The sequence below is a fragment of the Mesorhizobium calcicola genome (genome assembly GCF_042682105.1).
GTDB lineage: Bacteria > Pseudomonadota > Alphaproteobacteria > Rhizobiales > Rhizobiaceae > Mesorhizobium > Mesorhizobium calcicola.
The window spans coordinates 1-229,251 of the sequence record NZ_JBHUGY010000003.1; the positions used below are offsets into that span (position 1 = coordinate 1).

Consider the following 229,251-nt stretch of genomic DNA (forward strand, 5'->3'; position numbering starts at 1 on the left):
ATCGTGAAAAGACATGCCTACAAGCTGCTATATTCGTGCTCCTTATGACTTGCCAGGACCGCACGTCACACCTGAGCAAGTGCGATGGCGGCCGATGGATACCATGCTTGCCCTGATCGGGCTTTAGAAGCATTTTGTCCGCCGACCTCAACTCCTCAAAATGCTCGCGATCTCAAGGAAAGGGCTGTAGTTTGGTAGCCAGTTTGTTGTGACAGTATGACTGTTCCTTGGCCTATCCTCCCAAGATGACCTTCAGCAAATTTCCACGCTTTACGGCCCCTAGCATTCGAAAACATGGTTATTTTCCCCAAGGGTTGGACGTGCCTCGCCATGGGGATCCGGACATCTTCATTGCTCGTTTGTACGCCCTGTTTCGAAGTGACTTTCTGAAACGCCTCTGTATACAAACCTTTGGGTGTTTTGACGAATTGCAGAGATCTTGAATAGGCTCTTCTAATATCAAGTATGGGCTGCCAGGTGCCCGGTCTAGTCGCGTAGTTATCTCAACTATCCTTTAAATCGTTCTCCCTTCTTGCTTCTCGTTTATCTGATCATGTTGAGTTTAATTCGATATGGACTGCGTGTTCCACTTTCCTCCAGCCTCCCTTTATGCGTCTTTACTCCTTACCCCGCCATTCTTCTTTTCCTTTTTTTTATATCCTTCTGTTAATTCATCTCCTCATACACCTCCGAACTGTAACACCTTATCTCCACTTGACCCTTCCTTTCTACATCTGTTTTCACTCCTCCCCTGCTTTTTCTCTACCTTCCTTTCGTGCATTTTTCCGTGCGACGATCATTCCTTCTCAACCTTTTCCCGACCTGCAAATCCCCATCTTCTCTCCTAAATGTATCAGTCTCGTATTCTCCCTTGCCTCTTCTTTCTTTGCTGTCCGATCGTGACCTTTCTCTGTACCTATCTGCCTCTCTTCTTAGCCATTTTACATCTCTAACTGTTCTTCCATGACTTGACTGTTCTCCCATTTCTTGTCCCGGGGGGGAGGGGGGGGGGGGAGGGCAGGAGGGGGCGCTAGATTTTTTCGCTCTTCTGTTCGCTTTATGCAGCTCATTCCGGCCGCTCCTTTACTCCTTTTCTCATTCTTCCTTTCCCTACATATATCTTGCTCCTTCCCCCATAATTTACTCATCATTCTCCAACCTTCATCCTCCTTCTCTTTTTCACTCCTTTTCATTTTCCCTCTCCCTTATTTCTTCTCTTCTTTTTCTTACGTTCCTCCACTTCTTTCTACTCCAACCCTCCTGGTCATTTCCCCTCTGTGGGTTAATGGGGAGTCCCTTTCTTGTCTTGCTTCTCACCTTTCTACTTTCTCCGTTTCTTTCTCCACCTTGCCCCCCCCCCCTTTCTTTTTCTTCTCCTTTTCCTCTTTCTTCCTTTAAGCTGACTACGCAGACGGAGAGCCCGTATCATGACCATCAGCCCCGAACTGGAAGCGCAGATCCTGCGCCTGTATCACGCCGAGAAGTGGCGCTGCGGCACCATCGCCAGGCAATTGCATGTCCATCACACGACGGTGCATCGCGTTCTGGCCCAGGCGGGATTGCCCCGGCACAAGCCGCTGCAGAGAGCCTCAATCATTGACCCGTATCTTCCATTCATTGAGCAGACGCTGGAAAAGTTCCCCTCGCTGACCGCCAGCCGCCTTTATGCGATGGTGCGCGAGCGCGGCTACCGGGGCTTGCCGACGCACTTTCGGCACCTGGTCGCCCTGCACCGTCCCCGCAAGCCGGCCGAGGCGTTCCTGCGGCTGCGCACATTGCCGGGCGAGCAGGGACAGGTCGACTGGGCCCACTTCGGTCACATCGAGATCGGCAACGCCCGCCGGCCGCTCATGGCGTTCGTGATGGTGCTTTCTTACTCACGCGACATCTACCTGCGCTTCTTCCTCGACGCGCGCATGGAAAACTTCCTGCGCGGTCACGTCGGCGCGTTCAACACATGGTGCGGGCTGCCCAGGGTCCTGCTCTACGACAATCTCAAGAGTGCGGTGCTCGAGCGCCAGGGCGATGCGATCCGCTTCCATCCGACGCTGCTTGCCTTCGCCGGCTTCTATCGGTTCGAGCCACGTCCTGTCGCGGTTGCCCGGGGCAACGAAAAAGGCCGCGTCGAGCGCGCCATACGGCATATAAGGGAAGCATTCTTCATCGCCCGCAAGTTCACCGATCTCGACGATCTGAACGCCCAGGCCGAACAGTGGTGCCGCAACCAGGCAGCCGACCGGCCATGCCCCGAGGACCGGACGATGACGGTCCGCCAGGCGTTTGCGCAAGAGCAGCCACTGCTTCTGCCGCTGCCCGCCAACCCATACCCCGTCGAGGAGCAGGTCGCCGCCAAGGTTGGCAAAACGCCCTATGTGCGCTTCGACCTCAACGATTACTCGGTACCGCATGCTCATGTCCGGCGCACGCTCAGCGTGCGCGCCGATCTCGGCCTGGTCCGCGTCTTCGACGGCGCAAAGATGATCGCCAGTCACCGTCGCAGCTATGATCGCGACCAGCAGATCGAGGACCCTCAGCACCTCAAGGCACTCGTCGCAATCAAGCGCGAGGCGCGCCAGCATCGCGGCCTCAACAGCCTGACCCGCGCCGTGCCGGCCTGCCAGACCCTGATGATCCGGGCCGCCGAGCGTGGCTCCAATATCGGTGCGATCACAAACGCGTTGCTGAAACTGCTTGACCTGTACGGCGCGCAGGAACTGCAGGCCGCCGTCGAGGAAGCTTTGCATGCCGGCGCCTCCCATTCGAGGTCGGTTCGCGACGCACTGGAACGCCGCCGGGTCGCCCGCGGTGCTCCGCCGCCGGTCGAAACGAGCCTGCCCGAACACGTGCGGCGCAAGGATACGACGGTACGGCCGCATCGCCTCGACAGCTACGACCAACTGACCCTTGGAGGCAAAGATGATGAATAATCCCGACATCCTGCTCAACCGGGCCAAGGCGTTGCGCCTCAATGGCCTGATCACCCATTGGGACGAAATCGCTGACGCGGACTGGCTGGCCGCCGTCCTTCAATGGGAAGAAGAGGAGCGCTCCGACCGTTCGATGCGGCGACGCACGCGTGCCGCCAGGCTCGGCCACTTCAAGCAACTGTCCGATTATGACTGGCACTGGCCTCGCCGCATCGACCGCGCCGCCGTCGAGGATCTGATGACCCTGTCCTTCATGAACGATGCCGCCAACATCGTCTTTATCGGCCCCAACGGCGTCGGGAAATCGACACTTGCTCGCAATGTCGCTCACCAGGCGCTCATCTGCGGTCACACCGTCGTCTTCCGAACCGCCAGCGAGATGCTCGGCGAACTCGCCGCCCTCGACAGCGACGCAGCCTTGCGCCGACGCCTTCACCACTACGCCGCCGCCGACGTTCTTGCGATCGACGAGGTCGGGTATCTGTCCTACTCGAACCGTCATGCGGACCTGCTGTTCGAACTCATCAGCCGGCGCTACGAAAAACGCTCAACCATCATCACCACCAACAGACCCTTCGCTGATTGGTCGGAGGTCTTTCCCAATGCCGCCTGCGTCGTCAGCCTCGTCGACCGCCTCATGCACCGATCCGAGGTGATCTCCATCGAAGGCGATTCCTACCGCTTCAAGGAAGCGGCCGAGCGATCAAAGGCACAGCGCGAAAAACGCACCAGCCGCTCCTCCGGCGAAAAGGTGCCCGCAGCATGAAACCAGATCCTCAACCGTCCGGCCTCAGTCGTGGTATCCACTTCCTCATCAATCCCGAATGGACACCCGAACAGGCGCTCGCTGTCTTCGAGCTCCTCAACGATCTCGCCGATAGCATCTGGTCTCACTACGGCGTCCAACTCCAGGAACTTATCCAGGAGCAGCAACGAACACCGACCGATCACAGCGATATCGAAAAAACCCCGTCCTCGCTCTAAAGCACACATCCTCCACACTCGGCGGCCTGCAAAGGCCGCCTTTTTGTTCCGTCCACAAGCACCAAACGCTTGTCGTCGTTTAGACGCGCTTTTGAAAAGCCATCAACACCTGTGGCAAGCCACACACGCACGCCTTGTGTCGGGATCATCGCAGCATTTCCAGGCCCTGCAAGATCCGCAGCAGGACACTTACGTCGACAGTGCGGTCAACGATCACACGCCGGCCGTTGACCCCGACGATTTCCATCCGGCCACCGGCAGACACCGCTTGGCTGGTCGTAGCTGGTACTTCAGAATGCGATCGCGCAGGAGCCGGCTCTTCCGGCTCTACGTCGTGCAGGCTGGGACCGACAACACCCATGTCAATGAACGCGACCGGTGGGGTCTCAGGCAGCGGTTTGGACTGGCCCAATCGCCCTTGCTGGGCTTGCTTTATCCAGATGAACAAGTGGTTCGCGTTCATGTCGTGACGCCGCGCCACAACCGACACCGGATCACCGGACTCCTGCACCTCAAGCACGATCGCCAGCTTCTGCTCAACCGTCCAGGAGCGGCGCGTCCGCTGTTGGCCCGCACCCGGCGGCAGCGGCAGAGCCGCGGACGTGCTCGCTTCCACCGTCGATGGCTGTTCCATAGCCAGATACTTCATTCGCCAAGCGTCCACTTAATCTAAGCGGACACTATCGCCTCAAGCTACGCGTCAGTAGGCGGCCTCCAGCGTATGCATACGGACCGCAAGCCCATCATGTCGGCGCACAGGGCGATTTACCGCCCCAAGGACGCCGAGGCCGGCCTGGCCGCGCTCGATGCCTTCGACGCCGGGCACTGGGGCCAACGTTATCCAGCGACCGCCTCAGAGCTGGCGGCGCAACTGGCAACACGTCGTACCGTTCTTCGCGTTCCGCAGCGTGCGCCGCATCGTCTACACGACGGATGACATCGACAAGCCTGATGTCGGTTCCGATGCAGTCTCTTTGTTCGCTTGAAGCCCGTTTCTCCGTCCCGGTCCATGTGTCGTGATCGGGACCTTGTCGAGACGCGGTCAAGGCTGGCCGCTGCATAGCCGGTTCCCCTGGGCGTGGCGTTTCCAGGCCACGCCTTGAGGGCGGCACAGTGCCAGGCTGAAGCTGGCCGGCGGGGACCGTCGTGCCGGCAGATACCTTACGATATATTCGCCCGGCACGGACGACCACGTGGCAAGGAGCGGCGCGGGAGGATGAGAGCGCCGCCCACGCAGCCTATAGTCGTTCCTCCTTTGTGGTGTCCGAGCGCCGCTTCGACCCTCGTGGTCACCGGATCATCAGCTCGTAGCCACGCTCGGCTTTTTCGGCCGCGGCTTTCTCCCAGTTCCGCAGATCCTTTACGTTGTACGCGTAGGCCGCTCCGCGACGACTAACACCGCGCTCGCTCGCCTCGCCGCCTTGAGGGCGGGTTGCCGCTGCTTCGCCGCGACCAGCGCCGGACGGGTCCAGAAGTAATCCGCTCCTTCGTCAGAAAGTGCCAGACGAGGATCGCTATCTTGCGCGCGACCGCCACCGCCGCGACCTGATGGCCAGGCTTGTTGCGGATGCGCATGAAAAGGCTCAGAGCGGGCCGGGCGCCTTCGCGGCCGCCCAGGCAGCCTCCGCCAGAACGGCACGGGCATGGAAACGCCCATGTTTGCTGATCCGCCCATATTCAGCGATGCCAAGGCCGGATTGGCGAACACGCGGGTTGAGGCCGAAGTAGCTCACTAGCTTTTGCGGCCCTTGAACCGCCGGATGTCACAGACGGCGGCGATGATACGAGCCGCATGGCGTCCCGAATGGCGCGGAGTCATTGTGTCAGCCAACACGCCGACAGATGTTGAGGCCCCACTTCGTTGACAGGCGGCTCTTCCTGCTTGCACCTGTCGAAGGCCAACGGACAACGCGGATGGAAACGGCAGCCCTTCGGTACACGGGCGGCGCTTGGAACCTCGCCCTGCAGGTCAGGCAGTTCGGCACGTCCTGCGTTGCCGCCAATCTGCGGGGTCGCGTTGCGTAGCGCGACGGTGTACGGGTGGCGGGGGTTGAATGTAATCTCGTCCGCGGTGCCGATCTCCACCAGCCTTCCAAGGTATAAGACGGCAATCCGATCGGCGATTAACCAAGCGAGCGGCAGGTCGTGGGTGATGAACAGCAGCGCCATGTTGTGTTTGTCACGCAGGTCGACCAGGACCTGAAGAATCTGTGCTCGTATCGAGACATCCAGCATCGACACGGGCTCATCAGCAACGATGAGCTCCGGCTTCACGGCAAGCGCTCCGGCAATCACGACGCGCTGGCGCTGACCGCCGGACAGTTCGTGTGGGAAGCGTGCGAAGAAATCAACGGGAGGATTGAGCCCAGCCGCTGCCAGCGCTTCGCTCACACGCTCTGTGAGTTGAGCATTGTTCTCGACCAACCGCAGTGAGCGCAACGGTTCCGCCACGATGTCGAAGATGGTGTGTCGCGGGTTTAGCGCCTGATAGGCGTCCTGGAAGATCATCTGCACGCGATGGCGGTAAGGACGCAAGGCCGAGGAGCCCTGAACCGACGTCATGTCGCGGCCCTCGAAGAGCAACCTGCCACCAGTCGGTTGGGCAAGCTTGGTGATGACGCGGCCTACCGTCGTCTTGCCGCTTCCCGATTCCCCCACGAGAGCGACGATTTCGCCGCGTTGAATGTTGAGGTCGATGCCGTCCACCGCTCGTACGGCGCCACCTGGTCGGCCCAGGACACGGTCGAGCAACCCGCCCTCAATAGGAAAATGGACCTGGAGGCTCTCAAGACGGAGGATATCGGCGGTGTCAGGCATGGACTGCAACCTTGTCTTCTCGCGAGGACCGGTGAAGGTGACAGGCGACGCGTCCCTGCCCGAACTCATCGAGGCTGGGAAGTTCGGTCGCGCAAACCGCCATGGCCGACGGGCAACGTGGATGGAAGGCGCAGCCTGAGGGTCGATTCACCAGGTTTGGGGGATCGCCGGGAATGGGCCGGATCATCTTCTTGCCGTTCGCCGGATTCGGGATCGAGTCGATCAGCAGTCTGGTGTACGGGTGCTTGGGTCTGGCGAAGATCTCAGCAACTCTTCCGTCCTCAACGATGCGGCCGGAATACATGATCATCACGCGATCGCAGGATTCAGCCACGACAGAAAGGTCGTGGGTGATCAAAATGAGGGCAAGGTTAAGCCGCGATCGCAACTCCCCTAGCAACTTGAGGATCTGAGCCTGTGTAATGACGTCGAGCGCCGTGGTCGGCTCATCGCCAATGACGATGGAGGGGCGACATGCCAGCGCCATGGCAATCATGACTCTTTGACGCATGCCGCCCGACAATTCGTGGGGATAGGCGGCGCCGCGATCCGCCGGAATGCCGACGAGCTCAAGCAGCTCGCGTGCCCGCGCCGTCGCCTCGGCACGCGACATGCCGAGCTTCAGGACACACGGCTCGGCGATCTGCTTGATGATGCGGTGTACGGGATTGAGCGCATTCATTGCGCCCTGGAAGATAACGGACGTTTCGCTCCAGCGATGTGGCCGCATCGCCGCATCGTCGTCAATCGGCAGTCGCTCTCCGCGATAGCGTACCTCGCCCTCGCTGACCCGCGCGTTGGGTGATAGCAGACCCGCAATCGCCATTGCAGTCGTGGTCTTGCCACTGCCCGATTCTCCGACGAGACCAACGGCCTCTCCGGCTCGAAGCGTGAAGCTCACGCGGTCGATCGCACGCGATGAAACGCCCTTGAGCCCATAGTCAACAGAGAGGCCCTTAACTTCCAGAAGCGGATGCTTTTCCCGGGAGGAGTTTGTCATGGGATCACCCTCCGCCTTGGATTGAATGTGTCGTCGAGGGCATTGCCAATCAGGACGAAGCTGAGGGAAACGGTGAGGACGCACACTCCGGGGGCGCCGAGATCCCACCAGGCTCCCGCGCTGGCGGCGCCGGCGCGCTGCGCAAGCGAAAGCAAAGTGCCCCATGAAGGCTGCAACGGATCGCCGAGCCCGAGAAACGAAAGAGACGTCTCGATATAGATCGCATTAGCAACGACAAGAGCCCCGTTGGCTGCGATTTGCGGTACGAGATTGGGCAGGATGTGCCGCACCATGATGCTGAAATTACTGCTGCCCACAACGCGTGCGCGATCAATGAAAGTTCGCTCCCTGAGCGACAACGTCTGGCTGCGAACGATACGTGCGACGAACGCCCAGCTCGTCATGCCGATAACGACAATGATCACAAAGATAGAAGGGCGGAAACCGAGGATTTCTCCGCCTCGGCCCATTACCTCGACAAGCACGGGTGTGATGACCAGCGCCAGCACGAAGGACGGAACTACGAAAAAGAAATCGGACAAGCGCATCAGCCAGACGTCGACCCTGCCACCGTAGTAGCCCGCAGTCATACCAACCGTAGTACCGACGACAAGACTGATCACGGTCGCCAACAACGCGATCGTAAGCGAGATCCGGGCACCATGGACGACCAGATTGAGCACGTCCCGCCCGACTTCGTCTGTCCCCAGCAGATGCTGGCTTGATGGCGGCGCGAGGAAGTCACCAGTTGCGGTGGCTACGGTCTCGAGCGGCCCCACGAGGATATTGGGCACCGACGCCACTACAAGGAAGAACACCAGACAAAACAGACCAAGTCTAGCTCCACCATAGGCAAGAAATTGGCGCAGAAAATCTTTGACGACCCGGGCTCGGCTACGCGGAGAATATCGCACGATACTTTCTTTCATTGTCGGACTCGCGGATCAAGAAGGCCGTAAGCAAGATCAGCGATGAGGTTCGCAACAACGATCGACGCACCAAGCAACAGGAAAATGCCCTGAAGGACTGGATAGTCCCGCGCATTAAGCGCGTCCACCGTCAGGCCACCGATGCCGGGCCAGGCGAATACGGCTTCGACAGTGATGGCACCGGCAACCACGTAGCCAAGATTAAGGGCAATCAGGGTTACGACCGGCAGCATTGCATTGCGAAATGCATGACGCATGAGCATCTGACCGTTGGTTAGCCCTTTGGCCCGCGCGGTGACCATGTAATCCTCTGTGACAACGTCGCTCATCGCAGCACGAGCGACCACGACGTATTGGCCTATGAGGCCAAGGGCCACCGCGGTGACCGGAAGCGCGAGATGCCGCAAATAGTCGAGCAACCAATCAAGGGAACCGCTGATAGCGCCAGGCGAATGTGCACCATAGCCCGGAGACCAACCCAGCGCCGTGCTGAAGATCACAACCAGGATCATGCCGAGCCAGAACGCCGGCGTAGAATAGAACGCCAGAGAGGCTCCCGTGGCGATATGGTCGACGGCTCCTCCTCTGCGCCAACCCGCATATAGACCAAGCATGACGCCGCCTAGGATGGCGATGAACTGAGCCAGACCGACAAGGGCAATGGTGGCCGGCAGGCGCTCCAAGATCAGGTCAGCGACATGCCTGCCTCTGAACTTGAAGCTGTAGCCAAAATCGCCGCGGAGAGTTGCCGACAAGTAGTCAATCATCTGATCGGGGAACAGGGGCCGATCAAGGCCCCAGTTCTGGCGCTGAGCCTCCATCTGCTCGGCTGTCACGCTGGTGCGTGCCCCGCCGAGTAGAAGCCTGGCGGGGTCGCCTGGAATAACCCTGAAGAGGATAAAGTTTAGAGTCATTACCATCAGAAGCGTAACGGCCGCTCTGAAGAGGATCCGTCCAATGTGCTGGCTCATCTCGTTAGAGTCACCTCAAAACCGGCTTCACGCGATCCAACGGGAAGTAGCTCTGCATCGACACCATATCCTGGGTTCCCCAGCCATCGAAGCAGTCGCTGCGACGGGCTTCGAGCAGGGTGGGATAACAAAGCACAATGTAGGGCGCCTCGGCGTAAATGAGCCGAACCGCTTGGTCGACCAGCTTCGAGCTCTCCTTGAGGTCAACGGTGACCTCGATCTCGGACAGGAGCTGGTCGAATTTCTCATTTGTCCAGTAGGACGTGTTATAGGAGCCGATGGCCTTGCTGTTACCGAGGCTGAGCAAATCGCGAGTCTTCGTACTTAACCAGTTACTGTCGATGAGCAGATCCCAGCTTCCGCCGCCATTCTCCGGAGCTGCATAGCGGGCCTGTAATGCGCCGGCTTCTAACTGCGTCACCGACACAGGGATGCCAATTTGTCCGAGCCATTCCGCAACAAACTGCACCATAGCGATCGGTATCTCGACGTTACCAGAAGCTCCGCATATCAGCTCAAGCCGGAAGGTTTTTCCTTCTTTGTCCTCTCGCACGCCGTCGCCATTTGTGTCCCGATAGCCGGCGGCGTCGAGACGGCGACTCGCCTCGGCAAGATCGAAGTGGCGCCTGATGTCACTCAGGTCCGAGTAGTAATCGGTCGCCACCGGCATCACCAGTCCAACACCAGTGTCGGCGTGCCCGCGCCGGGCTCGCTCGACGATGGCTTTCTGGTCGATCGCGTAGCCGATCGCATCGCGAAATGCTGGATCCTGCAGCGCCTTTGTGCTGCCAGCCCCTTTTCCGGAGAGCGTGTTGAAGGCCAAATAATCCCGCTGCTCGATGCGCGATTCATTAACCACTATGTGGGGGGTCTTCGAGAGGTCGGCCCACTGAGCAGGCGTCAGGAAGAAGCCATAGTCGATCTCTCCAGTCTTGAGACTCTGCGCGATGGGGTCGGCTGATTTGAAACAGTATAATATCATGCCAGACGTCGCCGGAGCCTTCCCACGAAAGTACTTGTTCGGGGTCAGGATGACGAACTGATCCTGCTGAACCTCCGAAACGATCATAGGCCCTGTGCCCACGAGCGGCGGATCGTTCCGGAAGGTGCTGCGGGCATCGGCGTAGCTGATGTCTTTCCAGATATGCTCGGGAACAATCATGATCTGGTTGTCGATTGCCCACCGCGTAGGCTTCTTAGTGATGATCTGCAAAGTTTCGTCGTCGAGCGCATTGATGGACTCAACATTTTCCAAACCGCTCGTATTATTCCAGCCACTGTTCAGTTCGTCGGGCTTGCCTATGGAATTGCGCAAATAATTATAGGTGAAGGCGGCGTCTCTGGCGGTTGCAGGTTGGCCGTCCGACCATTTCGTGCCCGGCCAGATCTTGAAGGTCCAGGTGAGCTTGTCGTCCGCGACAGACCACGCCCTTGCAAATCCCTTCCGATCATCGAAATGCAGGGCGTCCGGTCCGACCAGAAAGTCATAGGTGAAAACTAGCGGCCAGAACTCGTGCCAGGTCGCAAAGGGGTTCGTGGCGTCGGCGGATATGATTCCTCCGAAGCGCACGATGCGATCGTCGCACGAAGAAGAGGCAAACGCGCTCGCCTGCATGACCCAAGGTGCTGTCGATCCCATCAGCATCGCCTTCATGACCGCACGGCGGCTGAGTAACCACTTGTTCATTCTTTCCCCTCTCTGGGATATTCTAGCCGTACCCCAACACGTCTCTAGGACGATGAGGTGAAGCCAGCTGCCCTATGAACATTTACGTGCGGACCATGTCGCTGCGGTGTAGCGGTAGCAAGAGCAGAATCAAGATTGCAGTCATCGAAGATCCAGATGGACTGGCACTGGCGGCTGCTTCGGTTGCGTAGCGATGCTGGCGGCGAAAGCCTAAAGAATCCAACTCGGCGTATTGCCATTCGTGTTCATGAGCCCGCTTCATCATGTCGGCTGCAGTACCTCAGTGCTGACACCGCGGCGCACCCACTGCCAAGGCGGGATCGCTCTGCACCGTCTCTAGAGAGATGTCGATCCACAAACCATGAATCCACAAAGCATCAACAGCTGGCTAATCCGCCAACTCGGTCGAGTTACGCGACAGTCTTGGGCAGTCGGTTTGGAGACGAGGTCACGCTGCTGCGCATTGCCAGATTTGGAGGACCAGTCCAAATCTTGCATCGCGATGGGATCCATATTGATTCAATATTTTCAGCCTTCCAACGAGCGATGCTAACGTCGCTTAGCTAATAGCTACAAGCTCGCCTGCACGCCCAGTCGGGAACAAGCTCAGAAATACCGACCAGCAGGTTCGATATGAACGAAGACCTATGTGCAAACAGAGCTCTTGGAGCGGACAGGTGAGCGAGGGCTACGCCCTTCCGTTTCCGACCCCTCTGTTCGAGCTCGCCCTTCGAGCTCGCCCTTGAAGACGTTCGCATTCCGATGCCTGACGGGTCGGCCTCTACGCCGACATCTTTCGGGCGCGTGGAGCCGGAGGCCGCCTACCAACAACCCTTATTGGACCGCCGATCAGTTCGCGAACCAAGGTCCGAGCCTCATGAATCGACCGTCGGCCCCGCGTTCCATATGCGCTGTCGCTAAGCGCAAGACGTCGGTAGCAGTAGCTCCCCCGTTACGCGGGTAGCCTGAAATACAAAGAGCACACATTCAGTACCATTTCCCCTCGAACGTGCTCGAGCATAGTGGAGAACAACCGCGATGAAGTTGAGTGAATACGTCGCCCATGACGCCATCGGTTTGGCTACTCTGTTGAGCGCCGGCGAGGTTACTGCTGTGGAATTAGCACAGCTGGCCCGCCAAGCACACGATCGGGTCAATCCTCGTATCAATGCTGTTATTGAATTCTACGATGACGCCGAGATCATAGCGAGATGCGCCGAGGGAGCATTCGGAGGGGTTCCATTCCTTCGCAAAGATTACGGGGCCACAGAGGCAGGGCGTCTCCAGGAAATGGGTAGCCGTCTCTTCGCGGGCTCTCGCTCCGATCTCGACAGCTATTTTTTTCGTCGTGCCCGGAAGGGGGGATTGTTGTCGGTTGGTCGGACGACCACACCTGAGTTTGCGGTGGCTGGAATGACCGAGTCGCTTCTCTGCGGTACCACCGGCAATCCTTGGAATACCGATTGCTCCGCGGGAGGGTCATCGGGAGGAGCGGCGGCGGCGGTAGCTGCTGGTATTACTCCGATCGCGCACGGCGGCGATGGTGGCGGTTCAATTCGCGCACCAGCGTCCTGGTGCGGTCTTGTAGGTTTAAACCCATCCCGCGGACGCGTTTCTGGCGGGCCGAACCAGCAGGACCCTTCGTTCGGCCTTAGCCGAGAATTTGTTCTTTGTCGAACCGCGCGCGACATGGCCGCCGCGTTGGATGTCTTTGCCGGTCCTCATCCGGGTGATCCATTTATTATTGTCCAGCCAAACCGTCGCTATACAGAGGAACTTTCCCAACCCACCGGTAAGTTATCGGTGGGAGTTGCGAGGACCAAGTGGGGTGACGTCGACTTGGGGCCAGAGGTGCTTGAAGCAGTCGAGTCGATTGCCACACTTCTTGAGGAGATGGGTCACACTGTTAGGGATATCGAGGCGCCCTATAAGTCCGACGACTACTGCAAAATCTTACTCGGCATCGCCGCCTCGGGCGCGACTTCACTTGAAGCCGCGGCGCGGGCTATGGACCGCAGTATTAACGCGGAAACCCTGGAGCCGATCAATTTCAAAATACATGAGTACAGCGTGGCTTCACGAGGGCGTGGGGTTGACGTACATGAGGTCTTGCGAAGCGTGCGGTTCTGCGTAGGCGAGGCAATCCAAGGACTCGATATCCTATTGACGCCCACCATGCCACATGTGGCCACCCCACACGGTGGCGTTTACAGCACAATCCACTCGACGCTCTCCGTAGAGGAATTTATGAAAGCCGATGCCGCCCGCTATCAGTACACTGGTATATTCAATGTCACCGGACAACCATCGGTTTCCTTGCCGTTGGCCCAAAGTGCCTGCGGCCTGCCCATCGGAATACAGATCGTTGGTCGCTTCGGCGACGAGGCTACGCTGGTACGCATTGCAAGAGATCTAGAGGAGGCCAGACCTTGGAAGCACCGGCGACCAAAGATCTGGGCAGGAAATAACTGAGGTAGTTGGATCGCACCGAAAATGGAGCCCAGCTTGAAAGAACCAAGGCAAGATGCACGATGTCAAAATTGGGCGGTTTCTATAAACAAAGTTCTCAATTTCAAGCACTTTAGCCGAAGGTACTTTATCGACGTTAATTTCAGACAGGAGCGCTGTTTGATCTTGGGCGGCGAGGGTCTTTCGCTGCCGCGGAGCCATTGACTGTTTCAAACCGGCAGGCGTGAGCGCGGGGAACATGAAAAAGTTGGGGGTCGTCAGGCGGCCATCCTGGGTGCATTTTCTGGTCTTTACCGTTGCTCGCGCCAGCGCTTGAAGTCGTTGTCGAGAGTGCCGTCGAGTACGCGCGTTCGCAGCTGGATGAGGAGATGAACGCCGCGCGGTGTCCATTGCATCTGTTGTTTCTTGGCGAAACGCTTGGCGATCACCTGATTGACAGTTGACTCGACGAAGGCGGTCGAAACCACCTCTCCATAGCGGTGCCGCTCTGCGAAGTTCGGGATCAGATCGGCGTTGTTGTCGATGTAGCGGTTGAATTCCGACAGATACCGGCGCAGCTTGCCCACCTCTGGCGGCGGATCGGCGATGAGATCAAACCCGTCGGTGAAGTCCTCAACGAGGATGAGCTCCCGAACGACGTTGCCGTGCCAAAGCTGGTGTTTCACGCTCTCGAGGGTCGCAACGGCCGCGGGCGCTGCAGCGGTGAGCGGCGCGCGCCATCTGTTGGAGCACTGTGATGCGCATGGCAATGTGGAAATAGTCGAGAACGTGCTCCGCGTAGAGGCGCATGTAATATTGGAGGTCTCGCAGATTGCAGGCGCCATCCGACATGAAGGTCACTTCCTGGTTCATCGCCATGGCCTGATAGACCAACAGCTCGTGTATACGGCCCATCCTCGGGCACGGATTTGCCGACGATCACCTCGAAATTGGTCGGTCTGTTGGTCCAACGGTCCCGGTAGGGACGATGGTTGCCCATCGCCCCCCGGCCAGATCCGTACGTGCGGCACTACCGCATACGGCTCCTATCGGATGTTGTGACGGTGAACCGAGCATCTGGATGCGGATGCACCAGCCGACATGGTGGCAGGTATTTGCGAAGCAGCCTTTGGAAACGATCCCAAGACAGCCGGTTTCGTTGGCTTCGACGCATCAAAGCGTGTCGCCAAGCGCGACCAACTTCCCAGCGGAACCCTCCCAATCTTCGTAGATTGTCTGGCACCGCATGGTAGTTCAAATACCCCTGTAACACTTGCCGTAGCCACCGACCTACTACTGCCACCGGTTCATGGCGTCGTCGCATTAGCGTTTCCCGAATGGCCGCCAGCGTCGTGCGCATGCGCTTCTTGATCGTCAGACGGACAATCTTGAAGCCCCCATCATTGCGCCGCCTGCCACAGCAATGCGTGAATCCCAGAAAGTCGAAAGTCGTTGGCTTGCGGATACCACGTTCCCGGCATTGTCGCGCAGCATACCGCCCAAAGCGTATTAGCCGCGTCTTTTCCGGGTGTAGTTGCAAGCCGAACTGAGCGAGACGCTCCCGCAATGCTTGCAGGAAGCGCTGCGCCTCTCCTTCGTACTGGAACCCAATCACGCTGTCGTCGGCATAACGTACAATGATCACGTCGCCTTTAGCATCTCGAGTACGCCATTGCTGGACCCATAAATCCAATGCGTAATGCAGGTAGATGTTCGATAGCACGGGGCTAATTACAGAGCCTTGAGGAGTTCCTCGCGTTGATGCCACGCGGCGGCCATCCTCAATCGTGCCCGCTTTCAACCATTTGTGGATCAGACGAATCAGCTTGCGGTCACCAACTCGATGCGACAGGAAACGAACCATCCACTCGTGATCGATTTCATCGTAAAACGAGCGAATATCCGCGTCCAGTATCCAGTTGATCTTCCGTTTGTCGATCCCAACCCACAAGGCGTCCAGCGCGTCATGCTGTCCCCTTCCTTGTCGGAACCCATATGAGAAGCCGAGGAAGTCTTGCTCATAGATCGCGTTCAGAACCGTGGTGACGGCCATCTGCACGACTTTTTCTTCCAGCGCTGCAATGCCGAGGGGACGGAGTCTTCCGTCATTCTTCGGAATGTAGACCCGTCGGGACGGTTGTGCACGATATGCACTGGATTGAATCTCCCGATGTAATTCGTGCACACGCCAGTCGAGCATCTTCTCATAGTCGTACCACGTCACGCCGTCCACACCGCTCGCCGCCTGCTTGCGAAGCGCATGGAAGCTCTCCACCAATAGCGTCGGGGTAATGTGGTGCATCAGCGTCGTGAAACGCAACTTCGGGTCCCGTTTGGCGGCTTCCCGTACGCCCTCGATACCCATCGAAGCGTGTTTGATCCGGCTCTGCGTCCGGCACGCTGGAGTTTCGAAGACGTTCCCTCCGATTACACCCCTTCCCTCCATCGCCTCCGCAGGATCATCTCCCTTGTTCGGCAACTTCTGCGGTACTATGGGTGTATCCGACTTCTCATCAGCGTCGATGACTGGCTTGTGGTCAGCGACCTTCCCAGTCCCGTCCAGTCCATTTGCACTGGACACTGATGAGATCTCGCTGCTTCCGTATGAAAGACTTCCCGGCATGCACAGGGTCTCCGACCGCGCGGGATCGGGGCATGGCTTGCGATTAACGCCATGCACCGTGTTGCCTTCCGCTTCGCTTAACAGCGTCGGCATCCCGAATTGATCATTTCGCGGCTCAATGGCCGGCCTGCCGGTTTCCCCTGTCAACGCTTCGACGCACACCTCGCGATGTGCCCCGCATGACTCGGGGTCAGAGTGATTCGCCACTTCTTCTCCGTATTGAACTTTCATCAACTATCTTTCATCGGCTTTGCAGCCGCACTAAGCGCTCATTTCCATGCACGTTGATGCGGTCCGGTTGATGTGATGGGCGTATCCTGCGGTCGCTTTTGATCAGGCCGCGTCGGCTTTGGCGAAGTTGAAGGGCAGCAGGTCTGTGATGTCGGCATCTGTTGCGCGCTGCGGCAGTTCGCTGAGGACGTGGCGCAGATATGCCAAGGGCTCGATGCCGCAAGCTCGGCATGTCAGCATGAGGCTGTAGACGACGGCGCTCGCCCTGGCTCCGTCCACGGTGTCGCTGAACAGCCAGGACTTTCTGCCGGTGGCAAAGATTCTGATGTCGCGTTCGAGGAGGTTGTTGTCGATCGGCATCCTGCCGTCTTCTGTGTAGCGTGTCAGGTATTCCCACTGGTTCAGGGTGTAGGACACGGCGTCGCCGATCTTGCTATCGGGCAAGACCTTCGGGGCGATGTCGTCGAGCCATACCTTGAGGGCGTTCAGGATGGGGACGCTGTGTTGCTGGCGGAAGCGGCGAATGCAGCTGGCCTGCGTTTCACCTTTGTCCGGTTTTTCGTCGCGCGCTTGCTTTTCAATCCGGTAGAGCTGTTCAAAGAACTTCAGCGCCTGCTCCGGCGGACCGCCGCCTTTCTTTCTTGCCTTGAGGGCATCCACGAAGCGACGTCTGGCATGGGCCATACATCCAACATGGGTGGCCCCTGCCAGCGTGCGCCAAGCGGTATAGCCATCGCTCATCAGGATGCCGCGGTAATCGCCGAGGAAGGCCTGCGGATAAATCTGGCCGCGGCCGGGTTGATAATCGAGAAGAACGATCGGTTCGTCACTGTCCTCGCTGCTGGTGTCGATGGCGGTTGAGAACCGCGTATAGATGGCGCCGAGAGGGAATTGATGCGGAATTCGGCTCGGAGTGGTGCTGAATGACGCTGATGATCTGATTTGGTTGGGGATGAGAGCGCGGGATGCGCCGACAGGAGCCCGGAGGGCGACTGAGGCGCATCCCGCGCTGCGTCCGCGCATGCTACATGTGCGGAGCGCCGCAATCAGACATCGACCCACTACCACGTAAACTCGATGTCCTATCCCAACGGCCCGTGTGAGGGGACTTGCAGGTCCCCGGGCACTGATGCCGACTGGTTCACGGTATGCGCCAGCATAATGGCATTGGCGCATTCCGTCGAGCTTTTCCCCGCAATCCCGACGGCGTTCCGAGAGGTTCGCCGCCGCAATGCAAACCGGTCGTTTCTTTCTCTGCGCACGGTGCCGCTCACAGGTCTTGCTTTGCCGGCATTGCGATCGGGGTCAGCGCTTCTGTGGTTCTGACTGCGCCCATGAAGCCCGCCGTGACAGTCTGCGTGCGGCGGGGCTGCGCTACCAGAACACCCGCCGGGGCCGCTTTGCCCACGCCGACCGCTCCCGCCGATATCGCCAGCGCTGCAAAAACAACGTGACGCATCAGTCTGCACCTTGTCTGCCGGATGGTTCACGACTGAACGCGCCCCTGATCGACGGCACCGTCGCACTGGACGACGTCACCGCTGAAGCGGTGCCATCGATCCCTCCGGCTCCGTGCTGCCGGCGCTGCAGTTGTCGGCTGCCGCCGTTCTTTCGCGGCGGCTTCGTGCGTCGCCGAGGGGCCTATGTCCGTCAACACGACTATGGAGACCCAACCGATGACCATATCCGCCGAGAAGGAAGCGATGATCCTGCGCCTGTACCACGTTGAGAGGTGGCGCTGTGGAACGATCGCAACGCAATTGCATTGCCACCATACGACGGTCTTCCGGGTTCTGAAGGAGGCCGGTCTGCCCCGCCACAGGCCGGTGATACGTCCCGCCGAGGTCGACCAGTATCTGCCGTTCGTCCAGCGGACGCTTGAGACATATCCAGACCTGACCGCCAGCCGCCTGTACGGGATGGTGCAGGAGCGCGGCTACAAGGGCTCGTCCTCCCACTTCCGGCATATGATCGCGCTCCACCGTCCGCGCAAGGCTGCGGAAGCGTTCCTGCGTCTGCGCACCCTGCCGGGCGAGCAAGGCCAGGTCGACTGGGCGCATTTTGGTCACATCGAAATCGGCAAGGCTCGCCGCCCGCTGATGGCCTTCGTCATGGTGTTGTCCTACTCGCGCGACATCTATCTGCGCTTCTTTCTTGATGCCCGCATGGAAAACTTCCTGCGCGGCCACGCCGGTGCGTTCAACGCCTGGAATGGTTTGCCCAGGGTGCTGCTCTATGACAACCTTAAGAGCGCTGTGCTTGAGCGTCACGGCGATGCCATCCGGTTCCATCCGACACTTCTGGCCTTCGCGGGCCATTATCGCTTCGAGCCCCGTCCCGTCGCCGTGGCGCGGGGCAACGAAAAGGGCCGCGTCGAGCGCGCCATTCGCCACATCCGGGAAGCCTTCTTCATCGCCCGCAAGTTCAAGGACCTCGACGATCTGAATGCCCAGGCCGAACAATGGTGCCGCAACCAGGCCGCCGACCGGCCATGCCCCGAGGACCGGACGATGACGGTTCGTCAGGTGTTTGCGCAGGAGCAGCCCATGCTTCTGCCATTGCCCACCAACCCGTACCCCATCGAGGAGCAGATCGCCGCGAAGGTCGGAAAGACACCCTATGTCCGCTTCGACCTGAACGATTACTCGGTTCCCCATACTCATGTCCGGCGCACGCTCACCGTGCGCGCCGATCTCGCCCAGGTCCGGATATTCGATGCCGCCACGATGATCGCCAGCCACCGCCGCAGCTACGACCGGGGCCAGCAGATCGAAGACCCCCGGCACCTCAAGGCGCTCGTCGCCGTCAAGCGCGAAGCGCGCCAGCATCGGGGCCTCAACAGTTTGACGCGCGCCGTGCCGGCCTGCCAGAAACTGATGATCCACGCCGCCGAGCGCGGCGCCAATATCGGCGCGATCACCAATGCCATGCTCAAACTGCTCGACCTCTACGGCGCCACCGAACTCCAGGCCGCCGTCGAAGATGCCTTGCAGGCCGCGGCCTCTCATTCGAGATCGGTTCACGTCGCGCTCGAACGCCGCCGGATCGCGCGTGGCGCTCCACCGCCGGTCGAAACAAGGCTGCCGGAGCATGTCCGCAAAAAGGATACGGTCGTACAGCCCCACAAGCTCGACCGTTACGATCAACTCACTTCCGCAGGCAACGACGATGAATAATCCCGGCATCCTGTTCAACCGCGCCAGGGCGCTGCGCCTCAATGGCCTGATCGCCCACTGGGACGAAATCGCCGACGCGCCGTGGCTGGCCGCCGTGCTTCAATGGGAGGAAGAAGAGCGCTCCGACCGCTCATTGCGGCGACGCATGCGCGCCGCCAGGCTTGGCCACTTCAGGCAACTGGCCGATTACGACTGGAAATGGCCGCGTCGTATCGATCGCGCCGCCATCGAGGAACTGATGACGCTGTCCTTCGTCAAGGAGGCCGCCAACATCGTCCTTATCGGCCCTAACGGCGTCGGCAAGTCCACGCTCGCTCTTAACGTCGCCTACCAGGCGCTGGTCGCCGGCCATTCGGTCCTCTTCCGCACCGCCAGCGAAATGCTCGGCGAGCTCGCCGCCATCGACAGCGATTCCATGCTCCGCCGAAAGCTGCAGTACTATGCGGCGCCCGATATCCTGGTCATCGACGAGGTCGGATATCTCTCCTATTCCAACCGTCATGCCGATCTGCTGTTCGATCTCATCAGCCGCCGATACGAGAAACGCTCGACCATCGTCACCACCAACAAGCCCTTCGCGCAATGGTCGGAGGTCTTCCCCAATGCCGCCTGCGTCGTCAGTCTGGTCGATCGCCTTTTGCACCATTGTGAGGTCATTCCCATCGAAGGCGATTCTTACCGCTTCAAGGAAGCCTCCGAGCGCTCGAAGGCGCAGCGTCAACAACGCACCAGCCACCCCGCTGACGAAAAGGAGCCTGCAGCATGACCGGAAATCCTCATCAGCCGTCCGGTCTCGGGCGTGGAATCCAGTTCATCGTCAATGCCGAATGGACACCCGAGCAAGCAGCCGCCGTCTTCGAACTCCTCGACGATCTGCGAGACTGCATCTGGAGCCGTTACGCTCCCCACATCCAGCAGTTTGTCCGTCACCAACAAGCCCCTGACGATCAGCACCCTTCCAGCGACGAGCAGACACGGCAAAAGCCCCATCCTCTCGATCCCTCCTGGTAAAAAATACAAAGCGGCCCCATCGGGCCGCTTTCTCCTCCACAATCCTCGGCACCATTTGTCCGCGCTTTCTCGCAGCCGTTAACAGCTGCGATACGCCCACATGTAAGATGTGCTGGTGGCCTCCCTGTCCTTTTCCTTCAGCACCTGGACCGTCGTCTCGTCGCCGTGGATGAGGGACTGCGACCTGAGCCGCAGCTTCAGCGCGTCATAGATGCGGGAGAGATGCCTCTCGCTCGAGCCGATCACCCAGTGACCCAGTGCGCCACGGCTGACAGGAACGCCGGCGCGCTCGAAGGCTTGGGCCAGACGATAGAGCGGCGTGCCGTCGACGTATTTGTGAACAAGAGCAAAGGCCAGCGTCGAGGCCGTGGCGATGCTGCCCGGCAAGGGCTGCGCGGGCATCGGCGCGATGATAACCGGCGTGTTGATGCCGGTGCGATCGCAATGGCGGCAGGCATACTTGAACCGAACATTCTGCAGGACCTTTGCCTGCACCTCGATATGAAGCTGCTCGGTGACGGCCTCACCCATGCGATGCATCTGGTGACGGCAGCAGGGGCAGGCCTTCTGATCGTCGGCAAGGTCATATTCGACGCGTTCGCGCGGCAGGTGTTCCGGTAGAGGCTTGCGGCCACGCTTCTTTCCCTCCGGCTTTCCAGCGGACGCAAAGCCAGTGTCCGGCAGGTCGATGACCTCGCCATCGCCGCCGCCGGCGTTCGTCTTCATCGGCAACCTCGGCTTCATTGAAGAGACGGTCCACGTGCTTTTCGCTCTTCGGCGCAAAACGATGAAGCCGCGCCAGTACCAACTCTTCCTCGAGCTTGACCACGCGTTCCGTGAGCTGACGGTTCTCTGCCTGCAGCGCCGCAATGCGCGCCATCAACTCCTCAACAGTGGGTTCGCCGGGTCGGGTCATCAGATTCTTGAATCTGAACCGTTTCGCCCCGTCAACCGCACACGTTGAGCGCTGTCAGCCGGCGATCTGGTATTGCCGCACCGGATGGCGGACCATCGCGTCGATGTCGATGCCGTCGAGAATCCAATGGAGCTGTTCGGTCGAAAGCGTAACCACCGCCGTCTCCCGGCGCGGCCAACGAAACTTGTCTTCCGTTAATCGCTTCAGGACCATCACAAAACCGGACCGATCGAAGAACAACAACTTCATCCGGTCGCGGCGGCGATTGCAAAACGCAAAGACCGCAGGCGCAAACGGGTCAAGCTCCATCACCTCCTGCACCAGGACCGCAAGGCTGTTTATGCCGGCGCGAAAGTCGATCGGCTCGCGATGCAGGTAGACCTTGATATCAGCGCCCAGTCTGAACATGGCCCAGTGCTCCAATGATCGCCGTCAACGCATCCACATCACCGCATTCCAGCGAAAGCTTCACGCCGTTCGGCAGCAACGCGCTGATTTTGGAAGAACCTGACAGACGGGCCGTCTTCTTCAGTGATGCCGGTTGTTCTTCACTACACGCGACCGGCATATCCAGCGAGCAGGTCCCGACAGGCAGGCTACAGTCTGCTGCGATGACTGGGATAAACGCCGAGCTGCCAGATACCGCCGAGGAGTAAGCCTCCCTGGCATCCTTGACCCATTTGCGCAGAAGGTTGGCATTGACCCCATGGGCAAGCGCGAGGCCTGATATCGACACACCAGGCTCAAGGCAGGCCGCAACAAGCCGCGCCTTTGATCCCGGATCGTACTGGCGTCGCCCATCGCGCCCCACACGCCGCACAGGCAGTTTCTGATCATCGTCACTCATATTTGGTGTCCACCTATTTTAAGTGGACACTTCATGCGGCAGAGACCTCAACGCGAAAAGGTGCCAGGAAATTAGCGCTTAGTGCGGCTGCAAAGCCGATGAAAGATAGTTGATGAAAGTTCAATACGGAGAAGAAGTGGCGAATCACTCTGACCCCGAGTCATGCGGGGCACATCGCGAGGTGTGCGTCGAAGCGTTGACAGGGGAAACCGGCAGGCCGGCCATTGAGCCGCGAAATGATCAATTCGGGATGCCGACGCTGTTAAGCGAAGCGGAAGGCAACACGGTGCATGGCGTTAATCGCAAGCCATGCCCCGATCCCGCGCGGTCGGAGACCCTGTGCATGCCGGGAAGTCTTTCATACGGAAGCAGCGAGATCTCATCAGTGTCCAGTGCAAATGGACTGGACGGGACTGGGAAGGTCGCTGACCACAAGCCAGTCATCGACGCTGATGAGAAGTCGGATACACCCATAGTACCGCAGAAGTTGCCGAACAAGGGAGATGATCCTGCGGAGGCGATGGAGGGAAGGGGTGTAATCGGAGGGAACGTCTTCGAAACTCCAGCGTGCCGGACGCAGAGCCGGATCAAACACGCTTCGATGGGTATCGAGGGCGTACGGGAAGCCGCCAAACGGGACCCGAAGTTGCGTTTCACGACGCTGATGCACCACATTACCCCGACGCTATTGGTGGAGAGCTTCCATGCGCTTCGCAAGCAGGCGGCGAGCGGTGTGGACGGCGTGACGTGGTACGACTATGAGAAGATGCTCGACTGGCGTGTGCACGAATTACATCGGGAGATTCAATCCAGTGCATATCGTGCACAACCGTCCCGACGGGTCTACATTCCGAAGAATGACGGAAGACTCCGTCCCCTCGGCATTGCAGCGCTGGAAGAAAAAGTCGTGCAGATGGCCGTCACCACGGTTCTGAACGCGATCTATGAGCAAGACTTCCTCGGCTTCTCATATGGGTTCCGACAAGGAAGGGGACAGCATGACGCGCTGGACGCCTTGTGGGTTGGGATCGACAAACGGAAGATCAACTGGATACTGGACGCGGATATTCGCTCGTTTTACGATGAAATCGATCACGAGTGGATGGTTCGTTTCCTGTCGCATCGAGTTGGTGACCGCAAGCTGATTCGTCTGATCCACAAATGGTTGAAAGCGGGCACGATTGAGGATGGCCGCCGCGTGGCATCAACGCGAGGAACTCCTCAAGGCTCTGTAATTAGCCCCGTGCTATCGAACATCTACCTGCATTACGCATTGGATTTATGGGTCCAGCAATGGCGTACTCGAGATGCTAAAGGCGACGTGATCATTGTACGTTATGCCGACGACAGCGTGATTGGGTTCCAGTACGAAGGAGAGGCGCAGCGCTTCCTGCAAGCATTGCGGGAGCGTCTCGCTCAGTTCGGCTTGCAACTACACCCGGAAAAGACGCGGCTAATACGCTTTGGGCGGTATGCTGCGCGACAATGCCGGGAACGTGGTATCCGCAAGCCAACGACTTTCGACTTTCTGGGATTCACGCATTGCTGTGGCAGGCGGCGCAATGATGGGGGCTTCAAGATTGTCCGTCTGACGATCAAGAAGCGCATGCGCACGACGCTGGCGGCCATTCGGGAAACGCTAATGCGACGACGCCATGAACCGGTGGCAGTAGTAGGTCGGTGGCTACGGCAAGTGTTACAGGGGTATTTGAACTACCATGCGGTGCCAGACAATCTACGAAGATTGGGAGGGTTCCGCTGGGAAGTTGGTCGCGCTTGGCGACACGCTTTGATGCGTCGAAGCCAACGAAACCGGCTGTCTTGGGATCGTTTCCAAAGGCTGCTTCGCAAATACCTGCCACCATGTCGGCTGGTGCATCCGCATCCAGATGCTCGGTTCACCGTCACAACATCCGATAGGAGCCGTATGCGGTAGTGCCGCACGTACGGATCTGGCCGGGGGGCGATGGGCAACCATCGTCCCTACCGGGACCGGTCCAACTGCGCACGTAGCCGCCATCGATGCCGATCGTCACGGGCGGTCCGGGGATCGGCATCTTGTTCCATTCGGCCTGGCATCCGCTCGCGAAAGTCGCCTGCTCGGGGCCGAGTTCGGCTTCGAGACGCTCGGCGAGCCGCATCGCGTCGTTCCTGATCGTCGACGCGTTCACGGCCTTGTCGATCGGCAATACGTCGGCCAGAAAAGCGGCAGTAACACCGTAGGCCGCAAGCGAAGCCCAACGCGCCTCAAACGCAAGCAGATCGGGCGTAACACGTTCGGGCAAAGCGGCCACAGCAGGCGCGACAGTGCCGGGCACCGCTTGGCATTTACAGCATCTATATCGTGGGCTCGTCAGCGTGAGCTTGCCGAAGCACGTTGGTACGGTGATTGTGCGATTGTCCTTATCGCAACGAAGCAGCCGATCGATGTCGCCGAAGCGGAACCGATCGAGGAGCGCGTCATAGCCTCTCGGGCTTGAGCTCGGCCTCAACCCGGATTTCGTGTTCCCACAGATCGCCGAAATCATATTCATAGTGGATGCGCCGGCGCACGCGCAGTTGGAGATCCGCGAGCATCACCTCGCGCCCCGCCGCGTCACGGTGGCGCTCGCCTGTCCGCGTCGTGCCGTGAAAGCATGGAGATGGTAGTTCTCCCAGCCAAAAGCAATCTGGATTGTTCGGTGCAGCGCGTAGATTGTCATTTCCCCCGCGACGAGCGTAATTACTCACGCCCTTGTCAGGGGCAAGAATCCCTGAATCTATGGGGATATGGATCGCACTGATTTGCAGCGTCTGACGAAGGAAGAGTTGATCGATCTGGTGCTGCGGATACAGCGGCCAGAGAAGACATCACGCACGTCGTCCAAGCCACCTTCGAGCGATCGCAAGGCGCGTCGGGACAGGGCAAAGCCTGGCGGCGCCAAGGCGGGTCATGAAGGTCACAGCCGCGCCATGAGTGAGGATGCCGATCGCATCATCGATCATCATCCCGACCAATGCCTTTGCTGCCGCGCCAGCCTGTCGAGCGATCTTGCTGCCGAAACCGTCAGCGAGCACGACAAGATTGAGCTTCCCGCGATCAGGCCTTTGATTGAGCGCCATCGGCGCCTGGCAGTCCGTTGCCCGTCCTGCGGCACGCTGGTCGTCGCGGCTGTGCCAGATGCGGCGAAGGGGACGCCGTTCGGGCCACGCGTGCACGCCGTAGCGACCTATCTCAAGACTTTCCAGGCCCTGTCCTACGAGCGGCTGCAGGGCGCGTTCGCGAACCTTTTCGGTCTCAACATTAGCCAGGGCGGACTGATGAACATGTTGCGCCGTGCGCAGGGCGCGTTCGCGGCTGAGTGCGACAAGGCCGTCGCGGCGTTGCGCCGGGCCAAGGTCATCGCCTCCGATGAGACCGGCGTGCGGATCGAAGGAAGCAACGCCTACCACTGGGTGTTTCGCTGCGCCGAAGCGGTTGTTCATCAAGCGGCGCCAACGCGCGGCGCTGTCGTGGTCCGGACCCTGATGGACGGCCATCGGCCCGACGTCTGGTGTTCCGATCGCTATGCCGCACAACAAGGTCACGCAAATGCGCATCAGACCTGCCTGGCGCATCTCGCCCGCGACGTCGCCTATGCGGACGAGGCAAGTGAGGACATGCTGCCCTCACGGCTCAAACGTTGGCTGCAAAGGGCCTTCGCCCTAGCCGACGGTATGGAAACCTTCGCCGCCTCGACCATCGCCGGCAAGCGTCGCGCCCTGGAGCGAAGTCTGGACGATATCTTCGCCACCACAACGTCGTGCGATCTGGCCCGCGACATCCAAAACAAGTTCAGGCGAGCTCGTGATCAACTTTTGACCTTTGCCCAATGGCCAGGAATGGTCGACGCGACGAACAACGCCTGCGAACGGGCGCTGAGACCCGCCGTCGTTCAACGGAAGATCACCAACGGCTATCGCGCCATGTGGGCCGCCCAGGGCGAAGCCGACATTCGAACCGTCGTCGACACGGCTCGTCTCGCGCCAGGCACGAACTCCTTCAAAATCATCCTTCAAACCGTCAGCGCCTGAAATCTGCGATGACTGAGCCCGCGACCTTGATCTTCCGAGCCTCTCTTCGGGCACGGCTTTGTCGGGACATCGAGGTGTCGAGTTCGAGCACGCTGGCGGATCTGGCCGAAGCCATCGTAGCGGCATTTGGCTTCGACTTGGATCACGCCTACGGCTTCTATTCAAAGCTGACGGGAAAGCTGTTCGACTCGCCCCTGCGGTTCGAACTCTTCGCCGACATAGAGGGGAGCGGCTCTCGCAGCGTGAAGGGCACCCGCGTCAGCACAGCCTTCCAGAAGGTGGGCTCGGCAATGACCTTCTTGTACGACTACGGCGACGAGTGGCGCTTCCGCGTTGAACTTATTGGAACAGGGCAGGCGCAGCCCGATGCCAATTACCCGAGGATCGTCAGCAAGATCGGCAAGGCTCCCCCGCAGTACCCGGACATCGACGACGAGTGACGACGCACCGTGCCGCATCGAGGGGGCGAGGGGGTGGGTAATTACCGACGAGCAGCCGGCGCCAAATCATCGGCGTGATTCGTCGCAAGTAACGGACATGGCGGCGAAACTAAAGTAGAGCCGACGAGACCCCCAGCTTTTTCATGCTCCCTCAACGTACAGTTGACCTTTGACCACACCCATGGCTAGCAACAAAAGCTGCTGTCCTCTGAACGCGTAAAGCAGCTCCGGATGCTGGTGGAGATCTCGTCGCCATCCAACGATATCCGGATGCAGATCAGCAACGCGATTGACAATGGGCATGTGACACCGCTCATGACGTACGGCCTTTAAGGTGGCCTACCCAACCAACCCAGAAGGGCCTACATCTATCCCGCTATTCCTGCGCAAATGAATAAATGCCACGTGTAGATGGGCGCGATCTAGAATTGCGTCGCCGCCGCGCACTCGTCACCTCCGAATCCCTTCGGAAGAATCACCGCTTTGGTCAGGTGGCGAGTGTCTTTTTCAAGAGCCCCCTAAAGCCGCCCCGCCTCGATGATTTGTTTCAGGAATTGGCGCGTGCGGGGTTCGGTCGGGTTGCCGAAGATCTGCTCCGGCGGACCTTTTTCCAGCAGGGTGCCTTGCTCCAGAAACACCACCATGTCAGAGACTTCACGCGCGAATTGCATTTCGTGCGTGGCGAGAATCATCGTCATGCCTTCGCCCGCCAAATCGCGGACGATGTTCAGCACCTCAGCCACCAGTTCGGGGTCAAGGGCCGATGTAATCTCGTCCAAGAGCAGCGCCTCGGGGCGCATGGCGATAGCGCGAACGATGGCGACGCGCTGTTGCTGGCCGCCTGATAGTTGGTCGGGATAATAGCCGGCTCGGTGGCTGAGCTGTACGCGGCCCAGCAACGCGCGGGCCTGGTCGCGCGCTTCCACGCGGCTTTCACCCAGCAGGCGCATAGGGCCAGCCATGATGTTTTCTTCCACCGACAGATGCGGGAAGAGGTTGAAGGATTGAAACACCATGCCAACTTTGCGGCGCAGCCGATTTTCATCCACTCCCGGCCCCGACACCACATCGCCGTCGATGGCAATTTGCCCGGCGTTGATGGTTTCCAGCGTGTTAATGCAGCGCAATAGGGTGGATTTGCCCGACCCTGACGCCCCGATCAGGCTGACGACCTGATGACGGTCCACCTCCAGATCAATGCCTTTCAGCACCTCGTGGCTCCCGTAGATCTTTTTCAGGTTGGAAATCTCGATAAAGGCCATGGCCTACCCCCGCTTCCGTTTTTCCAGGCCGCGTTCTAGCATCCAATCCACAAAGCGGGTCTGGGGGATGGTGACGACGACAAACAGGATCGCCACGACAAGCACAGATGACAGGTTGAAGTTGGCGCTGGCGTAAAATTTCGCCTGGTTGAATGCGTCCATCGTGCCAATCACGTTAACCAACGAGGTATCTTTTTGCAGCGCGATGAAGGCCCCCAGCAGCGGCGGGATCACGATACGGATGGCCTGCGGCAGGATGAACCAGCGCACCGTTTGGGCGAAGGAAAAGCCAAGCGAGCGGCTGGCCGACCATTGCGAGGGGTGGATGGAATCGATGCCCGAGCGGTAGATTTCGGCCACATAGGCCGAATACGTCAGTGTTAGCGCGATGATGGCGAACCATTGTGATGAGACTTTCGAGATCAGCGGTAATCCGGTCAGGGGCAGGCCAAAACCGATCAGGTAAAGCACGATTATCGCGGGCAAGGCGCGGAAGAGGTCGATATAGGCGATGGCCAGCATCCGCACGGGCGCACCGGCCTTGCCGGGGGTCAACCGAGCGACGGCAAGGAGCAGCCCGGCGATCATCACCAGAACCTGCGCGATAAGGGCCAGCTTGATATTCACAAGGAAGGCCTTGGCCACATCGGCGGCTGAGGCTGTCATCAAATCCCAGCGCAGGAAGGTTTTCTGAATCTTGCCATCATTGAACAAGATCATCTGTACCAGAAAAAAGCCGATCATCAGAGCCAACGTCAGGCCAAAGACGATCAGCCCACTGCTGCGCGCACCCGCCGCGCTGGCGCGAGCGGCAAGAACGTCAGAGCGGCTCGTTTCGGTACGTGACTGGAGCGCCATAGCCAGCGCCCGTGCAGCGAGCCACAGCGTCACAGCGGCCGCCGCGATTGCTGTGTAAAGCGTGACTGTTGCCAAGCCATGCAGGCCGGGGTCACTGACCCCGGCGCGCACTGCGCTGCCGATGATGCCAATCCCAAACAACCCGGCCGCAGCCGTGGTCAGGGCCGCAACCGCCAAGCCAAAGCTAGGCGGCGCGGGGCTCAATTTTTGCAAATCCGGACCTGACATAGTTCTTGATCAGTTCAACGGCCAGATGGCGACAGCATTCGGGTCTTTGCCGAACGCCGAGGTCAGGTAGGTGGCCGAGAGCGTTTTCAGCGTGCCGTCCGCCGCCATTGCGCCTACGACCTTGTCTACGGCAGGCGTATTAGCCGAACCTTTCGGCGTGATGACATTGACACCCCATTTGGTTTCAAACTGGCCCACCACATCCAGCGCGCCCTTGGTGCCCGCCGTGGCAGTCAACAGAATCGCGGTGTCATTCATGATCGCATCGACCTGATCAGCCATAAGAGCGGCCACCATCTCGGGCACACCATGATACTGGCTGGCTGCAACATTAGGCTTCAGCGTGTTGATTACCCAATCGGCGCCAAGGCTGCCTAGCATCACGCCAATGCGCTTGTCTTTCAGGTTGGCCGCCGTGACATCGGCCCCGGTCTTCACCGCAACGCCCAGATTGGCCGCAAAGTAGTTCTGCGAGAAGTCGAATACTTCGCGGCGCTTGTCGGTGGCGCTGGCCGAGGCCATGGCGATGTCATAACCGGTCGCCGCGCCGCTGATGAACTGGTCCCAGGCAAGGTTCATCAGCTTCATGTGCTTCAGACCCGCGCGGTGGGCGATTTCAGCGGCAAGGCAATATTCGAAACCGTCCTTGGTTTCCTCGGGCGAGGTGCCGTTCCACCAGCCTGGGTTCGGCAGTACGGTAGCCACGATCAGCGTATCGGCCTCGACCGTGGCCAGCGAGATGCTGCCCACTTCGCCGGTGGGTGCACAGTTGCCAAAGTTCGGCGCGTCGCCATCGGCAAGGGCTAAGCCCGGCAGGGTAAAGGCGGCAAGAAAGGCGGCGGCGAAGGTGCGTTTGGAAATCATGTCAGGTCCTCCTAATCGGGGTTGGTGTTTGGGTCTGTTCGCCTGCTTTTGATGGGACGTAAGGTTCCATCAGAAGCAACATATGTTATTGATAATTGCGCATGTCGGCGGGAAATGTCTTGCCTTTGAATGTGCTCAAGCGCTGTGGCGATCGTCTGGTGTGCGCCGCTCCCGCCGCCGCCTCTCCATCAGGCTCGGGATGTGGGTTAGGTTCTTCAGCCATTCAAAAAGCTCCCGATTACAGCGCCCGCGTTGAGGTGGAGATCAGGGGGATCGTCACGCCTCCCCGTGGCGATCTGCTGGATGCCGAGCGCAATTGCCCTGAGGCCGGAGCCGCAAACCTAGTTGAGGCCCCAGGCGGTGGTCTCCTTGGGCAGGCCGGCACTGATAGAGGCCTGGCGGGCCGGGTTCTGGCCCTGGGGCGGCGGTCAGCACCTGGCCGAGGATGACTTCGTCAACTTCCGCGGGATCGACGTTGGCCCGCGCGAGCAATTCCTTGATGACCACGGCGCCGAGCTCGTGCGCCGGGGTGGCGGCGAAACTGCCGTTGAAGGAACCGACCGCCATGCGGGCGGCGCTGGCGACGACTATGGACCGGGTGCTCATGATAGGTCCCTTCGCTGGTTCAAAGTGCAGAGGATGGGCATGCCCGCGGGAGTGCCCTGATCAGTTGACGATCGCTGCCTCGGTGGCGTTGCGGAACTCGGCATCGGTGACGCCATCAGCGAGCTCCACCAGGTTCAATCCGCCTTCGACGACGTCGAGCACGCCAAGATTGGTGATGATGCGATCCACGACCCCCTGCCCGGTGAGCGGCAGCGTGCAAGCCTTCAAGACCTTGGATTCGCCAGCCTTGTTGGTGTGGTCCATGACGACTACGACGCGCTTCACACCCGCTACGAGATCCATCGCGCCGCCCATGCCCTTGACCAGCTTGCCAGGGATCATCCAGTTGGCGAGGTCGCCGTTCTCGGCCACCTCCATGGCGCCGAGGATCGCCATGGCGATCTTGCCGCCGCGGATCATGGCGAAGCTTTGTGCCGAGTCGAAGAAGGCCGAGTGCGGTAGCGCCGTCACCGTCTGCTTGCCGGCATTGATCAGGTCGGCGTCGATCTGGTCCTCGGTCGGAAATGGGCCGATGCCGAGCAGGCCATTCTCCGACTGCAGCGTCACATGCACGCCCTCAGGAATGTGGTTGGCGACCAGGGTCGGGATGCCGATGCCGAGATTGACATAAGTGCCGTCCTCCAGCTCGCGCGCGGCGCGCGCCGCCATCTGATTCCTGTCCCAGGCCATAGATCTCTCCTCTCCGCCTCAAGCCGCCGCGCGCGCCGTGCGCTGTTCAATGCGCTTCTCATGCTCGCCCTGAATCAGGCGGTGCACGTATATCCCCGGCAGGTGGACCTGATCGGGATCGAGGGTGCCGACGGGCACGATTTCCTCGACTTCCGCAACGCAGATCCTGCCGCAGGTGGCGGCGGGCGGGTTGAAGTTGCGCGCCGTCTTTCGAAAGACGAGATTGCCCGATGTGTCTGCCTTCCAGGCCTTGACGATCGACAGGTCCGCGACGATGCAGGTCTCGAGCACATAGCTCTCGCCGTTGAAACTCTTCACCTCCTTGCTCTCGGCAACCACGGTGCCGACGCCTGTTTTGGTGTAGAAGCCAGCGATACCCGCGCCGCCGGCGCGCATACGCTCGGCCAGCGTCCCTTGCGGATTGAACTCGAGTTCCAGCTCGCCGCTCAGGTACTGCCGCATGAATTCGGCATTCTCGCCGACATAGGACGACATCATCTTCTTGATCTGCTTCGTCTTCAGCAGCACGCCCAGCCCGAAGTCATCGACGCCGCAATTGTTCGAGGCGACCGTCAGGTCTTTGATGCCGGCTTCTCGAATGGCGTCGATCAGAAGCTCCGGTATGCCGCAGAGGCCAAATCCCCCGGCAGCGATCATCATTCCATCAAACAATAGACCTTCCAGCGCAGAGCCAGCATCGCTATGGACTTTGTTCATGAAGCTCCCAAATAACCTTATCGCTTGCTGTTTTCGCGGTAACCGCGACGGATGCGGTAGCTGCACAGTCATTGCTTGCAGCTCCGACCGAAATCCCGTCTCACTTCCGCCTTCGCCAACGAAGAATCTAGACCGGATCAACCTCAGCGAGAAAATAGCACGGGGCATCTTCCGATTTGTGTTGCGTTTCGTTGAGCATCATTTGCGAGAATGCCTTGGTCAAATACTGATTGTGTATCCTCGTCATCTGGAAGTGAGATGGGCGCAAACGCCTGCCGAGCAGATGTTTTAATACATCCGCTGCCTACTCAGAGTGGAAAAGATCACAGCGTCGACGATGTTGATTTGATTTGGCGGCGCCGCCGCCCTACTGAATCGGCAACGCAGGATGACCAGCTGATCGATGGCAGACGCAACACAGCTGATGTCCGGCCCAATTCGATTAATAACCCGCGACCGCGCAGTAGTTCACAATTCGGCGGGAGTGATCCGGTCGATCAAGCCCCGTCGGCCGCGCTCCGCACGATTATAGCCCAGGGACGCAAGCGCATCGGCTTGCTCGTTGTCGCAGGCGCTTTGGCCGGGATGGCCAAAGCGGACCGGGGCGACGTGTGGCATCTGGACGAGGGTGTGCCGCGAGGCGCCCGCAGTAATGTGGGAGCCGAGCTGCACGGAAGATGAGGGTAAGGCCCCTCGAAGCCGACCGTCAGGGGTAGGCTTCAAACCACTGCAAGCTGCGACGGTAAAGAGCCGTGGTGGTGAGCGTTGCAGAAAAGGCGGGCTTTAGTCCGTCAGGTGAGGTTTAGAGAGACGAGCGCAAGCGAACCGCTGATGACGTGTCGAAAAGTGCAAGATGATGTCGAAACCGGGAGGAATTCGTTAGCCCGGGACGAGTCTGGGGGGCGACCTGATTTCTGCCCAGGCGACATCCGGCATGAAGGCGGCGTGACTCTTAACCAGGCTTTCGTGTGGAACGCGGGAACCTGTCGCCCCGATGTCAAGGGAGAAACCCAAGCAGGCGGCCCCTGCGAGGGTGAGATTACCGAAGCGGGGCACAGGGGCGGAGCAGCCCGTAGTAGTGCTGAAGGTCCTGTAATGGGGCTGGAGCGAAGGGGATGCGTTGTTCAGCTCTGGAGCGAGGACAACCGGCGACGGGAGGATCCTCGTGGATAGAGCAAAGTCGTATACGATCCCGAAAAGAGAGGTGTGGGAAGCATATAAGAGGGTTAGAGCCAACCAAGGAGCGGCTGGTATTGACGGCCAGACGATTGCGGACTTTGAGGCTGATCTTACGAACAACCTGTACAAGCTCTGGAATCGGCTGGCGTCGGGCAGCTACTTTCCGCCGCCGGTGCGGCGGGTCGACATACCCAAGAGCGATGGGAAGACGCGTCCGCTGGGCATACCCACGGTCGCCGATCGCATTGCGCAGATGGTGGTCAAACGCCGTCTGGAACCAACGGTGGAGCCTAAATTCCATCCGGATTCCTATGGATATCGGCCCGGCAAATCGGCGCTCGATGCGATCGGCGTGGCGCGACGGCGATGCTGGCGTTACGACTGGGTTCTTGATCTTGATATCAAGACCTTCTTCGATAGCATCGAACCGGACCTGCTGATGCGGGCTGTGCGCAAGCACACCGATTGCCCGTGGGCGCTTCTCTACATCGAGCGATGGCTGGAAGCGCCAGTGCAGATGCCGGACGGAAGTCTCGTCGCCAGAGAACGAGGAACGCCACAGGGCGGGGTGATCAGCCCCCTCTTGGCAAACCTCTTTCTTCACTACGCGTTTGACATGTGGATGTGTCGGAATTTCCCGGACATTCCGTTTGAACGCTATGCTGACGACGCGATCTGTCATTGCCGGACCGAGGACCAGGCGATGGCGCTTCGGCGAGCCTTGGACGCGCGTCTTACTGACTGCGGGCTGACGCTTCATCCTGACAAGACTAAAATTGTCTACTGCAGGGATGAAAGTCGGCGAGGTACTCACACGGTCCACAAGTTCGACTTTCTCGGCTACACGTTCAGGCCGAGACTGGTGAGCAAGAGGGCCGGGGGCATGGGTGTTTCATTCGGTCCTGCGGCCAGTCCGACGGCGCTCAAAGCGATCCGGGGCACTATTCGTAGTTGGTCCCTGCATCTGCGCAGTGACAAGGCTCTTGATGATCTGGCGCGGATGTTCAACTCGTACATTCGCGGCTGGATCAACTATTATGGACGGTTCTGTCCTTCGGCTCTCCAACCCACCCTTTGGAACATCGAACGATACTTGGCTCGATGGGCTTCGGGAAAGTACAAGTCCTTGCGGGGGCACAAGCGGAGATCCCGACATTGGCTTCTGCGCATCGCGCAACGCCAACCTCGGCTGTTCGCCCATTGGCCTCTGCTGCATGGATACGGCCGGACAATGGGAGCCGGATGATGCGAGAGTATCACGTCCGGTTCTGAGAGAGCGCGGGGGTGCAACTCCCCCGCGCCACTCGCCTGGCCGTCACCATCGCGGGCAAGAAACACTGGTTGTGGCGAGCCCTCGATCAAGACGGCTATGTGCTCGACGAGATCGTCCAGAGCCGGCGCAACACCAAGGCGGCCAAGCGATTGCTTACCAGGCTGCTGACCAAGCAGGGCGTCGTACCAAAACGGATGATCACCGACGTTACGTTCCTACGGGGCCGCTCAGCGGCATGTATGGACGGCCTCCGCGTGGCAAGGGGAATCTGCGGCGTTTCTGACGAGTTGGTCGGGTGCAGGCATGTATACGGCCTTTGATTGCGGCGCGTTCATGCCGCAGGCCCTGATGAAGTCCGCTGATCGGATCCCAGACAGGTCAACGCGCTTCTAAGCGGCACCCACTGAGCGGGTTTGTCCGATCCCGGCTCGACCGTCCGTCATCACACCATCAGCACCTCACCAATCCCTGCATCCTCCGCGACCGCCTCATGCGGCGGCGGAAGCCTCAAAGCGTCGGCCGGTCGTCATTAGCGCCCAAACGATCCTCGCCATTTTATTCGCCAGGGCAACGGCGACGACGTTGTATGGCTTCTTCGCCAGAAGCTCAGCTGCCCAGCGGGTAGACGCCGGTTTGCCCTTTCGGCTGAAGCGGAGCACGGCATGGGCACCGACCACGAGAAGGCGGCGCAGGTAAGGATCGCCCTGCTTGCTGATCCTGCCGAGGCGATCCTTGCCGCCGGATGAGTTCTGCCGCGGCACCAGGCCTATCCACGCCGCCAATTGTCGGCCGGATTTGAAGAGCGACGCGTCTGTCACCGTAGCGGCGATTGCGCTGGCAGTGATCGGGCCAATTCCAGGGATCGTCTCGAGGCGGCGGCTCAACTCGTTCGAGCGATGCCAAGCATGAATCTGGCGATCCATCTCGCTGACCTTCCCGTGCACCTCTCGCAACTGCCCGATCAGCGGAAGAAGCGCGGACCGCGCAAGCGGTGGGATGAGATCGTGATCATCGTCCTCGACCAACGCGATCAGCATACCGACGCCGGCAATGCCCTGTCGCGTCACGATGCCGAACTCCGCCAAGTGGCCGCGCAAGGCGTTCACCAGCATTGTCCGCTGCCGGATCAAAAGCTCGCGGACCCGATGCAGCATCAGCACACTCTGTTGCTCCTGGCTCTTCACCGGAACGAAGCGCATCGTGGGTCGCGCCACCGCCTCGCAAATCGCCTCGGCATCCGTCGCATCATTCTTCTGCCGCTTCACTAATCACGAGATCCCCGTAATGCGGAGGAGCGCGGCCTGATTGGCGGATTTTCGCCGGTTTTGTCCATGTTCCTCCGCATTATTTCAGAGCGTATCCAGCCAGGCGAGCACGCTTGCATCGCGCTTCCAAGATGGCTGGCCGCCGGGTGTGGTTGGAACGGCGACCTTTTCCAGGGCTTTCCGCTTCGTTTCCAGATTGGCCCTGGCATAGTGGTTGGTTGTGTCGAGGCTCACATGGCCGAGCCAGCTGCGGATGACCGTAACGTCGACGCCCGCCGAGATGAGGTGCACGGCGGTGGCGTGCCGGAAGGCGTGTGGCGTTACATGCTTGGCGCGCAGCGTCGGCATGGTTTCGGCCGCCGCCTTCACGTAGGCGGCGAGCTTGAACCGGACCCCCGAGGCGCTTAGGGGCTCACCATAGCGGTTGACGAACAGCCGCTGGTCGGGCGCCCGTGGTTGCCGCTCAAGCAGTTTCTTCAGCAACATCACGGTTTCCGGCCAGAGCGGGCAGATACGTTCCTTCCGGCCCTTGCCGATCAGACGCACGCAGTTCGGGCTTTCGAACCGGATTGCTTCGGGGCACAGGTCGAGCGCTTCCTGTATTCGTGCGCCGCTGTTGTAGAGGAACGAGAGCAGCGCATGATCTCGCATGCCCTCAACGGTCGAACGGTCTGGCTGACCGAGGATCGCCGTTACTTCCTCCGGATCCAAATAGCTCGGTTCCGACACCGGAGCGCGCTTGATCGGTATGTTGAGGATTTCCACGCATTGCGCGATCGATGCAGGATCCTTGGTGGCCACGAAGTGGAAGAAGCTGCGGATCGCGGCAAGCCGGCAATTGCGCGTGCCGATCGTACCGCCGCGTTCATGTTCGGCGTGACTGAGGAACGCGGCGACCTCGCGGGCGGCCAGATCGGTCAACATGATCATAGCCACTTTCTTCCCAGTGCGCTGGGCGACGAATCGGAGCAACAACCGCCAGGTATCGCGGTATGATCGAACCGTATGGATGGACGCGTTGCGCTGTTCGACCAGCCATTCGTAGAAGAACGCGCGCATCAGGTCTGGGAACCGATCAGCCCTGCTCATGACCGCACCTCCTGCCCCAGGTTGAGGCATGATGCGCCAACCGCCCGGAACCGCTCATTTGCGTAATGCAGCAGGTCTTGCGTCACGGTGATGTAGACCAGGGTGGAGTTGATATCCCGATGGCCGAGGTAGGTCGCGAGGAACGGCAGGCGGTCCTGTGGATTGATGCCCGTCCGGTACCATTCGAGGATCCTGTTCACGACCATCGAGTGGCGCAGGTCATGAACGCGAGGCCCCGTTTTTCCTCGCAATGGCTTCAACCCAGCGCGGCGTATGACGTCAGCAAGCAGCCAGGTGATCATTTCCGGCGTGTAATGGCCATCGCCTCGCTCGTGCCAGAACAGGCCGGAGCGCGCGTCCTGTGATCCACGGGCACGCCGTCGCGCATCGATGTAGGCCCGGAGCTCGGCTATAACGCTGTCGGGTAGCGGCAGGATCCGGGTCTTGAAGAACTTGGTCTGCCGGATGGTTATCGTACCGCCCTGCAGGTCAACGTCACCAAGATCGAGCCGGGCAAGCTCGCCGCGCCGTAAGCCTGCGCAATAAGCCAGCAGCAGCATCGTGTACATGCTCAGCGGCCGAAGCGGCACCCGTGGCGACGGATAGGTACGTGCGACGTCGAGCATCCGTCGCACGTCGGCAGGCGAGTAGATATGGGGCTTTCGCCATTGCTTGGCGGCCTCCTTCCTCGGTCTCGGATCCGGTCGCCGCACAGGCATCGACGGGTCGCGGTGACGAAGGATTTTCGCAAAGACGCGATTGAGCCTTTCGCATTCCTCCGCGTGGTCACGCGTGACATGCGTTGCCGCCCATCGATCTATCATGGCGCTCAGCGGTTCGGTTTCCGGTCCCGGATGCAACTGCAGGAACCGGTCGAACCGCAAGAGCAACAGGGGTTGCGAAGTGTATTTGTATCCTCTGCGCCGCATCATCGCGACATGCTCGGCCATCATTTCGCCCAGCACGCTGCAGAACGGCCTGGGCTGGCGCAGTTCGGCAACAGCCTGCTTCGGATCCCGCGACGCCAGTGCCCGCCAGATCGGCATGCACTGCTTGATATTGCACTCATCGCGCAGAGCGACGACGGGATTGCGTTCGATAGCACCGATTTCCACCAGGCGTTCGAGGAACCGGTCAATGATGCGGGTGCGGTGCAAGAGCGTGGATGTCGCCCGGCGAATGGCTGATTCTCGTAGCCAGGCCAGCAGCACCTCCTGATTGAGTGCCTCGTAACGTTCGGCGACATCCTGGAAGCCATGCAAGACCTGCCGATAACAGGTTCGGCTTTTCATGCTGCGCAGACCAAGGCTCGCGACATATCGGTCAATGGTCGCGCGGTCGGGATCGGGCCAGCGGGCGGTCATGCCGCCACCTCCATTCCCGGCACATCAAGCGCAATGGCCCTGAGGTCCTCGGTGGCGAGCTTGAGATAGGGAGCCGTCGATCCTGTCGAGCGGTGCCCCAGCACGTCGCCGATGATCTTTTGAGGCACCGCGACCCGCAGCATCTCAACCGCGCGCGCATGACGGAAGATGTGGGGTCCACACTTACCAGGCGGTTGGACGCCAGCGTCACGGAGCCGCCGGCGAACAACGCTGTAAAGCTTGTCGAGCTTGCGATAGGGCGCGCGCGTGCGGATGAAGATCTCTCTGGCGTCCGTCAGGGGCCGTCCGGAACGCAGATAGGAGAGCACCGCTTCGCCGACCGGCTCCATCAGGGGCAAGGATGTGCTGGCTCGCGTCTTGTGGTGACGAACATGGATGGCTTCCGTCCGCCAGTCGATGTCCTCGATCCGTAGATGGCGGATCTCTCCAGACCGTAGCCCATATGTTGCAAGGAGTTGCAAAATCGCATGGTCTCGCAACCCTGCCGATGTCTTGTCCTTCTTCGCGCTCTCCAGCACGGCCACGATCTGGCTGCGGTCCAGGACCGAAGGTACTCCTTCATATGCGTAAAGCATCGGCGCTATGATGTGCCCTGACAGGTCCGTCGTGACGCGACCTGTGGTGTGGAGATAACGCAGCAGCGAGCGAAGCCGCTCGGCTACAGCCTTCAGCGAGCAGCGCGTCAGTTTCGGCGCGCGCAAATCCATGTAACGGTCAACGTCACTGATGCTGAGGCCCGTCGATCCGTCGATGCCGTGATCGATCTGCCAGGCAAGGAAGTTCCGGGCTTCCCACATTAATGCTGCGACGCTGGAGCAAGCCAACCCGCGTTCCTCACGCAGCCAGAGTTCGTATTCGTCGCAGATTGAAAATCGGACCTCATCGGCCACACAGGTAGGCTTGATAGCTGGCGGCCATTGGCCGTGAACAAGCCGCAGCAGCGCGTGAATTCCGGAACGCGGGACCTCGTGCCAGCGCGCGCTGGGACGTCGACCACGCTGTTTTTCGAACAGTACGATCGCGTGCCGCAGGTATTGCTCCACCTGCACGTCGATCACGTCTGTGACCGAGATGCCCCGCTGTCCCAGATAATCGAGAAATCCAGATGCGTAGGTGCAGTAGTTCCTCGCCACGACTGGGCTGTATTGCTGACTGATAAGCGAGGAATTGAGAGCGGCGATTAGTTCGTGACGGCTATCCGACATTGGCGGGTCCTCTGTTGGTCGATTGACCCGCAGAGGTTCGGCACAGAATAATGCAAAGCAAGCCGATCCTAAATCAGCGAAAATCCGCCAATCAGGCCGCGCTCCTCCGCATTACGGGGATCTCGTGATTATGCAGAGCGTTTTTAGCTTGGCGTCGCGCAGAAAGGCGGCTGGCGAGAGCGCGCTGTGGTGGATCGCGACGGTGAGCTAAAAACGTGTTGGACTAAGCCGCGGGCACAGGTGGCCGCTATGGGCGTTCAATTGAGGCCGTGCCCATGAACCGGCATGGCGTGGGCGCGGATGCGGTCGTGGACGCGGCGATTGCAGGGGTCGGTGCGCCGAAAGCGGCACGGATATCGGTTGCGGCAAGGTGAGGACCGGCGCCGCGCCCTGCCGGGAGAGGCTGCCCGGGGGTGACGGCGCGCACCTTCGCGGGACCGGCTCGGTTTTGCGGCCGAACGGCCCGGGCGATACGGTGACGACGAAAGCTGAGCGCTTCTTTCATGATGTATCCCGGTATGGCGGGGGTCCGGTGACGCCGTCGAACGTTTCGATGACGATCATCCGCCCCTGATGACAGGCCGGGCATTGCCGGAGGGAATGCCCGGTAAGGTCCTCGTAGCGGTCGCGGTAGTCCTTCGCCGAGCAGCTGTTCGACGCCTCTGGAGCCGGCATGCCGAGCAGGTCGCGGCAGTGGGCGAGCTTTTGCGCGCGATGGCGATTGCCGAGGAAGCCGTAATAGCGGATGCGATGGAAGCCGTCGGGCAGGACATGCAGCAGGAAGCGGCGCATGAACTCGTCGGCCGAGACGGTCATGACCTTTTGCCGATTGCCGTGCCGATAGTCCTTCCAGCGGAAACGAACGGTGCCATCCTCGATGGCGACGAGGCGATTGTTGGAAATGGCGACGCGGTGCGTATAGCGGCCGACGTAGTCGAGGACCTGTTCGGGTCCGGCGAAGGGCGGCTTGGCGAAGATCACCCACTCGGCCTTTCGAAGGGGCGCCAGATAGCGCCGGAAGGCGTCGCGCTCGCTCAAGGCCTGCAAGCTAGAGAAGAACTTCAACTGGCCGGCCGCGAAGGCTTTCTCCAGGTGCTCCAGAAACAAGCGTCGGAACAGGCGTGAGAGCACCCGGACCGGCAGGAAGAAGCCGGGTTTGCAGGCAATCCATCGCGTGCCGTCGGCAGAAAGGCCACCGCCTGGGACGACGCAGTGCAGGTGGGGATGGTGCAGCAAGTTCTGGCCCCAGGTGTGCAGCACGGCGAAGAAGCCGATCTCGGCACCCAGGTGTTTGGGATCGGCGGCAATGGTGCGCAGTGTCTCGGCGGTGGCGCGGAAGAGCAGACCGTAGACGAGCGCCTTGTTCTGATAGGCGATGGCGGCAATGTCACCCGGCAGCGTGAAGACGACGTGGAAGTACTGTGTGTCGAGAAGCTCGGCGCGACGGTCCTCCAGCCATTGCGCGCGGGCCAGCGATTGGCAGCGGGGACAATGTCTGTCGCGGCAGCTGTTGAAGGCGATGCGCTGGTGGCCGCATTGATCGCACTGCTCGATATGCCCGCCGAGCGCGGCGGTGCGGCAGAGTTCGATCGCCGTCATGACGCGACGCTGCGCGGTGCTGAGCGACGCGTCATGCTGCACGCGATAGGCTTCGCCATAGCGGCGGAATATATCCGCCACCTCCGGCCCCGAGCGGGCCATCGGCTTGAGCTCAGAAGTACTGAGGCTTGGCCGGCGGCGGCGGGGTGGGGGCCGGACGCGGTAAGAGCTCGTACGGGCTCGACGTGGCGCAGACCTTGTTGGTGGCAATCCGCAGGTAATGGGCGGTGGTCGCGAGGCTGCGGTGACCGAGCAGCAGTTGAATGGTGCGCACGTCGGCGCCGGCCTCCAATAGATGGACGGCAAAGGCGTGCCGCAGGCTGTGCGGCGTGACCGGTTTGGGCAAGCGGGAGAGGTCGCGCGCTTTCGCGCAGGCTTGTCCCACCGCATCCCTGGTGATCGGCTGGCCGGCGCGATCGCCGGGGAAGAGCCTCGCCTCTGGCCGGCACACCTTCCAATAGCTGCGCAGGATCTCCAGCAGCTTGGGCGACAGCATCACGTAGCGGTCCTTCTGGCCTTTGCCCTGCTCGACGCGGATGACCATTCTCTGGCTGTCGATGTCCGTGGTCTTCAGCTGAACCGCCTCCGAGATGCGCAAGCCGGCGGCATAGCAGGTGGTCAGGATGGCGTGGTGTTTGACGTTGAGGACGCAGCCGAGGAATTGCTGAACTTCCTCGGGGCTGAGGATGATCGGCAGCTTCTGCGGCTTCTTGGGAAACGGGAGGACCTCTTCAGGCGCCCAGTCCCTTTCGAGCGTCACACTGTAGAGAAAGCGCAGCGCAGCGATGGCGGTGTGGATCGAACCGGACGCCAGCTTCTTCTCGTTGGTCAGATAGACCTGATAGGTCCGAATGTCCTCGCGCCCGAGCACGTCCGGCGACTTGCCGAAGTGGCGGGCGAACAGCGACACCTGTTGCAGATAGGAGAGCTGGGTGTTGAGCGCGAAGTTGCGCACCTGCATGTCCTCGCTCATGCGTTGCCGAAGTTGGGTCATGACAAGCTCCTTTGTCCGATGGAATGGGCTGCAAGCAGCCACCCCATGCTCGCGCAGTTGGAGCTCCTATTGAACGCCTGACCGGCACGACAGAGGACGCCATCAAGACCGCGCCGTCGGCGTACACCCCCCTTGCCGCTCCGCCGTGGCGGAGCGGGTTAGTCCAAGTAAAGTTATGGCGAGGTGAGCATAACTTCACGTATGGCTTGACGTAAGACGCCGGCATCAGCCGAACGTCGTGACCCAGCGCTATAAGAACCCGAGCCCAGTGGTGTCCCGTCGCGCAAGCCTCGATGCCGATCAGGCAAGGGGGCAATTCCTTGAAGAAACAAACGACATCATCGCGGCGCAGCTTGCGGCGGCTCACGATCGCGCCAGCACGATTGACCCCGTGAACCTGAAATACCTGCTTGGCGATATCCAGACCAATTGTGGTAATCTTCTCCATGGACGACTCTCCCTCATGTGACTTTCGACAGCCACACTATGGCACCTCGATGCCGGGAGCGGAGGCCGTCCACCACATCAGGTCATGCCGAATGTCGAACACCCTTCGCACAAGGGATTGAATAACCGGCCGGAGAATTCGCATGTGCCGCTGCGAAAACGGGAGCGGATGATGCAGGGGAGACCGGTAATTTTTCTGGGGTTGAGCACGGATTGTTAGGCCCGAGCAGTTCATCACCGTCGCTTTGTTCGGAGAAGCAACGATGGCGGTGGAGTGGACAATTACAATCGAGGGAAAGAGCGAGTTCGGCGACGTTTGTCGTCGGGAGGTCCAGGTCGACAAGAGCTGGGAGCGCCTGTTCGACGGCGAAATCGGCCTGTCGATCGAAGACGGCAAGAAGATCATGACGGCGCTGCAGAGCGCGGTCGTAAACCAGGAGGTGAATGCCTATGCTCTGTTTCGGCGGGCTTGCCCGGACTGCCACACGTTCCGGCCGGTCAAAGACTATACGGCGCGCCGGATCCGAACTGTGTTCGGCACGGTGGAGGTGCGCAATCCCCGCTGGATGCTGTGTGGGGATTGCCATCCAGGGATGGTCGTTGCTTTCGCGCCACTGAAGGAAATCTGCCCGGATCGGGCGACGCCAGAGCTGATGGAACTGACGGCGCGGCTGGGAAGCATGATGCCGTACCGGCAGGCCGCGAGAGTGCTCACCGAATTTCTGCCCCTTGAGCCTACCGAGACGCATGCGACCGTGCGCAAGCGCACCATCAGGATCGGTGAACGGCTGGACGAGCAGGTTGCAGAGGAAGAACGGCGCGCAAGGGCGCAAGCTGATGATCGACGCCAGCTTGAAATGGAGCTTCCCGGCGATCGGCGCAAAGAGTTTATCATCAGCATCGACACAGCGCATGTGCGCAGCGCCGATCCCAATGCAGCGCGAAACTTCGAACTCGTTGTGGCCAGATGCGGTCGCGGCGGTCGGGGCGAACCCGGTGGCCGCTATTTCGTGACCAGCAGCACCGACCAACCGCAATCCGAGATCGAGCGCTCCACGCGCTTCAGCAAGAAGGATATTGCGGCTTTGGCGACGTCACCGTGATCTCGGATGGCGCCGAAATCCTGAAGCGCCTGCCCCGCGCCATGCCTAGGCCGACCAGCCATATCATCGACTGGTTCCACATCGCCATGAAGCTCCAACCAATGCAGCAGATCGCCGACCACATGGTTCGATCTCGCGCGGACGGTGCCAGGCCCCTTCCAACCATCCACAGGGAGATCAGAGCCGTGAAGTGGCGCCTGTGGCATGGGCGCGTCGATCGCGCGATCCGCGACCTGGAGCAACTCTTGGAGAGAGTGAAGGATTCGCAAGGAGACAGCGAGTTCTCGATCGCACGGCTTCATAGCCTCGCCTCGCAGCTCCTGACCTATGTCAGATCGAACCGCGGCGCGATCGTCAACTATGGCAAGCGATACCGAGCTGGGCTTCGTGTCGCCACCAGCCTCGCCGAGGCAGCAGTGAATTCGCTTGTCGGCAAACGCATGGTCAAGAAGCAGCAGATGCGCTGGTCTCTCCACGGTGCGCACATGCTCATGCAGGTCAGGACGGCGGAGATCAATGGCGAACTTCGCAATCGGCTGCGGGCACCGTTCCGACAGCCAGAACCGAACGTGCCTCCATTATTCAAGCCCAAACCGCCCCTTCTGCGCGCCGCCTAACCCCAGAGAAGTTACCGGTCTCGTCGGCGCAATCTCACATTTAACTGCAGTACGACAGCCAGACCAATCGCGTATCGCGATGGGACGCATGTTGAGTCAATATTTCCAGCCCTCCAATGAGCAGTGCTACAGGGTAGCACTCAATGGCGAACGAGTTCACGTTATGAACGAGGAGGTACGGTATGACTGGAGACCCACAACAGCGGCCTGCGAACGAAACAGTGGGCGAGTGGGAGGCCGTTCCGTTTCCGAAGCCCCGATTCGACGTCGACCTTGAGGAGGACGTCCGCACCCCGATGCGGGACGGAGTCGGCCTCTACGCCGATATCTATCGCCCATTTGGGGCGGGGGACCGCCTACCAACGATCCTGATCCGGACACAGTATGATAAAGCGCCCTATCGCGAGCGCGATTTGAAGACGCGCAAAGGGGTGGCCTACCAATTCGCGAGCCAAGGGTTCACGGTCGTGGTTCAGGACATTCGGGGGCGCTTCCGTTCGGAAGGCGCATTCCACCCTGCCGCCAGCGACGCGGATGACGGCTACGACACTGTGGCGTGGGTCGCCGCGCAGCCTTGGTCGAACGGAAAGGTCGGCGGCTACGGCTGCTCAGCGCTCGGTATCAATCAGGTGATGATGGCGCCTCAGCGGCCGCCTGCGCTGGCGGCCGTCCTGCCACAGGCCTCCGGCGGTGCGATGCGCAACCGGCCTTTTGGCACTATAACCTCCGGCGTGCCGGAGTTCGGCTGGTCCTTCAAATGGTTCCGCGAGAAAGGCAATCAGCGCTCCCAGATTCCCCCGGCAATCGAATATCACGACTTCTTGAAAACCCTCCCACTTGCGGACATGAACGAACGGTCCGGCGGCTTTCCCAACGACTGGCGGGCCTGGATCACCCATGAGCTTGGCGATCCCTGGTGGCGCCAATTTGCCTTCTTCGACGAAAATTCGCGCCCCGACGTGCCAGGGCTATTCATCGAATCCTGGTATGACAACACGGTCAACGGCGGCATAGAATTATTCAATGCGTTCAAGAACCAGTCGATGACGGAGCGATCCCGGCGCAACCAGTATTTGATCATCTCTCCCACCCAGCATTGCGAGAGCGAATGCGCCCAGACGCCTTATCTAGCGGGCGAGCGCGACGTCGGAGACGTCTGTCAGGATTATTGGTCGATCTACTTACGCTGGTTCGATCACTGGCTGCGCCGCGATGGCCAAGGCGAACTCAACATGCCGCACGTCCAATACTACCTGATGGGCGCGAACCGCTGGAAGTCCGCCGACAGTTGGCCGCTGCCGGGGACCAGCTTCACCCCCTACTACCTCAGCAGCGCTGGGCATGCGAACACCAGCAATGGCGACGGCAAGCTGTCCACGGAGATGGCATCAGGACCGGCCGACCACTATCGATATGATCCTGCCGATCCCACGCCCAGCCCTGAGGCTGTCCGTACTAGGAGCGACGGCAGCGCCGCTGACCAGCGGGAGGTCGATCTGCGGCCCGATCGCTTGGTCTACACAACGGAGCCGCTTCGTTCAGGCGTCGAGGTAACAGGTCCATTGCGCGCGGTGCTCTATGTATCGTCCTCGGCATTGGACACAGACTTCGTCGTAACACTGAGCGATGTCTATCCCGATGGCCGGGTTTATAACCTGCAAAAAGGCGTCGCGCGGGCGCGCTATCGCGAAGCCTATACGGCGCAACCTCGCTATCGCGAGGATTATAGCCGCCCGAAACTACTGACTCCAGGGATAATCTATCGCATCGAGGTGAGCATGGAGGCGACGGGCAACCGGTTCGGTCCTGGCCACTGCATCCGCGTGCAGGTGGCAAGCAGCAGTTTCCCGCACTTCGCCCGCAACCTGAACACAGGCGGCAACAATGCCACGGAAACCGCAACCGTGGTCGCTCAGAACACCCTCTATCACGATCGCGACAATCCCTCGCACATCATTTTGCCGGTGGTGCCCTGAGCGCAGTCAGCCCGCTGCCATTGGGGCACACAATCTCTGGCTGCCCTTTTTCGGGGCGATGGCGATCTCGACTGACGTGCTTCCCTGAATTGCCCTCGCTTGGGGGTTAAAGTTCCTCAGATGAGGAGACAGGCAAAGGGGATCAGTGCCATGGGCCAAACCCTCCGACCATCGACCCTCGCGGCTTTGTGGTCGATGATGCACCGGCGGCGTGGACGTTAATCACCGTCCGTCCTTTAAGTATGGCGAGCGCCTGTCCGGGCTGTGGAACGAGATCGGTGCGGATCCACAGCCGGTATCCGGGCGCTTGGCGGATCTGCCCATGGCGGGCAAGCCTGTTCTGCTGGTCGTAATGGTACGCCGGTTCCACTCGGCTTGTCGATCGACGATGGAAAGAAAATCATGGCGGCCCTGCAGAGCGCGGTCGTCAGCCACGAGACGGAGACCTACTCTACTCGCTCTTTCGCCGCGCCTGCCCGGATTGCCACACGTTCCGGCCGGTCAAGGACTATACGACACGCCGAATCCGAACTGTCTTCGGCACAGTGGAGGTCCGCAATCCTTGTCAATCGGCCCGCAATTGGGACCCTGGATCGGCTCGCAAAAGGGGCTCTGACTCAGTTTTGATGACATTGTGACGTCGGCTGGCACTGGTTTCACAAAAGGAATCAATGCCATGGGCCAGGCCCTCCGACCATCGACTCTCGTCCCTCGCGGCTTTGTTGTTGAAGATGCCGCCAGTGCGGTCGACGCGACGCTCATCACGATCCGACCTTTGAGCATGGCGAGTGCCTGTCCGGGCTGCGGAACGAGATCGGAGCGGATCCACAGCCGGTATCAGCGGCGCTTGGCGGATCTGCCGTTGGCTGGAAAGCCTGTTCGGCTGGTCGTCCTGGTGCGCCGGTTCCACTGCGACGCGGTTCTGTGCGGCCGGCGAATCTTCGCCGAGCGCTTTGACGAGGGCGTCCTGGCGCCATGGGCGCGGCGAACCGCTCGCCTCGACGATATCGTTCATCATCTTGGGCTTGTTCTGGGCGGGCGCCCGGCAGCGGGCTTCGCCCGGAGACTGATGCTGCCAGTGAGCAACGACACCCTGCTGCGCGTCGTGCGGCGGCGCGGCAGCCCGCGCTTCGTTCCGCCAGCCGTGATCGGGATCGACGACTGGGCGTGGCGACGCAACCAGCGCTATGGAACCCTCATCTGCGATCTGGAGCGGCGCAAGACCATCGCATTGCTGCCTGACCGGGAACCAGCGACGGCTCAGGCCTGGCTCTCTGACCAGCCTCAGATCGGCATCGTCGCCCGCGACCGTGGCGGTGGCTACGCAATGGCTGCAGCCAAGGCTCTGCCGAAGGCGATCCAGGTGGCCGACCGTTGGCACTTGATGGAGAACGCCAGCCGCGCCTTCCTCGACGCCGTGCGCAAATCCATGCGCCAGATTCGGTCCGCGATCGGCGCAGTCACGATCAATCCCGACCTGCTCACTGCCGCCGAGCGGATCCAATATGAGGGATATCTTCGCCGGGAAGACACCAACGCCGCCATTCTCGGCCTGGCCAAGACCGGGGTGACGATCAAGGAGATCGTTCGCCGGACCGGGTACAGCCGCGGCCTTGTCCGTCGCGTCATGCGCGGTCAACGCTCGGATATCTTCCGCGTCCGCGAGAACTCGCTCGAACTGCACCTGCCATGGCTCGACGCCCAGTGGTCGGCCGGACGGCGGAACGGCGCCGAGCTATGGCGACGGCTCAAAGGCCAAGGGTTCCGTGGTAGTCTTCGGGTTGTCACCGAGTGGGCTACGCGCCGTCGGAAGGCGGAAAAGGTCGATGGTGGCGCCTTGAGCCGGGCGCCCTCGGCGCGGACCATAGCGCGGCTGATGACCGTCGGTCGCGACAACCTCTCCAAGTCCGAAACCGTCCTTGTCGCCGCGATTGAGGGCGGTGTGCCCCAGCTGGTCGATGCCCGAGGAATCATCGCCGCCTTCCAGGCCATGATCCGCAAGAAGTCTCTCGTCGATCTTGAGCCATGGCTGGAGCAAGCTCGATCGGGCCTTGTTGCCCCCTTCGCCAACGGCATCGTCAAGGACCGAGCGGCTGTGAGCGCGGCGATCACATCTCCCTGGTCCAATGGCCAAACCGAGGGGCAGATCACCAAACTCAAGCTCGTGAAACGCCAAATGTACGGCCGAGGAAAACTCGACCTACTCCAGGCGCGCGTCATCGGCGCTGCGTAGGCTCCATCACCACCAAAAGTGCGTCAGAGCCCTTATTCCACGCCGAAACACAAGCGAATTTGGCGTCTGACCAAGCGCGAGACTAGAATCAGTGTAGGTGATGGCTGTTTCGCACCCATTGCGGCTATCGGCGGCGGCTCGCGTCGTCGCTAGAGAGCAATCACACGATTGAGCATCGAAGAGGCCAATTCACTTATAAACATGTTTCCCCCCTCGATTTTGCGCGGCGCCATATTTCACACTTGAGCACGGCATGTTCCTGCAATAAGGCAGGAACATATGAAGGTTCTAAGATTGAGCGGCACTGCCGATGACTGGAAATAAAGGTATAATTTAAGGCGATGGAAGCTGCTGAAAGTACGCCTTCCGCGGCAAAGCCGTTCAGGGTCCTATGTCTCGACGGCGGCGGCATGCGTGGCATCTACACCGCTGCGTTTCTCGACCGCTTGCTCGACCAGTATCGCAGAATACGCGGGGTGGAACATCTCGACCTAGGACGCGGCTTCGATCTGATCGCCGGAACAAGCACGGGGGCTATCATCGCCTGCGCTGCGGCCATCGGCCGCCCAATGAGCGACCTCGTTAAGCTCTACCGGGACTGGGGTGGTCGGATTTTCCCCGAGCGCATCACCGAGAGCAAAGGGAGGCTTCTTGCTCGTATCGCCCAGGGTGGCAATATAGTCAGAGCCGGCGATGCGGCGCTGCGAAAAGCCCTCAGTGTAGAGCTAGGAGACATCACTATGCTCGATGTCTACAGAAAGCGCGGAATTTCGCTCTCCATCCCCACAGTGGCCATGAGCACGCATAGGGCGTGGGTCTTCAAGAAGACGAAGACGAGCGGCGTCCGGGATGACAATTATAAGCTTGTTGATGTTTGCCTGGCGTCGAGCGCGGCCCCGATCTACCGGTCCTTGGCGGCAATAAAGAATCCCGACAGCAAGCACGAGCAGATCGAGGTCTTTGCCGACGGTGGACTGTGGGCGAACAACCCGGTCATGGTGGGTATGCTGGACGCGCTGATGAATGCGGAAAACGAGCAGCCCATCGAAATCTTCTCCTTGGGCACTTGCTCTCGGCCTGAAGGAGAGGAGATTTCGCAGAATAAGGTCCACAGGTCGATGCTTCAGTGGAAGCTCGGCGCCGATGTCGCGCCCCTCAGCATCACAGCCCAAGAGTTCGCCTTCGACAACATGGCCCGTATGTTCGCCAATGTGTTGAGCAAATGCGGCAGGGAAGTCCACCACGTCCGCTTCCCGCAGCAGAAAATCCCGGCCTCGAAACTAGAGTATCTCGGTCTCGACGATAGCAGGCCGGAGGCGATGAATGCCCTCATGAGCCAAGCGTCGACAGACGCAGACATGGTCAAAAGCGCCTGTGACGACATTCGGAACCCGCAGGGTCAATTGATCCACAATCTCATGATGTCTCTGCCCACGATGCCGGAAACGGGTGTACCCAAGGAGCATTTCGAATGAGAGACTGCCATCTCCAGGTAGCGAAGTACCAGCGTGAGGAAGTGCGACTTCCGAACGAGAGCCGTAAAGACATCTTTGCAAGGGCAAAGACGAACCGGAAACGACTGAAGGACGGTCTCGCCGCGAACGAAGATCCGACTCCCATCGGGCAGCGGACGCAGGGCTCCTACGCCATGCGCACAATGATCGTCGAGAATGACGAGGACTACGACATCGACGACGGCGTCTATTTCAAGAAGGAGGACCTCGTTGGGCCGAAAGGAGGCGACAAGACACCGCTCGCGGCACGCGAGATGGTCTGGGACGCGCTGCAGGACGATCGTTTCAACATCCCTCCGGAAGTCCTTAAGAACTGCGTGCGGGTCTACTACAACGAGGGCTACCACATCGACGTACCCGTCTACCGCCACGTCGTCGTGAAGGACGCCTGGACCGGAAAGGAGTCGGACCACTACGAGCTTGCCAGTTCCAACTGGAAGCGCTCGGATGCGCTCGCGGTGACGTCATGGTTCCAGGACTTCAACAAGGACAATTGCGACAACGCATCTAAGGACGGCGACAAGGGGCAGTTCGTCGAAGTCGTAAGGCTGCTCAAGGCCTTCGCGCGGAGCCGCTCGAGTTGGAAGGGCAAGATTTCGAACGGATTCGTCATCTCCAAGCTCGTGGCCGATCATTGGGCCGGAGCCGCCGACCGCGATGACAAGACGCTGCGCAATGTCGCCAAGGCGATCAGGGACAAGCTTTCCTGGAGTCAAGCAGTCAAGCACCCGGTTCTCGACGAGAACATCATCGAGGACGGGAATGCCAAGGCCAACTTCCTCCACGACAAACTCGATGAGAAGCTGAAGCATCTCGATGTTCTTGACGAGTGGGACTGCGACCACGAAAAGGCGATGAGTGCCTGGGACAAGTTCTTCAACTCGGACTGGTTCTCCCAGCAACCCGATCCGGACGGGGCGAAGTCGCTTACCCAGAAAGTTGGCCCAGCGGTCAAGCGGGGCGAGACCCGTTACGCCTGAGGGCGCAGCCATGCTGACGATCGCTCAGGCCATTGACGCCGTCTCCGCGCTTTTCGAGACTTATCGGCCGGAGTACAGAGGGTACCGGGCCTGCGAGGATGCCAAGGGGCGACCGACAGGCCGTCATCAGTGGCTGTTCGGGGTTTGGGGCCACGATCTGTCGATCGGGGCCGACACCGCGTTCCCGTATTCGCGGCCGAACGCCTATCTAGTCAACTATGATGCCGCTCGAAACCTGCCGCATGTCGAGCTCGATGGTCGCTTGTGTCTAACGAAGGTTGAGTTTTCGACCGATCCGGCGGACGCCGCCCGACAGGTGCTGGGGGAAGCCTTGGAACTCCTTGATGCGCATCAGACCGGGGCGGAAGACCACGACCTTCAGGAAGACTTCACCAACTACTGGAACCAGCGAGCCGACGTCGCCGCCCCGGCCCTCTCGTTGCTCTACCAGGAACGTGCATTAATAGGTTCATATGTCCTGGCTGGCGACGAGGTCTTTGCCTTTGCCAGCAAGGAGTTGATGCTTCGCTGGTGGGACAATCGGACCGGGACTGCACCTAGGCACACGAATGCCGCCTTCTTCGTCGAACTCAAGACGTTCCCTTTGCCTTCGGAGTTCCCCGCGGACCCTAGGAGCCTTCTCGAGCTCCTCCAGACGCACGCCGTCGACGATGGAAAAGCGATGTTGAAGGCTTTGAGCGCGGTGCCGAACGGGGTCGTCTTGGTGCTGGTCGGCATTGCGCCTTCCGGCCGCCACCAGTTTGCAGGCGTCCGGCTTCTGAAAACCCTGCCCTCGCAGAAGACAGGGTCGCGACGCAAACAAAGTCTCAAGCTTCGGCCCGGGGCCAAAATCGCAGTTGGCGACCTTCTCGACCACTACACCATTCAGCGCTTGTCGACGTCACTGCTTGACAGTTCGGCCTCCCGCAGCATCATCGCCTTGACCGACCTCTCCGACAAGAGGGTGGTTGTGGTGGGATGTGGCGCTGTCGGCGCGGGCGTGGCGAGCCTGCTCGCCAAAGCCGGCGTCGGACGCCTCGATCTGGTCGATCATGAGAACCTCGGCTGGGAGAACATTCGACGTCATGAACTCGGTGGCCGTAGCGTCCGGCATTCGAAGGCGCGGGCCCTGGCGTCGGACCTGCGGCAAGACCTGCCGGGAATGGTCGAGGCGAGGGCTTTCTCGAAAACTATCCAGGACCTCGTCCTGTCCGGGAACCACATCTTGAAAGGCGCGGACCTCATCGTGGCAACCACGGGGTCATTGCACGCCGACACCTACATCGCCGAGCTCGCGCGGCAGGAAGCTCCACCGATCGCTGTCGTGTTCGGCTGGATGGAGGCTTGGGGCGTAGCCGGGCATGCATTGCTGCTGTCTGGAGGTGGCGCTCAGTTCATGGACGGGTTTGAGGATGGTGTACCTCGGCGTCCCGCCTCGCGAAACGATCGCCAGCCGCCCAAGGAATGCGGAAACTCAACGACACCGTTCGGGGCGATCGAGGTTGTCGCGGTTCAGGCGATGGTCGCCGAACTGTGCCTCGATCGATTGCTGGAGCCAGGGTTAGCCGACACATGGCGGACATGGTGGACGTCGGGTCGCAATCTCGCACGCGCCGAAGGGCAATGGACGGAGGACTTCAAGGCGATGAAGCCCGTCGCGTCGGTTTCAGGAGTGATGGAGCAACAGTGGCCGTAGCCCTCGAAGATAGTACAGTCATCGCGCGGTTCCATTGCCTGACCGCCCAGTTCTCGCCAGACGTGCTCAGGGTCTTCGACGCCCACAGACAGACGGGTTGGTTCAGCAAGGAGGCTGGGGGACAGCTGTTTGCCGATATCAAGGCGGATCTTTGGCTTGTGCTAGCAGCGACCGGCCCAAGGTCGGCGGACCGCCGGGGCCGGTTCCACTTTTGGCCAGACCGCAAAGCCGAGCAGAGGGAGATCGACCGGCATTTCGCCGCTGGACTTCATTACGTTGGAGACTGGCATACGCATCCGCAGAACGTCCCTGCTCCGTCCCAAGGCGACATCGTCAGTATCGAGAACGTCGTCAGGGAATCGACCATCTATACTTCGGGGTTGCTACTTTGCATCGTAGGTCTCGCACCGTTTCCAGAAGGGTTACACGTATCTTTCCACGCCTGATCAGCATGACCAGGACGCTGCTGTCGGTTCCGCCGTGCCGCCGGTTGTGACCGACGATCATCATCGTGATGGAGAGGGTAGATGCGTGGCGTCGCTGCGGCTATTCATCTCCTCGGACCTCCCGGGAGACGGACCTCCGCCTTTAACACCAATCGCTTGCCATCACCCGGTAAGCATAAAACCTCAAAGCGCTGCCGCCTTCTTGCCTAGCCTTTAGGATTCGTGAATATGGCTGCTGGGGTTGTGTAGGGGATTACCATGCGTCGCGTGTGCAGTGTGGGCGTTGCTGCGTTGTTGGCGGCTCTTTCTTTGCCAGCTATGGGCTCGGCATCATCGCTTTCCGAGTTTATCCAGATAATCCAGAACGGGCAGCAAATGGCGCGGCCGATGGCCTTCCGGCCTCCGCAGTCGAACGCATTTTGGCTCGTTGTATCGAGCAGGCCGACCGAAGGAGAGGCCATCGCTCTTGCGCAATCCTATGCGCCGACACTGGGGCCGACACTTGTCGTTCACAGCCGGAACGGCGTGTTTGCTGTCGTCGCCGGGACGCTTTACCAGGACAAGGCGAAGGCGAACCTGACCTCGCTCAAGGAACTGCATATCATCCCTCAGGATTCGTTTCTCTCGCGCGGGGACGGTTTGGATGGGTTGGTCTGGATGTCATACCAGAGAGGAGCCTCTTTCGACTTCGCGACCCAGCCCAACTATCTGAGGGTCGTCCAAAGGCTCCAGGCGGCGATGTCCAAGCTTGGGTTGTATTCCGGCTCTGTGGATGGCCTGATCGGACCGACGACCGTTAAGGCCTTCAGGGCATACCTTGGGCGTTTCGACCTGCAGCCGGGGGAACTTCTCGCAGACTACAGCCTGGCCGAGATCGAACGTAACGCCGGCGATGGCTTCCACAGCGACCAGGAGCGAAACGCAGCCCGGGCTCTCGGCTATACGGACGCCCAGAGCTTCAACGATGCAAGGTCTGGCGGCTTCACCTCGGCTAGCGCATTCGCTCAGGCGAAGAGCATGGGTTTCATGACGCAGCACGATTACGATGTGGCGATCTCCGGCGACTTCCGCAGTAGCGATGAATACCAGCGGGCGCAGACAGGCGGATTCACGGCAGCCAACGAGTATCGTGCAGCCGCCCAGCTTGGCATTCAGACCAGGACAGAGTTGGTCGCTTATCGCGCATCGGGGTTTTCCGATCCCGCCGCGTTCCGCAATGCAAAGCAGAAGGGCTTTGCCGACAAGGCCTCCTACGACAAGGCGGAGGCCCGCAAGCTGAAGGCGGCGAGAGCCTCCGCGATGGCGCTGCTCTCTGATGCCGAGACATTCCTGAAGTTGAACCCTCAGACCTCGAACCTCGTCGAGATCGCCGGCCAGGCCGCCGCCCTGAACGCGCAGGTCCAGACAGATTCCACGGATGCGCTGAACAATTCGTCGCTCAAGCTGAGCGACCTGCTCACGGCCGTGCCCGGCTACTCCGAGTTTTCGGCATCAATGGACAAGGAGCGTGCCCAGGCGATCGAAAAGCAGAAGTCTGAGATCTTCGCCGAGCTGCAGGCCGACCGTCAGTCACTCAAGCATTGGATGAGCAGCCATCTGACATCGGCCAAGCTTCCCGAGGTCGTCCAGGAGGTCAAATCGCTCGATGACGTTTCCGACACGAACGACCTCGACTCTCTGACCGAGGCCAGAGAAGGCGTTCGAGCGCTGATCGCTCGGCAGGCGCTGGCGGAGGAACTGGATACAAGGAAGGCCGCTGCCAGCCAGTCAGGAAGCGGAGCCAGCCAGGAAAGCGACAGCGCGACTTATGCGGTCACGGACTTGAATAAGGCCCTCCTCCGCGGCCCGCTGGAGGACGTAGTCGTTCTCTACAACGCTGGCCCGAAGGCGCCTTCGCTCCTGCGCACGATATCGGGCCAATTCTCCCTGACGAAGAACCAAGCCTGGATCTGCCTACTCGGTCCTCAAAGAACGCCTGCCTTGGACAAGGCGCTGCTCGAGGCGATCGACCCGATGGGAGGCAAGGCAATAAACGTCAGCTCGGACTGCGGGGCGGGCGGCCTTGAAAGCGCCGACCTCTTCCTCGTCCAGCGCAAGACTTTCCTGGAGGCCCCGGCAACGCTTCAGGCGGCCTACCTCGAAGCGATGCAAGCCAAGACGATCCGGGTGTTCGATCCTATCCGCTTCGAGGATATTAAGGCCCGCATGGATTCAGACCAGACGCTGGCCTTGAAGATCGCTCAGGAAGTCTCGTCAGGAATGCGCGAGGGATATGGTGGCATCCTGCTGACGAGCTCGTCCGACCGGATCTGCAGCGTCGTCGACGGCAAAGCTGCGGTGCACGAGGCGACCATTGGCAAGATAGCTGCTTTCACAGGCATGTCAGGAAGCACCGTCTCGTATCCGTCGATCGATAAGGCCTACGAGGACGTAAGGCACGAACAATGCCGGGTGCTCTACGCGTCGGCCGCCGACCTGAAGGCCACGTCGGAAGCGCTCGTTCGCGATGGCGTTCAGTTTGCCTTCGCCCCGGTGTGGCTAGACAAAAGCGATGCCGCCAGCACTGCTGCCAAACTGGATGCAGCCAAACAGGAGGCAATTAAAGCCGCGGAGGCCAAACGCGTGGCCGCCGACGAGGAGAAGAAGATCGCTGCCCGGCGCGAGACGGACGAGAAGAACTCCAAGTCGCTCCGTCAGGCGGATTTGCGCCAGAAAAACGGACCAGCCGCGACCGCACTGCTGAACCTGTTCTCGGACGGCCTGAAGAGGACCGTCCTGGGCGCCACGGACAAGACCAACGTGTCTTCCGGCATCAATGTGGAGACGCTGTTCCCTGACTTCGTCAAGTGGAATGCTGGCCTCTCACAAGACAACTGGAAGCCCACTGACGTGACCTCCGAAGTTCAGGACTACGGCACCGTCAACTGGAAGGGTCGCAACTTGGACGGCATCGTCGTCAAAGCGACGGTGAAGATGGCGAGCGCGGAGCGTGGTCAGTACAAGGACGAGTGCTTTCTGTTCGGCGCAGTGGTCGACAACGAGTTCCAGATGGTTCGCGACCCGTATGAGTCCAAATGCAATGATACCCAGACTTCTGCCCAGTGGACTGTCGGTCACGAACTCAAGAGCCTTTGGGTTGCCAATTGACTGACGGCGACGAGGCAACAAAGCGAGTTCGGAATCCTGCAAATCTCACTCCAGCCGTCGAGGATTGGCTCCTCGAAAGCGCGCTGCAATAGCTCCCGAGGCCAAACACTTCAAGAAGGTCCTCACCGCCCTTCTTGCCTAACCCGATCCTCATCCCGATCGGAAAAGTCGGGCATGATGTCGCCGGCTAGCAGCTTCTCCTTCGACAGCAGCCCTGCGTCCTCGAGCGCCTCGAAATCCGGCAGCTGGCGCAGCGTGTCGAGCCCGAACTGGGACAGAAAAGTCTTCGTCGTCACATAGGTGTAGGGCGCCCCCGGCTGCGGGCTGCGCGGCCCGGAGGCGATCAGCTCCTGTCCCCGTAGCACGCCGATCAGATCGCGCGACACCTCCTTGCCGAAAAAGCTCGACAGTTCCGCGCGGGTGATCGGCTGGAAATAAGCAATGCACATCAAGACGAGCGCCTCTGCCTGCGACAGCTCTTTTTCGCCCTGGCCGCCTTGCTGGCCGAAGGCGGCGTGGATGGCGTCGCCAAAAACCTTTTTCGTCCGGTGCTGCCAGCCGCCGGCGACCGCGACCAGCTCATAGGGGCGGCCGGCCAGCTCGGCGCGGATGTCGTCGATAATCAGCTCGATATTGCAGTTTTTTCCCACCACTCGCGCGAGGACACTACGTGTCACCGGTTCGCTGGCAGCAAAGATCACCGCTTCGACGCGACCCATCCACTCGCGCCAGCGTAGTTCCGGCGGCAGGTGCTCCAACTCGGTGTCGACCAGCATTCGCTGGACATTTTTTTTCGCCCTTTCGTCGCTCGCTGTCTCGGCCATCGCTAAAGTCCAAAAAGCCGGAAAGAGGAACGGCCAGACAGCTCGCGCACGGCGTCGAGCTGTTGCAGCCGCTCGAACAGACGTCGCGCGGCAAAGCGCGACAGGTTTTTGGTGGTCAGAGTGCCAGGAACAGCGTCTTCACTGAGCAGCAAAAAAATCACGTCGCCGGCGCCCTTGGCACGCAGTTTTGGCGCCACCGTAAGCAGCTTTTCCGCGCGGCGCGACAGCTCGGCGGCCAGCCGGCAGGCATCGGCCGCCGCTTGAGCCAGCGCCACGCAGACCGCCCGCTCAAAGCCTTTTTCGCCGGGCCGGATACGCTTGCCGCTGCCGGCGTCTGCGCGGAAGGCCGGGCCAAAAACCTGCGCCATTAATAGCGGGAGCGGCCGCGGCCAGCCCAGGCCTTGTGCCAGCACCAGGTCGGCGAGCCACCAGGCAAACAGCTCGGCATCGGGGCGCATGGCGACCGTGTGAGCCGCGATCGCCGCGGCGGCGAACGGCGCCGGCTGCGACGACCGCGCCAGTTTTTCGATTTGCGCGCAAAGCGCGGCCAGTGCCGTGGCATCCCAGTGGAGGCCAAGTTGGTAGGCGATCTTTTCGAGCCGGTCGGGGGTTCCGCCGGGCGGCTGCGCGGAAAACAGCCGCCAGGCGCCAAGGATGGCGCCGGCGGGACCGGGATCGGCGCCTGGCGGGCGCAGATACCAGGCATCGCGCAGGGCGGCTTCGTCCTCGGCGCGCCCGGCGAGCCGCATGCTGGCGGCGGCGCAGTTCAGCGCCAGCCGTTGGCGCCAGGCGCCAGCCCAGGCAGGCTGCGCCCGGGCAAGCGTGTCGAGCGAAGCCAAGGCAGCGCCGGCCCGGTAGGCGGCGTCGGCGTCACTCGGCGCGCCGGCGTCTGTGAGCGCCCATGCTGGAACGGTCGGCGGCGCGGCGGGGCTGGCGGGCAAGGAACTGGTGTTGTGGGGATCGAGGCGAATCATGATTTGGAGCGTAGAGTGGCCGTGCGCTTTGCGCCATGATTTTCGCATCAAAACGCACAGCCTGTCGTGCCACAATAATGAATGATAATGTTGCATTATCGTTCGTTTAAAAAAATCCCTAAGCCGGCTTAGGGACGCGCTTTTCGACCGGAAATGCTGAGAATTTCGTCTGGGAGCCAAGCCGCCGACAATCGCCAAGCTTCGGCAGGTCGTCGGGCCTTTTCAGGCCGGCGGCTCCCAGCTGCCGGCCCAAGCCGATGGCAACGACCACGGGTCATTGCATCGCAGGCCAACTCTAGCGCTTTTTTGCCCTTTCCGCAAGGTCGCTTCACTCGCTGTCCGCTGCCCGCAATTGCTGGGAGGCTCATCAAACCCGGCTCGATCGCATGGCTAGCGCTTTGAAACCACGAGGAAGTTTTCCCGCGTGTGGCCGAATTCGCCTGACGATCGGGCCCGCGCCCAGCCTCCGGACAGGTCGAGCAGGACGCCGAAATTCACGCCTCCGGGCGACATCGCGCGCATGCTTGTGCGGCCAGATGATTCGGGATTTTTGGGCCTGTTTCAGCGGGCAGGAACCCCGTGCGCGACCTACCGCCATTTTTGATTTTTGAATCGGTTTTCGTGAGACTGCGTGCATGCCGTCCACGCCTGTGTCCCCCAAACCATTGATTTGCAGGCACTTGCTTCGCCGAAGGCCTGCACGCCGGTTGTCACGCAGTCTCACGAAAACTGAATCAAAACGCGCTGCCAGACCCTTTTTCTGTCACGTAGTCTCACGATTTCCGATTCACTCCCGGATCCGAGGGTCGACACAGGCGCTGGCACCCGCGGGGTGGAGGGATCCGCAAGACATCCGCGCGCAACAACCGGACCACGTCTGAAGCTGGCGCGAGCGATCTGAAAAGCTCTAGCACCGGTAGAAGATCACCCGCACCGATGGCACAAGCTGGTTGAGGTAATCGAAATCCCGGATATTGCCAGTCAGGACCGTCGCCCCGAGCAAAGCGGCCTGGTGGAAGATCAGCGCATCGTTGAGAAAGCGGCGTTCGTGCCCCTGCCCCGTCGGCAGCCGGGTCAGCCGGAACAACAGCCCGGCAAGCATGCCGGCGCGTCCCCACGCGATGGCGTCAGGAGCATGAAGCCGATGCGCCGGAATGTCCTCGATCGTGTCCTCAACCACCTTCAGGACCGCCTTCGTCGTGGCGTGGGCCGGGTCGAGTCGACCAAAGACATGGGTGAGTTCGGCAAGGCAAACCGCCGAGTGGTGACAGAGCCGATAGCTGAGAAGCTCATCGACCGCTTCGGGCGAGCGTCCCTGCAGGACGTCCAGATAGACACTCGTGTCAAGCAGAAGGACGCCGCCAACAGGCGGCTCGTCCCCTGCCCAGGACAGCGCGGAATCCGCTCGCCGTTCGAGCCCGGCGGTTCGCGCTTGGGGCTTGAGGGAACGCAGCGCGTTCCGCAGATCAAACGCCAAGATCGATGTCCGCGGGGATGCTGCCTTTGCGACCCACAAGGCGGGGGCCGAAGTCATCCTCAAGGGCCAGCCGCGACAAGGCAAGCTCGAGGAGTTCGGTGTCGGAGCTGACATGAGCGCGCTTCTTTGCTGCCTCGATCAGTTCCGACGACACCCTGCCTGAGAGGCGCGTGTTCTTGGCCGCGCCGAGAAGGCCAACCGCCCTCGCCTGTTCGAGTGTCAGGCGATTGCGGGTGCGAGCGGCCCGTTCGTCGTTTTCGGCGGCGGCGCGTGTGGCCATGATCGTTCTCCGGACGTTGAACGAAATATAAAGACTGTTGAACGCGTATGCAAGCCGGGTCGCCTGTTGGCAGCGTGGCCGCGACCTCACACTTGTGCCGCAGCCCGCGACGGACCGGACGGAGCTTGCGCGGGCAATGGCCCGTGCGACGAGCAACAAAGTGCTGCGCGTTTTGCATGTGATCGTTGGTGGACAAATCGGCTCGCAGATCGCACCTTGGGTCGCACAGAATCGTACGCCATGACATTCCCGGTAACGAGATTGATGGGCAATCCCCGCCATTTTATGAAACACACCGATCCGGCCGATACCGATGATTTGCCGGACATTGTCGATCTCGTGATGGAGATGGGCCATCCGACGCCGCATGAACCGCGCGGTGGCGAAGAGGCAGCCCCCTCCCCTCCCCTGCCGGTTCGAGCAAAGGAACAAGACCGGTTGCCTGGGCATCTCGAGCGCCTGGCGGAGCGCGCCCGCGATTATGTCGAAGCGGCGAGCTCAGCCAACACACGTCGCGCCTATGCCTCGGACTGGAAGCATTTTTGCGCCTGGTGCCGTCGCCAGTCTTTTGAGCCGCTGCCTCCGGACCCGCAGATCGTTGGGCTCTACATCACGGCGCAGGCCTCGGCGCCAGGAGCAGGCAAAAAGTCGGTGTCGACGATCGAGCGCCGCCTGTCCTCCTTGACCTGGAACTATACGCAACGCGGCCAACCGCTCGATCGCAAGGATCGCCATATCGCCACCGTGCTGGCCGGGATCCGCAACAAACACGCCTCCCCTCCCCGGCAGAAGGAAGCCGTGCTGCGCGACGATCTGATCGCCATGCTGGAGACCCTTGACCGCGGCACGCTGCGGGGCTTGCGCGACCGCGCCATGCTGCTCCTGGGCTTCGCGGGCGGCCTGCGGCGCTCCGAAATCGTCGGCCTCGATGTCGGCCGCGACCAGACCGAGGATTCTTCGGGCTGGATCGAGATCCTGGAAAAGGGCGTTTTGGTCACCTTGCGCGGTAAAACCGGCTGGCGCGAGGTCGAGATCGGCCGTGGTTCCGCCGACGCCACCTGTCCGGTTGTCGCGCTGCAGACCTGGCTGAAGCTGGCGCGCATCGCCCACGGACCGCTGTTTCGACGGGTGACAGGGCAAGGCAAAGCTGTCGGCGCCGAGCGGTTGAACAGTCAGGAGGTGGCGCGACTGGTCAAGCGCTCAGCATTGACCGCCGGCGTGCGTGGCGATTTGTCGGAGGGCGAGCGCGGTCAGAAGTTCTCGGGGCACTCATTGCGTGCAGGGCTGGCATCCTCGGCCGAGGTCGACGAGCGCTATGTGCAAAAACAACTCGGCCATGCCTCGGCTGAAATGACTCGCCGCTATCAGCGCCGGCGCGATCGTTTCCGTGTCAATCTCACCAAGGCCAGTGGACTGTAGGATGCAAGCGCCCTCCCCTGCCCTTCGGATGCCGAGAATGCGTTATCGCCAGGATAGTTGGTCCTTCGGTAACCGCCCACTCGGGTCGAATACGGTTACCTTGTACGGCAGATCCGGACCCCAGTCCCAAAGGACCAGGTTGCGATCCTCCATCTCGGCGCTCGGCGCGAAACTTGGGACCACAATGCCGGCAATATTTCGAGACCGCAGCCGGTCGTAGATGGACCAGGACGCCGGGCGCTCTCCGTCGCTGAGAGCAGTCGCCCAGGCACAGGCCATCTCTTCGAGCGTCACAGAAAACTCTCCCCTCCCCTCTTGCGTTGTCAGATCCGCGATGTCGTCACAATCAATCTCATAGGAGCAAAGCACGCACGGATCGATCCGCTGTGCGAAGCCCTGGTTGGCTTCCTTGATCGCAGTCATGATGGTCAGTGCCAGATAGAGTGCCGGCACGCCTTTGGGATTGAATCGGGCGCCTCGGATCGCCGCTCCTTCGCCGGAAGTCGGCTTGAATGCCCAACGTGGATCGTGTGCGCGGTAGCAGGTTCTGACGACCCTCACGCAAACCCGCCAACGGCCATGTGATCGAGATAATCACGGACCGCTGCGGCCTTGCCGTCCTTCACCAGCGCCTCAGCGGTGCGTCCGCCAAATGCTGGAAGCGGCTGAGCCCGATACCAAGCCATCGCCTGCTCCTTGCCACCCGCCCAATCCGTCACGCGGCTGATGATCTCGAGCATTTCCCGCAGACGCCCCTGGGTCTTTACCGTGGTGCTACGCTCTGACCGGTAAAGGGTCTCGCGCGCAAGACCGGCAGTCTGGGCTAACTGGCCTTTGGACATGCCAAAACCGTCCGCGACCTGCTCGATCGCAATCTTCCCATTCCGGTCCATGTAGGACAAGATGAGAGGTCCGTTCTGCTCTGGGATCTTGAGTGCATGGGCCACGGTATTCACCATACCATATCGAGAGTCATATTTCTTGTGCAAAAGATATGGCACTTGTCGGCAGCTTTCAAGCCTAGGACCGAACCAATTTAAGCTGCTGCCACCGCCCTAGCACGCACACGGATTGAGCCGACCGCGCGCGATTGTGTCGAGGCAGAGCGTTCGGCAAACACCCGTCGCGCCTATGGCGCCGACTGGAAGCATTTTTGCGCCTGTTGCCTGCGGCAGTCGTTTGATCCGCTGCTGCCGGATCCGCAAGTTGTCGGCATCTACATCATGGCCCTGGCCTCGGGGTCGCACAGGGACAACAAGTCGGTGTCGACCATCGAGCGCCGCCTGCGTCGCTGACCTGGAACTATTCACAACGCGGTCAACCGCTCGACCGGAAGGACCGGCATATCGCCACCAGTGCTCGCCGGCATCTGCAACAAACACGCCTCCCGCCCCGTCAAAGGATCCTGCGCGAGGATCTTCGCCGTCCTGGGAACGCTCGACCGCGGCACACTGCGTGGTCTGCGCGACCGCGCCATGCTGCTTTTGGGCTTCGCCGGCGCCTTGCGCCGCTCCGAAATCGTCGACCTTGATGTTGCGGGCGATCAAACCGAGGACGGCCGCGCTCGATTGAATTCTTTCCAGACATGGGCGTGCTGGTTACGTTGCGGGCAAGACCGGCTGGCGCGAGGTCGAAATTGGTCGCGGCTCGTCCGACGCCGCCTGCCCGGTCGTCGCCTTGTAGGCTTGGCTGAAGCTGGCCCGTATTGCGCATGGCCCCTCCCGCCGCGTCACCGGTCAGGGCAAAGTGTTGGGAGCCGATCGGCTGAACGGTCAGCAGGTGGCGCGGCTGGTCAAACGCGCGGCCTTGCCGCCGGTGTGCGCGAGATCTTTCCGAGCGCGGCCAAAGGTCTTCTAGCCATCCGCTGCGCGCAGGCCTCGCGTCCTCCGCCGAGTTGATGAACACTATGTGAGGAAGCAGCTTGGCCACGCCTCGACGGTGATGACACGCAAGTACCAGCGCCGGCGCGATCGGTTCCGGGTGAATCTGACCAAGGCGAGCGGACTGTAGGGCGAAAGCCCCTCCCTGCCTGACCCGATGGGTCGCTCAGCTGTTCGGCGTGATCAGTTTCAATGATGGAAAATAGGTGCGGTAGCGGCCGACGTCGCGGGTCAGCAGCGGCAGACTGCTAACGGCAGCATGGGCGCCAATGACGAAGTCGGGTAGCACGCCGGTGCGCGACCCGCCGGACTTGCGATACTGCGTAAATACCTTTCCAGCGAGAAACAGGGCGGCGCGCGGCATCGGAGCGATTTCGAGACCCGCCTCATCGACAAACGCGTCGAGGTCTTCGATGCGGTCATATCGAACGGCAAGCTCGGCAAAGACAGCATCGTTGATCAATAAAGGTCCATTGAGGCCTGCTGCCTCAAGCTGCGCGACCGACCAATCCGCCCACTTGGGATCATCTGTGACCAAGTCGAGCAGAACGTTGGTGTCGACGAGCGTCACGCTTCGCCACGCGTCAGCGCCATGATCGCGTCGGTATCGAGCCCCTTGCCGGCATGGCCACGCAATTTGGCGAAGCGGCTCGCCGGCTGCTTCTTGTCGGCGCGTGCAAGCACCACGCTACCGTCGGCGGCGCGGACGAAATCGACCTTGCTGCCTGGAACGATACCGAGAAGGTCGCGGACCGGCTTCGGGATGGTCACCTGTCCCTTGGCTGTAACTGTAGTGGTCATGTTCACACCAATTGTAATGCGACAGGTTTTGAAGGTATTACCCTGGACGCCGTTTTTCAATCCCTGGCTGGCCGAGATCGCAGCTCGCACCCTAATGCGGAGGCGGTGCGGCTGTCTGCCTCTTGGGCCAAGAACTGGTCGACTGTGCGGGAAGGCTTGGCCTGGACCCGTAGCTAACACGACTGGCGTGATAGGAAACGTATGTGCGTTTTCCCTCGAGTGGGGGGAAGCGTCCGCAGTTTCATGACTTGGCGTCCGCCGCAAACTTGTGACGATTTATGACATCAGGGACGCGCTTTTCGACCGGCAATGCTTGTCAACTGACCGGAATTCGTCAGGCTTGATGCCCTTTTTGAGTCGGTTTTCGTGAGACCACATGCATGGCGCCGATCCGGGCTCTCCTTAAGTTGCTGATTTTCCAGATCTGTTGATGCGGATCTCCGGCCGTCTGGCTTTGTCACGCAGTCTCACCATTTCCGATTCACGTGCCGATGCAGGCCGCCGGAGAGTGCGCCCCAACCAGCCTCGAAGCCCCGGAAAACCTCCCTGCAGGGCGAGGCCAGTCCGAAACTGGCCCACTTTGTGCGCTTTCGGCCATGGATGGGCATAGGACGCGATCTGGTGCTCTTTCGCGGCCTTTGGGCGTTCGCACCCCAGAAAGCCGCTCCACGGCCATCCATGAGGCTCGATAAAACACGCCTGCAACTGCTCGGTTGATCGCAGCCGTCGATATTGTACAAACGGCAGTGCGTTCAAAGATGACCCGCGGCCCGTAAATCCGCCGCGAACGTCGACAGATGAATCACCAACCGCAAAGGCTGGCCTTGGGGCTGGCCCTGCAGGCGCTCGGCCCCGAAGGAGGCGTACCAATCGGCGGCGCGCTCGTTCTTGGCGTCGATGATCAGAAGGATGCCGCCGCCCTCCGTCACCAGCCGCAAGCAACGCCTGGCGGCGGCAGCCAACAGCTGACCACCCAACCCCTGCCCCGCGACCGACCTGTCTGTGGCGATACGCGCCAGGAGAAAGCCCGGGACGTCATGACGCGCCAATCCCCTGGTCATTCGCGCCGGCACGGCCGCATGGTCGACAGCCGAGGGCGCGATCGAGTAGAAGCCAAGGATGCGCCCGGGCCGCGCCGTTTCGATCGCGCAATAGGTCTTGGCGGCGTTCTGTTCGTGGCTCTGGCGTGCGTACCGGGCCAAAAACGTATTCATGTCCGCCTCGCCGCAATCGAAGCCAGTCCGATCATGTTCTTTCGAGATCGGCTCCTCATGCCATGCCGGAAGGCTCATCGGTCACGCGGCAACGCGGCGATCGCAGCGCGCAGTTTTTCGTTCGGCGCAGGCGGGTTGTCCATGAGCTCCAGGATGCGCAGGAAATCCCGCTCAGAGACCTCAATTTTTTCGGCGCCCTCGATCACCGCTTCGGCCTCGCGCAGGGCCGCGCGGGTGACGAATTCCGTCAAATCCGTATGCGCAAGCGCTGCCGCCCGCATCAGTGTCGCCTTTTGCCGCGCCGCTACCCGCAGGTTCATCCGTTCATTCGCTTCAACCGCAGCCCGGGGCATAACAATCTCCTTCACTCCTGCTATTGCCAATGTAGCTAAACGGAGTCATGAATGTCAATATATGTGTATTGAAGGCGTACAAAGCAGCTCCCAGATACTCCAACCAGTAGCCAGATGACCAGCCGCGCGAACCGGCCGTTGCCGCTCGCTTTTGACGGCCAAATCACGCTAGAATCCCCATCCTGACCAACGCAGACAACCCAGCCCAGGATGATCTTCCGGACATCATCGATGTGGTGATGGAGATGGGACGGCACGTAGAGAAGGCCGAAATGCCCCCTGCCCTATTTTCGTCCGCAGCAGGAAAATGGGCGTCCGAGGGTCCTTGCAAAATGAAAGTGAAGTTTGTAATTTGCAAGGATGATTTCTCGCAGGGTCCTACCGTTGGTCAGGCAAGCGCTCGGACGACAGGCGGCTGTCGCTTTGATCGGCCCGAGACAGGTCGGCAAGACTACCCTCGCATTGGAAGTCGGCGGGGAGACCGGTGCGCTTTACCTCGATTTGGAGTCGCGCGAGGATCGAAACAAGCTCTCGGACCCCGTCCTCTTTCTCAAGGCCTACGAAGATCGTCTGGTCATTCTCGACGAGATCCACCGTGTGCCGGACTTGTTCCAGGAACTGCGCGGCTTGATCGATCAGGGCCGCCGCCGGGGACGCCGCAGCGGCAGGTTCCTGCTGCTGGGCTCCGCATCGATGGACCTGCTCCGCCAATCCGGCGAAAGCCTTGCCGGCCGTATCGAATATGTCGAGATGACGCCGCTCGATGTCCTGGAAGTTGGAGCAACGGACACCGAGCGCCTATGGCTGCGCGGCGGATTTCCGGACAGCTTTTTGGCAGCCTCCGATGCCGACAGCCTGGCGTTCCGGCGCAGCTTCATTCGAACCTACCTCGAACGCGATGTCCCGCAATTCGGACCACGTATTCCCGCACAGACGCTGGAGCGGCTCTGGACCATGCTCGCCCACAATCAGGCTGGTCTCTTGAACGCTTCGCGGCTGGCGTCCGGCCTGGCCGTCAGCGCACCGACCGTGACATCCTACGTCGATCTTCTCGTCGATCTTCTCCTGGTGCGAAGGCTTCCTCCATATCACGCCAATACCGGCAAGAGACTTGTAAAGTCGCCAAAAGTCTATGTGCGCGACAGCGGCGTCGTGCACGCGCTGTTGGGCATCGAAGATCTCAATGGCCTTTCCGGGCACCCCGTTGTCGGGGCCAGCTGGGAGAGCTACGTCATCGAAAATCTTCTCTCCTTAGCGCCTGCGCGTACAGTGGCCAGTTTCTATCGGACCGCCGCCGGCGCCGAAATCGACCTGCTTCTGGCTGCGCCCGGCAAACGTCCCTGGGCGATCGAGATCAAGCGCAGTCTGGCGCCGAAGGTTGAAAAGGGCTTTCACCTGGCTTGCGAGGACGTCAATCCGGCGCGTCGCCTCGTCGTCTATCCCGGTGCCGAAAGCTTCCCTCTCAAGGATGGCGTGGAGGTGAAGAGCCTAGGCGCTCTCGCAAAGGCTGTGGTGGATCTTGCCTGACGGAGGCGGTGAATTCTTCGCTTTCCTCCCCACGAAACTACTACCGCCTCAACCGGATGCGCACGTCTAACCCCCATCCTGGCGCCCGTTCGTTAAGCAATGCTGCCATCGATATCGGTCACCGAAAATGCACTTGTCCTCGCCTCAACCACCTTCCAGGACTGGGCTGAGTCGAGCCGAACAAAGACATGGGTGAGTTCGGTATCCCGATCCTACCGGCCATCCTGCGGTGGACAAATCAGTCCGTTGGTCTCAGGCTAGGATGCAGAGAATCGCGCCGCCATGACATTACCACAGACGAGATTTTGATGGGCAATGCCCGCCATTTGATGAAGCACACCGATCCGGCCGATGCGGGCGACTTGCCGGACATTGTCGATCTCGTGATGGAGATGGGCCATCCGACGCCGCATGAACCGCGCGGTGGCGAAGAGGCAGCCCCCTCCCCTCCCCTGCCGGTTCGAGCAAAGGAACAAGACCGGTTGCCTGGGCATCTCGAGCGCCTGGCGGAGCGCGCCCGCGATTATGTCGAAGCGGCGAGCTCAGCCAACACACGTCGCGCCTATGCCTCGGACTGGAAGCATTTTTGCGCCTGGTGCCGTCGCCAGTCTTTTGAGCCGCTGCCTCCGGACCCGCAGATCGTTGGGCTCTACATCACGGCGCAGGCCTCGGCGCCAGGAGCAGGCAAAAAGTCGGTGTCGACGATCGAGCGCCGCCTGTCCTCCTTGACCTGGAACTATACGCAACGCGGCCAACCGCTCGATCGCAAGGATCGCCATATCGCCACCGTGCTGGCCGGGATCCGCAACAAACACGCCTCCCCTCCCCGGCAGAAGGAAGCCGTGCTGCGCGACGATCTGATCGCCATGCTGGAGACGCTCGACCGCGGCACGCTGCGGGGCTTGCGCGACCGCGCCATGCTGCTCCTGGGCTTCGCGGGCGGCCTGCGGCGCTCCGAAATCGTCGGCCTCGATGTCGGCCGCGACCATTGCGAAGCTTTGCCGGATGTCAGCCTAGGAAGTGCTCAATCGTGTGGGCCAGACGGCTTTGGCCGCCGGCGTGCATGGCAATCTATCGGGGGATTTCCCTGCGCGCCGGCCTTGCGTCCGTGGCCGAGGTCGATGGTGCATGTGCAGAAGCAGCCCGGCCACGCATCCGTAGAGATGACGCGCAAATACCGACGCCGGCGCGATCGGCTCCGTGTCAATCTCACTAAGTCGAGCCAGACTGTAACGCTGCAGAAGCGCCCTGTCCTGCCCTGTTGCTCTAGCGCATGGCGCGGACTATATAGTCATGATAGTCATCGTGGTTATAGAGGGCAACGTGCTATCTGCACCCCAAGAGGATCCCAGCTGGACCGTTGCTCGGGCTAAGGCTCGACTGTCGGAGGTGATTGAGCGCGCGCAGTCGTCGCCACAAACGATCACGCGCAACGGAAAACCAAGCGTCGTTGTCGTTTCAGCTGAGGAATGGCAGCGCAAGACCGCACGCAAGGGCACGCTTGCGGAGTTCCTGCTGGATTCGCCCTTGCGCGGCGCCGATCTGGACCTCGAACGGCTACGCGACGAATCGCGTGACCTGCCGTTGTGAGGCTCCTGCTCGACACCAACGTGCTATCTGAGGTGACAAGGCCGTCTCCTTCTGCGCGCGTTTTGGAGTGGCTGGATAGGCTCGATGAGGATCGCTCGTTCATCAGTGTCGTGTCGATCGCCGAGATTCGGCGTGGCGTAGTTCTCATGGACGAGGGATGGAAACGAGAAGCCCTCGCCGACTGGCTGGCTCGGGACTTGCCGATGCGCTTCGAGCAGAGGCTTTTCTCCGTAGACGAACCCGTTGCCCTGGCCTGGGGCGACCTGATGGGGCTGGCGAAGCGCCGCGGTCGTGGGCTCTCGTCGATGGACGGCCTGATCGCCGCGACGGCGGTTGCGAAGAACCTCCTTACTTCTGGCGACGCGCAACACCAAGGATTTCGAGGGTTTTGGTATCGATCTCTTTGATCCGTGGATTTCGTGAATCGCCCTGAACCATAGATCGTTCGCGGGCTGACTCGCAAAGGGGAGGGTGGTTTGCTTTCGTATCGCCTGCTGCAAAATCACGCCGGCCTCTTGCTGATCTCAGACTATACTATCCCTCTCTGCGCTGGCTGCATGAGGTTGTGCATGACGTCAAGAACGCGGCCCGTTCGTGACAAGGAGGGAATGTTTCTCGGCTTGGCGTATGATGTACGCAAAGCTTATGAGCGTCAGCGTGAAATCATTCAGCCTCCTCCGCATTATGAAGAAAATCAGGGTCCGCTATGAGGTAAAATCCTATGGCCGGTTCTGCTGCTTCAACGAAGAATTCTGCGGCCTTCACTCGCCTATCTTGACCATTCTGCCAAGACACGGGGCCATCGCCTAGCGGAAGTGAATGACCAAGTGGTTTTCGCGAAAACAAAACTTCCCAATATCCCCGCAGATCGGCAAGACCGATCATGAACGCAGCGGTCGTGGAGAGTGCAGCATGTTGGAAGGTCGATTTCTCAAGCGCCTGAAAAAGAAAGCTCGGAAGGGACACCGGGGATGGCCAATTGCGACCATCGCCTTCTATGGTCCGAACCTGCGCCAAGCGACAAAGGTCGCAGTTGGCATCGTGCCATCCGCGAATGAAGAGGTCGAAGAGTTGCACGACTGGAAAGTAGATCATGGCGACGTCCGCGCCGACCCCGGCATTGCCCGCGAGATACTTGAATTTATCGAGAAGCATCAGGTGCGGTCAGTCACGATGACCGAGGGCATTATTGGGTGCCCTCACGAGGAAGGAATCGATTACGAAGGCGAATGGTGTCCAGTTTGCGAGTTTTGGCACGGACGAGATCGCTTTACGGGGCAGAGGATCCATTAAAGTGGGCATGAGGGGTGCTTGCCAAGCGAGAAGCCGAGCTACGCCATTCTCGCAATTAACTGCCCAACATGACGGAAACAACCGCATTCTTGCAATTAAGATGCAATGCGACAAAAGTCCCCTGCCCCGCTCAGTGCGTAGCGGCAGACGTCTGCTTGTTGTCGGAAACCTCGTCCTTGGACGACAAGGCGCGCAGCACGGCCTCGGGCTCCTTGTCCATGACGCGAAGCAAGGTGCGTGCAGCCCCGCTCGGCTGCCTCTTCCCCTGCTCCCACTTCTTGTAGCCGGAAGGGCTGGTTCCGAGCACGGTTGCCATCTCGTCTTGGGTAAGGTCGAGCTTCTTGCGAATGGCCTTTGGGTCGACTGCCCCGACATCTACGCTGTGTACCTCGATGCCAGGAACATCCTTGCCTTGCGCGTGCGCTAAAGCTTCCGACATGGCCTGGATCAGGTCGGCGCCGAATTTCGTCATCTCGCTCATGTCCTGCTCCTGTTCGCTGCTTTGATCGCTTTGGCGAATGCAGCAACCGCCTTGGCTTCATCGGGCTTCAGATCAACCTTTTCGTTCTTGCCGTACGCCAAGAGTGCATAGATCGGCGCGTCAGCACTGTACCAGTAGTAGATGACCCGTGCGCCGCCACGCTTGCCCTTGCCTTTGGCGGCGAAACGCATCTTTCGTACGCCGCCAGTGCCAGGGATCTCGTCACCGACCTGCGGATTGGCGGCCAAAAAGTCGATCAGCTCCTTTCGTTCATCCTCGCTGAATAACTCAGCCGCGTGCTTGATGAACAATGAGGTCTCGGCGACAGTCTGCATACCATTCCTATAGCCCAACGGGCTATATCTGGGGGACTACTCATCGGAAGTCAATGGTGGACCGCCCCAACACTGGGCTCTCTTCCGATCATGAACGGACACCGCGTGGCGGGACGAAACGAGCTCCTCTTCCGTCAAGAACCTCCGCGACCGTGCGAAGCGGAACGGCTTGATCTGTGAGGCGTGAGACGCGAGGATTGAACGATGAAGTGGCGCGAACGCAGTACCTATCGCGCACCCTGACATAGCCGGAATCGGCCAAAGAAATCGTAAACGCCGGAGCGCGCGTTCATGGATACCAGGATCATCGACAGCCGGGACGATTTTGCACAATGGGCGATCGAGCGGGCCTTGCGGTCCTGACCGATCTGGGTTCTGACCTGGCCACCGCCCCCCGCCCCGGAAACGAAGCCCCCAAATTGGTAGACTGCAAAGGCGCTGGGCCAGGCGATCGTCGATGCACTGCTCGACGCCTTCGACGGTCTCGCAGGCGACGAATGAGCGACCGGCTCGGGCCGCGCGGATCGCCCCAGCGACACCGGTGGCCGGTGCGCGGGCGCGTAGCCGTAACCTCTTCCTCCCCCAATATCCGAAAGAGGTTGGATGATATCCTGAACCCAACTCTCGGGTACGAGCTGCCTCAATCCGCTATGTCGACGCCGACTACCTGCTCGCGGTCACGGGCCACCAACCGACGCTGCGCGCCGAGATTGAGCGCTACTTCGACGATGCTCCCGCCGCCTGCCTCGACAGTGCCGTCGACTTCGACAAAGCCCATGGCCGTATCGAGGAGCGCGCCGTTACCGTCTCCCGCGAGACCGGCTGGCTTTCCGGCGTGAGGCGCTTTCCCGGCGAACTGCGCCTGCCCAACACTAAGACCATCATCCGCGTCCGAGCCCGCACCGAACTCAAGGATCGCTGCCGACACGACACCAGATGCTTCATCTCTTCAGCCCATCTCATCGCCGAGCGAGCCGCTCAAGCCGTGCGCGGCCGCTGGCTGGTCGAGAACGCCCTGCACTGGACGTTCGACGTCGCCTTTAACGACGATCAATCCCGCCTCAGAAAAGGCCATGGCGTGCACAAACATCGCCATCGTCCGCCACTTTGCCATCAACCTCCGTCTGAGCCTTGCCCGACAAGCACTCCCTTAAGCGCAGGCGAAAAGTGGCTGGCTGGAACCTCGACTATCTCGCATCAATCCTGGGAGAACTTATTCGTTAACCTGGATTCGGAGCCCCTGCCAGATCGAGGCTGGCGTCGATGTGGTGCAGTTTTTCGATTCCCGGTCCGGTGTGCTCGCCGAGGCGTCTTTCGGCATGGAAGGTTATATATGCTTAGTCGGCCGACTATTGTCGAATTTCCACAATAGGTTCAATGGGAAAGGAGAAAATCCGATGGGCGGAGGGAGCGACGGTAGCAAGGATATTCCGGGATTCGCCGAAGGGCGGCCATCTGAGAGTCTTGGGCGCCGAATTCGCACGAGGCGATACTGGATCAAACAGCTCCCGGTTAACTTTTCGTTAACCTAAAACTTCTTGCCGGAACGAACGAATCGGACATAATGACGGCAATTCGGCAAAACGAAGTCAATTGCCGTTATTTGAGGTTGAGACGGATGAACATATCCCCACCCCACGCTAAGGCACTGTTCGATGATGCGATATTGGCGCAGGGACGGGAGATTTCTAGGAAGTTGAACCAGCTTCGTCTGGAAACCTTCCCACCGAATGCGACCAAGACTCTCCGCCAGTTCTCCCTTGCGGAGGCAGCTTACTTCCTTGGAGTTTCAACCAGCAACCTGAAAAAGCTCCATCTCGAAGGCAAGGCGGTTGAGCCGACTATTCACTCTGGCGGCCGCCGCACGTATTCCGCTGAACAGATTGTGGAGTTGCGCCGTTGGCTCGACCGTAATGGCCGGGCTGACGTGAAGAAATATGTTCCTCACCGTCGGGGAGATGAGAAGCTACAGGTTATCGCTGTCGTCAACTTCAAGGGAGGCAGTGGTAAAACGACAACAGCGGCACATTTGGCGCAGCACTTGGCACTTACAGGGCACCGCGTCCTCGCGATCGACCTGGACCCGCAGGCATCACTTTCCGCATTGTACGGTCATCAACCCGAACTCGACAAAGAGCCGTCGATTTACGAGTCGATACGGTACGACGATGGAAGAAAGCCGATCACGGATGTGATCATGCCGACAAACTTCCCCGACCTTCATATCATTCCAGCGTCGCTTGAACTCCAAGAATACGAGTATGACACGCCACTGGCGATGCAGGATAAGAATTCAATCGCTGGAAAAACCTTCTGGAATCGCATCGAGACGGCGCTCAAGGAAGTTGATGAAAAGTACGATGTAGTCGTGATCGATTGTCCACCGCAACTCGGCTACCTGACGCTGACGGCGTTGTCCGCTGCGACCTCAGTGCTCATCACCGTGCATCCACAGATGCTCGACCTCATGTCGATGTCCCAGTTCCTTTTGATGCTTGGCGATATCCTCAAGACGATTCGGCACGCGGGTGGGGAGGTCGATCTCGACTGGTTTAGATATCTAGTTACTCGGTACGAGCCGACGGACATCCCGCAGGCCCAGATGGTCGGTTTCATGCAATCGATGCTCGCAAAGCAGATGTTGAAAAATGAAATGCTCAAATCAACGGCAATTTCGGACGCTGGGCTGACGAAGCAGACACTCTATGAAGTCGAGAAGTCGGGAATGACGCGGACTACATACGAACGCGCGATGGAATCCCTCGAAGCTGTCAATACGGAAATCAGGGATCTGATCCACGAAGCATGGGGACGCACAAAGTAGACGGCCGTCTAAAGAGGGCATTGTTGGCGTAATATCAGACGATTATCTCAATTCTGGAATGTGGAAATGGCAAGGAAGAATATCTTCGATAACCTAATGCGGACGGACGCAGCCGTCGAGATCGAAGGCGATGAGCCGACCTCGGGATTGCGCAAATTCGGAGCCGCCAAGTCCATTTCTTCATCGATCGACGAGTTGGCCAGGCAAGCGTCTAAGCTCGTCGAGGGCGAAACAGTCGTTGAAATCGATCCCGATCTGATCGAGGGTTCGTTTGTATCCGATCGTATGAGCTCCGACGATGAGAGTTATCAGGAGCTTTTGTTCGCGATCAAGGAAAGGGGCCAAGACACTCCGGTTCTCGTCCGACCTCATCCGGACGCGGGTGGCCGGTACCAGATCGTTTTTGGGCATCGCCGCGTCAAGGTTGCCAAGGAGTTGGGAAGGCCCGTACGTGCGGTCGTGAAGGCGCTCGCCGACATCGATCACATCATCGCCCAGGGGCAGGAAAATTCCGCACGAGCCAACCTGACCTTTATCGAGCGCGTGCTGTTTGCTCAGCGTCTATCGGATCTGGGCTATCCTCGAGACATCATCCAATCGGCCCTGTCCATAGACTATCAGACGCTTTCGAAGATGCTGACGATTCCGAAAGCAATTCCGGAAGCCGTCATCGATGCAGTCGGACCAGCCAAAGGCATTGGCCGTGACCGCTGGCTTGAGCTACGCAAGCTGATAGAGAATCCAAAAAACACTGCGGTCGTGAACGGCTTTGTCTTCAGCGAAGATTTTGCAGCGGCAGAATCCGATGACCGCTTCCACCTTCTCTTTAAGTTTCTTAATGGCGCGAGGCCGAAAAGGTCGGTGAAGAAAGCTATTGAGCCAAAGAATGGACGAACGTGGGCGCCGGAGGACAAATCTGTTACCGCGACCATCAAGAGTACCGGAAACGCGTTCAATCTTGCGCTTAAATCAAAGGACGCTCGTCGTTTCGGAGAATTTATTTCGGAAAACCTGGAAAGCCTGTACCGCGCTTTCAGGGAGTCCGAGAGCGTCAAAACAGGAGACTGAACCGCAAAAGAAAAAGGCCCCCGAACGTCACCGTCGCGGAAGCCCTTCTCGTATTCTGTAGCAAGGTCGAGAATCGCATTTTCGCGAATCACTGTCAAGAGTCTTAGGCGTCGATTCGGCGAGCAGGTTTCTTTTGCCTGATTGAAAGGCGAAGGAAAAAATGGAGACGGATATTGCAACGACGCCCTTTGGGCGGCGGCCGATGTCGCTTGCCATGTTGGCAGCACAGAATGGCTCGAAGGAAATCCCCAACGGCAAGGCCGTCGAGAAATGGCATGTCTACCGCAACCTTTGCGAGGGCAGGAGCATTGTTGGCGTCGGCGATCGCGCTCTGGCCGTTCTGAACGCATTGCTGTCGTTTTATCCGGACAGCGAGTTGAGCGAGGAGAACGGCCTGATCGTGTTCCCCTCCAATGCACAGCTGTCGCTGCGAGCCCATGGGATGCCTGATGCTACGCTCAGGCGGCACCTGGCAGCCCTTGTGAGCTGCGGCCTGGTCATCCGACGCGACAGTCCGAACGGCAAGCGCTATGCGCGCAAGGGGAGGGGAGGGGACATTGAGGAGGCCTTCGGCTTCTCTCTCGCCCCGCTACTGGCCCGTGCTGATGAGTTCGAGGCGGCTGCCGAGCGCGTCCGCGCCGACAACAAGGCCCTGAGGCTAATGCGCGAACGGATTACGCTGCACCGCAGGGATGTTCAAAAGCTGATCGAGGCAGCCGTGGACGAAGAAATGCCAGGCGATTGGGGCTGCCTGTGGCGGCGTTTCCGCGCTGTTGTGGAGGCGATTCCGCGTCGGGCATCCCTAGGTGAGATGGAGATGATCGTGGGCGGTCTGGCCGCGTTGCACGAGGAAGTGGACATCCTGCTGGAAAGCTTCATGAATTCCACGAATCCGAGCGGCAATGAGTCTCAAAACGAGCGGCAGCAATCATATTCAAATACCGACTCTATCTTTGAATTTGAACCTGCTTTGGAGAAAAGCACGGCGCGGGCAGAGCCAAATCCCGACGGGAAGCCGAAAGGCTATCCGCTTGGCCTTGTGCTGAAAGCGTGCCCCGACATTGTCGACTATGCCGTGGAGGGAATTGGCAGCTGGCGCGATTTCATGATCACCGCGGCCCAGGTCCGCGGATACCTGGGGGTCTCGCCGTCGGCTTACGAGGATGCTTGCCACACAATGGGCCAGGAGACGGCTGCCGTGGTGATCGCCTGCATCCTGCAACGTTCCCAGCACATCAACTCGGCCGGCGGATATCTGCGCGTGCTGACCGAAAAGGCGAGGGCAGGGGAGTTTTCGGTGGGACCGATGTTGATGGCGGCGTTGCGAACGAACGGGGTGACGGCAAAGATGACGGGTTGATCCGAGCGCGAAATTTTTGACGTTGCCGATGGTCGCTACACGATCAGCCGCGCCGAGTGCCCCAATTGCTGCTCGGCGTCGTTGTAATCGTGCGAGGACTGTTGCACGGCGCGGTGCTGGGGCTGTTGCATTGCCTCAGCCAGCGGGATCCCACGTCTGGCGGTTCCGTGAGAAAGCCAGAGCTCAGGCCATGGGGCACTGAACAGTTTGTGTCGGTTTTGCTTCCGGATTTCAATTGAAACGCTAGGCTGAAATTCCGCACGTCACGACTGCGCCAATTCGGCCTTGGGCGGGAGAGAGGCGTTTAGAGCCGCGACGCCTTGGTGAGGTTGGCCCGGAACCGATCGCACCGCCGAGCGGCAGTCTGCAAACCGCGCTATTTCTTGGTGGCCAGCGATTGCTTGAGGAGGACGATCTCCTTCAGGGAGATGGTGTGCAGTTGCTCAATCCGCTTTAGCTCGCCTTCCAAATAGGCATTTCGCCTGTCGAGCCGGGCGCGGTCTTCATCAAGAAGCTCAATTTTGAGTAACGCGTTACGTAAAGTATGCCGCTGCTCCTCGAAGAAGGCGCGTTCGACGATAAGCTGTGTCTCTGAATCGAACGCATCTTCGATGACACGCTGCACACGAACTGCCCTGCCGGCAGCAGCCAATCGCGCACGATAGGCGCGCTGTCGTTCCGCCGGCGTTAGCGCATCTGGTTGACGGGGGCGGCCACGCGGGTGTTTCGGTGTATCCATGCTTCTAGTTTAGCATAACGCGTTACGAAAACAAAGCCACCCCCTTGCTTCGCAACGTCACGGCTTTTGGTGAGAGGAAAGGAAGGTGATGTCAGAGCCCGACGCCTTTAGCGAGATTGGGCGCGCCGCCGCTGATATTTGCGCGTCATCTCGGCTGAGGCGTGGCCACGTTGTTTCTGGACGTAACGCTCCTCGATGTCAGCCGAAGGAGGCCAGGTCGGCGCGCAGCGAGTGTCCGGAGAAGAGCAGCCCACGTTCCTTTTCCGGGAGATCGGAGCGGACGCCAGCTGCGAGTGCGGTTTGCTCGAGATGCTTGCGGAGAGCGGCTCGACGTCGACGGTCTTGTTGTCCTTGAAGATTTGCCGGAAGAGGGGGGCCCTCTCCTGATGCGGCCGAAGCCGTTCGAGGGTGGCTGCAAGACAGGTCTGGTCAGCAACCATCCCGATCCAGGCTGCGACGAGAACGGCGCAGGCCGCCCGCAAAGCCCCAAGAGCAGGATTGCCCGATCGCGCAAGTCCCTCAGATCATGGCCGAGCATGTTGACCGTCGTCTTGATGCTGTCGCCGAGCGCGGCCTCGTTCTGCCGTGGCGGCTTTGCATGCTTTCCTGCGGATGCCGGGGAGCGCTGTCCATGGGCTGGCCGCGCCTGGGTAAAGTTCCAGGCAACCGGAGAGCCGCCGTTCGCGTCGCGACCGAGCGCGCAGTGGCGCCGTGTTTATCGGTCATAAAAGCCTGTCGACGAGCGCGGCGGTTTTGGTTCAAATTATTGTCAAAAGCGCCGCCGTGGTTCATCCTGTCGATAATGATTCTACGCCCGAAACCGTCCCGACCGCACGTTGTCGAACCTGCCCATGCCGAGCCGCTCGCACTCGCGACGCCGACGCCGGTGCCGTCCTGGCTGCGCCGGGCCGCACGGCAGCCGCAGACGCTGGAGGATGCCGCGATTATGGCCGGCGCCGCTATCGGCGCGCTCGATGCAGTCGTGCGCCGGCAAGAACGATGGGCTGGCGCCTGGCGGCAGCGGCTAGCGCTTGCGGCCGGCGCGGTGACGGCAAGACAAGCGGGCCGCGTCGAGGATGAAGTACCATTGCGCGATGCTGTGCTCCTGACCCGCCCCGGCGATGACGTCGGCCCCGCCGGCCGGATGTTTTTGGCCTGGCGTCGGTTGGCCACGCGGCCTACGGAGGAACTGCTGAGCGAGCCGGGCATCGCCGAGGTTCTGGACGATCTGGGTCTCGCACGCGACGATGGGACGGTATCCGATCTTTTGGATGACCTTCGGCAACTCGCCGGCGCCGAAGGGGTGGTCGCAATCCTGGGTGGGGCGCTCGCCAGCGCGGAACGGCATGGTGTTGGGCGCGCGGGAGCATGGTTCGCGGATGCGCTGCTGGCGCAACGGCTTGGCTGGGGCCATGCGGTGCCGTTGTTGGGCACGGAGGCCGAGCCGGGGGCGAAGCTCGCGCGCGCACGACGCCCGGGAACAAGTTTGGCGACTGGCGTGGAGCGCCAACCCGACCAGACCAAAGGACTGCTTTTCGCGCACGCGCGCGCCGCGCTGCGCGCCATCGATCTTTCCGCCGAGCTCGGACGCCGCGCGGATCGGCTGCTCGCGGTGGCGCCGAAGTTGCGCGCCCGGGCGTCGGATCGCGTCGTCGAAAAACTGCTGTCCGGCGACGCAATTGTCGCCTCGGAGAAGATCGCCGGCATGAGCGATCGCGGCCTGCGCCGCCTTTTCGACCGTCTCGTCGATCTTGGCGCGGTGCGCGAGCTGTCCGGCCGCACCACGTTCCGCATTTACGGGCTGTAGCGGATGGTGGAGGGCTCTCGTACAAGACGAGGCAAAGGCCGGTCAGATGATCATCTGTTGGACCGCGAGCTCGATCACCTGCCGCCGGAGGTGCGCTGGCGGGAATGGATGAACCGCGTCGAAGCAACCATCTTCGCGGCGAGTGAGCCGGTCACACGTAGTGTGCTCGCGCGAGTGGTTGGCGCCAGTTGCAACCTCGACCTCCTCATCGACGACATCCGCGAGGAGCTGCGCGGCCGCCCCTATGACCTGGTCGCGGTCGCCGGCGGCTGGAAACACCTGACACGGCCAGCCTATGCCGACGCCATCCGCGCCGCCGTCGGTGTCAGCGGGCGCGCGACCGACCTCACGCAGTCCGAGGTGTTGGTGCTGATGTGTGTGGCATATTTCCAACCGATCACGCGCTCCGAGCTGTCGTCGTTCTTCGGCCGGGAGATCAGCCGCGACCTGATCGGCAATCTGCGCGAGGCTGGTCTGATCGCGTCCGGTCCGCGCAGCCCGACACTTGGCGCGCCCTACACCTATGTCACCACGAAAGCGTTCCTGCTGCATTTCGGGTTTGACACGCTTCGCGATCTTCCCGACACCGAGGCTCTCGAGGATGCCGGGCTGCTCAACAAGGAAAAGCTGCTGGCGGGCCTGTCCGGCGCGACAGGGCTGTTCGGCGAGATCGATGCAGAGGAGCAAGACCAGCCATGAAGGATCCCGCCTTTGGTAAAGACGCCGTGCGCGCTCTGGCGACCGCCGATTCCTTTGCTCGCGGCCGGGACTATGTGCGCAGCGGGGCCGTTTCCCGGCTGGTGCGACGCGGCGACCGGCTGACCGCTCACGTCGAAGGCAGCGACTTCGCGCCCTACGAGGTGACGGTCGATCTGCACCAGGGTGGAGTCGCGGCGACGCGCTGCTCCTGCCCCTACGACTGGGGCGGCGCCTGCAAGCACGTCGTGGCCGTGCTCCTCAAATATCTCGACACGCCAGACTCGGTGGTGGAGCGACCACCCCTTGACGGGGTTCTCCGGAACCTCGATCGGGAGGCGCTGTCGGCGCTGCTCACCAGACGGGCCGAGGAGGATCCGGCATTCGCGCTGTGGATCGAGGCCGAGCTTGCCGCCGGTGCGCCGGACCCGCTTTCGGCCAGCCCCCGGCGAACCGCCGTCGACCCGGAGCCGATCAAACGGCAGGCCGAGGCGCTGCTGTCGGGACGCACTTCGCGCCGAGATCGCTGGAGCGACAATGGTGCCGCCGTCGACGAGGACGCTTTCGCGGCACTGATCGACAAGGCAAAGCCGTTTCTCGAAGCCGGGGACGGACGCAATGCGTTGAGGATTCTCGAGCCGGTGACGGAGGCGCTCGTGCCGGCATGGCTCGAACAGGCCGACTGGGACGAGACCCTGCACGAGTTCTTTCCCGTGCTCGGCCAGATGATCGCGGAAGCGGTGCTGTTGGGCGGCCTTCTCCCGGAGGAACGGGACGACCTGATGGTCCGGCTCGACGTCTGGCAGGGCATGCTCGATGAATACGGCCTCGACGACCATCTACAGGTCGCGATCGACGCGCTCGAACAAGGCTGGGACGAGATCGGCCTCGACGATATTCTTGCGGGAAAGGGTCGCTCCTGGCCGCTTTCGGGCCACGGCGACTGGACCACGGCGCGGCTGACGCAAGCGCGGCTTCGAGTTCTCGAGATCGGCGGGCGGACGGACGAATTCCTCAACCTCGCCAGGGCCGCGGGATGCCATGGCGACCACGCCGCCATGCTGGTCCGGCGCGGGTGCAGCACAGATGCGATTGCCTATGCGCGCAAAAGGTTCCGCTCCGCCGAAGAGGCCCTCCAGCTTTCGCGCCTCCTGAAAGAGACGGGGCAGGTCGATGCGGCGCTGGAACTTGCGGGGTGGGGACTGAGCCTGAAACCGGAAGGCGATCGTCTATTCGGAGTGGTCGGCCTCGCCCGCTGGCTGCGCGACAGCGCCGCTGCGCTGGGCCGGGACACAGTTGCAGTCACGGCGGCGGGCAGCGCCTTCGAACACAGCCTGTCGCTCGAAGATTTTCGAGCGACCGAGATGCTTGCGGGACCAGGATGGGCCGAACTGCGGCCCCACCTCCTGGCTTGCCTGGCGGCGCCGACGTACGCCCACGACCGGACCGAGATTTTCCTCGGCGAAGGCATGATCGATGAGGCGGTGCGATCCGTCGACGTCGAGAACACCCTGCGCAATCCAGCGAACGACGTGCTGCTGCGGCTCGTCGAAGCGGCGCACGCCAGCCATCCCGACTGGGTCATCGATGTCGCCGAGCGCATCGCCGCCAACGTGATGGACGCCGGGCAGTCAGGCTTTTATGAACTGGCGGCGCAATGGCTGGAGAAGGCGGCGCTCGCCCATGACGCCGCCGGCCGGTTCGAGGACTGGATCACAAGGATCGATGCGCTGATCGAAAAGCATCGCCGCAAGCACAAGCTGCGGCCCTTGCTCGAGGCGCTGCGGCCGCGCGCATAGGCGCTTCGATGCAGCTGCGTTGTTCGCGACGAGGGACCAGATCGCGATCGCTTCGGGATCGACCGGTCGCAACCGCCCCCATCCCTATTCCAGACGGTATCCAAGCGCCCGGTATCCCGCCCGCCGCTTCGCGGCCATGCGCGCGAGCACCGGCACCGTTGCGTCGACATAGTCGTAAACAAGAATTTCGGACTTGTCCCGGTGTTCGCGATGGAGCCGTCCGACATACGGGGCGAGCGTCCCCTTCCACGCGATCGGCATGGTCAGGAACAACGTGTCGAGGCGCCGGTCGTCGAACCCTTCGCCGAGATAGCGCCCCGTCGCCAGAATAAGGCGTTCCTCATCGTCCGGCGCCCGAAGGGCGATCTCGGCCGCCTTGCGTTCGGCCGCCGACATGCCGCCGCGCAGCACGGCGAGGTTCTTCGTGAATTTGGCAAATCTGGTCTGAAGCAGTTCGAGATGATCCCGGCGTTCGGTCAATACGACCGGTGACCGCTTCGCCTCGAGCGCTCCGAGAACGTCGTCGAAGATCAGGTCGTTGCGACCATCGTCCGCAGCGAGCGCGGCGTAGATCGCTGGCATCGAGGGGCGTTCAGCGCCCGCGAGCGATGGAGGAAGCTGGAATCGGGTCGGCCTTTCCAGGACGCGATGGCTCAACCCGCTTGCGATCGTCTGATCGCGTGCGCTCGCCCGATACCGGACGGCCCCGCATTGCATGAAGATGATGGGATGGTGTCCGTCCTTGCGGGCGACTGTCGCCGACAGGCCGAGGACGTATTTCGCCTTGGCGCGCCGCGCCACCAGTTCGAAGCTGGTTGCGGAGAGATGATGACACTCGTCGACGACGAGATGGCCGTAGTCGGCGACCAGGTCTGAAACCTCGCCGCGCCGCACCAGGCTCTGGATAAGCGCGACGTCGATCATGCCGGTTGGCTTGCGGCGCCCACCGCCGACAATGCCGATTTGCCGAGGGTCGATTGCGAGGAAGGTTTTGAGACGCTCGACCCACTGAGTGAGCAGTTCGCGACGGTGCACCAGCACCAGCGTGTTGCGGGCACGCTCGGCAATCAGTGCTGCGGCGACGACCGTTTTGCCGAACGCGGTGGCGGCCGCCAGCACGCCGAAGTCGTGCGCCGCCAGCGCCTCCCTGGCTTCGATCTGCCTGCCGCGCAACGCGCCTAGGAACCGCGTGCCTTCGGAAAGCGCAGATCCCGCTTCCCGGCGGTCCACAACCTCGACATCACCACGATGATCCCGGATCAGCCTGGTCACGTCGTCGAGACAGCCACGCGGCAGGCCGACATGATTGGGATGGAGCTCGGCGCAGGAGATGATCCGGGGCTTATTGAAGGTCGGCAGGCGCATCGCCTGGGCACGGTAGAACTCCGGATTCTGGAATGCGGCCAGCCGAATGATCAGGGCCACCATGGTGGAAGGTAATCCGGCACGCTCCACATAGATCTGATCAGCGAGCACGATCTTGATCTGGCCCGGCAACGGTTCATCGATCCTGACTGGAACTCGCCGGGAAGGCGTCACGCGCCAGGGCTCGTCCGCCGATTCATCCTCGACCGACATGCGCACGCCAAGCACGCGCCCCACCGTCTCTGCCTCGTCCACCAAGCGGCTCACCGCATCGGCGGACAGACGCGGCAATACCGACAGAAAGGCCCACTGGTCGTCGTAAGGTCGCAAATCCCGGTCGACGAAGACGCTGTTGCCGCGTTCCCGCGCACGCCGCTGCAACGGTAGGGCGATGAGGTTTCCGAATCCGCCAATCGGCATTGTGTCCTGGCTGGGAAAGAAGCGGTCGTAGGAGGCAAAGCCGATCTCCGGGCGGCGCTCCATGGTTTCGGTCACGAGCAGGGAACCGAGCTGGCGCGCGGCGCGCACCGGGATGGGCTCCGAGAAGAAGAGCCAAAGATGTCCGCCGTCGCCGGAGCGCGACCGCTCGAAGGCAGCGGAAATGCCCCTGGCTTCGCACGTCTCCATCAGAGCGGTCGCATCCACCGACCAGCTTTCCCCATCGAAATCGGCCGCCAGGAACCAGCAGGTTTCGTCGGGCAGCATCGGGTAGACGCCGGCGACGAAGTCTTCGGCGCTGGGTCGTGACGCGGTGCCGCCGCGCAGATGGCGCTCGATCATTTCGTCGGAAACCGGAATGAAGGCCTGGTGGGGACAGACGCCACATTTAACCTTCGGCTTGCCGCAGATACCCTTCACCCATTCATTGGCGCAAGCGGGCGCGTAGCCCGATCGCCCTGCTTTCCTGTTTTCCCAGCGAACGGGATATACATCCGCTCTGCCGGCGAACAGGCGCCGGAACAGACCAATTTTCTCCGCCGCCGCCGACGCATTGGTCACCGGTGCGGTCTTGGCGACAGATGCGGCCTCACCATGCGAGAGTGGCGGCGTACTCAGTTGCTCAAGTTCGACGAGTCTCGCCTCAAGGGATCGCTGCTCCGCGGCCATCGACTTCAGGCGGGCGCGGATCCGCTCAATCTCGGCGTCTCGTTCAAGATCCCAATCCGACAAGCCTGGACAATCCCCATCATTCCGAGGTCAGAATCGCCGTGGGCGAGGCGCGTTGATAGCGGCACACTCCGATCAGACGGTCGCGGGAAGGCGCGGCTGGGGAGGTTGCCGCCCCCAAATTGCCCCGATCTCCTGTTTCCGCCATCAGAACCTGACGCCTACGATCTTTACGCCGATACGATCGGCGAGTTCGAGCAATGCGGAATAGACGTCAGAGTTCCCGGTCAAATCGAGCGACGCGCCGGAATGCACCAACATGTTTGCCGGAATTCGATCGCCAAACAGCATCACGGCCAGAGCCCGATCGTCCTGCCGAGAAACCCAGTAAAGTCCCTGGATATCTGGGCATTGTGTGTGAATGGCTTCAGCCCAGGGGCGTGTTGCTGAATAGCCGTCCTTCTCGGTGTCGATGATCTGGCTGCGCTTGATACCGAGTTTCCTTAGCGCAGTGACGCTCAGGTCAGCCAGGACGAAATCGCCCTGAGGCGTCACCTTCGAATAGACTTGATCGGCCAGTTTCACCTTGTCGTAGGTCTTCAGGCCAGGCGCGAATGGCACATCGTGGAAAACCGTTTCCATCGCCGCGCAGTCAAAGGTCGTTCCGCCGTACAGAGTCGGGATACTGGCCCCATTTGCGTTTTTGATCGGGCTGAACCGGGCATTGCCTTTCAGGCCTGGATTGAATTCCGCGCCGGCATAGAGGTTCAGATGAATACGATGGATAACTTGACCCACCGGCCATATCGTTCGGGTGACGATATCCTGCAAATTGTTCGATGGAACGGGAACTGGACTTGTCCGGGATCCCCGTCCAATCTTTGGTTTAGCCATGGAGTGCGCCTACCAACTCGTCCTCGGCGGCGGCAAGAACGCGCTCGGGTTGCGCTATGAGCATATCTTGCGGACGCTTACCCCCAAGGGAGCTGTTGACCGATGCAAACCAATAGGCGAGCCCCCAATCATCCTTTTTCCCGGAAAATACGCTCAGAACCTTGGCGAGCGCCTTGATGGGCCGATATCCGGCGGAATCCAGAGCATAGCCGGGGAAATAGTCTACACCCCGATGCCGAACCGCAAAGATCTGGCCTTCTTTCTTCCACTTGTTTGGCTGCGCACTTGGATTGCTGGTGCTGAACCCAGCCATATTGGCGATCTGGGAAGCCGTCAGCCAATCACCGCTTTCCAGCACTGCCCTTCTCGCCTCGGCCGTCATCCGCGCCTCCACAAGCATATGCTGCGGGGGCGGTACCTGAGGAACCAGAGCCTCGATTATTGAACCAATGGCTTCGCGTTGGCGCCTCATCAGGATGGTACGAACGAGAGGCGCGATGCTGACGACCGTGTCCGCGAGCGCGCGGATGGCAGGTTCACTCCCGTGCTCGAACGTTAGCGCTATGACCTGCTCCGCAGTCAGCCGATCAAGTTGGTCGCCAACCTGCTTCGGTGTTCCGGTGAGCGCGCCAAATCCCGAAAGTTCCAGGGTGTCATTGGTACGTGCCATGATATCCCGCTCCGTCTGTGTGGTGAGGATGGTTACATATATAGCATGATAACCAATCTCATCAAGTGGTGCTTGAAACTTTTTAGCCGCAGGCGACCGTCGATTAGGTCGCCAGCCATCAATTGTACGCTCCGGCAGCTTTCGCCTTGCCCCCGTTCGCACGGCGCCCCGTGCCCAGTAACGTCGCCTAAAGAAGCAAGATATGCGCCCACATGTCCATTTGACACAAACGCATCGTACGATGGAGATTACTCTGACGGGAGCGCAGCTCTCCATGCCAGTCGAGACGATGATGAGCAAATATAAAGATTACCGCCAGCCACGGCGTCGCTATGACGATGACCCGGTTTCCTTTTCGGAGCGGACTTCCGAGCCCAGCTACTTTCAGCACTCGCCAGCCGTAACTCCAGGCGCTGTCGACGCCGAGGTGATCTGGTTCAACGCCAGCAAGGGTTTTGGCTTCGTCAAGCTGTCCACCGGCACCGAGGCGTATCTGCACATCCGGGTGTTGGAAGCTGCCGGCAGCCGCGATGTTTCCGAGGGGACGCATCTCAAGGTCACAGCGCAAGAAGGTCCACGAGGTCGCCAGATCGTCAAAGTCCTCGATATCGGCGAGCAGATTCCGAAAACTCCGGCAGATGAGCGCTTGGCGGGCGAGTCCATTGCCGCGAGCAGTGCGCAGCTGGAGAGCGGAGGCACGGTCAAGTGGTTTAATCCCGAAAAGGGCTTCGGCTTCATTGCTCCCGAGAACGGTGAAAAGGACGTCTTCGTTCACGCTACCGCACTGACCCGCTCAGGGCTCAGCGTGCTGATGGAAGGGCAGAAAGTGTCTTTCCAATACGGGCAGGGCAAGAAGGGCCTGGAGGTTCGGAGCATTCGCCTCCTCTAGGCGCCGATAGATCGGCCATGGCCGAAACTACCTTCATACAAAAGAAAAGCCCGCTGCCGGGAGGAGGTGGCAGCGGGCTCTATTTTCGAATACGGCGCGGGAGGAGGTGCACCGCATTCAGTATCGGCATCCATCTGGGAGGAGGAGATGGCCGACAGCAAGATGATACCGACTGGCCGCCGATATTGCAATGCACAATTTCGTATCGCAAATGCGAAGGTGACGACAAGCCTGCCTGGCAACAAGCCCGATGGTTCCATCTGCCCCCAGGGCACTAGGCCCTTCACAAGGCCAATCTGGCGTGCGGCCTCGCCGCGGTCGCCGCCGCATGAAGCGGGTTCCTTGCCAACCGATTCCGAAAACCCGCGTAAGCTCTAAATCTATAGACCGATTCGGCCGACCCGAACCGCCCCAAACCGTTCGCCTGCATCGCGAAATACTATTTCTCGAAGCGGCTGGTTTTCGGATCGGGTTGGCTTCCCAATTCAACGGTATGGCGCAATGCCGATCGTCGCGCCGATACAGGCGATGATGCGCTCGCGCAGCGTCGCGCCGGCAAGGATGGGGACAAAAAGGCGATTCGAGCACTGTCCAGGGCTCTCTTTCATCTATCTCTACGACTTCTGCGATCACTGGGAGCATCTAGTCACCATCAAGAAATTCCTCACCCTCGATGCGATTCCGAAGACAGCGGCCTGCATCGACGGCGCCCGCGCCAGACCACCCGAAGATGTCGGCGGCATCAGCGGTTTTGAGAATTTCCTGGCCATCATGGCTGACCGGGACGATCCCGAGTATCGAGACGTCAGGCGCTGGTGCGGCGGTCATTTCGATCCTGAATGGTTCGATCTGACGGTCGTCGACAAGGACGTCAGGAGCGCACTCAAGCCGAACGTCCGGCGACGTCTTCACCAGCCAAAACCCAAACGCGGGGCCGGCGCGCGCGGTAAGCTGAGAAGCACGACCGAAGGTTCGCAGTTGGGTTTTGGGCGAGGCCGAAGCTACACAGATCTTTCAGGATCGCGGCAGCCGATCCGCCATCAACAGCGGCGACGATACGGTCGAATTCTGGCTCGCGGAGCAGCGCGATTAATGGGGAGTGAAGCGCTTCTTCAGGGCGGCGCTGAAACCGCAATGGCCGGCCAGAATGCGTCATGGACGGCAGTCAGACCACCCCGGATCCGACCACTTCCTGCGACACCCTGTCAATCGGCCCGCGATTACGCGTCCTACCGGGCGACGAGATCGACGACGCCGAGGTCGCCATCATTTACGAATTCGACCCTCGCCTGTCGCTTGGCAGCAAATCGTGAGAAGGCGATCGTTTCGGTTAGGTTTGGCAGTTAATTGCGAGAATGTGGTAGCTCCGATTATCAATTTAACTGCAAATCGCATCCGCGTGAAGGTCACGAATCCATTGATTTTCACACCCCCGTCTTCGGCAAATTCGATGCCGCCAATGGCCGAACCCCACGCTAATCTTGATGCGCATCGGCGACTAAGGCGTCTGCAATGGGTCGATGTTGAACCCTGGAAGCGAGGCTCAGGCCGCCGGCTTCTCGAAGATCATGGACAAACCACGCGTCGAGGCCATTTCAACAATCAATTCTTCGATCGCCTGATCGGAAAGTCGCGTTTGTGTTGCGTCCCGGATATGTTTGACAAGACCGTGGATCGCTACAGCCGCGGTGTGCGCGGCGTCATCGAGAAGACGACTGATTTCAATCACAACGTCGGCATCTATGTCGCGTGGCAAATCTCGCATACATCCTCTCCCACCTACAGGAATATTGCCGCCTTCCCGTCCATTGTCGAGTCGAGCAGACGAAACGTCGGGCTGCTCGATGGGCTGGACTCCTCCCAAGCAGACGAGAAGCCGAACCTCATTTTCGTCAAAGGAACGGGATCCGCCTTCATATTCCATCTCACCAAGCTGTTCGAGATGCCAGATCCGGGGAACTATGACGCGGCGCCAAACCGCCGGTGCAATGCCGGCAAGCTTGATCCTGATTTGCCGCGAACTGCGTTCCTGGAAAAGCATGACGTTACTTGGAACTGTCGAACGCAGTGTCGAAGTGCGTCCGACCGGGGTGAACAGCAATTCGGCACGCAGCGGCAGATTGCGCATCTCCTCTGGTATCCAGCAAAAAGAGCACCGACGTCGCTAGATCGCGCCGCGACGCAAATCCCCCGGCGCCTTCATGCAGTCCGATCGACGGCGCGTTCACTCTTCAGGCGGACCATCACGATCTTGGGGTTGCCCCCGATGCGCTCGACCTCGACGATGCCGGAAGCTTCAACCAGATCGGAGAGGCGGGGAAAGCCGTAATTTCGGGCGTCAAAGTCGGATGACTGTTTCGCCAGGTGCGCACCAACGCGTGCAAGATTGGCACGGCCATCGTCATCGGCCGAGGCGGTGATGGCCTTGATGAGCATGTCGAGCGCGGTCTTGTCCAGTTTTCCGCCAGCGGCTCCAGAGGGCGTAGGCGAGGGCTTTTCCGCGTCGGCTTTTGCTGGGGCAGGAGCAACCGGCACGGATTGTTCCGCTGCGGCTTTGCGCGCGGGTTTGGCGCCCGGGACCAGCTCTTCGGGCGGTGCACCGAGAACGTCGAAATAGACGAACTTGTCGCAGGCCGTAATAAAGGGACGAGGGGTCTTTCGTTCGCCAAAGCCATAGACGGTGACACCCTGTTCGCGGATGCGTGCCGCCAATCTTGCAAAATCGCTGTCGCTTGAGACGATGCAGAAACCGGCGAAGCGGCTGGTGTAAAGCAGATCCATCGCGTCGATGATCATCGCGCCATCGGTGGCGTTCTTGCCAGAGGTGTAGGCAAACTGCTGGACGGGCTGGATCGAGTGTTCGAGCAGGCATTGCTTCCAGCCATTGAGGCTCGGTTTCGTCCAGTCGCCATAGATGCGCTTGACGCTTACTGTGCCGTAATTGGCGATCTCGGCCAGCAGGCCGGTGATGATCTTCGGGGAGGCGTTGTCGCCGTCGATAAGAAGGGCCAGGGTATCGGTGCTCATAGCAAGGACTCCCTAGTGCGAGGATAGGCTTTTGTCGATGGGATTGCTTGCCACCGCGTGGCTCCTTTCGTCTGGCCAAAAGTCTGAAACTCGTGGTGCCCGAGCCCGTGCGGTCGAGAAGAGCAAGAGATCAGACCGGAAACAAGATGAAAGCAGACGAAAAAGCCCCGCGCTATGAACCGTCCCACACTGCGATGGCTGCCCAAACTGGAAGCAGTGTTAGGGGTCTCGCCATGGAGTTTGGTCCCTATTGAAGTAAAGTCTGCTCTGGACAACAATCGGGCAATGCAAATCAAGGAAGTGCGGGAAGGTTTCCGTCATCGGCATGAATAGCATGGCCTTCGATCTGTCATCGCCACATGGTCGGATGCTGGCGACGTTCCTCGCCGACATTGCGGACTTCGAACGCGACCTGATTAGCGAACGGGTCAAATCCGGGGTAGCCGCAGCAAAAGAACGTGGGAGAAAGCTCGGTCGACCGACAGGTGAGCGCCGAAAATCAGATCGGCTGGCGACAAAAGTCATCAAGTTGTACGCCGAGGGCTGTAGCTGTAGCTGGATCGCTCGCGATCTCGGTTTGAGCAAGAACACCGTTGCTGACATCGTCAAGCGCAGCAGACTTTCCTTGGCTCCAAAGATGGAGATCACGCCATGACCATGCGATCAGGACGCCCCCCACCCGATCCATATCGCAAGGCCCGCTTCAGGGAAATTGCACGGGAGATCGTCGCGAAAGACCGTTACAACCGGAAATACGGGCTCTCGGTCGATACTGCGGGCACCATCGCCAATGCGCTTGAGAGAGCATACCGGGAGGGAACCCGTGATGGGGAGCGCGGACCCGCTCCCGTGGCCGAGCAACCTGACAGCGGACCAATAGAATGGGCGCTGATACCGCCACGACCAAGGGACGCTTTCTGGACCATCTGCCTGTTCACGCTGTCGCGTGGGGATAGGCCCGCCTCGAGCGGACGCCTTGTCCCCGCTATCACGGAGCGTGGAACGCCGGGTTGGATGCTCGACTTGCAGGAGCGGACCTATGAGCAACTGTTTGGTGACAGAACGATCGCACCACTCGTGCGCCTCGGCCTGATCGCGGAAGCTTCAGATGATCCTGCCCACCGGGTCGTCTCAAAACGGGGTGAGGAAACTTGGGGCCTGTTCGTCCAGCGGGGCGGTCAATACCCGGACGACCTGACCCATCTCTAGCCGCAAGCGAAAACCCTCGTTCAACGCAGACCGCGCGTGTCATTTCGCCCTCAGCCGGAACCGACCCCGACATCGCTGCTCCCGTCGTTGAAGTAAAGTTTTGCTCTCTTTTCCTGCCGGTAGAAAGTTCGGGCACGTCCCTGAACGTTGGCTTCCCAACGTGCCGCCGCGGCAAACGCCGAGCCATCGAAAACTATTTGCGCAAAGGCGCCAACAATGCCCTGATCCTGCCACTCTCCATAGGCAGGTGCGCCCAGAGGAAAATCTCCAGCACAATCGGACGGGGGGAGGCTCAGCCCAATGAGCAGGGTGGCGCGCGAGGAAGCCAATCCAGTTTCGTCGGCGACGTTTGCGCCGCTCGAGAGTCCGACTTTTCGTGCGATCTGTATCCCGCCCGCGCAGCTCTGGACTTATCGACGAGCGGTCTGACTCTGAACGCAGCCAACGCGCTGCGCGCCCCGCGAAATCGTGCCTGAAGCTGAGCGAGAGCTGGGCCAGCTTAGAGCTGCGCAGGCGCTGGCGCTTGAGTACTTCTGCGCCCCCTTGAATGGTCACGGGCCCGACAGCACATTGTGCGATGGTCGGCCCGTTTGCGGACTGCTCTACGCAGAGTGAGTGTTCAGCAAGTTGGGAGCAGCGAATGAACGCGGAGGATTTCAGCAGCCCCATCTTCGTGAGGCGCGCTACGTATATCGTACAAGAAATCGCCAGCCTTGCGGACGCTATCGATTTTCTCAATGACTGGCCCGAAGATCAAAGTGACCGGCTTCATCAGACTGCCCTTCGGGCATGCTATGATGCATGTGACGGGCAGAAACCCGTAAGCGCTGCACGCCATGCTTTTCTCGACTTCGCCAAGCGAGCCGCCATTTTGGAAGATCCAATATCTGCCATGCAGTGGATCGCCGCCTGCAAGATCGTGCGGGCTTAGGGTTCTCACACGCCTGTCTGCGGTACCGCGCGGTGAGGGCCATTCCACCGTGCGCTCGCAGGTCTTTCCTCGCAGCCGCGCTCGAAACATGTGCTTGGCGATTGAGGTCTGGCGGCGAAGATGCTGGTTGCCCGGCTGGTCGGGTACGAGCCGCGCGAACCGGTGTGGAAGCGGCGGGCCCGGGATCGCGAGCCGGATCTCGACGTGGCCGCTCGCTGGAGCGTCCGCCGCAAGCCGTAGCCGGGCTCGAGGACCTGGCGCTACCTGCGCGAGGAGCGCCATCTCCCCGAGTCTGTGATCGGCGCCGCCATGCGCCACGACCTGCTGCGGGAGGGCCCTCGTGGCAGCATGTGGGCCGCGCCGTGGCGGAGCGGGTTAGTCCAAGGCGGAATATGTTCTGCAGAACATATTCCGCCCTTCTCCGATCGCACCGTTCTTTCGGACCGGGCCTATGGCGCGCTGTCCTTGCGCCTGCACGATATTGCGCGCTCGATTAATCTTCTCAAACCCGGCGCCTTCGCGGCCTTTCGTCACCAGCGCCGGTACCATGGACAAGGCCGATGGCACTGCCCGCGAGCACATCGCCAAATCGGCCGACCTGATTGCGGCGATCCGCCTGCCGGAACGCAGTTTTCGCACTGAGGCCGGCACCAACGTGGTGGTCGACATCCTGTTCCTGCGCAAGCGCAAGGTCGGCGAGCCCGAGGGCGATCTATCCTGGCTCGACATCGAGGAGGTCCGGCCAGCCGCGAATGACGAGGGCACCGTTGGTTCGCCCGGCATCCGGATTTTGTGCTCGGCCGGCACGCGTTGATGTCCGGGCCCTTCGGCGAAACCTACACATGCTTGCCCCGCCAGGGTGCGGGCCTCGACGCCGCGCTGTCGGCCGACATCAATCTCCTTCCGAAAGCTCTCTATGACGGCGAGCCCACCGGGATGGACTTCGATATCGAAGATGCCGACGACCATGGCGTCATCGATTTGCCCGCCCTGCATGTGCGTGAAGGCGGCTTCTTCTTCGACAACTCCAGAGGCCCTCATGCAGGTAATCGACGGCGAGCCCGTCGTCGTGAAGATCCGCAAGGGGGCAGCGCCGACGGCGTGCCGGAGAAGCAATGCGGCTCTTCTGGCGGCGACGACAGGGTTGCGTTCCACCAACCGGAAAGACCTCCGCCACAAACTTGAGCTTGGCGGATGATCCAACGAATCAATCTTGCGCGACGACCGCAGCACTCGATACGCAGCTATGTATCGCGGCTACAAGAGTAAGCGTTCGTTCGTCTGCGTTACTGACTTTGCACCAGTTTGAAGTAATTGAGGCTATTATCCTCTTGGAACTCAATCACTGCGCAGAATTTTCGCTTCTAACGCCGCCACAACGAAAGCCCGTCTGGCAACCAGCGGGTGGGCTTCGCCACGCAGAACCTGAAGGCATGCATTCATAGCCAGTTTCCGCTTCTTCGTCTGATCCTGGAAGCTCCGGAGCAGAATCGTGGCCGCGTCGTTCACATCGAAAATGACGCGCTCACGGTCATGTCGGCCAACTTGCACCACCACGGGTCGGACGAACCTGCTCGACATCCAATTACACCCTCAATACCGAGCTTGGTGCGGTCTGCGCCTGCCATGACGTCGGCTCGTTTCATACATGCATTACCGAAGGCCGAATAGGGCCACCAGACCTTGCCGGCCTTCACCTTTCTGCGCCAGCCACCTGGCGCGAACTCTGCTGCAATGCCGGCGCTTCTGGCGGCGGGCGGGGATGCCGGCAGAGGTAGAGGGCGGGCGGGCCTGCGGCGGCGGGTGAAGGTCCGGGAGAGAGGCTCCCGGCGTCCGCCGCGGAGCAGCAACCATGACACAAATGGAAATTCACACGCCCGTCCGTAACGCGCGTGCCGGTTACAAGGTCGACGTCAGCCGCGGCCAGCGCATCGGTCGCGTATCGTCGGAGTGGTTCAATCGGCCGGCCGACGAGCGCTACCTTTCTCTCACCGATCTCCATAATTCGGTGAAATGGCGAACCGAACGCAGCAAGACCCGCCTCGTCGAAAGCGAACTGATCCGCGTCGACGCCGGCCGCGACGATTCGGAGCGCCTGAGGCTAATGCTGCCCGATGCGGAAGCCCCTGTTGCACCCACGCATTGGAGTTTTGGCCAACTCGCCAGCCTGGTCTGCGCGCCGGCCACCTATCTGCGCCAGCTTCCAGCGCCGCTCGCCGGCATCAATCTGCAGCACGGCCTGCTGTCCCATCGCGAGCTTGTGAAAACCTTCGAGGCAAAAGACGGGGGCATCGAGCTTCGCGCCGTCACCGGCCCGGATTATGGCATATGGGACCATGAGCTTGTCGCAGCGGTCATGAAGATCGCAGGCAACGGCACCGGCGACAACATGTGGAAGGTGCCTGGCTTAGGTCATTTTGCAACTGTATTCTTGAGCGCTGACACCTCCTGCGCAGGGAGGGCCTGATCATGGCGGTTCAGGATCGGGCAGACGTGTACACCCGCGTCACGGCGGAGATCATCGCCGCAATCGAGCAAGGTGCAGGCGAATGGCGCGCGCCTTGGTTCCACAACGGGACGAGCGCTACGCGCCCAACCAATATATCGTCTGGCAAAAGCTACCGCGGCATCAATACGGTAGCACTTTGGGTCGCAGCCATGGCCTCCGGTTACGGCGATGGTCTATGGGGCACCTACCGTCAATGGCAGGACGCTGGCGCGCAGGTACGCAAGGGTGAGCGTTCGACCACTGTCGTGCTGTGGAAGCAGATCGCGTTCTCCGAGCCGGCTGGGCACGATGGCGACGATGACGAAGGTGGCCACCGGCGAATGTTCGCCCGGGCATTTTCGGTGTTCAATGTCGCTCAGGTGAACGGATACGAGCGCCCGCCGACGGACACGCTGCCGGAGAACGAGCGTCTCGCGCACGCGGAGGCGTTTATCGCCAACCTCGGCATCAAGACCGTCTTCGGCGGATCGGAAGCTTACTATCTTCCGTCTTCGGACACGGTATTCATGCCGGACTTCGCTTCCTTCCGCGATGCTGCGTCGTTCTATGGCATCATGCTGCACGAATGCGGCCACGCCTCGGGTGCGAAGCACCGGCTAGACCGCGATCTTTCTGGCAGGTTCGGCTCGGCCGCCTATGCCGCGGAAGAATGCTGCGGAGATTCTCAGCGGACTTGTCCTTGCAGATCAAGGGATTGCCCATCATCCGCGCCCAGATCACGCTGCGTATCTTGCCTCGTGGCTGAAGAAATTGAATGGCGATCCCCGCGCCATCTTCACTGCCGCGAGCAAGGCGCAGCAGGCCGCCGACTGGATGCACGCGCAGCAGCCCGCACTCGCTGAAGCCTGTCAGACATAATCCGCGATCATCAATGAGACGGATGCGGGCCAGCCTGCTTCTCCTGTTGTCGCTGGCGCGTTATAACAGGGCGCGGACCTGAATATGCTGGGCGATCAGGTTCTCCCACTCCGCCGCTCCCGCTCCACGTCGATCTGCCGGAAGCGGGGCCTCTCAAGTCGGGACAGCTTTGCGGTTCGGCCACCTTCCACAACTGGGCGAGTACTCGCGCCGAGCCCGCCCTGATCCAGCGTCTGGCCCAGGGAGCCGACCCGCGCAGTAACATGGCAAATCCGACTATTCTGCAGCCATTGCCGGCGGCACCCGCGACCGTGGGCGGCCATCTCACGATAGGCCGCGGCGGCTTCACCTTGCACTATCGAGCCGGAGCAAAACTCTCCGGTTATGGCCGCGAGCATATCAAGGCCCAGTGCATCGCGGCGGGCCTTCCAGTCCTCGACAGCCGCCATGTCGATTTCGATGCCGTACTCAAGTTGACCCTTCGCGGCCCAATGGTCGCCGTCGGGCGCGAGCCCGAACCCGTGTCCTGGCACGGCCTCTCCTATGCGCCGCTGCATGCCGTCGCAACTGCCTGGGCGGCGGCCGGCGCCGAGGTCTGGAACATAGCCGGCTTCGACACCGTGCCGGTCGACGAGGGAAGGGGCAGGACATGAGCGGCCGGCCTCAGCTCTACACCACCATGGCTGAATTCGAGGATCTGTCCGGCACGAGCGAACGCGCAGCACGAGCAAGACCGTCACCGTCGACTGGCAGGCGGTGATATCCTTATGGACCATGCCAACATGCTGCAGGCTCTCAGCCAGCTCGGTCGTGTCGGGATCTGCGAGCCGGATTCATAGTGTCGTCAGCCCGGAAGGGAGAAGCGTTCCACCCGGACGATACGATCTGCGTCCACTGTAATCTCCAGCACCTCATTCCAAGCTTCCTCGCCGCTGAGCTCGGAAAGAGTAAGCAGGAAGAGCCGTGTCTGCAGGTTGAGGCTCATCAGACCGAGAGCCGTGTTGAAGGCCACCAGCCCGACATGCATTTCCTCGCGGCCGTAGAGGCCGCGAAAGTCCGTCGTATTGTGCGTGACCAGGATGTACCCGTCGTCGACGGCGCGGCGCGTCACCACATGATCCTTCGCGCCGGCCAGGCCCAGCCAGCGAACGTGGTTCGACTCGGTAAATCCTCGTTCCCGCGCGAGTTTTGCCAGCTCGGGGCTCAGGCATTCGTCGATCAGGAACTTCACGAAGCAGCCGGCAGATCGTCGAGACCGATCGTGCGTGACGACTTCGCCGGAACGGCACGCCAGGCCGGCTTTGCGGGCGGACGACCGCGGCGGGGATAGGCGAGCGCGTAGTCGGCCGCGAGCCATATCCGGTCGAGGGTCAGCTGCGGATAGGCGGCATGGATCGCCTCGGCCGCGTCGCCGTTGGCGAGCATCTCGGCGACATCATGGACGAGGATGCGCGTTCCCGCAAAGACCGGCTGGCCGCCGAGGACATTTGGATCTCGCACCACCATCGCCTTCGCCTTCCTCAACCGCCCGAGGCCGCTCTTCACCTCGGCGGTAATAGGCTTCAGGTCGACCCTGAGCGGATCGTCCGCGACCATGGTCACAGCCTCGGCCGCGATCGCATTCTTCACGATCCGCCGCCGCGCCGCCGGCGTCAGCGTCTGAGACGTCAGCCAGGCGAGTCGAAGCCCGACAAGACCCGATCCGACGATGACGCGACTGCCGCGCCGCGTCTCGACGCGACCGCGCAGCAATCCGGCATCGATGATGCGGTGCACCTGCTTGAGCGGCACACGCGTCACCGACGCCGCTTCATTGGCAGTGAGCACCTCGCGGCTGAATCCCGACATGACACGATAATCCTTCCACATCCATGGAAGATATATAGCGCCTTTGCCACCCGCAGTCCAGCACACTGCGGCGACAGGCGTTCGGCGCTGGCGCGAGGCCATAAAAGGCAGAGGGGGGAGGGGAGGTTTCGTGACGGGCTTGGAGGTTCGGGGAGTGGCCCCGGGCCGTCCGTCATGGAGACCCTGACCATGGCAAAGGCCATTCAGAAGATCGCAATGAACGCCGCCGAGAACATCCCCTACGACAGACTGATGTTGTCGCAGAAGAATGTCCGACGCATCAAGGACGGCGTCACCATCGAACAACTCGCCGAGGACATCGGCCGGCGCAAGCTCCTGCAGAGCCTGAACGTCCGTCCCGTGCTTGACGGCGATGGCGAGGAGACCGGCACGTTCGAGGTGCCCGCCGGCGGCCGGCGTTATCTCGCGCTCGGCATCCTCATCAAGCAGAAGCGCCTGGCGAAGAACGAGCCGATCCCCTGCATCGTCAACCGCAGGCAAGAGACCTCGGCCGAAGAGGATTCGATTGCCGAAAACCTGCGGCGCGCCGACCTTTTAGGTTCTGTGTCGCAACTGTCCTGTTTGGTTCGCATGGCCGTCATGGTTCCGGGCGATACTGGCGGGGCATATCGAGGAAGGCACGTAGACGTCCGGGTCAAGCGTTCCCGCAGCGTAGCGAGGACAACGCTTGATGCGGCGGCGACACCACAAGCTATTTGATGGGGTGTAGACGAAATCCGGCTCGAGCAGGTCATGGCGTTCTCGATCTCGGACGACCACGCGCGCCAGGAGCAGATCTGGGAGCGGATATCCAACTCGCACACGCAGGAACCCTACTACATCAGGCGCCTGCTGACCGAGACGACGGTACGCGCAGACGATCGCCGGGCCGTCTATGTCGGCGCGGAAGCCTATGAGGCTATGAGGCGGCCGGCGGCGTTGTCCTGCGCGACCTGTTCGAGCAGGATTCCGGCGGCTGGTTCCAGGATGCAGCACTGCTCGAGCAGCTGGTCTTCGACAAGCTAAAGGTGGATGCCGAGGCGATCCGTGCGGAAGGCTGGAAATGGGTCGAGGCGGCGATCAGCTTTCCCTATGGCCACACCTCCGGCATGCGGCGCATCTACGCCGAGGCCCAGGAGCTCAGCGCCGAGGAGATCAAACGCTACGACGCGCTGAAGGCCGAACACGACAAGCTCGATGCGGACTATGCCGCGGCCGAGGATGCCGACGAGGCAATCGAGGCGAAGCTCGACCAGCTGGGCGCCGAGCTCGATGCGATCGATGACCGTCCTCAAAGCTACGACCCCGCCCAGAAGGGCATTGCCGGGGTGTTCGTGACGCTTGCCGCGCACGGCAAGCTCCAGGTCGAGGCCGGTTTCGTGCGCGCCGAGGACGAGCCCCGGCCCGAGACCGGCGGTGGCGATGAGCGCGAGGAAGGGGACGCCGAGGGCGAAGCCCGGTCTAGCGGCGACGACGATGGCGATGGCGTTGTCGTCAACGGCAAGCCGGTGGATGACAGCTCTGGCGACGACGGCGAGGACGACGGCATCAAGCCGCTGCCCGATCGGCTCGTCTTCGACCTGACCGCGCAGCGGACGCTGGCGCTGCGCAATGCGCTCGCCGGCGACGTCGATATCGCCTTCGTCGCGGCACCCCATGCCTTCGTCCTGCAGGTCTTCTATCGCTTCGCGCCGGATAGCTGCCTTGAGATCAGCCTGAAGAGCGGCAGCTTCAGCCAGGTCGACGGGCTTGCCGAGACGTCCTGGGCGAAGGAAATCGACGAGCGGCACGAAGCCTGGGACCGTGAGCTGCCCGATGAGACGGACGGCTTGTGGGACTTCCTTCTCGGCCTCGACGAGGCAAGCCGCAAGGCGCTGTTCGCCCACTGCGTCTCGCTGACCCTCAATGCGGTGGTCGAACCGTGGAACAGGCGGCCGCGGGCGCTCGAGCATGCCGACGTGCTGGCCTACTCACTTCAGTTCGATATGGTCGACGCCGGCTGGACGCCCACGGTCGAGTTCCTCGGGCGTCTCACCAAGGCGCGGATTCTGCAGGCTGCCCGCGAAGCCCGTGGCGAAGACTCCGCGCAGCTGATCGACCACATGAAGAAGGAGATAATGGCCCGTGAGGCCGCCCGACTTCTCGAGGGATCGAACTGGCTGCCAGAGCCGTTGCGTCGTTCCGATTGCGGCGCCTCCGATCTCGTCGATCAGGTGACGGATAGCGAGGTGCTCGGCACCGAGGAACTCGATGAGGCGGCGGATGACCTGCCGGCGTTCCTCGAGGCCGACGCGGAATCCTCGACCGGCGATCCCGCTTCCGATGGCGGCGACGCGAGCGAACAGCTCGAGGCTGCTGAGTAGGCAGCGCCATTGATCCACATTTGGGCCCGGCAATGACGCCCGGGCCCCGTTCCTGTTTCAGCACGTTTATCAGCCTGGGATCGCGGCAGCGATGCCCGGGCACTTTCGCATCATGGAGATCGATATGTTCCAGTGGGACAAGAGCTGCTCCTACGACGAGCAGCAAAAGAGACGCTTTCATACTACGGTCCGTTCAAGGCTGAAGAAGCTCGCCGCCGAACTCGACCTGCCGTCCGGCAGCTACGACCTCCGGTCCAACAGGGCTGGGGTAGCTGTCTCTGGTGAAGTAACCTTGCATCACGCGTGCGCCTACATCCAGGTCGGCCAGTTCGGGCTTTCGTCCGGCCACGGCATTCTGATCCGGACTTGTAAGGGCCGCAAGGACTACAGCGGCGGCCCGAACCACTTCGTCGCGCTCGCCATGCTCGACGATATTCCCGCCCTTGCGGCCGCCGTCCGCGCCATCACCGGCGTAAGCCGTCGCGATTCGAACGCGTCCCAATTCCGCGCCGCCTGATCGGCCGCAGACCCTTTTGCGCCGACAACCCAGGGCACCGCCGACGCGAAATCCCTGACGGTGCTTTTCCCATGTCAGATCGAGGCAAAGAGCGATGACCCGTCTCGAAACCCGCAAGTTCGCCGTCATCTAAACGACGCCCTCCCGCCAATCGTCCCCCCGCTGCCGGCTCGGTTCGCCGACGTCCAGCCCCACTTCGACACTCCCTTCAAAACCGCCGATCTCCACTGCCCGCGACATGCCGCGCGAGCGGCTGGCGCGGCCATTCCGAAAGCAAAGCCATGTCACACCGTTCGGCTTTCCGCAAAGTCCACAACGGGATCGCCAGCCGCGAGCAGATGTTTCAGCTGTTCAACAGGCACCGTGGCACCCCCGGCATCGATCCTTCATCCGGCACCCCCTACGAGGGTGAGTGGTTTGAGGTGGAAGCGTCAGCATACCATTTCATGCTCGGCCTCCTGCCGCCGCTGTTTCGGCGGACGGGCATGTTCGGCATGTCCGAATACAAGGCCGGCTACGTCACCAGCGTCTTCTTCGCGATCAGGATCCGCGGCCGCGAACGCTGGTTCCACGGTTTCTGTAACCTTTCCGACAAGCACAGCCCGGACGCCATGCGGGCAGCCATCATCGCCCGCGAGACGGGCGCGACCGACAGCATGACCCGAGAGGAAAAGCTCGAGGCGATCTGGAACACGACCCATCCCGACTTCAAGGGAATTGCCGGCGAAATCAATCCCGACGCCTGGCCCGTCGAGCACCACGGCAAGCGTGCAGTGCTGGTCGATGGCGGCCGCGACGGCACAATCCTGAAACGGCTCGAGGACCTGTCAGACGATGAGATCGACAGCCGCATGTCGGCGATACGCGCACACGCCAAGAGGAGAAGGGGCAACGATGCGGACCCCTCCTAAGCAGCCGCCACTGGCGAACGAGCGCATCTATGAAGCGCATTCGACCTCGGCCACGCCGGACCTGCGCCGTCGACAATTGCTTGGCGAGGTCCGCCCCCGCCTCGCGGCCAATCTCCAGCGCTACCTCAGCTTTCCATCGAAGCCGCGGCCGAATGGCCTGCCGATGTTCCCGCGCGCAAGCTGGCCGGTGCCGCTCGGCAAAGTCGCGCCCGCGGGAAGGCCGGGTTCGATGCATCGTTCAACCAGCCGCACGAGACAGAAGCCATTGCCAAACGAGACGCCAGCGTGCCATCCTCACGAGTATTAATCGGTTGAAAACGACACTTGCCCTCCCGCGGGCTCTTTCGATAAAAGCTCTGCCCGAGAGACAGCGATCTATCGGCAAATCGTTTCTCACCAGGAAAGGCATATGAAGCGGCAGACCCGACCATTCATCGTAGAGGTTAAACAGAAGCGCGGCGTTCAAAAAGCGGGTCGTTCCATTTGGGGCGATGTTGACCTGTCCGCTGTGGCGGCAAAGGTGGCCAGGGATGCAGAGGTAGTAGTTCTGCCAAATCCTCGGCCTGTTGACACTGTGGCCGGCTCTATTGATGCAGAAGATGAATGCAATCAGCAAGTGGAGCAATACATGACCGATCCTCAGGAAGCCGAATCACCACAAAGTATGGCGGAAGCATCTGCCACGCTGATCCCGCTCGAGACGAAAAAGAAAACCTCACGGCCGAGAAAGACAAAGGCCGCGCCCAATAAGCCTGCGCGAACGAATGGCGCCAAGCCCGCTTTGAAGGCAGCCGAGGTCCCAGCTATAGCAGTTCGGACCGGACGAAAGGTCCACACCCAAATGGAACGCTCGCAGAAGCTTACGCAAATCGAGAAGTCGGTCGCCGGCGGCGCCACCATGAGAAGTGCCGTCGGTCAGGCTGGTATATCCGAACAGACCTATTATCTCTGGAAGAAGGCCGCAGCGCCTGCCCAGGATAGGGGCGATCTCAAGGATCTGCTCGCGCTCGAGGAAGAGAACGAGCGACTGAAAGGCATGCTTGCCGAACATCTGCGCAAGGAGAATGCCGAGCTGAAGAAGAGATTAGGCCTCGTCTAAGATCATCTGAAACCTCCAACAACGGGTCGGCGCAACGGTCGAAGTGGCAGTGACGGCATATCGGCATCGCCGACCCACCAGGTCCACGCGCCATCCTCCGGCCGGTTCACGATCATATCCCTGCGGCGTATCCTCGAACACTTCGTCCGCTCCAGCCCGGGGGGACAAGGAGATCGATCGGCTGGCCGGGTTGCAGGTCGTAGCGCAATCCCTTCACGCTGTTGTCGCGAAGCCGGCCGAGCGCACCGACGAACCCTTTTCAGGGCCGTCTCGGAAGGAATCCAGTTCTCGGACACGACCATCAACGTGATCTCTCCGACAATTTGCGAGCCGGCCGGATTCGGATCTGCTCTCCACAGCAACAACAATTCTCTCTGGAAGCCTGCGGCTCTCGGCACAGGCATAGTGGACGCTGCCTGCGGGCATAGGCGTTCGCCAGTGCAGACTGCAGGTCAGGCGCTCCCTCTTCAAAGACCTCCCTTCCAATCCTGAACCGTCGCATCACCTGCGCGGCTTCGCCGCCATCTCCCTGTCTGCGCATTGACCCATGGCCTTGCGCGCTGCGCAAGCCGTTTGGTGATCGCGCCAGAGGCAGACCGGGGCCGGGGGAAGATCGGCCCGGCCGGTGCGGAGAGCGTGCCGGCGCGGTGGCCACTCCCTCTCGCCAAGGACATCTCCATGAACATCGTCACAACCACATCGGCTGTCGCCCGGACGGCCGCTCCCCTCGGTACGCCGGCACCCGTCGCCTTCGGCAACGGCCAGGCGATCTATCAGGCGGCGACGCAGATTTTACCTTTTCTGAGCAGGGCAAGCCTGTCACCACCGCTTTCCTGCGTACCGCCATGACCGAAGGTTTCGGCGGCACCGATGCAGCGGCTTGAGGGGCCGCGATCATGACCGGCTCGGCTTCCGATCTGGCATACCGCCTTGGCGATCATGCCGAGGCGGTGTGCCGCGAATATCTTTCCAACGGTCATCGCTCGGGCAATCACTGGATCGTCGGCGATGTCCGCAACACGCGCGGCCGCTCCATGCACGTCCGCCTGAAAGCCAATGCGAAAGGACCAGCAGGCAAATGGGTCGATGAGCAAAGCGGCGAACATGGCGACCTGCTCGACGTGATCGAGGCGAGCTGCAACCTTACGGACTTCCGCGAGGTCGCGGACGAGGCGCGTCGCTTCCTCGCCATGCCGCGGTCCCCACTGCAGTCTCAGACCCTTCGAGCGCAGCGCCAACCTGCCGCGGCACGCGGTTCGCCCGACGCCGCGCGTCGCCTGTTCGCCATGTCGCAGCCGATCGCCGGCACCCTCGCCGAGCGTTACATTGCCGGCCGCGGCATTCTGCTTTCCACGCGCGAGCGCGCCCTGCGCTTCCATCCCGCCTGCTATTACCGGGATCTCGTGACGGGCGAGATGCAGACGCTTCCCGCGCTGATCGCGGCCGTCAGCGGCCTCGATGGTGGCATCACCGGCCTGCAACGTACCTGGCTTGATCCTGCAGGCAACGGCAAGGCGCATCTCGTCGATCCCCGTCGCTCGCTGGGCCACCTTCTGGGCAACGGCATCTGGCTTGGCTTCCAGCCCGGTACGCCTATCCCGGTCATGGCTGCCGGCGAGGGCTTCGAGACGATGGCCTCGCTCCGGACGGTGATGCCGGCGCTGCCGGTGGCAGCCGCCACCTCGGCCAACCACCTCGCCGGCCTGATCTTCCCGCCCGGCTGTACCCGCCTCTACATCGCGGCCGATGCGGACGCCGCCGGCCGGCAGGGCATCGAGCGTCTCAGCCAGCGAGCAGGCGAGGCCGGGATCCTCGCCCTGGTGCTGCGGCCGCGGCTCGGCGATTTCAACGACGATCTCCGGCAGCTCGGCCCGGCCCGCCTCGTGGCTTGGCTGCGGGGCCAGCTGACCCCCGATGATGCCCGTCTCTTTCTGCCGTCCGGATGAGCGGCCCAAGCCGGAAAGTTGTCCGGCAGGCGGGCAGGGGCGGCGTCAACGGAAGGTTGCAGGCATGGGGCGGCGGTCCGCCGGAGGGGCCGCGCCCGCGGCCTGCCTGAGAGGCGACCCCTGCCACCCCCCGGTCACGGCCGCAACGGCTGCGCCGTCCTCCGCTTGCGCTTCGGCCTTCGGTGCGGCCGCGCCCGGGGCGCGGCGGGGATGCGCTGTCAGGCCGCGATCGGCGCGGCCACGACCGACGGAGACACGCCATGACCTACGAGCTTCCTTTCGACGACGCCTACGAGCCCTATCACGCCTCCTCACCGACTGACCGCGTCATCCTCGAACTCCAGATGTACGGCCATCGTCCGCATCAGGACGAGCCGGACCCGCGCCCGCTGCCCGACGACGAGGTGATCCGGGCCGGCCTCGCCGGGATCGTCGAGACCTTCGCCGGGCATGCTCGGCGACACCAGGCTCGAACCCGATCTCGACGACCTGCTCTGGTCTTTTACCAACGTCTTCCATCGCGCCGCCGAACGCGTCGCCCGCAGCCTCGACCGCAACGAGGATGCGCAGCGTTCGAGCCAGAGCGAACAGGACGGTTGCCGTCGCGAGCCCGCGGCTGGGATTTTAATGAGGCTCGATACGCGTCGCCTTGATCTAGATCAAGGCTCACCGACCCCATAGGGAATATGATCGCTTGGACCGGTTCTAGGATCCAACGGTGCCACATGAGCCGCGGAGGGCGCTCGGCTACCCCCGAGTGCAAGATTCGTGACGATGGTGACCGCCATATCATAGTTGAGCCTGCTTGGAACCGGGCTGGTACCCGCCGGTGGGCGAAAGAGATGACACATATATCATTACTCTCGCCCAACCTACAGTATACAGCATACATGCCCAGTCGAGAGTCCAAATGCGTTATCCAAAGAGAAGGAACTGGAAATGAGTCATCCCATAAACGTGTCATTTGACAGCGCGTCGCAAGACACCACACAGGTGGATGACCACACTAACCTGCGATTTCGTGGGATCGACCACATCGCCTTGGCCGTTCATAGACTGGAAGACGCTATTCATTTGTTTCAAGGTGTCCTTGGTTTTAACCTCAGGCGCCGACTCCACATAAAGGGTAAAAAGACTGGTATGGTGTGCGCGGAGATGGTTCGCGACGGGATGTGCTTTGTACTTTGTCAAGGCACAGAACCAGAGTCGCAGGTGTCTCAACTTGTCGAGCATTTTGGGGTAGGTCTGGCCCATGTCGCGCTGGCTGTGGACGATGTGTCGGCGATGATCGAGGTCCTCAAGAAGCGAGGGCTGTCGTTTGACACAGCCGTAATAAGCGGACCGGGCCTAACACAGGCGTTCTCTTCGCGATGCCCTAACACCGGCTTGAGCATCGAACTTGTACATCGGAACGGCGAGGAAGGGTTTCTCGACAACAACGTCCAAGAACTTTTTGAGCAGTTGGAGCAGTCCGGGAAATACTGAGCGAACATGGACGGTCCCAGTCCCCCAATGTGTAGGCGGCCGTGGAATGCACGACTGTATTGCGGTCACGGTCGATCAGATTCAGTCATGAGTCCGACCTGCAATCCACAGCATCGATGCCACTAGTCATGCGAGGTCCGCTGATGGCGGGCCCGAAGTCCGCCGAAGGAGGCCGCAAGCGAAATGTGCATCGGGCTAGCGGCATGACGGCTGTGGCACCGATCACCAGCAACCGTCAGATGATGCGATCGCCCCTTTGCTGCCCGTGTGCGCAAAAATCTGGGCGGATGCCGAGGCCATGTGCGAAGCGCCGCCTGGCGGTTTATTCCGGTCGATAGCTCCAAGCATCAGACACCGCCATGGTGTTGAAGGTGCGTTACCTATTGATGACGGAAAGGCAGGAGACACTGTCGCTCAGTCACCGGCCGCGGAAGGAGTCCTGCAACCGCGAACTACGGAAGACGAGCAGGCGAGTCCAGTATACCGGGCCAAATTTGGATCGCCCGATGTTCGATGTCAGACACTCGTCATGGCAGTTTTATAGCGACCGTCTTGTTTAGACGCGTTTTTCTCGCTTGGCACGAAAAATGCAAAGCCCTCCACAATCGGAGTAAGAGCAATGTTCGACGATCACACTCGCCAATCAGACGGCTATTTCTGAAACCGGTCTAGCCCGTGCCGCTGGTTTCAACGGAATGCTGCTGTCGAACCCACACTGGTGTGATCCTCACCTTGCCGGTAGTTCTGCGTGGGGTCCACGATGGATAATATGCCGCCAACCTCAGTAATGAACTTCTTAAACGAGGTCTCGGGTTCGTTTCCGTCGGCGATTTCCCTGGCCTCGGGCAGACCAAGTGATCGGTTCTTCGATAGGCTTGACCCCCAGGCACTGTTGAATGCGCTAGTGGTTTATGAGCGGTATTCAGCCGGCGATCACGGAGGTGGGCAAGTACACTCTCAGTTGTTGCAGTATGGACGAACTGCCGGCCTCATCAGCGAGCTCGTTGCACAACAGGTTCGATCCGATGAGGGGGTTGCCGCGAGGACTGATCGCGTACTAATCACGTCAGGCTGCCAGGAGGCGCTTGCTGTCTGCCTGCCGGCGCTGTGTCCCGAACCTTCGGACGTGATCCTGGTCTGCAACCCCACCTACGTTGGCGCAACCGGTGCAGCTAAGGCCGGAAGGGTCGCCGTTGCAGCCTTACCCAACTCAGGGCCTTGCGTTGCAGAGGCAATCGAGCGCGCAGTCCTGCAATTGCGCCGAAATGGTCGGAGGGCTCGGGCGGTATATCTTATCCCCGATTTTGATAATCCGACCGGGCGCGTTCTCGATTCGGCCGCACGACGCGATGTACTTCAAGTGTGCGCCAGACATCGGGTCATCATTCTGGAGGATAACCCATATCGGCTATTTCGGTATGAAGGTGATGCGATCCCTCCGATGGCCGCTTTGGATGAGGTAGGAAGTGTCATCTACCTGTCTACATTCTCCAAGACGCTAACCCCATCTCTCCGCGTGGGAGCTGCGATACTGCCCGAGACGATATTTGGAGACGCGGGAGCTTGCCGAGTACTTTGGGAAGATCTGGTTCAGCGCAAGAGTTTCGTTACCCTCAATACGAGCCAAATTACACAAGCGATCGTGGCAGGGCTGTTGATCGAACAGGGGGTAAGCTTGCGTGGCTGGATACGGCCGGCGCTGGATTGGTATCGTGCCAATCGCGACCTTATGTTGAGTCAGCTGGATTGTGTGTTTTCGCCGTTCTCGGATCAGATTCGATGGAATCGCCCCTCCGGCGGCTTCTTCCTGACCCTCGATCTTCCTTTCAGATTTAGCGCGGAGAGCATGAACGAGTGTGCAAGAGATGACAATGTCATCGTTATGCCCATGAGCTTCTTCGCGTTGGATGACTCTCAAGACTACAGGATTCGATTAGCGTTCAGCGCGGTTACTCCCGAACAGATCCGAACCAGTGTGACCGGTTTGGGCCGCTACGTGGCGCGGCGGCTTGGGCGGGAATTGCCCAGCTTGGTGGGTGGACTGCGGGAGGGATAAAGATGGCATATCGGTCTTCTCGGGTGCGCGGAAGTGCCTTCCAACCAAGCCGTCGGGATAGGCAACTTGCACCGCGATCAATCTCCTCCGGCATCATTGTGGGCAGTGGTACGCTCGCAATCCGCTGCGCTCAGCTGGCAATGGCGACGGGCCATGTCATTGGTGCGGCCCTGTGTAGTGACGCCATATTCGCGGATTGGGCGGCTCACGCCAATATCCCGAGCATGGAAAGTCTTGAAGAGCTCTGCTCTTTTTTGAAGGCGGAGCCAGTGGATTGGATTTTCTCCGTTGCCAATCCGTTCATATTGCCACCGGACGTGTTTAGGCGAGCGCGTCGAGGTGCATTTAACTACCACGACGGTCCATTGCCACGATATGCGGGAACGCACGCAACGTCTTGGGCGCTGCTGGCGCAAGAGACCGAATATGCCATCACGTGGCATCGGATCGATGATGGTGTTAATACGGGTGACATTGTCGTTCAACGCCAAGTGTTGATTGCGCCCGGCGATACTGCACAGACCCTGAACCTCAAATGTTATGAAGCCGCGATCGAGGGTTTCCGCGAGCTCTTAACTGGCCTCGAGAGCGGGAAGCTTACGGCCCACCCGCAGGCGCTGGGGGACAGAAGCTATTTTCCGAAACGTCGACGCCCAGATGCGGCAGGCTGTCTGCGATGGGATCGATCCGCGCAAGATCTGTCAACGACGACGCGTGCCCTAGACTTTGGCCCGTATCATCCCAATCCATTGTGTCTGCCCAAGGCGCTCCTAGGTGATGAGGTTGTCGCAATCAGGCGCCTGGAGGTGCGGCCTCAACGCTCGGGCGTTCCGGCAGGTTGCCTGCTTGAAGTCCACTCCAGCCATTGGCGGGTGGCGACGGGTACAGAGGATGTCGATGTTGGATTTGGCGGCCCCGATGGGCAGGCGCTGGACGCGCGAGCCCTCGCCAGGCACTCCAATCTGGATAAAGGTGATCGCCTTCCGATCTTGAGCGAGGAACAGGCGCGGAGCATAACTGCCACCCATGAATTGCTGGCGCCTTCAGAGAATTTTTGGCGACAACGGCTAGAGCAGCTTAGAACATTGCAGCTTCCTTTCCCGTCTTCGCCCGTGGCTGAAGCGCCGCCCAGATGGCGGACTAGTACCTCTGCACAGAGGTTATGACTCTTTGGAAGTCGGCTTGGGATAGGCTTTGGCCATCTTAAGGCGTGCGTTTTCGGTAGAGAACATCCAGTTGATGCGAGCGCCACTGGTGTTTCGCAGGTGCTCCCAGGCAGCGGTCTCCGCGACGAGGCGATCATAGCTATTGATGCGACGATCGAGGCACTGGCCGCGCAGGACGCCGATTTCGATCTCGACCATGTTGAGCCAGCTGGCGTGTTTGGGCGTGTAGTGGAATTCCAGCCGTCGAAGGACGCGTCGCGCCTGTGAAGCAGGCAGAGCCTGGTAGAGCGCGGCGGCCGAGTGGGTTGACAGATTGTCGAGCACCACCCTGACGCGTTCGGCCTGCGGGTAATGGATATCGACGAGGTCGCGCATGCAATGGGCAAAGTCTTCCGCGGCGCGCCGCTCGGTGACCTTGACTTTGCGCCAGGAGCGGTGTGCGTCGAGGAAGACGAACAGGTTGGCGGTGCCGTTGCGCTTGTACTCGCAGTCATACCGCTCAAGCCGGCCCGGTTCGGCCGGGATCGGCTGTCGCACCTCGCCGATGAGTTGGGTCGGGCTTTCGTCGAAGCACACCACCGGTCGCTTCGGGTCCGGTGCCTCGGCATAGAGGTCGAGCACGTCCTCCATGCGCGCGACATACTCGGCGTCGACCTTGGGGATGCACCACATGTCCTTGCGCCAGGGCTTGAGATCGTTGTCTGCCAAGCGTCGGCGCACCGTCTCGCGCGACAGTTCCTGGTGATCGGTCAGCTTGACGAACTCACCGGCCAGCAGTTCCAGGGTCCAGCGGGCGCGGCCCGGCGGCGGACTGGAACAGGCGGTGGCCACCAGCAGGGCTTCTTCCTTGCCCGTCAGCTTGCGTTGCGCGCCTGCGCGTGGCTCTTCGCTGAGCGCCGCCTCCAGACCCATCTCCACGAAGCGGCGCTTGGTGCGATAGACAGTGGAGCCGCCGACCACCACCGTCGCGGCAATGGCCTCGTCACCCAAGCCCGCGTCGACGGCGAGCAGGATCTGCGCCCGCTTGAGCTTGCGAGCCGGCTGCTTGCCGCCTGCCAGCATCGCTGTGAGTTCATCGCGTTCGGGTTGGTCGAGATCGACACGATAGCGTAGATTCATCCAGAAAGCCTCCTCGGTTGCCAAGGGTTCCGGATGAATCGAAAATTGAATCAATTACTTGACGGGCAAACGCCTGCGGGTCCCAGCTTCACCGAAAAACAGGGCCAGTACCTCGCCTTCATCTGGGCTTATATGCAGATCAACCGCCAGCCGCCGGCCGAACGCGACATGCAACGCTATTTCGGCGTCACCCCGCCGTCCGTCCACCAGATGGTGCTAACCCTCGAACGCTCCGGCCTCATCCGCAGGCAACCAGGTGTCGCGCGCAGCATCCAACTGCTCGTCGACCACGACATCCTACCCAAACTTCAGCCGGTTCAACCCGTCATAACCTCTGTGCAGAGGTACTAGTTCGGCGTTCATTCCAAGTGCTTTGGCTGAGCTGTCCCCACTCGATCGCACGGAATACTTGGTAACCGCTTGGCTGGTCTATCTCGCCCGCATCACGGGAGAAACCGACCTTCAACTGGGATGGACGCCTGCTTCGGATGGACCGCAAGCTGGGTCTAAGGCGGTGAAGGTGTTGATCGCCCCTGTCGTGCCGATGGAAGTTACCATTGACCTTGCACATGATTTTGAAGAAATGCGCAAGACGGTGGCGGCCGAACTCGCTCAGCTGAAGGCGCACGCTGGCTTTGCCCGGGATCTTATCGCGCGCTGCCCGACATTGCGAGTTGCGGAGGCGCTACGGTTGCGTCGACCATGGCCGATTGGCATCACAGTCACGACAGAAAGCTGCTCCGTCGCTGATGATCTGATGACGAGCCGCAGAGCGGGCCGAGCCCTATGCGGCAATTTGCTGACCTTTGAGGTTTGCGCTCTGGATGGGAGCTTTCGCTGGCACTTCGATGCCAGTCGATTAGCGCCGGAGCAAATCGGCCGCATGACGCAGCATTTGCAAACTTTGTTGCATGGTGTGATGGCTGATGCAGGCCAGCCGGTCGGTCGCGTCGACATCCTCCCGGCCGCCGAACGTACATATCTGGTGGAGGAGTTGAACCGGACGGCGGCGCCTTATCCGTCGGAGCGGTGCATCCATGAGCTGTTCGAGGCGCAAGTGCGCAAGGCGCCGGAGGCGCCGGCGGTGGTCTATGAAAACGAGCGGGTGAGCTATGGCGAACTCAACGCCCGGGCCAACCGGCTGGCCCATCATCTGATCGCCCTCGGGGTGAGGCCGGACCAGCCGGTGGCGATCTGCCTGGAGCGCAGCCCGGCGATGGTGGTGGGGCTGCTGGCGATCCTCAAGGCCGGCGGTGCCTATCTGCCGCTGGACCCGGCCTATCCTTCTCAGCGGCTGCGGCAGGTGCTCGACGATGCCGCGCCGCGGCTGCTGCTTTGCGATGCCGCCGGCCGCGCCGCCCTCGGCGCCGAGGCGCTCGCCGATCTGAGCGTGGTCGATCTGGATATGGCCACCTCGGCCTGGGCCGAACTGCCCGCCTGCGACCCCGACCCGCGCGCCCTCGGCCTGACCTCCAGCCATCTCGCCTATGTCATCTACACCTCAGGCTCAACCGGAACCCCAAAGGGCGTCATGGTCGAGCACCGGAGCTTGATCAATCACACAACATGGCAGGCGGATCGATTCCAGTTTGCTGCCCATGACATTTTCTTGCAGCGAACATCCCCCTCCTTTGATGCCGCCGTTTGGGAGCTATGGACAGCCTTGTCGATTGGGGCCCATGTAGCTCTTCTTCCTCTCGAGCGGCAATTTGATACTCGAACGATTTTCGATCTAGTAAATAAGTATCAAGTGACGGTCCTGCAATTGGTTCCGTCGCTTCTTTCCGCATTGCTCATGGTCACTGACGTTGAGCAAAATGAAGTCGATAGTTTACGATACGTATTCTGTGGCGGAGAGCTCCTGAGGAATGAGCAAGCCGCTAAATGGCTGCAATTCGCACCGCGGGCACTTGTCAATGTCTATGGACCTACCGAGGCAACGATTGACGCAACAGCCTGGGTGTATACCGCTGGATTTAACACGCCGGTTGTCCCGATCGGGCGTCCGATCGCGAACACGCGGGTGTATCTGCTGGACGCTCATGGCCAGCCGGTTCCGTTCGGAGCGGTGGGTGAGCTCCATATCGGCGGGGCGGGGGTGGCGCGCGGCTACCTCAACCGTCCCGAGCTGACGGCGGAGCGGTTCCTGGCCGACCCGTTCGGCGGCGAGCCGGGCGCCCGCATGTACAAGACCGGCGATCTTGCCCGCTACCTGCCGGACGGCAATCTGGAGTTTTTGGGGCGCAACGACGAGCAGGTGAAGATCCGCGGCTTCCGCATCGAGCCGGGCGAGATCGCCGCGCGGCTTTGCGAGCACGCCTGGGTGCGCGAGGCGGTGGTGGTGGCGCACGAGGATCGCGCCGGCGACAAGCAGCTTGTGGCCTATGTGGTGTGTGCGCCCGAGGCCGGATCGGACGAGGCCGATGGCGCGCAGCTCGCTGCCTCCTTGCGCGCCCATCTGGTTAGCCTGCTGCCGGACTACATGGTGCCGGCGGCGTTCGTGCGGCTGGATAGCCTGCCGCTGACGCCGAACGGTAAGCTCGACCGCAAGGCGCTGCCTTCGCCGGCCGATGATGCCTATGCGCGGCGGGCCTACCAGGCGCCGCAGGGCGCGGTCGAGACGGCCCTGGCCGGGATCTGGCAAGAGCTGCTCGGGGTCGAGCGGGTCGGCCGCCACGACCACTTCTTCGAGCTCGGCGGCCACTCGCTCATGGCGGTGCAACTGATGGAGCGGCTGCGACGGCTGTCGCTCGGGGTGGAGGTGCGCACGCTGTTCGCCAGGCCGGTGCTTTGCGATCTGGCCGCAAGCCTTGGCAGCCATCACGAGGTGGCGGTGCCTGCCAACCTGATCGGCGAACAGACCGCGGCGATCACGCCGCAGATGCTGCCGCTGATCGATCTGACCCAACAGGAGATCGACCGGATCGTGTCGACGGTGCCGGGCGGGGTCGCCAACATCCAGGATATCTATGGCCTGTCGCCGCTGCAGGACGGCATTCTGTTCCATCATCTGCTGGCCAGCCAGGGCGATCCGTATCTGCTCGTCAGTGAGATGGCCTTTGCCGATCGCGGTGTGCTCGATCGCTACCTTGCTGCGGTCCAACAGGTGGTGGACCGGCACGACATTCTGCGCACGGCCTTTGTCTGGGAGGGGCTGTCGAGCCCGGCCCAGGTGGTGTGGCGCAAGGCGGTCCTGGAGGTGTGCGAGGTCGAGCTGGATGAGGATGGCGGTCCCGGTCATGAGCAGCTGAAGCGCCGGTTCGATCCGCGTCAGTATCGCATCGATCTTGGCCAGGCGCCGCTGTTGCGGTTCGTGATCGCGCGCGAGCCCGGCAGCACACGCTGGCTGCTGTTGGAGCTGCAGCATCATCTGATCGGCGATCACACGACGCTGGAAGTGATGCATGCCGAAGTGCGGACCGTGGTCGAGGGACGGCGTCATGAGCTGGCAGCTCCGCAGCCGTTCCGCAATCTGGTGGCGCAGGCCCGTCTCGGCGGTTCGTCCGAAGAGCATGAAGCGTTCTTCCGCTCGATGCTGGCCGACATCGACGAGCCGACGCTGCCGTTCGGGCTGATCGAGGTGCATGGCGACGGCAGCGGGGTTGGCGAGGCGCAACGGATGCTGCCGCAGGCGCTGAACGAGCGGCTGCGGGCCCAGGCGCGGCGGCTGGGGGTGAGCCTGGCGAGCCTCTGCCATCTGGCCTGGGGTCAGGTGGTGGCGCTGAGCAGCGGGCGCGAGCAGGTGGTGTTCGCCACGGTGCTGTTCGGTCGCATGCAGGCCGGCGCCGACCGCGCGATGGGCCTGTTCATGAACACCCTGCCTGTGCGGCTCGACCTCGACGGGACCGGGGTCGCGGCGAGCGTGCGCAGCACCCATGCGCGGCTTGCCGAGCTGCTCACACACGAGCATGCCTCGCTGGCCTTGGCGCAACGCTGCAGTGGCGTCGCAGCGCCGGCGCCGCTGTTCAGCGCGCTGTTGAACTACCGCCACAACACGCCGGCGGCCATGGCCGGCTCCGGGACGGAGGATGGTCTGTGTGGCATGGAATGGCTGGGCGGCGAGGAGCGCACCAACTATCCGCTGACCTTGTCGGTGGAGGATTTTGGCGAAGCGCTCGGCCTCACCGCACAGGTGGTGGAGCCAATCTCCGCGGACCGGGTCTGCGGCTACATGCAGCGGGCGCTCGAGCAACTGGCGGAGGCGCTGGAGCAGGCGCCCAGTAAGCCGGTGCGCGAGCTCGACATCCTGCCGGCCGAGGAGCGGACCTACCTTTTGGAGGAGCTGAACCGGACGGAAGCGGAGTATCCGTCGGATCTTTGCATCCACGAGCTGTTCGAGCAACAGGTGCGCCGGACGCCCGAGGCGGTGGCGGTGGTGCATGACGACGAGCGGGTGAGCTATGGCGAACTCAACGCCCGGGCCAACCGGCTGGCCCATCATCTGATCGCCCTCGGGGTGAGGCCGGACCAGCCGGTGGCGATCTGCCTGGAGCGCAGCCCGGCGATGGTGGTGGGGCTGCTGGCGATCCTCAAGGCCGGCGGTGCCTATCTGCCGCTGGACCCGGCCTATCCTTCTCAGCGGCTGCGGCAGGTGCTCGACGATGCCGCGCCGCGGCTGCTGCTTTGCGATGCCGCCGGCCGCGCCGCCCTCGGCGCCGAGGCGCTCGCCGATCTGAGCGTGGTCGATCTGGATATGGCCACCTCGGCCTGGGCCGAACTGCCCGCCTGCGACCCCGACCCGCGCGCCCTTGGCCTGACCTCCAGCCATCTCGCCTATGTCATCTACACCTCAGGCTCAACCGGAACCCCAAAGGGCGTCATGGTCGAGCATCAAAGCCTGGTCAATCTCACAGCATGGCATGTGCAAACATTTTGTCCGCAACCAGAAACCTGCTGCACACTCACGGCTGGAGTGGCATTCGATGCCAGCGCTTGGGAGTTATGGTCTGCATTATACAATCGTAGCACATTGCTGCTCCCGCCCAGAGCGTCAGCAGAGGATTCCCTTGGTCTGCTGCAATGGTGGCGTGATCAATCACTGGACGCGGCCTTTTTAGTCACGCCGCTGGCTGTAACCGCGTTAGAAGGCGAGCTGATAAATCCCACCTTGGAGTACTTGCTTATCGGTGGTGATCGTCTCCAGCGTGTGCCTTCCCTGGGACCGTCGCCAATCAACTTAATAAACAACTATGGCCCTACTGAAGCTACTGTCGTGGCAACCTCGGGACAGCTCTTCAGTGACGCTGTGCCACATATCGGCCGTCCGATCGCGAACACGCGGGTGTATCTTCTGGACGCTCATGGCCAGCCGGTTCCGTTCGGGGCGGTGGGTGAGCTCCATATCGGCGGGGCGGGGGTGGCGCGCGGCTACCTCAACCGTCCCGAGCTGACGGCGGAGCGGTTCCTGGCCGACCCGTTCGGCGGCGAGCCGGGCGCCCGCATGTACAAGACCGGCGATCTTGCCCGCTACCTGCCGGACGGCAATCTGGAGTTCCTGGGCCGCAACGACGAGCAGGTGAAGATCCGCGGCTTCCGCATCGAGCCGGGCGAGATCGCCGCGCGGCTTTGCGAGCACGCCTGGGTGCGCGAGGCGGTGGTGGTGGCGCACGAGGATCGCGCCGGCGACAAGCGGCTCGTCGCCTATGTGGTGGCGAAGCCGACGGAAGGACCGGACGAGGCCGATGGCGTGGAGCTTGCGGCCGCGTTGCGGGCCCATCTCAGTCGCCTGCTGCCGGACTACATGGTGCCATCGGCCTTCGTGCGGCTGGATGGGCTGCCGCTGACGCCGAACGGTAAGCTCGACCGCAAGGCGCTGCCTTCGCCGGCCGACGATGCCTATGCGCGGGCCGCCTACGAGGCGCCGCAGGGCGCGGTCGAGACGGCCCTGGCCGGGATCTGGCAAGAGCTGCTCGGGGTCGAGCGGGTCGGCCGCCACGACCACTTCTTCGAGCTCGGCGGCCACTCGCTCATGGCGGTGCAGCTGATGAGCCGGTTGCCGCAGGCCGTCGGTGTCGAGCTGCCGCTAGCCACGCTGTTCGCCCGGCCGGTGCTTTGCGATCTGGCGGAAAGCATCGTCGAGGTGTTGAGCCGCTCCGGTCCGCAAGAGCTGCCGGCGATTGCGGCCGTGTCGCGTCATGAGCCGCTTGTGCTGTCGTTTGCGCAGCAGCGGCTATGGTTTTTGGCGCAGTTGGACCCGAGCAGCGCCAACTACCACATGCCGTTGGCCTTGCGGCTGCGTGGTGCGCTCGACCGCAGCGCCTGGCGGCGCAGCCTCGACCGTCTGTTTGCGCGTCATGAGGCGCTGCGCAGTGTCTTTGTCGCACCGGAGGGCAAGCCCCAGGTTTGGCTTCTGCCTCCGGATGCGGGGCTGCCGGTGGTGGAGCACGATCTGCGGGACAGGCCGGATGCGCAAGCCGCGCTTTTGGATCTGTGCCGTGAGGAGGCGCACACTCCCTTCGATCTGTCGCGCGGGCCGCTGATGCGCGCGCGTCTGATGCGGATATCGGATGAGGAACACGTCTTCCTGCTGAGCCAGCATCACATCGTCTCCGACGGCTGGTCGATGGGCGTGCTGGTGCGTGAACTCGGTCGGCTTTATCGGGCGTTCGAGGCTGGACAGGACGATCCTTTGCCGCCGCTTGCGATCCAGTATCCGGATTATGCCGCCTGGCAGCGCCAATGGCTGTCGGGGGAACGGCTGCAGACCCAGGCCCAGTATTGGCGCGACGCCCTGTCCGGCGCACCGGCACGTCTTGCTTTGCCGACGGACCGGCCGCGGCCGGCCCAGCAGTCGTTCGCCGGGGCCGGTGTGCCGGTCGTCATCGACGCGGCTCTGACGCGCGGGCTCAAGGGGCTGGCCAGCCAGCATGGCACGACGGTGTTCATGACGGTGCTGGCGGCCTGGGCGGCGGTGCTGTCGCGCCTGTCGGGGCAGGACGACGTCGTGGTCGGCGTGCCGAGCGCCAATCGCGGCCGGCGCGAGATCGAAGAGTTGATCGGCTTCTTCGTCAACACGCTGGCGCTGCGGGTCGACCTGTCGGGCGCGCCGAGCGTGGCGCAGCTTCTGGAGCGGACGCGGCGCACGGCGCTGGCCGCGCAGGAGCATCAGGACCTGCCGTTCGAGCAGGTGGTCGAGATCGTCAAGCCGCCGCGGGCCCTCGACCACACGCCGTTGTTCCAGGTGATGCTGGCCTGGCAGAACAACACCGACGGGTCATTGGATCTGCCGGGGCTGCGCGTGGAGGCTGCGGGGGAGTGGCTCGATCAGGTCAAGTTCGATCTGGAGCTCGACCTTGGCGAAGATGGCGATCAGATCGCCGGATCGCTGCACTATGCCACGGCGCTGTTCGACAAAGCGACGATCGAGCGGCAGCGCGGCTATCTTTTGGCATTGCTGCGGGCGATGGTTGCTGATGCAGGCCAGCCGGTCGGCCGCATAGAGCTGCTGCCGGCCGAGGAGCGGACCTACCTTTTGGAGGAGCTGAACCGGACGGACGCGGCCTATCCGTCGGATCTTTGCGTCCACGAGCTGTTCGAGCAACAGGTGCGCCGGACGCCCGCGGCGGTGGCATTGGTGCATGAGGACGAGCGCCTGAGCTATGGCGAGCTCAACGCCCGGGCCAACCGGCTGGCCCATCATCTGATCGCCGTCGGGGCCGGGCCGGATCAGCCGGTGGCGATCTGCCTGGAGCGCAGCCCGGCCATGGTGGTGGGACTGCTGGCGATCCTCAAGGCGGGAGGCGCCTATCTGCCGCTCGACCCGGCCTATCCTTCTCAGCGGCTGCGGCAGGTGCTCGAGGACGCCGGGCCGCGGCTGCTGCTTTGCGATGCGGCCGGCCGCACCGCACTCGGCGCCGAGGCGCTGGCCGACGTCAGCGTGGTCGATCTGGAGACGGCGACCCCGGCCTGGGCCGAACTGCCCGCCTCGAACCCGGACCCGCGCGCGCTGGGCCTCACTCCCCGCCATCTCGCCTACATCATCTACACCTCAGGCTCAACCGGGACCCCCAAGGGGGCACCAAATGAGCATCGGGCTATTATCAATCGCCTGATCTGGATGCAGAAAGCCTACGCCCTCAATGCGACCGATGTCGTCTTGCAGAAGACGCCATTTGGCTTCGATGTCTCGGTCTGGGAATTCTTCTGGACGTTGCTTGAAGGGGCGACCCTGGTGCTTGCGCCTCCGGCTGCACACAAAGAACCCAATGTGCTTGTAAAATTGATAATCAGCGAACGCATCACCACTGCACACTTTGTACCATCCATGCTGGTCAGCTTTATGGACACGAAGGGTGTTGATCGCTGCACATCCCTGCAGCGTCTCATGTGCAGTGGTGAGGCGCTTTCTGCCTCCCTTGCGCAGAAGGTTCGGCGCGTGTTGCCATGGACTGGCCTGCACAACCTTTACGGTCCCACGGAAGCTGCTATCGACGTTACAGCCTGGAATTGCCCGGCTGATTTTGATGGGTCCGTTGTTCCGATCGGTCGTCCGATTGCGAACACGCGGGTGTATCTTCTGGACGGTCATGGCGCGCCGGTTCCGTTCGGGGCGGTGGGCGAGCTTTACATTGGCGGGTCGGGAGTTGCGCGGGGTTACCTGAACCGCCCCGAGCTGACGGCGGAGCGGTTCATCGCCAGCCCCTTTGTGGAGGGCGACCGGCTCTACCGGAGCGGCGACCTGGCGCGCTATCTGGCGGACGGCAACCTGGAGTTTTTGGGGCGCAACGACGACCAGGTGAAGATCCGCGGCTTCCGCATCGAGCCGGGCGAGATCGCCGCGCGGCTTTGCGAGCACGCCTGGGTGCGCGAGGCGGTGGTGGCGCACGAGGATCGCGCCGGCGACAAGCGGCTCGTCGCCTATGTGGTGGCGAAGCCGACGGAAGGACCGGACGAGGCCGATGGCGTGGAGCTTGCGGCCGCGTTGCGGGCCCATCTCAGTCGCCTGCTGCCGGACTACATGGTGCCATCGGCCTTCGTGCGGTTGGACGCGCTGCCGCTGACGCCGAACGGTAAGCTCGACCGCAAGGCGCTGCCTTCGCCGGCCGATGATGCCTATGCGCGGCGGGCCTACGAGGCGCCGCGCGGCGCGGTCGAGACGGCCCTGGCCGGGATCTGGCAAGAGCTGCTCGGAGTCGAGCGGGTCGGCCGCCACGACAACTTCTTCGAGCTCGGCGGCCACTCGCTCATGGCGGTGCAACTGATGGAGCGGCTGCGACGGCTGTCGCTCGGGGTGGAGGTGCGCACGCTGTTCGCCAGGCCGGTGCTTTGCGATCTGGCCGCAAGCCTTGGCAGCCATCACGAGGTGGCGGTGCCTGCCAACCTGATCGGCGAACAGACCGCGGCGATCACGCCGCAGATGCTGCCGCTGATCGATCTGACCCAACAGGAGATCGACCGGATCGTGTCGACGGTGCCGGGCGGGGTCGCCAACATCCAGGATATCTATGGCCTGTCGCCGCTGCAGGACGGCATTCTGTTCCATCATCTGCTGGCCAGCCGGGGCGATCCATATCTGCTGGTGTCGCAAATGGCGTTTGCCGAGCGCGATCTGTTGGAGCGCTATCTCGTCGCGGTTCAGCAGGTGGTGGATCGGCACGACATCCTGCGCACGGCCTTTGTCTGGGAGGGGCTGTCGAGCCCGGCCCAGGTGGTGTGGCGCAAGGCGGTCCTGGAGGTGTGCGGGGTCGAGCTGGATGAGGATGGCGGTCCCGGTCCCGAGCAGCTGAAGCGGCGGTTCGATCCGCGCCAGTACCGCATCGACCTTGGCCAGGCGCCGCTGTTGCGCGTCGTGATCGCGCGCGAGCCGGGCAGCGGGCGCTGGCTGCTGCTGGAGCTGCTGCACCATCTGATCGGCGATCACACGACGCTGGAAGTGATGCATGCCGAAGTGCGGACCGTGGTCGAGGGACGGCGTCATGAGCTGGCAGCTCCGCAGCCGTTCCGCAATCTGGTGGCGCAGGCGCGGTTGGGAGGCGATGCGAAGGCGCATGAAGCGTTCTTCCGCTCGATGCTGGCCGACATCGACGAGCCGACGCTGCCGTTCGGGCTGATCGAGGTGCATGGCGACGGCAGCGGGGTTGGCGAGGCGCAACGGATGCTGCCGCAGGCGCTGAACGAGCGGCTGCGGGCCCAGGCGCGGCGGCTGGGGGTGAGCCTGGCGAGCCTCTGCCATCTGGCCTGGGGTCAGGTGGTGGCGCTGAGCAGCGGGCGCGAGCAGGTGGTGTTCGCCACGGTGTTGTTCGGTCGCATGCAGGCGGGTGCAGGCGCCGAGCGGGCGCTGGGCCTGTTCATCAACACCCTGCCTGTGCGGCTTGACTTGGACGGCAGCGGGGTCGAGGCGAGCGTGCGCACCACGCACGCGCGGCTTTCCGAGCTGCTGGCGCACGAGCATGCCTCGCTGGCGCAGGCGCAACGCTGCAGCGGCGTTGCGGCACCGGCGCCGCTGTTCAGCGCGCTGTTGAACTACCGCCACAACACGCCGGCGGCCATGGCCGGCTCCGGCACGGATGATATCCTGTCGGGCATGGAATGGCTGGGCGGGGAGGAACGCACCAACTATCCGCTGACCCTGTCGGTAGAGGATTATGGCGAGGCGCTCGGCCTCACCGCACAGGTGGTGGAGCCGGTCTCTGCGGATCGGGTGTGCGGCTACATGCAGCGGGCGCTCGAGCAACTGGCGGAGGCGCTGGAGCAGGCGCCCAGTAAGCCGGTGCGCGAGCTCGACATCCTGCCGGCCGAGGAGCGGACCTACCTTTTGGAGGAGCTGAACCGGACGGACGCGGCCTATCCGTCGGATCTTTGCGTCCACGAACTGTTCGAGCAACAGGTGCGCCGGACGCCCGAGGCGGTGGCGGTGGTGCATGACGACGAGCGGGTGAGCTATGGCGACCTCAACGCCCGGGCCAACCGGCTGGCCCATCATCTGATCGGCCTCGGCGTCGGGCCGGATCAGCCGGTGGCGATCTGCCTGGAGCGCAGCCCGGCCATGGTGGTGGGACTGCTGGCGATCCTCAAGGCGGGAGGCGCCTATGTGCCGCTCGACCCGGCCTATCCGGGCCCACGGCTCAACCAGGTGCTCGAGGACGCCGTGCCGCGGCTGCTGCTTTGCGATGCGGCCGGTCGCGCCGCCCTCGGCGCCGAGGCGCTGGCCGATGTGAGCGTGGTCGATCTGGATATGGCCACCTCGGCCTGGGCCGAACTGCCCGCCTCGAACCCGGATCCGCGCGCGCTGGGCCTTAGTCCCCGCCATCTCGCCTACATCATCTACACCTCCGGCTCCACCGGGACCCCTAAGGGCGTCATGGTCGAGCATCGCGGAATGGTCAATCTGGTGCTGGCTCAGATCAGACTGTTTGGCGTCTGTTCAGACAGTCGAGTGGTGCAGTTCGCCTCCTTCGGTTTTGATGCCAGTGTCTGGGAAATGATTATGGCGCTTGGCTCCGGCGCCGCCTTGCATTTGCCTGCGGATGAACTCCGCAAGGCGAGTAACAAGCTATCGGATTACCTGCGAAGCGAAGCCATCACCCACGCGACGCTGCCTCCGGCCTTGCTTCAGGAAAGCAGGAGTGCGCAACATTTGGCGTCGCAAGCTCTCATTCTTGCTGGAGAGCTGCCGAAGGCCGAACTCATCCGTCGCCTGCCTGCAGCATCTGTTATCAATGCCTATGGACCGACGGAAACGACAGTCTGCGCGACGACGTGGACCTGCCCCGATGACTTTGACGGGCCGATCGTCCCGATCGGTCGTCCGATTGCGAACACGCGGGTGTATCTTCTGGACGGTCATGGCGCGCCGGTTCCGTTCGGGGCGGTGGGCGAGCTTTACATTGGCGGGTCGGGAGTTGCGCGGGGTTACCTGAACCGCCCCGAGCTGACGGCGGAGCGGTTCCTGGCCGACCCGTTCGGCGGCGAGCCGGGCGCCCGCATGTACAAGACCGGCGATCTTGCCCGCTACCTGCCGGACGGCAATCTGGAGTTTTTGGGGCGCAACGACGAGCAGGTGAAGATCCGCGGCTTCCGCATCGAGCCGGGCGAGATCGCCGCGCGGCTTTGCGAGCACGCCTGGGTGCGCGAGGCGGTGGTGGTGGCGCACGAGGATCGCGCCGGCGACAAGCAGCTTGTGGCCTATGTGGTGTGTGCGCCCGAGGCCGGATCGGACGAGGCCGATGGCGCGCAGCTCGCTGCCTCCTTGCGCGCCCATCTGGTTAGCCTGCTGCCGGACTACATGGTGCCGGCGGCGTTCGTGCGGCTGGATGGGCTGCCGCTGACGCCGAACGGTAAGCTCGACCGCAAGGCGCTGCCGGCGCCGGCCGACGACGCCTATGCGCGGGCCGCCTACGAGGCGCCGCAGGGCGCGGTCGAGACGGCCCTGGCCGGGATCTGGCAAGAGCTGCTCGGGGTCGAGCGGGTCGGCCGCCACGACCACTTCTTCGAGCTCGGCGGCCACTCGCTCTTGGCGGTGCAGCTGATAAGTCGAGCCTCAAATCTTGGACTGAAGTTTAGCGCCAGCGATCTCTTCCAGACATCCATTTTGAAGGACCTTGCATCGAAGCTCAATTTGGAATCACAACCAAGTAATCCGGGAGTGATTTCCATTCGTCCGACGGGATCGCAACCGCCGCTCTTCTTTGTTCCGACAGGGATGGGAGACAGTTCCTATGCCGTCAAATTGGTAAGCGAAATGGACATAGACTGTCCCGTTTATGCTGTGTCATGGCCAGATTTCGATGAACTTTGTCCACCATCTCTCGAAGAAATAGCCGCGCAGGCTATCGAGGGGATGAAAGAGATCCAGCCGTCTGGGCCTTATCGCCTCGCAGGATACTCATCAGGTGGGATCTTGGCTTACGCAATTGCGCAGCACCTGTTGAGGCTGGACGAAGCTGTTTCATTCATGGCGCTGATCGATGTTACGCTCCCGGCGAACTTGACAAGGATATCACCCATCCAAATGGTGCGAGACGTGGTGCTGGATTCTTTTGAGTCCTTTGAGGATGAGAGCTTCGAACTGTTGGAGCAATTTGCTCGACACAGTTCAATCGCTCAGCTGCTTGGAAAGGCGCAGCAAATTGGAGCGATCGCTTCAAAAGGCGATCTCCGAGACGAAGTGGTGATGTATGAAAAGGTCGCCCGATTTCACGAGGCGCTACAGGCGTACCAAATCCCATCCCTGCCAATTGAGATACATCAGTTTTATGCCACCGAGGCTCTGTTCAGTTCTCGGGCGCGACAAGCTGAGACTTCATTGGGCCCCGAGGCGCGTTCGCCCATGCGCGGCTGGGACCGGGTCTTGAGTCGAGAGGCCATTACTGCCGTACCGATTGGAGGCGACCACGTGACGATGATGAGTGATCTGGAAAGCCGCAAAGCTCTGGCCCGAGCCATCTCTGCGCACTTAACCGCGATTAGTGAAAGGGATCTCTAACGAGCTCCAAAGTGTCCGGCGCCCAGACCAGGTTCGGTCTCGAAATCCCGACAACACCCTGAATGGCCCTGGATCGATGCTCCAAAGACGGGAACACTCATATGTTGGCTGGCGCCGCTGCTGACCGACGGCCGGGTCGGATTAAGTCCAAACTTCATTGGCTGAGCTCCTCGAACGGCTCAAAGGGACCAAATAGATGGAGATTTTCACGATTGATCGACAGAACGTCATCGTCGGCATTCGTCCAATAGAACGCGATGACCAATTCGCCATGTACGCTTCCGAAGTTGCGTCTATGGGACGCGCTGTTCCCAAAGTCCGCCGCGAAAGCGGCGCCGCAAGAGTGGTTGCCCGAACACTTCTTGCGCAACTGGGGTTCCCATCGATGCCGATCTTAAAGACGCGGTCTGGTGTTCCGATCTGGCCGCCCGGGCTCGTCGGGTCTTTGGCGCACCACGATACAGTAGCAGCCGCCGCTGTTGCAGGGACGCAAAGGATTGCATCTCTCGGCATCGACATTGAGCCTAATGAACCTCTGCCGGATAACCTGATCGAATTGATCGCCACCCCTAATGAGCAGCGCATGTACGATCTGCGTCTGCTCAAGCGGCGGGATCTCTTCGTCTTGAAGGAGGCAGTGTATAAGGCGTATTTTCCGCTGTACCATCAGTTCCTTGAGTTTCAGGACGTGGAAATTGATATCACTGCGCGATTAGCACACGTGTCGAAGGCAAATTGCACCTTCGCGCTCGAGTTACTTATTTCCAAGAATGTAATCGGTTTGGCATATTCCCGGCCGATATGCGGCAGCCCGGAACCACCAGACCATCACGGGCTGGCGATACGCAACGACGCCACTTGGTGTGATCGTGCCGACGACGCCGATCGGGTGCGTGATCAACATCATGCGGCGCCCCGTCGAGGGTGCCGAGATTGTCTTGCCCGCAGATGCGGTTGGCCCTTCTCGGCGTACCACTGGAGATACGCCGAGGCATGTGGTTCCGATTTTGCTTTGGCAAGGGGCTTGCCGATTTCGGTAGTGAGGATCGCGGCGAGATCGTGTGTGGTCGACGATCGGCTGTTGCCATTGCCACAGCGTTTCGCTGCGCTCGCGGGCTGTGAGCCACCCATTTCGATCTGTGCGACATAAGCCTCGATCGCCGCGCGCGTCTTCTCGACGCCCATGTCGGGAAGTTCCGCCAGTATTCGCTGGTCGAGGGATTGACGACCTCGAACGTGCGCCCGCCGCCCGGCGCGCCAAGTGCCGGCACACGGGCGAACAGGTCAGGCGATATTCAGGTGGCAGACCATCGCCAGGCACAGGGCAATACTGGTTTCCTCCCTAACACGGCGGATATCGGCAGTGTCTGTTCCGCGACTTCCAGATCCGAACAAGGCCTTGCCCAAGCAGCTGGTAGACTACTGTACCCGAGTGGAAAGGAGGTATGTTCGAAACTCGACAACTCGGTTTTGGTAGCTGAAGAAGTTGAGTAATGCGAGATCAGCGTTCGCCAGCGGCAGACGCTGCATGGTATAGCGACAGCGCCAGCCACCCTTGGCTCGTCCGCGCAAAAAGAAGCCCGCATGGGCAGGACCTTGCCGCAACCCGGCGACTTGCCCGATAAGGCTCGATTTGGCCCGCGAAATCGCCTCTCGCGGGCCTTATGAGATCCCAGCAGCCACGAGGCCGGACTTTGCTTCTGCCTAGCCACTCTCGGCGAGAGAAGGAAGGCGAAATTGACTTCCAGGCTTATCCTTTCGTGTCCAGCCGCGGGCCAACGACCATGATGGCGGGCTCGACGGAAAGCAGCTTCTTCGCCATCGCCTTGACCTTATCGCGGGTCACTTCCTCGATAAGCGCGGAACGGCGCTGGATGTAGTCGATGCCGCGCTTGTCGATCTGCAAACCGAGGAGCGTTGCGCGGCGACAATTACGGTGTCCGGTTGAGCGACAACTATGATGGCCGGTAGGAGCGCTTGTCAGGTCCGGCTGCGTCGAGGACGAAGTGGCCTTTCTGGGCCGCATGATCGAGCAGGCTGACCACAGCCGCGAGCTGCGAGGTCTTGACCGCCAAACTGTGTGCATGGACTGCAGCACGCCATGGGGCGCGTCGCAAGGCGCCACCGTCTACGCGGACGAGATCGTATCCCATACCACGGCCGGACATGGCGGCTTCAAGCTCTCTGCCGCGCGCAATGCGAGGGTCCATCCTATGCTGCGGGCGGAAGACGCCTGTTACGAAGAGGACGCGGAATGGGCGATCGTCGCGCTCACCTTTCCGGACCTGTTCACGACCTACGAGCGAAGAGCCGCCGACACAGCAGTCCGCGACTCCTGGCCTGATGCCTGGGAAGCGATCTCCGGTCGTTCTCTCGCTCCCGGCGAGTCCCACGAGAAGGATGCCCAAGAGTTCGCGCGGGTGCATGCCGACGACTGGATCGCTCTCACCGCCCTCCGTTCAGATCATGCCGGGATGACCGAGGTGATCGCCACCATCGGCGGCAAGCGCGAGGAAGGGGTTGAACAGCGTCGCTTTCTCGTGCCGAGCGACGACTACGCTGTCGGCCGCTTCGGCTTCGTCATCGATGAGACGAAGCATGCCGCCTATGATGGTCCCTCGAGCTTTCCCAGCTGGCGCGGGAGGGTCCCGTAATGTCGGGTCCGCCAGAACAAGCCGCGCAGCTTTTCCGCATGGAAGCGGCGCGGCGGCAGACGCAGCACCAGCTCGATCTGATCGACCGGCAGATCACGCGGCGCATGACAGCGATCATTCCGCTGCTTGGCCGGCGACAGGCCACCCTTCGCCGCGGTAAGGCGCCGGAGCCGGGCGCCTTTCTGGAACGGTATCGCGCGACGCTGGCGGCGCTGACCGCCGAGCGTCAGCCGGAAGTTGACGCGCTCACCCGAAAGCTTGCCCGACAGGACGTTGCCATCGCGGCCGTTCGGGCGCGCCACCTGCTTCCCCTTGATCCGGCAAAAGGTCCAAATGACGCCTCAAGCGAAGGGGAACGCTCATGAGCACGATTGGCGAACTGGCGCGAAGCGCCGGGATCGGCTCGTCGCCCCAAGAGCGCACAGCATTCCGGTTTCGGTTCCACCGTCTGCCAAGGGTCGAATGCCGGAAGGCCGGTGTGACTTTAGCATTGGATTATATGAGAACGTCCAACGGACGTATCAGGAACGAGTATGGCTATCGACCCTCAGGCCAGTTTCGGCCTGATTACACTGATGGCATCAACTATGGCGTCGGCGGCCTGTCCGTCGAGCACGATTTCTAACAGGCCCATTGTTGTGCTGATGGATAGGATGCCGAGCGCGCCTTTCTGATCTTCGACCGTGCTGACATGGATTTCGGTCGGCACGAAAGGGGCAGCCTTCTTCGTCGGGTTCATGGTTGCTCGCGTCACTCGGGCGACCTCGACAATCGCGCAACTCGGTGACAGGTGCAAGCAGCCTTGGGCGGCCACGGGCTTGGTACAGCAGCGCTCGATCTCTCATTATGTGCGCCAGTGCGTTCGGCAGGACTGTAGCGATCCTTGGCGCTTTCCGCAGAGTTGCCATAGAGCTTTACCAGCATGGCGTCATCGATCTCGGCACAATACGCGCCCTCGACGGCTTCCAGGTATGTCCTGTGCCTGTCGCTGGTCAGCTGGACGCGGTTGGCGAGCCGTATCCGCAAGACCATGCCCGTGCTCATCTCATGCCGCAAACGGTCTTCTGAGAGTTGGGCGGAGAGCCGGCCCGACCCGTTAGGTCCCATCGAACGAGTGCACGCTTCCGGCAGACTGAAATATGCAGCGGCGCTGTTGGTGGCGCCCTGTTCCCTGGCTTCCGTTGTCGGACCAGGCCCTTGGCCGATCTGTCCTTCGGTTTTGCTGCGGTCTGAACCGGCGGCCGTCCGTTTCAAGGCCGCTTCGCGCCGCGGGGCGGCCGGACCGCGCCGTCCTCGCAAAGCAGGTTTGCGCGCCGCGCGAGGTCAGGATGACCTGCTTGCGCGCATACCGGCTCCGCTCGTCCTGGCGGGCCTGGACCCTGAAACGCCCGTCTTCCGCCGGTTCCTTTCGACCGCACCGAAGGACAGATCGGCCAAGGGCCGGACCGCTTCGGAGGAAACCACGAAAGGAAGACCCCATGGCCAAGCCCGCAACCCAATCCCGCCAGTCCGCCCGCCTTGTGCAGCTTCGAAAGGGCGCCACCCTCGAAATGGTCCGGCTCACGTGCCCGGACGCCGCTCAGGCGACGGCGATCGCCGGCAGCTTCGGAACGGCCGTGATCGACGGCGACGGGATCCGTGACCTGCACCAGCGCCTGATCATCGAAACCGCCGACGGCCTCTCCGAGGGGCTTGGCGAACGGGCGATGCAGATCCACCTCCAGCGCATCGTCGGCGCCTATGTCGGGTCCGCGCACGGCGCCGGCCAGTTCTACTCCCGCGCCGTCACCGAAGCACGCGATGCCACCGCCAAGGCCGCCAATGACGCGCGCGACGAGGACCTCGACGGTCCGGTCGGTTACGACAGCGCCGCCCAGCGCAAGCGCGAATTCGCAGCCGACATGGGTATCCAGGCCCATTCGCTCCGCATGGCCGCGCAAGGCGCCGTTGCCGCCTACGAGCAGATCGTCGGCGAGGTCTGGAAGCCGTTCGAGCGTCCCGTCGAGAATCCCGGCCAGAATCTCGACCGCAAGGCGGCCGAGCAGCAGATGGCGGCACTCGGTTGAGCCGCCCATCGGGCAAGGCCCAGGCCTTGCCCGTCACACCGTCTTATGGGGCCGGTCCTGCCGCGACCGGCCTTTTCCGTGTCGCGCCCCGCCGGCCAAGGGACGAAGAAAGAAGAACGGAAGGGAGCCGCACCCCGCGTCCCGTCCCGGATGGCGGTCCTGCCCGGTCCGGCGGGTCGCGCAACGGCTTCGCCGTCCTCCTCTTCGTTGCGGTCCTGTGGATGCGCATCCCCCCTGATAGGCCAGGCGACGGACGCCCGTGACGGGCCGCGATGGGCGCGGCTCCCAAATGGAGGTTCAGGACATGAAAGCCAGGGCAAACGGATCACGCACCGACATCTATGCGCGGATCACCGACAAGATCGTTGCCGATCTGGAGAAGGGCGTTCGCCCATGGGTCCAGCCATGGAGTAAGCGCAACACCGTCGGTCGGATCACCCGACCGCTGCGCCACAATGGCGAGGGCTACACAGGCGTGAATGTGCTCCTTCTCTGGTCCGAGGGGATCGCACGCGGCTTTTCTTCGCCAATGTGGATGACGTTACGGCAGGCGAACGAACTGGGCGCGCATATTCGCAAGGGTGAGAGTGGCGCGACCATTGTTTATGCAAGCCGCTTCACCAAGACCGAAAAGGACGCCGGGGGCGCCGAAGTCGAGCGCGAGATCCCGTTCCTGAAGGCGTACACCGTCTTCAACTGTGACCAGATCGAGGGTCTGCCTGACCATTGCTGCAGGCATGCGGACCCGGTCCCCAATCCGGTCGAACCGATCGAACACGCCGAGCGGTTCTTCGGTAATACAGGAGCGACGGTGCGCTATGGTGGCGACAAGGCCTATTATTCGCCGGCTAGCGACCATGTGCAGTTGCCTTTTCCCGAACAGTTCAAGGACGCCGCGTCGCTAGTCGCTACGAAAGCCCATGAGATTCTGCATTGGACCTCCGCCCCTCCTCGACTGAACCGGGACCTTAGCCGATATCATCACGACAAGACCGATCGGGCGCGAGAAGAACTTTTAGTCGAAATTGGCGCCAGTTTCATTTGCGCCGATCTGGGCATTGTGCCGGAGATGGAGCCGCGGCCGGACCACGCCAGTTACCTACAGTCCTGGTTGCGCGTCCTTCAGGAAGACCGCAGGGCGATCTTTTCGGCCGCCGCCCATGCGCAGCGGGCGGTCGCCTATCTGCATGGCCTACAGCCGCGGACGGAAACGGAGCGGAAGGCAGCCTGATGCTTCACGCTCCGCTGGTTGCCGGGCGGACCCCGGTTTTCTCCGAACCGCCCTGCGAGCGCGCTTGCTCGGCACCGGCGTGAAATCCGGTCGCCCAACCACGCGGTAGTCGAATCCTGGATCGGCATCTCCACCGCCAAAATGTTGCGGGCAAAACCCACCATGCCCGCAACCTGTTCCTCCTCGCTCCACACCGCAACCAACCGCAAGGGTGGCTCTGGGCCGCTTCGCAGATCCGCTCCCGCGTCAGCCGTATCGTTCTTCTGGCGCTTGGCGACAGGCTTCGCCCAGCCCAGAGCGATCAATGACGACATGTCCAAGGTTGGTGAACTCCCGAGCCCAGGAGTGGGTGCTGCCGGCATACACTAAATGCACTTATCCCCACGGCGCGCATCATTAGCATTGGATAATGTGAGAACATCCAGCGGACGTTTCCGGAACGGGTGAGAGCTCCAGCGGTTCTCGTTCAAATTAAGCTCGGCCCCGATTCGCGGCGCGGTGCTCCTTCTGGGTGCAGCAAGGGTCCGACCTGTCGACGGTCGCCGATCGCGGGCAGCTGGATTGTGGCCGAGTGAAGGTGAGGACATGCACCGCGTATAGAGGACTGGCGATCGTCATTCAATTGCATTACATTTTCTGCAGAAATGGAGGCGCTGATGGCCGCGAACGCCCTTGTCCAGACCCGTATCGATGCCGACGTCCGGGATCGGGCGTCCGCCGTGCTCGAAAGCATGGGGCTGACGGTCTCCGATGCCGTGCGGATCCTGCTCACGCGTACCGCCAATGAGGGCGCGCTGCCGCTCGAACTTGTGACCAGCAGCGAGGCGCATGATGCCTGGTTCAGGGGCAAAGTGCTGGAGGCGCTCACCGATACCAGGCCCGACATGCCGGACGATGAGGTCGAGGCGCATTTCGCGAACCGGCGTGCGGCGGCACGGCGGAGGCGCGGCGACCTGGCATCGTGAAGCTCGTATGGTCTGCCTTGGCGCTTTCCGATCGCGACGGCATATTTACCCACATCGAGGCTGATAATCCGGCGGCCGCCATAACGGTCGATGAACGGATCGAGGCTGCGGCCCGCCGTCTTCGGGATTTCCCGGAAAGCGGCCGTCCGGGCCGGATTGCCGGGACACGCGAACTGGTCGTCACCGGCACGCCCTATGTGGCGGCCTATCTAGTGACGGAGACCACGGTCCGCATTCTGCGTGTCCTGCACGGCGCGCAGCAATGGCCGGACGCTCCGCCCGAATGCTGATGTTTCATCAGCCCCGCTTTCCAACCTAGTGATCGGCACCCGGCTGTACCCGCAAAAAGCCCCGCCCCGGCGGCCCGTTTCCATGTGGGGGGGACAGTGACACGCCGCAGGCCTGTTCGGGGGAGGTGGTCGTCTCTGTCTCGCCCGGCCTGCAGGAGACGATGCCGGGAAAAGTCGGATCGCCCAGCTTGACCGAGAGCCTTGCCACTTGCGGGAGCGATCACTCAATCGGCTTCGACCAGCGCGCCATCATCAAGGCGAGGCGGACGTGGCGCCGGCAGAGGCGTCGACGCGGTGGCCAGCATCGATGTCGCGAGGCGAGCGGTGCTGATGACGCGGTATCCCTGTTTTTCGTGGGTAATGGCGCCTACGACGCATGATCCAGGTTCCTTCCCGTCTCACACCTTGGCGCACCAACGCAGACCTCGATGGGTCTGGTGTGACCGCAGGACGCCTCTCGTCTCGGTCGCCATCCCGCAACGGCCGGCCGCGGCTATTTTCCGCCGGCGGGGCGCAGCCCGCCTTTGCATCGCGAGGCAAAATAGCCGCTTGCGCCCGCCCTCCACTGCGTTGCGGCCTTGTCAGGTGCGGGGTCGACCGCCCTCCGGTCCTTACACCGCCATCGAGGTCGCGATAGGCGCGGCCCGAGCAAACCCGAAAGGAACAGATCATGGCAGTCATCGGCGAATTCTCCACCAACGGCAACAACGGGATTGTCGGCAATGTGCGCACCCTCACTGTCAGCATGCGTGCCCGCCTGAACCCCATCGAACGTGTCTCGCGCGACGCCCCCGACTTCCGCATCACCGCCGGCAACGGCGTCGAGGTCGGCGCAGGCTGGAAGGCGGTCTCCGGCGACGGCGAGGAATATATCTCGATCAAGCTGGATGACCCGAGCTTCAATGCCCCGATCACCGCCGCACTTTGGCCGGGCGAGAAGGAGGGAGAATACGCCCTCATCTGGAACCGGCCGAAGCGCGAGGTCTGAAACTCTTCCACGAAGGAGCCCCGCCGCCGAGGCGGGGCTCATCTCTTGCGCGTGTGGAAGCCGGAAGCAGGCATCGAGCCTGCTTCCGGCTTTTCGGGTGCCATACGCAACGAGGAAATCTGCTCAGATCGTCCAAGGCGTCCGGCGCACCGAAGGCTTGCTCCGGATCGAGATGATCGTGGCACATCAAGGTGGTGAAATACGGTCGCATCCCCTGGCCGGGGCTGCGGCTCTCTTTCTTCTGTCGTCCCATTCTACGGCTGCTCAGCCCGCGTCAAGGACGAGCGTGGGCCCCCGATTTCATCTCCGCTCCGGTTCCCTACGCTCCGACAAAACCGGCACCCCACTCGCCGGCTCCGCCGGTCGCGTTCCGCGATCCCTGACCCGCGCTTCGTGCGCACGTGGCCCGTTGACGTCAGCAAAAGGAGACGTTTCGACATGACCACCATCGATCACATCAATGAACTGCGGGCCGAGCTTCGGAGCTGCTGCTTCACCAGGAAGGAACGCATCGCGGCTGAAGCCGAACTGGCGGCCCTGATTGCACAGGAGCAGGCAGAGGCCGAGCAGTTCGCGCGTGACATCGAAGCCTTCGCCGCTGACCTCGAATGAGATCGGCGACGAAACGAGGGGGGTAAGCCCTCTCGTTTTATCGCCCGTGGGCTGTCAATGACCACGGAAGCGGGGCGCCCATTTCGCGCGCTCATTCCATGAAAAAATCACGGCGCGCGCATTGCCGAGGAAAGCCGCGCTCGTATTCTCCATGAGATGCCAGCGGTCGGCGACCTGAACCGCATTCGGTAATGCCTTGGCGGTGGCTTCGCCGTAACCGCCGCCGCGGTCGCGCGAGACGGTTTCGATCTCAGGGTGATCGGCAAGCCAAGCCTCGACGGTGGCAACTTCTCGGTCGGGCAACAACGTCACGATCCGCCGTCGCTCCAGATCGCAGACGATCGTGCCGTAGCGATGGTTACGGCGATGGGCCCAGTCATCGATGCCGACAATCTTGATAGGGGTCTGTTCGTAGACAGGCCGTCGCCGCACCACCCGTAGCAATGTGTCATTGCTGAGCTTTGCAAAACTAACCGTCGGCCGGCCGCCGAGCGCCAGTCCAAGATGATGAACGATACACTCCAATCGCGAGGTCCGGCGCGATCGCTCGGTGACAAGACTGTCGTCAAAGCGCTCGGCGAAGATTCGTCGACGGCACAATGTAGCATCGCAGACGAAGCGCCGCGCGCTGAGGCGGAGCTCTACCTTCGTCCCACTACAGGGAAGATCGGACACGCGTCGAACATAGCGGCTGTGGACCCGGCTCGACACTCTGCGGCAAAGAGGGCAAGGCCGCGCCGGCGTACCTGACCGCGCGGTAATGACGATCACTTCTTCGTTCTCAGCGATGGCCTCGACGACCAATCCCGCCGGGATCAAGGACGACAAACGCAAATTTCTCACCATGGTGCTGATTCCCCTCAGAAAACGGCACCACGCCGCCATGCAAAATCATCAAATGTGAGTCAGACCCCCTATTGTCGGCCGATTGACATCGGGTAGGTGGATCGCGGCTGATAGCCGCGCATCCGCTTGGTGCGCAGCAGCTGGAGGAAAAGCTCGACCGCTTCGCCCTCGGTATCGAAAGAGTGCTGTACCGTGCGGCCGGTGGTTCCGATCCGACCCCAACGGCGGACCAGGCAGGTCTGGCCGAACAGGGTCTCCTCGATCGACAGCGCATAGAAGCGCGCCATGTTCCGATCCGCGTCGCGGCGTTCGATACAGAGGCGATAGAGCTGCGCGATCATTGCGGACAGAATCGCGCAGCCGGACGCGCGCGTCCAATGAATGGTTTGAATCAGCGGACGCGGATCGATTCACTCTCGTGATGGATGGAACCGAACGTCAGTCGTTCAGCAGCGTCTTTGATGGCCTTCCCCGAAGAGATGTAGCCAATTCTCGTTGGGCCGGAGTCATGGGCGGTCGGTCATAACGAAAATCGACGCTGATTGCGCATCTGGCTACTTTGGCTGCCGAGCAAGGAATTCCGTTATCAGGCCCTGCACCACCTCCTGCATGGTTGTTCTATTGCGCGCGCAATGGACCTGCAGCTCGATCATCTGCGAGACCGGAATGCGTGTGTGCAGCCGGGCTGTCCCGCCGTCTGCCTTTGGCCTTTCGAGCTCCGCCTTCGCCTTTCTGGCAGACTGGGTTCTCGTCTGCTGCTCCAGGTTGTCCGTTTCGCTGATGCTGGATTCCACAATGGCAGCCATGTTGCGCGAGAACGGATCATCCGAACGGGCCCGCGGTTTCAAGGCAGGCAGCGGCAATTGGTTTGCGGTCCGATCGCTTTTCTCGTTCATTGGGGGGTGGCTCCGTTCAGTTTGCGGATGATCTCGGCGGTCAGGGCATTCGTCTGGTCGCGAGCGTCCTGCACGGCCTTGTTCACGGGCTGGACTTCGTAAAGCGTCCCGGCGGTTGCGATTGAGGCGAAGGTCGGCCGTTGCGACAAAAACGTCTCAAGCACGCTGGCATCGGCCTGCCGCAGCAGCTGGATCGCGGTGCGAAAGGCCATCGTGTTGTGCTCGATCCCCGAAACCATGTTGAGCATCACCGCGTAGGGAATTTCGCGATGGCGTCCGCCAAGCGAGCGGATGTGCCGGATCAGACCGAGGCATTGCTTGACATCGAAGACGTGCGCTTTCGTCGGGATCAGCACGAAGTCGGCGTTGGCGACGGCCGGTCCGAGGGCGGCCACGGCCGTGCCTTGGACGTCGACCAGCAGCAGGTCCTCGGCGTCGGATTGCGCCAGGCGATCGATCAGTTCGTCGGTCGAGTTGATGGGGATGACGTCGATGTTTGAAAGAGCGTACCCGGCGCGGCGACTGTTTTTGCTCCACTCCAGCGCCGACAGTTGCGGATCGGTGTCGAGCACCGTCACCCGATGACCGGCGGCGGCGAACTCGCCAGCGAGCAGGATGGTGGTCATGGTCTTGCCGACCCCGCCTTTGGGAGAGGCCACTGTGATTTGCACCGCGCGTTGTTCCGGCATTGTTTTTTCCCAATGTTGCGTCACCTTGGCGTCAATGCGCATAGGCGATTTGGCGCCAAAGTGACTTTCTTGCATTATGTAAATGCGCCGATGCTACAAAGTACGAAGGCACATAAGTGCCAAGGTGATAACACGAATTTGCGCATTTGGTGCAATGTTCCGGGATGCATAATTGGCTCTGGACTAGCGAAACATCCGATCAGTATAATATTGCATAGTGAATTGACAAGATACGCAATTTGGGTCCAAATTGGCTGAGCAGGTCGTCGCTTCGCTTCGACCTGGACCGTCTTCGACGTGAGGCCCATCCGCCATAGCGAGGGAATTTTGGACACCAGCGCCGCCCACAAGGACACCCGAAAGCGCTCCCGGATCGATATTGGGCCGGACGCGGGCGCGCTCCTGGATGAGGCCTGCAAGGTGTTCCAGCTTGACCGAGCGGAGACGTTGCGGCGCATTATCCGGGCCAGCCTGGATGTCGGTCCCGCTCTGTCAGCTGAGAATTCACGCACTGTCGCGGCGTTGGCCTCGCAAGTCCGGATGGTCGGCCGAAACCTCAGCCAGCTTCTCCATGCCATTCATTCCGGCCACGCTGCCCCCATCGAGGCGGCGTTGCCGATATGGGAAGCGCTGGATGAGAGGGTGAAAGCTGTCGACGCCGAATTGACCGCGATGACGATCGCGCATGGCCTGAAACTTCGGAAGGCGGCGCATCTGCTGGATGGTGAGGGCGCGTGAACCTCGACCAGTCGTCCATACAGGCCATAGCCGATCGGATTCGCGCGAGCGCGGCTTTTGAAGAAGAGAACCGCAAGCGCCGGCATCGGGCCATGTTGTCCTTTGCTGGAAATGACGATGATTGGTTGTTCAAGACGGTTCGCGGCCGGACAGGGGAGGGCGGTCTCGGGGGAAGCCAGACAACGGAACCGGCTTTGCCGCGCTCGTCTGCGCGGGAGCTGGAGCCGCCGCGCGGTAAAGCCGGGCGACTAAACCTCGCCCGGCCAACGAAGCGGCGGAAGCTCGCCGGCGGACCTCGGCCGAGGGCCGCTGCCGACAGGCTGGCGGCCGGGTATCAGCCGGCCGTTCTGAAGGTGATTTCCTACGGGCATGGCGTCACTAGGGCAGCCGCCATCGGTCAATATATCCAGAAGGAGGGCGTCGCGCTGGAGACGTATGACGCGCGTATCCTGGCAACGCGGGAAGCCGTCGCCGAGGAAATGAAACAGTGGGGCGAGCGTTTCGACAAGCGGCGGGAGAGCGAGGATGTGGCGACGTTTCGGCTTTCGCTGGCAGGGCACGAGAATGCCGAGCGCCTTTCACAGGCAGTTCAGGCAGGTTTCGCCGGCCACGGTTTCGCCTATCGTATCGACACACAGCAGGACGGATCGAGCGTCGCGCGCGTCGTCGCGACCATGGCCGGACACAGCGTCGTGCGGGGTGAGAACGGGGACGACAAGGTGAAGCATCGGTTTCACTTTTCCGATCGACGCCAGCAGGATCGCCAGTTCTCGGCACCAACCCGGGCCATGATCGCCTCGCGGATCTCCGACGCGCTTGGGGTCAAGGAGGATACCGTTTCGGTGAAGCCAATTGGGGAGCCCAGCCACGGCAAAGCCGGTGTCGTGTTCCAGCTCGCGCGCCTTACCCATGACGGAGCGGCGATCGGCGCCGACGGCGCCGCGATCGCGTCTGAGGAGGCGGTTCGGCAGACCGCGCAGTCTTGGGACAAGACCCTGAATTCCTACAAGCCTCGCGACACCATGCACATGATCCTGTCGGCCAAGGCGGGCGAGGACAGGCAAGCTCTGGTGAGGGCCGCACGTGGGTTCCTGCATGAGCAGTTCCCCAATCACAAATTCGCCTTCGGCATGCATGCCGATATGGCGGAGGAGGGCGGCCATATTCATGTCCATGCCATCGTCGCCGTGAAAGGTGAGGACGGTGAGCGATTGCGACCAGGTCCGGCCCAGCTTCGCGAATGGCGCGGGCTCTATGCCCAGCACGCACAAGCGCAGGGCATGAAAATCGTCGCGACTTCCGCGGCCTATCGAGCGTCATCACAAAGCTATGGTCCGCGCGACAAGGCGATTGTGGCCACGGCCGAAAAGCCGCGGCCGGGCAGGGAGGCGCGGGACCGCGCCTATGCCCGTGCAAACCCGCACGTCATCGAGAAAGCCCGCCAGCGGATAAATCACGCAAAGGCCAACCCGGTAAAGATTCCGATTTCGACGCGCCAGCTGCAGGCCACCCAGGCAAGCCTTCGGGACTGGCACTCGGTTGCTGCTTCTCAGCCGGACAACGCGATAGCGAGTCAATTCATTGATCGGATGACGCAAGCTTTCCGATCCGGTACTGTTGTCGTCGCTATTCGAGATGGAAAGGGTGTTCAAATGAGTTCAGATGCCACCGCGGACCAGATGCGGGAAAACCTAAAACAGATCAACGAGACCGTTAACAAGACAGCGGCCATGATGAACGGCCAGACGAAAGCGGAGTTCTTACGGCGCGCAGCGCCCACCATGGAGCTGCTTGCGATCCGGACGGATCTCAAATCCCTGCAGGAAGGTGGCGTCACGCATGTCAGTGAAGACCAGGCCCATCGGATTGCCGGCACGCGCGCCGAAGCTTTGATCCATCGCGCCCAGGAGATCGAGGCCGCTGAGCGGCTTGAGGCCGATCGCGCTCGCGAGATCCGTAATCGCGCCATCGAGCAGGAGATTCGTGACGAACGAGCCGGGTCGGCTGATCCGACCTCGCTTGAGCAGGTTGCGCAAGACCGCGAAATGGTGCGCAATGCCGAAAGCATCGCTGCGAAGGAAGCCCGCGAGGCACAAGCCGCAAGCGAAGCCGCGCGTTCATTGGCGCAGAATCCTAACGAGCGGCTTGATCCCGAGATCGTCAAAGGCGAACGGCTCGAAGAACTGCAGCGCCTGCAGTCGAGGAGCATCAACACCACTCCGGTCGAAGGCGAAGAGCCTGATTCACAGAAGCCGCAAAAGCAGTAGTTGCCTCGCCATGTAGCACTAAGTGAGCTCGTTGTTCCCCAAGCCGGGCTCTGGCTGGGGCTCCGTTCGGCACTCGCTCGCGCCAAAACGCAAAATGTGCTCATTTGACACTTCGTGATTATGCAGCCGCTTTTACCCGGATTTCTATTTCCAGGTGTGCGGAGGCGGCGATGTTGACAAGTGCGTCAAGCGAGAATTTGGCGAGCTTACCGCGCAGCAGATCATTGGTGCGAGGGCGCGTCAGACCGAGCCGCTTGGCGGCTTCCTCCTGAGGAATGTCCCAACGCTGGACTGCCTTACGGATTTCGTAGAGCAGCGCCGAGCGCGCCTTGAGGTTTGCTGCCTCTTGTTCGGTGTCCGCCAGGGCGTCCCAGACGTTCTCATAGATTTCTACGTTCATCGTTCTGCCTTCCATCGTTTTAGCCGTTGAGCCGCCAGATCGAGGTCTTTCTTGGATGTGGCCTGTGTCTTCTTCTGGAACGCATGAAGCACCAAAACGCGGTCCTCCAGGGTTGCCAGATAGATGACGCGGAACGCTCCCGATGCCTCCCGGACTCTGATTTCCCTGACGCCGGCCCCCACGATCTGCATAGGCTTCCAGTCGTCGGGATCGTCGCCGCGCTGGACAAGTTCGAGCTGCCAGCCAGCCTCTATCCGCGCATCGTCAGGAAACGCTCGAACATCCGCCCTACTGCTTCCAAGCCATTCAATCACCTTCATCGAGGTGCACTGTATCGGTTTTGATACAGGTTGGCTAGAGTGAAAATCAATCGCATTTTACGGACCAGCAATCAGCTCACGTCCCACCAAGACCCGGGAGGCGCAACGAAACGGTTCGATGCGCCCGCCATCGGATTAGGGACGCTTCGTCTCGTTCTCACACTCGACATGGGCACCGAAGGCACAAACCGCTCATTTGTATTCAACTGACTTTCACGTCCTAGCGATCGCCGTGACGTCTAATTTGATCCTGCAGCGCCTCAAGAGCGGCTGACGGTACCCCGTCGACATCTCCGCTATCCACTGACGGTGACAGGGAAGGAGCGCCCGCCTCCACTTCCTGATCGAGCGATGCGAGCAGCGCGGCGATCGACGTGGACTTGTTTCCCGGCCGGACTTGGAATTGCAAGACGCTCGCGTTGCCTTCAGACGCACTCGGGTCGGACATCTTTGATGCTGCCGGCGCCGATCGCCGGCCAAGGGTGGGAAGCGGCCGCGGCGCATCATCGGCCGTCTGGTCGGTCCGCTTCGGCTTCAACTCCGGAACTTCAGCGGCGACCTCGCTCTTTGCTTCAGCCTCACCGCCTGTTGGAAGGCCTGAGCTTGACAGCGCCTGTGGTGCGTCCGCGCTGTCGCTCTTTACTTTCGGCTTTAACGCGACGGGATCAACCCTTTCAGCCGCCGCACCAGTCGCAGGCGGCACCGCATCGGCATAGGCTCTATGGCCTGAAACCGGCGCTTCGCCGGTATCGGGTTCCCCCAACTCGAAAGGTGCCGCTGGCGCGGTGTTAGCCGCCGCTTCGACGTCCGCCATGGAGCGCAGCGGGAGATCCTGCCATCGTGAGAGAGGCGGGACCTTCAAGCGCCGGTGCCGAAATTCCTGGTAGGTCGCCTTATAGGGAGCGTCCTTATAATAGGTGACCTTGCGCACCATGAAACCAGGGGGGCTTGAGACCAGAACCACGGCCTGCTTCGCCGGCATTTGCCGAAGCTCCGCCGCCGTCCGGAACGGCCTTTCCTGATAACTTAAACTCTTGTCTCGGCCCCCAAATATACCTTGACCAGCCCTGATGATCGGTGTGGGCACCTCGATCGTGGTCGGTCCCAGCATTACAGAGACATGTTCCGAGGTCTCCACGTCGTTCATGCGGATGAAAAGCTTCACCTGACACGCGGACACCGTGGTCTGCCGCGTCGCTTTTCCATAGACTTCGTCAAGCTGGGCAAGATCCTGCAGGATCAGGACCATGCGAAAGCCATAGCCCGCGTTGATCGCCAGCTTGGAAACGATAGACTCCATTTTGCCGAGCTGGCGAAACTCGTCGATCATCACCAGAACCTGATAGGGCTCGTCCGGGCCTGGCGAGGAAGCCATCAGCACATCATGGATTTGCTGAACCAGGAGTTTGATGATGGGCCGGAACACGTCGAGCTGCGCCACCGAGCAGCCGATGAAGAGAGCCGTCGGGTCCTTGCGAAACTTCGAGATATCGAAATCGGTCGACGCCGTAGCGGCTGCAACGAGATCATTGGTCCAGGGGTTGAGAGCCGCCGTCATGTTGAAATAGGCCGAGTTTCGCGTTTCCTTTTCCAGCGCAATGAACTGGTTGAGCCCGTGCACGACCCACGAAGGCAGATATTTTTCCTCGTCATTGCGGATATTCGTCAGCACCCTGAGAAAATCCACGCCGGTCGAAAGAAGCATCGCGACGGCGCGCAAATGACGCTGCCCCTCATAGCGGGGTGACGTCAGCACATAGCCGATCATGGCCGAAAGCAGCTGCCGGCCGGCGCGCGCCCAGATCTCGGAACTTCCTGTCGCCTCGGGGATGATGAAGGAGGAGACCACTGCGCAGTCCGTCGGCATGCGCGCATCGCGCCGGATGAAATCCAGCGGATTATAGAGATGCGAATCCTGCTCGCCGGGCGAAAAGAAAAAGACCTTGTCGCCGAGAGCCTGCCGGTGTGCACCGAACGCCTCGAAGTTCTCCCGCTTCGGATCGAACCACACCGAGGATCCTCGCCACATATAACCGTTCGGAATGACAAAGCTGACGCCCTTGCCGGATCGGGTCGGCCCGACCACCAAGACGTGCGCGGGATCGTCCGAGCGGATCGTCGCCCCACCCATCTTGCCGAGGATCAAGCCTTGCTTTGCCAGCAGGTTTTTCCTTTCGGCGTCCATGATCGTGCCGAACCGCGCATCGCCGTAGTGCTTTGGCTTGCGGTTGATCAGGCTTGCAAAGATCAGGCCGACGCCGATCGCCACGACAACCGCGACCGCGATCGCGCCCCGGATGATCGTCTCGCCCTGCGTGGGATGATAGGCCAGGCGCTGGCTGAAATGCTGCCAGGCAACGAACAGGCCGCTTAGGCTGCGTTGCGCGTTCTGGTATTTTAGAAGCCCCCAGCGCGAGGCGCCTTCAGAAGGGAGGGCGGGATTCCACCGCCATGTCGCCACCAGCTCGTAGGCTAGGCTCCAAAGGGCAAAGAAGGCGGCGAGGCCGATGAGGCCGAGGAGAAGCCTATAAGCGAATACGCGAGACATTCTGGGGAACCTTTCTGGCGGCTCTCCATTCGGTCATGCGGTTGAACCAGATCGCCGAAGTTCCACGCCAGCCGCCCCGGCGCGTTTGTTGGATCACAATCGGCAGGACCGACCGCACGTAATCGATGATCTCTGCCTTGCTCAGCCCGAGCCCAGCCTGCATGACCATCAATGCCAGCTGCTCAAACGCACCGGTCGGGCTGTCCGCATGGATCGTCGTGATCGATCCGGGATGACCTGTGTTGACGGCGCGCAAGAACGAATAGGCTTCCGCTCCCCGGATCTCGCCCAGGAAGATTCGATCCGGCCGCAACCGCATGGCGGCTTGCAGCAGCGTTTCAACGGTCACGTGCGCCAGGCCCTGGTCGCCCTTTGATGCAACGAGGGGCAGATAGTTGGGCTGGTGTGGTTTAACCTCTCGCGTATCCTCAATGGTGAGGATCCGCTCATCCGAAGGCACCTCGTGCAAAATCGCGTTCAGAAACGTCGTTTTGCCCGACGATGTGCCTCCTGAAAGCAAGATCGAATACCGTTCCCGCACGGCCAGGCGGAGGAAATCCTCGATTTTGCCAGCGTCGAGATATTCGCAAAGGGCGCTGTCGGTCTCGCTCAATTCGCCGGGATCCTGGACGGAGATCGTATCGAACGCCCCCCGCTTCCGGTAATCATCAAGGCGCATATCCTTCACGACCTGCTTGCGGATCGCGAAGGCGCCTCCTGTCGGCGTCGCCGGCGCAAGCACGCCCTGGAAGCGTTCGCCGCCGGGGAGGGCGGCTGAAACCAAGGGATTTTCCTCGCTGATCGATTGCGAGGATGATGCCGCTATACGTTCCATGAGGTAAGTGATCGCGGCGCGGTCGAGCTCGGGGACGTCGAAGGGCTCCATATGTGTCGAGCCAACAATTTCGACCCACACAAGTCCAGGCCCGTTTGCACAGATTTCGACCACGCGATCGTCGTCGAGCCAGCGCCGCACCGGCTCCAGCGCCTTATTTAGAAAGACGGTTCTTTGCTGCCCGCTCACGTCGTATCTCCGTCAACGCCTCGCGTACCGGGTCCGGATAGAACTCCGAAAAATCGAGGTCCCGGCGGACGAAAACCATGATGCGCGACCCCTGATCGACATGGATCGTGGGCGCGATATTGATCGAATTGCGAAGCGCCTCTTCGGCAATGCGGTTGAGGCTTTGCGAGACCTGTTGCGCGCCGATCTGGCGGGCGCTCTGCAGGTATTGGTTGGGCTGCGTCTGGATTGTCACCGTCTGTCCGGTCTGCGGGTCCGTGTAGGTCTGGTTGGTGTTCGACCCATTCTGGTCGTTGCCAAGGTTGGCGATGAATTGCGTCGCACCGCCCACGACACTTAGAAGGATCGCCGAGCCGAACCGCTCGAAATAATGGTTGTCGACCTCGCCCGGCATGCCGCTGCGACCGAGCTCGTCGGTGCCTGTCGAACCGAGCTGCACCGACATGCCGTCCGATCGAAGCAGGCGTGTCCACACTATGAACACCCGCGTTTGGCCGGTTGCGAGGCCACTGCGATATTCACCGATAAGGCGGGAGCCAGCGGGGATCAAAACCCTGCGACCGTCGAAGGACCACACATCCTCCGACACGACGGCCCGAACCATACCGGCAAGATCGCTCTGGATCGCGGTCTCGAGTACGCCCTTGATCATCGTCCCTTGGGCGACCAGAGCGTCCGTGCGCGGGTTCATCGTGGCCTTCGATGTATCCGCTCCGCTCTGGCTCGCCCTTGCCAAAAAACGCCGATTGGGGTCCTCCTCGCCCTCGCCTGCGTTTCCGGCCGCCGCTGCATCCGTACCATTGCCGCCCAATGCTGACGCACTGCCAGGCGCATCGCCGCTATCGACGACGAGCTGCTTGGCGCGCAAGCGCTCCCATTTGCGGCGCTCCTCTTCTTCTTGCCTGCGCCGTTCTTCCTCAGCCAGACGACGGGCCTCGGAATCATCCTGCACCTGTGGTGGAGCTGCAGGCGGTTGCAAGGCTGGTGGAGGGGGAGGCGGAGCCTCGACGGTCGACGGCGGCTGTGCCGGCGTCGCCGGCGGCTCTTCGGGAGCCGTCGGGATTTTCAGGGTGCCGTTATCAAGCTGGGGGCGCGGCGTATCGAGCCCCGGTGCGGGAAACTGTGTGGTGTGAAACTCCTCGCCATCCGACGCCGTCAACAGCGGCTTGTCTGGCGCACGCGTCGCCGCATAGATCATCCAGCCGGCGAAGACCACCGCACCCAGCGGAACCGCGATCTTGAAGAATGTGCTTGCCCCGAATTTTGGCGCGGCGACCGCCGTGCCTTCCTCAGCGAGCATTCTGTACTCATTGGGAGATGGCATCGGGTCCCCTCACTTTCCGAACAGTCCCACCGCCGACACGCTGCGGTTCGTAAGGTTCAAGCCCGCTCGGTTCGTTCACATTGTTCAGTCTCAGATTGAAGACGCAGGTTGCTTCGGTGCCGTTGCGCAGGGTCCATTGGTAATTGACCTTGTCGACGACGATGTACGGGCCCTCGCGGCGATAATTCACAAGGGTCTCATTGCGCTCGCTATCAACGACATGGATCGCCGGCACTTCCCTTGCTGGATCGAAGCGGAACCAGGTCTTCACACCGTCGTCGTAGATCACGAGCGGCTTATTTGCCGACGACCCCTTATAGGCATAGGACGAGTTGGCGTTTTCGGCCTTGAAACCCTCCCGGTTCGGCTGCGCCGCCCGAGCCCGGGCTTCGTCCATCAGCGCCGCGTCCGACGCCTCTTCGGGATAGCGAAACTTGATCGCATAGACCTGTTGTGCAACCGGCCGAAACTCGCCGTTGAGGAAGAACACATAGCTGCGCTTGTTCGTCAGGACATTGAGATTCCCGCCCGCATTCTTCTCGATCGGCTTCACAAAGAGCACATTGCCCTTCTTGTTGGGTTCGATGCTCCAGGCCGGGACGTCGCCAGCGCCGAGGGTTTCGATTTTCTCGTCATCGCCGAATTCGATCATCGTCGAGGCGCCATAGCTGGCCGGCACCGACACCACATCGTCCTTCTGGTACCAGACGAAGCGAATGCGACTGTCACGAGATCCCGCCCGAGGGGTCTGTTCGGCAAGGGCCGGCTGAACCGCGCAAACGCCGAGCCCGATTGCCATCAGGATGCCGGCGACCTTCATTGCGGTGTCTCGGCGGTGGGTGCCGGCGCCGTCTCCTGATCGCGCCGATATTCGAGCACCTGGAAGCCGAGCGGATTTTCAAAGCGGATCTCGTTTTTGGCCGGAACGCCGGTGTAGCGGAACCGGATCAACGACACCCAATGCCGCTGCACGGTGTTCGCTTGGCTCTTTTCCTCCGTCATGAACCTGACCAGGGCGGTCCTTTGATTGGGAAATGTCACGGACTTCACGGTCACAGCCACGACGGTGTTTCGCCCGTAGAGCACGACGGGGTTCGTCACTTTGTTCGCCGGGCTGAAAAGCTCGACGAGCTCCCTCGAGGCATCGCCGGCGCTCAGCAATTGCGCGAGATCGAAGTTGTCCTTCAGCGCCTTCGGATCGTAGGTCTCGCGAGCCTTCACATAACGGACGATATCGAACATCCCCATCGACTCGTCCTGCTGCAAAGGACCGTCGGCCAGCGGCCGCTTGACCTCGACAAACCCGGTGGATTTGTCGACCACCACCATGTAGGGCTCATAAGTCTTGAGCGGCAGCGCAAGGATCAGCGCGCCCACGGCTGCAACGGCAATGACCGAGGCGACGCTTGCCACGCACCACGCCAGAGATCGCGACCAGCGATTGCGTCGCGCGATATCTTTTTCCCAGATTGCCGCATCCACGTAGTAGGGCAAGGGAGACTCGGTTTCCTTCGCCGGTCGCCCAACGCTTTCCTTCACATCGCTCATTGGTGCCCCAAACCTATCCGGGATCCGTCAGCTTTCGGGAAAGCCGTGCATATTCCGCTGAATTCTCATACCTTCTCTGTGCGAGGCTCACGCGCGCCCGCTCGCGACCCGCCAGGCGTTCCTGCCGCGTGCTCCAGCCCAAGCGTCCCATCAGCCTGCGCTGACCGGCTTGGCCCATCGCTGCGAAGGCGCCGTCGTAGAAGCGCCCAAACGAAGGTGTTCCAATACCAATTCCGCCTGCGAGCGAGGCGGCAACGTTGGTGATCTGCGACAGCAGCAGCACACCGACGAGGCAGATCAGGATCAGCGGCGCGGCTTCGGTCAAGGTCGTTGTCGCAGCACCATTCGACCGGTTGACCGCGTCGAAATAGGTCTGGGTGATCGAGATGAAGAAGGCACAGAAGGCGTAGACCAGAATCTGCACACACATGTACTGCACGATCGCGGTTACCCAGCCGGCGAAGAACCGGGTCGTGTAGCCGAACAGCATAAGAATGATGAACACTGGGGCGAGTGCCAGCAAAAGCCAAAGAAAGATCTTCGACAGGATGATGAGGAAGATCGCATAGCCGATGAGTAGCGCGCCGACGACAAGGATGATCGCCGCCAGTACGTAGCCGCCGAAGTTCAACACGCCAAGGCTCTTGATAAAGGCGGAGGTGGAATTGGCGAGCGAATCCCAGATGTTTTGCAGAGCCGTCTGCACGGAGTTGACGGAGTTCAGCCCGGCCGATGTCCCGGTCACATTGGCCGAAACGCTCGTGAGAAGGCTGTTCCCGATCGCGGCAGGTGTCTCATTCGCGAACGAATAGGCATATGTTTGAAAGTCCCCCCAGCTCGTCGCCAGAGCGTAGATGACGAAGGCGCGGAACAGGCGCCAGATCATCTCTTTTCCCGATCCCGTCGAGGTTCCCTGCCAGATGCTGATGGCCCAGACTATCACGTACAGCGTCAGCATCAGGCCGGCGACGCCCCCCTGTCCGCCGCCGGTCAGGGCCGACGCCAGGTTCTGGTAGGCTTGCGATACATAGTTATTGCCGAACTTGTCGACCTGTTGCAGAAGCGTGGTGATATTGAAGTTCATTTTTTCGACGTCCCACCTGGAAACAGAGATGGATCGCTATTGAGTGCCTTCATCGGACCGCACTCGAATGGCTTCTTCGCTTCTGTTCCTGGTTCGGGCGCCGCGAACGCCATCGGCTGCATCGGCCCCTCGTCGCGCGAGCACGGAGCCTTGAGCGGCTTGTGGCCACACCCGGAGGTCGCGACAGCGCCAACGATGGCGGCCGCTGATAGAAGAAAGCGCACCGTCATTGGCCGGACTTGTATTCGAGCCCCCGCGAGGCCTGCGTGATCAGGTTCATACGATCGATGTTTTCCTGATTGGCGGCCGCCGTAGCGGTATTCACCGCGCCGATCAGTTCGTTCACAGTCAGACCCGTTTGCACCATGATCTGGCTGTTCTGATCGATCGAGCCCTTGATGTCCTGCGCCGTGCCGATCCGTTGAGCGCCCGACTGAAAAGCGCTGGAACGGGTCTTCACCCCATTTTGCGAGGAGTCCAGCAGCCCGGTAACAGTGGCCGCGACGTTCACCAGGGCGCTGTAGTTCTTATCCATCTGCGTCGTCTGGCCATTGATCAGGCCCGAAATGGTTTTCACCAGCTGCAAGCCATTGATCATGTTCGAAACGATGCCCTGCGATCCATTGCCGAGGCCGGCGAACGACAACGAGCCGCCCGAGATCACGCTACCAAGCGAAGGCGCGTCCCCCATGGAGAAGCCGCCCTTGCCCAAGGCCATCCGCGCGAGCTGGCCGGCCTGGCTCGACCGGTCGCCCGTGACGGCCTGCAGCGTCTTTTGGGTATAGTTCATGATGTTGCGGTCGGTGCTGAGGATCTCGCTCGTGGCCGATGCAATCTGCCGAGCCTGTTCCAGATTAGCCTCGTCGATCGTAGGCACTTGCGCAAAGGCGATACCGCCAAGGCCAAGCAAGAGTGCCGCTGTTAACGGAATTCCACGCATAGCGTTTTCTCCTATTGAGCCTGATATTGCTTGACGGCCGACATCAGTTCGTCGGTCGTCATTGTGACGGGGGCGCTGTTGGCGTCCCTTTGGATTTGCGAAAGCACGGGCGAGACGTTTTCAACTGTGTCGGTCGTGCGCGGCGCCGTGCATGCGCCGTCCGTCGACGGGCAGCATGGGTTGCCGGCCGTGCCGCCGCTTGTAGCCCCGGGACAGCTTGTCGAGCCACCCGAGCCAGGCGGCGGGCCCGAGCCAGGCGGCGGGCTCGCGGGAGTGGGCACCACCAGGCCGGAGGATCCCCGACTTGTCAGTGTGGCGGTGCCGATGTTCCGCACGTTGAAAGCTTGGGCGAAGAACCCTGTCGCCTGGATCACCTCGTTGAAGGTCAGCCCGCCTTGGGCGCGGATTGCGCTGTTGCGGTCGAAGGCTTCCATGACCGTTTTGTCGGTCCCGATATCCTGACCCATGGTCTCGAAGGACTGCTTATTGGGAGCCACCGTTGACATGCTGCCATTCATGCCCCCTAGAATCTGACTGGTGATATCCAACTGGCCCCTTTCACCGGCATTGCCGCCGACAGCGCCCGATCCCGACCCGGTCGAGGCGAACGCCGAAGAGCCCTTGATGTCCGGATTGGCCTGTTCCAAGGACGCCTGGCCACCCGCCGGATCGACCGAAGCCTTCGGGCCCTTCACGTTCTGCGCCTTTTTGGCCGTCGTCACCGAGCAATTGACGCCCTGCGTGGCGGACTTCGTATCCTCCTGGATGAGCTTGATCTGAACCTTGTCGGCCTTGTCCTCGCTCCGCTGCGACAAGATCGGGCTGTCAGAAACCGGCACGGCCGCCATCGCCGTCGATCCCGCGAAAATCGTCACAAGGGCGGCCATCGCGCCCATAATGGTCTTCATTCCGGGTCCCTCCCAAGAAAGATTGGCAACCAAACCTGCGGATCGTCGCCGACGCGCGCGCGCAGCGCGTCGAGCTCCTGAACCGTCTCAATTCGACCGGAGAGGATCTTGATCGCGTCAGGCATCGCGCCCAGATTGAGGCGCGCAATGACGCTGTCCTGATCATGCTTGATCAGGAATTTACGGGCTTCGGGCGGGGTTTCACGGATCCATTTGATCTCGCGCTCCGACAGCCCGAACGCCCTGTGCGATTCCTCGTCGGCCTTCGGGTTGGGGAAAAAAATATTGGTCGGCGTCTGTTCGATCAGCGTGTTGGCAATCGACGACTTCACAATATCCGCCGCGGACTGCGTGCCGAAGCCGATGATGCCATTCAGCTTACGAATGGTTTTCAGCTTGTCCTTGATGAAGTAGCTGAAAATATCATTGTCCAGGAGCTTCCAGCCTTCATCGAGGAAGATCATGACCGGTTGCCCGTCAAGCAGCTCCTCGATGCGATGGAAGATATAGAGCAAGGCCGCCGTGCTGGTCGTTGCGTCGCTCAACACGCTCGTCATGTCGAAGCCGAAAATGGACGACATCGAAAACGAGTCTTCCGCGTTGTTGAACAACCAACCGCGCTGATCCGGCCTCATCCATGGCTGCAAGCGCGAATAGAGATCGTCATCGCCGGCGCGCATCGCACCGCGCAACAGCTCGGCGAACTCCTCCATGGTTCGACCTTCGGGCGGCGCGCTCGCCACCTGGGCGATCGCGTTGCGGATGACTTGCTCCTCGCGCGTCGAGTGGGCGTGTCCGTCGGATCGACGCAGCATGAAGCTGAAAAGCTGGAAGAGGAATTCGCGGTTGCGCGGCGCATCGGGCAGGCGCAACGGATTGAAGCCGGAAGGCTCCCCGGCCTTCAGAACCTCATAGCGGCCGCCAAGCGACCGCACGAAGATATCCAGGCCACGATCCTTGTCGATCATCACCAGCTTGGGGCGCGGCGTGATGCGCTGCGCCTGTGCCGCGAGAAAGCCGAGCAGTACCGTCTTGCCCGAGCCCGAGGGACCGTTCAGGGTGAAGTTGCCGAGGTCTCGAACATGGAAGTTGAAGAAGTAGGCCGTTTGCGACGTCGTCTCCAGGACGCTTATCGGCGTTCCCCAATGAACCCCGCCAGTCCGGCCGCTCGGATAGTTATGGAAGGCCGAGAAGCCCGCCATGTTCTTCGATGAGATCATCGACTTGCGCGCCACATAGGCGAAATTGCCAGGCAGGGTGGCCCAGAACGCAGGTTCACAATTCAGGTCCTCGCGAACCCACAGGGCGGACACCTCCGTCAGCGCCGTGCCGACATCGGTCACGCAGCGCGCCACGTCGTCCATGGTTTTCCCGAGGCACAGCACCGTCAGATGATGCAAGCCATAGAGCGCTTCCGAGGACAGAAGCTCATCGCGCGCTTCACCGAGTTGATCGGCCACGATCGAGCCGGCTTCATCCGACATGTCGATCTTGCGCCCGACCCGCTCCATCTGGGTCAGCGCCTGGGGCTTGTCGATGATGGCGAAGGATTGCGTCACGATGAATTCGTGCGGCACCTTCAGCATGGGGTTGAGCATCCCTGGTCCCGTAATGGAGGGGTACTCGCCGACCGAAATGATGGCGCCGTATCGCGTTTCGCCAGGGAACGCCCCGCGAATTTCCAGCGCATTCGGGCCAAAGAACAGCCGCTTCGTCGCTAGCGCCTCCGCGAGTTTCATGCGCGGCAGTGCCATCGGCCGCGGCGATCCGCCATTGACGAGCTGCACCAGGAATTCCAGCGGCTCGGAATGCCAAACGTCACTGCGCTTGACGACGGTGAGAACCCGCGCGCCATACGCCTGCAGGCTCTCTCGGACGGCTTTCATCACGTCCGTGAGTTCGATCAGCGCCCGCTCCTCGCTCGAAGAGCGACCGTCCGCGGCCCTTCGTCCCAAAAGCTTGCGGATCACGAGATCCGCGGTCCCGACCGTGCCTTGCAGCTCGCGCCGCACGATCGTCAGGTAGATGTCGTTCACAAACATGCGCTGGGTGCGCAGGGCCGCCGTGTAGCGCTGATCCAGCTCTTGGCAGAACTTATTCTCGAAGCTCGACTCGATCGCCGGCGTCACCTCGCGGCGCAGGATATGCGAGTAGATCGCATAGCGGGAGTTCGCCAACCCGCGAATGAGATCGTTGCGGCCGAGCAGGCGCGAATTGATCTCGGCGATATCGATCGTCTCGAAGCAAAGTCCGCTCATGTGAACGAAGGACATCAACATGCCGTCCTGCGTCTTGATCACCTCGTCGGACACATGCCGCGAATAGGGTATGTGGGCCGAAACCGGATTCTCCCGACGAGACACGGCCCCGAAACTCAGTTCATCGCGAAGAGCCCGTGCGATCGCCACGTCACACCCGGTAACTGCGCGCCCCCCAGAAGCTGGCGCTCCGGGGCGGCATCTTTCGTGAACGGATGAACATGATCTCGATGAACATGGGATCGCGCATGATCGCGATCCTGGTAACCGCATAGAGCGGCACGCAGATACAGAGCATGATCAGATTATGGGTTGCAAGGAACACGACCGCGGTCAGCACGCCGATGAACCCCGCTAGCTCGTAGGGGATGCCGAGCACCGTCGGCGCTCGGGTCAAGCCCTTGACCAGCGGCGTGATCAACAATCTCGGCTCGCCAGGATCGATCCGGCCGTCTGCCATGCCGATCACCTTCCGACCGCGGATTGAAAGAATTCGACGATCTGGGCCGAGCCGAAGACCAGCACGATACCCAAGACCCAGCTTCCGGCCACAAACCATGACAGGCGTGCCGCCCAGGCCATGAAGCCCATGAAAATGCAGAACAGAACCGCCAAAGCCGTCGCGATCGGCCCGGTCAAGGTCTGCACCAACGTCTGCAGCGTGCTTTGCACCGGCTGGAGAGTTCCGCCCCCCGCCATCGCCTGCGTTGCCAAGAGAATGAGCGGCATCGCCACACCAGTGCTGCGTGCAGCAAACATCTTCCACAAGGTCATCAAAGCTTCTCCTCAGTCAAAGTTTTGCACCATCCCGCCTTGCCAGGCCGGCGCCGTCGCTTCGCGAGACGTCACTGTGCTGCCATTGCGGGAGTTGGTGCGGGATGTCGGATCATTTCGTTGATCCGCCGCGGCGGCCGCAGCCGGTTGAACGCCGGCCAGGTCAAGGCTCACCGCCCCGGCGGGCATCACTGCCTCAGACCCGAGCGATGGCCATTGGTAGAAATCGTTGATGACGTTGGCGACGTAGCCAACCGTCTCGGGGTAGGGCGGCACGCCCTTATATTTGAGAACCGCGATCTCGCCGGCATTGTAGGCGGCGAGCATGTATATCGGGTTCGGAAATTTGCGATGCAGATCCCGCAGAAAGCCGATCCCACCTTTCACATTGTCCGCTGGATCGCAGATATTGACACCGTAGCTTACCGCCGTGGACGGCAGAAGCTGCATCAGGCCATAGGCCCCTTTGGGCGATAACGCGCCGGAATTGAAGCGGCTTTCGGCCCGGGCAACCGCGAGGACGAGGGGCGGGGCAAAGCCTTGCTGGCGCGCGACGGCTTCGACGATCCGCTGCCCTTCTTCCTTCGACAGGGCAGCTACGCCGGGGCATGGGTTGTAAGCCAAGGTCGATGTCACCGTAGCGGCCGCGCGGTCATCACCTTCCGCCGCACCGATCCGCTGCACGGCCTGGCTTTCAACCTGGTAGGCCGGCATCACCCGGCCATTCACGACGACGGCAGCATTAACGCTGCGCGTGGCAGGTGCTGTAACTCGGGCCTGGAATTTCTGCGAAGCTTCCTGTGCAGACGCCGCTTGGCACGTCGCCAGGATCGCACCTGCTGCAAGTACCGTTTTGCGGGATCGAATCATTAAAATAATCCTGCGCCGTTGCCGATTCTGTAATGCTGAATTAATACAATGAATCGATGAACTGCAATCGCGAAATTGAGGCAGACACAATGAAAATGAGCAAGGTTCTTCCCGTTGTGGCGTTTTTGCCGACCTTGGCGGCTCTATCCCCGGCGCCGGCCCATGCTGATGATTTCGGCTGCAAGGTCTTGCTGTGCATCCTCAACCCGCAGGGTTGGGCGAGCGTCGGGGAATGTGTGCCTCCGGTCGAGCGCGCTTTCCGTATGGTCGCGCATGGGGAGCCCTGGCCCCAGTGCCCCGAGGCCGGCAGTTCCGGTCGTATCGGATATGAGAAATTCAAACCCTGCCCAGACGGCACGATCGCCGTCTCGCCCGAGACGGAATCAAGCGGGAGCGACAACAGCTCTCGCTCACAAACTGTCTACAAGCCCGACAGTAACGGCGCTCGCTGTGCTGCGCGGAATGCAACGAATGCCTCTTGGGGCACGAACCCGAGAGGTTCGGGTTACGGTGCGCGTCCAACATCGGCCGTGACGCGGCGCGAGCAGAGGACGGAGCCAAACTATCTCGATCTCACGACGACCGACGGCAAACAACGGTTCTGGTTCAATCTGAGCAGGTATCAATAATGAAACCTGGCTTCGCCGCCGCCGGCATTCTCGCGGCCGTCCTCGCCAGTGTTCCGGCACTGGCCGAGGACAAATCCAATCCCTGGTTTCCGATCCCCGCCACAGCATCGTTCAGCACCGGCGACAGCTGGACCTATGCCGGTGAAACCCACCGTCTCTACGGCGTTCAAGCCTGCCTGCGAGGCACATATTTCACAAATACGGCAGGGGGGCATGTCGATTGCGGGGAGGCAAGCCTTGCAATGCTCGTCTCTCTCATTCGGGATCTCAAACCTCAATGCTACACGGCCGCCTGGCAGGCCGCGACCAAAACGCGCTTCGTCGTTTGCGTCGCGCAGCCTACTTCAGGATCCGCGGCCGGTTCTCGCATCGATCTCGGCACGGCGCTGATCTCGACCGGCTGGGCGTTCGCGGCTGTCACTCCGAACGGCGCTCCGGTCCATGCTCCCTATATCGTCGCGCAGGAGGTCGCTAAAAAGCAGCACCTTGGCCTGTGGCAGTTTGCCGACGTGCCCGATCCGAATGCCATCATCCTCCGCGATATCCGAAACGCATCTAACCAGGCTGGTCAGTCTTCGAATCCGCCTGCAAATCCGCCTGCAAATCGATAACCGGTCCCCGGCGCGTTGGATCATACTGTACATTCTGCTGAGGCCATTGGAACTCGGGACGTCGCCTTGCGCAAAGGCGTCTAATCATTTGCGTTACCGTATCAGGCAGATCGCAGACCTGATGAAACAGGCGGACGGTCTGTGCGCATGATTGAGCGGTTGCTGGCGCGTTGGGACTGTTAGAGTTTGAAGCGGCCAAGGCGCCGATCGTTGAGGCGGTACTGCCAGATGAGGTTCGGATCCTTGGGGTTGACGCCGGATGTCGACCAAGGGGAGCGATCGGGCTTTGCAGCGTCATGTAAAGGAAGATCGTCATCACAGCGCGACAGCTGTAACGAGGAGGGAAGACGATAACGTCCGAGTTTGCGCGTCAGAAACGCGATGACACAGACGGCGGCGAGGGACAGGATCAAGAAAGCAGTGGAAAAGCTGAGCATGCGAAGGCCGGCTTCCTGATCGGGCAGAGCGAAGAAAGCGAGCACGCCGCCGGCGAAAATTGCGAACGCGAACCTCATGAACATGAGAGAGAACCTACTATTTCGATGTTGATCATTATAATATCACAGATCGGGCGTCATTATAATGATCAATGGAGATAGGATGGCCCCTCGTGGGTCAAGCGTCCTTCGACGGCGGGCGGCATGGTGCCGCTTTTGGCGGTACCGGCTTCAGACTGCGGCGGATTACCTGTCGCCTTTTCCAGTTCGAACAGGGAGAGAGATTGGATCCCTCGCCGACTCCGCGGGGCCAAGCCTTGCGGTCCGTTTTAAGCGTAGTCGGCAAATGGCGAATCGTGAGCTGCGCAGCCGCCTGATATCGTTACATAGCCGGGAAATCATCCACGCTCTTGAAAACAGCGGCGTCGAGGTTTCGCTTATGGTCGACCTGAACCAGGTCATTCAAAATGGTATGGGGCAACAATTGCAGGGCCTGCCTGCCGCGGGGCCAGAGAACAGGGTTGTCCCGGATGATCATTTAATTATTCATTTTCAACAGGGGCATGCAGATCGAAATGCTATCGTGTTTGGAATGATTTTAGCGGCGGCCAAAAGCTATACGCCGTCACTTTGCGGGAGTATGGGGACGATGCGCGACACTTTAATAGGCCAATGAGTCATCGTTTCGGCTAACAGCCTGAGCACTAGACATTTTACAAAAAATGGCCGTCATATTCCGACCGATAAGCAGGAGTGCAACCGTGCCGATATTTAAAAACAAGACAGAAGACAGCGATGGTTGGCTTTCGATCCTGCTCGCGCTGCGACTTCGCCAAATCGAGAACGAGTACCCGGACTATGCGAGTTTTGCCGACGCTACGGGGCTATCGCGCGGCACGCTCTACCAGTTGCGGACGGGGAAGGGGAACCCGACATTCGTCACCCTGGAGCGGCTGGCACGGCATCTGAAGGTGCCGGTGTGGACGCTCGTTGGTCGGACTGGTGACGACGACAGCGTGAAGCGGGACATCGAGACGTTCGGCTTCAACTTCAACGAGATTGCCCGGCATATCGAGGCCACGCGTGCTGTGAAGCGCTCGATGACGGAGTTCAGTGGTGTACCTTCTTTGAAAGAGGCAGTCAGCCCCGCTGGGGCAACCTCCGAGAAGAAGCGGCTGCCTCCGGCCAAAAAGGGACGCAGGACAAGCCAGTAGCATACAAGAAAAGTAGAAGCTGCTAAACTACCAGCGTAGATTCATTTGCTACGATAGGCAGAAAATATATTTTATATTTCTTTGACTCGCTTCAGGAAATCCGCCAGCGTCGATGCAATGGCATTATTTTGCTGAAGGGTCCACGATGCAAGCGAATATCTGGCAAGTCGCAGGAGACGACGCGCTTTATAGGGAGGCGGCAGCGTTCGTCGATTGCCACCCGAAACCATGGGTGGAAGAGGTTTCGGAATTTCTGCGGAAGAAAGGCAAGCCCGAGGCGATCACGTTGGTGATCGGACAGTTCATCGTGGCGGCTCTGTTCGAAGGACGATACGCGGATCTGCTGTACTGGTCGCTGGTTGCGGCCGAAGTGAACTGCGTTGTGATGGAGCAATGGCCTGATGATGTGCGCCAGGAGCTGGCGAGCCATCTGAAACGGGGATTTGGAAAGCTCTCGTCGCGAAATCTCTCCCATTGAAGGCGGCGGGCCGACGGCGTGGCCTTCAACGGGAAGATGGGGTTACACCTGACCAGAGGCGACATTGATATCGTTGCCGGTCGGGCCTGGAGCGGCAGAGGCGAGTTTTGTGTCGCCTCCTGTATTGAAATCCCCCGGCCCCAGGCACGCGGCCGTGTCACCTTCTTGGCAGCTGGCGTCGGCCATGGAGCGTGCGTTCTTCGCCATATCGCAGATCGTTGTCCCGTTGATATCGGAGAATCCGCTACAGCGGCCTGAGCGAACCATCTGCTGGCAATTGCCAGTCCCCAATTGAATACAAGCCGCAATAAATGAGCCATCGACCTTCTGACCGTCGAAGGTCCCCATCTGGATGAGCTGCTTGACGGGCGCGGAGTTATAGCCGTCGTTTGTAAGCTTGGCCCAGGTGTCGACCTGAAACTGGAGGGATTGGCAGCCAAACTCGGAACGCGACATGCCTGCGTAGTTTTTGATGTTGGTGTTGTTCAGCTGGAAAATGCCGGTGCAGCAAGAGCCATTGTAGACGCCTTTGTTGCCGCCGGATTCGAAGCGACCGAGGCCACCAAGGCTGCACGATGTGGTTTTCAGCTCGTCGTGCAGGGACGAATTCTTCACGGCATCTGTGATGTCCTGTGCGGAGTAGTCGGTGCGCTCGCAATATTGTGCGCCGGCATATGCTGCCGTCACCGAATTGCAGACTAGAAGGCCGGCCGCAAGGACGCTGCTGAGTTTGGAATAGAGACGATACATAGGAATGCGCCTCATGGAAGCTTGGCGCTGGTTGTGCATCGAGACCACTCCTTGCCGCCGACGAATGAACGAAAATGGATCTCTTTGGCGTTCGCTTGGACGTCGATTTCGGTTCGATCGTTACGATTGGCCTGGGGTCTATCGTCATCGGACAGATCGACGTAGCAGGCTTCCGCGCGTGCAACGATTTTGCCGCTGTCTGGATCAATGATGCGCGCCTCGCATAGGTCAGGCTCTATGGAAGAGCTGGCGTTGTTTGCGCCAGTCTCGCATTCGCGGGTCGAGGCGATCGAGACGATGAAGGTATGCGATCTGACTTTGATGGGCTTTGACAGGATATCGAGTGGCGGTATCTGCCCGGCCGGAATGGTTCTGTGCAGCTCGTCACGCCAATAGGCGGCATTCGAGGCGATGATATCGGACCATGCGGTCTGTATGGCCGGCTGCGCGTCTGTGGTCGTGAGCGACTGGTAGCCTAGAGGCTCCCATGCGTGTGCGGAGATGGCAGACATGGGGATAATCGCGAGGGCGGCAAGCGTGGACATGGTAAACCTCCTGACACCGCCGTGGCCGCCGCCAGGAGCCCCGGTCAAGGCCGCGCATCGCGGGTCGTGAGGGAAGCCTTGATCCGCTGGCGCTGGCGATGGCCGGTGGCAGGCTGGTGTACTGAATAAGGTCAGGTTTTCCATGTCGATCATGGTTGCGCTCCTTCCGAGTATCGAGGTTGCCGGAAACACACCGGGCATCGCGACTTCCCCTAGGGTTGCGGGACAGGGACCCGGAATTGGCATTCCGGGGCGATTTCACCTTGGAATACGATGCCGGCGCGAATGCTTTTGGCCTGAACATCATATGCACCCATCGCACCATTCCGAGCGAGGTCGGGGCGGACGTTGTTCGGTTGCGCGCCATATTCGATGAAACAGCCGGAGCCAGCGTCAGCGACCGTTGATCGGCCGTTCTGGTAGATCGCCAAGCGCATGGGGCATCGTTTCAGCGTGGCATTGCCGACAGGATCGGTGCGGATCGGCGAGCAGCCGGTGAGCGTGTGCAGGACCGAGAGGACGACGGTTTTGGTCGGGCTGCGAACGACGATGTGACTCTCGGAAGCCGGCGCGTTGGCGACCGCAAAGCGCGTATCGCCTTTGGCCGCGTAGGCGTCGTTGTTCTTCTTCAGTCGGTCGGCCCATAGGGAGGCGTAGGGCACAGCCTCCGAGTTCGGGAGCTCGAGATCGGCGTAGGCGACGGCGCGCCAGGCGTTCGGATCATGCGTGAGCGACTGAGCCGAAGCGTCGGGCGCCAATTTAAGGGCAGCCGCGACTGCGATAAATGTCAGGCGTCCATGCATTCCTTGCCTCGCTTTTATACCCTATGATTAAATCAATGTTGTGATGATTGTCGAGCGTGATATTCGGATGAGACAAGAAGCCCGGCTATCGGGGCTGGATGAATTGCGAGGCCTTGCGATCGGGCTGGTGGTGCTGTCGCATGTCGGGCCGGTCTTCGGAGAAGGCGGGACGGCCGCGGCTCTGCTGTTTGCGCCGGCATGGGGCGTCGGGGTCGACCTGTTCTTTGTGATTTCCGGCCTGGTGGTGGAACGCTCATTGCGAAGCCTGCGCCGCGAGCGGGGAGCGCTCGAAGCGGCCTTCGCCTTCTATGTCAGGCGTGCTATGCGGATCGTGCCGCTGGCCTGGTGCGTCGGCGCCATCCTCTCGATCGGGTTGATCCTGCCGGGAAGCGGCGTTGAGCCTGCAGACGCGAAGGCGGCATTCGCCTTCATCTCGAATGCGCATTGGGCGCCTTGTTTCGGGGGCGCCACAGGATGCGGGAACGCCTTTGCGTTTGGGCCATTCTGGTCGATCGCCGCCGAAATGCAATTTTATCTACTGGCTCCGCTCCTGGTGTTTTTGCTACCGCGGCGGGCGCTCGTCGCGCTAGAGCGGTTTTCCCTTAATCGGAGTCGTTTGTTTGCAGTGAACGGCTTGTTCTGATTCCCTGATCGAAGTGATTTGCGGAAGGAGCAGCGGCATGGCACGAGCTTACAGCCTGGATTTGCGGACGCGTGTTATCGAGGCGATAGAGGCAGGCCTGTCGACCCGAGAAGCGGCACGGCGGTTTGCGATCGGGATATCGACGTCTGGTGCATGGTATCGGGCCTGGCGTTCGAGCGGCAATCTGGAACCTGGGCGGCAGGGCAAGCCGAAGGTATCGAAGCTGGACGCGCACGAGACTTTCATTCTCGCCTTGGTCGAGACCGATGAGCGGGACATCACGCTTGCCGAGATCGTCGATCGCCTTGCGGCAGAGCGCGGGGTCAAAGCCAGCCTGACGACGGTCCATGCGTTCTTCGCAAAGCGTGGCATCACGTACAAAAAAAGACAGCGCACGCGGCCGAACAGCAGCGACCGGATGTTTTGGCAGCGCGGGAAGAGTGGTTCGAAGGCCAACTCGATCTCGATCCGAGCCGCCTGATCTTCATCGACGAAAGTGGCCTCAATACCAAGATGGCCCGGCTACGAGGCCGCTCTGCGCGTGGACAGCGTTGCCGGGCGGCTGTTCCTCATGGGCACTGGAAATCCACGACCTTCACGGCCGGCCTGCGCCTCGACGGGATCGTCGCGCCCTGGCTCCTGGACGGCGCCATGGATGGCGAAGCATTCCTGGTCTACTTGCGCCGCGTCCTCGTGCCGACGCTTCAACCCGACGATGTCGTCGTGATGGACAACCTGCCTGCTCATAAAGTGGTCGGTGTCCGCGAAATCATCGAGGCTGCGGGGGCTTCCCTTCGCTATCTTCCGCCCTACTCCCCGGACTTTAACCCCATTGAGATGGCCTTCGCCAAGCTGAAGGCTTTACTGCGAAAGGCAGCAGCCCGGTCCATCCCGGAATTATGGGACGCCGTGGCCGTCGCCATCGATCGTTTCCACCCCAAAGAATGCGAAAACCTGTTCGCCCACGCCGGCTACGATGCCTAACCGTGATTATCCAGAAACTGCTCTAGCCGGACTCGTTCTCGTGGTCGGGGCGTTCACGCTGCGGCCATGGGGCGGGACGCTTTGGACGTTCCGCATCGATGCAATCGCGGTCGGGCTGGCGATCGGAGCAACCATGGGCACAAGCGCATGGCCATGGTTGGCGGAAAACCTGCTGGCGATCGGCAACATGGAAACGGCGTTCTGGATGACGGTCTGGGCCTTCATGCTGGCGATCTTGCCGCCGGCGACACATGGCGTGGCAACTGCCGCACTGGCGCTGACGTGCGGGTGGATCGTGACAAGGGCGACCTTGCGGAATGGTTCTGTGAACTGGCCAGGGCGGGGCCTGCGCCGCCTGGGAGACATTTCGTATGCGCTCTATCTGATCCATCTGCCGGTGCTGGCGTAATTACTCACGCCCTTGTCAGGGGCAAGAATCCCTGAATCTATGTGGATATGGATCGCACTGATTTGCAGCGTCTGACGAAGGAAGAGTTGATCGATCTGGTGCTGCGGATACAGCGGCCAGAGAAGACATCGCGCACGTCGTCCAAGCCACCTTCGAGCGATCGCAAGGCGCGTCGGGACAGGGCAAAGCCTGGCGGCGCCAAGGCGGGTCATAAAGGTCACAGCCGCGCCATGAGTGAGGATGCCGATCGCATCATCGATCATCATCCCGACCAATGTCTTTGCTGCCGCGCCAGCCTGTCGAGCGATCTTGCTGCCGAAACCGTCAGCGAGCACGACAAGATTGAGCTTCCCGCGATCAGGCCTTTGATTGAGCGCCATCGGCGCCTGGCAGTCCGTTGCCCGTCCTGCGGCACGCTGGTCGTCGCGGCTGTGCCAGATGCGGCGAAGGGGACGCCGTTCGGGCCACGCGTGCACGCCGTAGCGACCTATCTCAAGACGTTCCAGGCCCTGTCCTACGAGCGGCTGCAGGGCGCGTTCGCGAACCTTTTCGGTCTCAACATTAGCCAGGGCGGACTGATGAACATGTTGCGCCGTGCGCAGGGCGCGTTCGCGGCCGAGTGCGACAAGGCCGTCGCGGCGTTGCGCCGGGCCAAGGTCATCGCCTCCGATGAGACCGGCGTGCGGATCGAAGGAAGCAACGCCTACCACTGGGTGTTTCGCTGCGCCGAAGCGGTTGTTCATCAAGCGGCGCCAACGCGCGGCGCTGTCGTGGTCCGGACCCTGATGGACGGCCATCGGCCCGACGTCTGGTGTTCCGATCGCTATGCCGCACAACAAGGTCACGCAAATGCGCATCAGACCTGCCTGGCGCATCTCGCCCGCGACGTCGCCTATGCGGACGAGGCAAGTGAGGACATGCTGCCCTCACGGCTCAAGCGTTGGCTGCAAAGGGCCTTCGCCCTAGCCGACGGTATCGAAACCTTCGCCGCCTCGACCATCGCCGGCAAGCGTCGCGCCCTGGAGCGAAGTCTGGACGATATCTTCGCCACCACAACGTCGTGCGATCTGGCCCGCGACATCCAAAACAAGTTCAGGCGAGCTCGTAATCAACTTTTGACCTTTGCCCAATGGCCAGGAATGGTCGACGCGACGAACAACGCCTGCGAACGGGCGCTGAGACCCGCCGTCGTTCAACGGAAGATCACCAACGGCTATCGCGCCATGTGGGCCGCCCAGGGCGAAGCCGACATTCGAACCGTCGTCGACACGGCTCGTCTCGCGCCAGGCACGAACCCCTTCAAAATCATCCTTCAAACCGTCAGCGCCTGAAATCTGCGATGACTGAGCCCGCGACCTTGATCTTCCGAGCCTCTCTTCGGGCACGGCTTTGTCGGGACATCGAGGTGTCGAGTTCGAGCACGCTGGCGGATCTGGCCGAAGCCATCGTAGCGGCATTTGGCTTCGACTTGGACCACGCCTACGGCTTCTATTCAAAGCTGACGGGAAAGCTGTTCGACTCGCCCCTGCGGTTCGAACTCTTCGCCGACATAGAGGGGAGCGGCTCTCGCAGCGTGAAGGGCACGCGCGTCAGCACAGCCTTTCAGAAGGTGGGCTCGGCAATGACCTTCTTGTACGACTACGGTGACGAGTGGCGCTTCCGCGTTGAACTTATTGGAACAGGGCAGGCGCAGCCCGATGCCAATTACCCGAGGATCGTCAGCAAGATCGGCAAGGCTCCCCCGCAGTACCCGGACATCGACGACGAGTGACGACGCACCGTGCCGCATCGAAAGGGTGGGTAATTACGTTTCTGGATCTATATAATCATAAACGAGTAAGTTATCGGCATTGACGGCCGTAATTGGAGAAATTTCTAAACGTCGCCTCGTGCCAGTCTTAAAAAATACGTCTTCGACGTAGAAGAATCCGATCTTCAGATTCTTGAGAAGCGAACGCGTGTTTTTTTCTCGAACGAACGAAGTTACTTTCTCAAGCTTTAGAGTCTCGAAAGCAAATTGGACTACTGCCCTGCCGGCCTCGACCGCGATCCCCTTTCCGGAGGACGCAAGGTGTAGGCAGGTTACGATTTCCGCGTTATTTGGATCTTCGGGAAGATACGTGCTGCCGCATATCAATCCACAATATCCAGCGAATTTGCTGGCTTGGCCTTCGTCTTTGACGAACACCATCCACAAGCCGAAACGATTTTGCTGCCAATGATTGATGAACTGGAGCAGCTCGCCTTTCGACTGCTCTATCGTCGGATAGACTCCATCTCTGATGGCATTTACCACAAACGGATCACTATGAAGTCCATGTAGAAGAAGCTCGTCGCTATGCGACGGCGGCCTTAGGATTAGGCGCGGGGTTTCTAGGATGTGCATGAGAAGCTTCCTTTTCTCAGCCGGAACTGATAATTGAGCGGCACCCACTGTAAACGTGGGACTATGATCTCCTAGAATGCGCGTTCGTTGGGTTAAATTTTCAAGAAATCTCTGCAATGATCTTGTTTCCGGGATGCTGAAGGTTCTTTAGAATTCGCTGAGAGGCGCGGTCATTGCATGGCCTGCTGCCGGTTTTTCGGACACGAGGTTAAGCTAGTCACCCGGAACTAAAGTAGGCATCATTTTGTTGTGCTTCTGTTGCAACGGCAGGAGTTTGATTGATGGTCGGCAGGCAAGCAGGCCTCGTCGTTCTGAGCGACGAGGATCGTAATTTTCTTGAGTGTCAGGTGCGCCGGCATAAAGCGCCCCGCTCGTTATCAGATCGATGCCGGATGGTTTTGCTGTGCGCGCAGGGCCTGCAGAGCAAGGATGTTGCCGAACGCCTCGGCGTCCACGAGCATACGGTTGGCAAATGGCGCCGCCGGTTCGTGCAGGATGGCATTGACGGGCTGACGGACGAATATCGCGCAGGTCGGCCACGAACCGTCTCTGACGCGCAGGTAGCTGAGGTCATCGAACGTACGTTGAACACCACTCCCAAGGATGCCACGCACTGGTCTATTCGCTCCATGGCAGCCGATAGCGGGCTGTCGCACACCACCATCCGTCGGATATGGACTGCTTTTGGTTTGCAGCCACATCGCTCGGAGACATTCAAGCTGTCCACCGATCCGCTGTTCGTCGACAAGGTGCAGGACATAGTCGGCCTTTACATGTCGCCACCAGACCGGGCAGTCGTGCTATGCGTGGATGAGAAATCGCAAATCCAGGCACTGGATCGCGAGCAGCCGGTTCTGCCCATGGCGCCAGGTGTCGCCGAACGGCGCACCCATACCTACGTCCGAAACGGCACGACATCCCTGTTTGCGGCGCTCGACGTTGCGACTGGCGCCGTGATCGGCCATTGCTACAAACGTCACCGGGCTACCGAATTCCTCGACTTCTTGAAGCGGATTGACGCCGAGATGCCCAAGGGGCCGGACGTGCATCTGGTGATGGGGGCTTGTCACGTTATCTGAGATAGATCGGATTAAGGCCGCTGCTGCAGAATTCAGGCGAGCGTTCCGGTCATGGTCTTCCACGCCGCCATGGCCTGGAGGCGGTGGAGGTGAATGGCAGCTGCCGAGCGTTTGATGCGAGGTGGGACGAAGAGATTTCTGAGGGCGGAGAAGATCGAGACGAAACGTTGCAGCGATCCCGGTGATCGGAACCCCTGCATCATGCGCTCCCGCTTTCGCAACGGCACATGCGAATTCTCGGCGCGGATGTTCGACGTTCGGCATGATCTGGCGGCGTGCGGCGCCGTAGGAACGCAGCTTGTCGGTGACCATCCGCTTCGGCGTGAGACCCTGCTTTCTGAGGAGCCGGATCAGCAATCGCTTTGCCGCCTTGGTGTTGCGCCGGTTCTGGACGTGTTAACGGCTGCGAGAAAGCGCGGACAAATGGTGCCGAGGATTGTGGAGGAGAAAGCGGCCCGATGGGGCCGCTTTGTATTTTTTACCAGGAGGGATCGAGAGGATGGGGCTTTTGCCGTGTCTGCTCGTCGCTGGAAGGGTGCTGATCGTCAGGGGCTTGTTGGTGACGGACAAACTGCTGGATGTGGGGAGCGTAACGGCTCCAGATGCAGTCTCGCAGATCGTCGAGGAGTTCGAAGACGGCGGCTGCTTGCTCGGGTGTCCATTCGGCATTGACGATGAACTGGATTCCACGCCCGAGACCGGACGGCTGATGAGGATTTCCGGTCATGCTGCAGGCTCCTTTTCGTCAGCGGGGTGGCTGGTGCGTTGTTGACGCTGCGCCTTCGAGCGCTCGGAGGCTTCCTTGAAGCGGTAAGAATCGCCTTCGATGGGAATGACCTCACAATGGTGCAAAAGGCGATCGACCAGACTGACGACGCAGGCGGCATTGGGGAAGACCTCCGACCATTGCGCGAAGGGCTTGTTGGTGGTGACGATGGTCGAGCGTTTCTCGTATCGGCGGCTGATGAGATCGAACAGCAGATCGGCATGACGGTTGGAATAGGAGAGATATCCGACCTCGTCGATGACCAGGATATCGGGCGCCGCATAGTACTGCAGCTTTCGGCGGAGCATGGAATCGCTGTCGATGGCGGCGAGCTCGCCGAGCATTTCGCTGGCGGTGCGGAAGAGGACCGAATGGCCGGCGACCAGCGCCTGGTAGGCGACGTTAAGAGCGAGCGTGGACTTGCCGACGCCGTTAGGGCCGATAAGGACGATGTTGGCGGCCTCCTTGACGAAGGACAGCGTCATCAGTTCCTCGATGGCGGCGCGATCGATACGACGCGGCCATTTCCAGTCGTAATCGGCCAGTTGCCTGAAGTGGCCAAGCCTGGCGGCGCGCATGCGTCGCCGCAATGAGCGGTCGGAGCGCTCTTCTTCCTCCCATTGAAGCACGGCGGCCAGCCACGGCGCGTCGGCGATTTCGTCCCAGTGGGCGATCAGGCCATTGAGGCGCAGCGCCCTGGCGCGGTTGAACAGGATGCCGGGATTATTCATCGTCGTTGCCTGCGGAAGTGAGTTGATCGTAACGGTCGAGCTTGTGGGGCTGTACGACCGTATCCTTTTTGCGGACATGCTCCGGCAGCCTTGTTTCGACCGGCGGTGGAGCGCCACGCGCGATCCGGCGGCGTTCGAGCGCGACGTGAACCGATCTCGAATGAGAGGCCGCGGCCTGCAAGGCATCTTCGACGGCGGCCTGGAGTTCGGTGGCGCCGTAGAGGTCGAGCAGTTTGAGCATGGCATTGGTGATCGCGCCGATATTGGCGCCGCGCTCGGCGGCGTGGATCATCAGTTTCTGGCAGGCCGGCACGGCGCGCGTCAAACTGTTGAGGCCCCGATGCTGGCGCGCTTCGCGCTTGACGGCGACGAGCGCCTTGAGGTGCCGGGGGTCTTCGATCTGCTGGCCCCGGTCGTAGCTGCGGCGGTGGCTGGCGATCATCGTGGCGGCATCGAATATCCGGACCTGGGCGAGATCGGCGCGCACGGTGAGCGTGCGCCGGACATGAGTATGGGGAACCGAGTAATCGTTCAGGTCGAAGCGGACATAGGGTGTCTTTCCGACCTTCGCGGCGATCTGCTCCTCGATGGGGTACGGGTTGGTGGGCAATGGCAGAAGCATGGGCTGCTCCTGCGCAAACACCTGACGAACCGTCATCGTCCGGTCCTCGGGGCATGGCCGGTCGGCGGCCTGGTTGCGGCACCATTGTTCGGCCTGGGCATTCAGATCGTCGAGGTCCTTGAACTTGCGGGCGATGAAGAAGGCTTCCCGGATGTGGCGAATGGCGCGCTCGACGCGGCCCTTTTCGTTGCCCCGCGCCACGGCGACGGGACGGGGCTCGAAGCGATAATGGCCCGCGAAGGCCAGAAGTGTCGGATGGAACCGGATGGCATCGCCGTGACGCTCAAGCACAGCGCTCTTAAGGTTGTCATAGAGCAGCACCCTGGGCAAACCATTCCAGGCGTTGAACGCACCGGCGTGGCCGCGCAGGAAGTTTTCCATGCGGGCATCAAGAAAGAAGCGCAGATAGATGTCGCGCGAGTAGGACAACACCATGACGAAGGCCATCAGCGGGCGGCGAGCCTTGCCGATTTCGATGTGACCAAAATGCGCCCAGTCGACCTGGCCTTGCTCGCCCGGCAGGGTGCGCAGACGCAGGAACGCTTCCGCAGCCTTGCGCGGACGGTGGAGCGCGATCATATGCCGGAAGTGGGAGGACGAGCCCTTGTAGCCGCGCTCCTGCACCATCCCGTACAGGCGGCTGGCGGTCAGGTCTGGATATGTCTCAAGCGTCCGCTGGACGAACGGCAGATACTGGTCGACCTCGGCGGGACGTATCACCGGCCTGTGGCGGGGCAGACCGGCCTCCTTCAGAACCCGGAAGACCGTCGTATGGTGGCAATGCAATTGCGTTGCGATCGTTCCACAGCGCCACCTCTCAACGTGGTACAGGCGCAGGATCATCGCTTCCTTCTCGGCGGATATGGTCATCGGTTGGGTCTCCATAGTCGTGTTGACGGACATAGGCCCCTCGGCGACGCACGAAGCCGCCGCGAAAGAACGGCGGCAGCCGACAACTGCAGCGCCGGCAGCACGGAGCCGGAGGGATCGATGGCACCGCTTCAGCGGTGACGTCGTCCAGTGCGACGGTGCCGTCGATCAGGGGCGCGTTCAGTCGTGAACCATCCGGCAGACAAGGTGCAGACTGATGCGTCACGTTGTTTTTGCAGCGCTGGCGATATCGGCGGGAGCGGTCGGCGTGGGCAAAGCGGCCCCGGCGGGTGTTCTGGTAGCGCAGCCCCGCCGCACGCAGACTGTCACGGCGGGCTTCATGGGCGCAGTCAGAACCACAGAAGCGCTGACCCCGATCGCAATGCCGGCAAAGCAAGACCTGTGAGCGGCACCGTGCGCAGAGAAAGAAACGACCGGTTTGCATTGCGGCGGCGAACCTCTCGGAACGCCGTCGGGATTGCGGGGAAAAGCTCGACGGAATGCGCCAATGCCATTATGCTGGCGCATACCGTGAACCAGTCGGCATCAGTGCCCGGGGACCTGCAAGTCCCCTCACACGGGCCGTTGGGATAGGACATCGAGTTTACGTGGTAGTGGGTCGATGTCTGATTGCGGCGCTCCGCACATGTAGCATGCGCGGACGCAGCGCGGGATGCGCCTCAGTCGCCCTCCGGGCTCCTGTCGGCGCATCCCGCGCTCTCATCCCCAACCAAATCAGATCATCAGCGTCATTCAGCACCACTCCGAGCCGAATTCCGCATCAATTCCCTCTCGGCGCCATCTATACGCGGTTCTCAACCGCCATCGACAGGACGATCTCATCAATTACACAGCCGTCCTGATCGACCGCCCGCCACAACCAGTGCTGTCTGCCGGCGATGGTGATGACCACCTCGTCCAGGTGCCAGATGTCGTTCCGGCTGGGCTGCTTGCGGTGAAGGCGACGCGCGTAGTCGGGCCCGAATTTCTTTCCCCACCGGCGGATCGTCTCGTAGGAAACGACAATGCCGCGCGCCAGCAGCATTTCCTCGACCAAGCGCAGGCCCAGCGGAAACCGAAAATAGAGCCACACCGCATGGGCGATGACCTCAGGCGGGAAACGATGGCGCTTGTAGTTGATGGCAGACGCGTTCATGCCAGTGCGTCTATCGCCGCGATACCTGACAAGCAGTTACCGTGACATCGCCCTCGCGTCTTGTGAGTGAATAGATCCGTTAAAATCGGCTACGGCATTCGCGCTATGAACGTCCCCCGGCATGGGCCGGCGGATGATGCCCCTGGAATCGGGATCACGTCGCTTAGCTCTGGCACGGAGTTTCATTTCAAACTGCGCCAGGCTTTGTTGTCTACATTGCGGCAACCAATGCAGATTGGCTCGAACTGTTCGCTCCATCACGCTACCAATGACTGTCTTCAAACCTGCGGCATCCGCGCAATTTTCAGAAGAGGGTTTATGAGCCACCGCATCCTCACCGGCCACATCAGCCAGGAGACAAACAGCTTCAATAAGATCCCAACCACGCTCGAGCATTTCGGGCCTCGGGATTGCTGCGGGACGACGATGTAGGATATGAGAGGTATCGACATGTTTAATCCAGCAACGCCGGTCAAGACGCAGTCTGCCAACACGCGCGAATTCAAAGGACGCTGCTATCTGGACGGCCGGACATCCGACCCTTCAGAACAGGGGTGGATGTGTGGATCGCCGCCACCAGTTGAGAAGCGCGTTACGTTTGAGAGTGACAATTTTCTAGAGTTTCCGCAGCTCAGATGGTCGCTCTCTCACATGCGCGAACTGTTGCCGACGGTGAACGTGTGGAGAGGGCGTGGAGGAGGATCACATTTCGAAAGCGAAGACAAAGCACCGGAAATCGACTCTCTCGAGTTCACCGACCTGGATGGATGTGAGCGTCGATTTGACGAGGCGCTCTATGAGACTTACACGGACGGGATCATCGTCATGCACCGGGGCCGGATAGTCTACGAACGCTACTTTGGCGCGCTTGAGCGGCATCTGCCGCATGCTTGCCACTCAGTCACCAAGTCATATGCGGGAACGCTTGCGGCTACACTCGTTCAGGAGGGTACACTCGAAGAGACAAAAACAGTGGGGTATTATCTACCTGAGCTGCGCGGAACCGCGTTCGAGGACGCAACTTTTCGCCAGGTCATGGATATGCGGAGTGGCGTGTCTTTCACTGTCGATTACGACGATCCGTACTCGGGCATTTGGGAATTTTCCCGGGCTTGCGGTTGGCGTCCCCGGACCAAAGATTTGGATGGGCCCCGCACGATTTCCGACTACTTGCGCACTATGTCTTGCGAGGGTGGACACGGCGAAGCGTTCGCCTACAAGATCGTAGATACCGAGGTGATGTCCTGGGTAATGGCGCGTGTAACCGGTCAATCCTTCGCGCAAATCCTTGAGGAGCGCATCTGGAGGCCGATTGGCTGCGAGGAGGATGGCTACCTTTTCGTTGACCCCGCCGGAATGACAGTCTCTGGTGCCGGGTTGTCGTGCACGTTGCGCGACCTCGCCCGTTTTGGCGAACTGATAAGACGAGAAGGTGATTGGAATGGAAAGCAATTGATACCAGCAACGGCCGTACACGACATACGAAGTGGCGGCTATTCGAAGTCCGACGTGAGCCACCCGCGTGAGTTGTCGTACCGCAGTCAATGGTGGGTGACAAACAACGAAGTGGACAGTTTCGAAGCTCGAGGACTACAGGGCCAGCGACTGCACATTGCGCCCAAAGCAGAAATGGTGGTCGCGCGTTTTGCGTCGCATCCAATCGGTGAGAGCTCGGCTAACGAGCCGATCACCGGGCCGCAGATACTGGCCCTGGCGCGAACATTGTGCGGTTAGCGCCCGAATAACGGGATCGAGCCGTTCTGTCTGTCAAATATGTGAACCGTGCATGCATGGTGGGTTCCTGAGCTTGCTGGCGGAGTGCTGGGTCATTACGATTCCGCCATAAGCCCACAACGACCAAGTTCTGATTTCCACTTGGCTGCATAGTTGAGGGCAATGCTGAGAAACCGACCATTGATCTTATTCCAATGATCGAGAGTGATCCTAACCTTGTGCTCCAAGGGCGATGTCACGGTAACTGCTTGTCAGGTATCGCGGCGATAGACGCACTGGCATGAACGCGTCTGCCATCAACTACAAGCGCCATCGTTTCCCGCCTGAGGTCATCGCCCATGCGGTGTGGCTCTATTTTCGGTTTCCGCTGAGCCTGCGCTTGGTCGAGGAAATGCTGCTGGCGCGCGGCATTGTCGTTTCCTACGAGACGATCCGCCGGTGGGGAAAGAAATTCGGGCCCGACTACGCGCGTCGCCTTCACCGCAAGCAGCCCAGCCGGAACGACATCTGGCACCTGGACGAGGGTGTGCCGCGAGGCGCCCGCAGTAATGTGGGAGCCGAGCTGCACGGAAGATGAGGGTAAGGCCCCTCGAAGCCGACCGTCAGGGGTAGGCTTCAAACCACTGCAAGCTGCGACGGTAAAGAGCCGTGGTGGTGAGCGTTGCAGAAAAGGCGGGCTTTAGTCCGTCAGGTGAGGTTTAGAGAGACGAGCGCAAGCGAACCGCTGATGACGTGTCGAAAAGTGCAAGATGATGTCGAAACCGGGAGGAATTCGTTAGCCCGGGACGAGTCTGGGGGGCGACCTGATTTCTGCCCAGGCGACATCCGGCATGAAGGCGGCGTGACTCTTAACCAGGCTTTCGTGTGGAACGCGGGAACCTGTCGCCCCGATGTCAAGGGAGAAACCCAAGCAGGCGGCCCCTGCGAGGGTGAGATTACCGAAGCGGGGCACAGGGGCGGAGCAGCCCGTAGTAGTGCTGAAGGTCCTGTAATGGGGCTGGAGCGAAGGGGATGCGTTGTTCAGCTCTGGAGCGAGGACAACCGGCGACGGGAGGATCCTCGTGGATAGAGCAAAGTCGTATACGATCCCGAAAAGAGAGGTGTGGGAAGCATATAAGAGGGTTAGAGCCAACCAAGGAGCGGCTGGTATTGACGGCCAGACGATTGCGGACTTTGAGGCTGATCTTACGAACAACCTGTACAAGCTCTGGAATCGGCTGGCGTCGGGCAGCTACTTTCCGCCGCCGGTGCGGCGGGTCGACATACCCAAGAGCGATGGGAAGACGCGTCCGCTGGGCATACCCACGGTCGCCGATCGCATTGCGCAGATGGTGGTCAAACGCCGTCTGGAACCAACGGTGGAGCCTAAATTCCATCCGGATTCCTATGGATATCGGCCCGGCAAATCGGCGCTCGATGCGATCGGCGTGGCGCGACGGCGATGCTGGCGTTACGACTGGGTTCTTGATCTTGATATCAAGACCTTCTTCGATAGCATCGAACCGGACCTGCTGATGCGGGCTGTGCGCAAGCACACCGATTGCCCGTGGGCGCTTCTCTACATCGAGCGATGGCTGGAAGCGCCAGTGCAGATGCCGGACGGAAGTCTCGTCGCCAGAGAACGAGGAACGCCACAGGGCGGGGTGATCAGCCCCCTCTTGGCAAACCTCTTTCTTCACTACGCGTTTGACATGTGGATGTGTCGGAATTTCCCGGACATTCCGTTTGAACGCTATGCTGACGACGCGATCTGTCATTGCCGGACCGAGGACCAGGCGATGGCGCTTCGGCGAGCCTTGGACGCGCGTCTTACTGACTGCGGGCTGACGCTTCATCCTGACAAGACTAAAATTGTCTACTGCAGGGATGAAAGTCGGCGAGGTACTCACACGGTCCACAAGTTCGACTTTCTCGGCTACACGTTCAGGCCGAGACTGGTGAGCAAGAGGGCCGGGGGCATGGGTGTTTCATTCGGTCCTGCGGCCAGTCCGACGGCGCTCAAAGCGATCCGGGGCACTATTCGTAGTTGGTCCCTGCATCTGCGCAGTGACAAGGCTCTTGATGATCTGGCGCGGATGTTCAACTCGTACATTCGCGGCTGGATCAACTATTATGGACGGTTCTGTCCTTCGGCTCTCCAACCCACCCTTTGGAACATCGAACGATACTTGGCTCGATGGGCTTCGGGAAAGTACAAGTCCTTGCGGGGGCACAAGCGGAGATCCCGACATTGGCTTCTGCGCATCGCGCAACGCCAACCTCGGCTGTTCGCCCATTGGCCTCTGCTGCATGGATACGGCCGGACAATGGGAGCCGGATGATGCGAGAGTATCACGTCCGGTTCTGAGAGAGCGCGGGGGTGCAACTCCCCCGCGCCACTCGCCTGGTCATCACCATCGCCGGCAGACAGCACTGGTTGTGGCGGGCGGTCGATCAGGACGGCTGTGTAATTGATGAGATCGTCCAGAACCGGCGCAACACCAAGGCGGCAAAGCGATTGCTGATCCGGCTCCTCAGAAAGCAGGGTCTCACGCCGAAGCGGATGGTCACCGACAAGCTGCGTTCCTACGGCGCCGCACGCCGCCAGATCATGCCGAACGTCGAACATCCGCGCCGAGAATTCGCATGTGCCGTTGCGAAAGCGGGAGCGCATGATGCAGGGGTTCCGATCACCGGGATCGCTGCAACGTTTCGTCTCGATCTTCTCTGCCCTCAGAAATCTCTTCGTCCCACCTCGCATCAAACGCTCGGCAGCTGCCATTCACCTCCACCGCCTCCAGGCCATGGCGGCGTGGAAGACCATGACCGGAACGCTCGCCTGAATTCTGCAGCAGCGGCCTTAATCCGATCTATCTCAGATAACGTGACAAGCCCCAGTGCGTCTATCGCTGCGATACCTGACAAGCAGTTACCGTGACATCGCCCGGTAGACAGATAATTTCTACTGTGGCAGTGTTCCTAGAACAAAAGGAATTAATTCCAGCACATTCGAGCAACCTAGGTCGCCTCGACAGCGGGGCGGCCAAGGATTTCGCGTGTCAACGAACGGCTATTCGTCTTCAGGTGAAGATATGCCCTTCGGCTGACGGCGATCAGAACCACTGACGCGCATTCTGCGCACCCTGATTGTCAACCCCACAGGATATTGAGAATGTTTGAAGTCGTCGATACTGGCATCGCAGCCTCTTCGGCCCCCGTTTCGGGGACAGTGCGACGCGGTCCATTCGTTCTGACGGCCCAGATCCCCAAGGACCCCACCACGGGCAAGATCGTCGAAGGCGACATCACCGTTCAGACCCGTAGAACGCTCGAGAACCTGCGTACCGCCATCACCGCCGCCGGTGGAACGCTAGCCGATGTCCTGCGCGCCGAGGTCTTCCTGGTTGACGGCGGCGACGCAGCGGGCATGAACGCCGTCTGGCGCGAATTCTTCCGCGAGCCCTGGCCTTGCCGCGCCACCGTCGTCGTCAAGGAACTGCTTTCCCCGGGGATGCGGATCGAGCTCACCGCGACGGCGTGGCTGGAAAGCACCTGAGATGGGCTTGTCACGTTATCTGAGATAGATCGGATTAAGGCCGCTGCTGCAGAATTCAGGCGAGCGTTCCGGTCATGGTCTTCCACGCCGCCATGGCCTGGAGGCGGTGGAGGTGAATGGCAGCTGCCGAGCGTTTGATGCGAGGTGGGACGAAGAGATTTCTGAGGGCAGAGAAGATCGAGACGAAACGTTGCAGCGATCCCGGTGATCGGAACCCCTGCATCATGCGCTCCCGCTTTCGCAACGGCACATGCGAATTCTCGGCGCGGATGTTCGACGTTCGGCATGATCTGGCGGCGTGCGGCGCCGTAGGAACGCAGCTTGTCGGTGACCATCCGCTTCGGCGTGAGACCCTGCTTTCTGAGGAGCCGGATCAGCAATCGCTTTGCCGCCTTGGTGTTGCGCCGGTTCTGGACGATCTCATCAATTACACAGCCGTCCTGATCGACCGCCCGCCACAACCAGTGCTGTCTGCCGGCGATGGTGATGACCACCTCGTCCAGGTGCCAGATGTCGTTCCGGCTGGGCTGCTTGCGGTGAAGGCGACGCGCGTAGTCGGGCCCGAATTTCTTTCCCCACCGGCGGATCGTCTCGTAGGAAACGACAATGCCGCGCGCCAGCAGCATTTCCTCGACCAAGCGCAGGCTCAGCGGAAACCGAAAATAGAGCCACACCGCATGGGCGATGACCTCAGGCGGGAAACGATGGCGCTTGTAGTTGATGGCAGACGCGTTCATGCCAGTGCGTCTATCGCCGCGATACCTGACAAGCAGTTACCGTGACATCGCCCTTCAAGGCGCTAAACCCTGACCGAAGTTTTTACATCGTGGCGAAGGATGGCTCACGGCGGCAGCTCGATGTTTTCGCAAAGGACGATGAGACGGTTTTCGTCGTCGAATGCACGCATGCACAGGACACTGCGACCAAGTCCGTAAAGCAGTTGCTCGACAAAATTGGAGCGATCAGGGAAGACGTGGTCACCGCGGTGCATTCGACGTTTGGCCGAGATCCCAAGCTGAAAGTCAAAATCGCGATCGCAACACGAAACGTCGACATCCGCGCTGCCGATCGGCAACGTGCCGCGGCAGGGGGCGTACCGATTATCACAGAGGCCGACGTCGCGTATTTTTTCAAGCTAACCAGTATTCTGAAATCGGCAGCGCGATACCAATTTCTCGGTCGTTATTTGAAGGGCGAGAAAGTTGAGGGTTTGCGTACGCGCGTCCCCGCAACTCGTGGCAAGGTTGGTAACACGACCTTCTACAGTTTCCTTATGTCGCCCCACGACCTGTTGCGCATAGCCTACATCAGCCATATGGGAGCGACTTCCAACGAGGACCTCGAGACGTACCAGCGCATGGTGAAGCCTACGCGGCTCCGATCAATCGGCGCCTATCTCGATCGCGGCGGCACGTTCCCAACCAACATCGTCGTCAACGTTAAGCTCGATGGCCTGAATTTCAACATCCAGGAAACGTTCGGAGATACCGCGACTGGCACTCTCGATCTTCCCGGACAATATGGGTCCGCATGGGTCATCGATGGGCAGCATCGGCTCTATGGCTATGCGTATGCAGGCCGCGATGCCGATGAGGACCGGTCCGTCGTCTCCGTTCTGGCTTACCAGAACCTGCCGGTCCGGCAGGAAATAGAGATGTTCGTCGACATCAATACGCAGCAGGTCAAGGTTCAGCGCAATCTGGTGAATGAAATCATCTCGTCGCTCAACATCGACGACGAGGACCCCCGCAAACGGCTGGATGCGATGTGCGCGCGCATCGTGCTGAAGCTGGACGAGGAAAAGCAGTCACCGGTCCGGGACCGCATACTCACAGTCGGTCAGAAGAAGGACAATTTCCAGTGTCTGACCCTCACCTCTCTCGCGGATGGCATCGAGGGCAACAGTCTCCTCGGATCGGTTCACAAGTCGGGTGGCAAGAAGGGTAGTTTCAGGCTGATCCCGGGTCCGTTGGGTACGTTGTCAGATGACTCGGCTGCCATGATGAAAAAGGCGACCTCCACGTTATCAGGCTATTTCGCCATTTTTGCTGACGGCGTGCCGGAACACTGGGCACTGGGCGATGCCAAGGGCGGCTATCTGTGCACAAACCTGGGACTGAGGGCATTGCTTGTTCTTCTTCGCAAGCTCATCGTCTTCATCGAGCGCGACGGAACGCGGGTGGTGTCGCTGGAAGGCGACGATATCGTTGAGCTCGTCAGACCGCTGGCGCAACATGTAGTCAACTATTTCCATGACGCATCGCCGTCCGACGTCGCCCGCTTTCGCAACCGCGGCAGCTCGCTTGCCAGTGTCGATCAAAACGCCCTGCAGATGATGGCGATCATCCATACCGCTAATCCGTCATTCGATCTCCCCGAGGTCAAACGCTACCTGGAGAACCAGGATGCCGAAGGGACCCGGCAGGCACGCATCATGATCGATGAGATCAACCAGATTCTCTTCGACGATGTCCTGACCACGCTGAAGGCCAAGTATGGCGAGGAGAAAGATGCGTGGTGGCTATCCGGCGTGCCAAAGGCAATCCGGATTGAAGCCGACAAGAACTATAACAATGACAATGGCGAGCACGAGCGTTGGCGCTATCTGTACCTGATCGACTATCTCGGCATTGTGCTTCATGACAGCAATTGGGAGCTTTTCAAGGATCGCTACAATTTCTACGGCAAAGGTGCAAAGGCGACGCTTGTCCGATGGATCGGCAAAGTCAACAAGGCACGCACCGTCACGCACCACGCTGAAAAGGGCCCGTTGTCCAAGGACAAGGTCGAATATGTGAGGCGCGTGCATGAACTTGTGAAGCGCCACATCCTTGGCGGTGAGCCCGTCGATGGCCGTAAACAGCTGCTCTTCGATGAATCATCGGGTGACGGCGTCAACTAAAGTGAATTTCTTCGGGGGATCTGCACTGGATAACTGTATGAAGTTGGGCAGCTAGTCTCCGCCAGGCTCGCCGACAGGCTGAACTCTTGTCGCGCGCATGAGGGGTTCGAGCACCCATACGCTCCAGGCATCTTGAAGGCGCTCGCTAACCTTTGAGGCCGTCTGGTGCACGCCCTCGGTTGTTTCGAACCAGTTGCGCCATGCGGCCGTGATGTCGCGTTTGTAGCCGGCCCCTTGACCGTAGCGCTCCGCCGTCTGAGTCCAGATATCCGCGTCCGACAACAGTTCACCATAGGCGTCGCGGCCGATGGTGCGCGCAGCCGCCAGAAACTCCTGTCGGCTCTCACCTAGCCGTGCACGAAGTGCCCTCAGATTCTGGCCGATCGCTTCAAGATCTTCATACTTGCTTTCGAGATCCATCAGCTTGTGCTCGATACGTTGCACAAGAGCTTGCGAACGCAAATTGGCATCGACCCGGACCCCGGTACCCAAGATGTGATCAACCTGGAAATTCTCCCAATCACCGCGACGGTAGATGGAAGCAGCAATTGAACTGTGATGGCCAATCGCAAGCTGGTCGATGAGGTTCTGGTAGGCGGGGCGCACCGTTTCTGGAAGGTCGCCAACCGCGTGCAGGACGCGCGCCAGATCCTGCTCGATTTCCCGACGTGCTTCGGTTGTGCGAACGACATCGACATTCTCGATCAAGTTTCGAACGCCGTCCGCCGCAATCACGCCTCGAGAGGCATAAGCAGCCCGCATGCGGGCGATTTGACCGCGAAGAGCCGTCCAGACCTTGCCGGCGTCGTCGTTTTTTGCATCAAAGAAGTAAACCGGCGTCGGCGGTAGGCCGGCATTGGCCAGAGCCTGCTCAATCTCCTTGCGCCGAAGGCTGTAGCCCTGCTGACGGGAGATTACAGGGCCGTCAAGGCCCGGCATCTCAAGTGCTTCGTCGCCGCGCGGCAAGACAAGGATGCACTGCCGATGGCGCTCAGCCGCATCGGATGCCGCGTCTTGCGATTCTTGAAGATGGCGTTGGACGGTCGTATTCGGGGCATCTGCAAATTTGGTGCAGAGTACCAGGAGAGTCCGAGAATCCTCTGCGTACATGGTGATATCAGGGCGCTGCGTTACGCCTTCGACGCCGCGAGTATCGATGACGGATAGCGTCTGACCATCAGCACTAAGATTGTTCGACGGCATGAGGACGGTGATGCGTCGAGGGATACTGAAGCGCGGCTCCGCACCGTTATTGATCGCCGATACCAGATTTGACACCCAAAGCAGGCCATCCTCTCGCCCCTCTGGAAGAATGATCTGACGTTCCTTTCGAGCGGCCAGATTCATTCCAACCACAATTCGATCGGTAACCTCGTCGATGCCGAGGCCCTCTTTCAGAAGGTCAACGATTGGGTCCTTAGTGATCGCCTCATCGTTTTCCATGTGACTGACCGGTTTCATGCCAGCCATATTGCGGATCAGACGGCCTAGTTCGGCTGATAGCCCGCCGCCACTCGCACCAGGCGCGAGACTGGCGACGAATTGTTTCGTCAGTCGAACAACCTCCTCCTCCGTGACGGTATCGACGAGAACACCAAATGTAGGTGCGACACGTATGGCTGTTTCGCAGACCGTAGTGCGTCCAGGCCCTACCGGGAATGCAGGCCGGCGTCCGCTGCGGCCATCGCCGACCAGGAGCCCAACAGCATAGGTGAGCGCCATGGTCTTTCCGACGCCGATGTCCCCTACCCATGCCATAATGTGGTCACGACGGTCTAGATAGGCTTCCGTTATCTGAAGTTCATTCCGAAGCAGATCGATCGGTCCGCGCAGGATCGGGTCCGTCATTTCCCCCTGGAAGGCGAGGAGATCTCGGGCGGCCCTATCGATAGTCCAAAGCGCCTCTCGGTCGGGATGCAGGAAGGACGGTGGCTTTGCGCGCAACCAGTTTCGCGCATAGTGTTCGCTCACCTCGGCTGCGGTCTGGGTGCCGATTGCGGCCAGGTAACGTTCGGCGATTTCCGGCTCGACCTCGTCTGCTTTCTCCAATTTGGAGAGCACGCTTGGAACAGTGCCCATCCCACGTGCGAGAGCTGCCTGGCTCATGCCACTGGCGTCTCTAACATATTTGAGCACGTCGGCGGGAATGGAATGGAGCATGGTGTTGGTTCTCTTTTCCACTCTTTTATGACACAAATCGCGAATATTCGCAAACTGCCTCGTCAATAGAGGAGATTGTACGTGATAATAGGCCTTTGAGGGCTTGCCGGGAACATTCTCGCTGACAGACGGGCGAATCCGATATAACTTTCGCGCATCTGAAAAACGGGAAAGTCATGCCGCTCCATCTCGTCGGTGAAAATCTCGACAGGCACCGAGCCTATGTGGCTGCGCAGGCTGGCACGCTCGTGAGCTTGCTGCGCGGCGTCTATGTGGACGCCAACGACGACGCAAACAAGACGGTAATGGACCATGCAGTCCGCATCGCAGCCTACCTTTATCCCCACGCCTTTTTGTCGGGCCCGAGTGCGTTCCAGCTCGCGCCTACAGTTGACGGCCGCCTCTTCCTAAGTGGGCGTCGCAACCAGCGAAGCCGAATCCGGGACCTCGAAATCATACAGAACCAGGCGCCTGACAACCCCTCGACGGTACCGGTCATCGTTGGCGACGACATGGGCGAGTTCCATATCACCGCCTCATCACCCGGCCAGCGTTTTCTGGAAGCTTTCCGTCTACGAAGCGAACATGCAAGTGCAATCGACCCTGCTATGCGCCGAAGCATGGCAGACCGGTTGATCGAAGAGTATGGGAATGCAAGCTCTGCGGCCGATGCCATTTGGGCTCTGGCGCGCGCCAACAGATGGACTCGCGAGGCCGAAGCCGCAGAAGCCTTTCTCAACGCGGCTCGACCGGTCCAGGCACCCATCAACAGGGCGCAAATTGATCTCGTCGTAGCTTGGCACGGGGAACCTGTCGGCCGACTGAGCCATGATGGTGTGGAATGGCGCTGGACGGCGGCCGCGGGTCGACAGCCGCCATTGATCCGCCCGACACGCCCAGGCAGCCTACCCCCTTTTATCGAATCGCTGCTTCCGGAAGGCTGGCTAGCACACGTTCTCGATGATCGCGATGAACGGGAAACTCTCCGGACGAGCCGTCGCTACATCTCCAACATAACGATCGTCGACGGTTCCGTCGACTTGGCAACTGTTCCGCAGGATGTTCTGCAAGGGCGTCTTGCTCACTTCCAGGCTGGCGGACTCTTCACTGGCCAATACAAAGGGCCGACCCGACGTTCCCTCGAGGATACCTTCCAGGATAACCTTGCGCGCCTGTTCGCGGACGCAAACACACCGCGGCTGTCCGGCGTCCAGATCAAGGCGCCGATGTGCCTCAGGCAGGACGGTGATCTGGTTCCAGCAATCACCGATCCTTTCACCCATATCCTGAAGCCTGCCGGGACGAGCGGTTTCGACGACCTGCCCATCGTGGAATGGATCTGTCTGATGCTGGCGCGCGAGGCCGCGTTCGATGTTCCGGAGGCGGTCCTCGTGCGCATGCCCGACCAGATGCCACCTGCCCTACTGATCGAACGGTTCGACATTCGCCGTTCCCACAACGACATCCATCGACTTGCAGTTGAGGATTTCTGCTCGATCCTCGAGCTCCCGGCGGCCCGCAAATACGATGGCACCATGGAGCGAATGGCGCGCGGCCTGCGCCCCTTGTCCACCGATCCCGTTGCCGACATAGAAATCCTGTTCCAACGTGCTGTCTTCGCTTGGCTGATCGCTGATGGCGACATGCATCTGAAGAACTTGGCACTGCTCAAAATTGCCGAAGACGGCGCCGATGGCTTCACGCAAGTCCGGTTCGCCCCCGTCTACGATGCGGTAACCACGCGGCTGTTCCCGGGCCTCCAACACGACCGGATGGCGTTAAAGCTCAATGGCAAGGACGACCGTTTGACCCCCGATGATTTTCTCGCGCTTGCGCGGACGATCGAACTGCCGGTTTCCCGTGCTGCGCAACTGATGGCAAACTGCGCTCGACGGACCTTCGACTCGGCTCCCCATGTTGCTATACCTCTGGAGGCGGCTCCGAACGGAGATCTTATTCGGGATCGTATTGTCGCAATCGTGCAGCATCGCGCCCAACCTTTTCTCTGATCGAATCGGTGCCTTAGCCTCGACCCAAAAACATTGCTCCGCACTGAGCGCGAGCGAACTTTTAGGGCGGAATAGCAAAACGGCTTGTTAGATTGCCGCAAAAGTTGCCGTGCAGACAAATTCCGCCTTGACCTGCAGTTCCAGACTGCAGAATGTGCAGTCTGGAACTGCAATTTTGTCGTCGGATTCGCAGAGTGACATCCGCTATTGTTATCGACTGTCTGAAAGGCCAATCGGCGCATAGGCCTGTTTTGCTCGGCTTCGCGCCGGCAGACGTTCTTTATCGCTTGAGCTTTGCCGACATCCTCGATGAGGATAGCCGCCGCGGGTATCAACGTCCTTTCAACGACCGTCACAGCCAGGACTTTCGGCGCTACATCAAGGAGCCCGAGAGTTCGACGATCCCGCTGACGCTGAACCTGCGGCCGGCCTTAAATGACGAATGGCGGATCGACGAGCTTCCGGATGGTCGCATTCGCCTGGAGATCTCGGCCGGCGCCCAGAAGATCATGGCACAGGTCGACTGCCAGCACCGCCTCGGTCACCTGGGCGACCTGCCGATTCCCCTCCCGTTCATGTGCTTTATCGAGCTTTCCGAGCGCGAGGAGATGGAGGTCTTCAGCATCATCAACAGCAAAGCCAAGGGACTGAGCACCAGTCTGCTCGACTACCACGAAGCCCAACTTGCCGAGGATCTGGCCCTCGAACGTCCCGAGCTTTTCATTGCATTCAGGCTGAACAACCAAGAAGACTCGCCGTGGCATCGGCGCCTGAACCTTGGCGGCAAGACGACCTCCGGCCTGAAAAGGATCGTTTCGCTGCGAATGATGCAGCAAGCCATCCATGCATTCCTGAAGGCGACCAAACTGTCTTCGAAGGGCTCGGTCGAGGAAGCGCTGCGTATCGTGCTGGATTTCTGGCGTGCGGTTGGCGTGGTGCTCCCGCAGGAGTGGGCCAATCCACGCAAGCATATGCTGACAAAGGGTGTGGGGGTCTATGCGCTTTTTCGCATCGCGGCGGATATTGTCAACGAATGCCGCGACGCTGGACGATCATGTGACAAGCGGGCGTTCATCACCGCACTTTCTGATTTTGCCGGAACGATCGATTGGTCCACCTCGGGCCCCCTCAGGGGCTTCGGCGGCCAAGGCGGCGTCAAGCAGGCGGTAGAATTTATTCGCGAAGTTCGAAAGCGCGCTCGTTATAAGGTGGTCAATGGCTAACAAGAATATTCTGCTGATCGAGCCCGGCTACAAGAACAAGTACCCACCGCTCGGCCTGATGAAAATTGCCCAATATCATGGACCGCGGGGGAAACGAGATCGCGTCCGATTCATCAAAGGGGAAGATCGCTCAGTTCTGAACCAGGCGTGGGACCGAATTTACATCACAACCCTTTTCTCTTTCGAGTACCCGAAGATTGCGCAGACGATCGATTTCGCATTGGAGGTCGCCAACGGTCAAGCCGACAAAGTTTTCGTCGGCGGGATTGCCGCCTCATTGATGCACGAGCGCTTCATTGAGGAGAGACGCTGGCAGGGCATACGGTTTATCAAGGGGCTGCTCTCGGATCCGCCGGCTGTTGCGCTCCAGTTGGATGAGTTTTCAGAGGAGCTTTATGCCGAGGACACCGAGGGCCGCCCGATCGAGGATATGGTCCCCGACTACGGCATCCTCGATCAGATCGACTACAAGTATCCGGTCCGTGATGCCTACTTCGCGTACACCTCCCGCGGCTGTATTCGAAAATGTCACTTCTGCGGAGTGCCAAAGCTCGAGGGCGCGCAGCGGGACACAGAGTCACTGACGGCGCTCATCAAGGCCATCGACGCGCTCTACGGTCCAAAAAAGGACTTGACCCTTATGGACAACAATGTCGTCGCAAGCCCGCGCTTCAAGGAGATCATCGCCGAAATCCGCGATCTCGGGTTCACGCCAGGCGCCAAGCTCCAGCGCGAAGGGATGCGGGTGCCTGTCCAGCGCCGGGTCGACTTTAATCAGGGTGTTGATGCCCGGATCCTCTGCAAAGATCCCATGTATCTGCGCGAACTGGCGACCATCTGCCTCAAGCCGCTGAGGATCGCGTTTGACCATCTCGGTGTGAGGAAGCCGTACGAACAGGCGGTGCGGTACGCCGCCGAATACGGCCTCACCGAGCTCTCGAACTACATGCTCTATAACTTCCATGACAACCCTGCGGACTTGTTTGAGCGGATGCGGCTCAACGTGACTCTCAACGAGGAGTTGGGCGTGCGCATCTGGTCGTTTCCAATGCGCTTCCAGCCGACCGACCGGCCCGATCGTGGTCACATCGGCAGCAAGTGGACCCGTTACCAGCTCCGCTCGATGCAGCTCATCCTGCAGGCGACCCACGGCATCGTCAGCGGCGAACCCACCTTTTTTAAGCGGGCCTTCGGCAACACGTTCGAGGAGTACGAGCGTATCCTGGCTCTCCCGCACGACTTCATCTTCAATCGCGATTGGTACGAACGTTTCGATCCCGAGGAGCGGCTCGCTGCGTACCGGGCCGAGTTCAACAGGCTCGATGGCTATGAAAGGCGCGAGCTGCTGGAGTTACTGTCGTCGTGCGATCCTCGACAGTTTGCGGGGCTGGCGGAGCAGGCCACAACTGCGGCACTGAAGCGGGTTCTTCGCTTCTACGTGCCAGTGCCTAAAGACGAACTGTTTGCAATTTGGGCGAAGCAGAAGGAGCTTACCAGGGGCGAGCCAACTGCCGAAACAGGTCTGGCGGAGGATGAACGGGTCGAGGACGCAGGCCTTGACCATGAAGAGGAGCCCTCGCCGGTCTGCAAATCGAAGACGCATGAAGGGATCGCCGCATGAACGCGACGGCTGCAATCAAGCTCGCCCGGGCGGCGTTAACAAGTCGCGGGACGGCCGAACGCCACGAGTTGCCGGAGATCGTAATCGGCAAGGATGTTCTCGAGCTCGTCTCGAGCGCGATGTACGTCGACCCTATGACCGTGTACCGCGAGTACATTCAAAACGCAGCTGACGCGGTCGACGCGGCCAAGCTCGCTGGCCAGCTCGCTGCCAGCGAGGTTGGCCGCGTCGAGATTTCGGTCGAGCCTGGTAGCAGGACGGTCCGAATTCGAGACAACGGCTGCGGCGTTCCTTTCCAGGAATTCGGTCGCAAGTTGACCGCACTTGGTGGCAGTGCCAAGCGAGGGACACCGGCCCGTGGATTTCGCGGCGTAGGCCGGCTCGCAGGGCTCGCATATGCGCAGGAGCTGATCTTCCGTTCGCGCGTTCCGGGTGAGGCCAAAATTTCCGAACTGCGTTGGGATTGCCGCCAACTGAAGGTAGCTCTGCGCGCATTGGAAGAGGATACAGGTATCGCGGAGCTGATCCGCCAAGTGACCACGCTGCAACGCGTCGAAATCTCCGACGCACCGGAGCGATTTTTCGAAGTTGAAATGAGGGGCATTGTCCGGCTGCGGAACGATCGCTTGATGAGCCCGATGGCGATTGGCGACTATCTGAGCCAGGTCGCTCCCCTGCCGTTCTCCCCCGATTTCCGTTTCGGCGGGCAAATGACCGAGGCACTTTCGCATCATCTCGATCTAAGTGTGCTCGACATTCGAATCGACGCCGCCGAAGAGCCGCTCTATCGTCCGCACCGCGACCGGTTTGTATTGGACAATAAGGCGGATATCACGTTCGATGACGTGACCTTTATCGAGATCCCTGGCATCGATGGCGACGCCGCGGCGGTCGGCTGGGTCATGCATCACGAGTACGAAGGGGCGGTGCCGACCGGGACGCTCCTGAAAGGTCTTCGGCTTCGCGCGGGCAACGTCCAAGTCGGCGACCACACCCTTCTTGAGGATCTGTTTCCAGAACCACGATTCAACGTTTGGTCGGTAGGCGAAGTACATGTGCTCGACAGGAAGGTCGTCCCGAATGGCCGGCGCGATCACTTCGAACAGAACGCGCACTACAACAATCTATTGAATCACCTGACGCCAACCGCGCGAGACATCGCTCGGCGCTGTCGGACAAGTTCGGTACGCAGAAAATGGGCGCGGGAATTCGAGCTGCAGGCTCAATCAGCCGAGGACACGCTGTCGGTTATCAACCAAGGTGGTGTCAGCAGGGCGGAACGGGAACGCCTCGCGCTCGTGACAGACCAAACACTGCTGCATCTATCCAAGGTAGCAGGGATGGACGTACTGAAAGACGAAGCTCATATGCGAGCCGCCGTGATAGAGAGAATTCGTGTTCGACTTGGCGAATTAATGGATGACGTTTCCCCGATCGAAACTCCTCTAATGCGCCTCCCGCCGGAGCAGCGGGCGATTTACCAGAAATTTTTCGATCTTGTATATGAATGCTCTGCAAATCGCGTTGCAGCCAAGTCTTTAATTGATCGAATAATGATGCGTCTTGAGAATTAGAGAGATCAGCGGCGTCGGCTTCGCCACGTCCAGGGTCAGCCTATTCGCGATTGCATCGTTAAGCTCTGAGCGCCAGCAGTTGCAAATGGCAGTGTGGAAGCCTGCTTCTCGAACCGTCTAAGCAAGCGTCTCGGCACACCCTTTGCTAGTGTTGCCGCTGCTCAGGTCAAGAATGTCAGCGAACCAGATGAATGCAATTTCTCCTATCTGTGTAATCTGCGCCGAACGGCCGACCGTACGCTCTCACGTCCTGCCTCGGGCGCTTTTCCACGACTCAAAGCGCCCGAGGCGGACCATCATCATGGGGGGTCTCGAGGACGGCTATCGCGTAACCCAGTCGGGAAAACTGGATGAAGGTATCCTCTGCGAACGGCACGAGCGTCGGACCGGGCTTGCCGATGGCTATGGGATTGCCTTCTGCCGATCATGGCGGAGCCTAGCCACCGGCCAACACGGACCTGTGCTGCTCCCAAATCCGCAGCCGGCATTGCTGGTCGACTTCATCCTCACATGCATATGGCGCATGGCCGCATCGAGAACCCGCGGGCGGCCCGGGCATGCGCTTGGCCACTACGCGGACCTTATCGAAGGTAGGCTGTTCGGACCCGGTGAAGGCTGCGACCCCGCAGTGTTCATCGAGAGCTTCGAGATCGATGACGGAGAAGGTGCGCCGCTTGTGATTGCAGTCCTGCCGTCTCCCGCGAATGCAGATCGGGGCTCGTGGCATTTCATTGTAAGCGGTCTCCGGTTCGTCGTCGACTTCACCGGACTGTTTGGAATTGGGTTGGAGCGCGCGAACTCGCTCGCGTTCGTGTCAATTGATCGGGGAGCGCTCCGTTCGGTCGACGAGGTCGATGGACTGCGCCAGAGTTTAGAGCGCATGAGTCTGCCAAGACGACGGCCGTCCTCAGCAAAGCCCGGCTTCTGATCAATTCCGCATCTATTGATCAGGCCCTGCTTTGCCGTTGTGCCCGACTAAGTACCGCGCTAGTTTGTCGCCAGAGTTGTAAAGGTTCCCGCGAAGTATAATCGGCGGGAGCAGCGCGGACGGGGGGAAGCTCTGAAAGTCGAGAAGAAGGTGCGCGCGTTGGCTGCAATGCGACGTCGCGCTGGCGGGACCCTCCCGGGTGCCCCTAGACGTGGACGATTTGAGAACCGCAGCGCCTGTCTCCAGCTTCCCCTCGACTCCGAGGATATGGGGGGTTTCGCGAGGCGGGTGGATCTTATGATTCGACTGCCAGGCAGCCATATCTACATAGACACATCCTTTCTGATGTGGATGTTCAAGATCGGCCCTGAATCGCGCGAAGAATTCTCGGCCTGGCTGAAGCAGGTCTGCGGTGATCGGATTTCGGTTCCCACTTGGTCTACACACGAACTGTACCGGCACCATGTCGAGAAGCGACTGCCCACCGATGTCGAAGAGCATATCAAAAAGCTCAACGGCCTGGTCGGTGAATCCTTCTCCATGTTCTGGACATTGTTCGACGAGCCACTGGGCGGAGCGCCAAGTGTTGGCCATCAACGCGACCAGGCGCGTGACGCCCTGCGGTCCGTCCGTACCTTGACCGATCGCGCCGCCGCATGGTCGGCAAACTACGACCGCAACGCGCGCGAGGTCATCGATTTCGCCAATCGCTATGCGTTAAAGGGCGGAGCGCTTTTCGATCAGTTCACCTCCCTCGAAGGGCTCTCGGCAGCGCGATATACCGGGAGGGTTCCTCCGGGTTTTCAGGATAAGCACAAAAAGGAAAAGGTGACCGGGACCGATGACGGTAACGAGGCCGTCGTAGGCAGCAACCGCTGGGGTGACCTCATCTTCTGGCAGGAGGTACTAGAGCACGCCCGTGCCAATCGGGTCCGCAACGTGATTATCCTGACCAAAGATGTGAAGAACGACTGGCGAATGGCCGGTACGCTGCCGGTTAGGGCCGCGGACGAATCCAACGGTCCAGGCGTCCAACCACCACATCCCATGCTTAGCTTTGAGGCTGCCCGTACCGCGGGCGTACAGGAACTCGTCCTGCTCGATCAGAGTCGGCTGTCGGAGGTCATGAAAGTAGCATCGCCCGAGCGGACGGCCAAGTTTGTCGCCACGGCGCGTCCGCCGGCATTGCCCCCGCCGAAAACGGACGCGGAAATCAGAAGCGAGGCGATAGAGCGAGAACTCCAGGAGCGCGCAAAAATCAATGCTGGGATCGCACGTGCGAGTAATTTGCGATTCATGGACCCAGATGGGATGACTGTTTCGAAAGCGATCCTGCTAAAGGCGGTCTACGGGACGCGCGAGGGCGTTGACGTCGATGCGCAGCTCACAGCATTCGAGGAGAGCATCCGCCACGCTCTTGCCTCTGGCCAGATTGTCGACATAGTGAATGCAGAAGCTGTGGCGGCGCTCCGGGGGAAGGGCCTTGTCGGCTTTGCAAGACGGCTTGTATCCCTTTCTGGCGATGATCAACAACGTGTCGCTGCAGCCAACGATCTGGCCGAAGCATTGAAGGGGCTGCCCCCGGTGACGGCCACATTCCTTTACATGGGACTGCTGGCGGGCACCTATCTTGATGACCGTAATCAGTTCCTAGCGTCTCCTCGCCCCGCCGTTGCGCAAAAATTGTTCGCCCTTCAGCACCTTCCGATAGCGAGCCTGCCGATCCAGGACGTTGCGACAAGGGCATCCAAAGCGAGTCATGTTCCGCTCTATCTTCCCTCGGTCGATCGGCCGCCGATCGCCGTAGAGTTCAAAATCGACACTGACCTGGATCGCGAGAACGCGCTACGCTCCTTGTGGATTGGTGACCAAGACCTGCTGATCGACGTTCAGTCGGACGCGGCTCTGCAGCTTTCGCAGCGCATAGGAGATGTTGCGCTGACACCCGCACTAGTCCTTGATCACGTCGCGGATCTGTATGTCCTGCCGCGGGGCCAGCTTGCTGCGGCAGGAAATATTATCGCAGCCTACAGCTTTGACGAGCACATAGGATTCCGCACTCCTCAGGACGTCCGGCGGGAGATCTCGCAAGGAGAAGCAAATGGCTGATTTTCGCCCCGTTAAGATCGAACCGTATTTTGGGGGTTTTGTCCTCGAGACACTGACAATCGGGATGTACGAGGAGACTCGTAACGCGATCCGCGAATATATTCAAAACAGCTTCGACTCGATCCAGCGTGCCATCACCAAACTTCATCACCTAAAACTCGGCGAGGGTCTCATTCGCATCATCTATGATGCTGATGGGCAGGGGGTCCGAATCCGTGACAATGGTGCGGGGCTTCCCGCCACCAACGCCGTCCAAACCCTTGTATCGATCGGCGCCTCGTCGAAGGACTTCATCAACGATGCTGGATTCCGCGGCATCGGCCGGCTCGCCGGGGTGGCTTTTTGCGACACGCTGACATTCACAACCAAGGCAAACCGGGAACCTCTGCTCACAGAAGTCATCTTCGACGCAAAGAAGATGCGGGTGATGATGTCACCAAGCCAAGGCAGTAAGTACAAGGCTCATGACATCCTCGAAGCCTGTGTCGAGGGGCGCCAGCATGACGTCACCGCCGGTGATCCGGCTTTTTTCGAGGTGAGCATGCGATCGCTGGTGGAGCCGCCCCTTGAGCTCACCTCGCCAGAGCACATGGAGTTGTTCGCGTCTCAGGTCTCACCGGTGAACTATCGCAGCGACTTTAAACTGGCCGCATCGATCCGCGAGAAGGCCCAGAGTTCGCCCGTGCCGATTGAAACCGTCCGTATCCAGATCGAGGAGCCGAGCAAAGCTCCTACAGAGGTGTTCAAGCCTTACACCGCCAAGTTCGAGATCGAGGGTGCGGATTCCAAAGTCGAGCTGGCCGAGCACAAATTCTACGAGTCACCCAGCAAGAAGTGGTGGGCGTGGATCGGGAAGAAAGACGTTCCGGGTTCGTATGTCGACGCTGAGGTACGCGGCATCCGCGTGCGGACGAAGAACATCCAGATTGACGGTACGGCGCTCGTCCGTGAGATATTCCAGCGTCAAAACAAGTCCAACGGCCGGTACCAGGACTGGTTTATTGGCGAGATCTTCGTCGATCCAAAAGCCGTGGTACCAAATGCTCGCCGTGATGGCTTTGAGGACACGAAAGCATGGAAGACGATCCGGGATGAGATTGGCGGTAGCATTTGCAAAGACGCTGGAACTTGGGCGCAGGAGGTCTCCAATCAGGGTCAGCTCACGCTCCAAAAGTTGACCGAGAAGACCGACAGGATGGCGAGTGAGGTGGAGTCGCTGCGCCGGAACGACTTCCGAAACGGTGACAAAACGCTCATCATCTCGGCCCAGGTTACCAAGCTACAGGGCGAGGTCGGACGCGCGGCCAAAAATGCCGATGCTGCCACACTCACCTCCCTCCAAGCGATCGGCTCGCGCCTCGTCGACATGAAAACCGAGGCGATGGGCAAGCTTCCCGGAACGACGGTCGACGTCGATCGCGACAAGATCGAGAACGAGGCACGCGACACGCTTCTCGGGGAACTGATGGGGCTGTTCGAGCAGAACCTCTCGTTGCAATGTTTGACCAACGTGCGCGAGATCGTTCGGCGCGAGTATGATTGGCCGCGAATCTAACGCCGAGACCGTGCGAAATCAGGGCACGCCTTTGCGTGACCCGACGCGTTGCTCGTAGCTAGGCTCCCATTTCGCCTGCGGTCGCTGACCGGTAGCTTCTCCTTCGTCATCAGTCCGGCGTCCTCCAACGCCTCGAACTCCGGCTGGTTTGGCAACGTACGAGCCCGAACTCCTGAGGGGGGCTTGTCACGTTATCTGAGATAGATCGGATTAAGGCCGCTGCTGCAGAATTCAGGCGAGCGTTCCGGTCATGGGGCGATGTCACGGTAACTGCTTGTCAGGTATCGCGGCGATAGACGCACTGGCATGAACGCGTCTGCCATCAACTACAAGCGCCATCGTTTCCCGCCTGAGGTCATCGCCCATGCGGTGTGGCTCTATTTTCGGTTTCCGCTGAGCCTGCGCTTGGTCGAGGAAATGCTGCTGGCGCGCGGCATTGTCGTTTCCTACGAGACGATCCGCCGGTGGGGAAAGAAATTCGGGCCCGACTACGCGCGTCGCCTTCACCGCAAGCAGCCCAGCCGGAACGACATCTGGCACCTGGACGAGGGTGTGCCGCGAGGCGCCCGCAGTAATGTGGGAGCCGAGCTGCACGGAAGATGAGGGTAAGGCCCCTCGAAGCCGACCGTCAGGGGTAGGCTTCAAACCACTGCAAGCTGCGACGGTAAAGAGCCGTGGTGGTGAGCGTTGCAGAAAAGGCGGGCTTTAGTCCGTCAGGTGAGGTTTAGAGAGACGAGCGCAAGCGAACCGCTGATGACGTGTCGAAAAGTGCAAGATGATGTCGAAACCGGGAGGAATTCGTTAGCCCGGGACGAGTCTGGGGGGCGACCTGATTTCTGCCCAGGCGACATCCGGCATGAAGGCGGCGTGACTCTTAACCAGGCTTTCGTGTGGAACGCGGGAACCTGTCGCCCCGATGTCAAGGGAGAAACCCAAGCAGGCGGCCCCTGCGAGGGTGAGATTACCGAAGCGGGGCACAGGGGCGGAGCAGCCCGTAGTAGTGCTGAAGGTCCTGTAATGGGGCTGGAGCGAAGGGGATGCGTTGTTCAGCTCTGGAGCGAGGACAACCGGCGACGGGAGGATCCTCGTGGATAGAGCAAAGTCGTATACGATCCCGAAAAGAGAGGTGTGGGAAGCATATAAGAGGGTTAGAGCCAACCAAGGAGCGGCTGGTATTGACGGCCAGACGATTGCGGACTTTGAGGCTGATCTTACGAACAACCTGTACAAGCTCTGGAATCGGCTGGCGTCGGGCAGCTACTTTCCGCCGCCGGTGCGGCGGGTCGACATACCCAAGAGCGATGGGAAGACGCGTCCGCTGGGCATACCCACGGTCGCCGATCGCATTGCGCAGATGGTGGTCAAACGCCGTCTGGAACCAACGGTGGAGCCTAAATTCCATCCGGATTCCTATGGATATCGGCCCGGCAAATCGGCGCTCGATGCGATCGGCGTGGCGCGACGGCGATGCTGGCGTTACGACTGGGTTCTTGATCTTGATATCAAGACCTTCTTCGATAGCATCGAACCGGACCTGCTGATGCGGGCTGTGCGCAAGCACACCGATTGCCCGTGGGCGCTTCTCTACATCGAGCGATGGCTGGAAGCGCCAGTGCAGATGCCGGACGGAAGTCTCGTCGCCAGAGAACGAGGAACGCCACAGGGCGGGGTGATCAGCCCCCTCTTGGCAAACCTCTTTCTTCACTACGCGTTTGACATGTGGATGTGTCGGAATTTCCCGGACATTCCGTTTGAACGCTATGCTGACGACGCGATCTGTCATTGCCGGACCGAGGACCAGGCGATGGCGCTTCGGCGAGCCTTGGACGCGCGTCTTACTGACTGCGGGCTGACGCTTCATCCTGACAAGACTAAAATTGTCTACTGCAGGGATGAAAGTCGGCGAGGTACTCACACGGTCCACAAGTTCGACTTTCTCGGCTACACGTTCAGGCCGAGACTGGTGAGCAAGAGGGCCGGGGGCATGGGTGTTTCATTCGGTCCTGCGGCCAGTCCGACGGCGCTCAAAGCGATCCGGGGCACTATTCGTAGTTGGTCCCTGCATCTGCGCAGTGACAAGGCTCTTGATGATCTGGCGCGGATGTTCAACTCGTACATTCGCGGCTGGATCAACTATTATGGACGGTTCTGTCCTTCGGCTCTCCAACCCACCCTTTGGAACATCGAACGATACTTGGCTCGATGGGCTTCGGGAAAGTACAAGTCCTTGCGGGGGCACAAGCGGAGATCCCGACATTGGCTTCTGCGCATCGCGCAACGCCAACCTCGGCTGTTCGCCCATTGGCCTCTGCTGCATGGATACGGCCGGACAATGGGAGCCGGATGATGCGAGAGTATCACGTCCGGTTCTGAGAGAGCGCGGGGGTGCAACTCCCCCGCGCCACTCGCCTGGTCATCACCATCGCCGGCAGACAGCACTGGTTGTGGCGGGCGGTCGATCAGGACGGCTGTGTAATTGATGAGATCGTCCAGAACCGGCGCAACACCAAGGCGGCAAAGCGATTGCTGATCCGGCTCCTCAGAAAGCAGGGTCTCACGCCGAAGCGGATGGTCACCGACAAGCTGCGTTCCTACGGCGCCGCACGCCGCCAGATCATGCCGAACGTCGAACATCCGCGCCGAGAATTCGCATGTGCCGTTGCGAAAGCGGGAGCGCATGATGCAGGGGTTCCGATCACCGGGATCGCTGCAACGTTTCGTCTCGATCTTCTCTGCCCTCAGAAATCTCTTCGTCCCACCTCGCATCAAACGCTCGGCAGCTGCCATTCACCTCCACCGCCTCCAGGCCATGGCGGCGTGGAAGACCATGACCGGAACGCTCGCCTGAATTCTGCAGCAGCGGCCTTAATCCGATCTATCTCAGATAACGTGACAAGCCCCCTCACGAGACTACTTTCGATTGCGCTCGCCTACGCGGTTGGGGAGTCGGCAGATATTGCTCACGACCCGAATGACTCTGCTGCTTGAGCCCGCGCGCTCGAACCGGCGAGAAAACGTTGACGTCGCCCCTCAAAAGAGGGTCGTTGCAACTGTCCCCAGTATTAGTGTGGAACGCGGCTGAACGAGACAAGTCGCTCGGTCTGGTCTGGCTGTAGCTATCGCTGCTCCATCAGATATCGTATGGGGATTCACGAACAGCGCTAATCGGCCTCCCCCTCGACCAGCCCCGCCGGTATATCCCCGGCCAGCAGTTTTTCCTTCGACAGCAACCCGGCGTCCTCCAGCGCCTCGAAATCCGGCAGGTCGCGCAGCGTGTCGAGCCCGAACTCCAGCAGGAAATTTTTTGTCGTGACGTAAGTATAGGGCGCGCCCGGCGTCGGGCTACGCGGACCGGACGCGATCAGGCCGGCACCGCGCAGATGGCCCATCAGGTCGCGGGAAATCTCTTTCCCAAAAAACGACGACAGCTCGGCACGCGTGATCGGCTGGAAATAGGCGATGCACATCAGCACCAACACTTCGGGCTGCGACAGGTCGGACGCCTTTTCATTGCTGCCTACAGCGGCGCGGATGGCGTCGGCATAGACCGGCCGGGTCAAATGTTTCCAACCGCCGGCGACGGCGACGAGGTCATAGGGCCGGCCGCGCAGCTCTTCGCGAATGTCGTCGATGAGGAGATCGATGCTGCAGCCTTTGCCGACGACGCGCGCCAGCGCCTCGCGACCGATCGGCTCGCTGGCTGCGAAGATCGTCGCTTCGACGCGGTGCATCCACTCGCGCCAGCGTGCCTCCGGCGGCAGATGATCCAACTCCCGGTCAAACAGCTGGTCGGGTGATCGACGGTCTTCTGACTGGCTGTCGTACTGCAGTTAAATGTGAGATTGCGGCAACTTCTGCAGAAAATTGCGCTTAATGATGAGAATCGATGCGCTTGAGTCTCAATTCAGCTGCAGTGGCTGCGAGGTTCTCGAGCTGCCGGCGCCGATTGCAGCGAACCGCGTATAATGGGCGCCAAGCGTTTGGCGCTTGAGTTCGGACACTAGCGCCGGACCTTCCCGGTGGACGATTGAGATGCCAGCGAGCAGTGCTATGCGGAGTGCGATCGGCAAGATGGGTCTTGCAATCGTAGGTCTAGGAAGTCCCTGTTCCGCTACAAGCTCATCAAAACCTTGAACGACGGCACCAAGGATGGTGGAGTGGTCTATCAATGCATCATGGCGAAAGGGCTTTGGGCACCGCCTGATGAGCAGCAATCGGGCGATATCGATTGGCGATATCCGACCGGCAGATGCTTCCCTCAGCGACTGACCGATGAGCCGCTCGCCGTGGAGGGCATCTTCCCAAAGATCCTCGAACGGCGATGACGGGCTTACCAGAGCAGATATTCCCTCCCTCTTGTCATGCTGCCGTTGTCTGCAAACGGGACAGGTTATCCGCCAACCCTCGATCCAGCTTCGCTGTACCGCAGTTGCCGCGCCTTGCCACCTGTTTTGCTCGGCACAGGCGGTGCAGCGTTGAATGGCGCATGGCGCTACGAGCCGCGCCGCCGATTTTGGGAATCCAGACGTGGTCATTGCCAGGATTGCCGTAGATTGGGTTCGAAACAGCCTCGCAATGTGGCCGGCGGCGGTTGGCCCCAGCTTTGTATCGGATTGCCGCAATGACGTTGCCTCCGGAATGGCATGGCGAAACATTATCAGCGGTGAGACGCCGTAGAAATCGGCATGGCGCGTGATCCATGACGACAGGAGCTCATCCGGGACAGGTTTGAGAATGACAGGAAGCGGCTTCGTGTCGCCGAGGTCTCGGATCATGCGTAAGCTGTTTCTGCGCTAACTGGCGGGCACCAACTTTCCACCGCTTCATCCGTGATGTGCTCTGTGCCGCTCTCAATCGAATCGGCCGCCAGGCTCGTGATCGCGTGGAAAATATTTGCAGTGATGCCGCCGCTGATCTGCAGAATTCGGCGCAGAGATTTCGGCGTGAGCACCGTCGGTCGGCGAAGCGGCAAATTCCGCAAAATGGACGAGACCAGCGCTTCGAACTGTTCGTTGGCCGCCCACCTATTCAAGGTCAACTCGCCGAACCGGCGAGCAAGCTGTACGTCGCCGCTTATCGCCTCGCGGGCTTCGATGACGCCGAAGCAAACCAGGGAGATCTGAAGCCGATTGCTGAGAAATCGTAGCGTGTTCAGCACGACCCGCTGTTCGCGGTACGAGCCGGCGAGAATGTTATGTATTTCATCGATCACGAGGACCTGGACGCCGACGGTTTTCAGAAGTCGCAACGCCGCTTGCTCCATATGCACGATGTCGGCGCGGGGTGCCTGTGGTGCGCCCAGCGCAGCCAGAATCTCGGCATATAAACGGCGCTCACCTGGCTTCCCGGTCATCTCGATTGCCAGCACCGGTATAGCCTGAACGCCGGTCGTCGGATCAAAGCATGAGGGATTATTATCACAGAATTTCTCCAGGATCATCGTCTTGCCCATGCCACTGTCGCCGTAGATGGCCACCGAAGGCATGCGAGTGCCGCGAGGATGATCGACCAGTAGGTTGAGACGATCGAGCGCCTGCTTGGCGCGCGGATAAAAAATCCAGCGGCGGGCCTGGATTGCGCGAACGCGCAGAACGTCGGGCTCGCTGAGGAGGTCTTTGGCCGCTTGCGTCAGATGGATGTTATCCGTGGTCAAGGGGCTCAATCCAGATCTTCGACGGAGGGAACAGGTTTGCTCGAATCGACACCGCGAAGCGAGCCCAGTTCGTCGTCATCCACATTCGATTTCGGAAGCTGCTGACGCCCTCGTGTCTTATGTTTCGCTTGCTGGATAAGTTCTCGCTGCGAAAGCGCTGTACGAATAAGGACGTGCATGTCGATTTCGCGTTTGCCCTGGGCGTTGAGTTTGCGCCGGGCTGCCTGCGCCTCCCACAATGTAATCGGCGCGAGCGTCACATCGGCATAGCGCGCCTCTACAAAGCTGCCTGAGTGACGTTTAACAAAAACGCGCGACAGATCGCGGGGGTCGTATTTCACAATCAGGCGGGCTTTGGCCCGTCCAATGTCGCCGGATAGAGCGGGCGACCAGTAGCGAATGTTGAAAAGATGGATGCCGGTCGGGCGCAACGTTCTCTCCGCCTCCGGCAGGAAGGAGATCCAGAATTGCATTCGATCGTTCGGCAGGCGCAACACCAACTCACTCTCGTGCTGGCGCCAGACCGCAATCGGTGGTCGACGGAGTGCGCCATGGATAGCATGATGGTACTGCCCGACGATCTCGAGTGCGAGGTAGCGCTCAAGCTCTCGGAGTGTCAGTGCAGCATGGCGTTTGGCATCATACTCGCGCCGTTCCTCGATGTTGCTGGAGGTCGATCCCGGCAGCAGGTGAACCGCGCCCATCTGCGTGCCAATCAATCGTTCGATGTGGCCGCCGAAATGGGGAGTCCCCGGCGGCCGCCAATCGATCTTTATGCCATTGTCCCGGCAAGCGCGTTCGAATGCATGACTTCGAAAGTCAGAGCCGTTGTCGACATGTATCGTTCCTGGCAGTCCGGCCACAGGCCACGCTTCATGGATGCCCCTCTCCTGCAGCCACGTGGTCTTGTCGAATACGGAGTGCAGTATGCATAGGCTTGTCGATAATCGCGAGGGCGCCTCCATGGTAAGATAGAGGCCCGTCACCATCCGAGAAAAGATGTCCAATGCCAGTGTCAGCCAGGGCCGTCCGAGCGGCTGACGCGTGTCTTCGTCGACAACGAATACGTCGACTTTGGTATGATCGACTTGAACGAGCTCAAGCGGCCGCGACGCCGAAAGAGTTCCCGGCGTGGCCGTTGTTGCTTTTACGACCTCGCTCTCGCCGCGCTTACGTCCCCTCACCTGAAGATCGATCTCTTCAACGCGGGATTTGATGGTGCGCCAATTTGGGGGAGCGAGGCCCGCCGCGGTGCAGTCGATTTGGACCTCGCGAACCAACCGAGCGAAGGATGGGCGTGTCGGTTTGAGATAAAAGCCTTCAATCGTCCGACGCACGAGGGCTTCTCGATCTTTGTCGAGGGCACGATGTCCCTGGCGCCGACCGCGCTTTCGGTCCATCAGTGAACTTACAGTGCCACCTGCTCGAAACAGCTTGATCATCCGGTAGAGGGTGGCCCGGCTGAGGTCCAGTTCCCATGCCAGATCCGCTACGGCCTGACCGTTCAGGCTTTTTGGATAGCGCTCCACGAGCTTGCGAATAGCCTCTTCGCGCCGGCACGCCTCATTCCAGCGCGAGCGCTCGCGGCTATCATCGGTATCGTCGTTCATGCTGCCCGCGAACAATTCAAGCTAAACGTTAGGCAGTCTGAATCTCACATTAACTGCAGCGAGCCAAGTGCGAATCTCAAATTAACTGCAAATTCTCATTTTAAGTACAAGACTAAGCCCTTGATATCATTACGCCGAGGAGTCTCATTATTAAATGCAGCGCGACAGCGAGGCACGTATTTCACAAATAGGGCAGGGGGGCATGTCGATTGCGGGGAGGCAAGCCTTGCAATGCTCGTCTCTCTCATTCGGGATCTCAAACCTCAATGCTACACGGCCGCCTGGCAGGCCGCGACCAAAACGCGCTTCGTCGTTTGCGTCGCGCAGCCTACTTCAGGATCCGCGGCCGGTTCTCGCATCGATCTCGGCACGGCGCTGATCTCGACCGGCTGGGCGTTCGCGGCTGTCACTCCGAACGGCGCTCCGGTCCATGCTCCCTATATCGTCGCGCAGGAGGTCGCTAAAAAGCAGCACCTTGGCCTGTGGCAGTTTGCCGACGTGCCCGATCCGAATGCCATCATCCTCCGCGATATCCGAAACGCATCTAACCAGGCTGGTCAGTCTTCGAATCCGCCTGCAAATCCGCCTGCAAATCGATAACCGGTCCCCGGCGCGTTGGATCATACTGTACATTCTGCTGAGGCCATTGGAACTCGGGACGTCGCCTTGCGCAAAGGCGTCTAATCATTTGCGTTACCGTATCAGGCAGATCGCAGACCTGATGAAACAGGCGGACGGTCTGTGCGCATGATTGAGCGGTTGCTGGCGCGTTGGGACTGTTAGAGTTTGAAGCGGCCAAGGCGCCGATCGTTGAGGCGGTACTGCCAGATGAGGTTCGGATCCTTGGGGTTGACGCCGGATGTCGACCAAGGGGAGCGATCGGGCTTTGCAGCGTCATGTAAAGGAAGATCGTCATCACAGCGCGACAGCTGTAACGAGGAGGGAAGACGATAACGTCCGAGTTTGCGCGTCAGAAACGCGATGACACAGACGGCGGCGAGGGACAGGATCAAGAAAGCAGTGGAAAAGCTGAGCATGCGAAGGCCGGCTTCCTGATCGGGCAGAGCGAAGAAAGCGAGCACGCCGCCGGCGAAAATTGCGAACGCGAACCTCATGAACATGAGAGAGAACCTACTATTTCGATGTTGATCATTATAATATCACAGATCGGTCGTCATTATAATGATCAATGGAGATAGGATGGCCCCTCGTGGGTCAAGCGTCCTTCGACGGCGGGCGGCATGGCGCCGCTTTTGGCGGTACCGGCTTCAGACTGCGGCGGATTACCTGTCGCCTTTTCCAGTTCGAACAGGGAGAGAGATTGGATCCCTCGCCGACTCCGCGGGGCCAAGCCTTGCGGTCCGTTTTAAGCGTAGTCGGCAAATGGCGAATCGTGAGCTGCGCAGCCGCCTGATATCGTTACATAGCCGGGAAATCATCCACGCTCTTGAAAACAGCGGCGTCGAGGTTTCGCTTATGGTCGACCTGAACCAGGTCATTCAAAATGGTATGGGGCAACAATTGCAGGGCCTGCCTGCCGCGGGGCCAGAGAACAGGGTTGTCCCGGATGATCATTTAATTATTCATTTTCAACAGGGGCATGCAGATCGAAATGCTATCGTGTTTGGAATGATTTTAGCGGCGGCCAAAAGCTATACGCCGTCACTTTGCGGGAGTATGGGGACGATGCGCGACACTTTAATAGGCCAATGAGTCATCGTTTCGGCTAACAGCCTGAGCACTAGACATTTTACAAAAAATGGCCGTCATATTCCGACCGATAAGCAGGAGTGCAACCGTGCCGATATTTAAAAACAAGACAGAAGACAGCGATGGTTGGCTTTCGATCCTGCTCGCGCTGCGACTTCGCCAAATCGAGAACGAGTACCCGGACTATGCGAGTTTTGCCGACGCTACGGGGCTATCGCGCGGCACGCTCTACCAGTTGCGGACGGGGAAGGGGAACCCGACATTCGTCACCCTGGAGCGGCTGGCACGGCATCTGAAGGTGCCGGTGTGGACGCTCGTTGGTCGGACTGGTGACGACGACAGCGTGAAGCGGGACATCGAGACGTTCGGCTTCAACTTCAACGAGATTGCCCGGCATATCGAGGCCACGCGTGCTGTGAAGCGCTCGATGACGGAGTTCAGTGGTGTACCTTCTTTGAAAGAGGCAGTCAGCCCCGCTGGGGCAACCTCCGAGAAGAAGCGGCTGCCTCCGGCCAAAAAGGGACGCAGGACAAGCCAGTAGCATACAAGAAAAGTAGAAGCTGCTAAACTACCAGCGTAGATTCATTTGCTACGATAGGCAGAAAATATATTTTATATTTCTTTGACTCGCTTCAGGAAATCCGCCAGCGTCGATGCAATGGCATTATTTTGCTGAAGGGTCCACGATGCAAGCGAATATCTGGCAAGTCGCAGGAGACGACGCGCTTTATAGGGAGGCGGCAGCGTTCGTCGATTGCCACCCGAAACCATGGGTGGAAGAGGTTTCGGAATTTCTGCGGAAGAAAGGCAAGCCCGAGGCGATCACGTTGGTGATCGGACAGTTCATCGTGGCGGCTCTGTTCGAAGGACGATACGCGGATCTGCTGTACTGGTCGCTGGTTGCGGCCGAAGTGAACTGCGTTGTGATGGAGCAATGGCCTGATGATGTGCGCCAGGAGCTGGCGAGCCATCTGAAACGGGGATTTGGAAAGCTCTCGTCGCGAAATCTCTCCCATTGAAGGCGGCGGGCCGACGGCGTGGCCTTCAACGGGAAGATGGGGTTACACCTGACCAGAGGCGACATTGATATCGTTGCCGGTCGGGCCTGGAGCGGCAGAGGCGAGTTTTGTGTCGCCTCCTGTATTGAAATCCCCCGGCCCCAGGCACGCGGCCGTGTCACCTTCTTGGCAGCTGGCGTCGGCCATGGAGCGTGCGTTCTTCGCCATATCGCAGATCGTTGTCCCGTTGATATCGGAGAATCCGCTACAGCGGCCTGAGCGAACCATCTGCTGGCAATTGCCAGTCCCCAATTGAATACAAGCCGCAATAAATGAGCCATCGACCTTCTGACCGTCGAAGGTCCCCATCTGGATGAGCTGCTTGACGGGCGCGGAGTTATAGCCGTCGTTTGTAAGCTTGGCCCAGGTGTCGACCTGAAACTGGAGGGATTGGCAGCCAAACTCGGAACGCGACATGCCTGCGTAGTTTTTGATGTTGGTGTTGTTCAGCTGGAAAATGCCGGTGCAGCAAGAGCCATTGTAGACGCCTTTGTTGCCGCCGGATTCGAAGCGACCGAGGCCACCAAGGCTGCACGATGTGGTTTTCAGCTCGTCGTGCAGGGACGAATTCTTCACGGCATCTGTGATGTCCTGTGCGGAGTAGTCGGTGCGCTCGCAATATTGTGCGCCGGCATATGCTGCCGTCACCGAATTGCAGACTAGAAGGCCGGCCGCAAGGACGCTGCTGAGTTTGGAATAGAGACGATACATAGGAATGCGCCTCATGGAAGCTTGGCGCTGGTTGTGCATCGAGACCACTCCTTGCCGCCGACGAATGAACGAAAATGGATCTCTTTGGCGTTCGCTTGGACGTCGATTTCGGTTCGATCGTTACGATTGGCCTGGGGTCTATCGTCATCGGACAGATCGACGTAGCAGGCTTCCGCGCGTGCAACGATTTTGCCGCTGTCTGGATCAATGATGCGCGCCTCGCATAGGTCAGGCTCTATGGAAGAGCTGGCGTTGTTTGCGCCAGTCTCGCATTCGCGGGTCGAGGCGATCGAGACGATGAAGGTATGCGATCTGACTTTGATGGGCTTTGACAGGATATCGAGTGGCGGTATCTGCCCGGCCGGAATGGTTCTGTGCAGCTCGTCACGCCAATAGGCGGCATTCGAGGCGATGATATCGGACCATGCGGTCTGTATGGCCGGCTGCGCGTCTGTGGTCGTGAGCGACTGGTAGCCTAGAGGCTCCCATGCGTGTGCGGAGATGGCAGACATGGGGATAATCGCGAGGGCGGCAAGCGTGGACATGGTAAACCTCCTGACACCGCCGTGGCCGCCGCCAGGAGCCCCGGTCAAGGCCGCGCATCGCGGGTCGTGAGGGAAGCCTTGATCCGCTGGCGCTGGCGATGGCCGGTGGCAGGCTGGTGTACTGAATAAGGTCAGGTTTTCCATGTCGATCATGGTTGCGCTCCTTCCGAGTATCGAGGTTGCCGGAAACACACCGGGCATCGCGACTTCCCCTAGGGTTGCGGGACAGGGACCCGGAATTGGCATTCCGGGGCGATTTCACCTTGGAATACGATGCCGGCGCGAATGCTTTTGGCCTGAACATCATATGCACCCATCGCACCATTCCGAGCGAGGTCGGGGCGGACGTTGTTCGGTTGCGCGCCATATTCGATGAAACAGCCGGAGCCAGCGTCAGCGACCGTTGATCGGCCGTTCTGGTAGATCGCCAAGCGCATGGGGCATCGTTTCAGCGTGGCATTGCCGACAGGATCGGTGCGGATCGGCGAGCAGCCGGTGAGCGTGTGCAGGACCGAGAGGACGACGGTTTTGGTCGGGCTGCGAACGACGATGTGACTCTCGGAAGCCGGCGCGTTGGCGACCGCAAAGCGCGTATCGCCTTTGGCCGCGTAGGCGTCGTTGTTCTTCTTCAGTCGGTCGGCCCATAGGGAGGCGTAGGGCACAGCCTCCGAGTTCGGGAGCTCGAGATCGGCGTAGGCGACGGCGCGCCAGGCGTTCGGATCATGCGTGAGCGACTGAGCCGAAGCGTCGGGCGCCAATTTAAGGGCAGCCGCGACTGCGATAAATGTCAGGCGTCCATGCATTCCTTGCCTCGCTTTTATACCCTATGATTAAATCAATGTTGTGATGATTGTCGAGCGTGATATTCGGATGAGACAAGAAGCCCGGCTATCGGGGCTGGATGAATTGCGAGGCCTTGCGATCGGGCTGGTGGTGCTGTCGCATGTCGGGCCGGTCTTCGGAGAAGGCGGGACGGCCGCGGCTCTGCTGTTTGCGCCGGCATGGGGCGTCGGGGTCGACCTGTTCTTTGTGATTTCCGGCCTGGTGGTGGAACGCTCATTGCGAAGCCTGCGCCGCGAGCGGGGAGCGCTCGAGGCGGCCTTCGCCTTCTATGTCAGGCGTGCTATGCGGATCGTGCCGCTGGCCTGGTGCGTCGGCGCCATCCTCTCAATCGGGTTGATCCTCCCGGGAAGCGGCGTTGAGCCTGCAGACGCGAAGGCGGCATTCGCCTTCATCTCGAATGCGCATTGGGCGCCCTGTTTCGGAGGCGCCACAGGATGCGGGAACGCCTTTGCGTTTGGGCCATTCTGGTCGATCGCCGCCGAAATGCAATTTTATCTACTGGCTCCGCTCCTGATGTTCTTGCTACCGCGGCGGGCGCTCGTCGCGCTAGCCAGACTCGTTCTCGTGGTCGGGACGTTCACGCTGCGGCCATGGGGCGGGACGCTTTGGACGTTCCGCATCGATGCAATCGCGGTCGGGCTGGCGATCGGAGCAACCATGGGCACAAGCGCATGGCCATGGCTGGCGGAAAACCTGCTGGCGATCGGTAACATGGAAACGGCGTTCTGGATGACGGTCGGGGCCTTCATGCTGGCGATCTTGCCGCCGGCGACGCATGGCGTGGCGACTGCCGCACTGGCGCTGACGTGCGGGTGGATCGTGACAAGGGCGACCTTGCGGAATGGTTCTGTGAACTGGCCAGGGCGGATTCTGCGCCGCCTAGGAGACATTTCTTATGCGCTCTATCTGATCCATCTGCCGGTGCTGGCGCTGTTCAACTGGTCCGTTGGCCAATTCCTGGGCGCTCCAGCGACGGCAACGTTCTCGATCGCGATTGCGATCGGGCTGTCTCATGTACTGACAGCGGCGATCGGAGATCCGCTCCGCCAGCTTGGCCGCCAATGGTCAAATCGAACAGTCCGGGAGGTGTCGCCGTGACGGAAGAAAATCGTCAGTGGTCGCTTGGTGGTGAAGATGTCAATCAAATTCCGCGAGGAGCGAGGGCGCTGGCGGAGCAGCTATTGACCGAGACCGACGGCGATGCCGTGGCAGCGCTCGTCGCGGCATGCTGCGTCATTGGAGCCATGCGCTCGGCGGTATCGAGGGGTATGGTGCGCAACGGATCGCCGTCAGGGATCAATATCGCGCAAGTGCTGGACGTGTTCGTACGAAACGAGCCCCAGCAGAAGAGCAGAGCCTAACCGATAGATGACCTCGACCGTGAAGTAGCGGCGATGTTGGGAGGCTGTGCGGCCTGCCGCTCGCTCCCCCAGAATGCTGAACGCACGATACCAGAAGAATCTTCGTGGGCGACCGTCAGCAATGCCGAGCACTGACGCTGATTTCGCCAGGAAAGAGATTGAACTAGCTAGAGCCTTGCGAAACGCTTGGCCGAACGACAGATCGATCTCGCATAGCGAGTGCCTTTGAAATAGTCGCTCGCCGGGCCTGTTCTTCCTAAAAGAAAAGTGCGGGAAGCATGATTTCGGCCGGAGGTGAGCGATGCGGCCTCCGTGCTGAAGGTCGCCATGACTGCTGGCGCGACCACACGCAATACGCTCGAAGTCGCCGAAGACGGCTGTCGCCATCTTCGAACTGGGATCTGCACGAAAGAGACGTGGTGGTGAATCGGCACGCTGCGTGACGACACATCCGGAGCGTCGTAAAGCCGCTCGAAGCGTACCTCTCATACGCCGCGGACAATCTTGGCGACGCTGGCGCCTTGCCGTTGGTTTGGCCGTCGGCTTCTGTGCGCGTCTGGCCAGCCGACACGCGGCAGTGTGACGGCCGCCGCTTAGTAACGGTTGCCGAACCAGCCCTTGCTCTTGGGTGGCGAGGGTTCCTGATAGGCCCACGGGACGGATTTGTAGGACGGCCTCGGGTCTTGGACGCGCCAAGCCTTCTGCCAGTAGTAGAAATTGAGGGGTACTCGGGCGAGCACGCGACCGTCGGCAGACAGGAGGTCGGAAGCGCAGGCGACGACGGGGCCGTCGTAGTATTGCACGCGGCCGGTATAGCCGTTGAGCGCTCCGGGCCGGCACGCAAAGACACGAACGCCTGCAGCGATCGTGTCCGGGGCTTCCGCAGGGACGGAGATCGTCTTGATACCTTCCTCGGTGATGAGCGTGCGCACAGGCACGGAACTCCAATGCGAGCGGCGCAAGGCGTTGTTCGCCTGAGCTTCGGTCGGGTAGCCGGTTCGCTGGGTAATGACCGGCGGGAAGCGGCCCCAGTCGGGCGCATATTCTTGCCGGCTGCGACTGACGCGATCCGGTTTCCAATAGGAGTCCGTAACCGAAGCGGGGCCGGCCGAATGTGAAGCATCCGGCACTCGCTCGGCGCAACCGGCGAGCAAGGCCGCGGATGCGACGAGGTGGAGGATGTGACGAAAAGAACGCATGTCGTGCTCGTGGGTCATGGGTTTGCAGGTGAGGATTTCCGGTGGAGCCAAGCATCTGGAAGGTGCTGGCCCAAATGCCGCGATGGGTTATGCGAGCCTGATGCTCGATCTGGGCGTAGAGGCGGATGCGACGATCGGGATCGTCGGGGAGGGTGACGCCTATACCGGCTTTCAGCATTTGGCCTGCGACGTCGGCCATTTCGCCGGTCGCGCAACGCGCGACGATGACAGCTGCGTCTTTCCGGACCGGCAAGCAGACAAGCCATTTTTTCAAGGTGGCGGTTACGAGCTATGCCATGGCGACAACGCCACAAGGCCACGCCTGCTTTCCCAGCGTCGCGGTCTGGCCCAGGTCGCAGCCGTCGACGCCGCGATAGGTGCACGAAGCAAAAGTTGATTGCCGGCTCCCCATGGGCCACCCCTCTTCAGATTCATTGAGTCAGTAAACTATCTTGCAAATCGCTGTGCAAGTGTCTCTCACTCATATCCCGCGAGGGGAGGAGGGTGCTCGTATCCGGATCCGCGCCCGATGGGCCGGGTAGGGCCTCGGTATCGAGCTGACGCGGGGCCATCAGGCAATCGATACTCTGAATGCGCGCTATGCCGCGGCGGTCGCAGCGGCATCCGCTGGACGAACTCAGCGGCTTCGTGGGCGGCCTTGCCTGATGTCGCTGCGCGCCTCTCGAAGCCGCTGTTCGAGCGCTAAATAGCGAGCCGTAATCGAGTTCAGCTTTGTGAAAAACTGCCTGCTCTGCGCAGGGTTGCCCGGCGCAGGCGGAGGGAAGAAAGCAAATAGAGCTTCCCGGTCAGCGTCTAATTGTTCTAGCTCCGAGCAGAGACGGCAAATTTCGTGGTCGTCCGTTGCGGAACGCTGATGTGATGCACGGCGGTTGGCACGTCTGGAGTTAGTCTGCCGAGCCACATCGTTTGACGAAAGTACAATCGTATCCAAGGCGTTTTCTCCACGCCGGGTTGTGGTCATCCAATCTGGAATAATGCGGGTTGCAACCTATGTATACTGGCGGTTTTGCCTGTCACTTTTGACAGGTCGTGAGACGCTGGAATCCAGCGAGGAGCAACCTAGATGCCGTAATGGGCCGGCCTTCGCGAGCATAGCCAGGTTGGGTGGCTGTCCCTCAGAATGAAGGTGTTGAAACGGAGTCCGAGCGATCGGCTCCAAACATCATGAGAGGAACAGCCACCCAACCTGGCTATGCTCGCGAAGGCCGGCCCATTACGGCATCTAGTTGGATAGCCGCGCGACTGGCTTGGAGAGGCACGTCGATAGCAAGAAGGCAAGCTGGATATGGCGCAATTTGACTCAAATTTTCACGACATGACGGAGGGTATTCGCGCAGTTGCCTCTCCTGCGGACGCAGCGGACCTTCTGAACACAATTGTCGAGAGTTACGGCCTTGAGACGGCGGCCTTTCTTACCGTCAGGCCGGTTTACGAGGAACCGAGTAAGCCGTTCTGTGTGACCACCTATTCGCCTGAGTGGGTGAAACGCTACATCGAGAAGGATTTTTTCGACATCGATCCCGTGCTTCGCTACGGGCTGCGTGCTGTGACATTGGTTGATTGGAAGGAGATCGACCTATCGGACAAGGCCGTGCGCACGTTCTTTGGTGAAGCGAGGCAACATGGTGTCGGGAAGCATGGCGTCACGTTCCCGGTTAGGGGTGTCGACGGCGGCCGCGGCATTCTGAGCGTGACGAGCAACGAGAACGCAGCGGCGTGGCAGGCGTTCCTCAAATCCGAGGTTCGCGACCTCCAGCATCTCGCCGGCGAATTTCACAATGCTATCGGTCGAATCCAAGGAAGGCGACTCCATCGGACGGTCTGCTCCGATAGAGAGATCGAGTGCCTGAAATGGTACGCGAGGGGAGAGAAGGTCAAACGGACCGCAGAGATACTGTCGCTATCCCCTCGCACGGTCCGATTTCATCTTGATCTGGCACGGGCCAAGCTGGGTGCCAAAAGCTTGGCCCATGCGGTTGTGATCGCTGCCGAGCGCGGCCTTTTCTTTCAAAGACTGTTCTGATCGGTAGCCAAGCGCTTCGCGGAAGCCGCCGGCAAAACTCGTTCCGTTTCGTGAAGCTGGAAATGATAGAATGACTGGATCATGGGAAAGAAGGGAGACGTCGCTCTGGACAACCTGATCAGGAAGGCACCGCAGGGGTAGAATGCTGGCCAAACCAAGTGTCCTATTCGCAAACCACACGGTACCGCTTGCCGGGCTCGCTGATGTTCTTGCAGACAAGTGGCTTGTGGGGCTCGGAAGAGGAGAGCGGAGGGCTTGCGGCCGGCGATGCCCCTCTGTTTGATGTCTTGAGACTTGCCGTACGGCGCGGTTTGAGCCGTCCCGGCTCCTGTGGCGCAACCGGAAACACGCTGGTCTCGATCTGTTGCTGCCGCAGGCGTAGCGGCTCCTTGTCAAAGAATCGCCTGGCATCAAGCGATCTCGGAATAATCACCGTACCATCATCGCTGTGCGCGCAGCCGCTGCCCAACAGTAAGGCCAGCGTCAGGAAAACAGGCAGTATCCGTCCAAACATAAGCATAACCCTTGGCGGGCATACCCCGGCTTGCGGGTCGCCGACAACCGGCGCAATGGACACGAAGAAAGGGCGGTTTTGTTGCAACGGGTGAATAGAGGGCACAGAGAGGCCTGATGCGAGGTCAATCAGGCGGCGAGGATTTCGAACTGCTCGGCCAGGGACGGATACGGATTAAAGGCATACCTCGCCTGTCGCTTGCGCATCATGTGAATCATTTCGATGCCGGAAAGGATGGCGGAGGCGGTGGCCGTCGATTTGAAGCCGAGCATCGGCCGGACTCGGCGCTTGTTCTTCACTACACGCGACCGGCATATCCAGCGAGCAGGTCCCGACAGGCAGGCTACAGTCTGCTGCGATGACTGGGATAAACGCCGAGCTGCCAGATACCGCCGAGGAGTAAGCCTCCCTGGCATCCTTGACCCATTTGCGCAGAAGGTTGGCATTGACCCCATGGGCAAGCGCGAGGCCTGATATCGACACACCAGGCTCAAGGCAGGCCGCAACAAGCCGCGCCTTTGATCCCGGATCGTACTGGCGTCGCCCATCGCGCCCCACACGCCGCACAGGCAGTTTCTGATCATCGTCACTCATATTTGGTGTCCACCTATTTTAAGTGGACACTTCATGCGGCAGAGACCTCAACGCGAAAAGGTGCCAGGAAATTAGCGCTTAGTGCGGCTGCAAAGCCGATGAAAGATAGTTGATGAAAGTTCAATACGGAGAAGAAGTGGCGAATCACTCTGACCCCGAGTCATGCGGGGCACATCGCGAGGTGTGCGTCGAAGCGTTGACAGGGGAAACCGGCAGGCCGGCCATTGAGCCGCGAAATGATCAATTCGGGATGCCGACGCTGTTAAGCGAAGCGGAAGGCAACACGGTGCATGGCGTTAATCGCAAGCCATGCCCCGATCCCGCGCGGTCGGAGACCCTGTGCATGCCGGGAAGTCTTTCATACGGAAGCAGCGAGATCTCATCAGTGTCCAGTGCAAATGGACTGGACGGGACTGGGAAGGTCGCTGACCACAAGCCAGTCATCGACGCTGATGAGAAGTCGGATACACCCATAGTACCGCAGAAGTTGCCGAACAAGGGAGATGATCCTGCGGAGGCGATGGAGGGAAGGGGTGTAATCGGAGGGAACGTCTTCGAAACTCCAGCGTGCCGGACGCAGAGCCGGATCAAACACGCTTCGATGGGTATCGAGGGCGTACGGGAAGCCGCCAAACGGGACCCGAAGTTGCGTTTCACGACGCTGATGCACCACATTACCCCGACGCTATTGGTGGAGAGCTTCCATGCGCTTCGCAAGCAGGCGGCGAGCGGTGTGGACGGCGTGACGTGGTACGACTATGAGAAGATGCTCGACTGGCGTGTGCACGAATTACATCGGGAGATTCAATCCAGTGCATATCGTGCACAACCGTCCCGACGGGTCTACATTCCGAAGAATGACGGAAGACTCCGTCCCCTCGGCATTGCAGCGCTGGAAGAAAAAGTCGTGCAGATGGCCGTCACCACGGTTCTGAACGCGATCTATGAGCAAGACTTCCTCGGCTTCTCATATGGGTTCCGACAAGGAAGGGGACAGCATGACGCGCTGGACGCCTTGTGGGTTGGGATCGACAAACGGAAGATCAACTGGATACTGGACGCGGATATTCGCTCGTTTTACGATGAAATCGATCACGAGTGGATGGTTCGTTTCCTGTCGCATCGAGTTGGTGACCGCAAGCTGATTCGTCTGATCCACAAATGGTTGAAAGCGGGCACGATTGAGGATGGCCGCCGCGTGGCATCAACGCGAGGAACTCCTCAAGGCTCTGTAATTAGCCCCGTGCTATCGAACATCTACCTGCATTACGCATTGGATTTATGGGTCCAGCAATGGCGTACTCGAGATGCTAAAGGCGACGTGATCATTGTACGTTATGCCGACGACAGCGTGATTGGGTTCCAGTACGAAGGAGAGGCGCAGCGCTTCCTGCAAGCATTGCGGGAGCGTCTCGCTCAGTTCGGCTTGCAACTACACCCGGAAAAGACGCGGCTAATACGCTTTGGGCGGTATGCTGCGCGACAATGCCGGGAACGTGGTATCCGCAAGCCAACGACTTTCGACTTTCTGGGATTCACGCATTGCTGTGGCAGGCGGCGCAATGATGGGGGCTTCAAGATTGTCCGTCTGACGATCAAGAAGCGCATGCGCACGACGCTGGCGGCCATTCGGGAAACGCTAATGCGACGACGCCATGAACCGGTGGCAGTAGTAGGTCGGTGGCTACGGCAAGTGTTACAGGGGTATTTGAACTACCATGCGGTGCCAGACAATCTACGAAGATTGGGAGGGTTCCGCTGGGAAGTTGGTCGCGCTTGGCGACACGCTTTGATGCGTCGAAGCCAACGAAACCGGCTGTCTTGGGATCGTTTCCAAAGGCTGCTTCGCAAATACCTGCCACCATGTCGGCTGGTGCATCCGCATCCAGATGCTCGGTTCACCGTCACAACATCCGATAGGAGCCGTATGCGGTAGTGCCGCACGTACGGATCTGGCCGGGGGGCGATGGGCAACCATCGTCCCTACCGGGACCGGACATGCTATCCCGGATCAAATGGTATCTGTGGCACGGCAACACGCACCGGGCTCGCGAGGAGATCGATTGGTTGCTCGACGATGCCGATGCCACGGAAACCGACTATCCCAACATGAGAAAGCTCCTGACGGCGATCGGCGAGTTCCGGTCGTATATCGGATCAAACCACGCCAGCCTGATCAACTACGGCGAACGCTACCGGTCCGGAGAGCGGATATCCTCCGCCTTCGTCGAGGCGACCGTCAACGCCGTCGTCAGCAAGCGTTTCGCCAAGAAACAGCAGATGCAATGGAGCCGGACAGGCGCGCATCTCCTGTTGCAAACCCGAACGCAGACCCTCGACGGCTCTTTGCGGGCGACCTTCGAAAGGTGGTATCCGGGCATGGCAAACGATAATCACCGAAACTCCGGCAATCGGGCGGCGGCATAGCTGCCACACAATTCCTCATGGTCCCTTGGCGCTTGCCACGACACAAGGGCTTCCGGCGTCAGCCACAGGGTCAAGCTACCGCGTCGGCAGAGCCCCGCCTCATACTCTTGCCAGTTCGTCACCCTGAACTTCATCTTGCCGATGTGATGGCGGCGGGGGGCATTGTGTTTGAAAGGCATGGCTGCGACAGACCGATTAGTGAGCTTCCCGCCCGCCTACGCCAATGCGATTAATGATCCGCGCACCAACGTCCAACTGCTGTCGAGTTTGTCGGACCCGCGACACATTGTTTCGCCCTGGTTGCCGGCCGTACTCCGGGTCAAGTCATTGAACAAAACTCAGAAAATATTTCTACGGCACCCTCGGCGCAATCGGCATGACTTTTGACAAGTCCTCTTCGTGAAACGCGACGCGAGGCGGCACTCGTGTTCGCCTGGAGGGTTCCAATGGTTAGTGATAGCCAGCGCTTCTCGATGCCACGCAACGTCCAGCGAGTGAGTTTCCAAAGACCGACCGAGATTCATGCAGCGGAGGTGTGGGAACTCATCGCGAAGTGCCCGCCACTGGACCGCAACTCCCTGTACTGCGAGCTCCTGCTCTGCACTGATTTCGCCGACACCTGCGTGCTCGCTGAGCATGCTGGGGCGGTGGTTGGGTGGATGTCGGCTTATCGACGGCCGAGCGAGCCCTCGACGCTCTTTATTTGGCAGATTGCCGTGCATCCTGAGATCCGTAACGCAGGGGTGGGCAAGGGCCTGATCATCTCAGCCCTGAACAGGCCATGTTGCGAGAGCGTGACGCACATCAAGGCCACGGTCACGCTCAGCAACCGGGCGTCCATGTCGTTCTTCGCAGGTGTGGCGCGGAATCTACGCGCGCCAATCCGGCAGGCTCTGTGCTTCGACCGAGACATCCATTTTAAGGACAGCAGGAGAGCGAGCATACGATAGCTATCGGCCCCATTGTACGCTCCATCAGCCCTGCAGGCATCCCCGCCGATCCGCCCCTACCCAACTTAGATAAGGAGGCAACGATGACTGACCAAAGTGCGCCGGATCGCGAGGAGGAATTTGCGATCTTCAACCATCTCGAGTCAGAAGTTCGCAGCTACGCCCGCAGTTTTCCCGTCGTTTTCGCGACGGCACGAGGGGCCCAGCTGTTTGCGCGCGATGGGACAGCCTATCTCGACTTTCTCATGGGCTGCTCGAGTTTAAATTATGGGCACAATCCCCCGGAGCTGAAGTCCGCGCTCGCAGATTACATTGCGAGTGACGGCATCACGCATGGCCTCGATCTCTATAACGAAGCCAAGGAGTCTTTTCTGCGAGAATTCCATGAGACGATCCTTAGGCCGCGACAACTAGACTACGTCGTACAGTTTCCGGGTCCGACCGGCGCCAACGCGGTCGAGGCTGCCCTCAAGCTAGCCCGCAAAATCACTGGGCGCTCCAACATCATAGCTTTCACCAACGGCTTTCATGGCGTGAGCCTCGGCGCTCTCTCATGCACCGGCAATCGTTACCACCGCGCAGCCGCCGGCCAGCTGCTCGGCGGCGTCACACGGCTACCCTATGATGGCTATCTTGGATCCAGTGTAGACACCGCCGACTACCTTGATCGCCTGCTCTCGGATCCCTCCAGCGGCGTGGACGCCCCGGCGGCGGTGATTGTCGAGACAGTTCAGGGCGAAGGCGGCCTGAACGTCGCCGGCACAGAGTGGCTGCAAAAGGTGGCGGCCATTGCGCGCAGGCACGGAGCTCTGCTGATCGTCGATGACATTCAGGCGGGTGTCGGCCGGACCGATGGATTCTTCAGCTTCGAAAAATCGGGGCTTCGTCCGGACATCGTCACGATGGCGAAATCGATATCGGGCTACGGCTTGCCTTTGGCCCTCGTCCTAATTGATCGAAAACTCGACAAGTGGGAACCGGGAGAGCACAACGGGACGTTCCGCGGTAATTGCCATGCTTTCGTCACCGCCCGGGCAGCCCTAGAGCACTTCTGGCGGACAGACAGCTTGGCCGCGTCTGTCAGGAAGAAAGGCAACCTGCTGAAAAGCCGCCTTGAGCAGATCGCGCAGAAGTACGACCCAAGCCGAGTGTCAATTAAGGGTCGTGGTATGATGCAAGGCATCGATCTCAAGTCTGGCGAAGTTGCGGGGCAGGTCATTAGTACCGCCTTCCAGAGGGGCCTCATTGTCGAGACCTCTGGTCCCAAAGACGAGGTCGTAAAGTGTCTGCCACCTCTTGTCATTGAGGAGGATCGGCTTAACCAAGGCCTCGACATCCTCGAGGACGCTATCGATAGCGTAATCGGCGGCACAGTGAAAACGGCAGCGTAAGGGGCAAATCATGATCGTCAGGGATTTCAATGAGGAGAAACTGACAGCCCGGCGGGTCCAGACGCCGAGCTGGGAAAGCGTGCGGTTGCTCCTCAAGAACGATGGGATGGGCTACTCCTTCCATATCACCACAATCCAGCCGGGCGCCCGCCTCAAGATGCATTATCGGAACCACCTTGAGGCGGTCTACTGTATCTCAGGAACGAGTTCCATCGAGGATCTCCAGGCGGATCCGGTCCATGTCGTGCGACCGGGCATCATTTACGCGCTCGACAAGCATGATGCTAACCTGCTGTGTGCCGAGACCGAATTGGTGTCGGCCTGCGTCTTTGTACCTCCACTAGCTGGGCGCGAGGTGCATGATGAGACTGGCGCCTATCGTCTAGACTCCGAGGCGATTTGATGTGGCCACCAGGGAACCTCAATAAGCATCGGTAGCGAAGTATTCGGCTATTTCGTCTCTCCGCCGTCGCTCATCACTCAGGCGGGCCTCGTAGCAAGCACAGCCACAGACCTGAAAAGTACGAGACGCGCGCAATTTCGAACGATCTCCAGATGGCTCGCGTACGGTATTGCTGCTGGCAACGCGAAAAGGGGAAGAATGTATGGGTGTCAGCGCCCATCCAAAACGGCTGAGCGCGAAATAAAACCCATGGATGGCCGCTGGTGCCGCGGACGGTTAACCGGCCAAGCTACGTTGCTGAAAGGAATTTGGAGGTGATTCTCTTGCCGAATTGCGAACTTGGCGTCCACACCGTGGAGAAGATCGGAGGCACATCGATCTCCAACGCCGTTGCCGTACTCGAGAACGTCTTGGTTGGGGGACGCAAGGGGAGCGCGCTGTACAACCGCTTATTCGTCGTATCCGCTTACAGTGGGATAACGGACCGGCTTCTCGAACACAAGAAGACCGGCAGGCCCGGCGTCTATGCACTCTTCGCGCGAGCCAGTTCAAGATCGGCTTGGGTCGAAGCGATCGCGGAGGCCCATCGGGAGATGAGGAGGCTTAATGCGGAAATCTTCGGCGGCTCGTCAGAAAGGCGCGTAGCCGATGAGTTTGTGAGCGACCGCATTGAAGGAGTGCGGGGCTGCCTGTTGAATCTACAGCGGCTTTGCTCATATGGCCACTTCAGGATCGAAGAGTCCTTGAATACCGTGCGCGAGATTCTGGCCGCGCAGGGCGAAGCCCACAGTGCTCACAATACGGTTCTGCTCCTCAGGACACTCGGCGTGGAGGCGATCTTCGTGGACATGACGGGCTGGCGCGACGAAACAGAAGTGAGCCTTGACGCGCGAATCGGGACAGCGCTATCCGCGATCGATCTCGGCAAGCAGCTGCCGATCGTCACGGGCTACAGCCGATGCCCTGGTGGCCTAGTGCGGCTCTATGGCCGCGGCTACACCGAGGTCACATTCGCTCGGATCGCCGTGCTCACAGGCGCCAAGGAGGCAATAATCCACAAGGAGTTCCATCTGTCGACAGCCGACCCCAAGATTGCCGGCATCGAGCGGGTCCGCGCTGTCGGCCGCACCAATTATGATGTCGCCGATCAGCTGTCTAACCTCGAACTGGAAGCGATTCATCCGGCCGCGTCCAAGGAGTTGCGCCATGCAAATATACCTCTTCGTGTCAAGAATACGTTCGATCCTCAGAACGATGGAACCGTCATCACTCGCGACTATGTCTCTGACACACCACGAGCAGAAATCGTCGCAGGACTCAGGGGAGTGCATGCCCTAGAGTTCTTCGATCCGGATATGGTGGGTGTGAACGACTATGATGCAGACATTCTCAAGACGTTGAAAAGTCATGACGTCCGCGTGATTACGAAGGCATCGAATGCAAATACCATCGCGCATTACCTCGCCGCGGCGCCAGAGGCAATCGCCCCCGTTGTCAAGGCGCTGAAGGAAAACTTTCCAACGGCTCACGTTGCCACAAGAAAGGTAGGCATTGTCTCAGCCATCGGAAGCGCTCTCAATCTCCAGAGCCTAACGGCCACTGCTGCGCAAGCGTTAGCGGATGCCTGCATAGAGGTCCTGGGAGTACATCAGCTAATGCGCAACGTAGATATCATCTTCATAGTGGACGAATTGCGCTTGGATGACGCAGTTAGGGCGCTTCACGGCGCCCTGATCGAAGGTTCACGGCTTCGTCTTGCAGCTCAGCCTTCCGCTGGTGCGGACCCGTCAAGGCTGACTCGCCCGTAGATGGCCGATGATTGGCGTGGGTGCGTGGATCGGGACTTGAACGGATGCCAGTGTTTGATGGAGCTGTCTACGCGGTGGCTCCATTACGGCGGACGGATTTCGGGCGTGCGCATTCGAGCATGCGGTTGAGGACTGTGCAGCCGATGGCGATTTCCGTCTGCTGAGCATGAAACGACCGGGTCCGCAGGCGCCGCCCGATGAGGGCCTTGTATCGCCAGATGGCGATCTCGACCAGCGCGCGCTTACCATAGCCGGTGGTGGCCTGCCATTTCATTCGACCGTCTCTGCCGATTGCTGTGATATGCAGATCCCTTTGGCCGGGAGGTTCGGTGTCGGCGCGCTCGACCGCGTTAGCACGCGGCGGAATAACGATCACAGCGCTGGCGCTGTGGTTGATGACAGCGTCGTAGGTCGGCTTTCCATCATAGGTGCCGTCGGCGGTGAACTGTCCGACCGGGCGACTGATCTGGTCGAGCAACGGGGCCACCTGCGAGGCATCGCCTGTGCCCTGGCCGGTCATCGCGCGGGCGATGATCTTGAGACGCAGCCCGAATACCAGGCCCAACGTCAAGGCGGTTTCGATCGCCAGATCGGAATAGCGGGGGAGACCGGTAGCTTCTTCTGTGGTTGCCGCCTGTGATGCAAGAAGTTTCTGATCCTATGGGTGGTGATCGAGCGCGGTCTTCTGTAAGAGTCGGACTCGAAACGAAGTGATTGAGATCAAGGCCTTGCGAGCCGTCGCGTGATGGTTCGGATGTGCGCGACGAGGACCCAGGCAGTCGCACTTTCGACGGTCGTCTCAAAATCCTTGGCGAGCCTGCGACACCGACCGAGCCAGGCGAACGTGCGCTCGACGATCCGCTGCACAATGTTGCGTGGAACTGGTTGTCCGGCTTGGCGGTTTCTGGCCGGCTGAGCCATCGAGTGGCGGAACCCTGAAGACGATCTCTACCTGCGTGTTGTCGATTTCGACCCGGCGGACCACGGTACGGATGATCTGCTGCGTTCCGATCCTGTCAAGGCCGGCGAGCCCTGCTTTCACCTTGGCTGAGAAATCTTCCAGACGGTTGATCAGGAGTGAGAGCTCGTGTTCGTTCTCGGCCACGTCGACCGCTGCCTGGTGCCGCACCTGAAGCTGAGAAAGGCGTTGTTTCAGACCCGCGATCCGCGGTTCGAATTCCGCCTTGTCGATGATGCCCTCGGCATAGCTGTCGATCAGCCGACCGATGCCGCGACGCAAGGTGGCCATTTGTCGTTCGAGGCGGGCGATCTCCTCCGGCTCACGGACTTCGTCACGGGCCGCAAGGAGGCGGCGACGGTATTCCTCGGCCATGCGGCGCGGATCCTCCAGGAGACCTTTGACTTGATCCCACACCGCTTCTTCCAGGTGATCGCCGCGCACCTGCGGGTTGTCGCAAACGGGGTGGCCGCTGAAGCGATAACCGTCCGTACCGATACAGCGATAGTAGCGCAGCGTGTCCGTCGGGTCGTATTTGCGGGCGCGAGGTGCGCGCTTGCCATAATAGGCGTAGCCGCAACGCCGGCACACCGCGAGGCCCTGCAGCAGCCAGTCCGAGCTCGGCGTGCGTTGGCGCTTGCGCTTCCGGTTCTCCTCAAGCTGAGCATGGACCGCCTCGAATTCGGTCGGATCGACGAGCGGGGGAACAGGAATTTCGATCCACTCTTCAGGCGGTACGGGAACGCGCGAAGTGGCGTGCGGCGAGGGTTGTGAGTGGCCGCGGATCGGCCGCAACCGCGGTCGTGGCGGCACGTAGCGGGCTCGCCCGAAAGCGGCCCGTCCGATATAGGCGGGATTGGCGAGCATGCCGCGGATCGTGGAGGCGTACCAATGCGTCGTTCCTGTCCGCGTCCGGCAGCCGATCTGCTCGAGCCGGCGGCATACCCCTCGCAAGCTCATGCGATCCAGGCCGACCCATGCGAAAATCAGTCGAACAATGTGTGCCTCCTCCTCCACGACCTCAAAGCGTGCCAGGCCGCCACTCTGGTCGCGGCTCACATAACGGTAGCCGAAGGGAGCACCCGTCAGCGCGCTGACGGAGCCGGAGCGTGCCGCGTGACGGCGACCACGCCGGCTCCGCTCGAGGATTTTGGCCCGTTCATATTCGGCGATCACACCCTGAACCTGAAGCAATAGATCATCCTCGGCCGTGCCACCAATGGGGCGGTTGAGGAACACGATCTCCACACCGGTACGACGAAACTCGTCGATCAGCAGCGCCTGATGGGCATAGCGGCGGGCGAGCCGATCGGGGGCGTGGACATAGAGACGGTCGACTTGGCCACCGGCAACCGCATCCCTCAGCCGTTCCAGCGCCGGTCGAAGCAATGTCGAACCACTGTAGCCGTCATCCACGTAGCTGTAACCTGGCTCAAGCATGAAGCCGTCGGTGGCAATGCGTTCCTGCAACGCAATCACCTGACTTGCAATCGTGTTATCGCGCGCCTGCGCCTCGCTCGACACCCGCGCATAGAGCGCACATTGCGTCTCGGTCATTGCTCACCTCCCGATCTCGTCATCGCTTTCGTCACCTTCGATGAGGGGTCCGCTCGACGCTTCTGCCGTTGCTTCGTGCGCCGTATCGTCGGCACAAGATGGGCGTAGGCCTCGAGCAGATGTTGGGGGCCGGTTCTTGTCGCTTCGAACGACACCTGCATGCGCAGCACAGGGCGATCCTTGCGCCGGACCATGTGCGCCTCCATCGGCCGGCTCGCAGCTCGGCCGTCGATGGCGCATTAAATCCCCAGTTGGCTCTGATTCGGCCGCGACAAATCGACTCGCATCCCAACCGCGGCGAACCTCAACAAGCGACCGCATACGGCGTGGACGCTCAATGCGCACCGACCACTCGAAACCAAACTTGGCAACATTGTACAGCGGACCACGACCCATCGACGGGGCAGAACCTCGAAGCCCTTTGCGTGATCGGATCACTTGATGATTTCGAGCGACCATCGTCCTATCCTCGCCAGCGCGCCGCGCAACTTGTCGCCGGCATAACCGCCGTTGGCGAAGACATGGCGCAGCCATGGATAGAGCCGACGGATCGAGGCAAGCACGAGCGGTCCGCCATCGCGATCCTGAACATCGGCGCTATGGACGACGAGGCCCACCAAATTTCCGTACGTGTCCGTCACGATGTGGCGCTTGCGTCCCTTGATCTTCTTTCCGGCGTCGTAACCGCGCGGGCCGCCTCTCTCCGTGGTTTTCACCGACTGACTTCTCTATTCGGCGGTTTGAAGTCAAGCGCCTTCTAGCTCTTTTCCACTTCACCGGCATTGGACGTCTTTCGCGGGCCTTGCTTCTCTCCGGGATTGGCGCGCTGGCCCTACCCTTTATGGGGATAAAGAAGAATGGGGTGGAACAATCTGTCGAGCGCCTTGATTGCCGATGATGGGCAATCCAGGCAAGCCAGTCGGCGAACTCACCTCATCCTCGTCCCGCGAAGGACATCTTTCCACCGGTAGGTGGAAACTGGTGTCGTCCCCGTCTATCGGGGGGGGCGATGTTTATCAATTTTTCAGCCCGCGACCGGCATGATTTCCGTCCTGGTCCAGCGGAACTGTGTGCCGTCGCTCCAGATGCGATGCATGATCACCGCCAGCCGGCGGGCGAGCGCCACGATGGCTTTCCCCTGGCCGCGCCGCTTGGCGACGCCCATCGCCCAGGCCTTCAGCCAGGACCATTTCGTCACCCGCGTCAGCAGGGTCTGCGCGGCCTCGTAGAGCAACGTTCGCATCATGCCGTCGCCGCATAACGAGATCCCGCCCACCCGGCGGCTTTCGCCCGATTCATGGAGCGCCGGCGTCAGGCCCAAAATCGGACCGACCGCCTTGGAGTTGCGGAAGCGAGCCGGGATATCGATCGTCGCGGTGTAGGCCAGCGACACGACGGGGCCGACACCAGGGATCGACATCAGCCGACGGCAAACCTCATCATCCCGGACGATCGCCAGAAGCTTGAGGTGCAGGACGGCAAAATTCTGACGCAAATTGCGGCGCGCGTCGAGCAGCGGTTCGACGATCTCGGCCAGCTCGGGCATGCCTTCGGTGAGATCGCGGATCTGCTCCTCAAACTTGACCGCACCGACCTTGCCAACCTTGAGCCCGAAGTTGCGCAACAGCCCGCGGATGTCGTTCTCGATGGCAATCGCCTTTTCCTTTAAGAGCTTGCGCGCCGTCAGCAGCGCCCGACGCTTCTGGCTCGTCAGGGTCTTGACATGCACCGGGCGGAACAGATTGACCCGCATCATCTGCGCGATCCCGCGCGCATCATTGCGGTCGGTCTTGTTCGGCTGCGCCTTCAGGAATGCTTTGACGTGACGCGTCTCAATGCAAACCACTGGCAAGCCGGCTTTGGCAAGACCCTCGAACAGCCATTGCGACAACGGTCCGGCTTCAAGCCCCACGCGTTCCAACCGCCAGGCGGGATCCTTCAGCACCCGCGCAAGATCCTCGGGATGGCTCGGCACCTTCACCTCGCGGCACACCGTGCCTGTTTCCTCGACGATGCAAATTGCGGTCTCTTTCACCGAGACGTCCAATCCTGCATAATGGTTCATGCTGCGCTTCTCCTTCCTGATGCTTGTGGCTGTTCCAGGGAACCGACCACGTTTTATCATCAGCTCGAAGCGCAGCACCTTAATGGCATCACCGCCAAAAGATGAGGCTCAAGCCGAATACCCCATCTGTCGATGACGCCCGCCGTGGGGCTCGCCCCGCGCCCGGCCTTTTCACGCGCCGCCATGACCAGCGCGTGGCTGATCGCGGCGAATGTTCCAGTGCGCGACCATTCGTAGAAATAGCCCTGCACAGTCGAATATGGCGGAAACTCCCTGGGCAATTGCCGCCATTGGCAGCCGGTCGAGGCCATGTAGAGGATCGCGTTCACCACCGATCGCAAATCTGTTTCGCGCGGCCGCCCGATCGGCGATGGCGCCGGCATGAAGGGCTCCAACAACGCCCATTCCGCGTCAGTCAGATCGCTTGCATATCGAAGCCCGTCGCGGCGATAGTGTCGCCGAGTGAACCTCGAGCTGTACCATTGTAAGCCGCCATAGTTCTTCGTAGGCCTGATCTGTCCTATAAGCCGCGTGCGCTGCCAGAGTGACATTTGGAGCGGTCAAAAGCGGGCTATCATATGGAAGGGGCTCCGTTGGATATACGTCCAGCGCCGCATAACCTATCTGACCTGAATAAAGCGCCTCGAGCATAAGGTGCTCGGTAACGAGTTCGGCGCGCGCTGTATTGACGAAAATGAAGCCGGGTTTAGCCATGCCGAGGAGACGCTCGTCAACGATGCCCCGCGTGTGCTCGTTCAGTCCAAGATGAAGGGAGATGAAGTCGGCATCCCAGAACGCATTCTCGATGTGTGGGTCGAAATATGGGAGGTCGCGCGAAGAGCGATTCCACCCAACCACCTTCATGCCCAGCGCGAGCGCCATCGACGCGAAAGTCCCGCCAACCTCGCCAAGACCGATAACACCCACCTTCGATCCGGAAAGTTGCCGGCCCTTGCGCGGATCCCAAATATTGTCGCGAAGGTCGCGATCCATGCGCACGATGTCGCGGGCCGCGGTAAACATCAACGCCATGGCATGTTCGGCGACTGCCTTGTTGCCGTAGCCGGGTGTCGCACGAACATGAATGCCAAGCCGCTCCGCTTCTTCCAGATCGACATAGGTACCGGCGCCCGTGCCCATAAAAACGATAGCTTTCAGAGCCGCTGATGAACGTAGAATCTGGTTCGGTATCACCGTGTGCTCGACCAACACGATCTCTGCGTCGCCGGTCAAGTCTATCAGATCGTCATTCGACGGATTTTTGTCGAAGACGCGGATGTTGTCCGGTATCGCGAGGTTGCGCCTGACCATGAGGTCACGCAGTTCGGGCGTGCAGTCAACGAAGACAACGCGCATGTTTCCTCCTACTCGGCCGCGCTTGGTAATTGGTCGGCCGCCGAATCCAAGCCGCCGATTTGCAGCGCCTTGGATTCCAGATGTTCGTCGATGCCGCAGCTTGATCCCTCGCGTCCAAGACCAGACTGTTTGACGCCGCGTTTGGTCGTGGCGTTCATCGGACTGTTCAAAGATTGGCAAATACGCTCTTCACCGCATCCGCCGTATTCGCCACGACGATGTCGGCCTCTTCGCGGGTCAGGCAAAGCGGCGGCGCGAAGCCGAGGATATCGCCTTGCGGCATCGCGCGGCCGATGACGCCGCGCTCCGCGAGAGCGGCCGAGACCTGCGGTCCGATCTTTTGCGAGGCGTCGAAGAACACACGATCATCCCGGTCGACGACGAATTCGACCGCCGCCAGCATGCCGTCGCCACGGACGTCACCGACATTTTTGTGACCGCCGACGGCCTTGGCCAGTTCGGCTCGGAAATAGGCGCCGGTCTCACGGGCGTTTGTCACAAGGTCCATCTCGTCGATCAGTTCGAGGTTGGCGACACCGGCAGCAACGCAGATCGGGTGCGCCGAATAGGTCCAGCCGTGGCCGAGCGAGCCGAGCTTGTCGGAGCCCTGCACCAGCACCTGCCAGACCTTGTCGGCAACGATGACGCCCGATAGCGGTGCATAGGCCGAGGTCAGGCCCTTGGCGATGGTGATCAGGTCCGGCTTGATGCCGTAATGGTCGGAGCCGAACATGGTGCCGAGACGGCCGAAGCCAGTCACCACCTCGTCGGCGACCAGCAGCACGTCGTACTTCTTCAGCACGCCCTGGATTTTTTCCCAGTAGCCGGCCGGCGGCGGCACGATCCCGCCTGTGCCGAGGATCGGCTCGCCGATGAAGGCGGCAATCGTCTCCGGCCCTTCGGCAAGGATCATTTCCTCGAGTCTGTCGGCGCAGTGTTGCGAGAACTGCTCCTCGCTCATCGAGCGGTCGGCGCGGCGGAAGTAATAGGGCGCCTCGGTGTGCAGGATCGGCGCGCGCGGCAGGTCGAAAGCGTTGTGGAAGAGATCGAGCCCGGTCAGCGATCCGGTCATCACGCCGGAGCCGTGATAGCCGCGCCAGCGCGAGATGATCTTCTTCTTCTCCGGCCGGCCCAGTACGTTGTTGTAATACCAGATCAGCTTGATGTTGGTTTCGTTGGCATCCGAACCGGAGAGGCCGAAATAGACGCGGCTCATCCCTTTCGGTGCGCGGTCGATGATCATCTTGGCCAGCGTGATCGAGGCCTCGGTGCCGTGGCCGACATAGGCGTGGTAATAGGCGAGGTTCTTGGCCTGGGCGGCGATGGCATCTGATATCTTCTGGCGGCCATAACCGACATTGACGCAATAGAGGCCGGCAAAGGCATCGATGCTCTTCCTGCCATTGTTGTCCCAGACGGTGACGCCCTCGCCGCCGGCCATGATGCGGGTCGGGCTCTCACCGCGCGCGTGCGTGCCCATATGCGTCGAGGGATGGAAGAAGTGGTCGCGATCCCAGGCGGCGAGTTCGTTGGATTGGTCGAGCATTTTTTGACTCCTTGAGGAAAGGGCGGACGAACCTATGCGACGTCCAGGCAGAGATATTTGAGATCGGTGAAGGCTTCGAGCCCGTGGCGCGATCCTTCGCGGCCGATGCCGGATTGCTTGACGCCGCCGAACGGGATTGGCGCACCCGTGATCTTGACGCGGTTGATCGCGACCATGCCGTAGTCGAGTGCGCGGCCCATGCGCTGCTGGCGGGCGCCGTTCTCGGTCACGACATAGGCGACCAGGCCATATTCGGTGGCGTTGGCGCGGGCAATCACCTCGGCCTCGCTGTCGAACGGCGTGACGGCGGCGACGGGGCCAAAGGTCTCTTCGCGCATGATCAGCGCTTCGTCGGCGACATCTACCAGCAGCGTCGGCTGGTAGAACAGCGATCCCGCCGCGTGAAGCTTGCCGCCGGCAAGGCAGCGCGCGCCGCGGGCGAGCGCATCGGCCACCTGTTCCTCGACCTTCTTGATGGCGCGCTCATGCATCAGCGGTCCGATTTCGGTCTCATCGGCAAGCCCATTGCCGGTTCGCAGCGTCTCGATGCGCCGCGCAAAGGCGGCGCAGAAACGGTCGTAAAGCGAGCGCTGCACATAGATGCGGTTGGCGGCGAGGCAGTCCTGGCCCGAGGTGGCGAATTTGGCGTCGAGCGCGATCGTCACTGCCTTTTCGATATCGGCGTCGTCGAAGACGATCAGCGGCGCGTGGCCGCCAAGCTCCATCACCAGCCGCTTCATCGTCGGCGCGCTCTGTGCGGCGATCAGCCTGCCGATTTCTGTCGAGCCGGTGAAGCTCATGGCGCGAACGCGCGGGTCCTCGCACATCCGACCGACAATGATGGAAGCCTTTCCGGTAACGACGTTGAAGACGCCGGCGGGCAGCCCGGCGCGCTCGCCAAGCTCGGCCAGCGCCAGCGCGGACAGCGGCGTTTCCGAGGACGGATGCGCGACAATGGTGCAGCCGGCGGCGAGTGCTGCCGCCGCCTTGCGGGTCAACATCGCCGACGGAAAGTTCCATGGCGTGACGATGCCGACGACGCCGATCGGTTCGCGCCGCACCATCATCTCGGCCCCGGGCAGGTGGCTGGTGACGCTTTCGGCATTGAGGCGTTTGGCTTCTTCGGCGTGACGGCGCGCAATGGCTTGCCGATGCGCGTCAGATGCTCGACTTCAACCTGAAGCGCCTCGCGCACAGAGCACGGTCCGGAAAGCTCGAAGGTGTTCGTCTTGAGGCCGGGACGTTGATCGTGACGCCAACGGCTGGCGAGGTTCCGGCGGGCGCCGAGGAACTGAACGCCGAGATCAGCGACATGTATCCGTTGGTCGAGGTGCCGGACCTCCTGAGGGAGGTGCATGAATGGACCGGCTTTGCGGATTTCTTCACGCATGTTCGCACCGGCGACGTCCCAAGAAATGTCTCGGCCATGCTGGCCGGCGTGCTGGCCGATGCTACCAACCTCGGTCCGAAGCGAATGGCGAGCGCAGCCAAAGGGATCAGCGCTCACCAGATCGGCTGGATGCGCACGTTCCACGCTCGATCGGAGACCTATCGCGCGGCGCAAGCATGTATCACCGATGCACACACCCGGCATCCGCATTCTCGACTTTGGGGCAACGGAACAACCTCGTCGTCCGACGGCCAATTCTTCCGCACGAGCGACCGAGCCGCAAAGCGCGGCGACATCAATTTGCATTACGGCAGCGAACCCGGATCGAAATTCTACAGCCACCTTTCCGATCAGTATGGCTACTTCAGCATTCTGCCCATCAGTCCGACCGAAAGCGAGGCGGCCTATGTGCTCGATGGGCTATTCGATCAGGACACAATCCTCGACATCCAGGAACACTTTACCGATACGGGCGGCGCGAGTGATCACGTCTTTGGGCTGTTCGTTCTGATCGGCAAACGGTTCGCACCGCGACTGCGCAATCTCAAAGATCGGAAGTTCCACACGTTCCAGAAAAGCGATGCATATCCGGCGCTGTCGAACCACATCGGGGCGCCGATCAACACCACCCTGATCCTCGAACACTGGGATGATCTGCTTCATCTGGCGGCGTCGATCACCACCCGTGCCGTTGTACCCTCGACGATCTTGAAGAAGCTCTCGGCAGCACCGAAGGAAAGCCAACTGGCCAAGGCTCTTCGGGAACTCGGCCGCATCGAGCGGTCGCTGTTCATGATCGAGTGGTACTCGAGCTCGACATTGCGTCGGCGCTGCCAAGCCGGTCTCAACAAGGGCGAGGCAGCGCACAAACTCAAACGCGCCGTCTTCTTCCACGAGCGTGGCGAAATCCGCGACCGGTCGTTCGAAAGTCAAGCATTCCGCGCATCGGGCCTCAACCTCGTCGTCAGTGCGATCGTCCATTGGAACACGGTCTATATCGAACGGGCCGTCACCCACTTACGCAAAATGCATCGCGAGATTCCGGATCACCTGCTCAAGCACGTATCGCCGCTGAGTTGGGAACACATCAATCTGACCGGCATCTACACCTGGGATGCAGAACATCAGATGCCTGAAGGCTTCCGGTCGCTCAGACTTTCGGCTCGGCTACGTCACGCTGCATGACGTTCATGCTCCGTTCGGCCTTAGCGTGTCGCGCCTTTATCAACCAAAGACAGCATTTGTGTTGAGATCATTGCCTTTTCGTGCGAAACTTTCGCATGAGCTAAGGAGACGCAAATGCCTGAGACATTGATCGAATTGCTATCTGGCATCCGCACTGTCGAGGACATGGTCGCAGCCTTCAGCGATGAGGACCATTGCCGGCGGTTATTGGAGGGCATGGTATGGCCGGATGGTCGGGTCTGCTCGGCCTGTGGCTACAAGCGTTCGATCGCCATAGCCGGCCGGGACATGGGAAAACGCCGCGCCCGGCCTGGACTGTATCAATGCTCGAGCGGCGATTGCCGGTTCCAGTTCACGGTGACGACGCACACGCCTCTGCATTCCACAAAGTTGCCGCTGCGCACATGGCTGAAGGCGATGTGGTTGCTGCTGCAATCGGACAAGGGCCTGTCCTCGGTGCGGCTGGCGGAAACTCTTGGGGTGAGCCAACCGACCGCCTGGCGAATAGGCCACGCGTTGCGTCTCATGGTGGCGCGGGAAAACATGTTGGCCGGCACGGTGGAGATCGACCACTTCCATCTCGACGGCAGGCCAAGGAAGCGGCCCGACGAGCCGCCGCCGGGACGTGGCCGCAAAGGTCAGGCAAACACGGAGAAAACAACGGTTCTCGGCATGGTGCAGCGGCCCGCGGACAGGGTTCCCGGCACGCTTGCTGGCGATGCGCGCGCCGCGGTCGTCACCGGTCTCTCATTGCGAGCGGCAGAACGTGCGATCGAAACGCAGGTCTCGCCGGAGGCCCGTTTGATGAGCGATGAAGCGAAAGCATTCATGGCGATCGGCGAGGGCTTTACAGACCACGAGACGGTCAATCACTCCAGCCGCGAATATGTTCGCGACGCGGTTCACGTCAATTCGGTGGAAGGCTTCAATTCCCGGATCCGCCGCACTATCGCGGGAGTGTTTCATCACATCAGTCCACAGCATGCCGACCTCTATTTCCACGAGATGGGTTTCCGCTGGTCCCAGCGCATCGTTACCGGTCAGGCGGTCAGGAAGACACGGCGTGGCCGCCAGGTCGTGCGAACTCTTTGGTCACGTGTGTCGCCAGCGCTGCAATTGATGCAGGTCTTCCGATTCGCTACCGGGCGTCAGATGCGCCGAAGCCCGGATGGCGGAATCACCATCAAATCAGCAGTAGCTGTCTTTGGTTGATAAAGGCGGCGTGTCGCTGGGAACAGTTCTTGTTCCCCATATTCCAGCCGGTTTGGCTAACAGGGAGGGCGACGACGATGTCGTTGAGGCCCAGGTGTCGTGAGCGGGCGTTGTCGCGTTGCGACCACAGAGACAGTTGATGACTCAGGAGCAGGACGACTGGTCGTGCGGCAGCCGGTGATCGGGATCGTGAACCGCGACATGATCGCCGTCGACAAGATTGGCCGGAAAGATCACCAGATTGGTGCCGCCGGCGTGACGCAGCGACGGGAACAGGATGCCGCGAAGCCCGGCAGTGATGATCAGGTCCGCGAGCTTCCACGATGGCGGGATCTTCTTGTCAATGCGAGCGGCCTGGCGCCAGGCACAATCCCATTCCTGCCAGGCGCCGTCCCAGACGTTTGGGTCGAACCCTTGCGAAAGGTCGGCCACCTCGCCGAGCGTGATCTTGTAGGCGGCAAGCGTTGCCGGCGGGACGATGCTGGCGCCCTGCTTGTATTCGTCAAGAGCCGTCTGCGTCGAACGGGACAGATAGAGCGCTTCGACGCCTGGCCGGTTGAAACGTCCGCCGTCGATCGCTGCTCCCGCGCCACTGGTGGGCAGGAAAGCCATTTGGGTGTCAGATAGCGATGGAAGATCTCGTCCGGCCCGACGCGGGTGACCTTCACCCGCGCGCCCCGTTCTCGAGATCCCGGATGAAGGCCAGGACTGCTTCGACTTGGCCGTCCGCGACGAGTTCGGCCGCCGTGCGGTGGCCATAGTCCGCGATGGGCTCGTTGCGATACCAGTAGATCGCCTTGTCAACATTGCCGGTGAGTTCCGTCGCCGCCGAGATCACTTTCACCATCTCGCGCATCCGACCCTGCAGGCGTTCCGATGAGGGATTGCGGAGCGTGTTGCGATGAACCCCGGTCAACTGTGCCAGATTGGCCACCTTCACGCCAAGCGCCTGCGACAGGCGCTTTGGCGAGATATAAGGCGTACGCGGCTCCTGAAGGCTGTCGACAAACCCTGAGACCACTTTCGATTGTGCGAGCTGTGCGTGGGTCATGACAAATCTCCGACCTCCTCATAGGCACAATATATGCACATTCCAACGCATAGCAAGTGAACAGTGGCTTGGCGCCTTCCGGCGACCTGTTTGTCCTTCCTCATCCTGGTAGCGGTTTCCGGCTGACGGCAGCAATGCGCGCCAATCGGGCATTGAGGCTCCGAGATGGAGCCCGCGAAAGCAGACACTCACTTTCGAATTTGTCGAAGTGCAGGAGGAAGCCAAGTCGCCGCAGAAAACCTGCGGTATCCGCCGAAAAACATCGCTTCGCCCTCGATTGACTTCCGGCGTGACTAAGTAGCGACCAGTTCGGCGATTTTGGCGGCGACTTCCGCCATCGACTCTTCGGCAGTATTCAGCCCGGCTCGGGAGGCTAACAGGAGGCTGACCTGCTCAAGCTCTTCATAGGTCGTTCCGTGTACAACCGGGACGAGCCGCTCTCGCCGGAGTAGCGCCGAAAGCTCTTTGTCTGCGATGCCTTCTGCCGGGAGGCGTCGCAACATAGCTGGGGTCACCAAAACGATACCGACGCGCGAATTCACCAAGCCCTTGTCGATCGCCCGCATCATCGGCACCCCGAGGCCAAGGTCTTTCTCGCTGAACCACACGCGAACACCGCGCGCTTCGAGCAGATCATGCAGTTCCTTAGCGGATCCCTGCCTGTCATCCCACGCGTGACAGAGAAACACGTCTCGAAGGTCAGGCTGCGACGCCGCTAGGTTCTCAACGTTCTCGCGAACCGGCGTGAGCGCCTGCACTTGTTCAGGCGTGTACCACACAGCCGAACCGGCTCCCGACCAGCGCGGCTTTGAGGTGCGGCGCCCCGACCCGCCGCTGCTCCTTGAGGAGGAGTATGAAGGGGACGAGTATGATCCGGAGCTGCTATAGCCGCTGCCGTACCCGCGGTAACCGCTATAGCGGCCATAGCGGCTCCCGCATGCAGGACAGTCGGCTGCGGCAGCCGATGAGCGATGGCCCCTTACTGGTGCAGTGCATCTAGCCATGTCTTTTCTTCTCCTTCACCAATCCGCAGCTCGCTGAGCCAACGCATTCAGGGTCGGTATGTGAACATCCCCGATCGCAGGGCCGCATCTCAGGGGGCATTGCTTTGCCTGCCCTCCTGCGCGATTCTCTGTCATCAGAATATGCTCGGAGTGAGCAGCTACCGTGTCAAGGTACTTCCCCGTTCTCAGATGATTGAAGCAGTTGCAAAGCGGGTGAGCTCTGATGATATTGCGAGAAGGTTTGGGACTTCGTCTGATCTCGTTGACTACCGCCTAAAGCGCCTGGTCTCTGGCGGGATCATGTGGGGAAGAAGGTCACACTGGCGCGTAGGTCGTCCAACCTTATCGGACCCCAACATCATGTCCGCTGTCCCTGAGGCCTGAGCTGGAAGCCGACCTTCAGCTTCCGGCCCTAAGGCGGCCGTCATCGCAAGTGATTGCTTGAGCAAGGTTCGCTTTGACGGTCAGTAAAAGACGGCAGTCAAATACGCCACTAAACGTCCGCTCCCGCTCGAACTGGAAATACTTCTGGGCGAGTTCTCAAAAGAACTCATCCCAGCTATGCTCAGAACCGGAGGGCGGGGCAAACGGGATGAGGTTGCCGTTTCATTGGACGATGGCAGTCGCCTTGGCGACAGTGCTGAGTGTTGCAGGCACCGCAGCTGCCCAGGATTCCCGATATTCTGCGCGACAGGTTCAACAGGCCCTTGCTGAACATGGGTACAATCTCGGGACCGCGGACGGAATTTGGGGACGTCGGTCCATCAGTGCACTCAAGGCTTTCCAGAAGGCGAGCAATCTTCCTCAGACTGGTACTTTGGACCAAGCGACGTCAGCGGCGCTTTTTCCGCAGCCGCAGGCGACGCGTGACCCGTTGGCACCCATAGCCGCGGATGTGCACCCGTCGCCTTGGGAGCAGCCTGGTGTTCCGACGAAGACAACTCCACAGACAAGTAACGGGGAAGCCGGGCAAGCTGGTAGCGATGTCCACCCGGCGCCGCCTTTGCCGGCGCACACCGAGGGGGCTTCAGCCAAATCCGATCGTTTGGCGCCGGAGCCCAACAAGGTCAGAGAGGGGCCAACCACCCCAACGCCGCGTTTGACCTATTTGGGCCTGCTAGGGATCGCAGCCGCGTTCTTCTTCCTGCGGAGACGCCGAAGAAATTCAGCCGCGGAGTCGGTTCCAACGGCATCCGAAAGCAAGCGCAGCGAACCTGAACGCATTCCCAACCGGTCGGCCAGAACCGATAGGCATCGCCTCCATGTCCCGACCGTTCGCATGGTTCCGGCCAACAATGCTGCTGGAAGACAGCCAGTCGAGCAAAAGCCGGTCATGCCTGCGGAAATTGCGGCTTCTCTCGCGGCACACAACGCCGCCGTCCACGATTTCATCCGTCAGAGACGAGCGATCCGACTGCCCAAATCAAGGGCCAATCCTTCAGCCGGGCAGCCGTCCGTTCCCGCAAAAACGGGTTGGCAAAGCATTGAAACCACCAAGGTCATTCCGGCAACGACTACAAACGAGGGATCGCTCGCATCGCACAATGCTCAGATAACGGAATCCATTCGACAACGCGGTCCTGTTCTCATTCCCCCTACGGCCCCAACGGATCAGACGCAGCCGTTGGGTTCCGAAAGCAAGGACAGCCAACTTGATAGCGGTCTCGACCAATCGGCCAGAAGCAACAGGCACCGCTTGGTTCGGAACGATCCAAGCGTTCCAGCCGATATTGTAGTTGGAAGACAACCGGTCGAACAGAAACATGCATTGCCATCAGATATTGCGACTTCTGTCGCGGCACATAATAGAGCTGTCGACGACTTCATCAGACAACGCGGAGCCATTAGATCATCCAAACCAGTGCCCGATCCTTCAGCCGCTTCCGCAGAAGCGGATTGGCAACGCATTGAGAACACCAAGGTCGCCCCCGCAGCGCCAACAACCGTAGCATCGCCCGCATCGGATAATGCTCAGGTTTCGGATCCCATTCGGCAGCGCGGCCCTATTCTTGTTCCCAACACGGCCCGGACGGACCACCCGCGGTGGTTCGACCGGCTACCCGCAGTGCGAGCGAGCCCTGCCGCGCGCCAATCGGCACATTGGATTCCTGCGAATACGGCAGCAATGGTGGGAAGCCATAACATTTCCGGCGGCATGATCTACGTAGGTGAGTATCTGCCGAGGCAGGGCAGTTCAATCGACGCGGAAAACTGCCTGATCGACCCAAGATTGTCCGTGGGCGCTCACGGCGATCCACTGGGTCAGACGATGGGCTACTGGCCGTCCTACTCGCGCATTTCGCCCGCGGCGCGAAAATCCTATCTGGACTGGCTCGCCGGATCGCGATCCGATCCCGACGCCTATATCGGATACGTGTTCCTCTATTTCTATGGTCTCGAACGCCGCCTCATGCTGGAGGAAAGCCCGCCCGACGCCGATGGTGTCGTTGTCGAGGTTCGCCGACTATTGCAGGTGTATGGAGGGAATGGTTCGTTCAAACGTTATGCTGGTGAGTTGCTTTCGGCTTACCAGCTGAAATCGGCTCAGTTGCCGGAAAAGCTTGATGTGGAGGTCGAGGAAAATAGCTACGAGATCCCGATAATGCTGAAGGTCGCCCTGGGGATGCGGGTGCGCAGCGGAGAGGCGATCGAGTCGGACCTTTTGTTGGCTTACGTTTTTGCCGACCCCGAAACGAGGGTGCGAACGCCGGCGCGACGGGCACAGACTCTCTTGCGAGAGCTGTTCGCGGAAGCGGTGGAGAAGCAATATCCAAATGGCGTGCGCGTTTCGGCCGCCGGAGTGCGAAAACTGAAGGTCAACTACCGTGCCTGCAGCGGGACGTTCGATCTTGCAATCCGCCCCTTTGGCGGTGACCTCCCGGACATCACAAACCGCAGCGAACCGATAGGCGGTGCACGTCGCATCTTCGACGACTGCACGGATCGGCTCGACAACTACAGCCGCATGCTCGGCCGTTCGGAGGGACTGAGGCCTAGCCTTGCGGCTGTGGCTCAGCTGCCCGTGGGTTTGCGCTTGAAGTATGCTGAAGAGCTTCCTGGTCAGCCTTTGAGCCGGCTCCAGGAACTGGTGAGCGATGGTGCTCTGGTATCCATTCAGCAACTCGCCCAATTGGCCGGGATCGAGCCTGACAAAATTGCCACGCGGGCCAAGCAGAAGGAACTGTCGGGAATTCTGGCCGCCCTCGGCTATGGCAACACCGCCGACCCTTGCTTTTCTCTGAAGTCCTCAAAGCCAGACGCACTGGCAATGGTCTTTGCCCTGGAGCGCGAAGCTGAAGCCGATCCCGAACCGGGCCAGCACTACCGCCCCATGCAACTGTCAATCATGCTCGGCATGGTGATTGCGTTCGCCGACGGTCTCCTCCACCCCCTGGAGGAACGCAGGCTTTTCGAGAGGATAGACGAGGCGCCCGGTCTTTCGAGGGACGAACGTGTCCGCCTCAAAGCCGAGCTCAAGGTCTGCGCAGCCGATGCCGGCCGCGTAGTGGACTGGACCAAACGCATAGGGGACGTGCCAGCGGGCCGCCGCGAAGATCTCGCCGATGAATTGGTGGCTGTAGCAGCCGCAGACGGAACCCTTCACGCGCGAGAAGTGTCGCAGCTCGAGAAGCTGTTCCGGCAGATGGGTCTGGACGAAAACTCGCTGTATTCGCGACTGCATGGCAGTGTCGCGCCGCAGAAAAGGCCGCGCGACGGAAATGATGATCTTCCCCTGGTTATCCCCGCCGGGATTCAGCCGCCCGGCATTCCGGTGTCGCCGGCGTCTGCTGGCGCGCCTGCGACGCGCGTCGACATCTCGCGTCTCGAAGCGATCCG

Annotated in this window: 188 protein-coding genes and 47 pseudogenes (1 of these 235 only partly in view); 118 read left to right on the forward strand and 117 right to left on the reverse strand. The window is 60.7% G+C overall.

The window, feature by feature from the left end:
- Positions 1-1,179: 1,179 nt before the first annotated feature.
- Positions 1,180-1,317, reverse strand: a complete 138-nt coding sequence (locus tag ACFSQT_RS01175; protein ID WP_379016655.1) for a hypothetical protein — start codon at positions 1,315-1,317, stop codon at positions 1,180-1,182.
- 110 nt (positions 1,318-1,427) lie between these two features.
- Between ACFSQT_RS01175 and istA (ACFSQT_RS01180) the strand changes: the two genes are divergently transcribed.
- Genes istA (ACFSQT_RS01180) through ACFSQT_RS01190 form a run of 3 tightly spaced genes read left to right on the forward strand, consistent with a single transcriptional unit; the run spans position 1,428 to position 3,911 of the window.
- Positions 1,428-2,927 carry an IS21 family transposase gene (istA, locus tag ACFSQT_RS01180; RefSeq protein WP_095090781.1) on the forward strand — a complete coding sequence of 500 codons (1,500 nt, stop codon included), beginning with the start codon at positions 1,428-1,430 and terminating at the stop codon, positions 2,925-2,927.
- A complete protein-coding gene (istB, locus tag ACFSQT_RS01185; RefSeq protein WP_206073656.1) occupies positions 2,917-3,693 on the forward strand; it encodes an IS21-like element helper ATPase IstB in 777 nt (258 codons plus the stop codon). Before istA (ACFSQT_RS01180) ends, istB (ACFSQT_RS01185) begins: the two co-directional genes overlap by 11 nt.
- Positions 3,690-3,911 carry a hypothetical protein gene (locus ACFSQT_RS01190; RefSeq protein WP_379016657.1) on the forward strand — a complete coding sequence of 74 codons (222 nt, stop codon included), beginning with the start codon at positions 3,690-3,692 and terminating at the stop codon, positions 3,909-3,911. Before istB (ACFSQT_RS01185) ends, ACFSQT_RS01190 begins: the two co-directional genes overlap by 4 nt.
- A gap of 145 nt (positions 3,912-4,056) precedes the next feature.
- Here ACFSQT_RS01190 and tnpA (ACFSQT_RS01195) read toward each other — a convergent pair whose 3' ends face one another.
- Positions 4,057-4,560 (reverse strand): IS66-like element accessory protein TnpA, encoded by a 504-nt coding sequence (tnpA, locus tag ACFSQT_RS01195; RefSeq protein WP_378976454.1) that lies wholly within the window; start codon positions 4,558-4,560, stop codon positions 4,057-4,059.
- 81 nt (positions 4,561-4,641) lie between these two features.
- On the opposite strand from tnpA (ACFSQT_RS01195), the pseudogene ACFSQT_RS01200 reads away from it, so the two are divergent.
- Positions 4,642-4,855 (forward strand): annotated as a pseudogene (locus tag ACFSQT_RS01200) (transposase); the annotation flags it as partial.
- 639 nt (positions 4,856-5,494) lie between these two features.
- Here the strand turns inward: ACFSQT_RS01200 and ACFSQT_RS01205 are convergent.
- From ACFSQT_RS01205 to ACFSQT_RS01230, 6 genes are all read right to left on the reverse strand, one after another.
- On the reverse strand, positions 5,495-5,644 hold the full coding sequence (locus tag ACFSQT_RS01205; RefSeq protein ID WP_379016659.1) for a transposase: 150 nt from the start codon (positions 5,642-5,644) through the stop codon (positions 5,495-5,497).
- An 82-nt stretch (positions 5,645-5,726) separates the two neighbouring features.
- The gene (locus ACFSQT_RS01210) at positions 5,727-6,728 is read right to left on the reverse strand and encodes an ABC transporter ATP-binding protein (protein ID WP_379016660.1); all 1,002 of its coding nucleotides are present in this window, start codon (positions 6,726-6,728) and stop codon (positions 5,727-5,729) included.
- Entirely contained in the window at positions 6,721-7,728 is a 1,008-nt protein-coding gene (locus ACFSQT_RS01215) for an ABC transporter ATP-binding protein (protein WP_379016661.1), read from the reverse strand. Before ACFSQT_RS01215 ends, ACFSQT_RS01210 begins: the two co-directional genes overlap by 8 nt.
- Positions 7,725-8,657: an ABC transporter permease gene (locus ACFSQT_RS01220; protein WP_379016663.1), complete on the reverse strand. Its 933-nt coding sequence runs from the start codon at positions 8,655-8,657 to the stop codon at positions 7,725-7,727. The genes ACFSQT_RS01215 and ACFSQT_RS01220 overlap by 4 nt, the downstream gene beginning before the upstream one ends.
- Positions 8,654-9,628 carry an ABC transporter permease gene (locus ACFSQT_RS01225; RefSeq protein ID WP_379016664.1) on the reverse strand — a complete coding sequence of 325 codons (975 nt, stop codon included), beginning with the start codon at positions 9,626-9,628 and terminating at the stop codon, positions 8,654-8,656. Before ACFSQT_RS01225 ends, ACFSQT_RS01220 begins: the two co-directional genes overlap by 4 nt.
- A 10-nt stretch (positions 9,629-9,638) precedes the next feature.
- Positions 9,639-11,315 carry an ABC transporter substrate-binding protein gene (locus ACFSQT_RS01230; RefSeq protein ID WP_379016665.1) on the reverse strand — a complete coding sequence of 559 codons (1,677 nt, stop codon included), beginning with the start codon at positions 11,313-11,315 and terminating at the stop codon, positions 9,639-9,641.
- Positions 11,316-12,353: 1,038 nt separating this feature from the next.
- On the opposite strand from ACFSQT_RS01230, the gene ACFSQT_RS01235 reads away from it, so the two are divergent.
- Positions 12,354-13,787 (forward strand): amidase, encoded by a 1,434-nt coding sequence (locus ACFSQT_RS01235; RefSeq protein WP_379016666.1) that lies wholly within the window; start codon positions 12,354-12,356, stop codon positions 13,785-13,787.
- Positions 13,788-14,074: 287 nt separating this feature from the next.
- Here ACFSQT_RS01235 and ACFSQT_RS01240 read toward each other — a convergent pair whose 3' ends face one another.
- The 4 genes and pseudogenes from ACFSQT_RS01240 to ACFSQT_RS01255 form a co-directional block, all read right to left on the reverse strand.
- Positions 14,075-14,449: a hypothetical protein gene (locus tag ACFSQT_RS01240; protein ID WP_379016667.1), complete on the reverse strand. Its 375-nt coding sequence runs from the start codon at positions 14,447-14,449 to the stop codon at positions 14,075-14,077.
- A 344-nt stretch (positions 14,450-14,793) separates the two neighbouring features.
- Complete coding sequence (ltrA, locus tag ACFSQT_RS01245) at positions 14,794-16,617, reverse strand: group II intron reverse transcriptase/maturase (RefSeq protein ID WP_379016668.1); 1,824 nt, start codon at positions 16,615-16,617, stop codon at positions 14,794-14,796.
- A gap of 102 nt (positions 16,618-16,719) precedes the next feature.
- Positions 16,720-17,460 (reverse strand): annotated as a pseudogene (tnpC, locus tag ACFSQT_RS01250) (IS66 family transposase); the annotation flags it as partial.
- Positions 17,461-17,887: 427 nt separating this feature from the next.
- Positions 17,888-18,076 (reverse strand): hypothetical protein, encoded by a 189-nt coding sequence (locus ACFSQT_RS01255; protein WP_095090369.1) that lies wholly within the window; start codon positions 18,074-18,076, stop codon positions 17,888-17,890.
- A gap of 217 nt (positions 18,077-18,293) precedes the next feature.
- Between ACFSQT_RS01255 and istA (ACFSQT_RS01260) the strand changes: the two genes are divergently transcribed.
- The 3 genes from istA (ACFSQT_RS01260) to ACFSQT_RS01270 are packed head-to-tail and all read left to right on the forward strand — an operon-like array spanning position 18,294 to position 20,804.
- Positions 18,294-19,793, forward strand: coding sequence for an IS21 family transposase (gene istA / locus ACFSQT_RS01260; protein WP_379016669.1), 1,500 nt, complete (start codon positions 18,294-18,296; stop codon positions 19,791-19,793).
- Positions 19,786-20,559 carry an IS21-like element helper ATPase IstB gene (gene istB / locus ACFSQT_RS01265; protein ID WP_095090157.1) on the forward strand — a complete coding sequence of 258 codons (774 nt, stop codon included), beginning with the start codon at positions 19,786-19,788 and terminating at the stop codon, positions 20,557-20,559. Before istA (ACFSQT_RS01260) ends, istB (ACFSQT_RS01265) begins: the two co-directional genes overlap by 8 nt.
- Positions 20,556-20,804 carry a hypothetical protein gene (locus ACFSQT_RS01270; protein WP_379016670.1) on the forward strand — a complete coding sequence of 83 codons (249 nt, stop codon included), beginning with the start codon at positions 20,556-20,558 and terminating at the stop codon, positions 20,802-20,804. The genes istB (ACFSQT_RS01265) and ACFSQT_RS01270 overlap by 4 nt, the downstream gene beginning before the upstream one ends.
- Before the next feature lie 84 nt (positions 20,805-20,888).
- On the opposite strand, the pseudogene tnpC (ACFSQT_RS01275) reads toward ACFSQT_RS01270, so the two are convergent.
- The 3 genes and pseudogenes from tnpC (ACFSQT_RS01275) to tnpA (ACFSQT_RS01285) form a co-directional block, all read right to left on the reverse strand.
- Positions 20,889-21,720, reverse strand: a pseudogene (gene tnpC, locus ACFSQT_RS01275) (IS66 family transposase); the annotation flags it as partial.
- 54 nt (positions 21,721-21,774) lie between these two features.
- On the reverse strand, positions 21,775-22,143 hold the full coding sequence (tnpB, locus tag ACFSQT_RS01280) for an IS66 family insertion sequence element accessory protein TnpB (RefSeq protein WP_379016672.1): 369 nt from the start codon (positions 22,141-22,143) through the stop codon (positions 21,775-21,777).
- The gene (gene tnpA / locus ACFSQT_RS01285; protein ID WP_379016673.1) at positions 22,109-22,567 is read right to left on the reverse strand and encodes an IS66-like element accessory protein TnpA; all 459 of its coding nucleotides are present in this window, start codon (positions 22,565-22,567) and stop codon (positions 22,109-22,111) included. Before tnpA (ACFSQT_RS01285) ends, tnpB begins: the two co-directional genes overlap by 35 nt.
- A gap of 112 nt (positions 22,568-22,679) precedes the next feature.
- Here tnpA (ACFSQT_RS01285) and ltrA (ACFSQT_RS01290) point away from each other — a divergent pair, with 112 nt between their 5' ends.
- A complete protein-coding gene (gene ltrA / locus ACFSQT_RS01290; RefSeq protein ID WP_379016668.1) occupies positions 22,680-24,503 on the forward strand; it encodes a group II intron reverse transcriptase/maturase in 1,824 nt (607 codons plus the stop codon).
- Here ltrA (ACFSQT_RS01290) and ACFSQT_RS01295 read toward each other — a convergent pair.
- From ACFSQT_RS01295 to ACFSQT_RS01305, 3 genes and pseudogenes are all read right to left on the reverse strand, one after another.
- Positions 24,472-25,101 carry a hypothetical protein gene (locus tag ACFSQT_RS01295; protein ID WP_379016891.1) on the reverse strand — a complete coding sequence of 210 codons (630 nt, stop codon included), beginning with the start codon at positions 25,099-25,101 and terminating at the stop codon, positions 24,472-24,474. The two genes, ltrA (ACFSQT_RS01290) and ACFSQT_RS01295, sit on opposite strands and share 32 nt — an antisense overlap.
- Positions 25,097-25,144: pseudogene (locus ACFSQT_RS01300) on the reverse strand (hypothetical protein); the annotation flags it as partial. The pseudogene ACFSQT_RS01300 and the gene ACFSQT_RS01295, both read right to left, overlap by 5 nt.
- Positions 25,144-25,269 (reverse strand): IS1096 element passenger TnpR family protein, encoded by a 126-nt coding sequence (locus ACFSQT_RS01305; RefSeq protein ID WP_379016675.1) that lies wholly within the window; start codon positions 25,267-25,269, stop codon positions 25,144-25,146. The pseudogene ACFSQT_RS01300 and the gene ACFSQT_RS01305, both read right to left, overlap by 1 nt.
- Positions 25,270-25,336: 67 nt before the next feature.
- Here ACFSQT_RS01305 and tnpC (ACFSQT_RS01310) point away from each other — a divergent pair, with 67 nt between their 5' ends.
- Together tnpC (ACFSQT_RS01310) and ACFSQT_RS01315 are read left to right on the forward strand one after the other, a co-directional pair.
- Positions 25,337-26,620, forward strand: a complete 1,284-nt coding sequence (gene tnpC / locus ACFSQT_RS01310; RefSeq protein WP_379016677.1) for an IS66 family transposase — start codon at positions 25,337-25,339, stop codon at positions 26,618-26,620.
- Between the two features lie 8 nt (positions 26,621-26,628).
- On the forward strand, positions 26,629-27,060 hold the full coding sequence (locus ACFSQT_RS01315) for an IS1096 element passenger TnpR family protein (RefSeq protein WP_095090355.1): 432 nt from the start codon (positions 26,629-26,631) through the stop codon (positions 27,058-27,060).
- Positions 27,061-27,229: 169 nt separating this feature from the next.
- On the opposite strand, the pseudogene ACFSQT_RS01320 reads toward ACFSQT_RS01315, so the two are convergent.
- The 7 genes and pseudogenes from ACFSQT_RS01320 to ACFSQT_RS01350 all read right to left on the reverse strand — a co-directional run.
- Positions 27,230-27,363, reverse strand: a pseudogene (locus ACFSQT_RS01320) (amidohydrolase); the annotation flags it as partial.
- Positions 27,364-27,578: 215 nt separating this feature from the next.
- Positions 27,579-28,322, reverse strand: a complete 744-nt coding sequence (locus ACFSQT_RS01325) for an amino acid ABC transporter ATP-binding protein (protein WP_379016678.1) — start codon at positions 28,320-28,322, stop codon at positions 27,579-27,581.
- A gap of 3 nt (positions 28,323-28,325) precedes the next feature.
- Complete coding sequence (locus ACFSQT_RS01330; RefSeq protein WP_379016679.1) at positions 28,326-29,384, reverse strand: amino acid ABC transporter permease; 1,059 nt, start codon at positions 29,382-29,384, stop codon at positions 28,326-28,328.
- A gap of 33 nt (positions 29,385-29,417) precedes the next feature.
- Complete coding sequence (locus tag ACFSQT_RS01335; RefSeq protein WP_379016680.1) at positions 29,418-30,272, reverse strand: ABC transporter substrate-binding protein; 855 nt, start codon at positions 30,270-30,272, stop codon at positions 29,418-29,420.
- A 227-nt stretch (positions 30,273-30,499) separates the two neighbouring features.
- Positions 30,500-30,878 (reverse strand): annotated as a pseudogene (locus ACFSQT_RS01340) (thiolase family protein); the annotation flags it as partial.
- 60 nt (positions 30,879-30,938) lie between these two features.
- On the reverse strand, positions 30,939-31,568 hold the full coding sequence (locus ACFSQT_RS01345; protein WP_379016681.1) for a 3-oxoacid CoA-transferase subunit B: 630 nt from the start codon (positions 31,566-31,568) through the stop codon (positions 30,939-30,941).
- Between the two features lie 18 nt (positions 31,569-31,586).
- Positions 31,587-32,285, reverse strand: coding sequence for a CoA transferase subunit A (locus tag ACFSQT_RS01350; protein WP_379016877.1), 699 nt, complete (start codon positions 32,283-32,285; stop codon positions 31,587-31,589).
- Between the two features lie 1,165 nt (positions 32,286-33,450).
- Between ACFSQT_RS01350 and ltrA (ACFSQT_RS01355) the strand changes: the two genes are divergently transcribed.
- Both ltrA (ACFSQT_RS01355) and ACFSQT_RS01360 read left to right on the forward strand, forming a co-directional pair.
- Positions 33,451-34,710, forward strand: a complete 1,260-nt coding sequence (gene ltrA, locus ACFSQT_RS01355; protein WP_379016682.1) for a group II intron reverse transcriptase/maturase — start codon at positions 33,451-33,453, stop codon at positions 34,708-34,710.
- A 74-nt stretch (positions 34,711-34,784) separates the two neighbouring features.
- A pseudogene (locus ACFSQT_RS01360) lies at positions 34,785-34,986 on the forward strand (DDE-type integrase/transposase/recombinase); the annotation flags it as partial.
- A 239-nt stretch (positions 34,987-35,225) separates the two neighbouring features.
- On the opposite strand, the pseudogene ACFSQT_RS01365 reads toward ACFSQT_RS01360, so the two are convergent.
- The 7 genes and pseudogenes from ACFSQT_RS01365 to ACFSQT_RS01395 form a co-directional block, all read right to left on the reverse strand.
- Positions 35,226-36,002: pseudogene (locus ACFSQT_RS01365) on the reverse strand (IS110 family RNA-guided transposase); the annotation flags it as partial.
- An 84-nt stretch (positions 36,003-36,086) separates the two neighbouring features.
- Positions 36,087-37,091 carry a site-specific integrase gene (locus tag ACFSQT_RS01370; RefSeq protein ID WP_379016683.1) on the reverse strand — a complete coding sequence of 335 codons (1,005 nt, stop codon included), beginning with the start codon at positions 37,089-37,091 and terminating at the stop codon, positions 36,087-36,089.
- Positions 37,088-38,455 carry a tyrosine-type recombinase/integrase gene (locus ACFSQT_RS01375; RefSeq protein WP_379016684.1) on the reverse strand — a complete coding sequence of 456 codons (1,368 nt, stop codon included), beginning with the start codon at positions 38,453-38,455 and terminating at the stop codon, positions 37,088-37,090. The genes ACFSQT_RS01370 and ACFSQT_RS01375 overlap by 4 nt, the downstream gene beginning before the upstream one ends.
- The gene (locus ACFSQT_RS01380; protein ID WP_379016685.1) at positions 38,452-39,681 is read right to left on the reverse strand and encodes a site-specific integrase; all 1,230 of its coding nucleotides are present in this window, start codon (positions 39,679-39,681) and stop codon (positions 38,452-38,454) included. The genes ACFSQT_RS01375 and ACFSQT_RS01380 overlap by 4 nt, the downstream gene beginning before the upstream one ends.
- Positions 39,682-40,182: 501 nt before the next feature.
- Positions 40,183-41,382: an IS91 family transposase gene (locus tag ACFSQT_RS01385; protein ID WP_172235052.1), complete on the reverse strand. Its 1,200-nt coding sequence runs from the start codon at positions 41,380-41,382 to the stop codon at positions 40,183-40,185.
- 10 nt (positions 41,383-41,392) lie between these two features.
- Positions 41,393-42,274: a tyrosine-type recombinase/integrase gene (locus ACFSQT_RS01390; RefSeq protein WP_172235051.1), complete on the reverse strand. Its 882-nt coding sequence runs from the start codon at positions 42,272-42,274 to the stop codon at positions 41,393-41,395.
- A gap of 193 nt (positions 42,275-42,467) precedes the next feature.
- Positions 42,468-42,722, reverse strand: a pseudogene (locus tag ACFSQT_RS01395) (IS110 family transposase); the annotation flags it as partial.
- A gap of 78 nt (positions 42,723-42,800) precedes the next feature.
- Between ACFSQT_RS01395 and ACFSQT_RS01400 the strand changes: the two are divergent.
- The 10 genes and pseudogenes from ACFSQT_RS01400 to ACFSQT_RS01445 form a co-directional block, all read left to right on the forward strand.
- Positions 42,801-42,899: pseudogene (locus ACFSQT_RS01400) on the forward strand (IS6 family transposase); the annotation flags it as partial.
- 85 nt (positions 42,900-42,984) lie between these two features.
- Positions 42,985-44,441: pseudogene (locus ACFSQT_RS01405) on the forward strand (ISKra4 family transposase).
- Between the two features lie 182 nt (positions 44,442-44,623).
- Positions 44,624-46,417 (forward strand): CocE/NonD family hydrolase, encoded by a 1,794-nt coding sequence (locus ACFSQT_RS01410; RefSeq protein ID WP_379016687.1) that lies wholly within the window; start codon positions 44,624-44,626, stop codon positions 46,415-46,417.
- A gap of 369 nt (positions 46,418-46,786) precedes the next feature.
- Positions 46,787-46,980: pseudogene (locus ACFSQT_RS01415) on the forward strand (ISKra4-like element ISMet1 family transposase); the annotation flags it as partial.
- Positions 46,981-47,093: 113 nt separating this feature from the next.
- The gene (locus tag ACFSQT_RS01420) at positions 47,094-48,650 is read left to right on the forward strand and encodes an ISL3 family transposase (protein ID WP_095091500.1); all 1,557 of its coding nucleotides are present in this window, start codon (positions 47,094-47,096) and stop codon (positions 48,648-48,650) included.
- 341 nt (positions 48,651-48,991) lie between these two features.
- The gene (locus ACFSQT_RS01425; RefSeq protein ID WP_379016688.1) at positions 48,992-50,125 is read left to right on the forward strand and encodes a patatin-like phospholipase family protein; all 1,134 of its coding nucleotides are present in this window, start codon (positions 48,992-48,994) and stop codon (positions 50,123-50,125) included.
- The gene (locus ACFSQT_RS01430) at positions 50,122-51,144 is read left to right on the forward strand and encodes a cyclic GMP-AMP synthase DncV-like nucleotidyltransferase (RefSeq protein ID WP_379016689.1); all 1,023 of its coding nucleotides are present in this window, start codon (positions 50,122-50,124) and stop codon (positions 51,142-51,144) included. Before ACFSQT_RS01425 ends, ACFSQT_RS01430 begins: the two co-directional genes overlap by 4 nt.
- A 10-nt stretch (positions 51,145-51,154) precedes the next feature.
- A complete protein-coding gene (locus ACFSQT_RS01435; RefSeq protein WP_379016691.1) occupies positions 51,155-52,840 on the forward strand; it encodes a ThiF family adenylyltransferase in 1,686 nt (561 codons plus the stop codon).
- A complete protein-coding gene (locus tag ACFSQT_RS01440) occupies positions 52,768-53,286 on the forward strand; it encodes a Mov34/MPN/PAD-1 family protein (RefSeq protein WP_379016693.1) in 519 nt (172 codons plus the stop codon). Before ACFSQT_RS01435 ends, ACFSQT_RS01440 begins: the two co-directional genes overlap by 73 nt.
- Before the next feature lie 258 nt (positions 53,287-53,544).
- Positions 53,545-56,433 (forward strand): peptidoglycan-binding domain-containing protein, encoded by a 2,889-nt coding sequence (locus tag ACFSQT_RS01445; RefSeq protein WP_379016694.1) that lies wholly within the window; start codon positions 53,545-53,547, stop codon positions 56,431-56,433.
- 122 nt (positions 56,434-56,555) lie between these two features.
- Here the strand turns inward: ACFSQT_RS01445 and scpB (ACFSQT_RS01450) are convergent, their stop codons facing one another.
- The 4 genes from scpB (ACFSQT_RS01450) to ACFSQT_RS01465 all read right to left on the reverse strand — a co-directional run bounded on the left by scpB (ACFSQT_RS01450) (position 56,556) and on the right by ACFSQT_RS01465 (position 59,988).
- Positions 56,556-57,257, reverse strand: a complete 702-nt coding sequence (scpB, locus tag ACFSQT_RS01450) for an SMC-Scp complex subunit ScpB (protein WP_379016696.1) — start codon at positions 57,255-57,257, stop codon at positions 56,556-56,558.
- Positions 57,258-57,259: 2 nt separating this feature from the next.
- Entirely contained in the window at positions 57,260-58,231 is a 972-nt protein-coding gene (locus ACFSQT_RS01455; RefSeq protein ID WP_379016697.1) for a DUF1403 family protein, read from the reverse strand.
- Positions 58,232-59,138: 907 nt separating this feature from the next.
- The gene (locus ACFSQT_RS01460) at positions 59,139-59,708 is read right to left on the reverse strand and encodes a type II toxin-antitoxin system VapC family toxin (protein ID WP_379016699.1); all 570 of its coding nucleotides are present in this window, start codon (positions 59,706-59,708) and stop codon (positions 59,139-59,141) included.
- The gene (locus ACFSQT_RS01465; RefSeq protein WP_120017802.1) at positions 59,698-59,988 is read right to left on the reverse strand and encodes a hypothetical protein; all 291 of its coding nucleotides are present in this window, start codon (positions 59,986-59,988) and stop codon (positions 59,698-59,700) included. The genes ACFSQT_RS01460 and ACFSQT_RS01465 overlap by 11 nt, the downstream gene beginning before the upstream one ends.
- A 285-nt stretch (positions 59,989-60,273) precedes the next feature.
- Between ACFSQT_RS01465 and ACFSQT_RS01470 the strand changes: the two genes are divergently transcribed.
- Positions 60,274-61,407, forward strand: coding sequence for a site-specific integrase (locus ACFSQT_RS01470; RefSeq protein WP_379016700.1), 1,134 nt, complete (start codon positions 60,274-60,276; stop codon positions 61,405-61,407).
- A 42-nt stretch (positions 61,408-61,449) separates the two neighbouring features.
- Here ACFSQT_RS01470 and ACFSQT_RS01475 read toward each other — a convergent pair whose 3' ends face one another.
- Together ACFSQT_RS01475 and ACFSQT_RS01480 are read right to left on the reverse strand one after the other, a co-directional pair.
- Positions 61,450-61,968 carry an RES family NAD+ phosphorylase gene (locus ACFSQT_RS01475; protein ID WP_379016701.1) on the reverse strand — a complete coding sequence of 173 codons (519 nt, stop codon included), beginning with the start codon at positions 61,966-61,968 and terminating at the stop codon, positions 61,450-61,452.
- Positions 61,965-62,354, reverse strand: a complete 390-nt coding sequence (locus ACFSQT_RS01480; protein ID WP_120017836.1) for an MbcA/ParS/Xre antitoxin family protein — start codon at positions 62,352-62,354, stop codon at positions 61,965-61,967. Before ACFSQT_RS01480 ends, ACFSQT_RS01475 begins: the two co-directional genes overlap by 4 nt.
- Before the next feature lie 123 nt (positions 62,355-62,477).
- Between ACFSQT_RS01480 and ACFSQT_RS01485 the strand changes: the two are divergent.
- Positions 62,478-63,417 (forward strand): annotated as a pseudogene (locus tag ACFSQT_RS01485) (tyrosine-type recombinase/integrase).
- 36 nt (positions 63,418-63,453) lie between these two features.
- On the opposite strand, the gene ACFSQT_RS01490 reads toward ACFSQT_RS01485, so the two are convergent.
- The 4 genes from ACFSQT_RS01490 to ACFSQT_RS01505 all read right to left on the reverse strand — a co-directional run bounded on the left by ACFSQT_RS01490 (position 63,454) and on the right by ACFSQT_RS01505 (position 65,655).
- A complete protein-coding gene (locus ACFSQT_RS01490; protein WP_379016702.1) occupies positions 63,454-63,858 on the reverse strand; it encodes a type II toxin-antitoxin system VapC family toxin in 405 nt (134 codons plus the stop codon).
- On the reverse strand, positions 63,855-64,088 hold the full coding sequence (locus ACFSQT_RS01495; protein ID WP_109670799.1) for an AbrB/MazE/SpoVT family DNA-binding domain-containing protein: 234 nt from the start codon (positions 64,086-64,088) through the stop codon (positions 63,855-63,857). Before ACFSQT_RS01495 ends, ACFSQT_RS01490 begins: the two co-directional genes overlap by 4 nt.
- A 752-nt stretch (positions 64,089-64,840) precedes the next feature.
- The gene (locus tag ACFSQT_RS01500) at positions 64,841-65,380 is read right to left on the reverse strand and encodes a GNAT family N-acetyltransferase (protein WP_120017799.1); all 540 of its coding nucleotides are present in this window, start codon (positions 65,378-65,380) and stop codon (positions 64,841-64,843) included.
- A complete protein-coding gene (locus tag ACFSQT_RS01505; RefSeq protein ID WP_120017798.1) occupies positions 65,377-65,655 on the reverse strand; it encodes a type II toxin-antitoxin system TacA family antitoxin in 279 nt (92 codons plus the stop codon). The genes ACFSQT_RS01500 and ACFSQT_RS01505 overlap by 4 nt, the downstream gene beginning before the upstream one ends.
- A gap of 423 nt (positions 65,656-66,078) precedes the next feature.
- Here ACFSQT_RS01505 and ACFSQT_RS01510 point away from each other — a divergent pair, with 423 nt between their 5' ends.
- From ACFSQT_RS01510 to ACFSQT_RS01530, 5 genes and pseudogenes are all read left to right on the forward strand, one after another.
- Positions 66,079-67,182, forward strand: a complete 1,104-nt coding sequence (locus ACFSQT_RS01510; RefSeq protein ID WP_465264320.1) for an ATP-binding protein — start codon at positions 66,079-66,081, stop codon at positions 67,180-67,182.
- 308 nt (positions 67,183-67,490) lie between these two features.
- Positions 67,491-68,555: pseudogene (locus ACFSQT_RS01515) on the forward strand (tyrosine-type recombinase/integrase).
- A complete protein-coding gene (locus ACFSQT_RS01520; protein ID WP_379016705.1) occupies positions 68,476-68,772 on the forward strand; it encodes a type II toxin-antitoxin system prevent-host-death family antitoxin in 297 nt (98 codons plus the stop codon). Before ACFSQT_RS01515 ends, ACFSQT_RS01520 begins: the two are co-directional and overlap by 80 nt.
- Positions 68,769-69,195: pseudogene (locus tag ACFSQT_RS01525) on the forward strand (PIN domain-containing protein). The gene ACFSQT_RS01520 and the pseudogene ACFSQT_RS01525 overlap by 4 nt, the downstream one beginning before the upstream one ends.
- Before the next feature lie 396 nt (positions 69,196-69,591).
- On the forward strand, positions 69,592-70,065 hold the full coding sequence (locus ACFSQT_RS01530) for a hypothetical protein (RefSeq protein WP_379016706.1): 474 nt from the start codon (positions 69,592-69,594) through the stop codon (positions 70,063-70,065).
- 130 nt (positions 70,066-70,195) lie between these two features.
- Here ACFSQT_RS01530 and ACFSQT_RS01535 read toward each other — a convergent pair whose 3' ends face one another.
- A complete protein-coding gene (locus ACFSQT_RS01535) occupies positions 70,196-70,546 on the reverse strand; it encodes a helix-turn-helix domain-containing protein (RefSeq protein WP_378924543.1) in 351 nt (116 codons plus the stop codon).
- Positions 70,543-70,881, reverse strand: a complete 339-nt coding sequence (locus ACFSQT_RS01540) for a type II toxin-antitoxin system RelE/ParE family toxin (RefSeq protein WP_378924545.1) — start codon at positions 70,879-70,881, stop codon at positions 70,543-70,545. Before ACFSQT_RS01540 ends, ACFSQT_RS01535 begins: the two co-directional genes overlap by 4 nt.
- 634 nt (positions 70,882-71,515) lie before the next feature.
- On the opposite strand from ACFSQT_RS01540, the pseudogene ACFSQT_RS01545 reads away from it, so the two are divergent.
- The 4 genes and pseudogenes from ACFSQT_RS01545 to repC form a co-directional block, all read left to right on the forward strand.
- Positions 71,516-72,105: pseudogene (locus ACFSQT_RS01545) on the forward strand (ISAs1 family transposase); the annotation flags it as partial.
- Positions 72,106-72,499: 394 nt separating this feature from the next.
- Positions 72,500-73,705 carry a plasmid partitioning protein RepA gene (gene repA, locus ACFSQT_RS01550; RefSeq protein ID WP_378924547.1) on the forward strand — a complete coding sequence of 402 codons (1,206 nt, stop codon included), beginning with the start codon at positions 72,500-72,502 and terminating at the stop codon, positions 73,703-73,705.
- 66 nt (positions 73,706-73,771) lie between these two features.
- A complete protein-coding gene (gene repB, locus ACFSQT_RS01555) occupies positions 73,772-74,773 on the forward strand; it encodes a plasmid partitioning protein RepB (protein ID WP_379016708.1) in 1,002 nt (333 codons plus the stop codon).
- Between the two features lie 160 nt (positions 74,774-74,933).
- Complete coding sequence (repC, locus tag ACFSQT_RS01560; RefSeq protein WP_379016710.1) at positions 74,934-76,133, forward strand: plasmid replication protein RepC; 1,200 nt, start codon at positions 74,934-74,936, stop codon at positions 76,131-76,133.
- 35 nt (positions 76,134-76,168) lie between these two features.
- Here repC and ACFSQT_RS01565 read toward each other — a convergent pair.
- From ACFSQT_RS01565 to ACFSQT_RS39740, 3 genes and pseudogenes are all read right to left on the reverse strand, one after another.
- Positions 76,169-76,326: pseudogene (locus tag ACFSQT_RS01565) on the reverse strand (integrase); the annotation flags it as partial.
- A gap of 183 nt (positions 76,327-76,509) precedes the next feature.
- The gene (locus ACFSQT_RS01570; protein WP_147377708.1) at positions 76,510-76,872 is read right to left on the reverse strand and encodes a hypothetical protein; all 363 of its coding nucleotides are present in this window, start codon (positions 76,870-76,872) and stop codon (positions 76,510-76,512) included.
- A 107-nt stretch (positions 76,873-76,979) separates the two neighbouring features.
- Positions 76,980-77,172 (reverse strand): annotated as a pseudogene (locus ACFSQT_RS39740) (integrase); the annotation flags it as partial.
- A 502-nt stretch (positions 77,173-77,674) separates the two neighbouring features.
- Here ACFSQT_RS39740 and ACFSQT_RS01575 point away from each other — a divergent pair.
- Genes ACFSQT_RS01575 through ACFSQT_RS01585 form a run of 3 tightly spaced genes read left to right on the forward strand, consistent with a single transcriptional unit; the run spans position 77,675 to position 81,174 of the window.
- A complete protein-coding gene (locus ACFSQT_RS01575) occupies positions 77,675-78,679 on the forward strand; it encodes a DUF1403 family protein (RefSeq protein ID WP_379016878.1) in 1,005 nt (334 codons plus the stop codon).
- Positions 78,680-78,682: 3 nt separating this feature from the next.
- Complete coding sequence (gene scpB, locus ACFSQT_RS01580; protein ID WP_379016712.1) at positions 78,683-79,378, forward strand: SMC-Scp complex subunit ScpB; 696 nt, start codon at positions 78,683-78,685, stop codon at positions 79,376-79,378.
- A complete protein-coding gene (locus ACFSQT_RS01585) occupies positions 79,375-81,174 on the forward strand; it encodes an SWIM zinc finger family protein (protein ID WP_379016713.1) in 1,800 nt (599 codons plus the stop codon). The genes scpB (ACFSQT_RS01580) and ACFSQT_RS01585 overlap by 4 nt, the downstream gene beginning before the upstream one ends.
- Positions 81,175-81,258: 84 nt before the next feature.
- Here ACFSQT_RS01585 and ACFSQT_RS01590 read toward each other — a convergent pair whose 3' ends face one another.
- From ACFSQT_RS01590 to ACFSQT_RS01600, 3 genes are all read right to left on the reverse strand, one after another.
- Positions 81,259-83,709: a TOTE conflict system archaeo-eukaryotic primase domain-containing protein gene (locus tag ACFSQT_RS01590; protein WP_379016715.1), complete on the reverse strand. Its 2,451-nt coding sequence runs from the start codon at positions 83,707-83,709 to the stop codon at positions 81,259-81,261.
- Between the two features lie 144 nt (positions 83,710-83,853).
- The gene (locus ACFSQT_RS01595; RefSeq protein WP_379016716.1) at positions 83,854-84,540 is read right to left on the reverse strand and encodes an RES family NAD+ phosphorylase; all 687 of its coding nucleotides are present in this window, start codon (positions 84,538-84,540) and stop codon (positions 83,854-83,856) included.
- A complete protein-coding gene (locus tag ACFSQT_RS01600; protein WP_379016717.1) occupies positions 84,533-85,210 on the reverse strand; it encodes a hypothetical protein in 678 nt (225 codons plus the stop codon). Before ACFSQT_RS01600 ends, ACFSQT_RS01595 begins: the two co-directional genes overlap by 8 nt.
- 274 nt (positions 85,211-85,484) lie before the next feature.
- On the opposite strand from ACFSQT_RS01600, the gene ACFSQT_RS01605 reads away from it, so the two are divergent.
- Positions 85,485-86,099 carry a cold-shock protein gene (locus ACFSQT_RS01605; protein WP_379016718.1) on the forward strand — a complete coding sequence of 205 codons (615 nt, stop codon included), beginning with the start codon at positions 85,485-85,487 and terminating at the stop codon, positions 86,097-86,099.
- A 561-nt stretch (positions 86,100-86,660) separates the two neighbouring features.
- Positions 86,661-87,446 (forward strand): plasmid pRiA4b ORF-3 family protein, encoded by a 786-nt coding sequence (locus tag ACFSQT_RS01610; RefSeq protein WP_379016719.1) that lies wholly within the window; start codon positions 86,661-86,663, stop codon positions 87,444-87,446.
- A 196-nt stretch (positions 87,447-87,642) separates the two neighbouring features.
- Here the strand turns inward: ACFSQT_RS01610 and ACFSQT_RS01615 are convergent, their stop codons facing one another.
- Both ACFSQT_RS01615 and ACFSQT_RS01620 read right to left on the reverse strand, forming a co-directional pair.
- On the reverse strand, positions 87,643-88,227 hold the full coding sequence (locus ACFSQT_RS01615) for a plasmid pRiA4b ORF-3 family protein (protein ID WP_379016720.1): 585 nt from the start codon (positions 88,225-88,227) through the stop codon (positions 87,643-87,645).
- 71 nt (positions 88,228-88,298) lie between these two features.
- Complete coding sequence (locus ACFSQT_RS01620; RefSeq protein ID WP_379016721.1) at positions 88,299-89,126, reverse strand: NYN domain-containing protein; 828 nt, start codon at positions 89,124-89,126, stop codon at positions 88,299-88,301.
- A 319-nt stretch (positions 89,127-89,445) separates the two neighbouring features.
- On the opposite strand from ACFSQT_RS01620, the gene ACFSQT_RS01625 reads away from it, so the two are divergent.
- Positions 89,446-89,781: a recombinase family protein gene (locus ACFSQT_RS01625; protein ID WP_379016879.1), complete on the forward strand. Its 336-nt coding sequence runs from the start codon at positions 89,446-89,448 to the stop codon at positions 89,779-89,781.
- Positions 89,782-90,140: 359 nt separating this feature from the next.
- The gene (locus tag ACFSQT_RS01630) at positions 90,141-90,335 is read left to right on the forward strand and encodes a hypothetical protein (protein WP_379016722.1); all 195 of its coding nucleotides are present in this window, start codon (positions 90,141-90,143) and stop codon (positions 90,333-90,335) included.
- Positions 90,336-90,385: 50 nt separating this feature from the next.
- Here ACFSQT_RS01630 and ACFSQT_RS01635 read toward each other — a convergent pair whose 3' ends face one another.
- A complete protein-coding gene (locus tag ACFSQT_RS01635) occupies positions 90,386-90,664 on the reverse strand; it encodes a hypothetical protein (RefSeq protein WP_379016723.1) in 279 nt (92 codons plus the stop codon).
- Positions 90,665-90,975: 311 nt separating this feature from the next.
- Here ACFSQT_RS01635 and ACFSQT_RS01640 point away from each other — a divergent pair, with 311 nt between their 5' ends.
- The 3 genes and pseudogenes from ACFSQT_RS01640 to ACFSQT_RS01650 form a co-directional block, all read left to right on the forward strand.
- Positions 90,976-91,266 (forward strand): DUF982 domain-containing protein, encoded by a 291-nt coding sequence (locus ACFSQT_RS01640; protein WP_379016724.1) that lies wholly within the window; start codon positions 90,976-90,978, stop codon positions 91,264-91,266.
- A 264-nt stretch (positions 91,267-91,530) separates the two neighbouring features.
- Positions 91,531-91,614, forward strand: a pseudogene (locus ACFSQT_RS01645) (hypothetical protein); the annotation flags it as partial.
- 63 nt (positions 91,615-91,677) lie between these two features.
- Positions 91,678-92,379: pseudogene (locus tag ACFSQT_RS01650) on the forward strand (lactate dehydrogenase); the annotation flags it as partial.
- Positions 92,380-92,604: 225 nt separating this feature from the next.
- Here the strand turns inward: ACFSQT_RS01650 and ACFSQT_RS01655 are convergent.
- A complete protein-coding gene (locus ACFSQT_RS01655; RefSeq protein WP_379016725.1) occupies positions 92,605-92,847 on the reverse strand; it encodes a DUF982 domain-containing protein in 243 nt (80 codons plus the stop codon).
- Positions 92,848-93,118: 271 nt separating this feature from the next.
- On the opposite strand from ACFSQT_RS01655, the pseudogene ACFSQT_RS01660 reads away from it, so the two are divergent.
- From ACFSQT_RS01660 to ACFSQT_RS01670, 3 genes and pseudogenes are all read left to right on the forward strand, one after another.
- Positions 93,119-93,691: pseudogene (locus ACFSQT_RS01660) on the forward strand (hypothetical protein); the annotation flags it as partial.
- Positions 93,692-93,735: 44 nt separating this feature from the next.
- Positions 93,736-94,633: pseudogene (locus ACFSQT_RS01665) on the forward strand (ArdC family protein).
- Between the two features lie 263 nt (positions 94,634-94,896).
- Positions 94,897-95,286 carry a hypothetical protein gene (locus ACFSQT_RS01670; RefSeq protein ID WP_379016726.1) on the forward strand — a complete coding sequence of 130 codons (390 nt, stop codon included), beginning with the start codon at positions 94,897-94,899 and terminating at the stop codon, positions 95,284-95,286.
- A gap of 191 nt (positions 95,287-95,477) precedes the next feature.
- Here ACFSQT_RS01670 and ACFSQT_RS01675 read toward each other — a convergent pair whose 3' ends face one another.
- A complete protein-coding gene (locus tag ACFSQT_RS01675) occupies positions 95,478-95,864 on the reverse strand; it encodes a DUF5615 family PIN-like protein (protein WP_379016728.1) in 387 nt (128 codons plus the stop codon).
- Positions 95,861-96,481, reverse strand: a complete 621-nt coding sequence (locus tag ACFSQT_RS01680) for a DUF433 domain-containing protein (RefSeq protein ID WP_208646577.1) — start codon at positions 96,479-96,481, stop codon at positions 95,861-95,863. Before ACFSQT_RS01680 ends, ACFSQT_RS01675 begins: the two co-directional genes overlap by 4 nt.
- 189 nt (positions 96,482-96,670) lie before the next feature.
- Between ACFSQT_RS01680 and ACFSQT_RS01685 the strand changes: the two are divergent.
- From ACFSQT_RS01685 to ACFSQT_RS01705, 5 genes and pseudogenes are all read left to right on the forward strand, one after another.
- Positions 96,671-98,844, forward strand: a pseudogene (locus ACFSQT_RS01685) (ParB/RepB/Spo0J family partition protein).
- A gap of 124 nt (positions 98,845-98,968) precedes the next feature.
- Positions 98,969-99,361, forward strand: coding sequence for a hypothetical protein (locus ACFSQT_RS01690; protein ID WP_379016729.1), 393 nt, complete (start codon positions 98,969-98,971; stop codon positions 99,359-99,361).
- Positions 99,362-99,642: 281 nt separating this feature from the next.
- A complete protein-coding gene (locus ACFSQT_RS01695) occupies positions 99,643-100,272 on the forward strand; it encodes a DUF1419 domain-containing protein (protein WP_120019183.1) in 630 nt (209 codons plus the stop codon).
- Positions 100,256-100,579, forward strand: a complete 324-nt coding sequence (locus ACFSQT_RS01700; RefSeq protein ID WP_379016730.1) for a hypothetical protein — start codon at positions 100,256-100,258, stop codon at positions 100,577-100,579. The genes ACFSQT_RS01695 and ACFSQT_RS01700 overlap by 17 nt, the downstream gene beginning before the upstream one ends.
- Positions 100,580-100,681: 102 nt before the next feature.
- Positions 100,682-101,371, forward strand: coding sequence for a transposase (locus ACFSQT_RS01705; protein WP_379016731.1), 690 nt, complete (start codon positions 100,682-100,684; stop codon positions 101,369-101,371).
- A gap of 301 nt (positions 101,372-101,672) precedes the next feature.
- Here the strand turns inward: ACFSQT_RS01705 and ACFSQT_RS01710 are convergent, their stop codons facing one another.
- Positions 101,673-101,912, reverse strand: coding sequence for a DUF1173 family protein (locus tag ACFSQT_RS01710; RefSeq protein ID WP_120019181.1), 240 nt, complete (start codon positions 101,910-101,912; stop codon positions 101,673-101,675).
- A gap of 137 nt (positions 101,913-102,049) precedes the next feature.
- On the opposite strand from ACFSQT_RS01710, the gene ACFSQT_RS01715 reads away from it, so the two are divergent.
- The 6 genes and pseudogenes from ACFSQT_RS01715 (at position 102,050) to ACFSQT_RS01740 (ending at position 108,024) form a co-directional block, all read left to right on the forward strand.
- Entirely contained in the window at positions 102,050-102,220 is a 171-nt protein-coding gene (locus ACFSQT_RS01715; protein WP_167481048.1) for a hypothetical protein, read from the forward strand.
- A 47-nt stretch (positions 102,221-102,267) separates the two neighbouring features.
- Positions 102,268-103,317, forward strand: coding sequence for a DUF7146 domain-containing protein (locus ACFSQT_RS01720; protein WP_379016733.1), 1,050 nt, complete (start codon positions 102,268-102,270; stop codon positions 103,315-103,317).
- A 260-nt stretch (positions 103,318-103,577) separates the two neighbouring features.
- Positions 103,578-103,914, forward strand: a pseudogene (locus ACFSQT_RS01725) (hypothetical protein); the annotation flags it as partial.
- Positions 103,915-104,256: 342 nt separating this feature from the next.
- Positions 104,257-104,802, forward strand: coding sequence for a VOC family protein (locus tag ACFSQT_RS01730; RefSeq protein WP_379016734.1), 546 nt, complete (start codon positions 104,257-104,259; stop codon positions 104,800-104,802).
- 760 nt (positions 104,803-105,562) lie between these two features.
- The gene (locus ACFSQT_RS01735) at positions 105,563-106,858 is read left to right on the forward strand and encodes an aminotransferase-like domain-containing protein (protein WP_379016735.1); all 1,296 of its coding nucleotides are present in this window, start codon (positions 105,563-105,565) and stop codon (positions 106,856-106,858) included.
- 2 nt (positions 106,859-106,860) lie between these two features.
- A complete protein-coding gene (locus ACFSQT_RS01740; RefSeq protein ID WP_379016736.1) occupies positions 106,861-108,024 on the forward strand; it encodes a formyltransferase family protein in 1,164 nt (387 codons plus the stop codon).
- Here ACFSQT_RS01740 and ACFSQT_RS01745 read toward each other — a convergent pair.
- A complete protein-coding gene (locus ACFSQT_RS01745) occupies positions 108,019-109,143 on the reverse strand; it encodes an IS630 family transposase (protein ID WP_379016738.1) in 1,125 nt (374 codons plus the stop codon). The genes ACFSQT_RS01740 and ACFSQT_RS01745 overlap by 6 nt on opposite strands.
- 45 nt (positions 109,144-109,188) lie before the next feature.
- Here ACFSQT_RS01745 and ACFSQT_RS01750 point away from each other — a divergent pair, with 45 nt between their 5' ends.
- The 3 genes from ACFSQT_RS01750 to ACFSQT_RS01760 all read left to right on the forward strand — a co-directional run bounded on the left by ACFSQT_RS01750 (position 109,189) and on the right by ACFSQT_RS01760 (position 123,716).
- Positions 109,189-109,494, forward strand: a complete 306-nt coding sequence (locus ACFSQT_RS01750) for a LexA family protein (RefSeq protein ID WP_245330990.1) — start codon at positions 109,189-109,191, stop codon at positions 109,492-109,494.
- Between the two features lie 163 nt (positions 109,495-109,657).
- Positions 109,658-122,566 carry a non-ribosomal peptide synthetase gene (locus tag ACFSQT_RS01755; protein WP_379016740.1) on the forward strand — a complete coding sequence of 4,303 codons (12,909 nt, stop codon included), beginning with the start codon at positions 109,658-109,660 and terminating at the stop codon, positions 122,564-122,566.
- A 196-nt stretch (positions 122,567-122,762) separates the two neighbouring features.
- Positions 122,763-123,716 carry a 4'-phosphopantetheinyl transferase family protein gene (locus tag ACFSQT_RS01760; protein WP_379016741.1) on the forward strand — a complete coding sequence of 318 codons (954 nt, stop codon included), beginning with the start codon at positions 122,763-122,765 and terminating at the stop codon, positions 123,714-123,716.
- 600 nt (positions 123,717-124,316) lie between these two features.
- Here the strand turns inward: ACFSQT_RS01760 and ACFSQT_RS01765 are convergent.
- Complete coding sequence (locus tag ACFSQT_RS01765) at positions 124,317-124,472, reverse strand: hypothetical protein (protein ID WP_379016743.1); 156 nt, start codon at positions 124,470-124,472, stop codon at positions 124,317-124,319.
- An 82-nt stretch (positions 124,473-124,554) separates the two neighbouring features.
- Here ACFSQT_RS01765 and ACFSQT_RS01770 point away from each other — a divergent pair.
- Positions 124,555-125,220, forward strand: a pseudogene (locus tag ACFSQT_RS01770) (DUF7007 domain-containing protein); the annotation flags it as partial.
- A gap of 38 nt (positions 125,221-125,258) precedes the next feature.
- Positions 125,259-125,585, forward strand: a complete 327-nt coding sequence (locus tag ACFSQT_RS01775; protein ID WP_208646528.1) for a hypothetical protein — start codon at positions 125,259-125,261, stop codon at positions 125,583-125,585.
- Between the two features lie 182 nt (positions 125,586-125,767).
- Here the strand turns inward: ACFSQT_RS01775 and ACFSQT_RS01780 are convergent, their stop codons facing one another.
- Positions 125,768-125,959 (reverse strand): hypothetical protein, encoded by a 192-nt coding sequence (locus ACFSQT_RS01780; protein ID WP_120018514.1) that lies wholly within the window; start codon positions 125,957-125,959, stop codon positions 125,768-125,770.
- A 98-nt stretch (positions 125,960-126,057) separates the two neighbouring features.
- A pseudogene (locus ACFSQT_RS39765) lies at positions 126,058-126,237 on the reverse strand (IS1 family transposase); the annotation flags it as partial.
- A gap of 461 nt (positions 126,238-126,698) precedes the next feature.
- Here ACFSQT_RS39765 and ACFSQT_RS01785 point away from each other — a divergent pair.
- The 6 genes from ACFSQT_RS01785 (at position 126,699) to ACFSQT_RS01810 (ending at position 131,372) form a co-directional block, all read left to right on the forward strand.
- A complete protein-coding gene (locus tag ACFSQT_RS01785; RefSeq protein ID WP_379016744.1) occupies positions 126,699-127,286 on the forward strand; it encodes a hypothetical protein in 588 nt (195 codons plus the stop codon).
- A gap of 304 nt (positions 127,287-127,590) precedes the next feature.
- On the forward strand, positions 127,591-128,517 hold the full coding sequence (locus ACFSQT_RS01790) for an ArdC family protein (protein WP_379016745.1): 927 nt from the start codon (positions 127,591-127,593) through the stop codon (positions 128,515-128,517).
- Positions 128,518-129,173: 656 nt separating this feature from the next.
- The gene (locus tag ACFSQT_RS01795) at positions 129,174-129,482 is read left to right on the forward strand and encodes a type II toxin-antitoxin system RelB/DinJ family antitoxin (RefSeq protein WP_095204709.1); all 309 of its coding nucleotides are present in this window, start codon (positions 129,174-129,176) and stop codon (positions 129,480-129,482) included.
- Positions 129,479-129,772, forward strand: a complete 294-nt coding sequence (locus ACFSQT_RS01800) for a type II toxin-antitoxin system RelE/ParE family toxin (RefSeq protein WP_379016746.1) — start codon at positions 129,479-129,481, stop codon at positions 129,770-129,772. The genes ACFSQT_RS01795 and ACFSQT_RS01800 overlap by 4 nt, the downstream gene beginning before the upstream one ends.
- A gap of 670 nt (positions 129,773-130,442) precedes the next feature.
- Positions 130,443-130,760, forward strand: coding sequence for a DUF736 domain-containing protein (locus ACFSQT_RS01805; protein WP_379016747.1), 318 nt, complete (start codon positions 130,443-130,445; stop codon positions 130,758-130,760).
- A gap of 438 nt (positions 130,761-131,198) precedes the next feature.
- Complete coding sequence (locus ACFSQT_RS01810) at positions 131,199-131,372, forward strand: hypothetical protein (protein WP_379016748.1); 174 nt, start codon at positions 131,199-131,201, stop codon at positions 131,370-131,372.
- Positions 131,373-131,486: 114 nt separating this feature from the next.
- On the opposite strand, the pseudogene ACFSQT_RS01815 reads toward ACFSQT_RS01810, so the two are convergent.
- The 4 genes and pseudogenes from ACFSQT_RS01815 to ACFSQT_RS01830 form a co-directional block, all read right to left on the reverse strand.
- A pseudogene (locus ACFSQT_RS01815) lies at positions 131,487-132,218 on the reverse strand (ISL3 family transposase); the annotation flags it as partial.
- A gap of 68 nt (positions 132,219-132,286) precedes the next feature.
- Positions 132,287-132,559 carry a WGR domain-containing protein gene (locus ACFSQT_RS01820; RefSeq protein WP_379016750.1) on the reverse strand — a complete coding sequence of 91 codons (273 nt, stop codon included), beginning with the start codon at positions 132,557-132,559 and terminating at the stop codon, positions 132,287-132,289.
- 213 nt (positions 132,560-132,772) lie between these two features.
- A complete protein-coding gene (locus tag ACFSQT_RS01825; RefSeq protein ID WP_095204876.1) occupies positions 132,773-133,114 on the reverse strand; it encodes a hypothetical protein in 342 nt (113 codons plus the stop codon).
- Positions 133,111-133,845, reverse strand: a complete 735-nt coding sequence (locus ACFSQT_RS01830) for a ParA family protein (protein WP_244571465.1) — start codon at positions 133,843-133,845, stop codon at positions 133,111-133,113. Before ACFSQT_RS01830 ends, ACFSQT_RS01825 begins: the two co-directional genes overlap by 4 nt.
- A gap of 285 nt (positions 133,846-134,130) precedes the next feature.
- Here ACFSQT_RS01830 and ACFSQT_RS01835 point away from each other — a divergent pair, with 285 nt between their 5' ends.
- Both ACFSQT_RS01835 and ACFSQT_RS01840 read left to right on the forward strand, forming a co-directional pair.
- Positions 134,131-134,541: a hypothetical protein gene (locus ACFSQT_RS01835; protein ID WP_379016751.1), complete on the forward strand. Its 411-nt coding sequence runs from the start codon at positions 134,131-134,133 to the stop codon at positions 134,539-134,541.
- A complete protein-coding gene (locus ACFSQT_RS01840; protein WP_379016753.1) occupies positions 134,538-136,808 on the forward strand; it encodes a relaxase/mobilization nuclease domain-containing protein in 2,271 nt (756 codons plus the stop codon). The genes ACFSQT_RS01835 and ACFSQT_RS01840 overlap by 4 nt, the downstream gene beginning before the upstream one ends.
- A gap of 118 nt (positions 136,809-136,926) precedes the next feature.
- Here the strand turns inward: ACFSQT_RS01840 and ACFSQT_RS01845 are convergent, their stop codons facing one another.
- The 14 genes from ACFSQT_RS01845 to ACFSQT_RS01910 form a co-directional block, all read right to left on the reverse strand.
- The gene (locus tag ACFSQT_RS01845; RefSeq protein ID WP_095204905.1) at positions 136,927-137,208 is read right to left on the reverse strand and encodes a helix-turn-helix domain-containing protein; all 282 of its coding nucleotides are present in this window, start codon (positions 137,206-137,208) and stop codon (positions 136,927-136,929) included.
- Positions 137,205-137,528, reverse strand: a complete 324-nt coding sequence (locus ACFSQT_RS01850; RefSeq protein WP_027054595.1) for a type II toxin-antitoxin system RelE/ParE family toxin — start codon at positions 137,526-137,528, stop codon at positions 137,205-137,207. Before ACFSQT_RS01850 ends, ACFSQT_RS01845 begins: the two co-directional genes overlap by 4 nt.
- Before the next feature lie 220 nt (positions 137,529-137,748).
- Positions 137,749-139,797, reverse strand: coding sequence for a type IV secretory system conjugative DNA transfer family protein (locus tag ACFSQT_RS01855; protein ID WP_379016755.1), 2,049 nt, complete (start codon positions 139,795-139,797; stop codon positions 137,749-137,751).
- Between the two features lie 256 nt (positions 139,798-140,053).
- On the reverse strand, positions 140,054-141,100 hold the full coding sequence (virB11, locus tag ACFSQT_RS01860) for a P-type DNA transfer ATPase VirB11 (protein ID WP_379016756.1): 1,047 nt from the start codon (positions 141,098-141,100) through the stop codon (positions 140,054-140,056).
- On the reverse strand, positions 141,066-142,298 hold the full coding sequence (gene virB10 / locus ACFSQT_RS01865; RefSeq protein WP_379016757.1) for a type IV secretion system protein VirB10: 1,233 nt from the start codon (positions 142,296-142,298) through the stop codon (positions 141,066-141,068). Before virB10 ends, virB11 begins: the two co-directional genes overlap by 35 nt.
- Positions 142,299-142,407: 109 nt before the next feature.
- Positions 142,408-143,244 (reverse strand): P-type conjugative transfer protein VirB9, encoded by an 837-nt coding sequence (virB9, locus tag ACFSQT_RS01870; protein ID WP_379016758.1) that lies wholly within the window; start codon positions 143,242-143,244, stop codon positions 142,408-142,410.
- Entirely contained in the window at positions 143,241-143,972 is a 732-nt protein-coding gene (locus ACFSQT_RS01875; protein ID WP_379016759.1) for a VirB8 family type IV secretion system protein, read from the reverse strand. The genes virB9 and ACFSQT_RS01875 overlap by 4 nt, the downstream gene beginning before the upstream one ends.
- Positions 143,973-143,985: 13 nt before the next feature.
- Positions 143,986-145,056 carry a TrbL/VirB6 family protein gene (locus ACFSQT_RS01880; protein ID WP_379016760.1) on the reverse strand — a complete coding sequence of 357 codons (1,071 nt, stop codon included), beginning with the start codon at positions 145,054-145,056 and terminating at the stop codon, positions 143,986-143,988.
- 226 nt (positions 145,057-145,282) lie between these two features.
- Complete coding sequence (locus ACFSQT_RS01885) at positions 145,283-145,996, reverse strand: type IV secretion system protein (RefSeq protein WP_379016761.1); 714 nt, start codon at positions 145,994-145,996, stop codon at positions 145,283-145,285.
- 11 nt (positions 145,997-146,007) lie between these two features.
- Positions 146,008-146,892 carry a hypothetical protein gene (locus tag ACFSQT_RS01890; RefSeq protein WP_379016762.1) on the reverse strand — a complete coding sequence of 295 codons (885 nt, stop codon included), beginning with the start codon at positions 146,890-146,892 and terminating at the stop codon, positions 146,008-146,010.
- Between the two features lie 8 nt (positions 146,893-146,900).
- The gene (locus ACFSQT_RS01895) at positions 146,901-149,312 is read right to left on the reverse strand and encodes a VirB4 family type IV secretion/conjugal transfer ATPase (RefSeq protein ID WP_379016763.1); all 2,412 of its coding nucleotides are present in this window, start codon (positions 149,310-149,312) and stop codon (positions 146,901-146,903) included.
- A 1-nt stretch (position 149,313) separates the two neighbouring features.
- Positions 149,314-149,622 (reverse strand): VirB3 family type IV secretion system protein, encoded by a 309-nt coding sequence (locus tag ACFSQT_RS01900; protein ID WP_095204906.1) that lies wholly within the window; start codon positions 149,620-149,622, stop codon positions 149,314-149,316.
- A gap of 5 nt (positions 149,623-149,627) precedes the next feature.
- The gene (locus ACFSQT_RS01905; RefSeq protein ID WP_379016765.1) at positions 149,628-149,936 is read right to left on the reverse strand and encodes a TrbC/VirB2 family type IV secretion system protein; all 309 of its coding nucleotides are present in this window, start codon (positions 149,934-149,936) and stop codon (positions 149,628-149,630) included.
- 12 nt (positions 149,937-149,948) lie between these two features.
- Positions 149,949-150,806, reverse strand: a complete 858-nt coding sequence (locus tag ACFSQT_RS01910; protein WP_379016766.1) for a lytic transglycosylase domain-containing protein — start codon at positions 150,804-150,806, stop codon at positions 149,949-149,951.
- 89 nt (positions 150,807-150,895) lie between these two features.
- Between ACFSQT_RS01910 and ACFSQT_RS01915 the strand changes: the two genes are divergently transcribed.
- Positions 150,896-151,435, forward strand: a complete 540-nt coding sequence (locus ACFSQT_RS01915) for a hypothetical protein (protein WP_379016767.1) — start codon at positions 150,896-150,898, stop codon at positions 151,433-151,435.
- Complete coding sequence (locus tag ACFSQT_RS01920; protein ID WP_379016768.1) at positions 151,435-152,046, forward strand: thermonuclease family protein; 612 nt, start codon at positions 151,435-151,437, stop codon at positions 152,044-152,046. Before ACFSQT_RS01915 ends, ACFSQT_RS01920 begins: the two co-directional genes overlap by 1 nt.
- Positions 152,047-152,225: 179 nt before the next feature.
- Here the strand turns inward: ACFSQT_RS01920 and ACFSQT_RS01925 are convergent, their stop codons facing one another.
- The gene (locus tag ACFSQT_RS01925) at positions 152,226-152,567 is read right to left on the reverse strand and encodes a hypothetical protein (RefSeq protein ID WP_379016770.1); all 342 of its coding nucleotides are present in this window, start codon (positions 152,565-152,567) and stop codon (positions 152,226-152,228) included.
- A 262-nt stretch (positions 152,568-152,829) separates the two neighbouring features.
- On the opposite strand from ACFSQT_RS01925, the gene ACFSQT_RS01930 reads away from it, so the two are divergent.
- The 3 genes from ACFSQT_RS01930 (at position 152,830) to ACFSQT_RS01940 (ending at position 154,175) form a co-directional block, all read left to right on the forward strand.
- Complete coding sequence (locus tag ACFSQT_RS01930; protein WP_379016772.1) at positions 152,830-153,159, forward strand: hypothetical protein; 330 nt, start codon at positions 152,830-152,832, stop codon at positions 153,157-153,159.
- 85 nt (positions 153,160-153,244) lie between these two features.
- Entirely contained in the window at positions 153,245-153,697 is a 453-nt protein-coding gene (locus ACFSQT_RS01935; protein ID WP_120018550.1) for a helix-turn-helix domain-containing protein, read from the forward strand.
- A 112-nt stretch (positions 153,698-153,809) separates the two neighbouring features.
- Entirely contained in the window at positions 153,810-154,175 is a 366-nt protein-coding gene (locus ACFSQT_RS01940) for a hypothetical protein (RefSeq protein WP_379016773.1), read from the forward strand.
- 42 nt (positions 154,176-154,217) lie between these two features.
- On the opposite strand, the gene ACFSQT_RS01945 is transcribed toward ACFSQT_RS01940, so the two are convergent.
- Genes ACFSQT_RS01945 through ACFSQT_RS01955 form a run of 3 tightly spaced genes read right to left on the reverse strand, consistent with a single transcriptional unit; the run spans position 154,218 to position 156,273 of the window.
- A complete protein-coding gene (locus tag ACFSQT_RS01945; protein WP_379016775.1) occupies positions 154,218-154,964 on the reverse strand; it encodes a hypothetical protein in 747 nt (248 codons plus the stop codon).
- Entirely contained in the window at positions 154,937-155,623 is a 687-nt protein-coding gene (locus ACFSQT_RS01950; RefSeq protein WP_379016776.1) for a hypothetical protein, read from the reverse strand. Before ACFSQT_RS01950 ends, ACFSQT_RS01945 begins: the two co-directional genes overlap by 28 nt.
- Before the next feature lie 59 nt (positions 155,624-155,682).
- On the reverse strand, positions 155,683-156,273 hold the full coding sequence (locus ACFSQT_RS01955) for a hypothetical protein (RefSeq protein WP_379016777.1): 591 nt from the start codon (positions 156,271-156,273) through the stop codon (positions 155,683-155,685).
- A 43-nt stretch (positions 156,274-156,316) separates the two neighbouring features.
- Here ACFSQT_RS01955 and ACFSQT_RS01960 point away from each other — a divergent pair, with 43 nt between their 5' ends.
- From ACFSQT_RS01960 to ACFSQT_RS01980, 5 genes are all read left to right on the forward strand, one after another.
- The gene (locus ACFSQT_RS01960; protein ID WP_379016779.1) at positions 156,317-156,916 is read left to right on the forward strand and encodes an acyltransferase family protein; all 600 of its coding nucleotides are present in this window, start codon (positions 156,317-156,319) and stop codon (positions 156,914-156,916) included.
- Positions 156,917-156,953: 37 nt separating this feature from the next.
- Positions 156,954-157,900, forward strand: a protein-coding gene (locus tag ACFSQT_RS01965; protein ID WP_417568608.1) for an IS630 family transposase whose coding sequence is annotated in 2 segments (ribosomal slippage) — positions 156,954-157,295 and positions 157,298-157,900 — 945 coding nt in all. Because the reading frame shifts where the segments join, the coding sequence is not laid out codon by codon here.
- 40 nt (positions 157,901-157,940) lie between these two features.
- Positions 157,941-158,309 (forward strand): hypothetical protein, encoded by a 369-nt coding sequence (locus tag ACFSQT_RS01970; RefSeq protein WP_379016780.1) that lies wholly within the window; start codon positions 157,941-157,943, stop codon positions 158,307-158,309.
- Between the two features lie 47 nt (positions 158,310-158,356).
- Positions 158,357-159,640: an IS66 family transposase gene (tnpC, locus tag ACFSQT_RS01975; RefSeq protein WP_379016781.1), complete on the forward strand. Its 1,284-nt coding sequence runs from the start codon at positions 158,357-158,359 to the stop codon at positions 159,638-159,640.
- An 8-nt stretch (positions 159,641-159,648) separates the two neighbouring features.
- Entirely contained in the window at positions 159,649-160,080 is a 432-nt protein-coding gene (locus ACFSQT_RS01980; protein ID WP_095090355.1) for an IS1096 element passenger TnpR family protein, read from the forward strand.
- 33 nt (positions 160,081-160,113) lie between these two features.
- Here the strand turns inward: ACFSQT_RS01980 and ACFSQT_RS01985 are convergent, their stop codons facing one another.
- Positions 160,114-160,695, reverse strand: a complete 582-nt coding sequence (locus ACFSQT_RS01985) for a GNAT family N-acetyltransferase (protein WP_379016782.1) — start codon at positions 160,693-160,695, stop codon at positions 160,114-160,116.
- A gap of 281 nt (positions 160,696-160,976) precedes the next feature.
- Between ACFSQT_RS01985 and ACFSQT_RS01990 the strand changes: the two are divergent.
- Positions 160,977-161,753, forward strand: a pseudogene (locus ACFSQT_RS01990) (IS630 family transposase); the annotation flags it as partial.
- A gap of 53 nt (positions 161,754-161,806) precedes the next feature.
- Here ACFSQT_RS01990 and ACFSQT_RS01995 read toward each other — a convergent pair.
- The 4 genes and pseudogenes from ACFSQT_RS01995 to istA (ACFSQT_RS02010) form a co-directional block, all read right to left on the reverse strand.
- Positions 161,807-162,167 (reverse strand): annotated as a pseudogene (locus ACFSQT_RS01995) (DDE-type integrase/transposase/recombinase); the annotation flags it as partial.
- Positions 162,168-162,252: 85 nt separating this feature from the next.
- The gene (locus ACFSQT_RS02000) at positions 162,253-162,501 is read right to left on the reverse strand and encodes a hypothetical protein (protein ID WP_379016670.1); all 249 of its coding nucleotides are present in this window, start codon (positions 162,499-162,501) and stop codon (positions 162,253-162,255) included.
- On the reverse strand, positions 162,498-163,271 hold the full coding sequence (gene istB, locus ACFSQT_RS02005) for an IS21-like element helper ATPase IstB (protein WP_095090157.1): 774 nt from the start codon (positions 163,269-163,271) through the stop codon (positions 162,498-162,500). Before istB (ACFSQT_RS02005) ends, ACFSQT_RS02000 begins: the two co-directional genes overlap by 4 nt.
- On the reverse strand, positions 163,264-164,763 hold the full coding sequence (istA, locus tag ACFSQT_RS02010) for an IS21 family transposase (RefSeq protein ID WP_379016669.1): 1,500 nt from the start codon (positions 164,761-164,763) through the stop codon (positions 163,264-163,266). The genes istB (ACFSQT_RS02005) and istA (ACFSQT_RS02010) overlap by 8 nt, the downstream gene beginning before the upstream one ends.
- Before the next feature lie 217 nt (positions 164,764-164,980).
- Between istA (ACFSQT_RS02010) and ACFSQT_RS02015 the strand changes: the two genes are divergently transcribed.
- Entirely contained in the window at positions 164,981-165,169 is a 189-nt protein-coding gene (locus ACFSQT_RS02015; protein ID WP_095090369.1) for a hypothetical protein, read from the forward strand.
- Between the two features lie 426 nt (positions 165,170-165,595).
- Here the strand turns inward: ACFSQT_RS02015 and ACFSQT_RS02020 are convergent.
- Positions 165,596-165,919, reverse strand: a pseudogene (locus tag ACFSQT_RS02020) (IS6 family transposase); the annotation flags it as partial.
- Positions 165,920-165,955: 36 nt separating this feature from the next.
- A complete protein-coding gene (locus tag ACFSQT_RS02025; RefSeq protein ID WP_379016783.1) occupies positions 165,956-166,315 on the reverse strand; it encodes a hypothetical protein in 360 nt (119 codons plus the stop codon).
- 39 nt (positions 166,316-166,354) lie between these two features.
- On the opposite strand from ACFSQT_RS02025, the gene ACFSQT_RS02030 reads away from it, so the two are divergent.
- The 5 genes and pseudogenes from ACFSQT_RS02030 (at position 166,355) to ACFSQT_RS02050 (ending at position 171,188) form a co-directional block, all read left to right on the forward strand.
- Complete coding sequence (locus ACFSQT_RS02030) at positions 166,355-167,653, forward strand: serine hydrolase domain-containing protein (protein WP_379016784.1); 1,299 nt, start codon at positions 166,355-166,357, stop codon at positions 167,651-167,653.
- 280 nt (positions 167,654-167,933) lie between these two features.
- Positions 167,934-168,182, forward strand: a pseudogene (locus tag ACFSQT_RS02035) (IS6 family transposase); the annotation flags it as partial.
- A 532-nt stretch (positions 168,183-168,714) separates the two neighbouring features.
- Positions 168,715-169,974, forward strand: a complete 1,260-nt coding sequence (ltrA, locus tag ACFSQT_RS02040; protein WP_379016682.1) for a group II intron reverse transcriptase/maturase — start codon at positions 168,715-168,717, stop codon at positions 169,972-169,974.
- A gap of 62 nt (positions 169,975-170,036) precedes the next feature.
- Positions 170,037-170,475 (forward strand): annotated as a pseudogene (locus ACFSQT_RS02045) (IS6 family transposase); the annotation flags it as partial.
- Between the two features lie 329 nt (positions 170,476-170,804).
- Complete coding sequence (locus ACFSQT_RS02050) at positions 170,805-171,188, forward strand: RidA family protein (RefSeq protein ID WP_379016786.1); 384 nt, start codon at positions 170,805-170,807, stop codon at positions 171,186-171,188.
- A 55-nt stretch (positions 171,189-171,243) separates the two neighbouring features.
- Here the strand turns inward: ACFSQT_RS02050 and ACFSQT_RS02055 are convergent.
- Positions 171,244-171,925, reverse strand: a pseudogene (locus ACFSQT_RS02055) (IS6 family transposase).
- A 41-nt stretch (positions 171,926-171,966) separates the two neighbouring features.
- On the opposite strand from ACFSQT_RS02055, the gene ACFSQT_RS02060 reads away from it, so the two are divergent.
- Positions 171,967-174,090, forward strand: a complete 2,124-nt coding sequence (locus ACFSQT_RS02060; protein WP_379016788.1) for a DGQHR domain-containing protein — start codon at positions 171,967-171,969, stop codon at positions 174,088-174,090.
- Between the two features lie 51 nt (positions 174,091-174,141).
- Here ACFSQT_RS02060 and ACFSQT_RS02065 read toward each other — a convergent pair whose 3' ends face one another.
- Positions 174,142-176,250: a helix-turn-helix domain-containing protein gene (locus ACFSQT_RS02065; RefSeq protein ID WP_379016789.1), complete on the reverse strand. Its 2,109-nt coding sequence runs from the start codon at positions 176,248-176,250 to the stop codon at positions 174,142-174,144.
- Positions 176,251-176,426: 176 nt separating this feature from the next.
- On the opposite strand from ACFSQT_RS02065, the gene ACFSQT_RS02070 reads away from it, so the two are divergent.
- The 10 genes and pseudogenes from ACFSQT_RS02070 to ACFSQT_RS02115 form a co-directional block, all read left to right on the forward strand.
- On the forward strand, positions 176,427-178,259 hold the full coding sequence (locus ACFSQT_RS02070) for a HipA domain-containing protein (RefSeq protein WP_379016790.1): 1,833 nt from the start codon (positions 176,427-176,429) through the stop codon (positions 178,257-178,259).
- 194 nt (positions 178,260-178,453) lie between these two features.
- The gene (locus tag ACFSQT_RS02075) at positions 178,454-179,482 is read left to right on the forward strand and encodes a DGQHR domain-containing protein (protein WP_379016791.1); all 1,029 of its coding nucleotides are present in this window, start codon (positions 178,454-178,456) and stop codon (positions 179,480-179,482) included.
- Entirely contained in the window at positions 179,475-181,103 is a 1,629-nt protein-coding gene (locus ACFSQT_RS02080; protein ID WP_379016793.1) for a radical SAM protein, read from the forward strand. The genes ACFSQT_RS02075 and ACFSQT_RS02080 overlap by 8 nt, the downstream gene beginning before the upstream one ends.
- Positions 181,100-182,677, forward strand: a complete 1,578-nt coding sequence (locus tag ACFSQT_RS02085; protein WP_379016794.1) for an ATP-binding protein — start codon at positions 181,100-181,102, stop codon at positions 182,675-182,677. Before ACFSQT_RS02080 ends, ACFSQT_RS02085 begins: the two co-directional genes overlap by 4 nt.
- Before the next feature lie 487 nt (positions 182,678-183,164).
- A complete protein-coding gene (locus ACFSQT_RS02090) occupies positions 183,165-183,605 on the forward strand; it encodes a hypothetical protein (protein WP_379016795.1) in 441 nt (146 codons plus the stop codon).
- 297 nt (positions 183,606-183,902) lie between these two features.
- Complete coding sequence (locus tag ACFSQT_RS02095; RefSeq protein ID WP_379016796.1) at positions 183,903-185,714, forward strand: PIN-like domain-containing protein; 1,812 nt, start codon at positions 183,903-183,905, stop codon at positions 185,712-185,714.
- Positions 185,707-187,269, forward strand: coding sequence for an ATP-binding protein (locus ACFSQT_RS02100; RefSeq protein ID WP_379016797.1), 1,563 nt, complete (start codon positions 185,707-185,709; stop codon positions 187,267-187,269). The genes ACFSQT_RS02095 and ACFSQT_RS02100 overlap by 8 nt, the downstream gene beginning before the upstream one ends.
- Positions 187,270-187,575: 306 nt before the next feature.
- Positions 187,576-187,824 (forward strand): annotated as a pseudogene (locus ACFSQT_RS02105) (IS6 family transposase); the annotation flags it as partial.
- A 532-nt stretch (positions 187,825-188,356) separates the two neighbouring features.
- Entirely contained in the window at positions 188,357-189,616 is a 1,260-nt protein-coding gene (gene ltrA / locus ACFSQT_RS02110; RefSeq protein WP_379016682.1) for a group II intron reverse transcriptase/maturase, read from the forward strand.
- Between the two features lie 62 nt (positions 189,617-189,678).
- Positions 189,679-190,117: pseudogene (locus tag ACFSQT_RS02115) on the forward strand (IS6 family transposase); the annotation flags it as partial.
- A 313-nt stretch (positions 190,118-190,430) separates the two neighbouring features.
- On the opposite strand, the gene scpB (ACFSQT_RS02120) reads toward ACFSQT_RS02115, so the two are convergent.
- On the reverse strand, positions 190,431-191,000 hold the full coding sequence (gene scpB / locus ACFSQT_RS02120) for an SMC-Scp complex subunit ScpB (RefSeq protein ID WP_379016798.1): 570 nt from the start codon (positions 190,998-191,000) through the stop codon (positions 190,431-190,433).
- Positions 191,001-191,399: 399 nt separating this feature from the next.
- Here scpB (ACFSQT_RS02120) and ACFSQT_RS02125 point away from each other — a divergent pair, with 399 nt between their 5' ends.
- Complete coding sequence (locus ACFSQT_RS02125; protein WP_379016892.1) at positions 191,400-191,594, forward strand: hypothetical protein; 195 nt, start codon at positions 191,400-191,402, stop codon at positions 191,592-191,594.
- A 96-nt stretch (positions 191,595-191,690) separates the two neighbouring features.
- On the opposite strand, the pseudogene ACFSQT_RS02130 reads toward ACFSQT_RS02125, so the two are convergent.
- From ACFSQT_RS02130 to ACFSQT_RS02140, 3 genes and pseudogenes are all read right to left on the reverse strand, one after another.
- Positions 191,691-192,044 (reverse strand): annotated as a pseudogene (locus tag ACFSQT_RS02130) (TniQ family protein); the annotation flags it as partial.
- The gene (locus ACFSQT_RS02135; RefSeq protein ID WP_379016799.1) at positions 192,041-192,922 is read right to left on the reverse strand and encodes a TniB family NTP-binding protein; all 882 of its coding nucleotides are present in this window, start codon (positions 192,920-192,922) and stop codon (positions 192,041-192,043) included. The gene ACFSQT_RS02135 and the pseudogene ACFSQT_RS02130, both read right to left, overlap by 4 nt.
- Before the next feature lie 5 nt (positions 192,923-192,927).
- Positions 192,928-194,532, reverse strand: coding sequence for a Mu transposase C-terminal domain-containing protein (locus ACFSQT_RS02140; protein WP_379016800.1), 1,605 nt, complete (start codon positions 194,530-194,532; stop codon positions 192,928-192,930).
- Between the two features lie 231 nt (positions 194,533-194,763).
- Here ACFSQT_RS02140 and ACFSQT_RS02145 point away from each other — a divergent pair, with 231 nt between their 5' ends.
- Positions 194,764-195,132: a hypothetical protein gene (locus ACFSQT_RS02145; protein WP_379016801.1), complete on the forward strand. Its 369-nt coding sequence runs from the start codon at positions 194,764-194,766 to the stop codon at positions 195,130-195,132.
- Positions 195,133-195,311: 179 nt separating this feature from the next.
- Here ACFSQT_RS02145 and ACFSQT_RS02150 read toward each other — a convergent pair whose 3' ends face one another.
- Complete coding sequence (locus tag ACFSQT_RS02150) at positions 195,312-195,653, reverse strand: hypothetical protein (protein WP_379016770.1); 342 nt, start codon at positions 195,651-195,653, stop codon at positions 195,312-195,314.
- A gap of 262 nt (positions 195,654-195,915) precedes the next feature.
- Between ACFSQT_RS02150 and ACFSQT_RS02155 the strand changes: the two genes are divergently transcribed.
- The 3 genes from ACFSQT_RS02155 (at position 195,916) to ACFSQT_RS02165 (ending at position 197,261) form a co-directional block, all read left to right on the forward strand.
- The gene (locus ACFSQT_RS02155; RefSeq protein ID WP_379016772.1) at positions 195,916-196,245 is read left to right on the forward strand and encodes a hypothetical protein; all 330 of its coding nucleotides are present in this window, start codon (positions 195,916-195,918) and stop codon (positions 196,243-196,245) included.
- An 85-nt stretch (positions 196,246-196,330) separates the two neighbouring features.
- The gene (locus ACFSQT_RS02160; protein ID WP_120018550.1) at positions 196,331-196,783 is read left to right on the forward strand and encodes a helix-turn-helix domain-containing protein; all 453 of its coding nucleotides are present in this window, start codon (positions 196,331-196,333) and stop codon (positions 196,781-196,783) included.
- Between the two features lie 112 nt (positions 196,784-196,895).
- Complete coding sequence (locus ACFSQT_RS02165; protein WP_379016773.1) at positions 196,896-197,261, forward strand: hypothetical protein; 366 nt, start codon at positions 196,896-196,898, stop codon at positions 197,259-197,261.
- Between the two features lie 42 nt (positions 197,262-197,303).
- On the opposite strand, the gene ACFSQT_RS02170 is transcribed toward ACFSQT_RS02165, so the two are convergent.
- From ACFSQT_RS02170 to ACFSQT_RS02180, 3 genes are read right to left on the reverse strand one after another with little or no spacing between them, the layout of a single operon-like run.
- Positions 197,304-198,050 (reverse strand): hypothetical protein, encoded by a 747-nt coding sequence (locus ACFSQT_RS02170; protein ID WP_379016775.1) that lies wholly within the window; start codon positions 198,048-198,050, stop codon positions 197,304-197,306.
- On the reverse strand, positions 198,023-198,709 hold the full coding sequence (locus ACFSQT_RS02175) for a hypothetical protein (RefSeq protein WP_379016776.1): 687 nt from the start codon (positions 198,707-198,709) through the stop codon (positions 198,023-198,025). The genes ACFSQT_RS02170 and ACFSQT_RS02175 overlap by 28 nt, the downstream gene beginning before the upstream one ends.
- A 59-nt stretch (positions 198,710-198,768) precedes the next feature.
- Positions 198,769-199,359: a hypothetical protein gene (locus tag ACFSQT_RS02180; RefSeq protein ID WP_379016777.1), complete on the reverse strand. Its 591-nt coding sequence runs from the start codon at positions 199,357-199,359 to the stop codon at positions 198,769-198,771.
- A 67-nt stretch (positions 199,360-199,426) separates the two neighbouring features.
- Here ACFSQT_RS02180 and ACFSQT_RS02185 point away from each other — a divergent pair, with 67 nt between their 5' ends.
- Both ACFSQT_RS02185 and ACFSQT_RS02190 read left to right on the forward strand, forming a co-directional pair.
- Positions 199,427-200,497: an acyltransferase family protein gene (locus ACFSQT_RS02185; RefSeq protein WP_379016802.1), complete on the forward strand. Its 1,071-nt coding sequence runs from the start codon at positions 199,427-199,429 to the stop codon at positions 200,495-200,497.
- Positions 200,494-200,760, forward strand: coding sequence for a hypothetical protein (locus ACFSQT_RS02190; RefSeq protein WP_379016803.1), 267 nt, complete (start codon positions 200,494-200,496; stop codon positions 200,758-200,760). Before ACFSQT_RS02185 ends, ACFSQT_RS02190 begins: the two co-directional genes overlap by 4 nt.
- Positions 200,761-201,353: 593 nt before the next feature.
- Here ACFSQT_RS02190 and ACFSQT_RS02195 read toward each other — a convergent pair.
- Complete coding sequence (locus ACFSQT_RS02195) at positions 201,354-201,959, reverse strand: hypothetical protein (RefSeq protein ID WP_379016805.1); 606 nt, start codon at positions 201,957-201,959, stop codon at positions 201,354-201,356.
- A 16-nt stretch (positions 201,960-201,975) separates the two neighbouring features.
- Here ACFSQT_RS02195 and ACFSQT_RS02200 point away from each other — a divergent pair, with 16 nt between their 5' ends.
- Both ACFSQT_RS02200 and ACFSQT_RS02205 read left to right on the forward strand, forming a co-directional pair.
- Positions 201,976-202,356, forward strand: coding sequence for a hypothetical protein (locus ACFSQT_RS02200; protein ID WP_379016806.1), 381 nt, complete (start codon positions 201,976-201,978; stop codon positions 202,354-202,356).
- A 909-nt stretch (positions 202,357-203,265) separates the two neighbouring features.
- On the forward strand, positions 203,266-204,003 hold the full coding sequence (locus ACFSQT_RS02205; RefSeq protein WP_379016807.1) for a helix-turn-helix transcriptional regulator: 738 nt from the start codon (positions 203,266-203,268) through the stop codon (positions 204,001-204,003).
- Between the two features lie 642 nt (positions 204,004-204,645).
- Here ACFSQT_RS02205 and ACFSQT_RS02210 read toward each other — a convergent pair.
- Both ACFSQT_RS02210 and tnpA (ACFSQT_RS02215) read right to left on the reverse strand, forming a co-directional pair.
- A pseudogene (locus ACFSQT_RS02210) lies at positions 204,646-204,807 on the reverse strand (IS6 family transposase); the annotation flags it as partial.
- Positions 204,808-204,832: 25 nt separating this feature from the next.
- Positions 204,833-205,111, reverse strand: a pseudogene (gene tnpA, locus ACFSQT_RS02215) (IS66-like element accessory protein TnpA); the annotation flags it as partial.
- A gap of 112 nt (positions 205,112-205,223) precedes the next feature.
- Here tnpA (ACFSQT_RS02215) and ltrA (ACFSQT_RS02220) point away from each other — a divergent pair.
- The gene (gene ltrA / locus ACFSQT_RS02220) at positions 205,224-207,047 is read left to right on the forward strand and encodes a group II intron reverse transcriptase/maturase (protein ID WP_379016668.1); all 1,824 of its coding nucleotides are present in this window, start codon (positions 205,224-205,226) and stop codon (positions 207,045-207,047) included.
- Between the two features lie 59 nt (positions 207,048-207,106).
- Positions 207,107-207,538, forward strand: a pseudogene (locus tag ACFSQT_RS02225) (ISKra4 family transposase); the annotation flags it as partial.
- 23 nt (positions 207,539-207,561) lie between these two features.
- Here ACFSQT_RS02225 and ACFSQT_RS02230 read toward each other — a convergent pair.
- Positions 207,562-207,717: pseudogene (locus tag ACFSQT_RS02230) on the reverse strand (IS5/IS1182 family transposase); the annotation flags it as partial.
- A 267-nt stretch (positions 207,718-207,984) separates the two neighbouring features.
- Between ACFSQT_RS02230 and ectA the strand changes: the two are divergent.
- From ectA to ACFSQT_RS02250, 4 genes are all read left to right on the forward strand, one after another.
- Complete coding sequence (gene ectA, locus ACFSQT_RS02235; protein WP_379016808.1) at positions 207,985-208,488, forward strand: diaminobutyrate acetyltransferase; 504 nt, start codon at positions 207,985-207,987, stop codon at positions 208,486-208,488.
- Between the two features lie 83 nt (positions 208,489-208,571).
- Entirely contained in the window at positions 208,572-209,879 is a 1,308-nt protein-coding gene (gene ectB, locus ACFSQT_RS02240) for a diaminobutyrate--2-oxoglutarate transaminase (RefSeq protein ID WP_379016809.1), read from the forward strand.
- Between the two features lie 10 nt (positions 209,880-209,889).
- Positions 209,890-210,282 (forward strand): ectoine synthase, encoded by a 393-nt coding sequence (locus tag ACFSQT_RS02245; RefSeq protein ID WP_379016810.1) that lies wholly within the window; start codon positions 209,890-209,892, stop codon positions 210,280-210,282.
- A 314-nt stretch (positions 210,283-210,596) separates the two neighbouring features.
- Entirely contained in the window at positions 210,597-212,090 is a 1,494-nt protein-coding gene (locus ACFSQT_RS02250) for an aspartate kinase (protein WP_379016811.1), read from the forward strand.
- A 67-nt stretch (positions 212,091-212,157) separates the two neighbouring features.
- Here the strand turns inward: ACFSQT_RS02250 and ACFSQT_RS02255 are convergent.
- From ACFSQT_RS02255 to ACFSQT_RS02300, 10 genes and pseudogenes are all read right to left on the reverse strand, one after another.
- Positions 212,158-212,700 (reverse strand): annotated as a pseudogene (locus tag ACFSQT_RS02255) (transposase); the annotation flags it as partial.
- Between the two features lie 110 nt (positions 212,701-212,810).
- Positions 212,811-212,948, reverse strand: a pseudogene (locus tag ACFSQT_RS02260) (IS5/IS1182 family transposase); the annotation flags it as partial.
- Positions 212,890-214,605: a recombinase family protein gene (locus ACFSQT_RS02265; protein ID WP_379016813.1), complete on the reverse strand. Its 1,716-nt coding sequence runs from the start codon at positions 214,603-214,605 to the stop codon at positions 212,890-212,892. The gene ACFSQT_RS02265 and the pseudogene ACFSQT_RS02260, both read right to left, overlap by 59 nt.
- A 437-nt stretch (positions 214,606-215,042) precedes the next feature.
- A pseudogene (locus ACFSQT_RS02270) lies at positions 215,043-215,330 on the reverse strand (transposase); the annotation flags it as partial.
- Between the two features lie 299 nt (positions 215,331-215,629).
- Complete coding sequence (locus ACFSQT_RS02275) at positions 215,630-216,670, reverse strand: IS110 family RNA-guided transposase (RefSeq protein WP_379016815.1); 1,041 nt, start codon at positions 216,668-216,670, stop codon at positions 215,630-215,632.
- Between the two features lie 113 nt (positions 216,671-216,783).
- Positions 216,784-217,185: pseudogene (locus tag ACFSQT_RS02280) on the reverse strand (transposase); the annotation flags it as partial.
- On the reverse strand, positions 217,082-218,026 hold the full coding sequence (locus ACFSQT_RS02285; protein ID WP_379016816.1) for an NAD(P)-dependent oxidoreductase: 945 nt from the start codon (positions 218,024-218,026) through the stop codon (positions 217,082-217,084). The gene ACFSQT_RS02285 and the pseudogene ACFSQT_RS02280, both read right to left, overlap by 104 nt.
- An 8-nt stretch (positions 218,027-218,034) precedes the next feature.
- Entirely contained in the window at positions 218,035-218,184 is a 150-nt protein-coding gene (locus tag ACFSQT_RS02290) for a hypothetical protein (RefSeq protein WP_379016893.1), read from the reverse strand.
- Positions 218,185-218,192: 8 nt separating this feature from the next.
- Positions 218,193-219,572 (reverse strand): aspartate aminotransferase family protein, encoded by a 1,380-nt coding sequence (locus ACFSQT_RS02295; RefSeq protein ID WP_379016818.1) that lies wholly within the window; start codon positions 219,570-219,572, stop codon positions 218,193-218,195.
- 32 nt (positions 219,573-219,604) lie between these two features.
- Positions 219,605-220,702 (reverse strand): annotated as a pseudogene (locus ACFSQT_RS02300) (NAD-dependent succinate-semialdehyde dehydrogenase); the annotation flags it as partial.
- Between ACFSQT_RS02300 and ACFSQT_RS02305 the strand changes: the two are divergent.
- Positions 220,702-222,147: pseudogene (locus ACFSQT_RS02305) on the forward strand (Tn3 family transposase); the annotation flags it as partial. The pseudogenes ACFSQT_RS02300 and ACFSQT_RS02305 overlap by 1 nt on opposite strands.
- Before the next feature lie 165 nt (positions 222,148-222,312).
- On the forward strand, positions 222,313-223,359 hold the full coding sequence (locus ACFSQT_RS02310) for an IS1595 family transposase (protein WP_465264321.1): 1,047 nt from the start codon (positions 222,313-222,315) through the stop codon (positions 223,357-223,359).
- Between the two features lie 144 nt (positions 223,360-223,503).
- Here ACFSQT_RS02310 and ACFSQT_RS02315 read toward each other — a convergent pair whose 3' ends face one another.
- From ACFSQT_RS02315 to ACFSQT_RS02325, 3 genes are all read right to left on the reverse strand, one after another.
- Positions 223,504-223,971, reverse strand: a complete 468-nt coding sequence (locus tag ACFSQT_RS02315) for an RES family NAD+ phosphorylase (RefSeq protein WP_379016820.1) — start codon at positions 223,969-223,971, stop codon at positions 223,504-223,506.
- Between the two features lie 52 nt (positions 223,972-224,023).
- Entirely contained in the window at positions 224,024-224,410 is a 387-nt protein-coding gene (locus ACFSQT_RS02320; RefSeq protein WP_127221768.1) for a hypothetical protein, read from the reverse strand.
- Between the two features lie 293 nt (positions 224,411-224,703).
- Positions 224,704-225,189 (reverse strand): toll/interleukin-1 receptor domain-containing protein, encoded by a 486-nt coding sequence (locus ACFSQT_RS02325; RefSeq protein ID WP_309486639.1) that lies wholly within the window; start codon positions 225,187-225,189, stop codon positions 224,704-224,706.
- Positions 225,190-226,030: 841 nt separating this feature from the next.
- On the opposite strand from ACFSQT_RS02325, the pseudogene ACFSQT_RS02330 reads away from it, so the two are divergent.
- Both ACFSQT_RS02330 and ACFSQT_RS02335 read left to right on the forward strand, forming a co-directional pair.
- Positions 226,031-226,246: pseudogene (locus tag ACFSQT_RS02330) on the forward strand (peptidoglycan-binding domain-containing protein); the annotation flags it as partial.
- Between the two features lie 1,293 nt (positions 226,247-227,539).
- Positions 227,540-229,251, forward strand: the 5' portion of a protein-coding gene (locus tag ACFSQT_RS02335; RefSeq protein ID WP_379016880.1) for a tellurite resistance TerB family protein. Its footprint extends 388 nt past the window's final position; 1,712 of the gene's 2,100 nt are visible here — the first part of the coding sequence; it begins with the start codon at positions 227,540-227,542; the stop codon falls past the right edge of the window.

Coding starts and splice junctions, on each gene's coding strand:
- istA (WP_095090781.1), top strand. CDS start 1,428: ATGACCATCAGCCCCGAACTGGAAGCGCAGATCCTGCGCCTGTATCAC.
- istB (WP_206073656.1), top strand. CDS start 2,917: ATGATGAATAATCCCGACATCCTGCTCAACCGGGCCAAGGCGTTGCGC.
- ACFSQT_RS01190 (WP_379016657.1), top strand. CDS start 3,690: ATGAAACCAGATCCTCAACCGTCCGGCCTCAGTCGTGGTATCCACTTC.
- tnpA (WP_378976454.1), bottom strand. CDS start 4,560: ATGAAGTATCTGGCTATGGAACAGCCATCGACGGTGGAAGCGAGCACG.
- ACFSQT_RS01210 (WP_379016660.1), bottom strand. CDS start 6,728: ATGCCTGACACCGCCGATATCCTCCGTCTTGAGAGCCTCCAGGTCCAT.
- ACFSQT_RS01215 (WP_379016661.1), bottom strand. CDS start 7,728: ATGACAAACTCCTCCCGGGAAAAGCATCCGCTTCTGGAAGTTAAGGGC.
- ACFSQT_RS01220 (WP_379016663.1), bottom strand. CDS start 8,657: ATGAAAGAAAGTATCGTGCGATATTCTCCGCGTAGCCGAGCCCGGGTC.
- ACFSQT_RS01225 (WP_379016664.1), bottom strand. CDS start 9,628: ATGAGCCAGCACATTGGACGGATCCTCTTCAGAGCGGCCGTTACGCTT.
- ACFSQT_RS01230 (WP_379016665.1), bottom strand. CDS start 11,315: ATGAACAAGTGGTTACTCAGCCGCCGTGCGGTCATGAAGGCGATGCTG.
- ACFSQT_RS01235 (WP_379016666.1), top strand. CDS start 12,354: ATGAAGTTGAGTGAATACGTCGCCCATGACGCCATCGGTTTGGCTACT.
- ltrA (WP_379016668.1), bottom strand. CDS start 16,617: ATGAAAGTTCAATACGGAGAAGAAGTGGCGAATCACTCTGACCCCGAG.
- ACFSQT_RS01255 (WP_095090369.1), bottom strand. CDS start 18,076: ATGCGTCACGTTGTTTTTGCAGCGCTGGCGATATCGGCGGGAGCGGTC.
- istA (WP_379016669.1), top strand. CDS start 18,294: ATGACCATATCCGCCGAGAAGGAAGCGATGATCCTGCGCCTGTACCAC.
- istB (WP_095090157.1), top strand. CDS start 19,786: ATGAATAATCCCGGCATCCTGTTCAACCGCGCCAGGGCGCTGCGCCTC.
- ACFSQT_RS01270 (WP_379016670.1), top strand. CDS start 20,556: ATGACCGGAAATCCTCATCAGCCGTCCGGTCTCGGGCGTGGAATCCAG.
- tnpA (WP_379016673.1), bottom strand. CDS start 22,567: ATGAGTGACGATGATCAGAAACTGCCTGTGCGGCGTGTGGGGCGCGAT.
- ltrA (WP_379016668.1), top strand. CDS start 22,680: ATGAAAGTTCAATACGGAGAAGAAGTGGCGAATCACTCTGACCCCGAG.
- ACFSQT_RS01295 (WP_379016891.1), bottom strand. CDS start 25,101: ATGAATATGATTTCGGCGATCTGTGGGAACACGAAATCCGGGTTGAGG.
- ACFSQT_RS01305 (WP_379016675.1), bottom strand. CDS start 25,269: ATGACAATCTACGCGCTGCACCGAACAATCCAGATTGCTTTTGGCTGG.
- tnpC (WP_379016677.1), top strand. CDS start 25,337: ATGGATCGCACTGATTTGCAGCGTCTGACGAAGGAAGAGTTGATCGAT.
- ACFSQT_RS01315 (WP_095090355.1), top strand. CDS start 26,629: ATGACTGAGCCCGCGACCTTGATCTTCCGAGCCTCTCTTCGGGCACGG.
- ACFSQT_RS01325 (WP_379016678.1), bottom strand. CDS start 28,322: ATGGCCTTTATCGAGATTTCCAACCTGAAAAAGATCTACGGGAGCCAC.
- ACFSQT_RS01335 (WP_379016680.1), bottom strand. CDS start 30,272: ATGATTTCCAAACGCACCTTCGCCGCCGCCTTTCTTGCCGCCTTTACC.
- ACFSQT_RS01345 (WP_379016681.1), bottom strand. CDS start 31,568: ATGGCCTGGGACAGGAATCAGATGGCGGCGCGCGCCGCGCGCGAGCTG.
- ACFSQT_RS01350 (WP_379016877.1), bottom strand. CDS start 32,285: ATGAACAAAGTCCATAGCGATGCTGGCTCTGCGCTGGAAGGTCTATTG.
- ACFSQT_RS01370 (WP_379016683.1), bottom strand. CDS start 37,091: ATGAGCAGGGCTGATCGGTTCCCAGACCTGATGCGCGCGTTCTTCTAC.
- ACFSQT_RS01375 (WP_379016684.1), bottom strand. CDS start 38,455: ATGACCGCCCGCTGGCCCGATCCCGACCGCGCGACCATTGACCGATAT.
- ACFSQT_RS01380 (WP_379016685.1), bottom strand. CDS start 39,681: ATGTCGGATAGCCGTCACGAACTAATCGCCGCTCTCAATTCCTCGCTT.
- ACFSQT_RS01385 (WP_172235052.1), bottom strand. CDS start 41,382: ATGGCCCGCTCGGGGCCGGAGGTGGCGGATATATTCCGCCGCTATGGC.
- ACFSQT_RS01390 (WP_172235051.1), bottom strand. CDS start 42,274: ATGACCCAACTTCGGCAACGCATGAGCGAGGACATGCAGGTGCGCAAC.
- ACFSQT_RS01410 (WP_379016687.1), top strand. CDS start 44,624: ATGACTGGAGACCCACAACAGCGGCCTGCGAACGAAACAGTGGGCGAG.
- ACFSQT_RS01420 (WP_095091500.1), top strand. CDS start 47,094: ATGGGCCAGGCCCTCCGACCATCGACTCTCGTCCCTCGCGGCTTTGTT.
- ACFSQT_RS01425 (WP_379016688.1), top strand. CDS start 48,992: ATGGAAGCTGCTGAAAGTACGCCTTCCGCGGCAAAGCCGTTCAGGGTC.
- ACFSQT_RS01430 (WP_379016689.1), top strand. CDS start 50,122: ATGAGAGACTGCCATCTCCAGGTAGCGAAGTACCAGCGTGAGGAAGTG.
- ACFSQT_RS01435 (WP_379016691.1), top strand. CDS start 51,155: ATGCTGACGATCGCTCAGGCCATTGACGCCGTCTCCGCGCTTTTCGAG.
- ACFSQT_RS01440 (WP_379016693.1), top strand. CDS start 52,768: ATGGACGGAGGACTTCAAGGCGATGAAGCCCGTCGCGTCGGTTTCAGG.
- ACFSQT_RS01445 (WP_379016694.1), top strand. CDS start 53,545: ATGCGTCGCGTGTGCAGTGTGGGCGTTGCTGCGTTGTTGGCGGCTCTT.
- scpB (WP_379016696.1), bottom strand. CDS start 57,257: ATGGCCGAGACAGCGAGCGACGAAAGGGCGAAAAAAAATGTCCAGCGA.
- ACFSQT_RS01455 (WP_379016697.1), bottom strand. CDS start 58,231: ATGATTCGCCTCGATCCCCACAACACCAGTTCCTTGCCCGCCAGCCCC.
- ACFSQT_RS01465 (WP_120017802.1), bottom strand. CDS start 59,988: ATGGCCACACGCGCCGCCGCCGAAAACGACGAACGGGCCGCTCGCACC.
- ACFSQT_RS01470 (WP_379016700.1), top strand. CDS start 60,274: ATGAAACACACCGATCCGGCCGATACCGATGATTTGCCGGACATTGTC.
- ACFSQT_RS01495 (WP_109670799.1), bottom strand. CDS start 64,088: ATGACCACTACAGTTACAGCCAAGGGACAGGTGACCATCCCGAAGCCG.
- ACFSQT_RS01500 (WP_120017799.1), bottom strand. CDS start 65,380: ATGAGCCTTCCGGCATGGCATGAGGAGCCGATCTCGAAAGAACATGAT.
- ACFSQT_RS01505 (WP_120017798.1), bottom strand. CDS start 65,655: ATGCCCCGGGCTGCGGTTGAAGCGAATGAACGGATGAACCTGCGGGTA.
- ACFSQT_RS01520 (WP_379016705.1), top strand. CDS start 68,476: ATGATAGTCATCGTGGTTATAGAGGGCAACGTGCTATCTGCACCCCAA.
- ACFSQT_RS01530 (WP_379016706.1), top strand. CDS start 69,592: ATGACCAAGTGGTTTTCGCGAAAACAAAACTTCCCAATATCCCCGCAG.
- ACFSQT_RS01535 (WP_378924543.1), bottom strand. CDS start 70,546: ATGAGCGAGATGACGAAATTCGGCGCCGACCTGATCCAGGCCATGTCG.
- ACFSQT_RS01540 (WP_378924545.1), bottom strand. CDS start 70,881: ATGCAGACTGTCGCCGAGACCTCATTGTTCATCAAGCACGCGGCTGAG.
- repA (WP_378924547.1), top strand. CDS start 72,500: ATGAACATATCCCCACCCCACGCTAAGGCACTGTTCGATGATGCGATA.
- repB (WP_379016708.1), top strand. CDS start 73,772: ATGGCAAGGAAGAATATCTTCGATAACCTAATGCGGACGGACGCAGCC.
- repC (WP_379016710.1), top strand. CDS start 74,934: ATGGAGACGGATATTGCAACGACGCCCTTTGGGCGGCGGCCGATGTCG.
- ACFSQT_RS01570 (WP_147377708.1), bottom strand. CDS start 76,872: ATGGATACACCGAAACACCCGCGTGGCCGCCCCCGTCAACCAGATGCG.
- ACFSQT_RS01575 (WP_379016878.1), top strand. CDS start 77,675: ATGATTCTACGCCCGAAACCGTCCCGACCGCACGTTGTCGAACCTGCC.
- scpB (WP_379016712.1), top strand. CDS start 78,683: ATGGTGGAGGGCTCTCGTACAAGACGAGGCAAAGGCCGGTCAGATGAT.
- ACFSQT_RS01585 (WP_379016713.1), top strand. CDS start 79,375: ATGAAGGATCCCGCCTTTGGTAAAGACGCCGTGCGCGCTCTGGCGACC.
- ACFSQT_RS01595 (WP_379016716.1), bottom strand. CDS start 84,540: ATGGCTAAACCAAAGATTGGACGGGGATCCCGGACAAGTCCAGTTCCC.
- ACFSQT_RS01600 (WP_379016717.1), bottom strand. CDS start 85,210: ATGGCACGTACCAATGACACCCTGGAACTTTCGGGATTTGGCGCGCTC.
- ACFSQT_RS01605 (WP_379016718.1), top strand. CDS start 85,485: ATGCCAGTCGAGACGATGATGAGCAAATATAAAGATTACCGCCAGCCA.
- ACFSQT_RS01610 (WP_379016719.1), top strand. CDS start 86,661: ATGGGGACAAAAAGGCGATTCGAGCACTGTCCAGGGCTCTCTTTCATC.
- ACFSQT_RS01615 (WP_379016720.1), bottom strand. CDS start 88,227: ATGCGCAATCTGCCGCTGCGTGCCGAATTGCTGTTCACCCCGGTCGGA.
- ACFSQT_RS01620 (WP_379016721.1), bottom strand. CDS start 89,126: ATGAGCACCGATACCCTGGCCCTTCTTATCGACGGCGACAACGCCTCC.
- ACFSQT_RS01630 (WP_379016722.1), top strand. CDS start 90,141: ATGCTCGACTTGCAGGAGCGGACCTATGAGCAACTGTTTGGTGACAGA.
- ACFSQT_RS01640 (WP_379016724.1), top strand. CDS start 90,976: ATGAACGCGGAGGATTTCAGCAGCCCCATCTTCGTGAGGCGCGCTACG.
- ACFSQT_RS01655 (WP_379016725.1), bottom strand. CDS start 92,847: ATGTCGAGCAGGTTCGTCCGACCCGTGGTGGTGCAAGTTGGCCGACAT.
- ACFSQT_RS01670 (WP_379016726.1), top strand. CDS start 94,897: ATGGCAAATCCGACTATTCTGCAGCCATTGCCGGCGGCACCCGCGACC.
- ACFSQT_RS01680 (WP_208646577.1), bottom strand. CDS start 96,481: ATGTCGGGATTCAGCCGCGAGGTGCTCACTGCCAATGAAGCGGCGTCG.
- ACFSQT_RS01690 (WP_379016729.1), top strand. CDS start 98,969: ATGTTCCAGTGGGACAAGAGCTGCTCCTACGACGAGCAGCAAAAGAGA.
- ACFSQT_RS01695 (WP_120019183.1), top strand. CDS start 99,643: ATGTCACACCGTTCGGCTTTCCGCAAAGTCCACAACGGGATCGCCAGC.
- ACFSQT_RS01700 (WP_379016730.1), top strand. CDS start 100,256: ATGCGGACCCCTCCTAAGCAGCCGCCACTGGCGAACGAGCGCATCTAT.
- ACFSQT_RS01705 (WP_379016731.1), top strand. CDS start 100,682: ATGAAGCGGCAGACCCGACCATTCATCGTAGAGGTTAAACAGAAGCGC.
- ACFSQT_RS01710 (WP_120019181.1), bottom strand. CDS start 101,912: ATGCGCAGACAGGGAGATGGCGGCGAAGCCGCGCAGGTGATGCGACGG.
- ACFSQT_RS01715 (WP_167481048.1), top strand. CDS start 102,050: ATGAACATCGTCACAACCACATCGGCTGTCGCCCGGACGGCCGCTCCC.
- ACFSQT_RS01720 (WP_379016733.1), top strand. CDS start 102,268: ATGACCGGCTCGGCTTCCGATCTGGCATACCGCCTTGGCGATCATGCC.
- ACFSQT_RS01730 (WP_379016734.1), top strand. CDS start 104,257: ATGAGTCATCCCATAAACGTGTCATTTGACAGCGCGTCGCAAGACACC.
- ACFSQT_RS01735 (WP_379016735.1), top strand. CDS start 105,563: ATGGATAATATGCCGCCAACCTCAGTAATGAACTTCTTAAACGAGGTC.
- ACFSQT_RS01740 (WP_379016736.1), top strand. CDS start 106,861: ATGGCATATCGGTCTTCTCGGGTGCGCGGAAGTGCCTTCCAACCAAGC.
- ACFSQT_RS01745 (WP_379016738.1), bottom strand. CDS start 109,143: ATGAATCTACGCTATCGTGTCGATCTCGACCAACCCGAACGCGATGAA.
- ACFSQT_RS01760 (WP_379016741.1), top strand. CDS start 122,763: ATGGAGATTTTCACGATTGATCGACAGAACGTCATCGTCGGCATTCGT.
- ACFSQT_RS01775 (WP_208646528.1), top strand. CDS start 125,259: ATGGAAGCGGCGCGGCGGCAGACGCAGCACCAGCTCGATCTGATCGAC.
- ACFSQT_RS01780 (WP_120018514.1), bottom strand. CDS start 125,959: ATGAACCCGACGAAGAAGGCTGCCCCTTTCGTGCCGACCGAAATCCAT.
- ACFSQT_RS01785 (WP_379016744.1), top strand. CDS start 126,699: ATGGCCAAGCCCGCAACCCAATCCCGCCAGTCCGCCCGCCTTGTGCAG.
- ACFSQT_RS01790 (WP_379016745.1), top strand. CDS start 127,591: ATGAAAGCCAGGGCAAACGGATCACGCACCGACATCTATGCGCGGATC.
- ACFSQT_RS01795 (WP_095204709.1), top strand. CDS start 129,174: ATGGCCGCGAACGCCCTTGTCCAGACCCGTATCGATGCCGACGTCCGG.
- ACFSQT_RS01805 (WP_379016747.1), top strand. CDS start 130,443: ATGGCAGTCATCGGCGAATTCTCCACCAACGGCAACAACGGGATTGTC.
- ACFSQT_RS01810 (WP_379016748.1), top strand. CDS start 131,199: ATGACCACCATCGATCACATCAATGAACTGCGGGCCGAGCTTCGGAGC.
- ACFSQT_RS01820 (WP_379016750.1), bottom strand. CDS start 132,559: ATGATCGCGCAGCTCTATCGCCTCTGTATCGAACGCCGCGACGCGGAT.
- ACFSQT_RS01825 (WP_095204876.1), bottom strand. CDS start 133,114: ATGAACGAGAAAAGCGATCGGACCGCAAACCAATTGCCGCTGCCTGCC.
- ACFSQT_RS01830 (WP_244571465.1), bottom strand. CDS start 133,845: ATGCGCATTGACGCCAAGGTGACGCAACATTGGGAAAAAACAATGCCG.
- ACFSQT_RS01845 (WP_095204905.1), bottom strand. CDS start 137,208: ATGAACGTAGAAATCTATGAGAACGTCTGGGACGCCCTGGCGGACACC.
- ACFSQT_RS01850 (WP_027054595.1), bottom strand. CDS start 137,528: ATGAAGGTGATTGAATGGCTTGGAAGCAGTAGGGCGGATGTTCGAGCG.
- virB10 (WP_379016757.1), bottom strand. CDS start 142,298: ATGATCTATGCGGCGACGCGTGCGCCAGACAAGCCGCTGTTGACGGCG.
- virB9 (WP_379016758.1), bottom strand. CDS start 143,244: ATGAAGGTCGCCGGCATCCTGATGGCAATCGGGCTCGGCGTTTGCGCG.
- ACFSQT_RS01875 (WP_379016759.1), bottom strand. CDS start 143,972: ATGAGCGATGTGAAGGAAAGCGTTGGGCGACCGGCGAAGGAAACCGAG.
- ACFSQT_RS01880 (WP_379016760.1), bottom strand. CDS start 145,056: ATGAACTTCAATATCACCACGCTTCTGCAACAGGTCGACAAGTTCGGC.
- ACFSQT_RS01885 (WP_379016761.1), bottom strand. CDS start 145,996: ATGCGTGGAATTCCGTTAACAGCGGCACTCTTGCTTGGCCTTGGCGGT.
- ACFSQT_RS01890 (WP_379016762.1), bottom strand. CDS start 146,892: ATGGGCGCGATGGCCGCCCTTGTGACGATTTTCGCGGGATCGACGGCG.
- ACFSQT_RS01900 (WP_095204906.1), bottom strand. CDS start 149,622: ATGGCAGACGGCCGGATCGATCCTGGCGAGCCGAGATTGTTGATCACG.
- ACFSQT_RS01905 (WP_379016765.1), bottom strand. CDS start 149,936: ATGACCTTGTGGAAGATGTTTGCTGCACGCAGCACTGGTGTGGCGATG.
- ACFSQT_RS01910 (WP_379016766.1), bottom strand. CDS start 150,806: ATGATTCGATCCCGCAAAACGGTACTTGCAGCAGGTGCGATCCTGGCG.
- ACFSQT_RS01915 (WP_379016767.1), top strand. CDS start 150,896: ATGAAAATGAGCAAGGTTCTTCCCGTTGTGGCGTTTTTGCCGACCTTG.
- ACFSQT_RS01920 (WP_379016768.1), top strand. CDS start 151,435: ATGAAACCTGGCTTCGCCGCCGCCGGCATTCTCGCGGCCGTCCTCGCC.
- ACFSQT_RS01925 (WP_379016770.1), bottom strand. CDS start 152,567: ATGTTCATGAGGTTCGCGTTCGCAATTTTCGCCGGCGGCGTGCTCGCT.
- ACFSQT_RS01930 (WP_379016772.1), top strand. CDS start 152,830: ATGGCGAATCGTGAGCTGCGCAGCCGCCTGATATCGTTACATAGCCGG.
- ACFSQT_RS01940 (WP_379016773.1), top strand. CDS start 153,810: ATGCAATGGCATTATTTTGCTGAAGGGTCCACGATGCAAGCGAATATC.
- ACFSQT_RS01945 (WP_379016775.1), bottom strand. CDS start 154,964: ATGCACAACCAGCGCCAAGCTTCCATGAGGCGCATTCCTATGTATCGT.
- ACFSQT_RS01950 (WP_379016776.1), bottom strand. CDS start 155,623: ATGATCGACATGGAAAACCTGACCTTATTCAGTACACCAGCCTGCCAC.
- ACFSQT_RS01955 (WP_379016777.1), bottom strand. CDS start 156,273: ATGCATGGACGCCTGACATTTATCGCAGTCGCGGCTGCCCTTAAATTG.
- ACFSQT_RS01960 (WP_379016779.1), top strand. CDS start 156,317: ATGATTGTCGAGCGTGATATTCGGATGAGACAAGAAGCCCGGCTATCG.
- tnpC (WP_379016781.1), top strand. CDS start 158,357: ATGGATCGCACTGATTTGCAGCGTCTGACGAAGGAAGAGTTGATCGAT.
- ACFSQT_RS01980 (WP_095090355.1), top strand. CDS start 159,649: ATGACTGAGCCCGCGACCTTGATCTTCCGAGCCTCTCTTCGGGCACGG.
- ACFSQT_RS01985 (WP_379016782.1), bottom strand. CDS start 160,695: ATGCACATCCTAGAAACCCCGCGCCTAATCCTAAGGCCGCCGTCGCAT.
- ACFSQT_RS02000 (WP_379016670.1), bottom strand. CDS start 162,501: ATGACCGGAAATCCTCATCAGCCGTCCGGTCTCGGGCGTGGAATCCAG.
- istB (WP_095090157.1), bottom strand. CDS start 163,271: ATGAATAATCCCGGCATCCTGTTCAACCGCGCCAGGGCGCTGCGCCTC.
- istA (WP_379016669.1), bottom strand. CDS start 164,763: ATGACCATATCCGCCGAGAAGGAAGCGATGATCCTGCGCCTGTACCAC.
- ACFSQT_RS02015 (WP_095090369.1), top strand. CDS start 164,981: ATGCGTCACGTTGTTTTTGCAGCGCTGGCGATATCGGCGGGAGCGGTC.
- ACFSQT_RS02025 (WP_379016783.1), bottom strand. CDS start 166,315: ATGCTCGAGCGTGGTTGGGATCTTATTGAAGCTGTTTGTCTCCTGGCT.
- ACFSQT_RS02030 (WP_379016784.1), top strand. CDS start 166,355: ATGAGAGGTATCGACATGTTTAATCCAGCAACGCCGGTCAAGACGCAG.
- ACFSQT_RS02050 (WP_379016786.1), top strand. CDS start 170,805: ATGTTTGAAGTCGTCGATACTGGCATCGCAGCCTCTTCGGCCCCCGTT.
- ACFSQT_RS02065 (WP_379016789.1), bottom strand. CDS start 176,250: ATGCTCCATTCCATTCCCGCCGACGTGCTCAAATATGTTAGAGACGCC.
- ACFSQT_RS02070 (WP_379016790.1), top strand. CDS start 176,427: ATGCCGCTCCATCTCGTCGGTGAAAATCTCGACAGGCACCGAGCCTAT.
- ACFSQT_RS02080 (WP_379016793.1), top strand. CDS start 179,475: ATGGCTAACAAGAATATTCTGCTGATCGAGCCCGGCTACAAGAACAAG.
- ACFSQT_RS02085 (WP_379016794.1), top strand. CDS start 181,100: ATGAACGCGACGGCTGCAATCAAGCTCGCCCGGGCGGCGTTAACAAGT.
- ACFSQT_RS02095 (WP_379016796.1), top strand. CDS start 183,903: ATGATTCGACTGCCAGGCAGCCATATCTACATAGACACATCCTTTCTG.
- ACFSQT_RS02100 (WP_379016797.1), top strand. CDS start 185,707: ATGGCTGATTTTCGCCCCGTTAAGATCGAACCGTATTTTGGGGGTTTT.
- scpB (WP_379016798.1), bottom strand. CDS start 191,000: ATGCACCGCGTCGAAGCGACGATCTTCGCAGCCAGCGAGCCGATCGGT.
- ACFSQT_RS02140 (WP_379016800.1), bottom strand. CDS start 194,532: ATGAACGACGATACCGATGATAGCCGCGAGCGCTCGCGCTGGAATGAG.
- ACFSQT_RS02145 (WP_379016801.1), top strand. CDS start 194,764: ATGCTCGTCTCTCTCATTCGGGATCTCAAACCTCAATGCTACACGGCC.
- ACFSQT_RS02150 (WP_379016770.1), bottom strand. CDS start 195,653: ATGTTCATGAGGTTCGCGTTCGCAATTTTCGCCGGCGGCGTGCTCGCT.
- ACFSQT_RS02155 (WP_379016772.1), top strand. CDS start 195,916: ATGGCGAATCGTGAGCTGCGCAGCCGCCTGATATCGTTACATAGCCGG.
- ACFSQT_RS02165 (WP_379016773.1), top strand. CDS start 196,896: ATGCAATGGCATTATTTTGCTGAAGGGTCCACGATGCAAGCGAATATC.
- ACFSQT_RS02170 (WP_379016775.1), bottom strand. CDS start 198,050: ATGCACAACCAGCGCCAAGCTTCCATGAGGCGCATTCCTATGTATCGT.
- ACFSQT_RS02175 (WP_379016776.1), bottom strand. CDS start 198,709: ATGATCGACATGGAAAACCTGACCTTATTCAGTACACCAGCCTGCCAC.
- ACFSQT_RS02180 (WP_379016777.1), bottom strand. CDS start 199,359: ATGCATGGACGCCTGACATTTATCGCAGTCGCGGCTGCCCTTAAATTG.
- ACFSQT_RS02185 (WP_379016802.1), top strand. CDS start 199,427: ATGAGACAAGAAGCCCGGCTATCGGGGCTGGATGAATTGCGAGGCCTT.
- ACFSQT_RS02195 (WP_379016805.1), bottom strand. CDS start 201,959: ATGCGTTCTTTTCGTCACATCCTCCACCTCGTCGCATCCGCGGCCTTG.
- ACFSQT_RS02200 (WP_379016806.1), top strand. CDS start 201,976: ATGGGTTTGCAGGTGAGGATTTCCGGTGGAGCCAAGCATCTGGAAGGT.
- ACFSQT_RS02205 (WP_379016807.1), top strand. CDS start 203,266: ATGGCGCAATTTGACTCAAATTTTCACGACATGACGGAGGGTATTCGC.
- ltrA (WP_379016668.1), top strand. CDS start 205,224: ATGAAAGTTCAATACGGAGAAGAAGTGGCGAATCACTCTGACCCCGAG.
- ectA (WP_379016808.1), top strand. CDS start 207,985: ATGGTTAGTGATAGCCAGCGCTTCTCGATGCCACGCAACGTCCAGCGA.
- ectB (WP_379016809.1), top strand. CDS start 208,572: ATGACTGACCAAAGTGCGCCGGATCGCGAGGAGGAATTTGCGATCTTC.
- ACFSQT_RS02245 (WP_379016810.1), top strand. CDS start 209,890: ATGATCGTCAGGGATTTCAATGAGGAGAAACTGACAGCCCGGCGGGTC.
- ACFSQT_RS02265 (WP_379016813.1), bottom strand. CDS start 214,605: ATGACCGAGACGCAATGTGCGCTCTATGCGCGGGTGTCGAGCGAGGCG.
- ACFSQT_RS02275 (WP_379016815.1), bottom strand. CDS start 216,670: ATGAACCATTATGCAGGATTGGACGTCTCGGTGAAAGAGACCGCAATT.
- ACFSQT_RS02285 (WP_379016816.1), bottom strand. CDS start 218,026: ATGCGCGTTGTCTTCGTTGACTGCACGCCCGAACTGCGTGACCTCATG.
- ACFSQT_RS02290 (WP_379016893.1), bottom strand. CDS start 218,184: ATGAACGCCACGACCAAACGCGGCGTCAAACAGTCTGGTCTTGGACGC.
- ACFSQT_RS02295 (WP_379016818.1), bottom strand. CDS start 219,572: ATGCTCGACCAATCCAACGAACTCGCCGCCTGGGATCGCGACCACTTC.
- ACFSQT_RS02310 (WP_465264321.1), top strand. CDS start 222,313: ATGGTCGCAGCCTTCAGCGATGAGGACCATTGCCGGCGGTTATTGGAG.
- ACFSQT_RS02315 (WP_379016820.1), bottom strand. CDS start 223,971: ATGGCTTTCCTGCCCACCAGTGGCGCGGGAGCAGCGATCGACGGCGGA.
- ACFSQT_RS02320 (WP_127221768.1), bottom strand. CDS start 224,410: ATGACCCACGCACAGCTCGCACAATCGAAAGTGGTCTCAGGGTTTGTC.